The 230,686-nt window shown below is 52.7% G+C and carries 185 protein-coding genes, 3 tRNA genes, 2 pseudogenes and 1 riboswitch (2 of these 191 cut by a window edge); of the genes and pseudogenes, 52 read left to right on the forward strand and 138 right to left on the reverse strand.

Annotated features, from left to right (window positions below; genetic code table 11):
* Positions 1 to 234, forward strand: partial view of an NAD-dependent epimerase/dehydratase family protein gene (locus tag NYE33_RS28670; RefSeq protein ID WP_042135563.1) — the 3' portion only. It extends 660 nt beyond the left edge of the window; the window shows 234 of its 894 coding nt (coding positions 661–894); its start codon lies beyond the left edge, outside the window; it ends in the stop codon at positions 232 to 234.
* On the opposite strand, the gene NYE33_RS28675 is transcribed toward NYE33_RS28670, so the two are convergent.
* Positions 214 to 2,217, reverse strand: coding sequence for a methyl-accepting chemotaxis protein (locus NYE33_RS28675; RefSeq protein ID WP_341068858.1), 2,004 nt, complete (start codon positions 2,215 to 2,217; stop codon positions 214 to 216). The two genes, NYE33_RS28670 and NYE33_RS28675, sit on opposite strands and share 21 nt — an antisense overlap.
* 214 nt (positions 2,218 to 2,431) lie before the next feature.
* On the opposite strand from NYE33_RS28675, the gene NYE33_RS28680 reads away from it, so the two are divergent.
* From NYE33_RS28680 to NYE33_RS28695, 4 genes are all read left to right on the forward strand, one after another.
* Positions 2,432 to 3,349 carry a helix-turn-helix transcriptional regulator gene (locus NYE33_RS28680; protein WP_341068860.1) on the forward strand — a complete coding sequence of 306 codons (918 nt, stop codon included), beginning with the start codon at positions 2,432 to 2,434 and terminating at the stop codon, positions 3,347 to 3,349.
* Between the two features lie 63 nt (positions 3,350 to 3,412).
* A complete protein-coding gene (locus NYE33_RS28685; protein WP_341068862.1) occupies positions 3,413 to 3,931 on the forward strand; it encodes a DUF1761 domain-containing protein in 519 nt (172 codons plus the stop codon).
* A 634-nt stretch (positions 3,932 to 4,565) separates the two neighbouring features.
* Positions 4,566 to 5,135, forward strand: coding sequence for a YdeI/OmpD-associated family protein (locus tag NYE33_RS28690; protein ID WP_341068864.1), 570 nt, complete (start codon positions 4,566 to 4,568; stop codon positions 5,133 to 5,135).
* A 267-nt stretch (positions 5,136 to 5,402) separates the two neighbouring features.
* Positions 5,403 to 5,561 (forward strand): hypothetical protein, encoded by a 159-nt coding sequence (locus NYE33_RS28695; protein WP_341068866.1) that lies wholly within the window; start codon positions 5,403 to 5,405, stop codon positions 5,559 to 5,561.
* A 703-nt stretch (positions 5,562 to 6,264) separates the two neighbouring features.
* Here the strand turns inward: NYE33_RS28695 and NYE33_RS28700 are convergent.
* The 8 genes from NYE33_RS28700 to NYE33_RS28735 all read right to left on the reverse strand — a co-directional run bounded on the left by NYE33_RS28700 (position 6,265) and on the right by NYE33_RS28735 (position 15,674).
* A complete protein-coding gene (locus tag NYE33_RS28700) occupies positions 6,265 to 6,672 on the reverse strand; it encodes a VOC family protein (protein ID WP_042135553.1) in 408 nt (135 codons plus the stop codon).
* A gap of 262 nt (positions 6,673 to 6,934) precedes the next feature.
* Positions 6,935 to 8,104: an N-acetylglucosamine-6-phosphate deacetylase gene (locus NYE33_RS28705; RefSeq protein ID WP_076242800.1), complete on the reverse strand. Its 1,170-nt coding sequence runs from the start codon at positions 8,102 to 8,104 to the stop codon at positions 6,935 to 6,937.
* Positions 8,101 to 8,880, reverse strand: a complete 780-nt coding sequence (locus tag NYE33_RS28710) for a glucosamine-6-phosphate deaminase (RefSeq protein WP_081969917.1) — start codon at positions 8,878 to 8,880, stop codon at positions 8,101 to 8,103. The genes NYE33_RS28705 and NYE33_RS28710 overlap by 4 nt, the downstream gene beginning before the upstream one ends.
* Complete coding sequence (locus NYE33_RS28715) at positions 8,874 to 10,517, reverse strand: response regulator transcription factor (RefSeq protein WP_341068867.1); 1,644 nt, start codon at positions 10,515 to 10,517, stop codon at positions 8,874 to 8,876. Before NYE33_RS28715 ends, NYE33_RS28710 begins: the two co-directional genes overlap by 7 nt.
* 19 nt (positions 10,518 to 10,536) lie before the next feature.
* Complete coding sequence (locus NYE33_RS28720; protein ID WP_341068869.1) at positions 10,537 to 12,336, reverse strand: sensor histidine kinase; 1,800 nt, start codon at positions 12,334 to 12,336, stop codon at positions 10,537 to 10,539.
* 118 nt (positions 12,337 to 12,454) lie between these two features.
* Positions 12,455 to 13,816 (reverse strand): ABC transporter substrate-binding protein, encoded by a 1,362-nt coding sequence (locus NYE33_RS28725; RefSeq protein ID WP_171718546.1) that lies wholly within the window; start codon positions 13,814 to 13,816, stop codon positions 12,455 to 12,457.
* 150 nt (positions 13,817 to 13,966) lie between these two features.
* Positions 13,967 to 14,755 carry a carbohydrate ABC transporter permease gene (locus tag NYE33_RS28730; protein WP_076242874.1) on the reverse strand — a complete coding sequence of 263 codons (789 nt, stop codon included), beginning with the start codon at positions 14,753 to 14,755 and terminating at the stop codon, positions 13,967 to 13,969.
* 64 nt (positions 14,756 to 14,819) lie between these two features.
* Positions 14,820 to 15,674 carry a carbohydrate ABC transporter permease gene (locus NYE33_RS28735; protein ID WP_081970463.1) on the reverse strand — a complete coding sequence of 285 codons (855 nt, stop codon included), beginning with the start codon at positions 15,672 to 15,674 and terminating at the stop codon, positions 14,820 to 14,822.
* A 411-nt stretch (positions 15,675 to 16,085) separates the two neighbouring features.
* Between NYE33_RS28735 and NYE33_RS28740 the strand changes: the two genes are divergently transcribed.
* Genes NYE33_RS28740 through NYE33_RS28750 form a run of 3 tightly spaced genes read left to right on the forward strand, consistent with a single transcriptional unit; the run spans position 16,086 to position 19,137 of the window.
* Positions 16,086 to 16,850, forward strand: coding sequence for a sugar isomerase domain-containing protein (locus NYE33_RS28740; protein WP_039305225.1), 765 nt, complete (start codon positions 16,086 to 16,088; stop codon positions 16,848 to 16,850).
* Positions 16,847 to 18,658, forward strand: coding sequence for a family 20 glycosylhydrolase (locus NYE33_RS28745; RefSeq protein ID WP_340946998.1), 1,812 nt, complete (start codon positions 16,847 to 16,849; stop codon positions 18,656 to 18,658). Before NYE33_RS28740 ends, NYE33_RS28745 begins: the two co-directional genes overlap by 4 nt.
* Positions 18,658 to 19,137, forward strand: coding sequence for a GNAT family N-acetyltransferase (locus tag NYE33_RS28750; protein ID WP_341068872.1), 480 nt, complete (start codon positions 18,658 to 18,660; stop codon positions 19,135 to 19,137). The genes NYE33_RS28745 and NYE33_RS28750 overlap by 1 nt, the downstream gene beginning before the upstream one ends.
* Positions 19,138 to 19,263: 126 nt before the next feature.
* Here the strand turns inward: NYE33_RS28750 and NYE33_RS28755 are convergent, their stop codons facing one another.
* From NYE33_RS28755 to NYE33_RS28765, 3 genes are all read right to left on the reverse strand, one after another.
* Positions 19,264 to 20,031 carry a class I SAM-dependent methyltransferase gene (locus tag NYE33_RS28755; protein WP_340947001.1) on the reverse strand — a complete coding sequence of 256 codons (768 nt, stop codon included), beginning with the start codon at positions 20,029 to 20,031 and terminating at the stop codon, positions 19,264 to 19,266.
* Positions 20,032 to 20,044: 13 nt separating this feature from the next.
* Complete coding sequence (locus tag NYE33_RS28760) at positions 20,045 to 20,839, reverse strand: SDR family NAD(P)-dependent oxidoreductase (protein WP_340947003.1); 795 nt, start codon at positions 20,837 to 20,839, stop codon at positions 20,045 to 20,047.
* Between the two features lie 124 nt (positions 20,840 to 20,963).
* Positions 20,964 to 21,983: an AraC family transcriptional regulator gene (locus NYE33_RS28765; RefSeq protein WP_340947005.1), complete on the reverse strand. Its 1,020-nt coding sequence runs from the start codon at positions 21,981 to 21,983 to the stop codon at positions 20,964 to 20,966.
* Positions 21,984 to 22,184: 201 nt separating this feature from the next.
* On the opposite strand from NYE33_RS28765, the gene NYE33_RS28770 reads away from it, so the two are divergent.
* Positions 22,185 to 23,168 carry a zinc dependent phospholipase C family protein gene (locus NYE33_RS28770; RefSeq protein WP_340947007.1) on the forward strand — a complete coding sequence of 328 codons (984 nt, stop codon included), beginning with the start codon at positions 22,185 to 22,187 and terminating at the stop codon, positions 23,166 to 23,168.
* 635 nt (positions 23,169 to 23,803) lie between these two features.
* Here the strand turns inward: NYE33_RS28770 and NYE33_RS28775 are convergent.
* Positions 23,804 to 23,974 carry a hypothetical protein gene (locus NYE33_RS28775; RefSeq protein ID WP_340947008.1) on the reverse strand — a complete coding sequence of 57 codons (171 nt, stop codon included), beginning with the start codon at positions 23,972 to 23,974 and terminating at the stop codon, positions 23,804 to 23,806.
* Between the two features lie 177 nt (positions 23,975 to 24,151).
* On the opposite strand from NYE33_RS28775, the gene NYE33_RS28780 reads away from it, so the two are divergent.
* The gene (locus NYE33_RS28780) at positions 24,152 to 25,309 is read left to right on the forward strand and encodes a glycosyltransferase family 4 protein (RefSeq protein ID WP_340947010.1); all 1,158 of its coding nucleotides are present in this window, start codon (positions 24,152 to 24,154) and stop codon (positions 25,307 to 25,309) included.
* 195 nt (positions 25,310 to 25,504) lie between these two features.
* The gene (locus tag NYE33_RS28785; protein ID WP_336101282.1) at positions 25,505 to 26,899 is read left to right on the forward strand and encodes a helix-turn-helix domain-containing protein; all 1,395 of its coding nucleotides are present in this window, start codon (positions 25,505 to 25,507) and stop codon (positions 26,897 to 26,899) included.
* Between the two features lie 414 nt (positions 26,900 to 27,313).
* On the opposite strand, the gene NYE33_RS28790 is transcribed toward NYE33_RS28785, so the two are convergent.
* From NYE33_RS28790 to NYE33_RS28830, 9 genes are all read right to left on the reverse strand, one after another.
* Positions 27,314 to 27,715, reverse strand: coding sequence for a MerR family transcriptional regulator (locus tag NYE33_RS28790; protein WP_042135528.1), 402 nt, complete (start codon positions 27,713 to 27,715; stop codon positions 27,314 to 27,316).
* A gap of 177 nt (positions 27,716 to 27,892) precedes the next feature.
* The gene (locus NYE33_RS28795; protein WP_076242796.1) at positions 27,893 to 28,906 is read right to left on the reverse strand and encodes an SDR family NAD(P)-dependent oxidoreductase; all 1,014 of its coding nucleotides are present in this window, start codon (positions 28,904 to 28,906) and stop codon (positions 27,893 to 27,895) included.
* An 877-nt stretch (positions 28,907 to 29,783) separates the two neighbouring features.
* Entirely contained in the window at positions 29,784 to 30,878 is a 1,095-nt protein-coding gene (locus NYE33_RS28800) for a response regulator (protein WP_336102438.1), read from the reverse strand.
* Complete coding sequence (locus tag NYE33_RS28805; RefSeq protein WP_340947018.1) at positions 30,879 to 34,865, reverse strand: PAS domain S-box protein; 3,987 nt, start codon at positions 34,863 to 34,865, stop codon at positions 30,879 to 30,881.
* Positions 34,866 to 35,055: 190 nt separating this feature from the next.
* Positions 35,056 to 35,622 (reverse strand): GNAT family N-acetyltransferase, encoded by a 567-nt coding sequence (locus NYE33_RS28810; RefSeq protein WP_340947019.1) that lies wholly within the window; start codon positions 35,620 to 35,622, stop codon positions 35,056 to 35,058.
* A gap of 70 nt (positions 35,623 to 35,692) precedes the next feature.
* On the reverse strand, positions 35,693 to 36,610 hold the full coding sequence (locus NYE33_RS28815) for a helix-turn-helix transcriptional regulator (protein WP_340947021.1): 918 nt from the start codon (positions 36,608 to 36,610) through the stop codon (positions 35,693 to 35,695).
* 167 nt (positions 36,611 to 36,777) lie between these two features.
* Positions 36,778 to 40,890: a choice-of-anchor I family protein gene (locus NYE33_RS28820; RefSeq protein ID WP_340947023.1), complete on the reverse strand. Its 4,113-nt coding sequence runs from the start codon at positions 40,888 to 40,890 to the stop codon at positions 36,778 to 36,780.
* A gap of 435 nt (positions 40,891 to 41,325) precedes the next feature.
* Complete coding sequence (locus NYE33_RS28825; protein ID WP_340947026.1) at positions 41,326 to 41,901, reverse strand: GNAT family N-acetyltransferase; 576 nt, start codon at positions 41,899 to 41,901, stop codon at positions 41,326 to 41,328.
* A 40-nt stretch (positions 41,902 to 41,941) separates the two neighbouring features.
* Positions 41,942 to 42,361, reverse strand: a complete 420-nt coding sequence (locus tag NYE33_RS28830) for a VOC family protein (RefSeq protein WP_340947028.1) — start codon at positions 42,359 to 42,361, stop codon at positions 41,942 to 41,944.
* Positions 42,362 to 42,580: 219 nt separating this feature from the next.
* Here NYE33_RS28830 and NYE33_RS28835 point away from each other — a divergent pair, with 219 nt between their 5' ends.
* Positions 42,581 to 43,756, forward strand: a complete 1,176-nt coding sequence (locus NYE33_RS28835; RefSeq protein WP_231575327.1) for a copper amine oxidase N-terminal domain-containing protein — start codon at positions 42,581 to 42,583, stop codon at positions 43,754 to 43,756.
* A gap of 236 nt (positions 43,757 to 43,992) precedes the next feature.
* Complete coding sequence (locus NYE33_RS28840) at positions 43,993 to 44,376, forward strand: hypothetical protein (RefSeq protein WP_336102430.1); 384 nt, start codon at positions 43,993 to 43,995, stop codon at positions 44,374 to 44,376.
* 8 nt (positions 44,377 to 44,384) lie between these two features.
* Here NYE33_RS28840 and NYE33_RS28845 read toward each other — a convergent pair whose 3' ends face one another.
* Positions 44,385 to 46,220, reverse strand: coding sequence for a UbiD family decarboxylase (locus NYE33_RS28845; protein WP_340947032.1), 1,836 nt, complete (start codon positions 46,218 to 46,220; stop codon positions 44,385 to 44,387).
* A 186-nt stretch (positions 46,221 to 46,406) separates the two neighbouring features.
* Between NYE33_RS28845 and NYE33_RS28850 the strand changes: the two genes are divergently transcribed.
* Entirely contained in the window at positions 46,407 to 47,495 is a 1,089-nt protein-coding gene (locus NYE33_RS28850) for a low temperature requirement protein A (protein WP_042135514.1), read from the forward strand.
* Positions 47,496 to 47,608: 113 nt separating this feature from the next.
* On the opposite strand, the gene NYE33_RS28855 is transcribed toward NYE33_RS28850, so the two are convergent.
* The 3 genes from NYE33_RS28855 to NYE33_RS28865 all read right to left on the reverse strand — a co-directional run bounded on the left by NYE33_RS28855 (position 47,609) and on the right by NYE33_RS28865 (position 51,869).
* Positions 47,609 to 49,012 carry an NAD(P)/FAD-dependent oxidoreductase gene (locus NYE33_RS28855; RefSeq protein WP_340948970.1) on the reverse strand — a complete coding sequence of 468 codons (1,404 nt, stop codon included), beginning with the start codon at positions 49,010 to 49,012 and terminating at the stop codon, positions 47,609 to 47,611.
* Positions 49,013 to 49,338: 326 nt separating this feature from the next.
* Positions 49,339 to 50,472 (reverse strand): Ger(x)C family spore germination protein, encoded by a 1,134-nt coding sequence (locus tag NYE33_RS28860; RefSeq protein WP_076242787.1) that lies wholly within the window; start codon positions 50,470 to 50,472, stop codon positions 49,339 to 49,341.
* Positions 50,469 to 51,869: a spore germination protein gene (locus NYE33_RS28865; protein ID WP_340947036.1), complete on the reverse strand. Its 1,401-nt coding sequence runs from the start codon at positions 51,867 to 51,869 to the stop codon at positions 50,469 to 50,471. Before NYE33_RS28865 ends, NYE33_RS28860 begins: the two co-directional genes overlap by 4 nt.
* 126 nt (positions 51,870 to 51,995) lie before the next feature.
* On the opposite strand from NYE33_RS28865, the gene NYE33_RS28870 reads away from it, so the two are divergent.
* Positions 51,996 to 53,063, forward strand: a complete 1,068-nt coding sequence (locus NYE33_RS28870; RefSeq protein WP_042140976.1) for a GerAB/ArcD/ProY family transporter — start codon at positions 51,996 to 51,998, stop codon at positions 53,061 to 53,063.
* Here the strand turns inward: NYE33_RS28870 and NYE33_RS28875 are convergent.
* The 3 genes from NYE33_RS28875 to NYE33_RS28885 all read right to left on the reverse strand — a co-directional run bounded on the left by NYE33_RS28875 (position 53,038) and on the right by NYE33_RS28885 (position 55,244).
* Positions 53,038 to 54,027 (reverse strand): hypothetical protein, encoded by a 990-nt coding sequence (locus NYE33_RS28875; protein ID WP_340947038.1) that lies wholly within the window; start codon positions 54,025 to 54,027, stop codon positions 53,038 to 53,040. The genes NYE33_RS28870 and NYE33_RS28875 overlap by 26 nt on opposite strands.
* Positions 54,028 to 54,041: 14 nt before the next feature.
* A complete protein-coding gene (locus tag NYE33_RS28880; protein ID WP_042135508.1) occupies positions 54,042 to 54,773 on the reverse strand; it encodes an alpha/beta fold hydrolase in 732 nt (243 codons plus the stop codon).
* Between the two features lie 135 nt (positions 54,774 to 54,908).
* A complete protein-coding gene (locus tag NYE33_RS28885) occupies positions 54,909 to 55,244 on the reverse strand; it encodes a hypothetical protein (RefSeq protein ID WP_171718573.1) in 336 nt (111 codons plus the stop codon).
* A gap of 195 nt (positions 55,245 to 55,439) precedes the next feature.
* On the opposite strand from NYE33_RS28885, the gene NYE33_RS28890 reads away from it, so the two are divergent.
* On the forward strand, positions 55,440 to 56,711 hold the full coding sequence (locus NYE33_RS28890; RefSeq protein ID WP_341068876.1) for a S8 family peptidase: 1,272 nt from the start codon (positions 55,440 to 55,442) through the stop codon (positions 56,709 to 56,711).
* Between the two features lie 467 nt (positions 56,712 to 57,178).
* Here the strand turns inward: NYE33_RS28890 and NYE33_RS28895 are convergent, their stop codons facing one another.
* Positions 57,179 to 57,631 (reverse strand): GNAT family N-acetyltransferase, encoded by a 453-nt coding sequence (locus tag NYE33_RS28895; protein WP_341068878.1) that lies wholly within the window; start codon positions 57,629 to 57,631, stop codon positions 57,179 to 57,181.
* Between the two features lie 108 nt (positions 57,632 to 57,739).
* On the opposite strand from NYE33_RS28895, the gene NYE33_RS28900 reads away from it, so the two are divergent.
* Positions 57,740 to 58,663 (forward strand): GNAT family N-acetyltransferase, encoded by a 924-nt coding sequence (locus tag NYE33_RS28900; RefSeq protein WP_336102427.1) that lies wholly within the window; start codon positions 57,740 to 57,742, stop codon positions 58,661 to 58,663.
* On the opposite strand, the gene NYE33_RS28905 is transcribed toward NYE33_RS28900, so the two are convergent.
* The 4 genes from NYE33_RS28905 to NYE33_RS28920 form a co-directional block, all read right to left on the reverse strand.
* Positions 58,642 to 59,952 carry an amidase gene (locus tag NYE33_RS28905; protein ID WP_336102426.1) on the reverse strand — a complete coding sequence of 437 codons (1,311 nt, stop codon included), beginning with the start codon at positions 59,950 to 59,952 and terminating at the stop codon, positions 58,642 to 58,644. The two genes, NYE33_RS28900 and NYE33_RS28905, sit on opposite strands and share 22 nt — an antisense overlap.
* Positions 59,953 to 60,150: 198 nt before the next feature.
* A complete protein-coding gene (locus NYE33_RS28910; protein ID WP_341068880.1) occupies positions 60,151 to 60,561 on the reverse strand; it encodes a hypothetical protein in 411 nt (136 codons plus the stop codon).
* 86 nt (positions 60,562 to 60,647) lie between these two features.
* Complete coding sequence (locus tag NYE33_RS28915) at positions 60,648 to 61,085, reverse strand: LytTR family DNA-binding domain-containing protein (RefSeq protein WP_042135500.1); 438 nt, start codon at positions 61,083 to 61,085, stop codon at positions 60,648 to 60,650.
* Positions 61,086 to 61,315: 230 nt separating this feature from the next.
* Positions 61,316 to 62,332 (reverse strand): alpha/beta fold hydrolase, encoded by a 1,017-nt coding sequence (locus NYE33_RS28920; protein ID WP_042140972.1) that lies wholly within the window; start codon positions 62,330 to 62,332, stop codon positions 61,316 to 61,318.
* Positions 62,333 to 62,672: 340 nt separating this feature from the next.
* On the opposite strand from NYE33_RS28920, the pseudogene NYE33_RS28925 reads away from it, so the two are divergent.
* A pseudogene (locus tag NYE33_RS28925) lies at positions 62,673 to 62,998 on the forward strand (transcriptional regulator); the annotation flags it as partial.
* 318 nt (positions 62,999 to 63,316) lie between these two features.
* On the opposite strand, the gene NYE33_RS28930 reads toward NYE33_RS28925, so the two are convergent.
* Complete coding sequence (locus tag NYE33_RS28930) at positions 63,317 to 64,219, reverse strand: GNAT family N-acetyltransferase (protein ID WP_341068882.1); 903 nt, start codon at positions 64,217 to 64,219, stop codon at positions 63,317 to 63,319.
* Between the two features lie 107 nt (positions 64,220 to 64,326).
* Positions 64,327 to 64,602, reverse strand: coding sequence for a CD3324 family protein (locus NYE33_RS28935; protein WP_039305165.1), 276 nt, complete (start codon positions 64,600 to 64,602; stop codon positions 64,327 to 64,329).
* A 407-nt stretch (positions 64,603 to 65,009) separates the two neighbouring features.
* On the opposite strand from NYE33_RS28935, the gene NYE33_RS28940 reads away from it, so the two are divergent.
* Both NYE33_RS28940 and NYE33_RS28945 read left to right on the forward strand, forming a co-directional pair.
* Entirely contained in the window at positions 65,010 to 66,701 is a 1,692-nt protein-coding gene (locus NYE33_RS28940; RefSeq protein ID WP_076242781.1) for a M3 family oligoendopeptidase, read from the forward strand.
* Positions 66,702 to 67,033: 332 nt separating this feature from the next.
* Positions 67,034 to 67,489 carry an ABC transporter substrate-binding protein gene (locus NYE33_RS28945; protein ID WP_445669824.1) on the forward strand — a complete coding sequence of 152 codons (456 nt, stop codon included), beginning with the start codon at positions 67,034 to 67,036 and terminating at the stop codon, positions 67,487 to 67,489.
* Positions 67,490 to 67,595: 106 nt separating this feature from the next.
* Here the strand turns inward: NYE33_RS28945 and NYE33_RS28950 are convergent, their stop codons facing one another.
* From NYE33_RS28950 to NYE33_RS28975, 6 genes are all read right to left on the reverse strand, one after another.
* A complete protein-coding gene (locus tag NYE33_RS28950; protein ID WP_341068883.1) occupies positions 67,596 to 68,246 on the reverse strand; it encodes a hypothetical protein in 651 nt (216 codons plus the stop codon).
* A 36-nt stretch (positions 68,247 to 68,282) separates the two neighbouring features.
* Positions 68,283 to 68,672 (reverse strand): iron chaperone, encoded by a 390-nt coding sequence (locus NYE33_RS28955; RefSeq protein WP_042135495.1) that lies wholly within the window; start codon positions 68,670 to 68,672, stop codon positions 68,283 to 68,285.
* Between the two features lie 16 nt (positions 68,673 to 68,688).
* Entirely contained in the window at positions 68,689 to 69,699 is a 1,011-nt protein-coding gene (locus tag NYE33_RS28960) for a phosphotransferase (RefSeq protein WP_341068885.1), read from the reverse strand.
* Positions 69,700 to 69,722: 23 nt separating this feature from the next.
* Entirely contained in the window at positions 69,723 to 70,634 is a 912-nt protein-coding gene (locus NYE33_RS28965) for an alpha/beta hydrolase (protein WP_341068887.1), read from the reverse strand.
* Between the two features lie 385 nt (positions 70,635 to 71,019).
* Entirely contained in the window at positions 71,020 to 72,261 is a 1,242-nt protein-coding gene (locus NYE33_RS28970) for an RICIN domain-containing protein (protein ID WP_340947066.1), read from the reverse strand.
* A gap of 299 nt (positions 72,262 to 72,560) precedes the next feature.
* Positions 72,561 to 73,220, reverse strand: coding sequence for a hypothetical protein (locus NYE33_RS28975; RefSeq protein WP_042140967.1), 660 nt, complete (start codon positions 73,218 to 73,220; stop codon positions 72,561 to 72,563).
* Between the two features lie 173 nt (positions 73,221 to 73,393).
* On the opposite strand from NYE33_RS28975, the gene NYE33_RS28980 reads away from it, so the two are divergent.
* Positions 73,394 to 74,281: a fructose bisphosphate aldolase gene (locus tag NYE33_RS28980; RefSeq protein ID WP_171718593.1), complete on the forward strand. Its 888-nt coding sequence runs from the start codon at positions 73,394 to 73,396 to the stop codon at positions 74,279 to 74,281.
* 403 nt (positions 74,282 to 74,684) lie between these two features.
* Here the strand turns inward: NYE33_RS28980 and NYE33_RS28985 are convergent, their stop codons facing one another.
* From NYE33_RS28985 to NYE33_RS29090, 22 genes are all read right to left on the reverse strand, one after another.
* Positions 74,685 to 75,734 carry an Atu2307/SP_0267 family LLM class monooxygenase gene (locus NYE33_RS28985; protein ID WP_076242776.1) on the reverse strand — a complete coding sequence of 350 codons (1,050 nt, stop codon included), beginning with the start codon at positions 75,732 to 75,734 and terminating at the stop codon, positions 74,685 to 74,687.
* A gap of 319 nt (positions 75,735 to 76,053) precedes the next feature.
* Positions 76,054 to 78,984, reverse strand: a complete 2,931-nt coding sequence (locus NYE33_RS28990; protein ID WP_340947075.1) for an insulinase family protein — start codon at positions 78,982 to 78,984, stop codon at positions 76,054 to 76,056.
* Between the two features lie 93 nt (positions 78,985 to 79,077).
* Positions 79,078 to 80,148 carry a dihydrodipicolinate synthase family protein gene (locus NYE33_RS28995; RefSeq protein ID WP_076242774.1) on the reverse strand — a complete coding sequence of 357 codons (1,071 nt, stop codon included), beginning with the start codon at positions 80,146 to 80,148 and terminating at the stop codon, positions 79,078 to 79,080.
* A complete protein-coding gene (locus NYE33_RS29000) occupies positions 80,148 to 81,164 on the reverse strand; it encodes an NAD-dependent epimerase/dehydratase family protein (RefSeq protein WP_042140966.1) in 1,017 nt (338 codons plus the stop codon). Before NYE33_RS29000 ends, NYE33_RS28995 begins: the two co-directional genes overlap by 1 nt.
* A 57-nt stretch (positions 81,165 to 81,221) precedes the next feature.
* Positions 81,222 to 83,084 (reverse strand): IlvD/Edd family dehydratase, encoded by a 1,863-nt coding sequence (locus tag NYE33_RS29005; protein WP_340947079.1) that lies wholly within the window; start codon positions 83,082 to 83,084, stop codon positions 81,222 to 81,224.
* Positions 83,035 to 83,874: an amidohydrolase family protein gene (locus NYE33_RS29010; protein WP_052421767.1), complete on the reverse strand. Its 840-nt coding sequence runs from the start codon at positions 83,872 to 83,874 to the stop codon at positions 83,035 to 83,037. Before NYE33_RS29010 ends, NYE33_RS29005 begins: the two co-directional genes overlap by 50 nt.
* An 18-nt stretch (positions 83,875 to 83,892) precedes the next feature.
* Positions 83,893 to 84,654, reverse strand: a complete 762-nt coding sequence (locus NYE33_RS29015; protein WP_042135488.1) for an SDR family NAD(P)-dependent oxidoreductase — start codon at positions 84,652 to 84,654, stop codon at positions 83,893 to 83,895.
* Positions 84,655 to 84,679: 25 nt separating this feature from the next.
* Complete coding sequence (locus NYE33_RS29020) at positions 84,680 to 85,336, reverse strand: RraA family protein (RefSeq protein ID WP_042135487.1); 657 nt, start codon at positions 85,334 to 85,336, stop codon at positions 84,680 to 84,682.
* Between the two features lie 48 nt (positions 85,337 to 85,384).
* Positions 85,385 to 86,389 carry a Gfo/Idh/MocA family protein gene (locus tag NYE33_RS29025; RefSeq protein WP_341068888.1) on the reverse strand — a complete coding sequence of 335 codons (1,005 nt, stop codon included), beginning with the start codon at positions 86,387 to 86,389 and terminating at the stop codon, positions 85,385 to 85,387.
* Complete coding sequence (locus NYE33_RS29030; protein WP_341068889.1) at positions 86,386 to 87,387, reverse strand: Gfo/Idh/MocA family protein; 1,002 nt, start codon at positions 87,385 to 87,387, stop codon at positions 86,386 to 86,388. The genes NYE33_RS29025 and NYE33_RS29030 overlap by 4 nt, the downstream gene beginning before the upstream one ends.
* 79 nt (positions 87,388 to 87,466) lie before the next feature.
* Complete coding sequence (locus NYE33_RS29035; RefSeq protein WP_341068891.1) at positions 87,467 to 88,372, reverse strand: Gfo/Idh/MocA family protein; 906 nt, start codon at positions 88,370 to 88,372, stop codon at positions 87,467 to 87,469.
* Between the two features lie 663 nt (positions 88,373 to 89,035).
* Positions 89,036 to 90,100, reverse strand: coding sequence for a glycosyltransferase family 4 protein (locus NYE33_RS29040; protein WP_341068893.1), 1,065 nt, complete (start codon positions 90,098 to 90,100; stop codon positions 89,036 to 89,038).
* On the reverse strand, positions 90,097 to 91,989 hold the full coding sequence (locus tag NYE33_RS29045) for a WD40 repeat domain-containing protein (protein ID WP_341068894.1): 1,893 nt from the start codon (positions 91,987 to 91,989) through the stop codon (positions 90,097 to 90,099). Before NYE33_RS29045 ends, NYE33_RS29040 begins: the two co-directional genes overlap by 4 nt.
* A 2-nt stretch (positions 91,990 to 91,991) precedes the next feature.
* A complete protein-coding gene (locus tag NYE33_RS29050; RefSeq protein ID WP_042135480.1) occupies positions 91,992 to 93,047 on the reverse strand; it encodes a zinc-dependent alcohol dehydrogenase in 1,056 nt (351 codons plus the stop codon).
* Between the two features lie 121 nt (positions 93,048 to 93,168).
* On the reverse strand, positions 93,169 to 94,047 hold the full coding sequence (locus NYE33_RS29055) for a carbohydrate ABC transporter permease (protein ID WP_042135479.1): 879 nt from the start codon (positions 94,045 to 94,047) through the stop codon (positions 93,169 to 93,171).
* A gap of 147 nt (positions 94,048 to 94,194) precedes the next feature.
* Positions 94,195 to 95,160, reverse strand: coding sequence for an ABC transporter permease (locus tag NYE33_RS29060; protein ID WP_042135478.1), 966 nt, complete (start codon positions 95,158 to 95,160; stop codon positions 94,195 to 94,197).
* A gap of 101 nt (positions 95,161 to 95,261) precedes the next feature.
* Positions 95,262 to 96,926, reverse strand: a complete 1,665-nt coding sequence (locus NYE33_RS29065) for an extracellular solute-binding protein (RefSeq protein WP_341068896.1) — start codon at positions 96,924 to 96,926, stop codon at positions 95,262 to 95,264.
* Between the two features lie 530 nt (positions 96,927 to 97,456).
* Positions 97,457 to 98,884: an extracellular solute-binding protein gene (locus tag NYE33_RS29070; protein WP_042135476.1), complete on the reverse strand. Its 1,428-nt coding sequence runs from the start codon at positions 98,882 to 98,884 to the stop codon at positions 97,457 to 97,459.
* 53 nt (positions 98,885 to 98,937) lie between these two features.
* The gene (locus NYE33_RS29075) at positions 98,938 to 100,059 is read right to left on the reverse strand and encodes a glycosyltransferase family 2 protein (RefSeq protein WP_042135475.1); all 1,122 of its coding nucleotides are present in this window, start codon (positions 100,057 to 100,059) and stop codon (positions 98,938 to 98,940) included.
* Between the two features lie 15 nt (positions 100,060 to 100,074).
* Positions 100,075 to 101,547, reverse strand: coding sequence for a YVTN family beta-propeller repeat protein (locus NYE33_RS29080; RefSeq protein WP_341068898.1), 1,473 nt, complete (start codon positions 101,545 to 101,547; stop codon positions 100,075 to 100,077).
* 186 nt (positions 101,548 to 101,733) lie between these two features.
* Positions 101,734 to 102,099, reverse strand: a complete 366-nt coding sequence (locus NYE33_RS29085) for a DUF4180 domain-containing protein (RefSeq protein ID WP_042135473.1) — start codon at positions 102,097 to 102,099, stop codon at positions 101,734 to 101,736.
* Between the two features lie 40 nt (positions 102,100 to 102,139).
* Complete coding sequence (locus tag NYE33_RS29090) at positions 102,140 to 103,693, reverse strand: S41 family peptidase (RefSeq protein WP_340947101.1); 1,554 nt, start codon at positions 103,691 to 103,693, stop codon at positions 102,140 to 102,142.
* A 136-nt stretch (positions 103,694 to 103,829) separates the two neighbouring features.
* On the opposite strand from NYE33_RS29090, the gene NYE33_RS29095 reads away from it, so the two are divergent.
* Positions 103,830 to 104,195, forward strand: coding sequence for a VOC family protein (locus NYE33_RS29095; protein WP_052421766.1), 366 nt, complete (start codon positions 103,830 to 103,832; stop codon positions 104,193 to 104,195).
* Between the two features lie 455 nt (positions 104,196 to 104,650).
* Here the strand turns inward: NYE33_RS29095 and NYE33_RS29100 are convergent.
* From NYE33_RS29100 to NYE33_RS29115, 4 genes are all read right to left on the reverse strand, one after another.
* Positions 104,651 to 104,723 (reverse strand) — tRNA-Lys (locus NYE33_RS29100).
* A gap of 224 nt (positions 104,724 to 104,947) precedes the next feature.
* Positions 104,948 to 106,255: an APC family permease gene (locus NYE33_RS29105; RefSeq protein ID WP_341068901.1), complete on the reverse strand. Its 1,308-nt coding sequence runs from the start codon at positions 106,253 to 106,255 to the stop codon at positions 104,948 to 104,950.
* A gap of 264 nt (positions 106,256 to 106,519) precedes the next feature.
* Entirely contained in the window at positions 106,520 to 108,490 is a 1,971-nt protein-coding gene (locus tag NYE33_RS29110) for a serine hydrolase (RefSeq protein ID WP_341068903.1), read from the reverse strand.
* Positions 108,491 to 108,783: 293 nt separating this feature from the next.
* Positions 108,784 to 109,203: a DUF1801 domain-containing protein gene (locus NYE33_RS29115; protein WP_076242763.1), complete on the reverse strand. Its 420-nt coding sequence runs from the start codon at positions 109,201 to 109,203 to the stop codon at positions 108,784 to 108,786.
* Positions 109,204 to 109,496: 293 nt separating this feature from the next.
* On the opposite strand from NYE33_RS29115, the gene NYE33_RS29120 reads away from it, so the two are divergent.
* From NYE33_RS29120 to NYE33_RS29140, 5 genes are all read left to right on the forward strand, one after another.
* A complete protein-coding gene (locus tag NYE33_RS29120; protein ID WP_076242762.1) occupies positions 109,497 to 110,690 on the forward strand; it encodes a serine hydrolase domain-containing protein in 1,194 nt (397 codons plus the stop codon).
* On the forward strand, positions 110,691 to 111,509 hold the full coding sequence (locus NYE33_RS29125) for an ABC transporter permease (protein WP_076242761.1): 819 nt from the start codon (positions 110,691 to 110,693) through the stop codon (positions 111,507 to 111,509).
* Between the two features lie 28 nt (positions 111,510 to 111,537).
* Complete coding sequence (locus NYE33_RS29130) at positions 111,538 to 112,320, forward strand: ABC transporter permease (RefSeq protein WP_042135468.1); 783 nt, start codon at positions 111,538 to 111,540, stop codon at positions 112,318 to 112,320.
* Complete coding sequence (locus tag NYE33_RS29135; RefSeq protein ID WP_042135467.1) at positions 112,317 to 113,312, forward strand: ABC transporter ATP-binding protein; 996 nt, start codon at positions 112,317 to 112,319, stop codon at positions 113,310 to 113,312. The genes NYE33_RS29130 and NYE33_RS29135 overlap by 4 nt, the downstream gene beginning before the upstream one ends.
* Positions 113,313 to 113,669: 357 nt before the next feature.
* Entirely contained in the window at positions 113,670 to 114,812 is a 1,143-nt protein-coding gene (locus tag NYE33_RS29140; protein ID WP_052421764.1) for an asparaginase, read from the forward strand.
* Positions 114,813 to 114,892: 80 nt separating this feature from the next.
* On the opposite strand, the gene NYE33_RS29145 is transcribed toward NYE33_RS29140, so the two are convergent.
* Positions 114,893 to 120,487, reverse strand: a complete 5,595-nt coding sequence (locus tag NYE33_RS29145) for an Ig-like domain-containing protein (RefSeq protein WP_340947119.1) — start codon at positions 120,485 to 120,487, stop codon at positions 114,893 to 114,895.
* 286 nt (positions 120,488 to 120,773) lie between these two features.
* On the opposite strand from NYE33_RS29145, the gene NYE33_RS36595 reads away from it, so the two are divergent.
* The gene (locus NYE33_RS36595) at positions 120,774 to 120,911 is read left to right on the forward strand and encodes a putative holin-like toxin (RefSeq protein ID WP_445669825.1); all 138 of its coding nucleotides are present in this window, start codon (positions 120,774 to 120,776) and stop codon (positions 120,909 to 120,911) included.
* Between the two features lie 147 nt (positions 120,912 to 121,058).
* Here the strand turns inward: NYE33_RS36595 and NYE33_RS29150 are convergent, their stop codons facing one another.
* Positions 121,059 to 121,343 carry a hypothetical protein gene (locus tag NYE33_RS29150; protein WP_340947122.1) on the reverse strand — a complete coding sequence of 95 codons (285 nt, stop codon included), beginning with the start codon at positions 121,341 to 121,343 and terminating at the stop codon, positions 121,059 to 121,061.
* Between the two features lie 124 nt (positions 121,344 to 121,467).
* On the opposite strand from NYE33_RS29150, the gene NYE33_RS29155 reads away from it, so the two are divergent.
* The 3 genes and pseudogenes from NYE33_RS29155 to NYE33_RS29165 all read left to right on the forward strand — a co-directional run.
* On the forward strand, positions 121,468 to 122,031 hold the full coding sequence (locus NYE33_RS29155) for a hypothetical protein (protein ID WP_042135460.1): 564 nt from the start codon (positions 121,468 to 121,470) through the stop codon (positions 122,029 to 122,031).
* Positions 122,032 to 122,083: 52 nt separating this feature from the next.
* Positions 122,084 to 123,412: a TerD family protein gene (locus NYE33_RS29160; RefSeq protein WP_340947125.1), complete on the forward strand. Its 1,329-nt coding sequence runs from the start codon at positions 122,084 to 122,086 to the stop codon at positions 123,410 to 123,412.
* Between the two features lie 381 nt (positions 123,413 to 123,793).
* Positions 123,794 to 124,012, forward strand: a pseudogene (locus NYE33_RS29165) (transcriptional regulator); the annotation flags it as partial.
* A gap of 338 nt (positions 124,013 to 124,350) precedes the next feature.
* On the opposite strand, the gene NYE33_RS29170 reads toward NYE33_RS29165, so the two are convergent.
* The 6 genes from NYE33_RS29170 to nrdR all read right to left on the reverse strand — a co-directional run bounded on the left by NYE33_RS29170 (position 124,351) and on the right by nrdR (position 127,628).
* Positions 124,351 to 124,806 carry a DoxX family protein gene (locus tag NYE33_RS29170; protein WP_336102936.1) on the reverse strand — a complete coding sequence of 152 codons (456 nt, stop codon included), beginning with the start codon at positions 124,804 to 124,806 and terminating at the stop codon, positions 124,351 to 124,353.
* A gap of 20 nt (positions 124,807 to 124,826) precedes the next feature.
* Positions 124,827 to 125,420, reverse strand: a complete 594-nt coding sequence (locus tag NYE33_RS29175; protein WP_039305056.1) for a TetR/AcrR family transcriptional regulator — start codon at positions 125,418 to 125,420, stop codon at positions 124,827 to 124,829.
* A 163-nt stretch (positions 125,421 to 125,583) separates the two neighbouring features.
* Positions 125,584 to 126,132: a GNAT family N-acetyltransferase gene (locus NYE33_RS29180; protein ID WP_076242757.1), complete on the reverse strand. Its 549-nt coding sequence runs from the start codon at positions 126,130 to 126,132 to the stop codon at positions 125,584 to 125,586.
* A gap of 618 nt (positions 126,133 to 126,750) precedes the next feature.
* A tRNA-Lys gene (locus NYE33_RS29185) sits at positions 126,751 to 126,823 on the reverse strand.
* 6 nt (positions 126,824 to 126,829) lie between these two features.
* A tRNA-Ala gene (locus NYE33_RS29190) sits at positions 126,830 to 126,905 on the reverse strand.
* A 246-nt stretch (positions 126,906 to 127,151) separates the two neighbouring features.
* On the reverse strand, positions 127,152 to 127,628 hold the full coding sequence (nrdR, locus tag NYE33_RS29195; protein ID WP_039305242.1) for a transcriptional regulator NrdR: 477 nt from the start codon (positions 127,626 to 127,628) through the stop codon (positions 127,152 to 127,154).
* 163 nt (positions 127,629 to 127,791) lie between these two features.
* Between nrdR and NYE33_RS29200 the strand changes: the two genes are divergently transcribed.
* Entirely contained in the window at positions 127,792 to 128,010 is a 219-nt protein-coding gene (locus NYE33_RS29200; RefSeq protein WP_039305013.1) for an alpha/beta-type small acid-soluble spore protein, read from the forward strand.
* 99 nt (positions 128,011 to 128,109) lie between these two features.
* On the opposite strand, the gene NYE33_RS29205 is transcribed toward NYE33_RS29200, so the two are convergent.
* The 12 genes from NYE33_RS29205 to NYE33_RS29260 all read right to left on the reverse strand — a co-directional run bounded on the left by NYE33_RS29205 (position 128,110) and on the right by NYE33_RS29260 (position 148,668).
* Entirely contained in the window at positions 128,110 to 128,673 is a 564-nt protein-coding gene (locus NYE33_RS29205; protein ID WP_076242860.1) for a lytic transglycosylase domain-containing protein, read from the reverse strand.
* Positions 128,673 to 129,269 (reverse strand): dephospho-CoA kinase, encoded by a 597-nt coding sequence (gene coaE, locus NYE33_RS29210; protein ID WP_042135448.1) that lies wholly within the window; start codon positions 129,267 to 129,269, stop codon positions 128,673 to 128,675. Before coaE ends, NYE33_RS29205 begins: the two co-directional genes overlap by 1 nt.
* Before the next feature lie 9 nt (positions 129,270 to 129,278).
* Entirely contained in the window at positions 129,279 to 130,007 is a 729-nt protein-coding gene (locus NYE33_RS29215; RefSeq protein ID WP_042135446.1) for a manganese efflux pump, read from the reverse strand.
* A gap of 185 nt (positions 130,008 to 130,192) precedes the next feature.
* Positions 130,193 to 131,035 (reverse strand): DNA-formamidopyrimidine glycosylase, encoded by an 843-nt coding sequence (mutM, locus tag NYE33_RS29220; protein WP_076242756.1) that lies wholly within the window; start codon positions 131,033 to 131,035, stop codon positions 130,193 to 130,195.
* A gap of 51 nt (positions 131,036 to 131,086) precedes the next feature.
* Complete coding sequence (polA, locus tag NYE33_RS29225) at positions 131,087 to 133,759, reverse strand: DNA polymerase I (RefSeq protein WP_341068905.1); 2,673 nt, start codon at positions 133,757 to 133,759, stop codon at positions 131,087 to 131,089.
* A gap of 229 nt (positions 133,760 to 133,988) precedes the next feature.
* A complete protein-coding gene (phoU, locus tag NYE33_RS29230) occupies positions 133,989 to 134,648 on the reverse strand; it encodes a phosphate signaling complex protein PhoU (RefSeq protein WP_042211754.1) in 660 nt (219 codons plus the stop codon).
* A 123-nt stretch (positions 134,649 to 134,771) separates the two neighbouring features.
* Entirely contained in the window at positions 134,772 to 135,527 is a 756-nt protein-coding gene (gene pstB, locus NYE33_RS29235; protein WP_039304980.1) for a phosphate ABC transporter ATP-binding protein PstB, read from the reverse strand.
* A 139-nt stretch (positions 135,528 to 135,666) separates the two neighbouring features.
* Positions 135,667 to 136,395 carry a response regulator transcription factor gene (locus NYE33_RS29240; protein ID WP_039304977.1) on the reverse strand — a complete coding sequence of 243 codons (729 nt, stop codon included), beginning with the start codon at positions 136,393 to 136,395 and terminating at the stop codon, positions 135,667 to 135,669.
* 196 nt (positions 136,396 to 136,591) lie between these two features.
* Positions 136,592 to 138,385 (reverse strand): two-component system histidine kinase PnpS, encoded by a 1,794-nt coding sequence (pnpS, locus tag NYE33_RS29245; RefSeq protein ID WP_042135439.1) that lies wholly within the window; start codon positions 138,383 to 138,385, stop codon positions 136,592 to 136,594.
* A 1,200-nt stretch (positions 138,386 to 139,585) separates the two neighbouring features.
* Positions 139,586 to 143,449, reverse strand: a complete 3,864-nt coding sequence (locus tag NYE33_RS29250) for a carbohydrate binding domain-containing protein (RefSeq protein ID WP_341068906.1) — start codon at positions 143,447 to 143,449, stop codon at positions 139,586 to 139,588.
* An 87-nt stretch (positions 143,450 to 143,536) separates the two neighbouring features.
* Positions 143,537 to 146,566 (reverse strand): carbohydrate binding domain-containing protein, encoded by a 3,030-nt coding sequence (locus NYE33_RS29255; protein WP_341068908.1) that lies wholly within the window; start codon positions 146,564 to 146,566, stop codon positions 143,537 to 143,539.
* 398 nt (positions 146,567 to 146,964) lie between these two features.
* Positions 146,965 to 148,668: a fumarate hydratase gene (locus NYE33_RS29260; protein WP_340947169.1), complete on the reverse strand. Its 1,704-nt coding sequence runs from the start codon at positions 148,666 to 148,668 to the stop codon at positions 146,965 to 146,967.
* A 104-nt stretch (positions 148,669 to 148,772) separates the two neighbouring features.
* On the opposite strand from NYE33_RS29260, the gene yfbR reads away from it, so the two are divergent.
* Positions 148,773 to 149,399, forward strand: coding sequence for a 5'-deoxynucleotidase (gene yfbR / locus NYE33_RS29265; RefSeq protein WP_076242753.1), 627 nt, complete (start codon positions 148,773 to 148,775; stop codon positions 149,397 to 149,399).
* A 98-nt stretch (positions 149,400 to 149,497) separates the two neighbouring features.
* Here yfbR and thiH read toward each other — a convergent pair whose 3' ends face one another.
* The 5 genes from thiH to NYE33_RS29290 form a co-directional block, all read right to left on the reverse strand.
* Positions 149,498 to 150,619, reverse strand: coding sequence for a 2-iminoacetate synthase ThiH (gene thiH / locus NYE33_RS29270; protein ID WP_341068910.1), 1,122 nt, complete (start codon positions 150,617 to 150,619; stop codon positions 149,498 to 149,500).
* Positions 150,620 to 150,650: 31 nt separating this feature from the next.
* Positions 150,651 to 151,415: a thiazole synthase gene (locus tag NYE33_RS29275; protein ID WP_042135433.1), complete on the reverse strand. Its 765-nt coding sequence runs from the start codon at positions 151,413 to 151,415 to the stop codon at positions 150,651 to 150,653.
* Between the two features lie 86 nt (positions 151,416 to 151,501).
* Positions 151,502 to 151,705: a sulfur carrier protein ThiS gene (gene thiS / locus NYE33_RS29280; protein WP_076242751.1), complete on the reverse strand. Its 204-nt coding sequence runs from the start codon at positions 151,703 to 151,705 to the stop codon at positions 151,502 to 151,504.
* Complete coding sequence (locus NYE33_RS29285; RefSeq protein ID WP_341068911.1) at positions 151,689 to 152,363, reverse strand: thiamine phosphate synthase; 675 nt, start codon at positions 152,361 to 152,363, stop codon at positions 151,689 to 151,691. The genes thiS and NYE33_RS29285 overlap by 17 nt, the downstream gene beginning before the upstream one ends.
* Positions 152,364 to 152,476: 113 nt before the next feature.
* Positions 152,477 to 152,579: riboswitch (TPP riboswitch) on the reverse strand.
* A gap of 194 nt (positions 152,580 to 152,773) precedes the next feature.
* Positions 152,774 to 153,646, reverse strand: coding sequence for an SDR family oxidoreductase (locus NYE33_RS29290; protein ID WP_042234663.1), 873 nt, complete (start codon positions 153,644 to 153,646; stop codon positions 152,774 to 152,776).
* Between the two features lie 209 nt (positions 153,647 to 153,855).
* Between NYE33_RS29290 and NYE33_RS29295 the strand changes: the two genes are divergently transcribed.
* Entirely contained in the window at positions 153,856 to 154,284 is a 429-nt protein-coding gene (locus tag NYE33_RS29295) for an NUDIX hydrolase (RefSeq protein WP_171718639.1), read from the forward strand.
* A 105-nt stretch (positions 154,285 to 154,389) separates the two neighbouring features.
* Positions 154,390 to 155,544 carry an amidohydrolase family protein gene (locus NYE33_RS29300; protein WP_341068912.1) on the forward strand — a complete coding sequence of 385 codons (1,155 nt, stop codon included), beginning with the start codon at positions 154,390 to 154,392 and terminating at the stop codon, positions 155,542 to 155,544.
* A 4-nt stretch (positions 155,545 to 155,548) separates the two neighbouring features.
* Here NYE33_RS29300 and NYE33_RS29305 read toward each other — a convergent pair whose 3' ends face one another.
* From NYE33_RS29305 to NYE33_RS29325, 5 genes are all read right to left on the reverse strand, one after another.
* Entirely contained in the window at positions 155,549 to 155,776 is a 228-nt protein-coding gene (locus NYE33_RS29305; protein ID WP_156118580.1) for a hypothetical protein, read from the reverse strand.
* A 378-nt stretch (positions 155,777 to 156,154) separates the two neighbouring features.
* Positions 156,155 to 156,580: a hypothetical protein gene (locus tag NYE33_RS29310; protein ID WP_039307717.1), complete on the reverse strand. Its 426-nt coding sequence runs from the start codon at positions 156,578 to 156,580 to the stop codon at positions 156,155 to 156,157.
* A gap of 95 nt (positions 156,581 to 156,675) precedes the next feature.
* Positions 156,676 to 157,617, reverse strand: coding sequence for a malate dehydrogenase (gene mdh, locus NYE33_RS29315; RefSeq protein ID WP_039307689.1), 942 nt, complete (start codon positions 157,615 to 157,617; stop codon positions 156,676 to 156,678).
* A 165-nt stretch (positions 157,618 to 157,782) separates the two neighbouring features.
* Positions 157,783 to 159,078, reverse strand: a complete 1,296-nt coding sequence (icd, locus tag NYE33_RS29320) for an NADP-dependent isocitrate dehydrogenase (protein WP_341068913.1) — start codon at positions 159,076 to 159,078, stop codon at positions 157,783 to 157,785.
* 115 nt (positions 159,079 to 159,193) lie between these two features.
* The gene (locus NYE33_RS29325; protein WP_341068914.1) at positions 159,194 to 160,306 is read right to left on the reverse strand and encodes a citrate/2-methylcitrate synthase; all 1,113 of its coding nucleotides are present in this window, start codon (positions 160,304 to 160,306) and stop codon (positions 159,194 to 159,196) included.
* A gap of 388 nt (positions 160,307 to 160,694) precedes the next feature.
* On the opposite strand from NYE33_RS29325, the gene ytvI reads away from it, so the two are divergent.
* The 3 genes from ytvI (at position 160,695) to NYE33_RS29340 (ending at position 163,668) form a co-directional block, all read left to right on the forward strand.
* Positions 160,695 to 161,810 (forward strand): sporulation integral membrane protein YtvI, encoded by a 1,116-nt coding sequence (gene ytvI / locus NYE33_RS29330; protein ID WP_039307681.1) that lies wholly within the window; start codon positions 160,695 to 160,697, stop codon positions 161,808 to 161,810.
* A gap of 605 nt (positions 161,811 to 162,415) precedes the next feature.
* Entirely contained in the window at positions 162,416 to 162,730 is a 315-nt protein-coding gene (locus tag NYE33_RS29335; protein WP_052421685.1) for a helix-turn-helix domain-containing protein, read from the forward strand.
* 5 nt (positions 162,731 to 162,735) lie between these two features.
* Positions 162,736 to 163,668, forward strand: coding sequence for an IS3 family transposase (locus NYE33_RS29340; RefSeq protein ID WP_341068915.1), 933 nt, complete (start codon positions 162,736 to 162,738; stop codon positions 163,666 to 163,668).
* A 717-nt stretch (positions 163,669 to 164,385) separates the two neighbouring features.
* On the opposite strand, the gene NYE33_RS29345 is transcribed toward NYE33_RS29340, so the two are convergent.
* Genes NYE33_RS29345 through NYE33_RS29360 form a run of 4 tightly spaced genes read right to left on the reverse strand, consistent with a single transcriptional unit; the run spans position 164,386 to position 166,544 of the window.
* Positions 164,386 to 164,784 carry an FxsA family protein gene (locus NYE33_RS29345; protein WP_036695825.1) on the reverse strand — a complete coding sequence of 133 codons (399 nt, stop codon included), beginning with the start codon at positions 164,782 to 164,784 and terminating at the stop codon, positions 164,386 to 164,388.
* A complete protein-coding gene (locus NYE33_RS29350) occupies positions 164,781 to 165,329 on the reverse strand; it encodes an acyl-CoA thioesterase (RefSeq protein ID WP_042135417.1) in 549 nt (182 codons plus the stop codon). The genes NYE33_RS29345 and NYE33_RS29350 overlap by 4 nt, the downstream gene beginning before the upstream one ends.
* 34 nt (positions 165,330 to 165,363) lie before the next feature.
* Positions 165,364 to 165,915, reverse strand: coding sequence for an MFS transporter (locus NYE33_RS29355; protein WP_341068916.1), 552 nt, complete (start codon positions 165,913 to 165,915; stop codon positions 165,364 to 165,366).
* On the reverse strand, positions 165,912 to 166,544 hold the full coding sequence (locus NYE33_RS29360; RefSeq protein ID WP_341068917.1) for an MFS transporter: 633 nt from the start codon (positions 166,542 to 166,544) through the stop codon (positions 165,912 to 165,914). The genes NYE33_RS29355 and NYE33_RS29360 overlap by 4 nt, the downstream gene beginning before the upstream one ends.
* Before the next feature lie 102 nt (positions 166,545 to 166,646).
* Between NYE33_RS29360 and NYE33_RS29365 the strand changes: the two genes are divergently transcribed.
* On the forward strand, positions 166,647 to 167,390 hold the full coding sequence (locus tag NYE33_RS29365) for a G1 family glutamic endopeptidase (RefSeq protein ID WP_052421761.1): 744 nt from the start codon (positions 166,647 to 166,649) through the stop codon (positions 167,388 to 167,390).
* 168 nt (positions 167,391 to 167,558) lie between these two features.
* Here NYE33_RS29365 and pyk read toward each other — a convergent pair whose 3' ends face one another.
* The 6 genes from pyk to NYE33_RS29395 all read right to left on the reverse strand — a co-directional run bounded on the left by pyk (position 167,559) and on the right by NYE33_RS29395 (position 176,444).
* Positions 167,559 to 168,983 carry a pyruvate kinase gene (gene pyk / locus NYE33_RS29370; protein WP_039307670.1) on the reverse strand — a complete coding sequence of 475 codons (1,425 nt, stop codon included), beginning with the start codon at positions 168,981 to 168,983 and terminating at the stop codon, positions 167,559 to 167,561.
* 340 nt (positions 168,984 to 169,323) lie between these two features.
* A complete protein-coding gene (locus tag NYE33_RS29375; protein ID WP_340947187.1) occupies positions 169,324 to 170,325 on the reverse strand; it encodes an acetyl-CoA carboxylase carboxyltransferase subunit alpha in 1,002 nt (333 codons plus the stop codon).
* Position 170,326: 1 nt separating this feature from the next.
* Complete coding sequence (gene accD / locus NYE33_RS29380) at positions 170,327 to 171,220, reverse strand: acetyl-CoA carboxylase, carboxyltransferase subunit beta (RefSeq protein WP_039307665.1); 894 nt, start codon at positions 171,218 to 171,220, stop codon at positions 170,327 to 170,329.
* An 84-nt stretch (positions 171,221 to 171,304) separates the two neighbouring features.
* Positions 171,305 to 171,493 carry a hypothetical protein gene (locus tag NYE33_RS29385; protein WP_036700684.1) on the reverse strand — a complete coding sequence of 63 codons (189 nt, stop codon included), beginning with the start codon at positions 171,491 to 171,493 and terminating at the stop codon, positions 171,305 to 171,307.
* 148 nt (positions 171,494 to 171,641) lie between these two features.
* On the reverse strand, positions 171,642 to 172,142 hold the full coding sequence (locus tag NYE33_RS29390) for a phosphatidylglycerophosphatase A family protein (RefSeq protein ID WP_039307658.1): 501 nt from the start codon (positions 172,140 to 172,142) through the stop codon (positions 171,642 to 171,644).
* A 543-nt stretch (positions 172,143 to 172,685) separates the two neighbouring features.
* Complete coding sequence (locus NYE33_RS29395) at positions 172,686 to 176,444, reverse strand: DNA polymerase III subunit alpha (protein ID WP_341068919.1); 3,759 nt, start codon at positions 176,442 to 176,444, stop codon at positions 172,686 to 172,688.
* A 146-nt stretch (positions 176,445 to 176,590) separates the two neighbouring features.
* Here NYE33_RS29395 and NYE33_RS29400 point away from each other — a divergent pair, with 146 nt between their 5' ends.
* The 3 genes from NYE33_RS29400 (at position 176,591) to NYE33_RS29410 (ending at position 177,881) form a co-directional block, all read left to right on the forward strand.
* Positions 176,591 to 176,911, forward strand: a complete 321-nt coding sequence (locus NYE33_RS29400; RefSeq protein WP_039309559.1) for a YtrH family sporulation protein — start codon at positions 176,591 to 176,593, stop codon at positions 176,909 to 176,911.
* Positions 176,912 to 176,975: 64 nt separating this feature from the next.
* A complete protein-coding gene (locus NYE33_RS29405) occupies positions 176,976 to 177,479 on the forward strand; it encodes a hypothetical protein (protein ID WP_042135408.1) in 504 nt (167 codons plus the stop codon).
* A gap of 93 nt (positions 177,480 to 177,572) precedes the next feature.
* Positions 177,573 to 177,881: a YtpI family protein gene (locus NYE33_RS29410; protein ID WP_076242746.1), complete on the forward strand. Its 309-nt coding sequence runs from the start codon at positions 177,573 to 177,575 to the stop codon at positions 177,879 to 177,881.
* Between the two features lie 919 nt (positions 177,882 to 178,800).
* Here NYE33_RS29410 and NYE33_RS29415 read toward each other — a convergent pair.
* Positions 178,801 to 180,135 (reverse strand): DRTGG domain-containing protein, encoded by a 1,335-nt coding sequence (locus NYE33_RS29415; protein ID WP_042135406.1) that lies wholly within the window; start codon positions 180,133 to 180,135, stop codon positions 178,801 to 178,803.
* A 340-nt stretch (positions 180,136 to 180,475) separates the two neighbouring features.
* Positions 180,476 to 180,760, reverse strand: a complete 285-nt coding sequence (locus NYE33_RS29420) for a hypothetical protein (RefSeq protein ID WP_340947194.1) — start codon at positions 180,758 to 180,760, stop codon at positions 180,476 to 180,478.
* Positions 180,761 to 180,954: 194 nt separating this feature from the next.
* Here NYE33_RS29420 and NYE33_RS29425 point away from each other — a divergent pair, with 194 nt between their 5' ends.
* Entirely contained in the window at positions 180,955 to 181,530 is a 576-nt protein-coding gene (locus tag NYE33_RS29425) for a hypothetical protein (RefSeq protein WP_340947196.1), read from the forward strand.
* Between the two features lie 100 nt (positions 181,531 to 181,630).
* Here NYE33_RS29425 and NYE33_RS29430 read toward each other — a convergent pair whose 3' ends face one another.
* Positions 181,631 to 181,975: a YlbF family regulator gene (locus tag NYE33_RS29430; protein ID WP_042135401.1), complete on the reverse strand. Its 345-nt coding sequence runs from the start codon at positions 181,973 to 181,975 to the stop codon at positions 181,631 to 181,633.
* A gap of 337 nt (positions 181,976 to 182,312) precedes the next feature.
* Between NYE33_RS29430 and NYE33_RS29435 the strand changes: the two genes are divergently transcribed.
* From NYE33_RS29435 to NYE33_RS29460, 6 genes are read left to right on the forward strand one after another with little or no spacing between them, the layout of a single operon-like run.
* Entirely contained in the window at positions 182,313 to 183,680 is a 1,368-nt protein-coding gene (locus NYE33_RS29435) for a YheC/YheD family endospore coat-associated protein (RefSeq protein ID WP_042135399.1), read from the forward strand.
* A gap of 10 nt (positions 183,681 to 183,690) precedes the next feature.
* Entirely contained in the window at positions 183,691 to 184,857 is a 1,167-nt protein-coding gene (locus NYE33_RS29440; RefSeq protein WP_336099978.1) for a YheC/YheD family endospore coat-associated protein, read from the forward strand.
* Between the two features lie 13 nt (positions 184,858 to 184,870).
* Positions 184,871 to 186,244, forward strand: coding sequence for a YheC/YheD family endospore coat-associated protein (locus tag NYE33_RS29445; RefSeq protein ID WP_336099979.1), 1,374 nt, complete (start codon positions 184,871 to 184,873; stop codon positions 186,242 to 186,244).
* On the forward strand, positions 186,241 to 187,356 hold the full coding sequence (locus NYE33_RS29450) for a YheC/YheD family endospore coat-associated protein (RefSeq protein ID WP_076242743.1): 1,116 nt from the start codon (positions 186,241 to 186,243) through the stop codon (positions 187,354 to 187,356). Before NYE33_RS29445 ends, NYE33_RS29450 begins: the two co-directional genes overlap by 4 nt.
* Before the next feature lie 25 nt (positions 187,357 to 187,381).
* Positions 187,382 to 187,900: an N-acetyltransferase gene (locus NYE33_RS29455; protein ID WP_336099981.1), complete on the forward strand. Its 519-nt coding sequence runs from the start codon at positions 187,382 to 187,384 to the stop codon at positions 187,898 to 187,900.
* Positions 187,882 to 189,012 carry a YheC/YheD family endospore coat-associated protein gene (locus NYE33_RS29460; RefSeq protein WP_042135389.1) on the forward strand — a complete coding sequence of 377 codons (1,131 nt, stop codon included), beginning with the start codon at positions 187,882 to 187,884 and terminating at the stop codon, positions 189,010 to 189,012. Before NYE33_RS29455 ends, NYE33_RS29460 begins: the two co-directional genes overlap by 19 nt.
* A 969-nt stretch (positions 189,013 to 189,981) precedes the next feature.
* On the opposite strand, the gene NYE33_RS29465 is transcribed toward NYE33_RS29460, so the two are convergent.
* The 22 genes from NYE33_RS29465 to NYE33_RS29570 all read right to left on the reverse strand — a co-directional run bounded on the left by NYE33_RS29465 (position 189,982) and on the right by NYE33_RS29570 (position 218,865).
* Positions 189,982 to 191,340: a HAMP domain-containing sensor histidine kinase gene (locus NYE33_RS29465; RefSeq protein WP_042135388.1), complete on the reverse strand. Its 1,359-nt coding sequence runs from the start codon at positions 191,338 to 191,340 to the stop codon at positions 189,982 to 189,984.
* Entirely contained in the window at positions 191,337 to 192,014 is a 678-nt protein-coding gene (locus NYE33_RS29470; RefSeq protein ID WP_340947203.1) for a response regulator transcription factor, read from the reverse strand. Before NYE33_RS29470 ends, NYE33_RS29465 begins: the two co-directional genes overlap by 4 nt.
* 22 nt (positions 192,015 to 192,036) lie before the next feature.
* Entirely contained in the window at positions 192,037 to 193,989 is a 1,953-nt protein-coding gene (locus tag NYE33_RS29475) for a serine hydrolase domain-containing protein (protein WP_341068921.1), read from the reverse strand.
* A gap of 672 nt (positions 193,990 to 194,661) precedes the next feature.
* Entirely contained in the window at positions 194,662 to 195,327 is a 666-nt protein-coding gene (locus tag NYE33_RS29480) for a hypothetical protein (protein WP_340947208.1), read from the reverse strand.
* A 136-nt stretch (positions 195,328 to 195,463) separates the two neighbouring features.
* Positions 195,464 to 195,898: a hypothetical protein gene (locus NYE33_RS29485; RefSeq protein ID WP_340947209.1), complete on the reverse strand. Its 435-nt coding sequence runs from the start codon at positions 195,896 to 195,898 to the stop codon at positions 195,464 to 195,466.
* Positions 195,899 to 195,969: 71 nt separating this feature from the next.
* Positions 195,970 to 196,248, reverse strand: a complete 279-nt coding sequence (locus tag NYE33_RS29490) for a hypothetical protein (RefSeq protein ID WP_076242736.1) — start codon at positions 196,246 to 196,248, stop codon at positions 195,970 to 195,972.
* A 184-nt stretch (positions 196,249 to 196,432) separates the two neighbouring features.
* The gene (locus NYE33_RS29495) at positions 196,433 to 198,154 is read right to left on the reverse strand and encodes an extracellular solute-binding protein (protein WP_341068923.1); all 1,722 of its coding nucleotides are present in this window, start codon (positions 198,152 to 198,154) and stop codon (positions 196,433 to 196,435) included.
* A gap of 62 nt (positions 198,155 to 198,216) precedes the next feature.
* On the reverse strand, positions 198,217 to 199,095 hold the full coding sequence (locus NYE33_RS29500) for a carbohydrate ABC transporter permease (RefSeq protein WP_039308538.1): 879 nt from the start codon (positions 199,093 to 199,095) through the stop codon (positions 198,217 to 198,219).
* A 13-nt stretch (positions 199,096 to 199,108) separates the two neighbouring features.
* A complete protein-coding gene (locus tag NYE33_RS29505; protein ID WP_336099989.1) occupies positions 199,109 to 200,038 on the reverse strand; it encodes an ABC transporter permease in 930 nt (309 codons plus the stop codon).
* Positions 200,039 to 200,251: 213 nt separating this feature from the next.
* Positions 200,252 to 201,895, reverse strand: a complete 1,644-nt coding sequence (locus NYE33_RS29510; protein ID WP_341068925.1) for a response regulator transcription factor — start codon at positions 201,893 to 201,895, stop codon at positions 200,252 to 200,254.
* Positions 201,888 to 203,690 carry a cache domain-containing sensor histidine kinase gene (locus tag NYE33_RS29515; protein WP_042135378.1) on the reverse strand — a complete coding sequence of 601 codons (1,803 nt, stop codon included), beginning with the start codon at positions 203,688 to 203,690 and terminating at the stop codon, positions 201,888 to 201,890. Before NYE33_RS29515 ends, NYE33_RS29510 begins: the two co-directional genes overlap by 8 nt.
* A gap of 651 nt (positions 203,691 to 204,341) precedes the next feature.
* The gene (locus NYE33_RS29520; RefSeq protein WP_340947223.1) at positions 204,342 to 204,920 is read right to left on the reverse strand and encodes a CueP family metal-binding protein; all 579 of its coding nucleotides are present in this window, start codon (positions 204,918 to 204,920) and stop codon (positions 204,342 to 204,344) included.
* 55 nt (positions 204,921 to 204,975) lie between these two features.
* On the reverse strand, positions 204,976 to 206,964 hold the full coding sequence (locus NYE33_RS29525) for a Na+/H+ antiporter (protein WP_340947225.1): 1,989 nt from the start codon (positions 206,962 to 206,964) through the stop codon (positions 204,976 to 204,978).
* A gap of 620 nt (positions 206,965 to 207,584) precedes the next feature.
* A complete protein-coding gene (locus NYE33_RS29530; RefSeq protein WP_052421759.1) occupies positions 207,585 to 208,904 on the reverse strand; it encodes an ABC transporter substrate-binding protein in 1,320 nt (439 codons plus the stop codon).
* Complete coding sequence (locus NYE33_RS29535; RefSeq protein ID WP_042135374.1) at positions 208,904 to 210,703, reverse strand: sensor histidine kinase; 1,800 nt, start codon at positions 210,701 to 210,703, stop codon at positions 208,904 to 208,906. Before NYE33_RS29535 ends, NYE33_RS29530 begins: the two co-directional genes overlap by 1 nt.
* Before the next feature lie 178 nt (positions 210,704 to 210,881).
* Complete coding sequence (locus tag NYE33_RS29540; protein ID WP_076242728.1) at positions 210,882 to 211,553, reverse strand: hypothetical protein; 672 nt, start codon at positions 211,551 to 211,553, stop codon at positions 210,882 to 210,884.
* A 12-nt stretch (positions 211,554 to 211,565) separates the two neighbouring features.
* Positions 211,566 to 213,710: a hydantoinase/oxoprolinase family protein gene (locus tag NYE33_RS29545; protein ID WP_340947229.1), complete on the reverse strand. Its 2,145-nt coding sequence runs from the start codon at positions 213,708 to 213,710 to the stop codon at positions 211,566 to 211,568.
* 70 nt (positions 213,711 to 213,780) lie between these two features.
* Positions 213,781 to 215,064, reverse strand: a complete 1,284-nt coding sequence (locus tag NYE33_RS29550; RefSeq protein WP_256703768.1) for a citrate transporter — start codon at positions 215,062 to 215,064, stop codon at positions 213,781 to 213,783.
* Positions 215,065 to 215,178: 114 nt separating this feature from the next.
* Positions 215,179 to 215,442, reverse strand: coding sequence for a hypothetical protein (locus NYE33_RS29555; RefSeq protein WP_341068927.1), 264 nt, complete (start codon positions 215,440 to 215,442; stop codon positions 215,179 to 215,181).
* Between the two features lie 292 nt (positions 215,443 to 215,734).
* Positions 215,735 to 217,087 (reverse strand): FAD-dependent oxidoreductase, encoded by a 1,353-nt coding sequence (locus NYE33_RS29560; RefSeq protein WP_341068929.1) that lies wholly within the window; start codon positions 217,085 to 217,087, stop codon positions 215,735 to 215,737.
* A gap of 36 nt (positions 217,088 to 217,123) precedes the next feature.
* Positions 217,124 to 217,864 carry a response regulator transcription factor gene (locus tag NYE33_RS29565; protein WP_042135364.1) on the reverse strand — a complete coding sequence of 247 codons (741 nt, stop codon included), beginning with the start codon at positions 217,862 to 217,864 and terminating at the stop codon, positions 217,124 to 217,126.
* A gap of 272 nt (positions 217,865 to 218,136) precedes the next feature.
* Positions 218,137 to 218,865 (reverse strand): HAD family hydrolase, encoded by a 729-nt coding sequence (locus NYE33_RS29570; RefSeq protein ID WP_042135362.1) that lies wholly within the window; start codon positions 218,863 to 218,865, stop codon positions 218,137 to 218,139.
* A gap of 194 nt (positions 218,866 to 219,059) precedes the next feature.
* Between NYE33_RS29570 and NYE33_RS29575 the strand changes: the two genes are divergently transcribed.
* Together NYE33_RS29575 and NYE33_RS29580 are read left to right on the forward strand one after the other, a co-directional pair.
* The gene (locus tag NYE33_RS29575; protein WP_341068931.1) at positions 219,060 to 220,211 is read left to right on the forward strand and encodes a YhgE/Pip domain-containing protein; all 1,152 of its coding nucleotides are present in this window, start codon (positions 219,060 to 219,062) and stop codon (positions 220,209 to 220,211) included.
* 105 nt (positions 220,212 to 220,316) lie between these two features.
* Positions 220,317 to 220,829 (forward strand): PadR family transcriptional regulator, encoded by a 513-nt coding sequence (locus tag NYE33_RS29580; RefSeq protein WP_042135359.1) that lies wholly within the window; start codon positions 220,317 to 220,319, stop codon positions 220,827 to 220,829.
* A 182-nt stretch (positions 220,830 to 221,011) separates the two neighbouring features.
* Here NYE33_RS29580 and NYE33_RS29585 read toward each other — a convergent pair whose 3' ends face one another.
* The 5 genes from NYE33_RS29585 to NYE33_RS29605 all read right to left on the reverse strand — a co-directional run bounded on the left by NYE33_RS29585 (position 221,012) and on the right by NYE33_RS29605 (position 229,597).
* The gene (locus NYE33_RS29585; protein ID WP_025708535.1) at positions 221,012 to 221,269 is read right to left on the reverse strand and encodes an AbrB/MazE/SpoVT family DNA-binding domain-containing protein; all 258 of its coding nucleotides are present in this window, start codon (positions 221,267 to 221,269) and stop codon (positions 221,012 to 221,014) included.
* 879 nt (positions 221,270 to 222,148) lie between these two features.
* Positions 222,149 to 224,245: an alpha-galactosidase gene (locus NYE33_RS29590; RefSeq protein ID WP_341068933.1), complete on the reverse strand. Its 2,097-nt coding sequence runs from the start codon at positions 224,243 to 224,245 to the stop codon at positions 222,149 to 222,151.
* Positions 224,246 to 224,634: 389 nt separating this feature from the next.
* Positions 224,635 to 225,960, reverse strand: coding sequence for an ABC transporter substrate-binding protein (locus tag NYE33_RS29595; RefSeq protein ID WP_039310299.1), 1,326 nt, complete (start codon positions 225,958 to 225,960; stop codon positions 224,635 to 224,637).
* Between the two features lie 123 nt (positions 225,961 to 226,083).
* Entirely contained in the window at positions 226,084 to 227,739 is a 1,656-nt protein-coding gene (locus NYE33_RS29600) for a response regulator (protein ID WP_340947242.1), read from the reverse strand.
* Entirely contained in the window at positions 227,732 to 229,597 is a 1,866-nt protein-coding gene (locus tag NYE33_RS29605) for a sensor histidine kinase (RefSeq protein WP_042135352.1), read from the reverse strand. Before NYE33_RS29605 ends, NYE33_RS29600 begins: the two co-directional genes overlap by 8 nt.
* Before the next feature lie 215 nt (positions 229,598 to 229,812).
* Here NYE33_RS29605 and NYE33_RS29610 point away from each other — a divergent pair, with 215 nt between their 5' ends.
* Positions 229,813 to 230,686 carry the 5' portion of a carbohydrate ABC transporter permease gene (locus NYE33_RS29610; protein ID WP_042135351.1) on the forward strand. The gene runs 17 nt beyond the window's last position, so the window shows 874 of its 891 coding nt (coding positions 1–874); it begins with the start codon at positions 229,813 to 229,815; its stop codon lies beyond the right edge, outside the window.

Consider the following 230,686-nt stretch of genomic DNA (forward strand, 5'->3'; position numbering starts at 1 on the left):
GACGGTACACTGACCATCGGCGGAGTTATCTCCATTGTTGAAGCGGCAACAGGTAAACCTGCCATGGTCCGGCGGGAAACCGCAGATTCGGACAGCTCTCCCTTTGGCATCGAAGAATCATGGTTCATGGATACGGCAAAAGCCCGCTCCGCGGGCTTCAGCTTCCTGTCATTATCCGGTTGGTTCCCGGAGCTGGTCACATCGCTGAATCATTCACTTCGCCAGCACCAGTAAATCAGCCTCCGATTCACTCCGCCCGTCTGCGGATGCGGATTCCTCCATCACCCGTAATACTCCAGACTGAGGCCGGTGAACTCCGGCTCCGGTCTTTTTTTCAGTCTCCGCAAATGTTCCGGCTTCTGACTTTGGTTCCGGCTTCTCCGATGTCTGCTCCTTAGTCTTCTCCAAAGTCTTCTCTACCGTATTGTCCACTTCTATCGTATACGTATTCGTCCTCGCAACTTCTGTCGCTTCTATCTTTGCTCCAGCCTTTATAGCTGTATTGTCGGCCACTTGTACTTCAGGCCCGTCCGCAATTTTGAACACATTGATCTCCCGGAACAGCCGCTGCGAGATTTCATGAATCTCCTCCGCCTGCCGTGCAATGTCGCTGATCGCCTGATCCTGCTGGGTGCTGGAGGCATTCACTTCCTGTACCCCGGCCGCTGTCTGCTCCGCCACGGAGGCTACGGAATGCACAGATTCGGCAAGGCGTGAGTTGATCGTACGCGTCTGTTCCACCTTCTGGTGAATCTGCCCGATCTGTGTGCTGATGCCCGCAATGGATTCATCGATCGCCCCGAAGGATGCCAATGTCTCTGCCACCTGGTGATCCTGCTGCTCCAGACTTTCTCTGGTCTCCATCATATATCCCTGGAAATCGGCCATGCCGGCCTGAAGCTCCTGGATAATCCGGCTGATATGCACGGAGGAATCATTCGTCTGCACAGACAGGTGTCTGACTTCATCGGCAATAACGGCGAAGCCTTTTCCCGATGCCCCGGCCCGCGCTGCCTCAATCGCAGCATTGAGCGAGAGAATATTCGTCTGCTTCGAAATCTCCGTGATTGAATTGGTGATGCGTGAAATATCCTTGGACTGGTTCACCAGTTGCTCCAGCGCCACATAAACCTTGCTGATCGACTCCCTGGAACGCTGTGAAATTTGGCGCAATGCAGTAACCGTATCTGAACCCTGCTGCGTATTCCGGTTAGCCGTTTCACTGGTCGCTAGCATCACATCTGTATACTCGGTAATATCCTGAACCCCGCGGGCCAGCTCCTCCAGCAGCAGCGTACTCTGCTCAGACTGAACAGCCTGCTGGTCGGCACCCAGCGAAATCTCCTGGATCGTCCGGACAATATCGCGGTTCGTATGCGCGGTAATCGCTGATGACTGCTGAAAAGAATGCGAATAGTCAGCCAGTGAACCCGCAGCAGACAAGGTCTGCCGCAGCATGCCCTGAACTCTGCCCACCATATGATCGAAGTGATGGCTCAGCCGGCCCAGCTCATCATTATACGGGGAGTTGATCTGCTGCCGCAGATCCCCGTCGGCAATCTGCCTGAGTGCAGCCTGCAGCCTGCCGACCGGCGACAGGAATGAGCGGATCAGCAGCCAGGCCAGCACCAGCATGAACAGGAACACTCCGCCTGCAGCATAGGCCACGATTGAGACCGTATCATCCAGCAGTTTAAAAGAAACCCCCTGCGCCTGCTCTGCATTGTCGGCGGCTGCCGTATACAGCTTACCATTTGTCTCAAGCATGGATTGATTCAGCGCAAGTGCCTTCGTATGTATATCATCAATCTGTTCCAATACAGTTAGTGGATCAAGTGTTTCATCCGACATTGCTCCGAGCAGTTCCGTAATGAATTCCCCATATTCTGCGGCCTGAGTGCCCAGAAGTCCAAGCATAGTGAATGCTGGTGTGTCCTGCTCAAATTCCACCTTGGCAAGTTCAGCCAACATCTGCTGCTGTTTCTCCTGTAATGGCTCCGCCAGCTCTATATCGCTGGATTCAGCGAAGGTAGTCTCCGCACGGTTCAGCTCCTGCAGCAGCTGGGTGATGGTTGAGACTGTAATTCTTTTCTCCATTTCGCTCTTCTGCTGTTCCATAGATAGCTCTACCTGGTTAATTTTATGTCCTTGGTACAGAGCCACGCCCAGAAAAATGAGCGTAATTGCCGAGAAACTGAAGATTAGCTTCCATTTCATCGAAAAGTGCAGCAGGTTCCCCTTCAAAAGTATCATCCCTTCATATCTAGCTTGTCTTTACAATAGGTATATTCTGCTAATATCCTCATTGTAGAAGCCGGATATTAACTGTTCTCTTAAGTTGTGTATGCTGAGCGTAAAGAATATGTTGCGAAACTGTTAACAAAACGTCAATATTTAAGGAAATAGAACCAATGGACGGGGATGTATACCTATGAAACTGGAACGGCTGATCTCTATAATCTATAAGCTTTTGAATCACGAGGTGTTGTCTGCGGCCATGCTGGCTGAAGAGTTCCAGGTATCGCAGCGGACCATCTACCGGGATATCGATGTAATCTGTGCAGCGGGCTTCCCGGTCGTATCGTATCAGGGGATGAAAGGCGGATATGGTATGATGGACGGCTACAAAATGGATAAAAGCCTGCTCGGCACTTATGATGTTAACGCCCTGATTACCGTGCTACGCAGTCTTTCTACCGTGTTTGAAGACGGGCGTGCGCAGGGGACTATTGAGCGGCTGCAGACCATCGGACCGGAGCATCTGACGCAGAGCCTCTCCGTAGACCTCGACACCCTGCGGACGGAACCCGATGCGCTGCGTCATATACGGACTGCCATCACCGGGCGCATAGTGATCCGCTTCGATTATATCGACACCATGAATGAACGTACGGCCCGTGATATCGAGCCGCTGCGGCTTCATTTCAAATACCGGAACTGGTACATTTTCGGATATTGCCGCACCCGTCAAGCTTACCGCGAGTTCCGCCTGTCCCGGCTGATGAATTTGATGCTGACCGGGGATACTTTCGGACCGCACCCGGAGGTGCCGGAAGAGACAGCTCCCTCAGAGCACGCACGGCAGAACCAGCTGGAGGATGTAGTGATCCGGGTAAGGCCGGAAGCGTTGGCCGACGCGCTGGATCAGTTTCAGCAGATGGACAAACAGTTTCACGAAGATGGAAGTATGACGATGCGCATTCCGGTATATCAGCCGCTCAGTGCACGCTGGTTATGGGCCATTCTGCTCAGTTTCGGCAGCGGTGCCGAGGTCCTCGAACCCATCCCCCTGCGCGCCATCATCCGAGAGCAGCTCCAAAACGCACTCAAACCTTATGAAGAAGTATGACACGCTGTTGTCAAACTTCTTTTTTTATGATGTAAGCAGACTTAAACACACGAGGAGGACATTATGTTTAATGTAATTCAGGAGATCAATGGGTTGGCTGTTGTGCTCGGGGCGCTGGCGTTGTCTTTGGTGGGAGGCCTATGGTTCACTGTGGTCTGGGGCAAGGCGTATGCCTACGCTCTGGGAAAAGAGCATTCGCCAAATGAAAACGGCGTTGCCGTCCTTAAGGAGGACGGTATCGGTTCAGCGGGAAATGGAAGGAATGTTAATCATACGAAGCAACATATGAATCCTTCTATTTCCAAAGAAAAACCGGCGCTCCGGTTCATCTTGGGTCCCCTGGTATGCGGACTGGTAACAACAGTGGCGATGGCGGTACTGTTCTATGCGTTCGAGATCGAAACCTTTGCCGATGCTCTCATCTTTGGCGGGATTGTCGGAGCAGGACTATTGGCGGCCACAACCGTGAATACCGGGATTAACCCCAACATTCCCCGGCCGCTGGTCTATGGACTGGTTAGCGGGAGCTATTTTTTCCTGTCCGGGCTGATTGTCAGTATAATTCTTGTAGCGATGAGTTGAAAAGTCGATGTTGTTGTACGTTTTGCAACATTAATTCATAGTTACTGGGGTAACCGTAAGGATTCTTGTTCGCGATACAACAATTTCCCCGTTTAGCTGCTTGGTGAAGGACAATTGATGCCTTTTGTGCAACAGTTTTCGGTCAGGGCCGGTTTTGACGAGGGGAATGTTGTATTTCGTGCAGGATTACTTCAACGAACCACGATCGGTTCTCCAACACTGTTTCACCTTTAAGCTAAGCTGCCTGGTCTTCTTGTGAGAGCCAGGTTGAAATCTATTGTCTATTGCACTTCGTACAACAGAACTCTATGGAATAGGTGAATTTGGGCAGATAGCTGGAAATCAATTGTATGAAATACATCAGAATTGGTTTTAGCGCAGGATAACGCAGAATCTGTTGCAGAAAGTGCAATCAATTATGAGCTAGTTCTACCGTTCTCAAGCGGGTTACGCCTAGCGGATAGTTGAATATCTTGCAGGGACAGCTCGTTATAACTGTACAAACCGGATTAGGAGAAACTACAGTTAGACTTGAGCGGGAGTCTTCCCGCCATACAAACTGCCATTCATGTAAATCGTCCGTGCAGGTTCCTGTTCGGGCTATATAGTTGACAGAAGGGAGTGTACAGTAACTATGAGCGCTGAAAATTGGATTGCGGCTACATCAAGGGAAGAGTTGCGGAACTGGCTGCTGGTGAACAGCACGATTGAACCCTTTTGCTGGGTCGAAGCCACTATGAAGCCAATCCCGGGTACGCTGCTGTACCTGGACGCCGTTGAAGAGGCTTTGTGCTTCGGCTGGATCGATGGCGTGAAGAAGGTGAACGCTGAAGCGAAGCTGGTCCAGAGATTGTCTCCCCGCAGCAAGCGGAGCTCATGGACTGAGCTTAATAAAGAGCGTGTCCGCCGCCTGGAGAAGCTGGGCTTGATGCGTGAGGAAGGACAGCGGGTTCTTCCTGATATGGACATCAATTCTTTCAGAATAGACAAGGTTATCGAAGAGAAGCTGAAAGAGGAAACGCAGGTGTATGAGAACTTCATGGCCTTTCCGGCGCTCTACCGGCGGGTGCGGATCGATACCATACAAAGCTATATCCATCAGCCTGAAGTGTATCAGCGCAGACTGGAGAAATTCATCGCAAACACCAGAGCCAATACTATGTACGGCCAATGGCATGATAACGGGCGCCTGCTGGAGTATTAGGTCCTGCACTGCTTGTATTTAGAGAAGTTGGCGGGAGAGTGATTTAGGGGGCTGGCGGGGACTGGCGGGAAATTTGCGGGGATTGGCGGGAGCTGAGCGGGACTCGGCAGGAGCTGGGCGGGACTCGCTGTGAGCTGGGCGGGACTCGGGGGGCTGGGCGGGACTCGGCAGGAGCTGGGCGGGACTTGGCAGGACTCGGCAGGACTCGGCGGGAGCTGGGCGGGACTTGGCGAGGCTGGGCGGGACACGGCGGGAGCTGGGCGGGACTTGGCAGGACTCGGCAGGACTCGGCGGGAGCTGGGCGGGACTTGGCGAGGCTGGGCGGGACTCGGCGGGAGCTGGGCGGGACTCGGCGGGGCTTGGCGGGACTCGGCGGGAGCTGGGCGGGGGATGAATAGCTTCACGATCGTGTACGCTCGTGAATAGGAATGAGAATCCACTATTTGGGCAAAATAGGTGATTTTTCGGTCTTGTGACTCAGAATCGCTTACATGGCTGCCAGCTCCACATTTTAGGGTCGAATGAACAAAATAACTGATTCTCAGTCCGTTTGGGCGTTGAATGCAGTGTTTTGGGCAAAATAGCGTCTTCTCAGTCCGCATTCCCCTGCTGATCGCCATCTGCTGAGCTAACGGTCCTGCCACACTGGCGGCCATTCGCTTCAGAACACCACCAGTAATCTGTCTTTCAGGTATGCCTCCGCCATTCTACAATGCCCGGTTGGTACAATCTCAGAACTAATGAAATGAGTTCATTTCATGCAGAAATTTATGTGTTCGGTTTCAGCTTCAACTGGAAACTTAAAGGATAGTTGTACATTGTACAACTAAAAACCGCGAAAAGGCAGGCTCGCCTCCTATAACTGTATTCTGTACAACTATATCTGCCCGAAGCGGCGTAAACCATCTATAAGGGGCAGTTTAATTGCACGGAATACAACTAAACGAATAATTGGTTGAAAATCAGGCGATTTAGTTGTACAAAGTGCACTTAAGCATACCACGCACCGCATTCCGCATACCATAATAGCATCACTGCCAACCCTCCAAAGGTTCCTCGTATAAACGAGCAAAAAACAAGCCCCCGTATCCGGAAGCCTGTCCTCATGCACACTTATATCCACACCATGCTATTGCGCGTTCTCATCCATATACATGACTTCCCACAGATGTCCGTCGATATCCTGAAAGCTCCAATTGTACATAAACCCATGGTCTACCGGATCATTGAACGGTTTGCCGCCGGCCCCAAGTGCCTTATGCACCAGTTCGTCCACCTCTGCCCTGCTTGCTGCTGAGAAGGCGAGGATAACCTCCGTGTGTCCGGCAGTATCCACAACCGATTTCGAAGTGAAGGTGTTAAAAAATTCTTTGGTCAGCAGCATGGCAAACGTGTTGTCATTGATGATCATGCATGTTGCGTTCTCATCCGTGTACTGCGGGTTGAACTCAAATCCGAGCGCGGTAAAAAAGTTGATCGAATCCTGCAGATTATTCACCGGCAAATTAACAAAAAGCTGGCCTGCCTTATATCCCACTTTCTAATCACCTCTGCATCCATGGAGTGTGTTCCGCACCATTATAGCATGAACTTGTCTCAGGCAAAAAGTTGCGGGTGGCGGTGCGATCGCAGGGGCAGATGCAGGGGCAGGTGCGTTAGCTAGTGCGGGTGCAGATGTAGGTGTAGTTGCGTTAGCTAGTGCGGATGCAGATGTAGGTGCAGATGCAATCGCGAGTGCAGGTGCGAGGGCGGGCGCAGCACCCCGCAGCACCTCCCGGCAAAAAAACTGCCGCCGGGCATCAGCCCCGGCGGTACACCCATTCGCCGGCTTTGCAGAGCGCCGCCAGCGCCGGCCCCGCGCTGCCCCGGCGGAGCAGCGCAATATCCGCCGGCGCGCCGGCGGCCAGGCCCGCGGCCTCCGGCAGGGCCATGAAGCCTGCCGGGTGCACGGACGCCATGTCCCAGGCGTCCGGCAGATCGGCCAGGCCCGCGGCGCTAAGGCGCGCGATGTGGCGCAGCAGCATCTGCGCCGAACCGGCCAGCAGCCCGGGCTGGCCGGCGAGATGCAGCCGGCCCTCAGGGGTCAGCACCACGCGGCCGCCGACCGGCGTGTCGTAGCTGCCGGGCGGCAGGCCGGCGAGGGCAACGGCATCGCTGATCAGCAGCGCCCGGCTGCCCTTGACCTTCATCGCAACCTTCAGCACCTCATCAGGGAGGTGGAAGCCGTCGGCGATCAGGGTGCACCACAGCTCATCTTCCGCGAGCTGGGCCCACAGATAATTCGGATGACGCGGCAGCATGGCATGCGCCCCATTGCCGAGATGCGTGGACAGCCGTGCTCCGGCAGCGGCCGCCTCCGAAATCTGTGCCGGGCTTGCCGAGGTGTGCCCGATGGAGACCGTCACGCCCTGCCGCACGCAGTGGCGGATGAACTCCGCACTCCCTTCCCATTCCGGGGACATCGTCACGATGGAGATCCGCCCGCCTGCCGCCTCCTGCCACTGGTCGAACAGGGCCGTACTCGGCGGACGGATATGCTCCAGACTATGCGCTCCGCGCGGACCGTCTTCGGCTGAGAGAAATGGCCCCTCCAGATGGATGCCGCCAATCGTGGCAGCGGCGGCAGCATCCTCTTCACAGGCCCGGGCAATCGCCCGCATGGCGCCGTGAATCGTATACGCAGCACCGGTGATCACGGTCGGATAGCAGGTGGTTATGCCTTCAGTCCACAAGGCGCGGATGGCTTCCTTGACAGCCTCCGCGGTCAGCACCGGATGGTTGAAGTCATGGCCTCCATAGCCGTTGATCTGCAGATCTACCAGGCCGGGCGCAGCTACCGGCAGCTCCAGCAGTTCGTCCGGCGGCAGCAGCAGCGGTCCATCCAACGGTTCAATGGCAGCAATAATGCTGCCCTCCAGATGGATACGGACCGGCTCGCCTGTACGGTAATGCAGCGCATCCACAATCATCGCACAACCGCTCCGAAGGAATCCGTGTCCACAAACAGCCGGCAATCCCCGTGGCTGCGCAGGATTGTGGACGGACAGGCCGTGGAGACAGATTCATGCAGCGTGCGGGTAACTGCTCCGCGCTTAGTCGGACCCGGGACCATGCAGAACAGCCACTTGGCAGAGAGCAGTACAGGAATCGTCAAGGTCAGTGCCTGCTGCGGGACCTCCTCCAGACTGGCGAAGCATCCGTCATTCACCTGCTGTGTGCGGCAGGCGGCATCGAGGGTCACCGCTTTGACCAGCCGGGGATCATGAAAATCCGCAACCGGAGGGTCATTGAAGGCCAGATGGCCATTCTCGCCAATGCCGAGGCAGACAATATCGATGGGAGCCTCCGCCAGCAGCCTGCCATAACGCTCACATTCAGCCTCAAGCTCTGCGGCAGGATTGATATAATGAACCCTGCCCGGCTTCACCTTGTCGAACAGCGCTTCCCGGAGGAAGCTGCCGAAGCTCTGCGGCGAGCCTTCCGGGAGTCCGAGATATTCGTCCATATGGAAGGCCGTAATCCGGCTCCAGTCCAGATCCTTGGCTGCGGCAAGCTCGGCAAGGAATTCATTCTGGGAAGGGGCGGCGGCGAAAATAATTCTTACGAAGGTCTTGGACGCCAGCAGCGCCCGGATCGCCGCGGCTGCTTCACGCCCTGCCGCAGATCCCAGCAGCTGCCGGTTCTCAAACACACGGACAAGCATGGAACCTGCCATTTCGGTATGGATTGGTGTCACTTTCAGCATGAGTAGTTCCTCCCTGTGCCTTGTGGTTGTCCGTTCCTTGTTCCTTCCTCACCCCGGAATTCACCCGGAGTGAAGCCTGTATGCAGCTTGAACAGCTTGGTGAAATAGCTTTTGTTCTCGTAGCCCAGCTGCTCGGCGACCTGCTCCACACTTTGCGGAGACTGGTCCAGCAGCTCTTTGGCATGCTCCATCTTGGTGTGGGTGACATAGTGAATGAAGCTCATCCCGGTTTCTTTTTTGAACAGGCGGCTGAAATAGCTCGAATTCAGATGAGTGTATTCGGCTACCTCCTCCAGCGTAATTTTACGGTTCAGATGCCGGTCCACATACTGCTTCACCTTCTTGATCTCATCCCGCCGTGTCTCCTGGTACATCTCCCGGATCACCGGCAGACGTTCATAGAAGAATTGCAGGGACCACTCTTCCAGGCTGTCAATATGCTCAATGGCAGTGATAGTGTCATGCAGCATCTCCAGAGAGAAGGTCGACTGGAACTGTTGACGGGCCATCAGCCGCATCTGGTTATCATAGAGCAGCTTGAGCACCCATTCCTTGACCTGGCGCGGAGCAAAGCGCTTCACCCGGATATAATCCATCCATTTGGACAGCAGCTCCTCCAGCCGCCCGGCCGATTCCTCCAGGAACGCTTCCCGGATCTCCCGGGAGGCTTCGGTGTAATGCAGAAACAGATCCTCGCCGGTGAACGGCTGGAGCTCCTTCAGCCCGGTCAGCCCGCCCGGCTTCAGATAAAAGGCGTTCTCCCGCCCCTGTGTAAGCAGCGTTATAATCCCTTCACGGAAATGCCCGCTGCCGGGCGGAATACACAGATATTGAAAGGATGCCCCTACCCCCGGCATGCTCTGAACCGCAGAACGCAGCTTGCCGAGCATGGAGATATGGCCGGCACTTGCGCCATTACCCATCCCTCCGGTGAAGACCAGCACGCAGTCCCGCCCGCTGTAGGGCAGACATACGGCGGCCGTTCCATCCTGAAGCACCGCTTCGGCGGCGGATTCCACCAGTGCCATTAGCGCAAGATCATCCCGGACCGGCTCCCCGGTACTGCCGCTGACCCGGCATAGAACGGCTACATTCGCCGTCAAATCGGGTATAATCCCCAGCTCGGCGGCATCCGGAAGCCATTCGGTGTCCGGCAGCTCCCGGGCGGCAATCCGCCGCAGCACACTCTGCTTCAGCAGCACCTTTTGATTCTCCGCCATGCTTTTCCATTTCAGCGTCTGGGCTTTGTCCGCATCCCTGCGCCGCAGCTCATCGCCAATCTCCTGCAGCAGACCGGTAATCAGCTCGCGGCTGATCATCTCCTTGAGAATGTAATCGCTCACCATCAGCTTCACCGCCTGCTGCGCATACGTGAAATCATCCATACATGACAGCACCACAACGCGTAAATCCTCGTTCATCAGCTTCAGCTCGCGGATCAGCTCAATGCCGTCCATATAAGGCATGCCAATATCCGTTATCACAATATCCGGCATACCGGCCTGCGCTTTCTCCAGGGCAACCAGACCATTTTTGCAGGCTGAATGAAGGGTCAGTCCAAGCTCGTTCCAGGGAATTACTGCCGAGAGAAAGTCCAGTACCGGATAATCATCATCCACCAGCATCACGCTATACATCGTTCCCACTCTCCCTTTCCTAACCTTGATCCGGAATTTCTTCAGGAAGCACAAACAGGAAGGTTGTCCCTTGTCCGGGGATACTGTCAATGGTAACCTGGAAGGCTGAACCGTATGTCAGATACAGACGCTCGTATACGTTCGACATTCCAATATGAGCCAGTCTGCTGGACGGCATGGCTTCCAGCTCCGGCGGCTCGGAGCCAACCTCTGCCCGCAGCCGGTTCAGGGTCACCTCATCCATGCCCCGGCCGTTATCTTCAATCGCTATGAACAGACGGCTGTCCTGAGTCCAGGTACGGATCAAAATGCGTCCGCTCTCCTGGCGCAGGCCGTGAATATAAGCATTCTCGATGACCGGCTGCAGCAGGAAGCGCGGGATTTTTACCCCAAGGCTCTCCGAGGTGCAGTCTGTATTCAGCGTAACTTCATCGGCCTGGCGGAAATTCAGCAGCTCCACATAACTCCTGACAATATGCAGCTCATCATGCAGAGAAGTGTACTCATCACGCTGTTGAATGGTCATCCGCAGCAGCCGGGACAGCGAGAACAGCAGCTCCGCATTCTCCTCATCCCCCCGCATCATAATGCGCAGGCGGATGGAATTAAGAATATTGAACAGGAAATGCGGATTGATCTGCGATTGCAGCATCGCCAGCTCGGCCTTGCGCTTCTGCGCCTGCTCCACCTTAATCTGTTCGATCATTTTCTCCACCCGGTCCAGCATATGGTCAAAAGACTTGCCAAGCCGCCCAATCTCGTCATACCCGCGCACGCCGGAACGGATGCCAAGCTCCCCCTGCTCTACTCTGGCCGCCACGCTGTCCAGCCTGATTACCGGCTTCGTGAACTGACGGACCAGCAGGACCAGGATCAGCAGGAAGAACGCTCCCGATACGATCTGCACGGCAGTACTCCAGCGGTGGGTTGCACTGATCTGGCTGACCGCCTCGCGGTAAGGCGACAGGCTGACGATCCGGTAATTCCCATAGGGAATATCCAGGCTGCTAAGCAGATATTGTTCATTCCGGTAGTCCATGAAACGCGAATCCGCTGTACCCGTCAGTTCATCCGCAAGCGCAAACGGCTGACCCAGGCGCGTCTTGTCCCGGGAGGCCAGTACCGTTCCGTCAGGTGCAATCAGCAGTGTCTCCTGGCCTTTACGGTTATCATTGAAGATCTGGCTGATCCGGCTCTCGGCGATACTGATAATGACCGTCGCATAAGTGGAATTGGAGGACAGCTTGAGATTGCGGGCAATCGTCAGCACCTGCGGGCTGGTCCGGGCAACGGTAGGAATATAGTTATCGAGCACACCTGCCCAGTAGAGATCGAAGACAGGCTGCTGACGTGCTTTTTCCATCCAGGGCTGGAGCAGCAGGGCGCCGACATCCAGCTTGGCATAAGGATAATTTGAATAATATTGGCCGTCTGAGGTAAGCACGGTGACAAATGTTTTCTCCATCATGGAGGTCACGCTTTCGAGCTTTTCGGTAACCTCTTTGAATTCCAGTACATTCTTGGCTGTATCCGGCTGATGCAGCTTACTGCGCTGCCAATTTTCTTTGAGAATAAGCGTAATCCCGGGATCGAACTGAATGTAATTCGACACCAGCACCATATTGCTGAGAAGGTTCGAGATATACATGCTCTCCTGCTCCAGCGAACGGCGTTCATTCTGAATCACCTGGGAGCGGAGGATGTGCTCGGTATAGGAATTGGAAATATACAGGGTAATGGAGGCGGGAAGCAGCAGACAGAGCAAGGAAGCGACGAGCAGCTTGTTGCGAAAACCGAGTTTCCATCCTTTTGGCAGCAATGGCAATCCCCCCTTCACAATCAGACGATCGTTTTCTTTGCTTCTATCATATCAGCTTTCCGCCTCCAGTAATTCATTTCCCAGTAATATTTCGACAAAATATGACGGTTCGCTTTATTTACTTATTGGCGTCCACGATCTTTTGCAGTTCAGCTTGCGCTTTGCTGACCGTAGTCTCCAGATCCTGCTGTTTCAGGATGTACAGCTCGGTTTCTTTGGTAAAAGCAGTTTCCAGCTCGCCCTGATAGGTCGGCGGCACACTTAGCGGAGCCGGCTTGGCATTCTTGATGACGTAGGCCAGTGAGGTTTCGTCAATTTTGTCCGGACTCATGGCTGACGCCTTCACTCCGGCGATGTATTGATCGACATCCTGCTTCTTCCAGGCGGAGTATACATTCTGCATCTGCTCGCCCTCTGTAGAATACCAGCGGATGAAATCATAGGCTTCCTGCTGATGCTGCGATTTCTCCAGAATGCCCACATAATTGCCGTTGGCAATACTGACTCCGGCAGGCTGTCCGGCGCTGTTGGAAGGCATCGGTGCAAAGGCAGTGGTGAACGTAGCCGGGAATTCCTCCGATCCGCCCGCTTCTCCAATCATCCAGTTGCCGGTCACAATCATCGCGGCATGTCCGGTGAAGAATTCAGAACGGTAAGCCAGCTTCTGGGAGATGGTATCTGCATAAGGTACAGCCACTCCGGATTCCTCTGCCTTGCTGCGCAGCTCCAGCGATTGGCGGATACCCGCACTGTCAATATTTACGATGCCGTTATTGACCAGATTGTTGTCCTTCTCCTGGTTGATAATGGCCAGCTCCCAGTACATCGCCCAGGTATGGAAATAAGTGCCGAAGGTCTTGGACGGCCCGGTACCGCTGGTCAGCTTGGCGGAATAGTCAAGATAGTCATCCCAGCTCCATTCCGTAGGCACAGCCAGTCCAGCCGCATCCAGCTTGTCCTTGTTCAGCAGGACGAAATAATTCTCCAGGGTATCGGGAAGTGCATACACCTGTCCGTCTACGGATGGATCAATCGTATATTCATCCGCCAGCGTGATGCCTTCTTTGCTGATCAGGTCATTCAGCGAAGCCAGCAGTCCGAGTCCCGCACGCTGTGAGTAGTCGGTTGCACCCGGCATGAACACAACGTCCAGGTTCTCGCCGGAAGCAACGAGGAGATCCAGCTTCTTCATCCCGGCCACGGAATCGCCGTTGTCAGCCAGCTCCACGTATTCCAGTGTAATTCCCGGATGGGAATCCTCGTACGCCTGCAGAATAGGTTCCATATCCGCCGCAGGTGACCAGTTGGCGACTTTGATCGTGACAGGTTCTGCAGAAGGTGCAGCACTCTCCGCCGCATCCGGTGCAGCAGTGCTGCTATTAGTGGGAGATGCATTATTAGTGTTGTTCGAATTGCCGCAGCCCGCCAGGGCTACAAGGAGCACGGTGATCCATACCAACGCGAATACATTCTTTTTCATTAATAACACCCCTTCTAATGTGAGTTCTCCCTGCCTATGAAGCTTGTCCGGCAGCTGTTCCTTATCGTCTGGACTTTCTGATGTATACACTGACAGTCACGTCCGCTCCATCCACCTCCGGTTATGCAACTTCCGGGAACTTGCCAGCCTTCACCCCTTCACCCCCCCCAAGGAAATGCCCTCGATGACCTGCTTCTGGCCGAGGATGAACACTACGAGCAGCGGTACAATTGCCGAGACGGAAGCCGCCATGATGAGGGAGTAGAATGCGCCGTTCCGGTCAGCGAAGGCATTCATGCCAAGCTGAAGGGTATAGAGCGTCTTGCTGTTCAGGAAGACCAGCGGCGTCTGAAAATCATTCCAGGTCCAGATAAACCGCAGAATGGCATAAGTGGCAATCGCCGGCCGGACCAGCGGAAACAGAATGGAGAGGAAAATACGGATATGGCCCGCCCCGTCGATCTGCCCGGATTCGATATATTCATTCGAGAGTGAGGCGAAAAACTGGCGGAGCAGGAAGGTTCCCAGTACGCTGAACCCGCCCAGCAGAATCAGGCCCAGATGGGTGTCGTACAGGCCGATGGTGCGGAACATGATGAACAGCGGCACCAGCGTGGCTTCCGCAGGAATCATATAAGTGGCCAGCACCACCACAAATAATGCGTTTCTGCCCGGGAAGCGGATTTTGGTGAAGCCGTAGGCGGCCATGCTGGAGACGGCTACGGACAGGAGTGTCGTGAGTGCTGTGACTTTGATGGAGTTCCAATAATACAGGGTAAAGTTCGCTTTGCCAAACCACACAGAGTGGTAGTTGAACGCTGCCCTCCAGGTTTGCGGAATCCATTCGATCGGATATTTGAACACATCAGCCTCCGGCTTGAGCGAAGCGGACAGCATCCATATAAAAGGGAGCAGGAATACGATGCCCAGCAGCGCCATAAGTAGAGTGATAACCGCTTTTCCCCAGTCCAGATTCTTTAATTTCACAGGGGTCCCTCCCTTTCTAGTAATTGACCCAATAGCGCTGTCCCAGCCACTGCAAGCCGGTGATGGCGAGTACGATAACGAACAGAACCATGACCATAGAAGAAGCATAACCCGTCTGGAGATCCACAAATGCGGTCTGATACATGTCATAAACCACAACGGAAGTAGAGTTGGCCGGACCGCCCTCCGTCAGCACCTTGACCAGCGCGAAGGATTTGAAATTGCCGATAATTCCGGTCACCAGCAGGAAAAAGGTCGTCGGCGTCAGCAGCGGAAAAGTAATGGAGCGGAACTGGGCGAACTTCGAGGCACCGTCGATTGTCGCCGCTTCATACAGATCGGCAGGAATATTCTTGATTCCCGCAATGTAGATAATCAGCGAGACCCCGAGGTCTATCCAGATCATCAGCAGCATGACCGATGGAAGCGCATACGAAGGATCGGCCAGCCATTTGGGCGGATTGTCCACTCCGAGTGCCGACAGGAAACCGTTAACCGGACCGTAGGAGGGATGGAACAGAACCTGCCATACTACTGCGACAGCGACGACACTGGAAATCTGGGGCATGAAATAGATGACCTTGAACGCTCCCGGCGCGTAGACATGATTGGTGATAATCACCCCCAGGATCAGCGCTATAGCCATTCCCACCGGTACCGCCAGCAGCATAATGAAATTATTGCCCAGCGACTTCAGAAACACTTCATCCTGAAATAGCTGGCGGAAGTTGTCCAGTCCGTTCCAGCGGATCTTGTCAAACCCGGTGACGAACGACCACTTGGTGAAGCTGAGTATGAAGGAGAAAATCATAGGGATCAGCGTAAATACAATTACTCCGAGCAGCATGGGCCCGGTGAACAGATAACCCATCCATATTTCTTTCCATTTCCGTTTGTTTCGGCGGATGACCGGATTCTCCCGGGACTGTGGCAAGGCAACTGACGTCTTCAAGGCTCTGTCCCCCCTCTTGCGTGATGTTATCTCTCATTATAGAAAAGCAAAGAATTTTACATAAGTCACGATCCTGACCCGTTCAGAAAAATTTTTACCTGCCGTTGTCCCAATCAGCGATTTGTACACATCATGGCATGCTGCTGGCCAAATCAGTCAAAAACGGTGCGGATTTGCGCAAAATAGTTGATTTACTCCGCCTGCCCGCTTTGTTATCTTCTAGGCAAGCGGAAGCTTATGCTTACAAAACTTAAAGCGTATGCTTCCGAAGCCAGTTTTGCGAAGAGACTCAGGGGGCTTATGCTTACAAAACTTTTAGGAGGAATGTAAATGAACGCAAAGTCAGATATTATGTCCGCTTATATGGAAAGCATTGTGGAGCTGCTGAATGAGATACGGAGTGAGCCGAGGGAGAAGCTGGTGCAGGTGGCGGAGCTGCTTGCAGATCATATTGCAGAGGATAAGCTGGTCTATCTGTACGGTCCGGGCGGGCATTCCAACATGAATGCTACCGAGGTCTTCTTCCGCGCAGGTGGCCTGATGCATATCAGCGCTATATTAGATGAAGGCACGATGATCTCGAACGGCGCTCTGCGCTCGATGGCCGTTGAACGTACTCCCGGCTACGGAACACTTGTTATAGAAGATAACCGGCTGGGCGAAGGTGACATCCTCATCCTTGCCAATGCCTACGGCATTAACACCGCCTGTGTCGATGCTGCCCTGGAGGCGCGGCGCCGGGGGGTTACAACGATTGCCGTTACCTCTGTCGGCCATGCCGAAGCTACCCCCAAGAATCATATTGCCCGACATCCTTCGGGGCAGAACCTGTATGAGCTGTGCGACTATGTTCTGGACAGCAAGGTCAAGCCGGGCGATGCTGCACTGCATATTGAGGGAATTGAACCGAAGATGGGCTCGACCTCAACCTTCGCCAACGCTTTCCTGCTGAATTCACTGATGATGACCACGGCTGCCTGTCTCGGGGAAAAAGGGATTGAGGTGCCGGTCTGGCGCAGCGGCAACGCTCCGGGCGGGGATGAATGGAATAACCGCTTCATTGAGCGCTTCAAAGGCCGGGTCCGCTGGCTATGAACATTCCATTGATTCCGCAGCCTCAGGTGGTGCAGAGCCGGGGACCGGAACCGGTCAGCGGCATCCGCGGCTGGACGGTGCAGCTATGGATTCCCGGGAATGATGTCCGGTTATTGGCGGCAACGCAAGGAATATTCGCGGGGGTGACAGAGGTTCAGGAGCCAGGAGGCAGCGCTGTATACGCACTGGTCTCGGAGGGAACCCGCTTCAATCCCCGCATGGCCCGGCGGGTAGAAGGCAAGCATGACGGATACGTATTGATTACAGATACAGACCGGGTTGAACTATACGCGCTCAGCGCTTCCGGGCTTTTCTACGGGATTAAGACACTGGAACAGCTGCTGGATAGCGGCGGAGGCGCCATACCTGCACTGACGGTGGCCGACTGGGCGGATCTGCGGCTGCGCAGCGATTATCTGGATCTGCGCACCGTCTATCCGACCTATGAGCATATGCTGGAGTATATTGCGGAGCTGGCGCGCTATAAGATTAATACACTGATCATCGAATATGAGGACAAGCTGCCGTTCCGGAAGCTGAGCTTCCTCCGCCATCCCGGGCTGGCCTTCACCGAGGAAGAACACAGTCAGCTCCTGCAGAATGCACATGACCATTTCGTCACCGTGATTCCGAAGCAGCAGTCCTTCGGGCATCTGGAATATATTCTGAAGCATCCGGTCTACATCGGGCTGCGCGAGGTCCCCGAGACCGTGTCGGAGCTATGCCCGCACCGCACAGGATCCTTCGAGATGATGGCCGGAATTCTGGAGGAAGTGGCTGCACTTCATCCGCACAGCGATTATCTCCATCTGGGCTGTGATGAGGTCTGGACGCTCGGCACCTGTGAAGACTGCCGGAATTCCGGGCTTACCCCGGAGGCCTCCTTCATCCGCTTTGTCAATCAGCTGGCTGAGAAGACAATCAGCCTCGGCAAAACACCGATGATCTGGCATGACATGATCATGCACGCCACCCTGGACGAGATCGCCGCACTCGACAAGCGTGTCGTAGTGGTGGTCTGGATCTACGGCGGGCACCGGATGAAGGCGGATGCCCGGCTCATTCTCCACAAGCTGCGCGACGCCGGCATTGAGACCATCGGCGCCTCCTCTGTCCGCTGCTGGGATGATAACGGCGACCAGAATTATCCGGTCATTCATAACCGGATCAAGAATGTGCTAGACTGGATTCAGCTGGCGCAATCGGAGCAGCTGGAAGGGATCATTCATACGAACTGGGGATGCCCGTTCTCGCTGGGCAGTCCCTACGGCCTGTTCGAGACCTCGCGTTATCCGGCGTTTTTTGCCGCAGAACAAAGCTGGAATGCCAAGGCGGATATTTCATCCTTCCTGGCCCGTTTTCTGCACCAGTTCCACGGGCTTGATACGAGCCAGCTGAGCGGAGAAGAATGGGCAGATTATGCGGTAACCGACTATTATTCCCTGATTCCGCAGCTGCTTCCGGCTGTGAGGAAGAACCGCCTCACTGCCGAGCTGATCGATGCGATGATTCAGTATGAGATTCCAGCGCAGCGCCGCTCTCCGCTGCATACGTTCCTCTTCCGCGGAGCAATGTCGCCAGGCAGTGAGGAAGTGATTACCTTCCTCCGGGATAAGTACAGAAGCGGATACGGCGATCTATTCAGAGCCAAGCAGCGGATGCAGAGCGTACTTGCAGAGCTGCTCCCTCCGCAGATGGCGGAGCTGTTCATCCGCTCCCGGTTCTACCGGCCGGAATTATTCGAAGCGGACCTGCACGGAATGATCACTGATCTTGAGATGATTGAACAGAAAGCGGGGGATAGCTGATGCCTGATATGCTCGTTAAGTTATATGATCTGCCTGACAATAGTGCGCTGCTGGAACGTCTGCGGGGAGAAGGAATTGCCATCAAACGGGCAATGACCGGGGATAAGCAGGCCATTGTGGATTTTGTCGGCCGCCACTTCACGAATAGCTGGCGGAATGAATGCGAGACGGCCTTCTCGCATCTGCCTGTCCATTGCTATATTGCCGTGAAGCAGGGCGAAGTGATCGGCTTTGCCTGTCACGATGTTGTTGTGAAGAACTTCTTCGGCCCGACCGGCGTGCTGGAGGATTACCGGGGCCTCGGCATCGGGAAGGCACTGCTGCTGGAATGCCTGTCCGCGATGCACCGGAACGGCTACGGCTACGCCATCATCGGCTGGGTCGTGGACGCAGTGCCTTTCTATGAGAAGACTGTCGGCGCGATTGCGGTCCCTGATTCTTTTCCCGGCGTATTCCGCGACTTGATCAGTATGGACTAAAATGCCCCTCTGATACAGCAAACAGCGGCAGCCAAGGACCTAAATGTCCCTGAACTGCCGCTGTTTCATTGTCATTGCAGATGACCTATTCCGCCGAGCTAGCAGAAATCGATAATCGGAAATCCTTTATTTTCTGCCCAAATGCAGGTCGATTGTATCATAAATAGTTAACACATCACCGGACTTCATAATCGCCGCGCTGATCTCTTCCTCAAACGGCTCTTTAATAGCAGACGGCATGCTTCTATGGTCTGAATATGTATTAAGCAGGGCAATGTAATCCGCCGAGGAGAAGCTTCTGGTTAGGTGATACAACTTGAACTGGATATCTTTGAACCCGTAGGTACGCAGATTCTGTGAGATGGCCTGGTATTTTCCCGTATCATGTTCGATTAATTTGGTATTTGAGGGCCTGTACTGCTGGTAAATACGCTGAATATGCTGATGTAATTCTTCATCCTCCCGCGCTGCAAAAGGCCTGTTCCAGAATAAGGCCACTGTTCCGCCCTTCTTCAACAATTCACGAACCTTCGGGTAACCAACGTCCTCTGGAATCCAATGAAATGCAGTAGCGGAGTAAATGAGGTCTACGCTGTCGTCCGGGCCTGTGAATTCTTCAAATGTAGTATTATGCACCCTGAAATTCTTGTGTTCCCGGAACTTTAGTTGTGAGTATTCCGCAAGGTCTGCCCCAAGTTCAATGGCAGCTAATTCACAGCCCGTTTCCAGAAAAGGCCGGGTAGCCTGGCCCGTTCCGATCCCGATTTCAATGACCTTCCCGCCCTGCCCGATCCGGGAATACGCTATAATGTCCCGGAATAATTCCGCACAATAAGCCGGTCTCCATTTATCATAATTCGCCGCATCCTCATTGAATGTTAACCGTTTATCCATACATCCTCCTCCTTCAGTAAATAACCGGCACCATTCCCCCATCCATACGGATTGGAGAGCCTTTAAATGCTGCCGCATAGGGACTGCATACAAAAGCAGCCAGCCTGCCGATCTCCATAGGCTTGATGAAACGCTGTAATTCAGATTGCGGCAGACTTGCAGCCATAAATTTCTTCTCTTTTTCTGCAAACGTCAATTTCTCGTCAGGATACATCCCGTCAATGATTTGCTGCACATTCTCAGACAGTGTAGGTCCAGGCATGATTGTATTAACCGTGACCTCAGTTCCTGCTGTCAGTTTGGACAGACTCTTGGACAAGGACAGCAGCATGGATTTGGTCATTGCATATTGAGGCATTTGTCCTGAAGGCATGACGGCTTCTTCACTGGCGATGAAGAGGATACGGCCGTAGTCTTGTTTCAACATTCCAGGGATATATAATTTCGTTAATCCGTTTGCAGCAAGCACATTCGTACGGAAATACTTCTCCCATATGTCATCGTCAACATCCTCATACTGCATCAATTCATAAATGCCCATATTGTTGATCAGAAGATCAACGCTGGGGAATTTCGCGAATAATGCTTGCCTTTGTGCAGCGTCCACTATATCAGCAGCGGCATTCTGAGGAGTGGTGTCCGGGAAATTCATCTTCAATTCACTGACGGTCCGCTCTGCCTCTTCGTAATTTCGTCCATTGACCAATACGTTAACGCCTTCCTTGGCAAGCTCTATAGCAATGGCTTTCCCTATGCCTTTCGTAGATCCTGTAACTAATGCTGTTGTGTTGTTTAATCCCATATCCATAATTCACTTCTCCTTATTCGAACATTCCTGTGTTCCGGATAGTGATTATTGTACCCCGCCGGGATTATTCAGTAACTAGCCCCATGTGCCAAACTTCTTGTTTAACACGCCAAAAAAATACTGCTCACAAAATGCCGGCATCCGGAAGATGCTCAGCACGCCACTTCGAAGGAGTGTCCCCCTCCCACAGACGGAAAGCACGGTAGAAGGAGTTCTGGTCCTCGTAGCCAAGCAGGTAAGCCACTTCTTTAATATCAAGCGAAGGGTCTGCCAAATACTCCCGGGCCTGCTCATGCCGCGCTTCTGTCAACACCTGCTTGAAGGTCGTATTTTCGTCAGTCAGCCGGCGCTGCAGGGTCCGGCCGCTCATCTTAAGCTGCTTCGCAGCGGCCTGAATGCCGGGGCATCCTCCTGCGAGGCTGTGTTTAATGACCATTTTGACTCTTCCGGTAATAGAGCGGTTGTCATGCAGTTCAACGAGTGACCGGTCCAGAGCGGGTGTCAGGATCTCCAGCAGCTCCTCGTTATACGATACAAAGGGAAGATCCAGATCACTTCGATGCAGCGTCAGCCGGTTACATTGCCCGCCTGCCTGGATTGCACAGCCGAAGTAGGCTTCGAGGACCCGTTCATCGCCCATGGACTGCGTAAATTCGACGGACTGCGCCTTCAAGGGACGGCCTGTCCCCTTCCTCCCAAGCTCCAGAAGAAAGGCCAAAGTGATCCCCGCCAGCACCGGAGGACCGGATGCTTCGGTATTCAGCCATTCCAGTTCAACTGTACAATGCCCGTTCTCCTCCGTGATCCGCAGGCTTTCGGGAGGACACAGCTGCTTGTATCTGGCCATACGTTTCAGAGCATCGCGGTAGTCACGGGCGTGATACGTTGCTAAGACGGCGGGGGGATACTGCGTGGTTTCAAAGGCGGCTGCAAGCTTGATGATCCCCTCTGCAGTGTCCCCGGTGAGCTCGGAATACGCCTGCCAGATTGCGAAATATTGGGCAGTGGTGACTGAGGATTCCGTTGTTATCGATTCAGGCAGCTGTGCATGGCGGGCCACGTCGCGGGAGGCAATTCCTAAGTGATTTATGCCTGCCCAGAATCCCGGAGGTATTCTAATAAGGTCAGAGAGACGGGACTTCATACGTACGGACCTCCTTTTGCCAGTTGTAAATTCATAGCTGTGGTTGTATTAAAGCCATATAAGAATACTCTTATGCCCGTTGCGATGTCTAGAGATGGAATGAAATTCATCCACATTTCTCATTTTGTTTTAACATGCAGGCGTTACAATGGATTCAGATCATAACTAAGTGTGCTCACAAAACCTGTAGGAGGATTAATCATGCCTAATATCTGGATGCATCTCGAATACGGGCAACAGCTGGCCGGGGAATTCCGCAGCCGGTTCCCGTTCTTACATAAGCTTCAGCAGCAGGAACAGTTGTATAATCTAGGCTGTCAGGGTCCGGATTTCCTGCTGTATCATAGTTTTCTGCCCTGGAGCAAGGATGCGGGGGCCCTTCATCTCGGGGATCTGATGCATACGCAGCACTGCGGGCCTGTGCTTATTGATTGCTGGGAAGCTGCGCGGACTCTCGAAGGGCCAGAGGCAGACCAGGCCCGGCTCTACTTCCTTGGCTTCCTGACCCATCATCTGCTGGACCGGAACCTGCATCCGTACATTAACTGGAAGGCAGGCTACAAATTCCGCGATCACCAGCGGTTCGAAATCGATTTGGATACCTTGTTCATGAAACGGCTGCGGGGCGTCAATACCTGGCAGAATGCCGCCTGGACAAGAATAGACGCAGGTCCCCGGCTGCCTGAGCCGGTTCATCATATTCTTCACACCACTGCACTCCGGCACTATCCGGAAGCCATGGGCAAGCTGCCCTCCGAGATCTGGCAGAGCTCCTACCGGGATATGGTGCTGGCTCACAGATGTCTTTATGATCCGAAGGGCTGGAAGAAGGCCCTAGCCTGGGGCCGTACCCGCCGTCTGTTCTCCCGGAAGCTGACTGCCCATGAAGAGCAGCTGGATTATCTGAATGACCGGCACTCCGAGTGGCGGCATTCCGCACTGTATTCCGAGGTCCGGACGGAATCTGTCTGGGAGCTGTGGGAGCAGGCGCTGGAGGAAGGCCGGACCGTGCTCACCGCGCTCGCCGATTGGCTGGAATGTACGGACGCCGCCGCGGCAAGGCACAAGCTCGATCAGTTCATCACAGTACTGGGCGACCGCTCTTATGATACGGGCAAGGAATGCAGCATGAACCTGCAGAACCAATATGCAGAGCCCATCTGGACCAGCCTGCCTGGCAGCTGATCGCAGTCAGCGTCTCATCCGGCTCTGCCGCCGCTTCAACCGGGCAATGAAGCCGCCCAGGGGGCGGCGCGGGGAACGGGTGGGCGCTTGGCAGAAACTTGGGCGCTCCCAGCGGCGCTTCGCAGTAACTTGGCCGCTTCCGGCCGCGCTTTGCAGTAACTTCGCCGCTCCCGGCGGCACCTCACAGTAACTTCATGACCCGTCAGCTGATGATGCGGACTGAAAATCCGCTATTTGAGCAAAACAAGCAGATTTCCCGCCCAACCGGACTCAGTCCGCATACTCTTCATATGGAGGTTTTTTGCTGAAATAACGGAATCTCAGTCCGCTTCAGCGAAAAGGACAAATCATATTACTGGCGCGAAGCAACTACAAAGTTTACTTTGGAACAACATCATCCCGCCCGCTTCCGGCGCCTCCAAACCGAGTTATCGCATATTCCAACTGTATAATCTCCCAAGCAGCCAAAAAGCGCCCGGTTTCCCGGACGCTCCTTGTAATCCATCCTATATTTTTCCTATCATCACGTACTGTTCCTATAATCACTGGTAATGTTCCTATTGTCACGTATTGTTCCTATTATCCCATTGTCGTGATAATTCCGATGCCGTTCCATGCCCGGCTTATATCAACAATTACAAAGGCTCCCTCGGAATAATCTCCGGCGGGGTCTGCGGAATAATTTCCGGCTGCTTCTGCGGAGGAACCTCCGGCGGAATTACAACCGGTCCCGGTTCAGGGATCATGTCCGGCTTCACTTCGGGTACAACTTTCGGTGGAACCTCTGGCGGCAGATCTTTATTCATATCCTCTTACCTCCTTCATTCCTGATACCTATGTATACCCGCTCCACCCCTTCTTGAAAAAAAGCGGATTCGAAACTCCCCAATCTTCCTCTATGCCAGATGTTTAACCTGCGGTTGATCTCCATGAAATATTCGCCTGCTAAGCTCAAGGCAACAAGAATACAGGGAGGGATTCCGATGCGTCTGGCTCTATTCACGGACACGTTTCTTCCGCAGACCAATGGTGTGGCCCGCACGCTTAGCCGGTTAACCGGCCATTTGCACCGCAGGGGGATTGAGCATCTGTTGTTTACCCCTAAATCCGCACCGGAGAGCAGCTACCCAGATCCTGTCCGCCCCATCGCCAGCATCCCGTTTTTTCTGTATCCCGAGTGCAGGCTGGCCTTGCCGGGCATGTCCTCTATTCAAAGTGAGCTAACGGCCTTCGCCCCTGATCTGATCCATCTGGCCACCCCCTTCAACATCGGCTTATCCGGCCTCCGCTATGCCCGCAAACAGCAGCTCCCTCATGTCGCCTCCTACCACACCCACTTCGACCGTTACCTGGAATATTACAAAATGAGAAGAATTGTCCCGCTCTACTGGAAATATATGAAGTGGTTTCACCGTTCCTGCGATGCTGTGCTGGCCCCTTCCCAGGAGACATTAGCCTCGCTGCGCGCAGAGGGCTTCATGAGACTGCGCCTGTGGTCCAGAGGCGTCGACTGCACTCTCTATTCCCCTGAGAAACGAAGTGAAGAGTTGCGGGAGCGGTATGGTATGCGCGCGCCTCTGGTTATGCTCTATGTCGGGAGGATTGCCCCGGAAAAAGATATCGCCACCCTGCTGCTCGCCATGCAGCTTCTGCCGGAATCCGTACGCTCCGGTGTGCAGCTGCTGATTGTCGGAGACGGGCCGCTCCTGCCTGAGCTCAGATCACAGGCACCGGACAACGTAACCTTTACCGGTGCGAAGCATGGCGAAGAGCTGGCGGAGCTGTACGCTTCAGCCGACCTGTTTGTCTTCCCTTCCTGCACGGAAACCTTCGGCAATGTCGTGCTTGAAGCCATGGCTTCGGGGCTGCCGGTCATCGCCGCAGATGCTGGCGGCACCAGGGATCTGGTCGTTCCCGGTGTCACCGGGAATCCGTTCGAACCCCGTAATCCGGCAGCGCTGGCACGCGGGATTAGTATCCTAGCCGCCCAGCATGCACTGCGGGCGTCTATGGGCCGGGAAGGGCGGCGCCTCGCGCTCGGACGTTCCTGGGAGCATATTTTCGACGGATTGATCAAGGATTACGAAGAGGTGATCGAGAGCCGGAAGAGCAAAGGAGGGGCGGGTATTTTCACTGCCTAGTCCAGCTTCGGAAGCTAAGCATCTCTTACCACCATCTGCAATAATTCGGGAGAGCGTTCCTGTTACATTGGGGATGCTTTTTCCTGTTGTTCACTGTTTCTACCAATCACACTCTTGACCGGTGGTATAATGGCGCATATTATACACTTATAACATTAAGGACCTAAATTATGGTATTGGATTGGTGGTGTTTCTTTGGAGCCTGCAGCCACGATTCGCAGTCATTTAGAGGCTTATCTCTCTGCACAGCATATGTCCATTAATCAATTCTCCATACAGACCGGCATTAATTCGGGAACGCTCAGCCGTTTGCTTAACGGCCAGCAGCCGATCGCCATGAGTCATTTGGAATTGATTACCCGGGGGATGGGAGTACCGGAGGACCATTTCTATAGTTTGTATGTGGACGAATGCTTCTATCATTCAGCACCAACCTGGCGGCGACTGCGCCCGTTCATTCTGAGTTCAGCAGCGCTTGGGCGGCTTGACTGTATTGAACTTGTGGTTAGGAATCTGCTCGACAATTTAATCTATGCACCCATGCTGTTTGAAGTGGCCGAAGGCTTATTTCAGGAGGGCCAATGGCAGGCAGCAGCGGTTCTGTACAAGAATGTGAGTGCAAGTGAGAAGTATCAGCATTCCGAACGGCTTGCTATATGCCAATACCGCTTATTCCGCATTTCCATTGGTGACAGCCAAGTCCTCAATCTGCAGGCGGCTCTTCTTTTTGAATGCTATATTGAGCGGTTAGAGGTAGCGGATCAGCTGGATGGGCTGAAACACCTGATGCATGTCTATTATTCACTGCACAAGTGGGACAAGGTAGATGAGCTGGCACTGGAGATGCTCCGTTTGGCTACGCTCAGCTACAATTTCCAGCATCCCTCCGGCCGCAAGGACAGAAGCGAGAAAGCTCCTGAGAAACCGTTATACTTCTACATTCTATATTCCTATCTTATGCGCTCCAGTGTGCAGGAAGAGTATGGGGACTATACAGCGGCTCTGAATCTTATTCCACAATATATGGAGGCAGACTGGATACAGGAAGACAGTGATGAGGTCCGGGAGACGTTAGCTCAATTTAAGCTTTGGGGAACGGCAAACACCCACCTCTACCGTGTAATGGCCGGGCAATATGAGGGGCTGCAGGATTATGTAGACTATATCTCTAACCACGAGGGGCAGGTTTTTACAGCTGTCTATAATATTATTAAATCAGCAAACCGCTACGGATGGAATATAGATTACATTCTTGCCAGGTTTTCCAAGCATGTTCCTTATGAACCTTACAACTCCGGCTTCGGCAAATATAATCATCAGATTATTGCAGACCAGCATGCCAGATTTCTCACTGAGCTAGCCATGTATAATCTGCACAACAAACGGCACGATGGAATTAGCGTAATACTCAAAAGTTTGGAATCATCCGTTAGAATCAATAATGAAAGCCTAATCATTAAATGTGTGAATTTGTTTGAGCAGCACCGGCATGAGGCCAGCGAAGAAGAGCAAGTGCAGTATAAATTTCTAATCAGAGAGGTGCAGGATCCAAATGACCAAAAAGTTCATCATGTTTCTAACTTCGTTTAGTCTGCTACTTGTAATTATTTTACCGGTTGGAGGTATCGGATTCACAACAGATCTTAATAGCTCCCAATTAATTTCTACTATGGGTCATGGTGCGGGTGAGGGTTAGGTCTGTATATATTTGAATATTATTATTAAGAAAATAGTATAACGATACTCCTAAGATGCTCCCGGACCCGGGAGCGTCTTTTTTGCGGAAATAGACTTAAATTTGAAGTATAGTGGAACTGCCAGCAACTAATCAACCGGCGGAGCTCGTTCTGACACCCCTCCTATCCGCGCGGACTTCCCATTCGACTCGCATTACGCGGAAGTGAACGGCCACCGTCTCCACTATATTGACAAGAGCAGCCGCTGGCAGTAGGTGAAGCTATATTTGACTGGATTCAGAAGCTCGATGCCCTATAAAAGCTAGGCTCAGCACAATCCCATAGGGTTACCTGCATCGGGGTCCGGCTGGCCTTTCAGGATTGTCTCATACCGTGACAGCTTCATATTTACCGCTGTAAAAGCCCGGTCCAGCTCCTCCTGTCTGCGCTGAAGCTCGAGCTTGTGGGCTTCCAGAATTGCTTGCCTTTCGGGTATCGTGGAATCTCCTTCTGCGGCTAGGTTAACGATCTGCTTCAGTCCGGCCACTGGCATTCCTGTGGCCCGGAAGCAGGTCATAAGCGAGATCCAGTCCAGATCACCCTGTTCAAAAACACGGTTCCCCTGCCCGTCCCTCTGTAGAGAAGGCAGCAGCCCTTCTTTCTCATAATAGCGGATGGTATGGGCGGGGAGCCCCAGCTTGGCCGCAGCTTCTTTGATCAATATACTCAAAGCAGTCACTTCCCTCAGATCACGGCAGTGATCAAGTTTTTCTTATAGTATAGGGGTAAAAATGCACTTTAAGTCAAGCTGAGCGTTTGAGTACCTGGGTGCCCTGAGCCAGCGTTGTGCTTCCCCTAGCTTCTCAACTGCGGATCGTCCGCTGAATTCCTGCAGCAGAATATCCGCTTAAATCGCGAATCCCACTCCCGTCAGCTTCTCGCTGAGCGTCCACAGCTGCTCCGCATTCTCCCGGTCTACCGCCCAGGGCCATACCCCGGAGCCTTGCACACTGCCAGCCGGGACAGCTTCGGACACATCAACATCCTCACAGTAGACTCCCCCCATACCTGCCAGTTGTTCACTTACTGCGCACCAGATGCCGGTTGCCGCGCCCTGCTCCACTGTCTTCATCCGGTCTGCTCCGGCACTGCCAGCCGGCTGTTCATGCTTCACATCCTGCGCCTCCGGGACCGGCTTGACGCCAAGCTCTTCCGCTTCCAAGAAACGCCCGATGCCGGAGGATGGAATTAATCCCGGGTGCACTGCAAAGGCCCGGATTCCCTGACCCTTAGCCTTCTCATCCAATGCTATGGCGAACAGCACATTTGCCGTCTTCGACTGGGCATAGGCGGTCCATTTGTCATATTCACGGTGGATGAAATTAGGATCGTCCAGATCGACACCGCCCAGGCGGTGTGCCCGCGATGTTACGGATACAACGCGGGCATTGCCTGCCTGCTTCAATGCCGGCAGGAGCCTGGCCGTAAGCTGGAAATGCCCCAGATGGTTGGTGGCAAACTGGGATTCATAGCCCCGGGTATCCCGCGCCAGCGGTGCAGCCATAATGCCGGCACTGTTAACCAGTATATGCAGCGGCCGTCCTGAATCCAGGAAACGCCGGGCGAAGCTGTCGATGGAAGCAGGGTCCATGAGATCAAGGGCTTCAAGCTCCAGACGCGGAATTCCGGCGACTGCAGCCTTGGCCTTGTCCGGTGTCCGTGCCGGTACAATGACTGTAGCTCCGGCACCGGCGAGTACACGTGCAGTTTCCAGGCCAATGCCGGAATATCCGCCGGTTACGATGGCTATTTTTCCGCTCAAATCGAGGTTGCCGATTACTTGTTCCGCCGTAGTCCCGGCACCAAAACTGCTCCCAATCGGAGCTTGGGGTGTTGCGCTGCTATTTATATACTTGTGCATAGTTGTACCTCCTAAGTAAAGTTTCTTTCCAGGCGCATGGCCGGCTACCCGCTCTACATAACTAATAGGAACCGACAAACTCACCTGCCTCAGCGCCTTCGCCTTCATGAACCATCATAATCCTTAAAGTGCACTTTAAAGCAAGCATTCATTTATCCCCTACATTTCCGCCTCCAGCCCTCTCCCCCCAAGATAACGGTGCTTAATCTCCAAAGTAATAACAAAATCGCCCGGAGGACGAATCAAGCGGCACCTCAAAAGTAAAATAACTCGGCTCATCTACCCTATCGTCGGCACATTGTATTCGGTTTTTCGCATACATTCGGCTCATCTACTCTACCATTGGCACATTGTATTCGGTTTTTCGCATACATTCGGCTCGTCTACTCTACCATTGGCACATTGTATTCGGTTTTTCGCATACATTCGGCTCATCTCCACTACCATTGGCATATTGTATTCGGTTTTTCGCATACATTCGGCTCGTCTACCCCACCATTGGCACAATGTGTTCGGTTTTTCGCATACATTCGGCTCGTCTCCACTCTCGTTCTCTTAAGCCCAATCAAGGCGTACGAAGCAGCAGATTGTACCCAGGGTCGGATGCTCCAAATCGCTTCTAAAAAAAAGACCCTCCTCCACCCCATAAAGGATGGAAAAAGATCTTTATTGCTTATTGCTTATAGCCTTTTGCTTATTTCATAACGCCAACCTACACGTACGAAGCCAGCGCCCCCTCAAAATAAACAATCTGCGCAATCCGTATATGCAGCGGACGGTCCTCCAGATTGATCTGTATAACTTTAAAATATCAGTAATTTCTATGCGGGGTGATCCGGTTCTTTTCGCTATTCACTATTCGCCAATCCACGACCGGTCATCCTGCCAGCTCGCTGGTATACCGCTCGGCGATTTCCTTGAATTTATGCTTGTTCTTCATGAATACCTTCACGATATCAGGATCGAAATGTATTCCGGCATCGCCTACTATAATACCGACCGCCTCCTCATGCGGCATTGCATCTTTATATACCCGCTTGCTCGTAAGCGCATCGTAGACATCGGCTACCGCCATCAGCCGGGCTGACAGGGGAATCTGTTCACCGGCAATCTGCTCGGGATATCCGGTTCCGTTCCATTTCTCATGATGGGAATAGACAATTTCCTTGGCGAAGCGCAGAAAAGTCTCCGGCTTGTCCATAAGCCGTTCTGCCCGCAGAATGGCTTCCCTGCCGAGTGTCGTGTGCGTCTTCATCACTTCGAATTCCTCGCGGGTCAGCGCCCCCGGCTTCAGGAGGATGTGGTCAGGAATGCCCACCTTACCGATATCATGCAGCGGCGCGGAAGTCACAATCAGGTTAATATGCTCCGGACTCAGCACCTCCGCATATTTTCCCGTCCGGCTTAGCTGGGTGGCCAGCTCTTCAATGTAGAGCTTCGTCCGTTGAATGTGATTGCCGGTCTCCGAGTCACGCATTTCGGCAAGCGCGGCCATCGCCATAACCGAGACTTCCTGGATGAGCGAGATTTCCTTAATCCGCCGGGAGATCTCCGCCTCAAGGAACTCATTCTTGTCCGCAAGGAAATCCTTGGATTGCTTCAGGGTGAGATGCGTTTTGACACGGGATAGCAGAATCGGCGAACTGATCGGTTTCGTAATATAATCTACGGCCCCCAGATCAAATCCCAGATTCTCATCCTCCACCTCTTCCTTGGCCGTCAAAAAGATTACCGGAACCTCTCTCAGCTCCCCGTCTTCCTTAAGCCGGCGGCAGGTCTCGTAGCCATCCATAACCGGCATCATAATATCCAGCAGGATCAGATCAGGAGGTGAGGCTTTGGCCACCTGTAATGCTTTTTCCCCGTTGATGGCTACCTTTACTTTGTATTGCTCCTTAAGCAGCCCGCTGAGAAGTGAGATATTGTCCGGCGTGTCGTCAACTACCAGGATTACAGGTCTAGTGTCCAGCATTTATATCAACCTCTGTTCATAATTACTTTCTTGTATTACCGTTTCAATCATTTCTATGGCGGCCTCATATTCGAACCGGTTCAGACAGTCAGCCAGCTGAACCAGCTGCTCTGGCTGCATATATCCTGCAAGCTGGCTACGCACCGAAATGAAATAATCAACGGCTTCGCTGTCACTGTCCATCAGCATTCCGAGCAGCTTCCCGGCCATAGGAGCCAGCGGCTGTGCAACCGATTCCGGATCAAGCTCAGCCATCAGGGCGGCAGAAGGCTCGTCAGACCCCCATTGCCCGCGAATCGCTGTACAGCTCTCCAGCACAGCCGCCTCCAGCCTCAGCACCAGCGCCTCAAGCTTCTCAGGCTGCTCATGATAATTCGGCATTCTGCCCAGCGAATCGGCAAGCTTCTGCACTTCTTTTACCCCCAGGTTCCCGGCAACTCCCTTCAGACTATGAGCCAGCATATACACGGCTTCCTCATCCCCCTGCTTAATGAAGCTGCGGAGCTTCCGGGCGGTATCGCGCTGGCTCTCTGAATATTTCAGCAATAGCTGTATATATAAAGCCTCATTATTTCCGACACGTCTAAGGCCGTTCTCCGTATCAATACCCTCTATGCGGAATCCGGAAGTCCCTTGCGCCTCCTGCGGACGGCCGTGCTCACATTCATCGTAATCCGGCTGCTCCTCCCTGGAAGCATCCGATGTCCACCTGCTGATCTTGGCAAAAAGGATATCCGGATCGACCGGCTTCGCCACATGGCCGTTCATACCTGCCGTGAAGCTTCGTTCCCGCTCCTCCTGCATGGTCCTAGCGGTCATGGCAATGATCGGCAGCTCAGCTTCTGCGGCCCTAATCCTCCGCGCCGCTTCGAACCCGTCCATGACCGGCATCTGCAGATCCATCAGCACCAGCTGATAAGGCTGATCCGCGGACATCTCCTCAATCTTCTGCACGGCTTCCGCTCCGTTGCCGGCAATGTCGATGATCATTCCCTGGCTCAGCAGCAGTTCTTCCGCAATCTGCTGATTAATCTCGTTATCCTCCACCAGCAGTACCCGTACACCGGACAGGCCGTAATCCTTGTCCTTCACACCAGTTGCTTCATCTCTCATTGCCCTTGCCCCTGAGTCTTGCACAGCAGAAATTCCGAACCAGGCGGTGAAGGCGAAGGTACTCCCTTGCCCTTCCTCACTCTCGACCCACAGGCTGCCGCCCATAATCTCCACCAGCTTCCGGCTGATGGCCAGACCCAGTCCTGTGCCCCCGAACCTTCTTGTAGTAGAGCTGTCCGCCTGCGTGAACGCCTGGAACAGCTTTCCTTCACTCTCCTTGCTCATGCCGATCCCTGTATCCCGCACACTGAATTTAAGCTTCGTCATGCTGTCGATCATGCTGATTCTTTCTACCAGAATAACCACTTCACCCTTCTCGGTGAATTTAACGGCATTGCTCAGAAGGTTGGTAAGAATCTGCCCCAGCCGCAACGGGTCGCCGCTGAGCTGGCGCGGAACATCCGGAGGGAGCTGAACGGACATCTGCAGCCCCTTGTCCAGTGCAGTCTGTCCTGAGATATCCACCACATTCCCGATCACATCCGGGAGCTCAAAATCAATATTCTCCAGCTCCAGCTTCCCCGACTCCACCTTGGAGAAATCGAGGATTTCATTAATAATACCGAGCAGTGAGGTTCCGGCATTATGAATCTTGGAGATATAGTCACTTTGCCTGGGGTCCAGCTCTGTCTTCAGCGCCAGATAAGCCATCCCGATAATGGCATTCATCGGCGTCCGGATCTCATGGCTCATATTCGCCAGGAACTGCGATTTGGCAGCTGTCGCCTCTTCCGCCAGATTAAGCGCGGATTTCAGCTCCTCCTCCTTGCGCTTCACTTCAGTGATATCCTCGGACACACTAAGGAGATAGAGGGGCTTCCCCTCTGCATCCAGAATCGGCACCTTCGAAGCCAGCACGTATTTCAGATTGCAGAGCTCGGCATCATCCGTAACAATCTCAATCTCGCTGAAGAGCCTGCCCGTCTCAAGCACCTTCCGGTCACTGCCGTTCAGCTTGCCCGCCAGCTCTTCAGGGTACAAATCGTAATTATCCTTGCCTTCCATCTCCTGCGGAGTCATACCGAGGAAGGAAGCTCCCGCCTGATTTGCCTTGAATATCTTCAAGGATTGCGCATCCTTGACGTTAATCATGACCGGAATATGGTTAATAATCGCATCCAGGAAATTGCGGCTGTTGAGCAGCTCCTTCTCTTTATGCTTCAGATCACTGATATCTGTCAGAATCCCCAGGTACCCGCCCACTGTGCCGTCAGACAACCGGTAAGCAGACAGGGAATAGAGAATATCATGCTCTTCCCCGGTGGCGAAGTTGCGCTGGATCTGCCGGGTCGCCGGCAGTCCGCTGGCCGTCACTTCATCCTTCATCTCACTCAGAATTCCGAAGCCCTCCCGCGAGAGATGCGGCAGCCGGCTCATCGGAGTTCCCGTAAAGACCCTGCGGGATACCTGGAACGCTTCCTCATAGGCCGTATTACAGCCGAGAAAGTTCCCTTCGGCATCCATATAGAATAGCGGATGCGGTAAAGTATCCACCAGCTGGGAGGTGAAATACAGCTGGTCCGACAGCTCTTTTTTGATCCGCTTATATTCCGAGACGTTCTCCTTAATGCCCACATAATGCGTGGTCTGGCCCCGTTCATTCTTAATAGAAGAGATAATGACGGCTTCCGTGTACTCTTCCCCGCTCTTCTTACGGTTAATGAATTCCCCTTGCCATTTGCCTTCAAGTATCAGCGTCTCCCACATATTCCGGTACGTTTCAGCCTGGTTCTTGTCCGACCTCAGAATCGACGGTTTATTGCCGACGGCCTCCTCCTTGGAATAACCGGTAACTTCCGTGAAATAAGGGTTTATGTATTCGATGAGGCTATCCATATCGGTGATTACTATAGACAATGGGGATTGTTCAACCACATCCATGTACAGCCGAAGCTTCTCGCTGTACTCCCTTTCGGTGTCCAGCAATTTTCTCGTATAGGCGATCTGTTTGGCATACAGCCGGACGATGAAATAAGCCATGATAATGATGGTGAAATATAGAAACACATATACAGAGAATCCTTTGAGTATAAAAATCAGTGCCGGATACGCCATGAACAGCACTCCGCTCTTCAAGGTCCGGCTTTCCGTTACGGGCTGGGGTTCGGCAAGCCCTTGCTCCGCTTGTATCGGATACTGGCGCACCAGAATCCAGCTTGCGGCTATGCACACAATGGATAATTTATAGAGTCCGTCTATGAGGTAGCCGGACATAATCCCATTATTCAGCGCCTGGACCAGATCCACGGAGGATACCAGGGCAATGGAGGCAATCAGCAGCTTGAAGCCCGTTGTACGGTATTCCCGCTTCATGTACACCCAGATCAGCATCAGTGAGGCCAGGGTCAGCAGGGGGGCCAGCAGATAGAAGAAGAGGATCAGGGTACGGTAATTCATATCCGCCAAACGGAATGACCCGTCCTGAAAAAAAACAAACCAGATACTGCCCACAATGCATTCCAGCGTTGTGATCTGATCCCACAGCACCTGTAATTTATTGATGCCCTGTCTGAAGATTCCATACATCTGCAGGACTGCAACAAGAATAATCGTTCTTGTAACCGAATAGAGCGTAAGTGCGGTAAGGGTAAAAGTTGACGTGTCGTCAGCTGAGAAATGGAAGCCGTATAACCCTGTCAGCAGCAGTGCATCACAGATCACCCACAGGAAGAACCCGTAACTGATCAGCCGGAAGGGCCTTCTCAGCAGCGCGGGAGGCGGTCCGGATATCCGGTAATACAGACAGGCCAGCATAGGCGCTATGACTGTGACGATTCCAAACATCAGATGATTATCCAGCAGCACTGCTGCCAAATAGGCAACAATGTAGACGGCCAATCCTCCTAACCATGTGTTGGCTTTATGTGTATCCATCTGACGTTACCACCCTTGCCTCAATCAATTTATCATTCTGCAAAAGAAATCTGCGCTTATCTATTCTATACGCAGATGTCATCGTAGCTCTACTCTTTTTTTCGACATTGTTCAGCAAAAAATTTAGCCCTTCCTGTACTCCAAAGGGGAGACAAAAAGGGCTGAGACAAATAATACTATTCATTTACTTTTAATTGGATCTTTTCAGATAATAATCGCTATAGCCAAAGCTTCCGTTCAGCTCTAAGCGGTGGTACCCCTCCTGACGCAGCACACGAATCCGCCGTTCTGCCTGCGGCACTACTTTGGTCACAATCCCGCTGAATTCAAACCATTCACGGAAACGTTCTCCTGCTAGAGAGATAAGCTCGCACAAGTTCTCTTCTGTCTCATAGCGTGAGGCCAAATCCAGCCGCAATACGCCTGTACTCTGCTCATCCCCGTCCACTCCGCTTCTGCAGAAAAATTCAACGGTCCCTGCAGTTGTGCCCGCTAATTTATCCACAACACTGAAGCGTATATAGGCTCTTTTCTCATATTCCCCGAGCCATACCCCGATAATATTCTGCATATCCTTCAGGGTGTTCAACCGGAAATCTGAGCGGCAATTGTCACTGTTAAACAGCAGGCTGGCTTCAGGGTCACTGTAACAGCCCAATAAATCCTCTGCATCCTTCAGTTGTACCTGTCTGAGCCGGAACCGCTTGGTTTCACACACCGGACTGGTTACGTAAGGATCTGATATTTCTATTTTCATGCTAAGCTCTCCTTATGATATGGAATAAATCCATTATAGAGGGCTATATTAGACAGCATTATGTCGCCATTCAGCTATAGGTATCCAGAATCATTCTGGCCCTGGCCAGCAGCTTCTCCCGGAGTGACTCCGGTTCCAGAACAGTGACTTGATGGCTGTGCTGCAGGATAATGCCGAACCAGCCCTGCTCCTCCCCGGGTACCGTAAAGCCCATCACCAGCTTCTGCCCGCGTGTTTCCAGCAATCTGGCATTCGGCAAAGCCTCTTCCAGCAGTACCCGGTACTCTACCGGACAGAGTAGCTTAATATGTATATAGACCCGGTTGTCACCATGCCCAGCCAGCAGCAGCTCCGCATCCCGGTGAACCGCAGTGAATGGTTCAGGCAGAGGCAAGATATCACGCATCCGCGACAACCGGAACAGGCGGTAATCCTCCTGCTCACAGCAATAGGCAAATAAATACCAGGCATACCACTTGTACGTCAACAGCAGCGGTTCTACCCGTTTGCAGGAAGCCTTGAGATGGGCATTCGTATACAGGAACTGGACAGCATGTTTCTCACGGATGGCTTGTTCAAGTACAGCGATGGTTTCGCCGGTCCCCACACCCTCCTGAAGCACCCCGAGATTCAGCTGAAAAGCTTGCGCTGTCGCCGCATTATCCGGCGACAGCGCAACCATTTTCTCCACCGTATCCTGAGCCTGCCTGCTGTCATAGCCGGACACGAAACCTCTCAGCGCTGCCAGAATGTACGCATAGTCCTGCGGCTGAAGCAGCTGCCTGTTCATCTTGAAGCTGTCCATGATGTAGTAGCCCCCGTTCAGCCCCTGCAGCGAACCTACGGGAATCCCGGCCAGACTGATCGCTTCAATGTCCCGCTGAATGGTCCGCGCCGAGACCTCGAACTTCCCGGCCAGCACCCGCCCGCTGACGGTCTCCCGGTTGAGCAGATAGACTACGATGCCCAGCAAACGATTAATCTTCATGGTCAGCTCCACGCTCCATCCTCATCTTCATATGTCCCTTGTAGCTTATCCTGAAGCCCCGGATTTTTCCATGATGCATCTAACTGCTCCCATCAACGGCGAGAGGGGTGTCCAGAAGCCGCTTCACGGCCTCTAAACACCCCTCAGGAATCATTTAAAATGGTTTATTACTGCACTGCTTTGAGCAGTTTGGCTAACATATGCGCCGTTTCCTCACGTGTAGCGGCTGCCTTCGGTGCGAAGCTGACACTGCCGTCAGCGCTCGCCTGACCGGAAAGAATGCCGGCCTGCACTGCAGCAGCTGCGGCTTCCACTGCATAAGGGCTAATCGTCTGCTGATCTGCAAAGGCCGCTGAGCCGCCGTTTGCCGGCAGACTCCATTTTAATGAATCTGACAAACGGATCATCATCACGGCAAGCTGCTCGCGTGTGACCGGTGCCTTGGGCTCAAATCTTCCGTCTCCCGTTCCTTGGACAATTCCGCTCTGATTCGCCCAATCCACAGCGGCCGCATAATAGTCCCCCGGCTTCACATCCGTAAAGCTGCCGGCAGCTGAGGACTCCAGCTCTGCCCCGGCCAGACGGGCCAGGAGCAGCGCGGCATCGCCGCGGCTCAGCTTGTCTTTCAGGCCAAAGTTCTCGGCGGAGACCCCGGTAACAATGCCGCGTGCCGCAAGGTACGTAATGGAATCCTTGGCATAACTGCTAGCCGTATCCACGAATGCAAGCTTATTGTAGCCAACCGCGTACACCGAGAAATGATTCGTGCGGAAGGAGAGCAGGCCGTTCCCCGGATCATAGCTGCTGCCCGGAAGGACAACCAGCTCGCCGCCTGCGCTCACCTGATAGGCAGCAACCGCATTGGCATCTTCACCGGACGCCAGTGTATAAGGGATGCTAACTTCCACCTTACCTTCACCGAAGCTCGAAAGCGTCTGCGTTCCGGCCTGAACCATCAGACTTAGCACCGGCCGGCTGCCAATGATGCTGGCTGAACCTGCCCCTTCCTGACCGGTCAAGGTACTGCCGAGCTCGGCTTTGGCAAGGGTCAGGCTGATATCTTCGTTGCCTGCCGCCGCATGAATGGCGGAGAAGGCAGCCCGGTCGAAGGTAACTGTACCGGGTCCTCCGGTCACACTCACTGCCTCCAGTGAACTGCCGGCAATCTGAGCCCATGCTGCGGCTGGAATCTTCAGCAACACCGCTTCGGCCGCATGACCCGAAATGATATGCAATACAAGCTCCCTTGCACTTGAAGTCTTCAGGGTCTCAAGTGCTGCTGCCACTTCAGCAGCGGTTACCGACAAGCTGAGTTTGCCTTCTGCATCAGCTTGTCCCTTCAGTTCCATGACAGCTTTTCCGCCTTCTATAGTAACTGCAGCAGTTGCGTTTGCAGCCCCTGCTGCAGCTGGTGAGGCTCCGCTTCCACCGGAAGAACCCGCCCCCGGTAAGCTGGCAACCGGACCAGCAGCCGCAACCGTCACCTGAGATTCAGCTACACCGTAGCCGTCTGCACTGTACACCGAGACAACAGCTGTTCCCGCGGCATGCGGTGTTACTTTGCCTGTCTGATCGACAGAAGCGACAGCAGCATTGGAAGAGCTCCAGCTGAGCGTGCCCTCCGTGCCTCCGCCGGCCTGGGCCGTCGCCTTGAGCACTGCTGCCGTTCCTCCGGCTGTCAGAGACAGCGAGGACTGGTCCAGTGTAATTTTCGTCACGTTCAGCTGGTAGACGGCAACCGTTCCCCCAACCTCGTTGGCGACCAGCACGAGCGGCAGTCCGGTCGGACTGGCCGTTGCCGGGATGAAATCAATCCCTTCCGGCCCGGTGTCGGTCTCCAGATTATTCTTAGGCGTGAATTCACGGGAATTGATATAATTCACAAACTGCGGCTGCCCGGGATTGGTTACATCGTAGGTCATCAGACCGCCGATACGCTCTAGTCCGGTGAAGGCCAGCGCCCTTTTCCCGACCATGCCTACCTTGACATATTCAGGTTCCGGCCCTTTTTTGGAGCTGCGGCTGTCAAGTGTCGTGTTGCTGTTGCTTGCATTGAAATAGCCGGGCAGACGTTCCAAAGTAATCTGCTCAAAATCGCTGCCGCTGTCATAAACCTGCGTCATGTCCGCCGCATCCCATACTGAGAAAGAACGGCCTCCGTACAGATAGATGTCCTCATTGCCCATATCCGACATCACTTCTACCCCGTCATATTTCGTGGTGCCGTTCAGGAACTTGGCCGCAGCAGAATCCGGATTCAGCAGGCCTTTCACTTTGCTGATCTTGGTTGCATTCTCCTTGCTGTCCCATTCGGTGGCATCCCCTTCGTTGGCTGTGAACAAATAGGTTTTGCCGTTTACTGTGTATTGGCTGATGCCGTCCGGCATGTAGACTCCTTTAAACGGCACATTCTCCAGATGGATCGTGTTGTCATTTAACAAATCAAGCTTATTCTCCGGCTTGCCTAAATCCTTGAATCCAAGGCCCTTGACCCACAACAGCTTCCCGTAGACAACATCAACCGCGGCAATCGCGTTATTCTCCTGAAGCGAGACATACGCTGTTGCCTGATCCCCGGACAGCTCGATGAACTCCGGCTCCAGATCGCGTATGGCATCCGTCTTGCTCCCTTTCCCGGTAATCAGCTTGGTCTTAGGGTCAACAGCACCACGGAAATGCACAAGGTCATCAATAACCGCGGGGTCGTCGAATTTCACAAGGTTCACTGCTTTGGTAGCCGTATTGATGATCGTTACACTGCCTTCGGGATCACCCGCAAGTGTGCGGGGTTCAGCCTCGTCTGCCGTAAGAATATAACGGCCGTCTTCCGTATATTTGAGCATATCCGGCTGTACGCCGGTTTCATATTGTTCCAGCAGCCTGCCGTCATAATCCAGCACAAGCACTTTACCGTTCTTCAGCGCATCTTCTTCCTGTACAGCAACAGCAATCCGCTTGGTGGCCGTGTTGATATCGACACTCGTCAAGTCACCGTAGCTGAAGCCCCCCGTTTCTGACAGCTGCTCCACATTGATGCTGGTTTCCTTCTCCGGGTGAATGCCATCCTTCAGATTCACGATGTCCACCGATGCCGGATGGGTTGAGCCGTTGACAAGGTAGAATCTCCCGTTATCACGGTTGTACTTAATGATCTCGGCTACACCGCCATCCTCACTGGTCGTACCAACCGCATACCCGCCAATTTTGGTGATGCTGATGACATCCTCCGTAGGCGGAGCAGCCTCAGGTTGGACCGTCAGCGGGAGCATCGCTTCAGCCTTGTTGGAAGGAGCTGCACTGTCGTATACAGAGAAACTCACCGTTGCCGTTCCGGATTTCAGCGGAGTACCGCTAACTGCACCGGATACGGAGTCTATGCTCAGCCCGTCAGGCAGGCCCGCTGCCGTGTAGGAATACGGCTGTGTTCCGCCATATACCGAGAGCGATACGGAATAGGGCGCCCCTGCAGTCGCCTGAGGCAAGGAAGCGGTCGCTATGCCCAGGGCAGGAGCCGTTATCCCCCAGGCGCCATCGGCACTGTTATGCGGCTTCAGCTGATTCATCGCTGCCCCATCCAGCTTATCGAATGAAATCTGCGCAAAATCCGCTTTATTGTTGTCCGTGTCCACGTAATCCGTACGTCGCACTGACTTTTGCTTGGAGGTCCCGCCGGTTTTGCCCGTCGGATAATCCGCCTCATAGCCATCGATCGTAGCACCGTTGTCATTGCCAGCTGTGCCGATCATATCTACATAAGCCGGCGACTTGTCCAGGAACGGATTAGCATTCTCCAGCAGAGCGGAACTGCTAAGAAGGACCACCTTCATGCCTTTATTATTAAAAAGAAGTTCGTCCCAGCTCTGATCCCCCTTGCCGCTGAGGTCACTTTGATAGACGGGATTCAATTTACCGTCCGTAATAAGGTAGGAGGCATGCGCTTTAATGGTACCTGTCAGGGCAAGCTTGCTCCAGGCACCGTTCATGCCGGGATCGGAATACTGCACCGACCAGCCGCTCAGATTCACATCCGAATCTGTAGGATTATATAGCTCAATGAAGCCTTTGGAGAAGTAGCCCTCTGTTGTCCCGGCATCACCGCCGCCGTAAATCTGGTTGACGACAATGTGCGGAACGGCAACATCATAGCTGCCGGAAGCATTATACGGAGTGCCTGGCTGTATCGAAGGGGCGGCGGCTACCGGGCCTGCGCCCCATGCGGATCCGGCCGCAAGCTCTGCGGCGAGGAGAAGAGAAAGGATGGCTTTACTGGATGAATTCAAGTGATTGTCACTCCTGTACTCTATAGTTTATTTTTTAACTACTTTTTTAACTACTATAGGAGACGAGTATTTGCTCACTTGAAGATTTACATAAACTGAATGTAAAGCCGCTGCCGTATACGTGAAATAGCCCCACACAGTGGGGCTGTGGGGGCTATACTTCGAAGATTTTGTAAAATCCTGCACGTAATACAACATTCTCCTCACTATACCAGTCCAAAAACCAATATTGTTGTAGAAAATGCAACATTTCTCCCCCACTTGGCGGTTTAGCAGAACTATTGTTGTATTTCCTACAACAATCCTCCCGAACACGCAGATATTCAGGGATCAAAGCTGCACAACGTACAACATTTATGCCCTTAGTGCTTACTTAAGAGTCTCTACCCTGCCGGAAACGAATCTAGTATAGGGAATGAACGTATCCCGCCAGCCTCACAACGATCTGCCGGTAACATCATCCCTTTGGTTCATACTCATCCACTCACTCCCAAGCAAACCATAGGCATAGGTATCATGCCATCCCGGGTTGCCCTGTTCATCAGGCTTGAAATAACCTGTCTGCAGAAAATGCCCCTCCCGGCGCAGCTTCAGCCGCTCCAGCAGCCGCCATGACGGATGATTGTCCGGATCACAATGCGCGGTTACACGTCTGATTCCAAGTGTACCGAAGCCGTACGCCAGCAGCTCACGGCAAGCCTCTGCCGCATAGCCTTTTCCTTGATAGTTACTGTTGAACACATAGCCCAGCTCCCAGGTCTGAAACTGCGGCGGGTTCTGCTGTTGGAAATACAAGTTCCCGATCAGTCTGCCGCTGTCCTTCAGACATACGGCCCAGAAGGCGTGATCGGTTGCCCGGCGCTCTGCCTCGGCCTTACTTGCAGCCTGGTCATATACGCCGTAAGGCTCGAATCTCACAACCTCTTCCTGCGAGAGATAGGCATGCAGATCGTCCCCGTCTTCTGCTCTGAAGCTCCGTAAGAGTAACCGCTGCGTTTCTAATACATTCATCTTTGTTTCCCCCTGTATGCAGTGTATACTTTCCCTAATTTCAACTTTCGGGTATCTGATCCATATCCATATAGAGCACATTCCAGCGGTGTCCGTCGGGATCAGCGAAGCCTGCGCCGTACATCCAGCCTCCGCCCGCCGCCTTCGGCCTGCCAAAAACATGTCCGCCCGCCTCCTCCGCCTTACGGACAAGTTCGTCTACTTCCTCCCGGCTGGCAGCATCGATAGAGAAGAGAACTTCTGTCCCTTGAGAGGTGTCAGCAATCTCCTGCCCGGTGTATCTGCGGAACGTTGCTTCCGGAACCAGCATCACCAGTACTTTCTGATCCCCGATGACTAGTCCCGCCATCTCATCACTGCCTTCATGCCGCGGATGAAACGCAAACCCCAGCTTGCCGAAGAATTCCCGCGAACGGTTAATATCCTTTACAGGGAGATTAAGCCAAAGCTCTTTGGTCATATGATTCGCTCCTTTTCGGATGAAAGCGCTATTCTGCCACTCTAAACAACATAGTAGCATATCCACAGGAGACTGGGCATACTCAACATCACTTCGTCCATATTTTTACAAACACCCGAAACCTTCCATGGTTATATTCGTCTATATATTCGTCTATATGGAACAGAAGATTAATGCCAGAGCCATGGCAATTACGCTTTTATTGAAAGGATGGGAACGATGAAGATTACCCGGCAAATATTACTCCTCCCCGCACTTGCGCTTGCAATGGCAACGGGCACACCTGCAGTCCCGGCTTCCGCCAAGTCTGTTTCTGAGGTAAAGATCTACTTTACCTATAGCAGTGAGAGCGGTATATCGGGGAGTTCAGCGGGGAACGCACAGATCAAGAATGGAATCTCCTACATGCCTGCCAATCTGGTGAAAGCTACCGGAATTGAGATCCTATGGAACAATGCGGCTAAAACTGCGGCATTCAGCGGCTGGAATAAAAGCTTCAGTGTGCAGCTGGGCAGCTCCACCGGTGTGCTCGACGGGCAGAAGGTTCCGCTAGGCGGCACTCCGTATATGTCAAAACAAGAGCTGTATGTACCTGTTAAATTTATTGCAGCGGCACTTGAAGGGGGACCTGTCCGGTGGGACTCTGCAAAGAAGACTCTGCTGATCAATCATCTGCATATGTACCGCAGCTATTCGGAAACCTTCGAGGGCGGAGTGTATTCCCTATCCCTTGACAGCGGTGAGTTGTACCTCACCACCAAGCAGAACACGAAGCACAAGCTTGCTACGCTGGGCAGAGGTCTGGATGTTATTGACTTCACCTTCGAGCATACACCTGCAGGCCTGACTTTGCTGCGTGTAAGCAATGTTTACGGCGAACCGCATCTGCATGCCGGGTACTACACCTATCTTTTGAAAAATGGCAGTGTCATTCGTCAGGGGCATATAGATACCTACACCTCCTTCGGCACAGCCGCCGAATGGTCTGAGGGGAAGCTGGTATTGAATGACGGGCAGACTTTGCGGCTGATTGAGGATGGAACGGGAGCGGTCAGTGAAACAATTGATTTACCGCACCTGATGGGCGCAACCGTCACGAAAGATGTCTACTATAATGTCGAAGCTGTCTTCAAGGATGTCCTGCTGGTCCGCCCTCTGGATACAGCCCTCCTGACACTCGTCAATCGTACTACCGGCGAGCAAACCCTGCTGTACAAAGAGCTGCTTAGTGCTGAAGGGCAGCTTGATGTGGAGCAAATAGATTATATGTTCCCCGGGGACCATATTAAGTTCACCAAACGTGAGGGCAATGTGTTCACCTTCACTGTTAACTATCTGGACGGCAGCAAAGAAACTGTGCATACCTATACACTGCCTGACAGCGAGAGTGAATAAAACAAATTCAAGACAAGCTAACAAGTGGATAAACGTCAACTAATTCCGGGGAAATCTTCCTAAATGGAGCTGCAGTTGGATAAACAACACTTAATTTAACCCATCTTGCGGGATATCGGAGATATGGGCAGAATTAAGTGATGTTTTTCCAGTTAATGTTACTGTTTGGGTATCGCCAAGATAATTAAGTGACGTTTTTCCATCTAAAAGCTTACTGAAAGGAGTAAACCAGACGAATGAAGAAGTTCATTGTTGCCGCAAGCGTAATTTTCCTCGCTGCCTGCTCATCTGCCGGCCAAGAAGTACAAACCCCGCAGCCGGGTCCCTCTAGTCAATACGTAGAGGTCCGCACTGCGGGGTCCATTGCCTTTCCATGTGTCAAATGGAATGACCGGATTTATCAAATTACGAAAACGCAGGTTACTGATGTAGGGGAACAAATCGGCGAAATCACATTGCAGTCCCTGGAGCCTATCGCAGATACTCCCAACAACTTCTCCACTACTTTCTCTGAAGGCAGCAAGTTATACGCCATTAATGATATCCCTACAGCAGAAGCAATCGCCGTCTTAAACAGTGAAGGTGAATACATTAAAGTCGAGGTGCCCGTCAGGGAGTAAGCCCCATTCTATCCCCGCATACCGCCCAGGCTGGCTCCGGGAGCAAATACCCGCTGTATATTCTTCTGCACCTCAGGGTCGGGGATTAACGGCGGTGCCTGATGCGGCTTCACCCGGGCATCGATAATGATATTATCGCAGGCCCAGTGCTTATGCTCTACCCTGCTGTTCACCCCGTGGATATCATGGGAAGGATTGCTCCGCGTAAAGGTCGCCCACAGGAAATTGTTCAGATGCTCCGACATGAACCCGCTGTCGTCGCACAGAATGATCATCGGGCAGGAATCGGGCGGCCCCTGCTCTGCAATGGCGGCACACAGGCCGGCGATTTCCTCTGCGGCTGACTGATAATCCGCGAACGGCTTGCCTTGCAGCGCCACAACACCCGGCATAATCATCACCGCCGGTCCCCAGCTCTGCTGTGCCTGCAGAATCCCAGGCACTTCCGTGCATAGGCTCCGCTTCTGCCCGCCTACCGCAGCGAATACCACCTTACTGCCGCTGTTGATTCCGGTGCCGGAATAATCCAGTGTATCTATGGTGGTATTCGTCTGGAAATGAATATCGCGGTGCAGATTAATCCGCTCCAGGATATACGTCAGGAAACCTTCAATATCATGCGTGCTGACCGGCTGGTCCTCTTCTGCAGTGATGAACAGATATTTCGCCAGACTGAGCTGTCCGGTTCCGAGAATCCGGTTGGCAATGGTCAGCAGCTCCGCCGGCTGCTTAAGCTGCTGATAAGGCGTATAGCGTTCACTGCCGATGGCGAATAGCAGCGGATGCACTCCCGAGGCATCTACGGCATGTACTTCCTTAACGCCGGGAACCTCAGACTGAATTGCCCCGCCCGTCAGCTCATGAATCAATTCTCCGAAGGCGGTGTCTTCCTGCGGCGGACGGCCGACGACCGTGAACGGGAAGATGGCCCCTCGCTTGGCGTAGACCTTATGCACTCTCATCACAGGAAACGGGTGGGTCAGGCTGTAGTAGCCCAGATGATCTCCGAACGGACCTTCCGGCTTCGTCTCACCGGGATGGATCTCTCCGGTAATTACGAAATCGGCATCACTGCTGATGCAGAATCCGTCCACATAGGTGTAGCGGAAATGGCGTCCGGCCAGCAGCCCGGCAAAGGTCATCTCGCTGAGGCCCTCCGGCAGCGGCATCACCGCCGACAGCGTATGCGCCGGAGGCCCGCCGATGAAGCAGCTCACCTTGAGCGGCTCGCCGCGTTTATTGGCCTGGGACTGATGTATGCCGATGCCGCGGTGAATCTGGTAATGCACACCGACCTCCTTGTTCATCTCGTACTCATTGCCGCTAAGCTGAATCCGGTACATCCCGAGATTGGAGTTCATGATCCCCGGCTTGTCCGGATCTTCCGAATACACCTGCGGAAGCGTGACAAATGCCCCTCCGTCTCCCTGCCAGTGCTTGATCTGGGGAAGATCGGAGATTTGAATCTCCTCGAAACCGGCAGGAGCACTGCCCTGTTTCTTCAGCGGAAGTGCTTTTCTGGCTGCAAGGGCGGTTCCAATGTATTTAAAAGGCTGCTTTAGCGCCTTCATGGGATTGCTGCGCAAAGCGATAACATCCTGGGAGGATTGCCAGGTATCCCGGAAGATGAATTTGCTGCGCTCGATCGTTCCGAACAGATTCGATACCGCACGGTACTTTGAGCCCCGGACATTCTCGAACAGCAGCGCGGGACCGCCCGCTTCATAGACCTTCATATGGATCGCCGCCATCTCCAGATGCGGGTCAACTTCCTCATGTATGCGAATTAAATGCCCGTGCTTCTCCAAGTCAATAATGCATTCTTCCATATTACGATATGACATGCTTCTACCCCGATCCTGTAAAGAATATGAACCTCTATATTATCCGTGAGAGCGCAGCCCAGGTCAATTGCCGCCGGAATGAACCTGGATTAATCACCTGCTGTCTTGCCTTCTTCTATCCAGAGCCTTTATTATACTTGTTAACCGGACTGCTCCGGTAAACATACGGCAAAGGAGACTTGCAGAATGATTATCAAAAAAGTAACCTGGCTGGAGCTCTTCTATGATTTGCTGTTTGTCGCTGCGGTCTCCAAGGCCAGCCATGTGCTTCTGCATGTAGAAGACGAGGTTCTCTCTCTGGAGACACTGGGCAAATTCGTACTGATCTTCATTCCGATTTGGTGGGCCTGGGTAGGCCAGACGCTTTTCGTCAACCGTTATGGACAGGATACGGTGGCGCACCGGATTTTTCTGATCATCCAATTATTCTTCGTGCTGATTATGACAGCCAGCCTGTCTGTGGATTTCGATGCCAACTATCTGCCGTTTCTGATTGGCTATCTCGGACTCCGGATCATGACCGCCGTCCAGTATCACTACGCACATTCCAAAGAAAGCGGCCATCTGCGGAATACTGCCCGTTATTTGGGAACACGCTTTTGGATCGGACTGGTGATTTCGGCGTGTTCGCTGTTCTTCGATTCCTGGCTCCGGTATGCCGTGCTGTACGCCGGGATTGCGCTGGATATTATCCTCCCGCTGACCGGCCGGCGGATTCTTGTGAAGACTCCCGCCAATACGCATCATCTGCTGGAGCGGTTCTCACTGTTCGCTTTAATTCTCCTGGGTGAATCTGTTGTCAGCATTCTTGCCGTACTGCAGTCCAGTACCTGGACCGGACAATCTGTCGGCTTCGCCGCCCTCACCTTCGTGCTGATTATCGCGATGTGGTGGCAGTATTATGACAACCTGGAGAAGAAGGTCGATATGCATATTCAAACAGCCGGACAGACCATTATCTACGGACATCTGTTTATCTATCTGTCGTTATGTATGCTTGCCGCATCGATCCAGCTGCTCTTCCTGAATAAGCTTCATTATGACCTGATGCTGAATCTGCTCTTCGGCTCAGTCCTGCTCTACTTCGCTTCGACCACACTGGTCTTCCATGTCTACAGACATAAGCAGCACCGGCTGGGGGTTAAGCATCTGGCGCTGCTCACCGCTATCCTGATCTGCTTCTACGTGCTGGATCTCGTAATCCATGTTCCGAATGTGCTGATCATGGGCGAGCTGGCGCTGTTCTTCGCGGTGTATGCCAGGATCACAACCTAGACCCGGCTGCCAGGCAGCAGCATGTAAGCACCAGGCCACTTCTCTGGACACGCTCCACAGCACAAAGGCTGTACCAAAGGTCTTCCTGACCCCCGGTACAGCCTCTTCTTGTATTATTTGCCGGTAAACTCAATCTCGTCGTAATCATAATACGCCTGCAGGGTCTGCTGGCGGTCATCCATGAACAACTGGTCGGCTACACCACAGACAAGCTTCGGTATCGCATTCTTCAGGCCGGAGATCGCCGATGCCGATAAGCCGCAGCTGGCCAGGGCCGAATAATTGAAGATGAATATTCCATGCAGCAGCTTGCGGTCTGCCTCATCCCGGCTCTGCAGCGCAAACCCCGGGCTGAGGTACGGATGCGCATCCAGCAGCGCATTCGACGCTCCGGCCGGCGCCTCATAGCGGTCGCGCCAGCGGGCAATATGAGCTTGGACCTGCTGCAGCTCCGGCCGCAGGGCGGGATCACTGAGCAGCCCGGTGCTGACAATCAGGAAGTCGTAGCTGAATTCACCCTTAGGCGTAGTCACTACCGCTTCTTCTCCGGAGGCCGCCACACTAAGCCAGGGAGAACCGAGATGCAGCCGGAAGCCGGGCCAGGCCGCCGCCCGTGCAAAGGTGTCGTTCGTTGGCGGCTGATTATAATTGAAGAAATGCGAGATCACCGCATATTTATCTGCATCCGCTAAGGCATGGAACCGTTCAATCATGCCCGAAACCTCCATCTGGCGGATCGGATTGACATTCGGCAGCTGTTCGCGGCGGACAAACACATGCGCTTCCGCCGCTCCTTCAGTAAGGACGAAGTTAGCATTGTCGAAGGCCGAGGCCCCGCCGCCGAGAATCGCTACCCGCTTGCCGCGGAGAGCGGCGAAATCAATCTTCTGCGAGGTATGTGCATACAGATGCTCCGGCAGATGCTCCGCAATCATCGGCGGGACATGCCACTCGCCTCCGCCTTGGATACCTGTGGCCAGTACGATCTTACGCGCCAGCAGCAGACCGGACGGGGCACCCGCTCCGGCAATCCGCAGCCGGTAGATCCCGTCCTCACCAGGCTCGATCAGCTTAAGCTGCACCTCATTGATCACCGGCAGCTGCAGAATCTGCCGGTACCAGCGCAGATAATTCATCCAGTCGCCGCGGGGGATTTTGCCTAATTCATCCCAGGCCGCTGTTCCCTTCTGCGCTTCCCACCAGGAGCGGAAGGTGAGCGATGGAATGCCCAGATCAATGGAGGTCAAATGCTTGGGTGTGCGCAGAGTCACCATCCGCGCGTACGTTTCCCAAGGACCTTCCAGCCCGTCACTGTTCTCATCAATAATCAGAATGTTGGATATCCGTTCACGCAGCAGGCCGAAGGCTGCGCCTAATCCGCTCTGCCCCCCGCCCACAATCACAACATCATAGACATGGCCTTCGGGATGCTCCAGAGGGCGTACCCAGTCCGTGCCGCCATAGGCAAGGTAGGAAAGATCGGTCTTCACACGTTCATTCAAGGCTTCCAGGCTCATCATCCTCAGACCTTTCGCTGGCATCTTTAGGCTGCGTAATTACGGGCATTTCCGCACTGTATCATACCTATACCTATGGCCACATTATATCTTTAATGCACCGGCTTTGAAATGTTCGTGGCAGGTTTATTGTCATTATAGCTAAAATTTGCGGATTGGTTTGTATAATCGAACAATATTTTATAAATATTACGCATTAAATCTTGACAAAAGATACAACAGCCCGTGCAAGCCGCTTATTCGCGGCATGAAATCTGTCATAACAAAAAGAAGCTGCAACCTCAGCCTTTATGGCCGTGATAACAGCTTCTATAATTATCATATTGCTATTCCGCATCCCTAAGCGTTGTCGTGCCGTTAATATCTACCGTAACCTTAAGGTCGAGCTCTGTACTCCCGATGATATTCCGGCCGGCGAGCTTAGGATATTTCCGGTCAAACTTCTCCTGGATATCAAAAATATCGGTCCCTTTGTCCTTCCATCTCTGAAACAGCGCCAGACAATCGGCTCTGATCTTCGCTGCCATGGACGCCTCCAGCTTCGCAATATTCTCCTCATTCAGCTTCAGCTTCCCCTGGATTAAGGATACATCGGTGTTCAGCTTAAGGATTATCTCCATCTTTAGTATGCCGTCTTTATAATCGAGCCTGGACTTGTAGCGGTTATTCTGCAGCAGCAGGCTCACCGTCTTCGTCCGGTCCTCGGGATTCTGTGTATTGATATTGCCCGATACCTCGTTATCGAGCAGGAAGTTGAAGTAGATGGACTTCTCGCTGCTCAGTCTGCCTACCATTCTATATTCTTTAATCAGCGCCAGTCCGTCCAGGAAATACTGCCCCTTAGTATCCTTATCCTTGGACACATTCATGATCGACATGGAATTCACATGATCGCCGATAATCTTCTGATTCATGAACTCCTTGATGTTCAGCTTGACGCCATAGGAGGTTACGGATGCTTTGTTGCCCAGCATGTCATAGAGATACAGGCCGGTCATAACCTCTTCCTCGTGGTTGGGCTTGATGAAATCCTCTGTCTCTCCTACATACACGCCCAGAAGTGTACGTGTGCTGGATTCCTGCCACCGGTCAAAAATATCAAATGCCTGGTCCAGCCCGCCCGCCGCAAAGCGTTCCGTGAAGAGGATTACTTTGTTGTGGGCAAGGGTAACCGGGGCACTGGTGTGGGTCTCCAGCCGGTTGATTGCATCACCCGGATTCTGGGTCGCTATTTTATATACAATCCGTTCCTCCTGGTTCGCCTCTTTGGAGGAGTTGCGGATGGAGTTCAGCGTCTCAAAATAAAAAACGAGATTCTCCTCCTCATCCTGATCAATCAGAATGGAGGTCACGAATGCGATGTGGTCAAGATCCCTGTAGCCCAAGCAGGAAGCCAGCAGGAGGGGCAGCACCGCCAGCATCAGTGTGACGAGTACTTTTCTGCGGAGCGCCTTGATCATTTTCTGCCCCGGTACAGGAAGGGTTTCGATACTTTGCTCAGCGGTCCCCGGACCAGCACATCCAGATTGGCGGCGCGGAACGATTTCTCGGTGCCCAGCGGGAACAGATACGGATAATCACAGGATCTCAGCGATCCCAAATGGGCCACCAGCAGGATGAATCCCAGATAGAAGCCGTGCAGCCCGAAACAGGCAGACATGATGATAGAGAACACTGCCCATACAGAAATGGCCGAGGTCAGACGCGGATTAATGAACGAGGTAATGGCATAAATCCCTGTCACGACCACTGTAGCCTGGGAAGCCAGTCCGGCGCCGACAGCGGCATCGCCCAGAATCAGGGCACCTACAATGCTGAGCGCTTGTCCGATCTGATGCGGCAGCCGCCGTCCCGCTTCCCGGGAGAGCTCGAAGAACAGGAACATCAGGACCGCTTCCACCACTGTCGGAAAAGGCACCCCCGAACGGGACACGGCAAGCTTGAACACAAACGCAGAAGGAATCAGCGAGAAGTGATGCGTTGTCAGCGCCACATAGAATCCCGGCAGAAGCAGCGATACCAGCACCGAGCCGAATCTCACACAGCGCAGCAGCGTAACAAACAGCCTGTTGGTGGCATAATCATCCGGGGACTGCAGGTTCTCAAAAAAGAAACAGGGCGCGGTCAGTGCAAACGGCGTACCATTCACAATTACGGAGATTCTGCCCTCAAACAGCTTGGCGACTATCGCATCGGGCTTCTCGGTGTATCCTATGGTATCGAACATTGTCTTGCCCGGACTTAAGGCTTCCGCAACATACTGTGCGCCCAGCACGAATTCATTGTCCATAGCCTCCAGCTTCTGGCGGACAGTCGCGACAAGATCCTCCGGAGCCGTCCCCTCCACATAGAGCAGAACCGCCTGCGTCTTCGACTGCTTGCCCAGAATATGGCTTTCGATCTTCAGCGTCTGCGTAGCCATCCGTTTGCGGATCAGGCTGACATTGTTGACCAGCAGCTCATTGAAGCTCTCGTTCGAGCCGACGAGCGACGCTTCGAACTGCGATTTCTCAACCGGACGGGATTCCAGCTTGCGGGCGTCACAATAAACAGCATACTGGAGCTGCTCAAAAATCAGCACCGGATCACCTGCCAGCAGATGCTCAAGCGCCTCGTCCGCATCCCGGACCTCCCCGAATTTAGCGGCATAGATGGCCTTACCCACCTCTTCCCTGCTGGTAATCCCCCCTGACGCCTGCGACAGCGGCTCGATAATATATTGGCTGATATAGGTAGAATCACAAATAGTCTCTATATAAAAGAGAGTAATGACAGCATCGTTCATCACGATATCCCGCTTAATGAAATCAAAGCAGCCGCTTAGTATAGAGGAAAGCTCACTCGCCTGTACGGTCATCCGGGTTCCCGCCCTTCTTAAGTGGTAGGGATAGTATGCCGGATTCCCGGAATAATATTCCTTACAGCGGACCATACTAAAGGTTAAGTCTAAATTTTTCTGAGAGAAGGCGTACTAGTGGGAAGTATGAACTCCAAACATCTGTTTTTCATCATCTGCAGCCTGGCGATTGTCACTCTTAAGACCTTCCCCTCGTCATTCATCCGGCTAGGCGGAAGAGATACCTGGATTGCGATGATTGCCGCTTCAGCCTGTATTCTTGTTTACATGTGGGTTATTCTGACGATTAAGAAGAGGACTAAAAATTATAACCTGCTCGACATCTATGCGAAATCGCTCGGCAAATGGGGCGGCGGCTTTTTTTCCGTGCTGTTTTTGCTGACCCTTCTATTAACTATATTTGAGAGTGCGGGCGCCGAGGCCAGTGTCATTCACACCGGTTTCCAGCTGTTCACGCCTGTATGGGTCTTTATACTGGTGACTGCGGTAGCGACGGTCTATGTGGTCAAAAAAGGGATTGCTTCCGTAACGATTACGACAATTGTGGTGATCTTCTTCATCAGCCTGTCCGGTATGCTGCTCGCCTTCCTGACTCATAAATACAAAGACATGAAGTATATCTATCCGATCCTGGAGCATGGAGTAACCCCTGCACTGCTGCTGAGCACCCTGAAGATTCTCGGCGCACTTAGCTGTGTCACCATTATGATCCCTTACCTGGACAGTGTGCGGGACAAATCCAAGCTGCTCCTGCATACGTCGATTGCCCTGTTGTTCATTATCCAGATGCAGATCTTCTCGATGCTTGGCGTCATTACTACCTTCGGGCCGGACCGTGCGGTCAACCTGCTGTTCCCCAAGCTGACACAGACCCAGATTATCAGCGCCTTCGGCTTCCTGGAGGCCGGTGAGCTATTCGTCATGCTGCAGGTGGTCGCCGGCTGGTTCATCCGTTATATCGTCTGCTTCTTTGCACTGATGGAGCTGATCCGGCTGTCGGGCCTGAAGATCCGGTTCAAGGAGCATTATGTCTGCGCGCTGACGATACTTTTCTCGTACCTGTTCTCGCGGGATTTGTTCGATATGTTCAAGCTGCTCGACTATCTGCTATATATTCAGCTGGCCAATTTCCTGGTCATTCCGCTGATCCTCTATAGTATTTATTATTTCAAAAAGACTCCAGCTCAAGGTTGATTGTCTCCAGCATTCTGCCAATCGTATTTGTATCAAAGAATAAGCCCACACCAGCCGGTTTCGGCTCAGCGGTAAGGTGATTGAAGCGGGCAAAATCCCCGTCCGGCAGGATATGGTACACCCGGGCCTCTTCATGCAGATCAGCCCAGTTCTCAAGCTTGGCCTGCTTGCTTAGATCGACTACATATACGAGCTTCCTGCCGAGATCCAGATACAGATAATCCCCATTCCTGCGCGGCGGCTTAGGCCATCCCGAGCGCAGCAGAACCGGACGGCTGAATTCCTCCTGAGACAGATGAATGCTAATGACTTCCATGGTGCCGGAATCCACAGCAAGCGTCAGATGCGGTGTGAATCCTGCCAGGAAGCGCAGCATCAGGGAATCCTTAAGGGAATCCTCAAACTTCCAGCCCAGCGGGGCCAGCCCAAAGTCCTCCCCTGGCGGATCAAGATACAGCTTATGCAGCAGGGCTTGCAGCTTCTCTATTTCCGGACCTTCACAGGGTTCAAGCTCCGCACGGTTAACGGTATAATTCACAATACTCCGCTTGCCGGCATCCCATACACCGATATCATGATGCCGGTAGAGATCTTCCATTAACGGCAGCGCTGCGGTGCGTGCAGCCCCGAAGAGTGCTTTGGACGCCGGCTTCAGCTTCTGCAGAACCATCCCACTTCCTCTGTCCGCAGCAGTGTACTGCAGAACCTTGTTGAAATGCGGGCTAACCTCTTCCAGCACCCGCTTCGCGGCTTCTTCATTGCGCATAGGGATCGTAATAGACATATTCTCCGTTAGCCAGGCACTGGCAGCTATGAAATATTGCGCGAGTGCAGTCATTTCAGCAGGCTGCTCCTGCGGCTCCATTCTGCGGATACGCTCCTGCTCCGTCACGCTGCTGAAATCGAAAGGCTCCAGCTCCGTGATATACTCAAGTCTCGTATGATTCTGAATCCAGTTAAACACAGACTTACCTCCTCTTAGCGAAAAGTCTCAGACATACATCTCTCAACCTCAGCTATATACTTTGCCTGCTCTTCATCCGGAATCATATGCCCGGACTGTGTAAATTCGACTACAGTGCAGCAGGGCACCAATGTGCGGTACTTCTCCATTACTTCATCTGATATATCCGATGGGATCATAGATTCCGGATTCCTGCCGGCAAACAGCGTGACGGGAATTGCAAGCTGCGGCAGTTGTGCCGAGAAGTCCACTTCACGGGCTTCCCGCCCCATTCCCTGCAAAGCCTCCCGGCGGATATAGTTCAGAAGAGGCACCTGCTGATAGACAAGGCTGCTCCAGAACTCCAACGTTTCAAGGGACATGGCCCTGTGAACCGGCGGTTGATCAACCAGGATAAGGCCCCTCATCTGATCCTGATGCCTTAGGCTCCAGCCAAGAGCATAGGCAGCGCCCCGGGAGAAGCCGAGTACAATATAGTTTGTAAGAAGGCTATGGTTAACTACAGCCTCAATATCGGATAAATGATCTTCCAGATCATAACCTGAATCCGGTGTAGAGCTTAAGCCGCGGCCGCGGAAGCTGAAAGCCACTACATGACCCGGTAAATGGCTGAGCAGCGGAATCGCCCGCTCCGCCGGCTCCCACAATCCGCTGACCACGAGCAGTGACGGTGTTTCAGCACCCGGCATCCCGCTCTCCATCACATGCAATAAAGCAGTTCCATTATGAACAAAATAGCTTTTCATCGTTGTTCCCCCTGCTATGTATGATAAAACTCTTTTTTCTATAATTTCACATTTCGCTTAAACGTACAAGGAATCATCTCTATTATTCTGTATAGTAAAAGGCACGCCCCGTATAGAACAGGACGCGCCGGCCTTTTAGAAACGGGCTACAAAGAACTCACGGTTGGCAGGGACGTTTCTTTGAGCGAGCAGGCTATTATCTGCGTCCCGTATTCTCAGCGTGTAACTTACAGTAGTTGGTGCATTTACACCATTGAATTGGGCTACACCGAACTCATCGAACAATGCGGAGAATGAAGCACCAGTGGTTCTAGTCAATGTAGCCGTCCAGCCTTGCGTTTCATAAGGTATGTTGCTTGTATCCACAGCAAGTACAACGAAATTCGAGAAAATCTGTTTGATCCGCCGTCTCTTAGGTCTTACTACCGCCGATGATTTTGCTTTTTTGGCCATGAGGAGACGTTTTGCCATGAGTGCTTTCTTCTCTGATTCTTTCAATTGCTTCACCACTTTCTGTTGGAATACAGTAGTAAATGCAACTGAAGAACCGGCTGACACGCGTTATTGCCTGGTATTCATAGAAATGTAGCACTGTCCTATATTAATAGATTCGTACCCACTGATCACCCGGCCGCATACTATGCTTCCATAGAGGTGATCACATTAATGACTGATAAGTTATGGGTTCAGCATCATGCCGCCAAGCTTAACCGTCCGCTGAAGCAAAAGATCCGCAAATCCTATACATCTACCGTGAAACCGGCTGCCATTCCGGTCATTATACAGTTCAAGCATCCGCTGACTCCAGCCAGAATGAAGGCTCTGCAGAAGCATCTGGGGACACACGCTTTTCCGGTTAAACATCTGTTGCCCCTGCACCGTGCAGTTGCCTCACATATTACGCTGAAATGTCTGGAGCAGGTATGCTGCTGGAACGGGGTCCATAAGGTCTATCTCGATGGCATCAAAAAAACCACCTTAAATATCGCTACCCCGTCCATTGGTGCCACCGCCGTGCAGCGTTCAAGAGGGCTTACCGGCAAAGGCATCAATATCGCCGTGCTCGATACCGGTGTGTATCCGCATCCCGATCTGACCCGGCCTGTGAACCGGATTATTGCCTTCAAGGATTATATCAATCACCGGAAGTGTCCGTATGACGATAACGGGCATGGCACACATATTACCGGCGATGCCGCAGGGAACGGCTGGTCCAGCAAAGGTAAATACAGAGGGCCGGCACCTGAAGCAGGGATCGTCGGAATTAAGGTGCTGGACAAAAACGGAGACGGTTATGACTCCACCATCATTAAAGCCATTGAATGGTGCATGGCCCGGCGCAAAAAGCTGAAGCTGCGCATCCTGTCCATGTCCTTCGGCGGACCGGTAAATCCGTCAGCTAAAGACGATATTCTCGTCCAGGCCGTCGAAAAAGCCGTCAAAGCCGGACTCACAGTAGTCATCGCCGCCGGCAACAGCGGCCCTGGGCGCAGAACGGTTGAGTCGCCCGGAATCAGTCCCTCCGCCATCACCGTCGGAGCCGTGAATGACCGCCGTACGGTGACGCAAAAGGACGACCGTATCGCCGTCTACTCCAGCCGAGGACCGGCTCCCGGCGGTAAGGTGAAGCCTGATCTTGTTGCCCCCGGCGATTCGGTGATCTCCCTGCGTGCACCCGGCTCCCAGCTGGTCCGCGAACTGCCGGGAAACAAGGTTGGCAGGAAGTATTTCAAGCTATCCGGCACCAGCATCTCCACGCCGATCGTGTCCGGTGCAGCGGCGCAGCTGCTGCAGCTCCGCCCTTGCCTGACGCCCGGCCAGGTGAAGTCCTTGCTGAAGCGGAACGCCTTCTCCCTTGGCCTGAAGCCTAATACTGCTGGCAGCGGCGAGATCGATGTGCGCTTCCTGAAGCGCTGCGCTAAGCCTGGCGGCAAGTAGAAGCAGCCCTTTAGCGTACGGAAGCAGCCTTTTAGCGTAACGGGAGCAGCCCTTTAGCATAACGGAAGCAGCCTTTTAGCGTAACGGAAGCAGTCCTTAAGCTTACGGAAGCAGCCCTTTAGCTTACGGAAGCAGCCCTTTAGCATAACGGGAGCAGCCCGCTTCCGTTTTGCTTAAGGGCTTTTTTTATCCCAAAGCAACAGTGAACGGCCCGCGGTTAAACGGGAGGTAGCTAAATGTTGTACGGATTACAACTCGAATGCTGAGTCACCTGAGAGTTTAGGAGAATTGTTGTACGAAATACAAGAATCTCCCCGTTAATCAGCTTGGCGGAAAGAAAATAATGTATTTTATACAACAATTTGGGATTTGGGTCGATATTCTAGCGGAAATGTTGTATTTCGTGCAGGATTTTAACTTATACAACCTACAGAAGGTTCAATCCTTTCACTCAATTATTTCATCCGTTAACGTATTTTCAGAACCATTTCTTTCTCCAAATGCTTAAACTCTAATTTCTCGTACAGCATTCTCCCGTCTGCGGTGTAATCGAGGAATATTTCAGCTATACCGAGGCGTTCAGCCTCTTCAATTAGTGTATGGAGTACACGGGTAGACAAGCCTTGTCTCCTGAACGCTGCAGCAGTATGCACATTATAGAGATATCCTTTTTTACCGGAGGGGTTGCTGACTGTGGGCAGAACTTCATAGGTGCTCATGACTGCTATGGAGATGATTCTGTCCTGCTCAGTAGCGATATAACAAACCAGCCTCCCATTGGCGAGATTCTCCTGAATATAAGCATAAGTCTCTTCCTTGAAATTTGCCGGCAATACGGCATGCGTAACCTCCTCAATAAAAACAAGCCTATTCTCCAAAATGACCGCCGCATCAGCTACAACAGCTTTTCTTATTTCCATAGGTCCCTCCTGAGTATGTATTTAACATCCGCAATTTCTGTCCGGCATTCCGCTGCAGGCTTCGTTATAACTGTAGATAATTCTATTAGCCAACTGGAGTGAGGGTCTATGATTAATATTCGCAAAGCTATGGCCGAAGATGCCGAACAACTGGCTGCGGTTATGAAAAGAACATTTGACCGGGAAATGCAGCGCTGGCTGCCGGGGGAAGCGCTGCAGGACAACAATCTCCGCCCGCCGGGTTATGATTCAATTGAGCAACACAGGTATGCCATAAGAGAAACTGATTATTATGTAATTGAAGACGGCTCGCAGATCATTGGTGGTGCAAACGTACATATAGTAGGCAGACATGCCCGGGTTGACAAAATATACATCGATCATTCCTATCAAGGCCGGGGTTATGGTTCGAAGATTCTCTCCTTCCTTGAAGAGCAGTATCCTGCAATGCGTACATGGAAGCTGGAAACCTCAAGCAAACAGCTAAGGAACCACTATTTCTATGAAAAATCCGGGTATATGCGAATCTACGAATCCCCGGATGAATACGGCTATATGAAAATAACCGGATCCCTGCCAGCTCCAGAGGAGCAGGGAATCGAGTTTGAAGATCAGCGGCTCTCCGGAGCGGAGTTTGAGAACTGTGCAATGGATAAGGCTGATTTCTACAACATAAATCTTGCGACGGCCAGCTTCAATAACAGCAATCTGCTCGGCAGCCTGTTTAGTGACTGCAACCTGAGCGGGTCCCGGTTCACCAATCTTAATCTGACCGGTGTCCTGATTGCCGACTCCAGATTAAGCGGCAGCGAAATTGCGCTGGTGGCACTGGATGGTGTGCATTTCCATGATACGAGTCTGGGTGCTTCCGGTAAGCCCGCCCGGTTCGAACGCTGTGATCTGGCAGGAAGTCAGTTCAGCGGCTGTGATCTGTCCGGAGTAAATATCTCGCAATGTGAAATATCCAGCCTGCGGATTAATGATATCCCTGTGGAGAAATTGCTGGAGGCTTATGCGCTTGTGCATAAGTGAGGCCAAAGCTCCTGCGCCCAAGCCAGCAGTGTCTCGTCCTCTCCATGGGTGCCGATGCACTGGAAGCCGAGCGGCATACTCCCGATCATTGCAGCCGGCAGACTGATTGACGGCGATCCGGCGAATCCCCAGATGGCAGGCATTCCTGCCCAGCCTGTATTATTCTCCTCTACCTTGGGTGCCGTGCCTCCTTGGGCTGGCGACACCCACAGGTCGATGCCCTCCTGAACCATAAGTTCCTTCAGATCACGCCGCAGAATCATCTGCTGTCCCCGGTACTGCTCCAGCTCCTCATCCGGAATCTGCCTGCCTCTAACGATAGCTTCCTGAACTGGAAGTCCGTATTCCTCCCTATGCTCCGCGAACCAATGCTCATGCTCCCGCGCCAGTTCTCCCTCGATAAACCGAATCATGGCATCTCCATAGATGAATTCATCCTTCCAGGGCATATCCACGTGGCGGACTTGGTAGCCCAGCTGTTCGAGTATCCCTATCTGAGCGATGAAGACAGCTTTTACTTCCGGACTCATTAACTCCATGTACACCCCGGCGGGAACGCCAAGGACCGGCTTGCGGTCAGATATAGCGGGAATGGCTTCCCAATCCGGTACAAGCAGAGCTGCGGCGGCCTCCATACCAGGCAAATCTTGAGTGAAGAAGCCGATGGTGTCAAAAGAAGGCGAGAGCAGCAGCACCCCGTCCAGCGGAACCCGGCCATAGCTCGGCTTGAATCCGACCACGCCGCAGAAGGATGCAGGAGCGATGACTGAGCGCAGTGTCTGGGTACCGACCGCCAGCGGGCAGATTCCCGCAGCAACCGCAGCGGCTGAGCCTGCACTTGACCCGCCGGGAGTATGCGCGGTGTTATGCGGATTACGCGTTGCAATAGGCCCGTTATAGGCAAATTCCTCGGTAACTGTCTTCCCGGCAATCAGCGCGCCGAGTAAGCGGAGTCTTAGGACCAAAGAGCCCTCTGGTCCGGTCAGCAGATCCGCGGGTAGCTGCGAACCGGCCCGGGTAGGCAGTCCCTCCACATGCAGCAAGTCCTTAACCGCCACAGGAATGCCGAATAAAGGCAGTTTGCTGTCAGCTTCGCTGTAAGTATGCAGCAGCAGCGCTTTTTCCCGGCCAAGCCGTTGTTCAGCGTCCGCTTCAGGAACAAAAGCGCGGATCTGCGGCTCAAGCTGACCGAACCGCTCCAGGTACAAATTAAGTGATTTCTCAAGCCGGACTTCTGGCTCACCCGTACCATTCATCATCTCTATCAGTGATGATCTGTTAAGCAGCATGATATCAGCTCCATGGAAGATTATGTATAACACCGTCTTAGTTACGCTTAATTTGCAGAATGGTAACAGGATTTTTGTGTTCTCTAAATACAATAAACCAAATAAAAAGCCTCCCTGGCAGATCCGGCACCAAGGCGGCTTTCGAATATTCGCTTATAAGGCTGCACGTGTGGAGGCTATCTGCTAACTTCTTACTGCTTATTTATCCCCGTCCTTCTTATACTCCTCCAGCTTCTGGTTCAGCTGCTTGGCTTCCCTTTTACCGTCAATGTGCATCATTGTGTAAACCATGGTTTTGACTACGAGAATTACGATGACGAACGGCACCAGTACTCCGTTATCGAGCAGCCGGGGACCTGTAGCGAACAGCCACAGCCATAGAATCACAAAAACATCGGCGAGGATAAAACAAATGTAGAAGCTGATTGTCTGTACTTTTTTATCAACCTCATAGGTATTCACCAGTGCATAGCGGAAGCAGGTAAATGCCAAGGCCCCCAGGAACAGCTGCATAAACAGCGAGCCGTTGATCGTCTCCGTAGAACTCAGAGCCAGCACAACCGCCGCAAGTACCGTCAAAAAGCCGCAGGCCGTTAACAGATCTTTCACGAAAAAAGATATATATTTACCGGTTGTAATCATGATATTCCCTCCCGAATATTAAGCAGCTCATTTCTTCCAGCACGAATCATCCGCTATAACCCTAATTTTTGTTTAAGCACAGGAACATACTGTCTGGAGATATAGACCTTTTCACCGTTCTGCAGCAGCGCTTCGTATCTTCCATAGAGTACCGGACTCAGTGATTTGATTTTGGCAATATTCAGGATGGTCGATTTGGATGCTCTGAAAAAGTCGCCGTGCTCGTAATCCATCTCCAGCTCATACAGCTTCAGCCGGGATTCATACACCTTCTCGTGGCAATAAATGAACACCTTATGATCCACCGCCTCGAAGTAATACACATCCCTTGGACTAATGATATGCAGCTGCAACTCGGTCATCCCGATCAGCTTTCTGGAGCTGGAGTTCACGGAGTAGATTAACCTGAGCAAAGATTCATCCGGGTCGTTGCACCTTAGAATAATTTCAGGCTCACCGCCCTCCGGAACGTTCTCAATTGTAATTTTCATCGCCCATCGCCTCCTGCGCTTCTCCTTACAGTTACAGTATATTTTTGCTAAAAAACTTATACAATGGCCTTTGCGCAAGCTGCGCTACAGCGGCTTCAAGCTGCAATTTCTGCAGGTCAGGATACTATATACAAAAAAGAAACGGCAGCACCGTCCTTTGGATTAGGATAGTGCGCCGTTCAATCTCGGCTTCCGCTGCAATTGCTAATGTACCGCCCAGAGAACGTACGCTATTGCGGTAATTTAGCCCATGTCTCGTTCAGCCACTGTGCAAACTTCTCTTTCTCTTCAAACTGCGGATAATGTGCCGACTCGTCGAACACCACGAACTCCTTATACGGCGCCTCCAGCTCATCCAGGTATTTGCGCGCCTCGCTCACCGAGGTCATCAGATCAAATTTCCCCATGACAAAATAAACGGGTATATCCATGTGATCCACCAGCTCCGTCATATCATGCTCTGACAATTCTGGCTGCAGTTTAAGCTCCGAGATCGAATTCCCCTTGAAAAAGCGGACGGCGTCCAGCAAATTATACTCCGTTCCGAACAGTAAACCTTTGAAAAGATCGGTGATGTCGTCAATCTGTCTTACTGAACCGCCGTATTTGCTGATTTTGTCACGGGGACTGATCGCGTCTCCTGTTCTAACCGGTTCCCTCAAGTGCTCCAATTCCTCCGCCTCTGCGTTATTGCCGGCAAGCCTCGCCTGATCGATCATGAATTGCAGACTTTCCAGCTCGCTGTTAACCCAATTGGCCGTCTGGCCAATCCCGATATAGGCACTGAACTTGTCCGGCGCCTTGCTTACCGCCTGTGTTGCTATGTATGTACCGTAGGAGTGGCCGATCAGCAGCACTTTCTTCTGGTCAAACTCCCGCTCAAGATATTCAGTGAGGGCCAATAAGTCCTCAACCAATAACTCTGAAGTCAAATTCGAATAATCCTCGGAGAAATGATAGGACTTCCCGCTGCCCCTCTGATCATACTGGACAACCGTGAAATTCTGCTCCAGCAGATTCTGATATTTCCTTACATACGGAGTCTCCGGGACCCCTGGCCCGCCATGTACAAAAATCACCAGCGGATTGCTCCGGTCCTTCCCCCGTATCATCACTTCCTGCCTGGCGCCGTTAATCTTAATCTGCTGCAGAGTACTTATACTGTTGCTTCCTTTAATACCTGGAGTCCATGTCGGAAAGACGAATCCTACTCCAATTAGCAGGACGATTAGCAGCAGGCCAATCATCAATATCCGCAAAGCGGTTCTCCGCTTGCTTCTGTGTTTCTTCAACCTTGAATCCTCCTTAGTATTTTACCAAGTCCTGATTTCCCACCTTATCACAACATTGGCAGATCGAGTATGATCCAAGTCGCTTTCCGGGCGATGTGAAATAAGATGCCAAAGCTGTGCGGTAATACGGTATAATAACCATTATAGGTCGTGAAGCACACGCCGCCGCAATAGAACGTTTGTCTGGAGCTAGCCTACCGGATACGTTGTATTGCGGCGGCTTTTCTTGTTTTTCGGATCGGATCAGCTCAGCTCAAACTCAGGGGACAAACTATTCGCAAGGGGAGATACGGCAATGTCGAGATTTTATGAAGAATGGCTGCAGGAACAGATTCATGAGGAGACAGGTGCAATACGCTTGGAGCTGCTCCAAAAAGGCCTAGGGCACGGAACCAGAGAATTTCTGCGCACTGTCTGGTTTCCCGCTATCGGATATTTCAATCATCTCTTTCCGGAATGGGAGGTCCGGGATTTCAATAACGGCTACCGCTATTTGGATCTGGCGTATATGCCCGGTGGAGCAAAAGGCGGAATCGAGATCCAGGGCTTCGGCCCTCATGCCAGGATGTCAGAAGATTCAAAGACCTGTGCAGACGGCATTGTCTACTCGCACTGGATGGCATTCAGTCCGCGAACAACCCAAAACCGTCCATAAATCCAAAATAACGGAATCTCAGTCCGCGACTCTCCGCGGCTTTCGGCGGCTTTCGGCCACTGTACAAATTCAACTACTGTACTCTCTATATATGATTTTCAGCTCGGCTACAACCGCTAAGTGGCGCCAGATACCCGTCCCTGCCCCGCTGAACATCTTGACTGTTTCAAATCCCGTCTTATCAAAGGTTATCCTACAATTGAGCCTGGGCTGCAAAAGTCTCCCCAGGAGAGAGTCCACACTATTCTCCCTAATTTCATTCCTGCAATTTCATTCCCGCATTTTCACCCGCGTTGTTTCTCCCAGATGGTCATCTCTTCCTCCAGCGCAAAGCCAATCCTCCGGTAAAAGGGCTGCATAGGCCCCGTATACGCTTTGACCATGCCCAGCGTCCGCAGACGGTTCAGGCCTTCATATATCACGGCTCTGCCCAGCCCCTGTCTTCTGTAATTCACATGTGTTCCAACCGGTTCGAGCATGCCGATCCTATTCGCTTCATCCACAAAAATATTGCAGAAGGCCACGACCTCTCCCGCAGCGTTCACCAGCGACAGATCCAGCCCGGGAAGGTACCCCGGTGCTTCACGAAGTCCGCCATAATGCTGCAGCGTCTGCTCCGCTTTCTTCGTGCCTGCATAGTCAAAAGCCATAATATGCCCCTGCGCCTTCGCACGGTCACTGACTTCATCCCCGCAGCAAAGGGTGAAGCCATGGGGAAGGTCTGCCCGGAATTCCTGATCCAGCGCGACCGAAATGATATTATCACTTTCATTGCGCAGCAGCTTATATCCCCGGCTGCGCGCCATCGCTTCCAGCGCGGGCATGAATTTCGGAATGGCCAGCTTAGGGCTGTCCGGACTGGAACTCTTTTCTATGAATCCGAACATTTCGCTCAGTAACTCCTCCTGCGGCTCCAGCGTATCCAGCTGAAAATAGTAGTCCCCGTCACGGCAGACAACGGCGGCCAGCTCACCCGCCTCATCTTCCCACAGTCCTATATGCTGCTCCCAGCCGGGCAACATGCCCGCTCTCTTCTGAATAAAGAATACTTCAAATTCCCAGCGGGCAATGGACCAGCTGTTCGGCCGTTTCAGCCTGGAGTAGACCCGCGAAATATACTCCCGCACCTTCATCATATCTTGCGGAGTATAGGCTCTATATTCTGCTCTCCCTGTTCTCTTAGTCATTTCGTCCTCCAGAGGCTCTGTCATGCCTTCATTCTACGGAACAGGCAGAGAACATTATATACCAAGCTCTTCTAGAATTGTTTTATCTCACAGCAAGAACCCGCAGATCAGCTCTGCGGGTTCTTGGAATATACGATTTTTCGGATGCTGTCTATGGATAATCCATATTGCTCACACAACTGGCTCATGTCCGCGCCTTCACGGAAGCATTTGCGTATCTCCCCGTTCCGGATCTTATAGTAACCGGCTGCACCGGAGCTTTCGCCCCATTTTCTGCGGCTGCTCGGACGGGTGGGGATATACAAGGCTTCCCCATGAATATATTGCTGAATTTCCTTCAGCAGGTGATCTGGCAATAACGTTGCTGCATTTACACATTTCATCTTTGGCCCGCTCCTTAAAATAAAATTGATCTTTTAAGGGCAAAGCCTGTATGAATAACTGTACCTATCTGTTACTTCAGGCGAATACTATCCGCTCCATGCCAAGCTTTCGCCTTAGTTATTCCACAGGCTTTGCATGGAGCGTGCCGTTCACATAGTGGTTCATTCTAAACATGGTCCTTCACCTCCCAGGGCAGCGCTGAGCGCCGCCGTAACAGTTACATTTTATGGATGCAGATCATTACTATTCTAAAATAATACTATCCGTAACACAACGTGGAAGTTTCACTGTCCTTTCGCCTTGAGAAATTAAATATAATTAAACTTTACTGTCTAAAAGTTGGTTTTTTGCGGGAGTCGATTATATAATGGGGTTTATATGGTAAAGAAAGGGTGCTGATAATCCAATGAAATTCTCAGAATACCGTTATGAACGTCCGGATGTGGAGCAATTTAAGACCGATTTCACAACCTTGCTGAAAGGCCTGGAGAATGGCAGTCTGGAGGAGCAGAAGGCTGCGGTTGCCGCCATGAATGAGCTCCGCAGCAAATTTGGTACGATGGAGACACTGGTCAGCGTCCGCCACTCGATTAATACCGAGGATGAGTTCTACAAGGCTGAACAGGATTACATGGACGAGATCGGTCCGGTGGTCCAGGAGTACATAACGGATTATTACAGAGCACTTGTAAATTCCAGGTACAGAGCCGAATTTGAACAGGAATGGGGAACGCAGCTGCTAAGCTTGGCCGAAATTTCCTTGCGTACCTTCAGCCCTGAAGTTATCGGAGACTTACAGCTTGAGAACAAGCTGTCCTCCGAATACGCCCAATTGATCGCCTCAGCCAAAATTAGATTTGACGGTGAAGAGCGTACCCTGGCCCAGCTGATCCCTTATGATTCATCGACTGACCGTTCTGTGCGCCAGGGAGCTTTTGAAGCCAGATATGCCTTCATGTCAGAGCATGAACCGGAACTCGACCGGATTTATGATGAGCTCGTCAAGGTACGGGCCAGCATAGCTGCCAAGCTTGGATACAGCAGCTTTGTGGAGCTGGGGTATGAACGGATGATGCGTACGGATTACAATGCCGGGATGGTTGCTAATTTCCGCAAGCAGGTGCTTGAGAATATCGTTCCTCTTGCAACGAAGCTGAAGCAGCGCCAGAAGGAGCGTCTGGGTCTGGATGAATTGAAATTTTACGATGAGGGCATTAGCTTCAATTCCGGGAATGCTACACCCAAGGGCGATGCTGACTGGATTGTGGCAAACGGAGCGAAGATGTACAAGGAGCTGTCACCGGAAACCGATGAGTTCTTCACCTTCATGCTGGACAACGGGCTGATGGATCTGGTTAGCAAGAAGGGCAAGCAATTCGGCGGTTACTGTACCTACTTCAGCGACTATCAGGCACCGTTTATTTTCTCCAACTTCAACGGAACCTCAGCGGATATTGATGTGCTGACCCATGAAGTGGGGCACGCCTTCCAGGTGTATTCCAGCCGCAACTCCGGTGTTCCGGAGTATGCTTTCCCAACCTTTGAAGCCGCAGAAATCCACTCGATGAGTATGGAATTCTTCGCTTGGCCGTGGATGGACCAGTTCTTCGAACAGGATGCGGACAAATACCGCTTCAACCACCTGGCAGAGAGTCTGTTGTTTATTCCTTATGGTGTCTCTGTCGATGAGTTCCAGCATTTTGTCTATGAGCACCCGGAGGCGACTCCGGCTGAACGTAAGCAGGCCTGGCGGGAAATCGAGCAGAAATATCTGCCCCACCGTGATTATGACGGCAACGTCTATCTGGAGCAGGGCGGCTTCTGGCAAAAGCAGGCGCATATCTACCGTTCCCCGTTCTACTATATTGACTATACGCTGGCCCAGCTCTGCGCCTTCCAGTTCTGGAAACGCTCGAATGAGGATTTCAAATCCGCATGGTCGGATTATCTGCGCCTCTGCAAGGCTGGAGGAAGCCAGTCCTTCACGAAGCTGGTAGAGCTCGCCGGACTGATCTCACCGTTCGAGGACGGCTGCGTCAGCTCCGTCATCGGGGATATTGAGAGCTGGCTGAACAGCATTGATGATAAGGCGCTGTAAGCAGGGAATCTCCTATGGCAACAAAGCCACTGAACAATTAACTTAAATAAAAGATTCTAATAACGAGCCTCTGGAATCACTTCCAAGGCTCGTTTTGCATTCCGGGAAAATGTGCTCCCCCATTTTTCAATTTTTTAGAATAGGATTGTTTATCAGTGGCTCCGTTGTCTTGAGTGGTTTGCTTACTTCACTGAAGATGTTATGCTTACTCTCAAAAGTCCTTAAGGACAGGGGGAAGGCGAGGCTGCGTTTGGACATCAACGATCTAATCACTCTATGGAATCAGGCGAATTGCAAGGTCATAGATATCCGCCGGGTCACAATCAGGGCTGGTGAATCCCCGCTCTCCTATAAAGTGCCTTCCACCCTGTACCGCCAGAGCCAAAGAAAAGGTGCTCCAAGTCATACCTGCCGACAGCACCTTCTCCGTTATTGAATCGGGCGACAATAGCCTGATGGCCGTCGGAACCTCTTTCGGCAAAGGCGGCCACCCGATATACAACGGATTCGGGTTCAAGCCGCCTGCGGAGATTGCAGCGGAAATGGCCGATCCCGGCTGGGCTTCATTCTCTGCGGAGGTCCTGCCCAAGTATGCGGGAGATTATATTATTCTGACCTCCGATTCGGAAACGCTGGATGAACTTCAGGCGGACCCGATCTGGGGAGCACTTCCCGCAGTCAAGAATAATCATGTGTTCTTATGGACAAGCGACCGTTCCGGTTACTGGGACCCGATAGCTATTCTTAGCCAGACCGAAGAATTGGCCGCATGGCTTGCAGGCTTATAATTTATTCGGGAAACAGGTAGCCAAGCTATACCCCAAACCCCAAAAAGCACTCCCGGCCAGTACCAGCGTCGGAGTGCTTTTTGGATGTAATCTATGTATAACAGCTCTATTCCAGCGGCGGCTCCTGCAGGGCAAACAGAGTCTCCACCGGCTTGAAGTAGAGATGGCCGTCCGGCCATGGCTGGAAATGCAGATCCATCCGCGAGTCCGCCCACACTTCCGGAGTTCCGGATGTAGCCAGCTTCCCAAGCAGTACGGGTACCTCCACCACTGCCGGGAACTCCTGATAGCCGAACAGGAGGTTCTCATGTATTCCGATCACCTCGTATTTCGGTCCATGGAAAGCCTGTTCCTCCTGCAGCTGATAGTGGTAATAGACATAGCTCGCTACCCTCTCCGGCTTCAGATGCGCCACTCTTCCGACCATCTGCTCAGGCTTGGTCTTGCGCCGCCAGTGCGCAGCATCCGCTGGCGCATTGAAGTGAAACACATCGATCAGGGGAATCCATTGGCGGGGCTGAGCTTCTCCCGGCCAGTCGGCCAGATACTGCGCCGCCTGCGGCAGCAGTTCTTCCGGCAGGATCGCTTCCTCCATACATTCATAGTAGAGGAACACATTGTGATTCCAGCAGAATCCCGCAGCCGTCATCAGGCGGCCCTCCCGGATCAGCCTTGCCGCTTCGCCGCCGGACCGCAAATAATCCTTGCCCGCTTCGCCTGAATCCTTCAGGCATGCTCTTGCCATTACCCTGATCATATGTTTTGTTCAGCCTCCCGTTCTGCCTGAAACTACTTATTTCTTCTTCTGTGCCTTACCCGCTGCCTGCTGCTGATTTTCTTCCACTCTGAATTTAACGATCCTCGTAATGAGTTCATACGGAAGCGGCTCATGAATCGGAAATTGCACAGAGCCTTTGGCCCCTTTATATTTCGCAAGTTCCTCTTTGAACGCTTCAATTCCCTGCGGTGCCGGATAGAATCCAATGTGATTCTTGAATGCGGCGAAATGCACCAGATTCTTATGCAGGAAGAAGGTCGGCATCTGATAGCTGATCTTCTCTTCTGCCTCAGGCGCTGCCTCCCGGATGACCTTGCGCAAGGTCTGGAGAATCTCCTGGACCTCTGGTGCATAGGCGGAAATATATTGATCGACAGATTCATAGGTGACTTTATTCTTTTCCATCGGGGCCCAACTCCTTCTAGTTCATACTTAAGTTCGTAAGCCATTGCAGGCAAAGCGGAATGAACGCTTCATAATCCTTCAGCGCCTGCAGCGTAGGCAGCACCTGGCTTGTCCCAAGCTCCCGCTCCGCTTCATCCGGGCCTTCCAGCCCCAGCGACCGCCGGATGCTGTAATCCAGCCAGCCCAGCTTCCCGTGGTAACCGCTGCTTAGCACCTCCGGCCAGGGGTCACGCGTCTCTCCCCCATGATTACGGTAAGCCTGAATCAGCGTACAGAAGGCCTCCTTGCGGATGTGACCACTCTCAAAGTCTGACCAATAGAGTGCCACTTCAACCAGCTCCTGCGCCGGGTTGATCCAGCCCGCAGCCTCCCAGTCAATAATAACGGGCCGGCCGTCATGATCCCATAGCACATTCTTCGGGTCCAGATCCCGGTGGCTGATAATCCTGTTGCCATTAAGGATCGGCATAGCAGCATTCACCAATTCCTCATAGCGGTAGAGCTTGTCCAGAGCATCCATAAGGGAAGCGGACCATGGAAGATCCATCACTTGACCTTGTACGGCATACCCTTTCCAATCGGTCTGCAATTGTTCCGCTGTGCTATCCCTATGGAGCTCATTATGGAGCGGAGAGAAGTCTGTGGCATGTATAGCCGCGAGAGCTTCCCCCATAGTGCTGCAGTGCTCCAGCCCCGCGTTGCCTGCAGATATAGAGCGGCCTTGAATCCATGGAAACAGCAGATAATACTGCCCGTCCACTTCATGCATACAGCTCCCCTCATGCAGCAGAGCCGGGAGAGCATTGATTCCATGTCTGCTTGCGAGCTCCGCGGCCTTCTCGGCGGCTGTCAGGTTATTCATCACCGATTCCCGCAGCATAATCTGCGGATTCAGCGCTTTCACTGCGTACTCTGCCTGATCCGTGGTCATCCGGTACATCCGGTGCAGGAACCCGCCGAAGATTTGCTCCGGCTCAGTGCGCAGTGACCCCAAGTTATATGTAGCACATAGCTTTTCAAAATTCAATTTATAATTCGTAAGCATCATCGTCAGTTAGTCCTTCCGGCATAAAAAATCAAATACTCATCCAAGTGGGCTCTCCAATACTCCCCGTCATGTTTCCCTGCTCTTAAGTGATATTCAACCGGCACGCCCTTATCCTTAAGCAGTGTATATAATTGCTCTGCACCTTCATAGAACCGGTAGCTGTCCTCTTCCCCGCAATCCAGGTATACTGCCAGACCCCTTAAATCCCTATCCTTCGCCAAAATAAGCGGATCACGCTCCTGCCGCTCCGCTTCTGTCGGATACAGGAATCGGATCAGGCCGTATTCACCGCCCACCGAAGACCAGTCATCCAGAAACAGCGCCGGACTATGCCCGCCTGCCCTGCTGTAGACATCGCTGTGCAGCAGCGCGGCATGCAGGCTGACAAAACCGCCCATTGAAATACCGCCAATATAGCGCGAATCCCGCTCAGCTATCGTGCTGAAATGCGAATCCACATAATTCACAACATCCTTCACCAGATAATCTTCATACATCCCGTTATAGGTCGTCAGGGGATCACCCGGATCGTTCACTGCATAGGTAGGAGAAGAATTCAGCCCATAGCTGTTATCCATCTGCGGGGAGACGATAATGAGCGGATGGATCTGACCGGCTTGGGCCAGCCTTTCTGCATTCAGATGCAGCCCGAGGCCAGCGATCATATCCGTTTCTTTGCCGCCATAGCCGTGGATGAGATAGAGGACCGGGTAATGCTGCTCCGTGCTGTACCCTACGGGCAGGTAAATACTGAGCCGCATCTTCTGATCCAGCGCCTCACTGTGGAATGTTAAATTTTGAATTCCGGGGGTCTGCAGCGGTGCTGCTGACGCAGTCCCTTCGGCTGCGGCTGCGGACGCTTCCGGGGAAGCTGTCTGGACGGCCGCTGAATCTGTACCGGAAGAACAACTCACAAGCGACATGCAGCATATTAGCATGATTAGCATCGTTAGCACCTTTAGTTTAGACCTGGCATTTCCGCGGCTTTGCATAAATCGCCTCCAATATTCCATTTATCCCACCGAATAATAACGTTTACAATAAACATTATCATATCAATGAATGTTTGTGGTATGACTATTCTGCCGGCTGGAGCTGGATCAAGCTGGAACTTAGTCCGCTTCAGCAAGAATATCCGCTTTGAATAATATTATTCTAGTACAAGCACGTACAAGCATATACAAGCACGAAAGACCGCAGCTTCCGCGGTCTTTCGTACCCCTGTCAATAATCTCCATTCGCATCCCGGTCTGATGAGCGGGAAGATGGTATAAGCCTTAGAGTTATAGCCAGGCTACCCTAGTTAATCTTGGTGAGCAGCCACTTCTGGGCATCTGTTCCGTTGTCGGTCCATTGCTGCACTGCCGCACCATCCGCTGTAGAGGACGAGGAGACATCCATAGCCAGCCCGCTCGCTTTGGATATAAGCTTGTAGTAGCCGCCGCCTACATCGATGATGCTCCAGCGCTGGGCATTGCTGCCATTGTCATTGGCCTGCTGCAGCTGGACTCCGCTCGAAGTAGAGGCATTCGGAACATCCAGCACCTTGCCGCTATGCATCGCAGTAAGCTTGTAGAAGCCATCCCCTGTGCTCTCCACTCTGAACTGCTGGTTGCTGGCAGTATAATTAGTCCACTGGTGCACTTTGGCCCCGTCTGCCGTGGAGACATCCTTCACATCCAGCACTTTGCCGCTTACTTTGGACATTAATGTGTATACTCCGCCGCTGACAATGCCGCTCGATGGAGCGCCTTCCTGATACACACGCACATAGTCAACCAGCATTTGTGCCGGGAAGCTGGTAGCACTGTTCGGTGCGCCCGGCCAATTGCCGCCTACCGCAAGGTTCAGCAGCAGGAAGAACGGTTTCTGGAATTCCTCTGTATTGCCTGTTCCGTTCTCAATATAGAATTGATTGAACTGGTTGCCGTCCACGAACCACTTGATATATTTCGAATCCCACTCCACGCTGTACACATGATACTGGGAGAAATCCAGACTTCCGGACACCTGCCCATATTCGGCATGCCCGCCTGCATCCCAATGCACTGTACCGTTGACGAAGGCGTTATTATTCACCCGTTCCATAATATCCGTTTCCCCGGAGGCCGGCCAGCCGGCCGTGGTGATATTGGAGCCCAGCATCCAGAATGCAGGCCATAACCCCTGGCCTGAAGGCAGCTTGATTCTGGCTTCTATTTTGCCGTAGGTGAAATTCTTGAGGCCCTGAGTCTTGATCCGTGCTGAGGTATAATTCATGCCGCCATAGGATTCCTTCTGCGCTGTAATTACAAGGTTGCCGCCGGTAACCTGCAGATTCTGTGCCCGGTTCGTATAATATTGCAATTCATTGTTTCCCCAGCCGCCGCTGCCGGTGCCGGTCTCGGCAGTCCAGTTGGCGGTGTTCAGGGAAGAGCCGTCGAACTCATCGCTCCAGGCCAGATTCCAGGTTGAAGCTGCGCTGGAATTCCCCGTAGGCACCAGTGCGATCAAAAGCGTGAACAGCAGAAACAAACTTAAGACTTTTCCTCTTCTCAACATCGTTGTCCTCCTCTTTGCTATTCAAGGTTGCCCATCCTATTTCAATGCACGCGTACGTTCGTGCAGTTGAAACCTAACCCAACCGGTTTCGATAATGGCATTTGAGAGCGTCTTCATCCGCTACACCCCATATATATCGTTTTTACTCCCGGTAAGAACTGTAATTTTGACAATTCAGCGAACCCGGCAGAAACAGAAGGAGAAGTGACTGTGTGTAACCTATACACTCTTAATTTCGCAGCAAAAGACCGCTTCCATAGAGGAGCGGCCTGTGCTTATCTTATGCTTTTACCTGCATTTTACTCCATTCCGTGCTCTTCACGGATTTTGTACAAGCCCTGCAGCAGCAGCTCCGAAGGATCGCGGTTCAGCTGCAAATGCGTCAGCAACAGATGAAGCGGGATCGCGCATACGTTGTTCCCGTCAGTGATTGCAGGGAATCCTGCTTCAAAGACCGGGCCGTGCTCCGGGTTAAAGGCCAGGCCTGCATGGACCTGCTCCGGTGCGAACTCTTCACGGACAGCGGCGATGCACATGGGAACCAGCACATTATCAACAACGGCCTTGGCTTCCTCTTCATTCGGAAGAGGTTTAGGCAAGGAGTTGCCTCCCTTGGTCTTCATCAATTCGTGGAAGAAGGAGGCCATCCAGATCTCCGGACTGCTTCCGGACTGGAATCTGCCGGCCAACTCACGAAGGAAGAACCCGCAGTAATAATCATCATTGGCACTGTCCTTGACACGATACACAAACACCGGGCCGTAAGTATCCAAATTCAGAACCTGGCCTTCCACTTCACTGAAACTCATTTTTAGAGCTACAATGCCGTTATGAAAAACAGCCTTCAGCAGCTCGTTCCATTTCTCTTCGGTCATGACCTTCTCGGCAGCTTCTGCTTCACCGTTTGTTGCCTCATTGGTTGTCTCACTGGCTGTCTCATTGGTTGTTTCATTTGTCATAATTATTTTCACCCCGCTTCCTATCATACCATCCTATTGAACAAGGTAACATACCATATCTCTCAACTCAAATGGAAAGCTCTGCCGGCTCAAATGTATGTCCCCAACCAAAAGTGCTATACTAAACAGATGGAGTCACCATTTCATTTCGTAGAAGGGAAGGACAAATATCCATGAATACGAAACAATTGGACAGAATTCACACAGGCAAGGGCTTTATAGCTGCTCTGGATCAGAGCGGGGGAAGCACACCCAAAGCGCTGCTGCAATACGGCATTAAGGAAGACCGCTACTCCGGTGACGAAGAGATGTACGCGATGGTCCACGGGATGAGAACACGCATTATTCAGAGTCCCGCATTTAATTCGGAGCATATCCTCGGCGCTATTCTTTTTGAGAACACGATGGACCGTTTCATAGACGGACAATTAACCGCCGATTATTTATGGGAACAGAAAGGCATCGTGCCTTTTTTGAAAATCGATCAGGGACTGGCCGCGCAGGAAAATGGGGTTCAGCTCATGAAGCCCATTCCCGGTCTTGATGACCTGCTGGAACGGGCAGTCAAGAGGAATATCTTCGGCACCAAGATGCGCTCAGTAATCCATGAAGCTAACGCGGAGGGTATCCGGCAAGTCGTAGAACAGCAGTTTGCTGTCGCGGGGCAAATCGCCGGTTACGGGCTGGTTCCGATTATCGAACCGGAAGTAGACATTCTCAGCCCGGACAAAGCAGAGTCCGAGCAGCTGCTGAAGCGCGAACTGGCCGCCCAATTATCCGCTCTGGAAGAGGGCGTCAAGGTCATGCTGAAGCTGTCTCTTCCAACTGAAGATAATCTGTACAGCGAACTCGCCGCAGATCCGCATGTAGTCCGCATCGTGGCATTATCCGGTGGCTATACCCAGGCAGAAGCGAATGAGAAGCTGGCCCGCCAGCATGGACTCATCGCCAGCTTCTCGCGCGCCTTGTCCCAGGGCCTCAGCGATCAGCAGAGTGACGATGAATTTAATAGCATACTTGCTGCGTCCACCCTTGCGATCTACGAGGCTTCCATAACTTGAAGCCTCCGCTGCTCCGCCTTTTCTCTTAAGTTTCCCACCCAATCTATAGAGTTGCTTGATTAGCAGACGAAGACCCCAGGACTAATGTCCCGGGGTCTCTTTGTTAAATAAGCCAAACATACGACTAGACTAATCCCAAAGCAGTAACCGCCCCATCGCTAAAGGTCCATCGGAACGGAATAAATCTAAAATGTTGTAAGGATTGCAACTTTGAGCCTGCGATGCCTGGGGCTACGGGTGAATTGTTGTATGAAATACAGGAATTCTCCCGCTAAACCGCTTGATGGAGGAGTAATGCTGTATTTCATACAACATATTCCGATTATGGCCGGGTTAGTGAAGAAAATGTTGTACTTTGTGCAGGATTTTGCGATCAATGAGAAGTTTCTCGCGGAAACAGCAGCTATACGTTCTTCAAACGAGCGGCTTCCGCCCGCACAAGTGGCGCTACTTCAGTTCCGAAGAGGCGGATCGCCTCCATGACCTCCGCATGCGGCATGGAGCCATGCGGCACATGCAGCAGGAACCGCGTGATCCCCACGTGCTGGTACAGGTGGATGATTTTGCGGGCAACCGTCACCGGATCGCCAACATATAACGCTCCGTCAAAGCTGCTCGCCGCTTCATAATCCGCACGGTGATAAGGCGGCAGCCCCTTCTCCACCGCCCGGACATTCGTCCTCGCGTGAGTGGACGGGAAGAACTTCTCTAGCGCCAGCTCATTGCTCTTCGCAATGAAGCCATGGGAGTGCGAGGCAATCGGCAGCTGTGACACATCATGACCGGCCTTGGCCGCTGCTTCCTTGTACAGCCGTACATGCGTGGCATAATCCGAAGGATTCACATTGCCGATAATCGCCAGGGCAAACGGCAAGCCCAGTGTGCCGGCACGGACCGCAGACTCCGGACTTCCGGCACTCGCAATCCATACAGGCAGGAGATTCTGCTCCGGACGCGGGTAAATCCCCAGATTATGTATTGCTGGGCGGTGCTTCCCGCTCCAGGTCACCTTCTCCGACTCGCGGAGCTTCAGCAATAAATCGAGCTTCTCGTCAAACAGTGCTTCATAATCCTTCAGATCATAGCCGAATAACGGGAATGACTCCACAAATGAGCCACGGCCTACCATAATCTCGGCACGGCCGTTCGAAATCCCGTCCAGTGTGGCGAAATCCTGAAATACACGCACCGGATCAGCTGACGAGAGAATCATGACTGCACTGGTTAGACGGATTCTGTTCGTCAGCGGTGCAGCAGCAGCCATTAGAACCGCAGGCGATGAAGCTGCAAAATCAGGCCGGTGATGCTCACCTACGCCGTATACATCCAGTCCCACCTGATCCGCGAGCACGATTTCCTCCACCACTTCACGCAGCCGCTGCGCGTGGCTCAGGGTCTCACCGGTATTCACATCAGGCGTTGTCTCGACAAAGGTGCTTATTCCAAGTTCCACTTGTTGTTCCTCCTAAAAGTTATGTTAGCATCTGCTCCATGGGAGTCCCCTTAGCAAAACTTGCTACTTGCTTCGAAAGCATACGCATAGTCAGTAATCCTTATATTTTAAATCTAAATAGTTAAATATTCAAAAACTAAATTTCCGCGCGGCAAAAAACCGGAGTCCTCCGCCGCCTTGGGCTGTCTTGCTGATTAACCTAGGGCGAGTCCGGCATAACCGGTGGTCTGTAATAGCCTTCTGGAGATACATCACCGCTACTCTATAACCTGAAAACAGTCCCGGTTATGTTAACCGGGACTGCAGAAGAATACGCCAATTACTTCACCAGTTCCTCCAGGCTGCCGAATAGATCGCGGACCGATTTCAGCTTCGACTCATTGCCGACCACACAGAAGTAATTCTGCTGCGTCACTGCCTGAAGCAGGCCGGCATATTGCCTGATATCCCCTGAGGTTGTTGACAGAATTTCATTCCGTTCCTGCTGCAGGTCTGCAGCGGTAATCTGCTCGAAATAATGCCGGTCCGCCTGCCGTCCTTGTGCACCGGGACTCAGCGGCTGGTCCACCATCGCCAGCGTACCGATGATCGCCTTCGTCATCTCCTCTTCATCTGCTGCAAATTCCCCGGCAAACAGATATGCCCGGTCATAAATCTCCAGCGTCTCCTGCAAATTCGGATCACGGTAAGAAGTAAACAGGAGCACACCGTCTCTGCGCAGAACGAGATTGCCGCCATAAGCTCCGCCCTTGACCCGGACAGCATTCCACAGGTAGGTCAGGCTGAGGATTCTTTTGAGCACCTGCAGCTTGCCGGAATAAGCAAACCCCAGCTTCGTGAAGTCATACCCTTTGACCACATACTGCACCTGGCTGGCAGACATGAACCCTTCGTTGCCCGCCTGGTCCAGCGCAGACAGCAGCGGCAAGAACTGAACCTGCTGGTCCCGCAGATCCAGCTGCGCCAGGTGTGCAGTGAATTCCGCATACGTATCCAGCGTTCCGGTTACGGACAGTGTTACATTCTGCGTATTGAACAGAAGCCCGCAGATTTCCTTCAGAGTGTCAGCAAGCAGTTCAGCCTGCTGGTCAATCCGGCTGGCCAGCTCTTTGATGAAGCGGTAATAGGCGATACCGCCGAGCTGCTCCTCATGCATCCCTCTATCCGTGAAATAAGAGAGCACCCGGCCGGCTGCGATTTCATTGCCTTTCTGGTTCAGCATTGCTTCCATGCCGGAGGCTTCCCGGCGGACAATCTCCTGCAGCTTGGATAAATTATTCAAGTTGCTATTGTAGAGCAGCTCGTGCAGCAGCTTCAGGGAACCGCCGATGTTGCCTTGCATGACCTTGATGCGGGCGCTGAATTTGGGCTGGTAGCTTCCTTCGCCAGCTGTGCCGGCCCTAAATATCTCATTCTGAAAGCGGATGCCGCCGGTTGTGATCCCGATTTCACTGGTCAGCTCTTCAATGCTGTAAGCCGCAGTCTCCAGTTGCCCCAGTACCCTCGCCAGCAGTTCCAGATAAGGAATCTGTTCTGCCGTCAGAACCCGGGTGTCCCAATACAGCTTAATATAGGCGATGGTTCCCGCAGCCGCTTCATGATGCAGCACTTTGATTCCATCCAGTCTATGCTCCTTAGTGGGCACCCCGGGCGGAGCGCTGCGGTCAATGTCCTGAAGGGACAGCTTCGGAAGCTTCTGCAGATCCTCCGCGGCATCCGGACGGTTCTGCCGGGCCAGCAGCTTCTCCGTATTCAGCACCAGCTCTTCGCGCTGTACCGGCGTCAACGAGGCTTTATATTCAGTCAAACGGCTTCGGGCCGCCGCTTCCTTGTCTGCCGCAAGGGTCTGGGAAGGCTTCAGGACAACGACGCTGCAGTGGTCGCTATTCAGCAGGTAGGTCTCGATCAGCCGCTCGAAATACCGGTTAGCACTTTGTTCGCGGATAGACGCAATTGCAGCTTCATACTCCAGATACGTGGACGGCAAGCCGTCATACAGCCAGGCCTTCATCACTTCCATATTATAGGTCAGGCCCTTCGGGTACTGGTTGAAGTCTGCTTCGCGCAGTTCAAATTCCTTGCTGTTCACCGCAGCCAGCACCAGCTTCTCATCCAGGCCGTCCGCGGCAAGGCGGCTTAACGTCGTTCTGACCAGATTCACGAAGGCCTCCTTGGCGGAGGGATTAGAATGGGTCAAGGCAATGCCAAGCATAGGCTGGACCATACTGTCGGAATAGAAAGAGACGACATCCTTGCCGAGTCCGCTCTCCAGCAAAGCCTGTTTCAGCGGAGCGGCGTTGCTGTCCATCAGCATGCTTTTCAGAATGGCAAAGGCCAGATTCAGCTCCCGGTCCAGGGAGGTTCCGATTACATAGTTCAGGCTCACGTAAGTCTTATCAGCGGCGGTTTCGGTCTCCAGAATGGGATACTCCGCCGTAAGCCCGGTTATTCCTGTCGGCTGCTGCAGGGCAATCCCCGTATCGATATCCTTGCGGTTATACCGGCTGAGATATTCCTCGTGGATTAATTGCAGCCTCGCTTCGATATTCAAGTCTCCATAGAGATAGAAATAACTGTTGGACGGGTGGTAATAACGGCTGTGCGCCTCCAGGAACTGCTCATAGGTCAGCGCAGGGATATGTTCCGGGTCTCCGCCGGAGGAATGCCGGTATACCGTATCCGGGTAGAGCGACTTTTTGATCCGGTCGATTAATACCGTGACGGGTGAGGAATAAGAGCCCTTCATCTCGTTGTAGACGACACCCTTATAGATCAGCTCATCCCCGGAGCGCGGCAGCTCGTAATGCCAGCCCTCCTGCTCAAAAATCTCCCGCTGGCTGTAAATGTTCGGCTGGAACACGCTGTCCAGATAAACCTCCATCAAGTTGGCAAAATCCTGTTCATTCCGGCTGGCCACCGGATACATCGTCTTGTCGCCAAAGGTAAAGGCGTTCAGAAATGTTTTCATTGAGCCTTTCAGCAGCTCTACAAATGGTTCCTTTACCGGATATTTATCCGAGCCGCACAGGACCGAATGCTCCAGAATATGGAACACTCCCGTGCTGTCTGCAGGCGGAGTCCGAAAGCTGACACTGAACACCTTGTTATCATCCTGATTCTGTACGTATAGCAGCCTTGCGCCGCTCTGCTGATGCTCCAGCGTATATACCGAGGATTCGATTTCCCGGATATACTCCTGATGCATGACTTGAAACCCGGAATAGACTTGGCCTGTGATTAAGCTGCTCATAGATTTCCCTCCTTGGTTCAGGGCTGGCCTGATGCCATGAGCTTATCATATCCGGGCTTTCGGGTTCCACTGGGGAATGTGCAGACGCCTCTTTTAACGGAGCCATTCCTCCAAATGCGCTGCCACGAATTCATCATCCGTGAGATGGGGGTAATCCCTGGTGACTCTGCTGATCTCCTCCAGCTGCCCGGGTGAGAGCTGCTCCTCCGGATTCAGGCACCATAAGCCTTCAAGCAGTCCCTGGCGGCGCAGCGCCTCATGAATGCCCGGAATACAACCGTGAAATTGATGGGCCGGATCAAACAAGGCCGCGTTGCTGTCGGTCACCTCAATGCCAAGGGTCAGCCAGCTGGATGACAGGGTAGCCTCATTGCGCATTTTCCGGATCGTATCCAGAAGCTGAACCGCTTTGCTTGTCCAGACCGCCCAGTGACCGAGAAGCCCGCCGACAATTTTCTTCTCCATGGGTTCCCCGTTAACCTTGAAGCGGTAGGTGGTGAGCAGATCCGTAACAATATTATCGTCATTGCCGGTATAGAGAGCGATTTCGCTGCTGCGGCTGGACTCCATCACCGCCCGGACCACATCGAGGCTCTGATAACGGTTGAACGGTGCCATTTTGATCGCGATAACGCCTTCAATCTCTGCAAAGCTCCGCCAAAAGTCAACGCTTAATATCCGGCCGCCCACGGAAGGCTGCAGATAGAAGCCGAAGACGGGAATCACATCCGCCACTCTCCTTGTGCGTTCCAGCAGCTGCTCCTCGCTCCAGTCCTGCAGTCCGCCCATGCTGAGAAGTCCCGCCTCATAGCCCAGACCTGCGGCGAGCTGCGCTTCCCGGACAGCCTGCTCCGTGTCTCCGCATATGCCTGCCACCTTCAGGAAAGGACGGGTAAGGCCGGCACGCTCCACTTCTTCCGCAGCCAGCCTGAGCACCGGCTCCAGCAGCCCGATCCCGGGGTCCCTGATTTCGAACTGCGTGGAATGCACGGCTACAGCAACTCCGCCTGCCCCGGAGGCGATATAATAACGGGTCAATGCCCGCTGGCGGCGCTCATCCAGCTTGCGTTCTGCCGTAAGGGCCAGAGGATGCGCCGGAATCGCCAGACCTTCATGCAGCGCTTCATAGAGCTCCGGAGTTAACGGTTGTCTGCTCGCTCCCATTAATAGTTGCCCTCCCGTTCCTGAAAATGTGTCGGCTTGTTCCAGGTCTCACTGCCCGCAGCCACCCAGTCCGCCACCCAATCGATCATCTGTGCCAGCGATACCCGGGGATATCCGAAGGAAGCCGCGGCCTTCGCAGCATTGCTCAGCAGGGCTTCCGGGGCTTCAGCACCCGTGAAGACAGGCTCAGTTCCCAGCCTGCGGCCGATTTCCGCGGCCGCCCAGCGCAGCGACACCGTCTCCGGTCCGGTGATGTTCATGACATTCGGCGGCGAGCTGCAGCGGAGCAAGGCGCGCAGGGCAAGCTCATTGGCATCCCCCTGCCAGATGACATTGGCGTGTCCCATCGTCAGATCGATGGGCCGCTGCTCCTTAACGGATCGGGCAAGCTCCAGCAGAACGCCATAGCGCAGGTCTATGGCATAATTGAGCCGGTAGATGAACATCGGCGTATTGTTCTTATGCGAGAAATGCTCGAAGATCCGCTCACGCCCCAGACAGGACTGTCCATACTCGCCGTTCGCATTCGGTGAGGTGCGTTCTGTTGCTCCGCCTTGGCCCACCGGCGTGAACGGGTAGACATTGCCTGTCGAGAAGACGACAATCCGCGAATCGCGGAAGCGCTCCGCCACACGCCCCGGCAGATAGGCGTTCATCATCCAGGTGAAATGCTCATTGCCTGTTGTGCCGAATTTATTGCCGGCCATGTACAGGATATTCTTCGTGTCAGGCAGTGCCCGCAGCGCGCTGTCGTCAGACAAATCCGCCGCGATCACCTCCACTCCGGCTTCAATTAATTCTTGCTTCAATGCATCATTCGAGAAGCGGGAGACGCCTATCACCTTCTTGTCCAGCCCTGCCTCCCGGATGGCATTTACGGCCAGCCTGGCCAGACTCGGGCCCATTTTGCCGCCTACTCCGAGCAGCATGATATCCCCGTCGAGCCGGGCGAGCTCCTCCAGCAGTGCGGCAGACGGACGGGCCAGCCGGTCTTCCAGCTCCTGAACAGACCGGATCACAGCTTGCGTTGGCATTTGCATAAGAATTCTCCTTTAGGTGGATAAAATTTATGGTTAGTCCTGCTTGGCTCCGTCCAGCAGCTCCCGGCGAAGCTCTGCCGGCAGCAGGAAATCGAAATCACAGCCCAGATTCGCCTGCAGCACGCGCTCATGGAACAGCAGGCCGTAGCCTCTGTCATAATGGGGCTCCGGCGCCTTCCAGGAAGCCCGCCGCCGGGCCAGCTCCTCATCCGGCACCTTCAGGACCAGTCTTCTCGCTGCAATATCCAGCTCGATTTCATCGCCGTCCTGTACCAGCGCCAGCGTTCCTCCTACAGCCGCTTCCGGCGCCGCATGCACGATCAGGGCGCCGTAGGAGGTGCCGCTGATCCGTGCATCGGAGATGCGGACCATGTCTCTTATGCCGCGCACCAGCAGCTTCTGCGGAATCGGGATCTGCCCGATCTCCGGCATCGCGGGCGCACCTTTGGGGCCGGCGTTCTTGAGCACCAGTACACTGTGCTCATCTACCGCAAGCTCCGGGTCGTCGATCCGCAGCTGAAGATCCGCCGGGCTCTCGAACACCACGGCGCGCCCGGTGTGCCGCTTCAGATGCGCTGATACCGCAGTCTGCTTAATCAGCGCGCCGTCCGGGGCCAGATTGCCGCGCAGCACGGCAATTCCGCCCTCTCTGTCCAGCGGCTCCGCCACGCTGCGGATCACCTCCCGGTCCAGCGTGACCGCCTGGACCAGATTCTCCGTAACCGTCCGCCCGGTTACGGTCAGGCAGCCGCCATGCAGCAGCGGCTCCAGCTCCTTCATCAGCGCAGGCACGCCGCCTGCTTCGAAATACTCCTCCATCTGATATTTGCCCGAAGGCCGCAGATTCAGAATGAACGGCGTCCGGCGGCTGATGTCATCGAATGTCTCCAGCGGCAGCTTCCGGCCCAGCCGCTGGGAAATCGCCACCAGATGGATGATGGCATTCGTGGAGCCGCCGCTGGCCATCGTGACCGTGATGGCATTCTCCATTGCCTCTGCCGTCATGATGTCGCGCGGGCGGATATCCCGCCGCACCAGCTCCACAATCTGCTTGCCGGTCCGCTCGGAGAGATGCCTGCGGCGGCTGTCCGGCGCGGGGATGGCCGCGCACCCCGGCAGCGCCATGCCAATGGCTTCGGCAATCGAGGCCATGGTGCTGGCTGTGCCCATCACCATGCAGTGCCCGTCGCTGCGGCAGATGGCGTCCTCCGCCACCGCCAGCTCCTCGTCCGTAATATTTCCCGCTTTATGCTCCAGCGTGAAGCCGTAGCAGTCGGTGCAGGCACCCAGGCTGCGTCCGCCCAGGCGGCCGTTCAGCATCGGCCCGCCCGTGAGCACAATGGCCGGAATGTTCACACTGGCCGCGGCCATCAGCTGGGCAGGCACTGTTTTGTCACAGCCGCCGAGCAGCACCACCCCGTCTATGGGGTGGCCCTTCATCATTTCCTCCGTGTCCATCGCCATCAGGTTGCGCAGCAGCATCGTCGTCGGCTTGACATATGGCTCGCCGATCGATATCGTCGGGAATTCCATCGGCACCCCGCCAGCCTGCCAGACCCCGCGCTTCACATAATCCACCAGCTCATTAAAGTGCGAATGGCACTTGTTCAGCTCACTGAAGGTATTGCAGATGCCGATGACCGGCTTCCGCAGATCCTCTTCTGTATATCCCATCGACTTTGTAAACGAACGGTGAATGAAGCCCCACAGATCTTTTTCCTGGAAATAGGCTTCACTCTTCAGTCTGCGTCCGGCAGCACCGCTCCCGTCACTGTCCGCCCGGCTGGTTTCCGTATGCTCCTCCATGCTCCATCTCCCTTTGGCTTCCAGCCTGCTGTTGTACAAATTAGACCAGCCCGAGGATTTCCGGTGTCGGCCGGTGAATAATGTCTTCAATGAAATCCTCCGCTACACGCGGCAGCCTGGTTCCCTCCACCGGATCATTGATCCGGTACAAGGCATCCAGCATCTGCTGCGTACCGAAGAACGGATAATCCGAGCCGAACAGCAGCTTGTCCTGCACCCCGTATTCCGCAGCGGAGACCAGTGCATTATAGAATTGCCACGGACGGCTGCCGAGTGCAGACACGTCCATGTACAGGTTAGGATGCTTGCGCACCAGCGAGATGCATTCATCCACCCAGGGGTGACCCATATGGGCTACGATCATTTTCAGCTTCGGAAAAGCCCTGGCAATTGGATCAAGCATCGCCGGGCGGGAAGCATCCAGATATCCCTCCGGGACAAAGGATGTTCCCTGATGCCATAGAACCGGAACGTTCAGTTGCTCCGCCTTAGCATAGAGCGCCATATGCTTCGGATCCTCCGGATAAAAGTTCTGATAGATCGGGGCCAGCTTCAGTCCCTTCAGCCCGAGCTCGCGGACAGCCGTTTCGAACTTGCCTACACAGTCCAGATCATTCGGATCCACGCTGGCAAAACCAAACAGCCTTCCCGGGTCCGTACGGCAGTATTCCGCCACATATTCATTCGGCACCACCAGCCCGGTGGCAGACGCCGCCATCGCCAGTACTATGGCTCCCGAGAATCCTTCCAGGTTGCCCCGGTGCTGCTCCGGTGTAGCCTCAATATTCATATCCGGGCCCCAGGCGCGCTTGATCGCGGCATCCGTAGGTCCGGCCACCATTCCCGGTCCAAACAAATGAGTATGTGAATCAAAAATCATCTCTGCACCTCCTTCAATCTACAATTCACTTCCGTTAGCCAGATGTCCGCCATCTACACGGACCGTTTCTCCCGTCACATACGCCGCTTCGTCTGAGGCCAGGAAGAGAAACACGCTGGCAACCTCCTCTGGAGCCGCTGCCCGTTTCATCGGAGTATGCTCCGAATGGGACGGCAGTCCGCTTTCCTCGCGCAGCCTGCGGTCCAGCGGGGTATCCACGAAGCCCGGCGCCACTGCATTGACCCGGATACCATACGGAGCCAGCTCTACCGCCATAGACTCTGTCAGCAGGATAACGGCAGCCTTGGAAGCATTGTAATGCGCAAGCTCCGCGCTGGCCGATATTCCGTTTTTGGAGCTCATATTAATAATTGCACCGCCGCCGCCCTGGCCAATCATCTGCCTCGCAGCCAGCTGGCCAAGCCTGTACACCGCACGGACATTGATCTCGAAGACTGCATTCCAGTGCTCCAAGGAAATATCGAGAAAGGATTCTCTATAGGCAATTCCTGCATTATTCACAACGATGTCAATTCCGCCAAAATGCGCGAAGGCCCTGGCCGCAGACGCCTCAAGCTGTGCCGGGTCGCGCAGATCGCAGACCTCCGTGGTCCAGCTTCCGCTGTAGTCTGCCAGTTCATCAGCGGCAGTAAGCAGCTCTGCTTCGCTGCGGTCCAGCAGGACCACGCGGGCCCCCTCTTCCAGGAAACGGCGGGCAATCGCCAGCCCGATGCCCCGCCCGGCGCCGGTTACCAGCACTCTTTTTCCAGCCAGCCTCATGATGTAGACACCCCGCCTTCGTGGTTTAGAGTACTCCGTATTTATCATAGACCTGCCGCAGCGTAAAGCCCGCCAGCAGCTCATCGCGTGTATGATTCTCGCGTGTCGCCTTATCCGTCGCCAGTGCGAACACTTCATCAATGATGGCGCCCGGTATCACCACGACACCGTCACGGTCGCCAAAGATAATGTCGCCGGGCTGCACCAGCACACCTCCGCACTGCACGGGAATATCGTAGTCGATAACGATCCCGCGTCCCTGCGAATCTACCGGCTTGGTGCCGGTAGCGAAGACGGGGAAGCCCAGCTCCAGAATTTTGGCTGTATCCCGGATTAAGCCATCCACGATCGCTCCCCGCCCGCCGCGCATCTTGGAGGCCGTTGACAGCAGCTCCCCCCACAGGCCATTCTGCCTGGATTCATTCGTGCAGCCGATCACAATTTCTCCCGGCTTGACGCTGTCTACCGCTTCAATTTCCTTAGTGTAGGGATCTTCGGGCAGATGGTGGATATCCACCGACAGAATGGTTTTCGCACGTCCGGCCACCACCCAGGAGGGATCGACCGGATTGATATTCTCGCGCATCACCTGATTGCGGTAGCCCAGCTGATCCAGCGTATCGGAGATAACCGCCGAATAGAGCGTTTCACACATCGTATCGAATAGCTTCTGATCGTCCATTGTTCATCCCGCCTCTTTAATGTGGTTACATACCTTCAAATCCTGGCATTACCTGTGCAGCTTAACCGGTTGTCCTTCCTGTACGGAACGGTAGGCATTCAATGCGACCTCCGCCGATCTGAGACCATCCAGTCCGGTCACCGGTACCGGCGTGCCTTCCAGCAGTGCCTGCACGAATGCCTGCAGCATCAGTCCGTTCATATCGTCTCCCCAGAAGGACCAGCTGCCTTTGCCGGATGCTCTGCCATACACATTGTTCTTCTGATTGAAGGCATCGATGGAGATGACTCCCTCTGTCCCGATGATCTGCAGGGTTACATCCCCCCAGGTGGGAAATCCGGGATTACGCGACCAGCTCGGGTCCAGAACGCCGAACACGCCATTTGCAAAAGTGACATGCACCATGCCGGAATCATCAATCGTCCGCTTGTGCTCAGGATCGAATAAGGTTCCCGCATAGGCATAGACCTGCTCGACCGGTGAGCCGGTGAACCAATTCATCAGATCCATCACATGTACTGTATGATCCAGCACAGCGCCACCGCCCGAAAGCGAAGGCTCGGCGAACCACGCCGGACCCGGGAACGAGCCTCTGTTGGTTCCTTTAAAAGCTATAATCTCTCCGATCTCCCCCCTGTCAAATGCCTCCTTGGCCCGGACCACCGGGGTTAGAAAGCGGCAGGGAAAAGCGGTCATCAGCTGGACCCCTTTGGCTTCGCAGTCTGCAATCATCCGCTGCATCTCCCCGGCAGAGAGGCCAAGCGGCTTCTCGCAGAGAACATGCTTGCCTGCTTCAGCAGCGGCAAGGGTATGCTCCGCATGATGAACATTCTCCGAGCATATGATCACCGCATCTATCGACGCATCGGCCAGCAGTTCGCGGTAATCGCTGTAGTAAGGGATGGCATGGCGCATGGCCAATTCCTCTGTCCGCTCCGGCACGGGATCAGCGATTCCGCCTACCTTCACGTCCGGCATCTGTTGAAGACAGGCCAGATAATCATAGGCATGGGCATGGGCGAAGCTGAGCATTCCCACATTGAGACGTCTCATAGAATCCCTCCTTTGGCATCGAGCTTAACGGGAAGTCCGGTTGCCCCTGAGCTCACGGCAGCTTCCGCCCAGCGTACAGCCTGAACGGCATCTTCTGCCGTGACCTTAGGCTCCGCACCGCTGGCAATGCACCGCAGGAAATGCTCCAGCTCTTCATAGTAGGGGTCTTTCAGCAGCACGCTTGCCGGAGTCTCCACGAACCCCGGAGCAGACCCCGAGGCAGCTGCCCGCCGGATATGCACGCTTTCCCCGTCCGGGGTTCCGCCCGAGATAATGACTTCTGCACCGGCATATTCAAACGCAGTATGAAACGCGCCAGGATACCCCCAGAAGGCCTCCAGCTGGGCAAGCGTTCCGTTCCCGAAGCGGAAGGTCGCGGAAGCATAATTCATTGTCTCCGTCCGGTGCTCGAAGGCATACACCTCCTCCGCTTCGCCAAAGGTCCCGCGGATATAATCAATATCGTGAATCATCAGGTCCACAATCACGCCGCCGCTCAGCGCCGGGTCGCGGAACCATTCCTGAACCTGGCCGGGATGCGAGCCTGCTCTCTTGGCATGGTAGATGCCGCCCCCGCCTCCGCCATGCTGCCTGATCCCTTCCGCAAGCTGGCTGTAGGCGGGGAAGAAGCGGACCACATGTCCGACAAATAACCGGACACCTTTACCGTTACAGTAACGGACCGCCTCCTCGGCTTCCGCGGAGGTCAGCGCCAGCGGCTTCTCGCAGATCACATGTGCACCGTAGTCCGCTGCCAGCCGTACCATCGGCACATGCAGATAGGTGGGTACAGCTATACTGACCACCTCCGGTTTCTCCCGTTCGAGCATTTCCTGTGCCGTCAGATAATACTTCACACCTGCCAGCAATCCAAGCCTCTCGGCCGCTTCCCCGTTGATATCACATACCGCGATGAGCTGAGCCTCAGGCATGGACATATATCTGTCCGCATGAATGTTCCCCATACCGCCGCAGCCGATCACTGCTGTCTTGATCATTCCGTTTCTCCCCTTTCCGAATGTAACTCTTCTTCACAAAAGAACAGCCTGTCCGTATCATCGGGTACGATTAAGCTCCTTACAGAAGTACGGTCTGCCCCGTTACCCTGCTCTCATTGGCCGCTTCCAGAAGGCGGATCAGCTCCAGCGTCTCCGCCGGGCTAACGGGCGGAGGCGCTCCACCCGCCATCAACAGAAACTGCCTTAGCAGATTCTGATGGCCTGCTTCATAGTGCCCGCCCAGCGCATTTACTGCGGTGCTGCCCCGTTCCCTGTGCAGCACAGCAGTGAAATCGGTGCCTCCGGTTACGTTGCCGCGCATGGTGCCGATCCGTCCGTCCCTCCACTGCCCGACTGCCCATTCCTGGGTTTCATTACTCTGGGCTCTCACCGATATGCAGCCTCCGCCAAGTGCCGCGTACAGCATCTCTGCGGTATGAATGCCGTACCAGAATAATCCCGGCTGGGTCGGCTGCAGCTCGAGCGGACCGCAGCAGTCTGCTCCTACAATGGAGCCTGCACTCTCATCCTTCAGCGCCTCATTCAGCGGCCCGCCGAACCGGACCATCGAGCTGGAGAAAACGGGTGTCCCGTAGCTTGCAGCAAGCTCCATGATGGCCCGGGCATCCGCGCTGGTGAGCGCAAGCGGCTTGTCGATGAACACCGGCTTGCCGTAGGGTGCCAGAACCGCGAACTGTTCACGGTGTACTCTTCCGTCTACAGAAGTCAGCAGTACCGCATCCGTTCTTTCGGCTACTTCAGCAATGGAAGACACCAGCTCGACACCATAGTGCTCCTGCAGCTCCCTGCTGATCTCTTCCACCCGTGAGGCGCTTAACGGGAAATCCGCCGAGCCCCCGGCATACCCGCAAGTCAGCCTCCCGCCGGGTACATGCAGCGGATGGGACGCACGGTTCAGCAGCGAAGCATAGATTCTGCTGTGTGAGGTATCCATGCCCACCATACCAATGTTCAGCTCTTTCAACTCTGCACCTCCGCCCGCGTAGACTTGGGTTAACTAGTACTTGCAGCAACTAATGTATTCTGTTCCAAATGGATATTCAGGGATAGTTGTATATAGTTGTATAATGTACAATTAAAAAAGCTCAAAAGGGATGCTTGCATCATATAACTGCAGTCTGTACAACTAAATTTGCCCGAATGGGCCAGAACCAAGGAACAAAGGCAGTTTAATTGTACGAAATACAACTAAACGGATTATTGGTTGAAAATCAGGCGATTTAGTTGTACAAAGTGCAATTAAGCATACCGCATACCGCCTACCGTTTACCGTTTACCGTTTACAGCTTACCGCATACTGCCTACCGCTTACCGTTTACCGTTTACCGCAAACGCCCAGACATATGCCGTAATCGGGTCATGGGTTGCCGTGACTCCAAAGAATATTTGGCCCTCCGGCCGCTGTCTGTCCCCAGGTTTCTTGATCTAATCCGCTGTTCGCAGTGGAAAATCTCAGCCAGCTTATGCTTCCGATGCTAGCTTTCCTATGGAAAGCTTTCTGGCGACGCTACCTTCATACAGTTCCAGTTCAAATTTCCCCTCCGCTACTTTTCCCAGTCCGTATATTATTAAGTTCAATCTATATAGCAGTTAATGAACGCCCCCTTGTGCCTGCGGACAACTTAGATTAACTGTGGTATGCACGTTCCCTTACGAAATGTTCCAGTAGCGCCATGTATGCTTTTCCAACCTCTTCAATGCTATACACCGTTCTTGCCTTCTGCTCGCCCAAGGTCATCAAGCGTTCCCGCAGGGCGTTCTGTTCGAGCAGCAGGGCCACACGCCGGACACATTCCTCTTCATTTCCGGTAGCATACAGCGATACACTCAGCTCATCATCCAGCAGCTCAGGCAACGCTCCGACCTCCGGCACGACAACCGGACACCGGCAGGCCATCGCCTCCATGACGGTCATCCCGAAGGATTCATTGCTGGTAGTACTGATATACACCCCGCCACTCCCGGCAACCGCAGAATAATAATGGTGCATCTCTTCATAATCCACTTTGGGCAACCACTCAAAATGCCGGATTCCCAGCTCCTGCACTCTCGCCCGGAGTTTGCCGGTAATTTCTTCGGGAGCGGTGTAACCGCCGACAAGCAGGAACTGCAGGTCCGGGAATTGCGCATTCAGCCTGCCTGCTATGTTCATGAAGGACTCCCAGTTTTTATGCCGGTCCAGCTTGCCTACCCACAGAATGGTAGGCGGCCGCTCGCCGGAGAGGGGTTCGTATTTGAATAGTTCCGTATCCAGGCAGTTATTGATATGACAAGCATCTGTAATCCCGATTCCCTCCAGCATTTCCTTCATATAGGCCGAGGGTGTGATGACATAGTGAAAGGGCAGACTGTCCCTGGATTCAGCCAGTATCCGCAAGGGCTCCTCATAGGTGGTGTGCACCTCGTGAATGATCAGCTTCCGTGCTTCCGCCGGGCCCAGCGCTTCATACAGCTCATAGGTATCAATGGTGATGATTACGTCAAAGTCATGCTCCTTAATGTAGCTCCTGATTTCATCAGGTGTTCCGAGGATACGGACATGCGCATAGCCTTCAAAAGCGCCGGCCCCGCCGTAGTCCTCAAGAAAAGCAAAATGCACCTCCGCACGGCCGCGCAGAAACTTAAGCCTGTTCGCCAGCTGCGTGGTGACTCCGCCCAGCAGGCAAAATTTGTAGAAATATAGGATTTTCATGATTCCTCCTGACTTGCCGTCAAGGCCTGCATCCGGTACAGCGCGGTTGCTCTGGCAAAAAACAGTTCCCCTTCGCCGTCCACCGCAAGCAGCCGGGCATCGTCGTCCAGCACCTCAAGCCTGTCCTGGCGCACATCATATTGGAACAGGGTTTTCATTGCGGTTCCGTACAATATGCCTTCCCTGTACAGCAGCTCGTTGCCTCCCCGCCAGAAGTGGGTCATTTCTTCCCAATCCGCCGGGCATACCCGAATCGTCCTTTCAGTCTCCAGCGTGAACGGATTAAACAGGAAGAGCAGCCCTGCAGTGAGTCCCCATACCTTGCCTTCATCATCCAGCGCCAGCGCCGGGATGGCCTTTTCTCCCGGTACCGGAACGCCCTCCCACACCTTGCGGCGGGTGTTCACATCCCAGATCATCAGGGACGCTTCCGTCCGCTCCGGCGCTATGCCGAGCCCTCCCCAGACAGAGCCTCCGGCGAACAAAAGGTCTTCACTTGCAGTCAGTGACACGATGCTCTGCTGCGGCAGCAGCCCCCTGAGTACTTCCCGCGCCCCGGTTTCTGGATGCAACAGGGTTAACGCACCTCCATGACGGCCGTAGGACGGTACGGTTCCGATAGCCAGTTCTTCTCCCGCCCGGGTCCAGGCAAAAGCACGGTCCTGTTCTTCGCCTTGCAGGGAGAAAGCCAGCCTGGGATTAAGGCCGGGATTCCATTCCCGTGACGGGTCATAGGCGAAGATATTCGCTTTGGGGTACACTCCCAGATACATAATGCCGCCGGCTTCCATCATGCCCTCGATCTGCCCGATCCCCCGGCGGGAAACGATTTCCGAGGTGGCCGGATCGTAACTGGCCAATCCCCCGGCGAAATAACCGCCGGTATACAGCTTCCCTTCCGGCCCCCAGGCCAGGGACTGCAGGTGAACCGGCTGCCCCTGCAGCATGAAATCCATGACCGTGTGCCGGTCATGCTCCGGATCATAGATCCAGCAGGTCCCGTCCCTGCGCACACCTGCCAGGCAGCTTGCCTGCGGATTCAACGGATGGCCCTCCAGCCAGCCGTAGTCTCCTGCCGGTTCCGGCATGGCAAATGAAGTAGGGGTAAGCACGCCCGTTGCCAATGCATAACGCTGCAGAACATCATCCTTGATGAAATAGATGTTCCCGTAACGGTCAGGCGGCGACACACTGAGTCCACTTACATGATCGATAGAATTCTCCCATTCGCGCAGCTTCAGATCATAGATATATAATCTAGAACTCGGTGTTATCCGAATTATCAGCTTCCCGTGTACAATATTCAGATCATACACCAGCTGCTCTGTGCGGCTCTCTTCCGGCAGGCTGATTTCACTCCGTTCACCTGTCTCTGTGTCCAGTTCCACAATATGCGGACACCGGGTTCCAGCCCCCACATATAGCTTGCCCTCCCAGGCTTGCATGCACCGGGCATATTGCTCTCCGTCCACCATGGCGCCGTAATCTCTGAACTGTCCCGTGGACGGGTTATATTGAAAGACTTTGCCGCCGGGATAGCAGCCTCCATAGATGTTGCCTGCGTTGTCGGCGGCAAGCCGCCAGGTGTAGAATTCGCCTGGAATCATCTCCCCCAGGTTCTCGATGCCCTGTTCATGCGTAAATCTGTATAGAATCCCGCTGCCGCCGATGTAGATTCCGCTGACCGCCGCAACCACTCCCCAGCAATGATCCGAGCCTTCCAGCGCGAATTGCTGCACTGGCTCGGTACCAGCAGGATCAAGTACAAACAGCATGCAGGGACTGCCGGAGGATACGGCATAGATCCGGTCCTGCCCCTGCCGCTTGCCATATGCCGATGCCCATACCGCAAGCCCGTTCAGCGGCTCGCCGATCCGCAGCGCCTCCATGATTATTGCCCCTCCCGGGCTTGGGCTGCAGCAGGCTCTGCTTCCTGAACACCGGTTACAGGATAGGCGAGCACTGCTCCCAGCAGCTCTGCAGGAGATTGTGCATACTGTAAGAACGCATCGGCTGAACGCTCCAGGGGGAACACCTTGCTGATCAGCGGTCCTACCTGAATATCGCCTTCAGCGATCAGCCGGATGTATTCCGCCATGTTGCGTCCTTCGGTCCAGCGGACGTAGCCATAAGGATAATCAATCCCTTGCTTTTCATAGACAGGATCGTAACGGCCCGGACCGCCTGCTCTGGAGATCAGTACCTGCGCTTCCTTCCCGAACATCAGCTCCCGCGAGAAGTCCGCCTTCACATCTCCGACCAGCAGCACCTTCCCCTGGTTCCTCACCCATTCCAGCGCCTGATCGACAAGCCCGCCGGATTTGCCCCCGGCACAGATCATTACGGCATCCGCTCCCATTCCCGCCGTCAATTGTTCCAGATGCGAGCTGACCTGCTCCGGACTCACTGCAATGTGGCGGATGCCAAGGCTCTCGGCGATACTGCAGCGCGCTTCAAGCAGATCATAGACGATGACCCGGCAGCCGGCAGCCCTGGCAATTTGCGCAATCAGCTGGCCGAGAATTCCTGCTCCAATCAGCACCAGCGTCTCGCCGAACTGCAGGTCAGCCTGCCTTACGGCATGCACTGCGATGGCTCCAAGACCCACCGTTGACGCTTCCACCGGACTGACATGCTCCGGAACCGGCACCATGAGATGCTGTGGCATCAGCAGCCATTCCGCGTGTTTCGCATAAGGCCCCCCGTAACAGGCCACCCGCTGGCCAACTGGCCAATGCTCCATTCCCTGTCCACGGGAGCGGATGATCCCTGCCGCACTATATCCGAGAACTATAGGTTTCGGGCGGTGAGCACCATTCATCATCATTTCTGTTCCGGGGCTGATGGCCGAATATTCTGTCTCAACGAGCACGAATCCGTCCTCCAGCACCGGAGCGGGAATCTCAGCCACGTTAATTTCACCATTCTGGGATAGTACCGCCTTCATATAGCCTCTCTCCTCCCGACTGCTTCGCGCAGATTACGGTGCGAATGTTGTTTTCTCTATTTATGCTCTGTTTCTGCTGTGTTTCTGCTCTATTACTGCTCTGTTCTGCTCCATTGTCCGCTTACTCTTTCAGTGCTCCGATCATAACGCCCTTGACGAAATACTTCTGCAAAAACGGATAGATCATCAAAATAGGCACCGTTGCGATAATAATCGTCGCGAACTTGATAGATTCACTGATGCGGAACACCTCATCCTGCGTAACGCCGGCCAGCATATTCTGCGCGGAGGACTGAATCAGAATTTCCCGCAAAATCAGCTGCAGCGGAAACAGATCACGGTCCTGCAAATAGATCATCGCCGAGAACCAGCTGTTCCAGTGTCCCACCGCATAGAACAGCGTCATTACCGCCAGTACAGGCATCGATAACGGCAGCACAATCCGCAGCAGAATGCGGAAGTCATGGGCACCGTCGATTTTGGCCGATTCCACGAGGCTCTCCGGTATGGACTGGAAGAAGGTCCGCATGACGATCAGGTTAAAAGCACTGACCGCGCCCGGCAGCAGCAGCGCCCATCTTGTATCGTACAGTCCGAGCTCACGCACATTCAGATAGGCCGGAATCAGCCCCCCGCTGAAGAACATCGTGAACACGATGAACGCCATGATCAGGCTGCGCCCCTCCAGATTCTTTCTGGACAGCGGATAAGCGCCCAGAGTGGTTAGAACCAAATTGATAAAAGTGCCCGCGATGACATAAATGAACGTATTTCCGTAAGCGGTCCAGATCCGCTGGTCCTCAAAAACCAGCTTGTACGCATCCACATTAAAGCCCTTCGGCCAGAAGCTGATCTCGCCGGCGGCGATTGCATGCGCATCACTGAATGAGGATACCAGTACATACCACATGGGATACAGGAACAGGAAGGAACAGAAGATTAGGAACAGAACATTGCAGCTGTCAAATATCAGTTCCGGAATGCTGCGTTTGATTACCACTGTCTTCCCTCCTAAGAGTTTTGTTAGGATGACTTCACTGATCAGCTTCGTACAAAACTAGCTTCGGAAGCATACGCCAGAGTTTAATGGAGCTATACTTCCTGTGTGAACAGCGCACTTAAACTGGCTTCGGAAGCATAGCTCCCCTCACCATAAGCTGCTCTCGGTGGTCTTCCGGCTGATCCGGTTCGCCAGCACCAGCAGCGTGAAGTTGATCACGGAGTTGAACAGTCCCACCGCCGCCGAGAAGCTGTAATCGGCTTCCATGACACCGCGTCTGTAGACAAAGGTGGAGATGACGTCTGCCGTGACGTAGGTTCCCGGATTATACAGCAATATAATTTTGTCCCAGCCCACATTCAGCAAGGTCCCGACATTTAGAATCAACAGGATCAGCACTGTGGGCAGAATTCCCGGCAGTGTAATGTGGGTAAGCTGCTTCCAGCGCCCGGCCCCGTCCACAACTGCAGCCTCATAGAGGCTTGGGTTAATGCCGGACAAGGCTGCCAGATAGATGATAGAGTTCCAGCCCAGGCTCTGCCACATGCCTGAACCGACATAAATGGTGCGGAACCACTCCGGCAGGATTAGAAACTGAATCGGCTCAGAGATGATTCCAATGCCGAGCAGCAGGCTGTTGATAATGCCTCCGGGCTTCGTGAAGTCAATAATCATGCCGCAGATGACAATTAATGAAATGAAATGCGGCAGATAAGACACCGTCTGCAGGAAGGACTTCAGCTTTTTGATCCGCAGCTCATTAAGCAAAAGCGCAAAGACCAGCGAAGCCGGAAAAATGAACAGCAGCGAATAAAAGCTCATTAGGAAGGTGTTCTTCAGCAAACGGAAGAAATAATAACTCTCAAAAAACTTCTCGAAATTTTTGAAGCCCACCCAGGGGCTGCCGGCCACTCCTGCGAAAGGATTGAAATCCTTGAAGGCGATTATCGCCCCGTACATCGGTTTGTATTCAAAAATGAGGAAATACAGCACAGTGGGCAGCAGCATGAGATAGAGATAACGGTTAGCCATCATACGCTTCAGCGAAAGGGAACTCCGTTTCGTCCGCTGTTTCCTGCTTTTGGCCTTGATTGCATTTACGGGTACTGCCATAGGGGGCTCCTTTCCCGGACAGAGGCGAGGGTACCGGTTATCTTAGTGCCAGGGAGCTGCCGGAATTTCCAGCCCACCCGGCTAAGACAGCCCTGCTCCGCTTATTTTCCTTTAAAACGCTCATATGCAGCCTGATACTGCTTCAGCACCTCGCCAATCCCCATTTGCTCCAGCTGCTTCATGACTTTGTCATAATCCTCGAAGCTCTGGCGTCCCATAATCTGGGCATTGATCGTTTCAGCCACATAGGTCTGAATGTCAGCCATAAGCGGGACCACAGTTTCATTTTCTTCAGCCGTGAATTGTACTGGCGGCAGCTTCGCGTCAAAGTCAATATAATCCTTGTAAATCTCCAGCGGATTCTCCGTTTGCCCGTTCGCTTCACGGATCTGTTCGGCATAACGGGTATCGGCCACTGTAGCCCAGCTTCCGCCGCCGATGGTATGGTTCAGCAGCTCCTGCGTATTGGTCAGCCCGTTCGTAGGATGAGTAACCTCTTCCTTATATACCGGCTCGCCGTTCACCAGATCATAAGACTTGCCTTCCACCCCGAAATTGTTCAGCAGAATACCTTCTTCGGAATACTGGTAGTCCAGCCACTTCATCACTTCTTCGGGATGTGCAGTCTTTGAGGATACTGCAAGTCCATGGGCCGCAGCCTGCCAGCGGAAGGAGACATGGCGCTGATCACCGTTAGGCCCCTTTGGAGGAATGGCTGCTGCAATTTTGAAGGTGTCATGCTTGCCTTCCATCAGCGTTGTGAAGTTCCCCATATAGGACCCCGACCAGCCGAACCAGGCACCGGCCACATCCGTGGTAACCTTCTCGGTCAGCGTCTGGAACGTTGTGTCCACCAGATAGTTCGGGTCCAGCAGCTGTTCTTCATATAGACGGTTCAGATAGGCAACAACATCCTTGAACCGCGGATCATTAGGCCCGAATTTCACTTCACCGTTATCCACGAAGAACCCGTATTCGACACCAAAGGCCGGTGCGAACAGCATCATAATGTTCTCCAGATTGACGGTGACGAGCGGAATTTCATCTTTTTTGCCATTACCATTGGGATCCTGCTCCCTAAAGGCTTTAAGCATGTTATACCAGTCTTCTGTAGTTTGCGGCATCTGGAGTCCCAGCTTCTCCACCCAGTCACTGCGGACCTGAGGGAACATTTGGGTCAAATCCTGGGAATCGAGTACGAGGTTCGGCAGATAATAGATATGCCCTTCAGGCGAGGTGATTTGTCCCCGGATATCCGGGTGGTCATCGAGGAGCTTTTTGAAGTTTGGTGCATATTGGTCAATCAGATCTTCCAGTGGAAGGAGCGCTCCCTGAGCGCCGTATTTGCCGGATTCCGTCCCCCACAGATCGTTATAGATGATATCCGGAAGCTTGCCGGAGGACATCAGCAGACTGAATGCTTCTGCGCTGGCTTCTGTACTGTGCTGAAAGTTGATATGAACGTTGGTGTTCTCTTCCATTTGCTGAAAGGAGTACTTCTCATTAAAATCGGTTCCCCGGAAATTCCCCCCGCTTGGGGACCAAAGGGACAGCTCCAGCTTGTCCGCCACAATCGGCACCTGAAGGCCGCCAACGGACCGGCTTCCTTCTACAGGAGCAGCCGTCTCACTCTGAGTACCCGAAGAGGCCGATGGTTCAGCGGCGTTGCCTCCATTATTGTTTGACCCTCCACAGGCGGACACCAGTGTAACGAGCAGTGTCAGGACCGGCAACAGCAGAGCTAGCTTCCTTTTAGCAACATTCATAATTCAGCCCCCTATTAATAAGTAAAAGTAAGATAGTTCCTATGAGATATTTACTAACACACGATAAGGGAATCAACAGTACATCAACATTTCGTTTTTACGGAATAGCTATCAGCGCCTTTCCTCTTGATTTTCTCCTTCAGCCTGTACATTTCTCAATAATTGTGACGTTTTTCTCAATCTTGACTTCTTTTTGATTTATATCCAAGCTATTCAGATCTATATTTTCGCATTACTGATATACATCTGATGTATACATTATATTTTCACCTTCCATTGAAGTCAATTAAATTTTGACTATTTATCAGCATTTATGTAATTATACATCACATTGATATTTCATCAATCGAATTTCTCATCATAATATTGTGAAAAAGCTAACATGATTTGATATGAAATATTTCATTATTTTCATTTCATGTTTTCTTTTTACACCACTTCTAGCAGTAACACAGCAAAAAAAGCGTAATAATAGCAGAATCCTGCCATCATTACGCTTAATCACCGATCCAGAACCGCTGCAGCCTCGCTCAGGTGAGCGTGTCCGTTGCCCTATCCGCCTTCGCCCTGTTTTCTTCAGCAATCAGCCGGCCCATTTCCTCATACATAGAGGTCTCATCAATCATTCTGGACCAATACGCATTCAAGAGCTTGCGGAAGCTTTGCAGTACAGCAATAGGAAGCCCCAGATCTCTGAGGTATGAAAATGTTGGAAATAGCTCTCTGTACATCAGATATCTCGAAGGACGGTTCAAATGATCATCCACGGTCATTTCAGCAATCCGTTTGCGTGCCGGAATACTGACCGAACGTTCGCGGATCATCCGCTGCGCCTCTGCCGAAGCCAGGAAGCTGACGAATTGCCGTGCCGCCTCTTTCTGCCGGGAATTCCCCACAACCGCCGCACCGATGGTGACGAGCAGTGTTTTTTGCGGGTCCCTGGCTTTGAGTGTTGGAAGCGGGGCCAAGTCATAATCCAGGGGAAGGTCCTTGAACTCGTTCAGATTGTAGTAGGTCGCCAGGATCATCGATACCTGCTCCTGCACAAACAGCGATATTGTCTCATCCTCGTGATTGCCAGCCAGATATTTGGGGAAGATCTGATGATTGTTCACCAGCCTGCTGTATATATCCAGACTGTTGGCGGTCTCGGGACTCAGTGTGGGATGGTGTCCTCCGTCCTCCGTGATCCGGATTCCGCTCTGCAGCAGAAACACCGAATAGCGGTTCTCGGAGGCGGGTACAAAATACACGGCATGGCGCCCCCGTTTCTCCGACAGCTGCCGTGCCGACTCCATCAGATCATCCCAGGTCCAGTAACTGTCCGGTTCAGGCAGGTCAGCCTCACGGAAATGGGCTTTGTTGTAGCAGAGCACCACGGGAGAGAAGGAAATCGGATAAGCAAACAGCTGTCCCTCATGCAAAAAGGCTTCGCTGGTAATTGGATACAGCCCCGGATCGGGCTCCAGCGCTTCAAGCAGCTCTGCGGACCCGTTCTCGGCCATCTCCTGAAACTGGGTACTGTTGAGGGACAACACATCCAGCATTCCGTTATTCATCAGCTCCAAGGCCGAATTCACATGATCGAAGTCATTCAAGGCGAGCGGCAGAACATGAATCCCGGGATGCAGCCGGTGGAATTCTGCTATGAGATCGTCCAGCTTGAAGTCCTTGGTCAGGGAAGAGCTGCAGCCGAAATGGATGCGAATCCGCTCCCTGACCGACTCCATTACCACGCTGCCCACACGGTCAATCTTCAGAATCAGACCTTCTTGTACAAGGACATCCAGTCCTCTGCGGACGGATTTGTTACTGAGCTCAAACTGTTTGGCCAGCAGGCTCTCGGCAGGAAGATACGCTCCCGGCTGCAGAATACCGCTAAGAATATCTGTTCGGAGCTTGCTTACCATATAATCCAGTCTTTCCCGGAAGGACTGACGTCCTGATTTATTATTCATGTATTATTCTCCCTGCACCACTTAAATTTACATCATCACCTTTTTATTGTGCTTCAACATGGAAAGGTTGTCAAACGCAAATCGGCCTGCTCCTTAACCTTAAGAATTTCTTTTTCCAACAGATTAATGTTGTTGAGGATGCTCTGATCATCCGGGAGATATCCGGAGGCTAACTTGTTATGATGATAGGATAGTTCATATTCATTAAGGTGGTAGTAACACAGGCCCAGCTGCATGTGGGGCAGCCAGGTTCTGGCCACATCATTAGAGATGGCCCAAGGATTAACAGGCGGCGGCGATTCGATAGCCAGCTTATACCAGTACACCGCCTGATGAAATTGCTCCTTTTCCAAAAAGAAATAAGCCAGCCGGCAGCAGAATTCCGGACGGGGAATATCATAGGTGAACGATTTGAAAATCCACTCCTGCTCCTTGTCCCGGTTTCCCATGTGGTAATAACAATCTGCCAATTTCGAACAGACATGAATTATATCTTCTATTGTACGCTGATTAGAGTCTATGAATTGCAGGTAAAAGAGAACTGCCTGTTCATAGAAGCGATGCTGATGCAGCTCCATGGCATAATGCAAAGTATCCCGTGCTGTAAATTCCACCCCGGAGGACAACAGCAGTTCATAAATTCTCAGGTTCCGCTTAGTATCTGAACGGCTATGATTCTTCAGATGAGTAATCACAATATCACTGTCCAGACAGCCTTCTTCTATCGACAAATCCTCATGCACCGCCCCGGTCCACTCGTAATTCCGGGAGCGTCTGACCAGCCTTACGCGCCGGACCTTTAATGTGGCGTTCCCGTATTCATCAAAGTCGCAGTGATAAGGCATAGACACCCGATCAATGTCAGGAGACAGAGAATGTTTGAGCTCCAAAAGCTTCTGCAGCTCCGCAGGCAGCAACACATCATCTGCATCAAGCCATAGGATATAATCCATTGCCGCTTGCGCAAATGAATAGTTCCGTGCCTCGGCGAAATGATGCTTCCACTTATACTCCCGGACATGAGGCGTCCATCGCCCGGCTATTTCTTTGGTGCTGTCCGTTGATCCGGTATCCACAATGATGATTTCATCCACGGCCTCCTGTACAGATTGTATACATCGTTCCAGTGTAGCTTGCTCGTTCCTCACGATCATGCACAGACTAATTGTAATCATCGCGCTCACCTCTTGTTAAGGATTGATCCCTACTCCTAAAGGGGTGGTACCTACCGTTATGCTGGAAGTGACAGTATTTCTGTTCCCGTCGATAACGGAGATCGTATTGCTCCCGGCATTCGCCACATACGCACCATTGGTCAGAGGATTTACCGCTACACCGAGCGGACTGATCCCCACTGGAATGGTGGCGGCAACGGTATTGGTACTTCCGTTAATGACGGACACATTGTTACTGCCCTGATTGGCGGAGTAAATCAGATTAGTGTTAGGATTCAATCCGATGCCGCTTGGTACTATACCTGCCGGAACCGTAGCGATAATGGTATTTGACAAACCGCTGATCACCGAAACATTGCTGCTGTTTGAATTTGTCACATAAATCCGGTTGGTACGGGTATTCACTGTTACTCCTACAGGAACAGCCCCAACAGCAACCGTAGCAATAACGGCATTGGATATTCCGCTGATGACAGAGACATTGTTGCTGCCTGTATTTGCTACATAGATCCGGTTGGTGATCGGGTTCACCCACGCACCGAATGGCCCGGCTCCTACGGCCACACTGGCAATCACTTCATTGCTGCCCCCGTCAATCACCGAGACATTATTGCTCCCTGAATTCGTAACATAAATCCGGTTGGTATTGGGATTTACTCTTACCCCATTTGGTGTAGTCCCCACAGTAACAGTAGCTATAACCGTATTAGTGCTTCCATCTATCACCGAGACATTCCCGCTATCCTCATTGGCTACATAAATCCGGTTGGTTACAGAGTTCACCTCTACACCAAACGGCCCCGCACCAACTGCAATCGTAGCTACAACAGCATTCGTATTCCCGTCTATCACAGAAATATTGTCGCCGCCGTTGTTGGTCACGTACATCAGATTAACCGAGGCGGGCTCCGCTGATCCGGTAGCTCCGGTAACTCCTGTGGCTCCTGTGGCTCCGGTCTCTCCACTCGCACCCGTAGCTCCTGTAACTCCCGCAACTCCTGTAACTCCCGTAGCTCCAGTCACTCCCGTGGCTCCAGTCACCCCATTCACTCCTGTCACTCCCGTAGCTCCATTCGCACCCGTTGCACCAGCCACTCCCGTAGCTCCCGTGGCTCCCGTCACCCCCGTCACTGCTCCTAATAATTCAGCGGAAACCAGCCTGTGCGCCGTCACCAAATTACCCGTAGCGTCTTTTCCCCATGCAGAAATCCAGATCTCATCGTTCACGGAAGCAGATGTGGTGAAAAGAAATTCAAAGGCATTCAAATCCGCGTAATAAGTTCTGGTTATCACTTGATTCGGGGACAGATTCAGAGTTTCACTCACATATAATGTTCTTGTCCCATCCAAAAAATAGCCTTCGACCACAACCGTCGAACTGGAGACACTGCTTCTATTATCGACTTTGACTGTCACCTGCTGCGTAGGCCTTACCCCGGTTGAGGCTGAGACATTGTTCTCAATCGGTCCCGTAGATAATAAGCTCATCGTCACCACTCCCCTTTCACTCAGATTGATATAAAACAATTTTTCAATATAGTAGTATTCGAATTTAATAGTGAAGGTATAGACGTAATGCCTTTTTAGCGCATATTGTTCTTTTGCCTCACTGGAAAATACAAAAAAAACCGATCCAGCCGGATCGGAGTTTGAGTTGTTTCTTATAGCGTATCTCTAAACCTTACTTAACTGCTCAACCGCCTGCTGCTCATCCGCCAGGAAAAAAACATCCTTCCCGTTATTGCATTCATAAATGAAGTCACGCAGACTCCGGCTCGTGTATCCGCTGAAATCTCCTACGATCGCCACCTTCAGCTGATAATTGATGAACTTCTGTAGAATCTCACCGGCCAGCCGGGTCTTCAAATCAAAAAATCTTTCACTCAGCAGAGCTTTATGTATGACTATCCGGTCGCAATCGACTTCATACCGTACCGTTGCCATTAGATCCAGCGCATCCTGGACATCACTGACTAAGGTCTCGCTGCCGCTCACTACGGCTATCGTTTTTCCGCCGTTTACTACTGGTGTTATATTCATTACCAAATCCTCCTAATATGTACTTAGAACTCACATTCCATTATAGACTCAGCATGACCTTGCGGATCCACTCCTCATTCTTCAAAACCTCAGGTTCATAACTCTCCGGATAGGCCGTTGGATAGCGGGATTCGTCCATCAGCACATCCGGCGCAGTCCCGTAGATTTCATTAATCCGGCCTTCAGCGTTGCTGTTCAGGTCCGTTTCGAGTTTAAATATAATCCCGCTGTTCGGCAGAGCGTACCTGTAAGGCTCCATATAGACACAGGCTCCACCCGCCGTATTCGTTCCGGCCACCGTTCCCAGGCCCAGCTTGCGGACAGCGGCCGTGAAGTTGTCTGCTGCCGAGAAGCTGTCACCGTCTGCAAGCACATATACCTTTCCGTCAAAGAGAAAAGAATCTTCCGGCTGCCAGTACTTGGTCACCGTATAAGTGTCCCAGTCCGCAGAGTCTACTCCCGGGAGTTGCTCTTTCTTAACCTCTGTTACGTCATATCTGTCCTTATTGGTCAGAGTAGAGCTGACGAATTGTTTGTACAGGCGAAACCGCAGCCCGAAACGTTCACCGAATAATTTCTTCACGCTTGCGGATTGCTCGTAATCCACGGGCGCTTTTAACAAAGGCTTCAGCAGATTATCCGCCCAATAATCATCATCACCGCCGCCGTTCCTCCTTAGATCAATAATCAGCTTACTGTATTTCCCTCCCGACTTCTTCATGAAATCCTGAATAACCAGTCGGTCCTGCTCCTTATACATATCTGCAAAGCTAAAAATCCTTATATATCCGGTCTGGTCATCCAGCTCAACGGGGATAACATTGCTGTCAGGCTGTTCATTCCGGTATGGCGCCGCATATCCCTTGTACACCAAGAAATCCCCCTTGGCCATCGTGCCATCCGGGCGGACCGCTTCAATCATCCAAGCACCGTTCCCCGGATCAGCACTAAGTAGCGTCTGCAGGTATACCCGATGAAGCGCAGCATCCCAAACTAGATGAAGCCGTGTCTGCAAAGACTTAACATAATCCTCAACATCCAGACCGTTAATTCGCTCAATTATTGAACCTTGCGGAAAAAGAGTCTCTCTCGCCTGATAATCCTGCGCCAGCACATATTTACCCTGCTCATAGTGGATGTCTGCTTTGCTGTGCACATACATCTCCACACCGGCCGCCATGTTAAGCCAGTAGTCTCTGGAGCGGTAGGCTTGTTTATCAATGTTATAGAAGAAAGCAAGCATAGGATTGTACGGCTCATCAAAGACCACCTGTGCATGGCCGGCTTGCCCCAAGAATGTCATGTATTCATAGAACAGCCGGAGAAATTCAGCATTATCGGCAGATTCCCCGGCCCGGGTTATGAATGCCTGACCGATTACGTCCATATTCTCAAGACCTTTATCCTGCTCAAGCGCCTTATCCAGCGGATAAACCTCCTTCACGAGCTTGGCCAGATATTCAAAATCCTCCCGCTTCCGGGCCGCTGTTAATTCAGGCACCTCTTGTTGCGGACCCTCGCGCCATATCGTTCCTATGAAGGCCAGCAGTCCCATAAGTACTAGAAATATCAATAGCAGCACATACTTCCTCATCTTCCGGCCTCCGGCAATATAACAGAATCATTCCAGATAGATTATAACGTTACCGGCAGACTGTGTATGTTAAAAAAGCCGTACACATAGCGTATAATAGACACTACCAAAATTCACAGCAAAGGATATGAGAAACATGAACTTGAGTATGAACTGGATTACGCTCAGAGTGCGCGATCTGGAGGCTTCCCTTGATTTCTATCACAGGATTCTGGGCCTTCCCATTGAGCGCAGATTTGAGAGCAGAGGCAGGCAAATTGTCATGCTGGGTGCAGAAGGACAACCGAAGATCGAGCTTATTCAGGGAAGTGATCCGGCGCTAAAGCCGGAGTGCGGTATTTCAGTAGGTTTCGAGGCAGGTTCACTGGACGAGGCTATGAAGGAGCTTAGTAACGAGGGAATTCCGGTAGCACGCGGACCCGTCTCGCCGAATCCGCATCTGCGGTTCTTTTACATTCTAGACCCGGACGGCTTCGAAGTACAGATTGCGGAGCATTGCTAGCTCCTGTTCTGACAAGCATGATCAAGTTTAATTTCAAGCGAATCAGCAAACTACGGTAATTGAGTATAGGCTAATGCTAATTAATGAGTCGTGCTTAGAGATCGCCGCCGTAGTTTACCCAGTACATAGAGTATTAAATGGAAAAACGTATCTTAATTTCGCTCTTTTGACTAATTTCAGGATTTTAGTTGGAGAAACGTCACTTAATTTCTCACATTCACTCTACTTTATGGCCTTTACCGCAAATTAAGTGCTGTTTATCCAACTGCTGTCCGGCGAGGGCTTCTCTATTCATCAGCAAGTGGAGAAAATCATAACTATTTCCGGCGCTGATTCAGCCCAACCCTCGCCAACGCTGCTCCCGGATGCCTTAGCCGCCTCTTCAGCGATATTCCAACTTTATTATTCACGCCTTAAACGATAAAAAAACGGCATCTCTGCCGTTTCTTGTGTGATGGACTCTCAGGGGCTCGAACCCTGGACAAATAGATTAAGAGTCTACTGCTCTACCAACTGAGCTAAGAGTCCGTATGTGTCTATGTATTCTGATCTACAAGACGATAATCTCTAAGCTGTGAACGCCCGCTCAAAAGATACTTTCATAGTATACTTAATATAACTCCCCTTGTCAACAAATAATTATATTCCCTCTTGCTCAGCCGTTAACTGCTGCAGTACAAAGCCCTGAAGCACCTTGCACTGCGCAGTTTATTTCATATTCAGCTTACCCTCGGACAATCTGTGGACTTACTCTACACACGGTTCTTCCGGATCATCACATAATAAATCGGGAGTCCGGCCAGCGTAATGCCGATCCCCACCAGCGAACGCAGCGGATCACTGATGATCGTGCTGGCCAGAATATAGATTCCGCCTGCCACGCCAAGTATCGGGGTGAACGGATAGAGCGGCACGCGGTAGCGGCCTGGTTCATACGGCATTTTCTTGCGCAGGATGAACACGCCGAACACACCCATCGTAAAGAAAATCCACAGGACAAACACCAGCAGGTCTGTCAGCGTATTGAAAGTTCCCGAGAAGATGTAGATCACCGCCAGCACACTCTGAAAAATAAGCGCATTCGCCGGGGTCTGGAACTTCGGATGAATACTGCTGAGCACCCGGGAAAATGGAATCTGCCGCTTCTCCCCCATCGCCTGCGGCACCCGCGCAGCGGTCATCAGATACCCGTTCAGCGCTCCTAATACGGAGACAATGATGCCTGCTGTAATAAAAGCTCCGCCGCCGCTGCCGAATAGCGCTTCTGCCGCATCTGCACCCGGAGTCTGGGAGGAAATAATCTGATCATAGGGCAGCGCTTTGAACACTGCAATGTTGAACAGTACATATACAGCAATTACAAATATAACGCCGATCGAAATGACTTTTGGCAGTGTTTTGGCCGGATTGTTGATTTCACCCGCCATATTGGTCACGCTGATCCAGCCGTCATACGCCCAGAGTGTGCCCAGAACCGCCGCCCCGAAGCCCGCGCCTGCCGCTGATGCACTGATTCCTCCAAAGCCGGGAGCCAGATCCGAGAACAAGCCTACGCCCACGATGCCCGCTACCGGAATCAGCTTGCCCACAGTTGCCACAGTCTGGATGATTCCGCCGAACCTTGTGGCGATGACATTTATCAGCAGAATGAAAGCCAGAATACCCACGGCCAGCAGCTTCTGCTGCCAGTGATTCAACGGCAGGAAGTAGCCGGAGTATGTGGCAAAAGCAATCGCCAGCGCGGCAACAGAAGCCGGATAGGAGATCACAGCCTGCACCCAGCCGAGCAGGTAGCCGAATACCCCGCCATACAATTCACTTAAATATGTATACAAACCTCCTGACTTCGGAATCGCGGCAGCATTTTCCGCCACGCTCAGCGCCGAAGCCAGTGTAATAATCCCCCCGGCACCCCAGGCCAGGATACTCATCCATGGAGTTCCCGCGTTATTCAGCACAATCCCGGGCTTCAGAAAGATCCCCGATCCGATAATCATCCCTACCACAAGGGCCAGGGCTTGCATGAAGGTGATACTTTTGGTTAACGGCTTCGAATTCATAATGTGATTCATTGTCCTTTCATTCTCAGGTTTTTATTTATCAAACGTCCTCCAGGCTAAATTCAACTCTGCACTCCCCTATTGCACAGGACAAATTTCTGATGAGGGTAATTAAATTCTTCCACCATTACAGAAAAATAATAGCCAGAATGGCATTGTCGCATGGAATAATAAGAAATACCATTACAAAGTTAACAGGCAATGTGAAAATTACCTGCAGCACAAAAAAAGAGCGAATGAATCGCCCCTTCTCCCTGTATGTTCTTATTGCGGAAGCAGCATGCGGAACAGCAGAGCCGCCATCTCCTGTTTGCTCAGCGCACGTAGTGAACCGTAGTCAGACATGCCGTCCGACTCCGTAACCTCCGGTCCATGCAGCTTCCAGCTAACGATTGAACGGACAGCATCGGCAGCCCACTTCGACGTACCCGGTGCAAGCCCGGCGGTAGAACCCGGTACCCTGATCCCCGTTGCTATAAGCAGGCGGTAGACGATTGCTGCCGCTTCTTCGCGCAGAATCGGACGGTCCGGCTCGAACAACCCGTTGCCGGTTCCATTCAGCATGCCAGCCTCGACCGCAGCTTGAATATCCTGTTGGTATGGTGAATTACCGGTGTCCTTGAATAAGGACGGATTCGATGACTCCGGGATGCTCCATATCGTATTAAACGTATGGATGAACGCTCCGCGGGTAACTTTTTGCTCAGGCTCAAACGGCTCCGAAAGCTCCTCTGTCAAGAAGCCCAGTGACCGCAGGCTCAGAATATAGCCGGCATACGGATGATTGGCCGGCACATCCGGAAATCCGGCTGGATTCTCCGGGAGTTTGGACGCATAGCTATATAGATTGGAGTATTTCATATAGAGGATATGGCCCTCATTATCCGCTTTGAAGGCCAGCGGATTCCCCTCCTCATCCACGAACAGCAGCTCGCCAATCTGCTTCAACTGATGACGGCTGAGCACATCACTCACCGTTAGGGTACCGTCTGCGTTTGCTTGAACTTTCGTCAGCAGCTTAATTCTTAGATCGGAGTACAAGCCCTCGAACCTGGCCAGTTCCTCCGCAGCCTGCACCTGATACCCATTCGGTTCATACGGCGATTGTCCCCCTGCATAATAGTGATTCATAAATGCGGTGAACAGATCATTACGCAAATCCTGATTGGTATTGTATGATACGAACACTCCAGTATGCCGGTCAGGCAGAATCCACAGCAAAGAGCTGTAACCTAGAATGTCTCCGCCTTTGGAGATCACCTTCTCCCCTTTCGTCCGGGCCGGGATTACAGGTGATTCAAAGCCATAGGTCGTATCCGGCAGATCGGGATGAATAACCATCCGGTAGGAAGACATCGCCTTAACCGATTCCCCGGACAGGATTACCGTACCGTCAGCAGCCTTGCCGCCATTCAGAAAAGCTTCCATGAATAGCGCCATATCAGATGCGGTTGATAACATGCTGCCTTCAGGCCACTCCGCCGGAGAGAAGCCGTATAGCGGTATAGCGCCGCCCTCCCCGTCATAGGAAGGCACGAGCCGGTATGCCAATTCAGGAGTTACACGGAAGCTGCTTGAATTCATGCCAAGCGGCTTAAACAGATGGTTCTCCACATAGCTCCCGAAGGATTCTCCGCTTACCTGCTGCACGATATAACCCTGTAGTCTGGAAGCGAAATTATCGTACATGTAAGAGGCTCCCGGCTCGCGGACCACAGGAGGAAAGACATCATAGATGCTATCCTTTAAAGAAACCGGCTTACGGGAAGTGTCGTACAGATAGCTGGCGTCGGCAGGTTCGCGTACTTCAAAACCTGTCGTATGCGTCAACAGATGTTCCACCGTTACCGGAGTATCATAAGGACTCGTTAGCGTGTAGCCGTCCAGGTATTTTTCAATATTGTCCTGAAGTGAGATCTTCCCTTGATCGGCCAGCTGCATAATGGCAGCTGCAGTGAACACCTTGGACACGGAGCCGATCCGGAACGTATCCCTGCTTGCATCTACCCCTGACTTCGCTGATTTGCCGGTTACCCCATATCCCTTCGAGATGAGGGTTTCCCCGTCCTGAACGACTGAGACCGCAGCAGCTCCGGCTTTCGCCTTAATATCCGCTCTGGCAAAAAAACCATCCAGAAACGCCTCGACTTCCTTCGCATCATGGGGGCCATTCTGTACATCTGCAGCGGATGCGCGGCTGAGTTCGGCATGCAGTTCGATAGAGGCTGGACTCACTGAAGATTCCGGCTGCTGAGCATAGGCACTTCCCACATTAACACAACCCAGTATAAGCAGAGCGCTTAGAATGCCGGACTTGATACGGGTGTTATCCCTTTTGTTATTCCTTTTGATATTACCTTGTTTCAACTGCAGCCTCTCCCTAATGTCCTTAAATTTGGAGTTCCAAAGGGCGGAGTGAAGTGTCCGTTCCAGCCAACTCCTTCATTGTAGGGGTTCGGGTAAGCACTGTCGTGCGATTCACCTGCTAATTAAGAGGTCTCATGTGACATTGCTGTCACTTGCAGGCTTCAAGCTCCGTAAGTCTCTCTTAAGAACTTCACAGATTGCTGAATGAATTCCTTCAGGACAACGGCATCAATATCGTCCAGCTTATTTACGTATATACAGGCTTTGCCCGCTGTATGCTTCCCCAGCCTCTGCAGCAGCTCTTCCCGCTGGGTATCACCCGCTGCAAAGTATAGGCTGATCTTCGCTTTTCTCGGCGAGAAGCCTACCAGCGGTGCATCCCCTTCATGCCCTGTCGCATACTTGTAGTGGTACGTTCCGAAACCAATAATGCTCGGGCCCCACATTTTCGCCGGATAACCCGTAGTTTCGCTGAAAATATCTAATAATTTATAAGCATCCTCACGTTTCCCCGGACTCTCTATTTGTTCAATAAACTGGGTGACGCTCTGCTCAGTCTCTTTCGTTTTCTGCTCGTACATAGGTGATTCACTCCTTTAATATATGTTCAACACGAACATTCCCCGCCATCCTGTCTCTCCCTGTTAATTTCCCACCACTATATCACATTCTTGTTATTCCATAACAGCAGCTCACTAAGTCAAGTTTGGTTATAAACAAACTCCCCATTGCAACATCCAATCCCTGGAATATACTTAGACGTATCGTGCCAGTAGCCATTGCCATCCTGATTGGCATGTGCTTGTCACAGTGAAAGCGCTTAGATATTTATTTGAGCCATACACGGCACTACTAAATTTTAAGGAGGCATATTATGCTGCACACTCTTGGTAATACCGACTGCTCACCGGCAGAGGTAGGTTATGACGCTTCACGAATCGGTGTTTTGCACAGCCATTTCCAGAATCTGATCGATGACAAGAAGATCCAGGCTGCCTCTTACTGCGTATCCAGATACGGCAAAACATTCATGCACGGTGCCATAGGCCCCCGCTCGTACCGTGAGGACCGGACGGAACCGCTTTTACCGGCAACGGTCCATAATATCGCATCCATTACCAAAGCCATTACCTCAGTAGCCATTGCTAAGCTTGTGGAGGACGGATTCATCCGCTTGGACATTCCTGTCGGGACGATTCTGGAGCCCTTTAACGTAGAGCCATTCAGCAAAATCGATATCTACAGCCTGCTGACCCATACCTCGGGCCTGTTTCCCGACTGTGCCGGCAGCATGATCCCCTACCATAAGTCTTACTGGCAGCTGATCGAAGAGTACTTCGACAAGTATAATCCTGAGGACGGTAAGCCCGACTGGATTTCAGCTGCACTGAGCTGCGGGGTTAATAAAAAGGTTGGCGAGGAGTGGCAATATTGCTCATTCGGCTTCTGTATCCTCGGTGAGATTATTAAGAAAATCACTGGCGTTACCGCCGAGCAGTACATAGAGGAGCAGATTCTGAAGCCGCTCGGAATGAAGGATACGATGTGGGAACCGACTCCGGAGCTGGCTGCACGCTTCATTATAAGAAACGAAAGAAAAGAAAAGCGGCTCCATGACCTGATCCATGGTACTCAGCCAGAGCTCTCTCCGGCAGAAAAGCTGTGGGAGACGGTGTCCAGTACCGGCGGAGGCCTGGTCTCTACACCCGCCGATCTTATCTTGTTCGCCAATATGCTGCTGGGCATGGGCACGCTGGGCGATACCCGGATTGTGGGCCGCAAGGCCGTCGAGAAGCTCACCACCCGCACCCTCTATGGCGTGCCCGATTACTGCTGGGGTAACAATGTCAAAGACCGGAGCTACGGGATTGGACTGGATATGAGACAAGGTCCTGCCTTCCTCTACTCTGAGGGCAGTTACTTCCATGAAGGTGCAGGTGCCTGCTGCATGGCTATCGACCCTGCAGAGCAGCTTGCTGCGGTATGGTTCGTGCCTTTCACTGACGATAACTGGTATGCGGAAGGGCTGTTCAATGTAACCAATATTATCTGGTCAGGACTGATCTAAATGAACCGCCTTAAGCATAACTGGCTTGTTTGCCGCTCGGTAGCGGAGGTGACCTATAAAGAGTGGAGTGCCTACCGCACCCATTCCCTGGTTTCCGTTATCGTCGGCCCTGTATATTTCATGGTGCAATATTTCATCTGGACAGCGGTATATGGCGGGCAAGCTACATTGGGGGGAATGGATCTCCACCAGATGATCCGCTATTTCGGGGCAACGGCGCTGATCGGTTATCTGATTATGGATTTTGCCGACTGGAACCTGTCCATGCTCGTGCGCACCGGCAAGTTTCTGACCTTTCATCTGCGGCCGGTTCATCACCGTTCCTTCGCCTTGTTCCAGAAGCTCGGGCACCGCTTCCTGGGCTTCCTGTTTGAATTTGTGCCCTGCCTTTTCATTTTTATTTTTATATTCGGAATCGATATGCGGCCGGCAAGCCTCCCGTGGACACTATTGTCTGTGCTGCTTGCCTTTCTGATGAATTTCTATGTGAACTATACGATTGGCCTGACTTCATTCTGGCTAGTGCAGTCGGGCGGAATCCGCAGCGCGTTCATGCTGGTGTCGGCTATTTTCTCAGGGGCGCTCATTCCGCTCGCCTTCTTCCCGCACTGGCTGCAGGTCATCCAGTTCTTCCTGCCGTTCCAATACATCGCCTACATGCCGGCAATGGTGTTCACCGGGTATTATTCGCTCGGCGGCCTGGAGCTGTCCATTCCGCAGGCGGTAGGACTGCAGGCCGTGGCAGTGCTGATTACTTTTGGACTTAACGAGGTTATCCGCCGCCAGGCCATGAAGCAATTCACGGCTGTCGGCGCGTGAATGCCCTGATGAAAGGACAATTCTCAACATGAAACGGTATCTGGAAGTGTATAAGCAGTGTATGTACTCCGCTGTTCAATCGGCTGCGGCCTACCGGATGAACTTCATCGTCAGCAGCCTGATCACGCTGGCCGGCAACATTCTCTTTCCGCTGGTGACCCTGCTGATCTACAGGGCAGGCACCAGCTTTCCGGGCTGGAGCCTGTATGAAGTACTGCTGATCCAGTCTGTGTTCACCATGTCCAGCGGCCTCTCCAGCCTTGTCTTCGGCGGGGTTCTCTGGACAACCATGTCGCATGTTCGCGAGGGCAGCTTCGAGGTGATTCTGCTTAAACCGCTGAACCCGCTGTTTTTCATTGTGGCCACGACATTTTCTACCGAAAGTATCGGCCTGTTCCTGGGCGGTGTGGCGCTGTTCATCTTCTCAGCCCTGCATGTAGGCGCGATTTCTGCGCTCGCTTGGCTGCAGTTCGCCGGCATGTTCATCGCCGGGACAGCTGTCCTGGCCGGATTATCTCTGATGATGGCCGCGATGTCCTTCAAATGGGTAGGCAATTCGCGAATTTCCGAGCTTGCGGACAGCGTGCTGCAGGTCGGCAAATATCCGCTGCCGATATTCCCTCAGGCTGTTCAGGCCGTAGCCACGATGATCATTCCAGTGGGAATGGTAGGCTTCCTCCCGGCGTCCGCTTTACTGGGACGGGTGCAAGCGAGCGATTTCGCGGCGATTGTGCCCTGCTTTTTATTTATGGCAGCAGCCGTATGGGTATACCGGCATATGATCAGATTGTACGAGGGGGTAGGCGGATGAAGCCGGTTATTGATGTGAAGCATTTGACCAAGACATATACAACCTATAGGCGTGGCGCAGGCATGGGGCAGACCTTCAGGAGCTTATTCCAGCGTGAAGAAGTCCTAGTTCAGGCCGTAAGCGATATCAGCTTCTCCATTGCGCAAGGTGAAATCTGCGGCATTCTGGGGCCCAACGGGGCGGGCAAATCCACCGCTATCAAAATGCTCTGCGGCGCGCTCTACCCCACAAGTGGAGAAATTCAGGTACTGGGTTATTCGCCTGCCCGGGACAGGAAGCGTTATGTCGGCCAAATCGGGGCCGTCTTCGGCCAGAAATCCCAGCTGATCTGGGATATTCCGCCGATCGACAGCTTCAACATGAACAAAGCCATCTACGGGATTACCACTAAGGATTACAACAACCGATTGGAAGAACTGACCGGGCTGCTGGATATAGCTTCTGTGATCGAAAAGCCCACCCGGGTGCTATCCCTCGGTGAACGCATGAAATGCGAATTCGTCATGGCGATGCTGCATGGACCGGACATCCTGTTTCTGGACGAGCCGACTATTGGCCTGGATGTAATCGCCAAGGTCAAGATCCGCGAATTCATCCGCCAGATGAATCAGAAACAGAATATGACCTGTATCCTGACGACCCATGATCTTGAGGACGTGGAAGAGCTTGCCCACCGGGTGATTGTCATTAACCATGGGGAGAAGGTGTTTGATGATTCGCTTCAACGGCTGAAGCTTTTCCTGGGGGAGAAGAAACAGGTTAGTTTTACTTTTGTAGAATCTGCACAGGGCACTGACTTCGACAACACCTACACCAAGGTCATCGAACGGCCGTCTGACTTTCAGATTACGCTTGAGGTGGATACAGCACGGATTTCTATCAGTGACTTCATCGAAAATATCTCCCGGAAGCACCAGTTCTCCGACATCTCCGTCAAGGAACTGCCGATCCAGCAGGTGGTCATGAATATCTATGAGAATGCGAAAGCTTAATGTACAAAAGCAGAATGGGCCGTCACAGGGATGTGATCGGCCCATTCTGTTGTATTCGGGACAACCTCTTACTTCACAGCAGCCAGCTCGGACGCCAGCTTCTCGGCCCCGTCCCGACCGCAATGAACTTTGCGAAGCCCGCTCATGACATCCACGCTGGCACCGGCAACAGGTTATCGGAGCCAAATATACTTATCGTGTTATATATAGTAACATTGAAATTAATTTATTTAATATTTATACATGATTAATGCATAATTATTGATTTATTTTACATAAAAGTAAAAATATCATTTTGACATTTATGATTTATGTCATATATAATTACATTGAATTTAAAATAAAAGGAGGTCACTTATGAATTTTATTCACAAAAGAAGTCTACGTCTCTTCACCGCCCTACTTGTTCTCTTCACCATGTTGTCATTCCCTTCCATCACGAAGGCCGCCGAAGTCAGCGTACCCGGGAAAATTATTCCTAATGTCGTAGTGGTAGGCGTCGGCGGAACGATCACCTCCACTTCGCCTTCCAGAGAACTGTTTCAGACTTACGGCACACCCAAGGTACCGATTAATGATATTATCCAAAGATTACAGCCCGAGCTATCCAAAGTAGCTAATGTCACCAGCACTGAGCTTAGCAACATCAGTTCGGCGCAAACCACCTCCAAGGACTTATATAACCTCACGATCGCTATCGATAAGGAACTGGCCAATCCGGCTGTTAATGCAGTAGTTGTTACTACCGGCACCAACATCATGGAAGAGCTGGCCTACTGGACCGATCTCACCGTCCGCAGTCCAAAGCCCGTTATCTTCACAGGATCCATGAGACAATCCAATACTATCTCCTTCGACGGGGAAGCCAATCTGCTGAATGCTATCCGGCTGGCAGCAAGTCAAAAAACAGCCTATTATGGCACTGTTTTGATGATGAACGATGAATTTTTCGCCGCAAGAGAAGTCACCAAGACAGATGCCCTGCGTCTGGATACCTTTGACGGGGGCCGGTACGGCGCTCTGGGAACGGTAGACGAGAACCGGATTCGTGCCGTTCGTGCTCCAGCCCGCGTCAAGGATGCCGGAACGGATAAGTGGAAAACTCCATTTGATCTCAGCACGATCCAGCCAGAGGACCTGGCTAAGGTTGACGTTGTATACAGCTACACGGAAGCCTCCGCAACCCCCATCACTGCCTTGGCCGATGAAGGGGTTAAAGGGATTGTAACTGCGGGTCACGGTGCCGGCGGTATCTCCACCGCGCAGCAAGCCGCCCGCACAGCGGCAATCGAGAAGGGCGTTTTGTTCGTCAGCGCGACTCGCGCGGGCTCAGGGGCGGTATATGACACTGGAGCCAAAGGAATCATAGGCGCAGGCGACCTGCTCCCGCAGAAAGCGAGAATCCTGCTTCAGCTCGGCCTCACCTTCTCCAAGGATCAGGAACAGATCCGTCAGTGGTTCTCTTCGATCGGCATGCCGGATTTCGATATGAGCAAATAGTCGCCGGCAGTCTAAACGAATTTGCAAAAAACAGCCCTCCCCCCGTCAGAAGACGGAAGGAAGGGCTGTTTTTGTAGTGATTATTCTGCTGTGTGATCCACCGATGCCGCTTGGATATTGCTAAATGCCCAATACTGCGCAGGGACGTCGGACCATTGTGGTGCCGCGCTTGTCAGCGGCGTGATGCCCAGGGCACGGTTGACGATGGTTACGGCCTCCGCTCGGGTTAACGTTTGGTTCGGACGGAAGGTTCCATCTTCGTAACCGGTGATCATGCCCGCTTTGGCCGTCGTTTCAACGGCTGCCTGTGCCCAGTGGCCGGCAATATCGCTGAAGCTGACTGCATTCCCCTGACCGTTAGTAACCAGACGGGACAGAATGGTCGCCATTTCGGCTCTGGTGATCGTTTGGTTTGGTTTGAAGCTTCCGTCAGCGTAACCTTTCATAATACCGCTGCTGCTCACCAGATTAATTGCATTTGTTGCCCAGTGGCCGGCAGCAAGATCTGTGTATGCAACGCCGGAAGTACTGGCTGACGGGTTGAAGGTACGGGCAATGATGCTGGCAACTTCTGCACGGGTAATGCTCTTGCCCGGCTGGAAGGTGCCGTCAGCGTAACCCGTCATATAAGCCTTCACTTGTACCGCAGGATCTTGCGCAAGAACAACTGTAAATGTACTGAATTTATTGACATTAAATTGAATTCCGGACTTGCCGGTTTGGCCGAAGGGTACAATTTCGCCCTTAACCAGTTCTTTGGTGCCGTCGCTATGCTCAATGAAGACCGCCAGTGCCTTCAGCTGTTCTGCAGTTAACGAAGTGTTGTTAATCGGCAGCACCAGCGTCACCGGACGGCTCTGCAGATTGGTATCAATCGTTACCGGACGGCCTACCAGCGTCACCGCCCCACCGCCGGACAGACTTTGAACCTGTGCTTTTGCACGCGCTTCAGCATCTGCACTCTGCTGCTGCGTTTTTAAGGGTACCAGGTTGAAATAAATATCTGTACCAAACCCAACCAGAGAGCTTCCCGGCACCTTCACTTCCGCATTAACCGTGAAGATGTCCAGACTGATTTGATTATCGGCAAACGCCTTGCTTGAAGCGGCTGGAATAGTCATTCTAGTTTCCGCAACCTCATCATTGGCATCAGGAACGATGATTCTGGCAATATTGGAGCCAGCCGCCTTAAGCTCATTAATCGCTCTGAGCGCTTGATCCAATGCGAACGTAATAACATCACTTTTCACACCATTTGCATCCTTCGTACGGCTAACGACAACGGAGGATACATTGGAGCCTTGGGTTGAGCCGTTTTCAACGTTTAGATTAATGGTTTCGGTCTGCGTGCTTGGTGTTGCTACAGGTGCCGCTCCTCCGGAACCTCCAGAACCCGATGCCGGAGGATCTGTTGGCGTGACGGGTACAGGAACGGTTGAGAAGTTCCAGACGGTTTTATCCGCAATCCCCGCAAAGCTGTTCCCTGACTCATCAGTAAATGCACCCGGGTGAATCAATACATAATAGCTGCCGCCCTGCTTCAATATACCGCCTGTATTAATGCTGACGGTAGCATTCGTAACGGAGACAAGCGCCTGATTACCCGCTTTAATCGTCGTTACGATCATATCATCCGCCGCATTCACAATATCAATATTGGCATCCCCGGCTAATACATTCTCGTTAAAGGTCAATGAGAGCGCAGCGGATGTGGATACTTGGGTTGCATTGTCTGCCGGACTATAAGCTGTCACCAGCGGCGCTGCTGTATCAGGCCCGCTGGCTGTTACAAACCGCCAGGCTGTGATGCCTGCAATACCGGCAAAGCTGTTGCCTGCATTATCTCTAAATGCGCCTTCTGTAATCCGGACAAAGTAGCTTGTACCATGCTCCAGATTGTCAGCCGGATTAATAGTTACAACATTATTCTGAATCGTTACGATGTCTGATGCGACGGGAATCGTCACTATCGGATGAATCTCATCTGTACTTTTGAAAATCTCAATGCTGCCTTCCGCTTTCTTTACATTCTCGCTGAAGGTAAGAACCAGATTAGCGCCAAGTGCTACTTCCGTTGCCCAAGGCTCCGGTGAATACGTGCTCACCGTTGGTGAGGTTCTATCTGGTACACCGGTTGTTGTAAAGTTCCATACTCCGCTGTCGTTGATGCCAGCATAGCTGTTGCCTGAAGTATCTTTGAACGTCCCGGTTCCAATCCGTACATAGTAACTTGTACTATACTTCAGATCGTCAGCCGGATTAATCGTCACTACATGATTCTGGGTGGTTACATTTCCGGAAGCAGCGGGAATTGTAGCTACCGGTGCATTATTGGCACTATTGTAGATCACAATGTTGCCTTCTCCCGCCGTTACATTCTCGCTGAAGGTAAGGATAAGATTGGCATCAATCCCCACTTCCGTTGCCCCAGGCTCAGGTGAAAACACGGTTACTGTTGGCGATGTCGTATCTGGTGCAGCAGCTGTTGTAAACTGCCAGGTTGTGCTGTCAGAGATGCCTGCAAAGTAGTTGCCCGCTGTATCTGTGAATGCATCGTCCGTGATCTGAACAAAGTAACTGGTACCATACTCCAGATTGTCAGCCGGATTAACCGTCACTACATCATTCAGGATGGTCAGGTCACTGGCGGAAATCGTAGCTACCGCCTTGTCAGACGCACTGTTGTAGATCACAATGCTGCCTTCACCCGCCGATACATTCTCGCTGAAAGTAAGCACAAGATTGGTCTCAACCCCTACACCTGTTGCACCGTTAGCAGGTAAATACGCGCTTATGGTTGGTGCAGCCGTATCCGGTTCACCGGTTGTTGTAAACCGCCAGGTTGTGCTGTTCGCGATGCCGGCATAATTGTTGCCGGCCGTATCTTTGAATGCCCCGGACCCGATCTTCACAAAGTAGCTTGTGCTGTAGTCCAGCTTATCCTCCGGATTGATCGTTACCACGTTGCCTTGGACCGTTACAATTTCGGAAGTGACAGGAATGGTCACAGCCGGGGTAATGCTATTCGCACTGTTATAAATCTCAATGCTTCCTTCACCTTTCGTTACATTCTCACTGAAGGTAAGGGTCAGGTTCGCGCCAGTGGCAACCTCCGTTGCTCTATCCTCAGGCGAATAAGAGCTCACCACCGGTGGTGTAGTATCCGGCGCCTCTTCTGTTGTAAACTGCCAGGTCCCGCTGTCCGTGATTCCGGCATAATAGTTGCCTGCCGGATCAATGAATGAACCAGCTCCAATATTCACAAAGTAGCTTGTATTGTATTTCAACGGGAAAAACGGATCAATAGTAATCACGCTGCCATCGATCGCTACGTTATTAGAAGAGATCGGAATAATCTGCACCGGTACATCGCTATCCGTACTTTCGTAAATCTCAATGTTGCCGCTCTCCTTCGTTACATCCTCGCTGAATGTAAGCGTCAGATCCGCGTCAATGGCTACTCCCGTTTTTCCCTTATCAGGAGAATAAGCAGTTACAATTGGAGCTGTTTCATCCAGCACGGCTACTGTCGTAAAGCTCCAGGCATCACCTTCAATCGCTACATTCCCAATTTCACTCTCGTTGTAGAACGTATCGCTGTCAATTGTGACTGCATATTTAGTCCCTTTATCCAAATCCTTTTTGGGATTAACCGTTACAGTATTATTCTGTACGGTTACCCTGATGCTGTCGTCCACCGGGATGGTTTCAAACGGAGCTGACAGATCCGAAGCTTTGTAAATGTTAATATTTCCACTGGCTGCTGTCACCTTCTGATTGAAAGTCAGAACCAGCTCAGCATCGGTTGGTATATCTTTCTCAGCATTCTCTGGAGACTGACTTATAACCCGCGGAATGTTGAGAACCGGATAGGACACAATCATCACGCCGGGGTCACCGACTGCGATAAAACGATCTTGCCCGGCAATAAACCCGATGCCGTTAAGTTTTTTAGTCGTGCCTGTAGTCTCAGGGTGCCAAGTCTGGCTTGGATCAGCGGTGTAGTAGACATTCCCGCTGTCTCCCGCTGCCATAAATACGCCGCTTCCGGATGCAACTCCATTCAGATTCACTTGGCCGTCAATGGTTCTGGCCGACCATCTTGAGCTATCCGCAGAGATTACGACCGTTCCGGACGCGCCGACCGCCACGAATAAACCGCTGCCGTAGCTGATGCCGTTCAACAATTTACCGTTCGTTTTGGAATCTTCCGATTTCCACTCCGCTCCATTGGAAGAAGTTACGATGGTACCGCCAGCACCTACAGCCACGTATTTGCCGTTGCCATAGGTAACAGCATTTAAGTGATTCACGGTCTTACTGTCGGAGATCCTCGCCCAGTTGACTCCGTCTGAAGACACTACAATTTTCCCGCTATTGCCTACTGCAACAAAAAGGCCGCTGCCGTAAACAATACTATTAAGTGTAATAGCGTCCACTGAGGTTCCGGCTGTCCAACTAGTACCGTTGTTGCTGGAGGTCAGGATTTGGCCGTTCGAGCCGACCGTTACGAACTTGCTGTTGCCATAAGCAATGCCGTTAATAGCATTAGTAGTGCCGCTAGCAACCTTCGACCAGACCTTACCGTCGGTGGAAGTGCCGATCAATCCATCCGTACCAACGGTAATATAGGTATTATTGGCGTAGGTTACCGTCTTCAGTGCACTGGAGGTGGGGGAGCTGAATTTTTCCCAGCTGCTCGTTCCGCCAGTACTTGCTGTCGCGAAAAATACAGTACCCTCTGAGCTAACTATAAAATAACCAAAATCGGTAGCCTTGATTTTCATCAGATTATCCGTAGCTCCGGCTACTGAAACTGAACTGCTCCAACCGCTCGTTCCGGTGGCTGAATATATCAGTTTGCCTGCATCGCCGGCAATGAAAAATCTGTTGTTTCTGTAAGATACACTATTGAAATCCGACTTAATGCTATTCGTTCCCTTTGTCCATGTGCCCAAAGCGTTCGGGGCGCTTAGGATCTCACCTGCAGCTCCGGCCGCAACAAATACATTGCCGCCATAGCTGATGCCGTTCAAATCATTAGTAGAACCGGAAGTCTGCGGCGTCCAGGCCAGCCCATCCGAAGAGTTAATAATTTTCCCGCCATCGCCAACAGCTACAAACTTGCTGTCACCATAAGCAATAGCGTTCAGATTCACACTAACGCCTGAGGTTGAAGCAGCCCAAGTGACGCCGCCATCGCTAGACGTAATTATTTTGCCTGAATCGCCGACTGCGACTAATCTGCTGCCGCTGTAAACAACTGCATTCAAGTTTTCAGATATATTTTCAGATATGCCTGTAGTCTGAGTGGTCCAGGAAGCACCATCTGTTGACGTTATGACGGTTCCCTTGTCGCCTACAGCAACAAATTTGGCGTTAGCCCCTGAGCCTATATTTATAATATCGTTCAAGTCATTAACTACCCCTGAATTACGGATCGCCCAGGTCGTGTAGTTGCTGAACGTACCCACGCTTCCTCCTTCACCTACCACAACGACTGTATTTGCGCCTATAGTTACTCCCATTACTTTGTTGCCGCTTGGCAGCGGGCTTAGGTTCTCCCAGCTTACCGGAGCTGTATTCTCCGTACCTGCAGATGCGGGCAATGCTCCTGTCACAAATAAACTGATTACGAGTAACAACGAGAAATACTTCTTCAATCCCCTGCTCATTAACAATGTATCGCTCCCCCTTATTCATTCATCATTTTCCGTCCGCTGTATAGCAAGCTTTGCTGCAGTTTGTATACGCTCCCTTAGCTCCCGCATTCTCCCTTCATCTTGCTTATCCGCGGACAAAAAACAATTAAATCTAACTAGAAATTTTCATATCTGCGGTCCATTCTATCAGACAGCTCTAAACAAACTCTTAACAATTCTCGACAAAAAACGCCTCACCAGGTCCTACATGGGGGAAATCTCTCGAAAAAGCGAAAAAAAACTCTCCTCCCCGAAAAAAATGTCTAAAACAAAAAAACGCAAGGAGCTTTCGCTCACATGCGCTTCAGGAACATTTGTATTCTCCGTATACCTAACTCTGATGATCATGTTCGGCATGTTCATTATTGCATTGCTCAACTACCTCAAAAAGAAATAGACCGCCTTAGTCCAAAGGATGCGGTCTATTTCTGCCCGTAGCACCTAAAAGCCTCCGCCCTTAAAAGCGGCTATTGCTCAGAGAGTCGTGTTGACGTTTTCAGTACAAAACCTACAATGAGGATTTCGCGGACTACATGCCGGCAGGTTATTCATCTTCGTCCTTATATTCTTCTTCGTCTCCGAACTTCGTCTTCTCACCGATATCGGCAAACAGCTCGTAGCCATTTTCAGAGCGTGTCCAGTTTTTGATATTATCATAGAAACCAAAGGCGTGATCCAGATCAAAATCAAAGGCTTCAATCGAAATTTCCGCCAGAGCATACAATGAGTCTTCGGCAGCAATGACTATATTACGGAAAGGCCGTCCACGAACCGCACCGTTCCTGTCGCTTAAAGTTATTTTAAAGGCTATGCCTTCATTATTCTTCATCGTTCATCACCTCACTACTAAACTACTAAATCTGATATAAATAATCAACCGTGCTCTCCCAAGATTCCCCATCTTCTGCTATGCTAATAGAAATCCCAATAAGAAGCAGGAGGCACGAACTTGAATGGATGCATTTCAATATGAGCTTACTTCAGAGACTACAATTAATCTGAAATATGAGTATGGAGGCGAGTACTTCACGTTCAGCCTGTACCGGGATGACAGAGGCTGGGTGCTTCACCCCTTTGACGGCATTCTGCTGAGGAATCCGGCAATGTGCTCTCTTGTCGCCCAAGAGCTGTTCAAGCACAAGCCTTTTCAGGTCATGCTGGCAAAAGAGGGAATTCTTTTCACCGATATACGTTCCACTGTTAACCTCGATAATGTGAACACTCCGGTTGCCGCGCGCAATGAGCGGGAGTCCTACGATAACCCGGCTGATGACCTGATGGAATTTGTTCAGCAGCACTCGGTGGAAGAGGTCATTGATTACGAATGTAGTCTCGTCGAGAACCGCATCTCCTTTTATAGAGAAATCCTGCAGCGGATGTTCATGGACAATCTGGGCCCCTCGGATCCGGAATTCCAAAAGGTGCAGGATATTGTACGTATCTACGAACATTCTTTAGATAAGCTATCCAGTCTGAATGGTCCGAACCTCGATGCCGGAAGACGCGGCAGATTCTAAGCTCCTTCACGTATTCATTCAATTCTACTAATCTTATGAAAGGCTGGTTCCAATGACCGCTCAGCTGATAAAGGGACAAAAATGCAACTTAACAAAAGATACGCCTCTCCTTACCCGTATCATCGTCGGAATGGGCTGGCACAATACGGGCTCTGCGGTTGAGGTTGATTTTTCCGCCTTTTTGCTTACGCCATCCCAGAGCGTCTCAAAAGATGAGGACCTAATTTTTTATGGCAACCCTTCTACTCCGGACCAATCTGTATGTGTATTGCAGTCTGATAAAAAAGCCTACGCAGGGTTAACCGACAACACACAAATCGCTGTCAGTCTCAGTCAGATTCCCGCAGAATACGAGCGGATTGCATTTGCACTAACGATCTATGAGGCTGAGAAGCGGCAGCACAGCTTCTCGCTGCTGGACGATGCATATTTACGGATCATCAACGCTGCTGATGGAACTGAGCTTCTCCGCTACAGGCTGGGTAAAGCGTTCACTGTAGAGACCGCGATTGTCGCCGGAGAAATCTACAGATACCAGAATGAATGGAAATTCAGCGCAGTGGGTTCCGGATATGCAGGCGGTTTAGCTGCCCTATGCCAAAGTTATGGGATTTGGGTCAATGACATTCTGCCGTCTGTTCAGCCCGCCAGCCGGGTCGTTCAGCCGCAGCAGTCTCCCCTTATTCTCCCTGAGCTGAGGTCACGGCCTAAACCGGCGGGTAATTTGCCTCCTTCTTCACCAGCTTCACCTCCAGCATCGCCAGCAGCACCGCCAGCCCCTCCATTAAATCCGGGTACCCTCCTGCTCAAGAAACGCGGGGAGCGGATCAATCTGCAGAAAGGGGCAGGATCACTAGGCGAGATTCTGATTAACCTGAACTGGGTGCAGACCCAATCATCCGGCTGGTTCGGCAGCAAAGGTATCGATCTTGATCTCGGTTGTCTGTTTGAATTAAAAAACGGGCTTAAGGGCTCTGTCCAGGCACTCGGTGAGTCCTTCGGCAGCTTGAACAGGCCGCCCTACATTTCCCTGGACGGGGATGACCGCACCGGATCGATCGCCACAGGTGAGAATCTGCGGATTAACGGCCATTATCTTTCCGAGATCAGCCGGATTGTTGTCTTTGCCTTTATCTATGAGGGAATCACGAACTGGTCGCAGGCTGACGCCCGTGTGACTATCAGGCAGCAGAACGGGCCTGAGATCGAGGTCCGGCTGGATGAGCACAACAATAATAAGGGAATGTGTGCCATCGCCATGATTCGTAATCAGCAGGACGAGACCTTCAGCGTGGAGCGGCTCGTAGAATATTTCGCCGGACACGAGGAATTAGATCAGCACTATAACTGGAATCTGAGATGGGAAGCCGGGAGCAAATAGAGGGGCTCGGTTGCGGACCAGAGAGTTCTTATTTCCTTGAAAAACCCTGTTTCGTATTTCTTACGGACACAGATGTACTTATTTGCAGATATTCGGGTGAAATATTGCCAGATGCCATGGGATAAGTACCGTATGGTCCGTTAGCTCGGCAAAATATGCTGATTATCAAAAAGGCAATTCGATAATTCAGCTTACTACACACTCCTACGAAATAAATTGAATTCACTTTTCACTTCGCGTTATAATAGAAGACATAGGTTTTGAAGCACACGCCGCTTTTAATGCTCTCCCCCATCCGAGACTGATTTAAGGAAGAGGTGAGTATTAAGGCGGCTTTTTGGCGAGGGAAAATAGCGCTCAAGGAGGAGCACCGCGAAAAACAATCTTGAGAATGAAAGTAACCACTGGCGAAAGGAGTTACTCGGTAAAGGATTAGGCCATGGAACCGTTGAGTTCCTCCGCACAGTATGGTTTCTGGCAATCGGGAATCTGGATCATTTGTTTCCGGAATGGGAAGTGCGCGACTTCAATAACGGGTACCGACATTTGGATTTGGCTTATATGCCTGGAGGTGTAAAGGGCGGAATTGAGATTCAGGGCTAAGGACCTCATGCCAGAGATCTTGATGTTAGATTGGATATCGCAAGCGGCGGGCAGCAGCGTAATCGTGCCTATCAGCTAAGAGTTTAACTAAGTAACAGGGGTGGGCAGCATGCTAAATTGCCTGATAATTTGATCTGTTCTTATAACGATCTTTAGGGGAGGAATGGTTGCCTGGCGTCAAAACTAGGGAATGGTTTATAAATAATAGTGTTGTATGCAACAACAAATGGCACTATGTCGCTCCGGTCGTGGCAGGTAGAGGCGTGTGAGTGGGCGGGCAAGAGGTGCAGCAGCTTAATTTGTTGCTTGTAGCGGATGGCTGAGTGTTCCCCCCGCTAACCGGGTAGATAGAACACTGGGGAGGCAAGCAGTACTGCAGTGATAAATATGATCTGAATTCCTATGCGCACCGGCAATTTCGGCACAGGCTTGCCGCCGGTTGTCAACTTGTTGCGGGCGGCATAGATATTGGCGGGGAGCATTGCGATAAGAAGCAAAACGAGGCACACTGAAGCAGCTGGTGAGAAAGCGGGCAGAAGGATACCGATAGCTCCGGCAATTTCCAAGATCCCGGTAACCGTCACAATCCATTCTTTCTGCGGAAAACCAGGCGGCACCATTCCTACCAAATCAGACCGCCGCCGCCCCCAATGAGCAGAAGCACCCATTAGGAGCATTATGGATACTGCCCATTGAATGGAGGTATGCCAGTCATTCCAATAAGTCACGCCCAGGAAACCAACCACCCGAAACAGCAAAAAGGATAAGATGAGCGCTCTAAAAGGAACCATTTCATAATCCTCCCTTAACTTTATTTTTTTAGAATTCCTGCCATAAAGTCCGATACCTCTTTCGCTGCAACAGACTTAGATGATGGGCGCAGGGATGCCCGCACACGCAGACCCAGTGACAGCAGTACGAACAATTCCGCCGTCTCATCAGGGTTCACGTTTTCTTTGATCACCCCGTGCCTTTGACCCGTTGTAATCCACTGCCTGGAGACTGATACCGACCGCTCATGAAAATGCGCAAGGACTTCCGCTACCGCCGGTTCATTCTCCTTGCCCAGCAAGTATAGAAGAACCTTATTGGTCGCTTCATGGCTGTCTTCCAATCCTGCAAGGCTCCTGGAGATGGCCAGCATCGGCCCGTCGAATGTTTTGTTAAGGCTGCCTGCCACTTCTTCCTCAAAACGTTCATTCACAGCTTCAAGCCGCTCCTCCAGCACCCAGGCAAAAATCTCATCCTTACTCTTTACATAATGGAATATTGCACCCTTCGATAATTGCGATTGCTCCATGATATCCTTTAAGGTGATCGCATGGCAGCTTTTATCCCGCAACAATTCCTTGGTTGCATCCAGTAGTTGCCGGATGGTCTGCTTCCGGCGATCTGAGTTCTTCATGGCGATTCTCCTCCTTCGTTCTGCTTGGACTTTAATTTATCATGATTATACATACCGACCATCGGTTTGTAAATAGAAAAGGGGGCTCAGATACCCAAGACAAATAAAAAAGAACAGCAGCTCTGCCGTTCTTGGGGATAATCAAGCCATTCTACTCTCAGACCTAATCTGTATATCTCGCCATTATATATGTACTGTAATATTTGCCGTCTGACAGGATACGGTCCTTCTTCAGTATCCCTTCAACTTCAAAACCAAGGCTTTGGTACAAGCGGATAGCCTTCTCATTGGTTTCCAGAACGCCGCTTAGAATGATTTTGGTTATTCCGTTTGCGTCAGCCCAGGAAATGGACGCCTGCAGAAGGTTTTTACCTACTCCGAAGCCCCAATATTGTTTCAAGACTCCTACCCCAAATTCCACCTTGTGCTTAAACCGCTGAAGATCATGTCCTTCACACCGGGAATAGCCAATGATTCTGCCGTCCGCTTCCGCAACCAGACATATATTCCGCGGATGGTTCGTATCCCTCTCAATAATTGTTTCAAATCCGGCTTCATCAATAAAAGCTTCTCCCGGCACCCGGTCCATATGCTCGGTCTCCCCGTCAAGCTGAAGCCTTACCCCGGACAGAGACTTCGCATCTGCCTTAACTGCTGAACGGATCGTGTAGTTTAAACCTTTGACAAGGTATTCCTGATTATCAATGATCATGGAATTACTCCCTTCTTAAAGAATCATTGACTAGCCGCGAAGAGTACACTGCGTGGAAACTATCCTTGAGTAAAGGCTGGTGCACCCCAGCCCCTCTTCATCAAATCGCAATTTGAAAATGAATCGGCTATCCAATCGTGATCTATTCGTTAGTAATTTGTATCGTTTCATCGGTGATTGTTCTTCCATCGCTCCCTAATGCTTGGATGGCAATTCGATGATTAATGACATCCCAGATATATTCCAGGTTAGATTCCAACCATCTTCTCCATTTATATCGTAACCGACAAGTTCTCTCTCTCCCCAAGCTTCTGTGCCCGTTGGGACCGCCAAAAAAAAGAATCGTTTCAACGTTTGTAGCATTTACGGAAACATCCAGTTCGCCGCTGTTCTTCGGAACTATGTACCAACTATCTTTTTTGGGGAAATTAGTTTCAACATTCGATATTCCAGGTGTAGTATCACCCGCCTGGGAAGAGATGCTCCCTTGATTTATAGAAAAGTCCCCGGAGGAACATGCTGTAAGAACGAATAGATAATTTTTGATATCCGTCTACAGCTATATATATGGTATGAAGAAACAACAAAAAAACGGCATCTCTGCCGTTTCTTCTGTGATGGACTCTCAGGGGCTCGAACCCTGGACAAATAGATTAAGAGTCTACTGCTCTACCAACTGAGCTAAGAGTCCGTAGTATGGTGGAGAATAGGGGGCTCGAACCCCTGACCTCATCGCTGCCAGCGATGCGCTCTCCCAGCTGAGCTAATTCCCCATACGCTTGATTTCGAATCACATTATGTATTCTGAAATCCATTTTGAGCGGTTCGCTCAAGTCGCTTTCAAGTTGTTATGTTTCGTAGGCGACTTCTATATAATACAGAAATTCAGCATCAGTGTCAACACTTTTATAAAATTAATTAATTTCTATGCAGAGGCGCTTCACACAGAGGCCAGCCTCACAATATCAAGGCTAGCCCCTTTATGCCAGGAATGGCACATTACCTCTTCACAAAGCCTCCTACAGCCCGTCCAGCTCCTCAGTCCCCTTAGAGAGCAGTCCCTTCAGTTCCTTCATAAACATGTTGATGTCCTTGAACTGACGGTACACGGACGCGAAGCGGACGTAAGCTACCTCATCTACAGGATAGAGCTGCTCCATGACCAGCTCGCCGATCTGGCGGCTCTCGATCTCGGCCAGGGCGATGCCGCGCAGGCTTTTCTCAACCTCGGATACGATGACTTCCAGACGCTCTACAGAAACGGGACGCTTCTCACAGGCGCGGATGAGGCCACGGAGGATTTTGTCACGGCTGAACTCTTCGCGGCTGCCGTCTTTTTTGATGACAATCAGCGGGGTCTCTTCAATCATTTCGAAGGTGGTGAAGCGGCGGCTGCACAGTTCGCATTCGCGCCTGCGGCGGATTGACTTATTCTCATTGGCTGGACGGGAGTCAAGCACTTTGGTATTGGTGTGATCACAGTAAGGGCATTTCATAAGCTTCATCACTTCCTCATAGTAAGAATGGGTATGCCCCGCTCCTGAAAACCCAGGCTACACGGGGATATGTTAATTTCCAGAAATCACCGTTTATTTGTTGTTATGAATATGGCAAGTCCGGCACATAATACAGTTACCAACCGATAGGAGGTGAACAGCAATGAGCCAAAACAACAGCTCCAATAACCTGGTAGCTCCAAATTCACGCGGTGCCTTGGAACAACTGAAATTCGAAGTTGCCCAAGAACTAGGTATCACCCTCTCCCCAGATGGATACCAAGGCAATAAAACTTCTTACGAAAACGGTTCGATCGGTGGTTACATCACTAAACGTCTTGTAACCCTGGCTGAACAGCAATTGGCAGGTCAATACAAATAACCTGTCTCCATAAGCTTGCCTAAAGAAGTATTGAACGGCCTCCGGGCCGTTTGATGCTTCTTTTTATGTCGGCACAAATGCAATATTTAAAGCAGAGCCTCAGAATTCACTGTAGAGCTCCGTGTATTGGTCATAATAATAAATGACGCGCTGTACATAATGACGGGTCTCGCCGAACGGGATATCCTTCACAGACGCTTCTGTTCCGTCCCACCGGCCTTCATCCAGCCAGCTCTGTACTTTGCCGGGTCCGGCATTATAGGCGGCTATAACCGCTGTCCGGTTGCCCTCAAACTGCCGCGAAAGCGTAGACAAATACCAGGTGCCCAGTTCGATATTGGAGGATGGCTCTTCTTTTAGCCGCTCAAGAGACACATCGGGAAGCTTGGCCTTTTCCAGCGCCCACTTGGCGGTATCCGGCATCAGCTGCATCAGTCCGAGTGCACCCTTTTTGGATTCGCGTCCGGTCTTGAAATTGGTCTCAACGCGGATAATTGACGCCACCAGGAACGGGTCCATCTCATAAGTAAGGCTGTGTTTGCGGATCTCATCTTTATAATGTATCGGATAAAACCACGACATCCAATTGGTACCCAGGAACAGGATCGCTGTAAAGCCGATAAACAGCAGCAGCAGTACTCTTTTTTTGCGCAGCCACTTCATCATGAGAGGCCCAGCCTGTCCCACAGGCCGGCAACCTGCCGCTCCGTAGCTCCGGGATCACCGCTGTTGTCGATCACATAGTCGGCTTTCCTGCGCTTCAGTTCGATGTCCATTTGCGACTTCAGCCGGTTCTCGGCTTGTTCCAGCGTCATTCCGTTCCGCGCCATGAGCCTGGCCAGTTGGACTCTGCGGGGCACATATACCACAATAATCTGATCGAATAAATTGTCCAGCTGTGATTCATAGAGCAGCGGAATATCCACAATAACCAGCCGTTGCGGATCTTCCTGATCTAACGCATACATACGGTCCTTAATTTCTGTGCGGATCGCCGGATGTGTCAGATTGTTCAAGGTCTGAAGTGCTTCCGGATCCCGGAAAACCATCTCCCCCAGCCTCGCCCGGTCCAGTGTTCCGTCCGGCTGCAGAATCGTCTCTCCAAAAGCCTGTACAGCAGCGGCCAGCACCGGATGTCCGGGGAGCATAACCTCTCTGGCGATGACGTCGGCATCCACCAGAGCAGCTCCCTTAGCGACAAACAGTGCGGACACGGTGCTTTTTCCGGAAGCAATCCCTCCGGTTAAGCCCATAATCATGTACTCACCTCATAATAGCTTCATTATACCCATTGCAATCAATAATAACGCCGGCAGAACAGCCGCATGCTTCATCCAGTAGCTGCCTGACAATCTTAGTCCTGTCTTCATCCCCAGCAGCAGGAAAGTTCCGCTGAACACAGCGATCATCAGCGAGGTCGACACCGGGCTGAACCCGAGCAGCGCAGCACCGAGACCGGCGCCGAAGGCATCCAGCGAGAGCGCAATGCCCAGGACCATAGCTTCCATGGAGGAAATACTCCCGGAAGCATCCATATCGGCGGAAGACGGGGTGCGGAGGATCTGAATGACTACTCCCAGATGCCGGAGCTCCAGTGAGAATACAGCCGGCTTCAGCACCTCTGCCTCTGCCTCAATCGCAGCGGCAGCAGCCGTCTCCAGCAAGGCTTGCCGGTCTGGCAACCCGTCTCCGGCTCCCAGCCCTGCTTCCCCCTGCTCCTTCTCTTTCTGTGTCAGCATCTGGAACAGCGACCAGCAGCCCATCAAGACGAGAATAACCGCTCCGATACTGGAAGCGGCATGCGGTGAGACCACCTTGGCCAGCAGCACGCCGACCTGCATAGACACACAAATGACTACCCCCGAACAGAGCGAGATAATCATAATTGAGAGCAAAGGAATTTTCATTTTACGCAGTCCATATGTAATGCCTACACCAAATCCGTCCAAACTAAGAGCAAACGCAAGCAGCAGCAATGACAACAATGGGCTCAGCACCCGCAATCCCTCCCGTGAAGAACCGGAACCTGGCGGCCTTGTCAGCCGGGTTCCGTTCGCCTTAATCAGCAATCTTCACACATTATATGGGCGGGACGGGCAGTGAGTGCCTGCCTTTTGATGAAGCATGGACAACACCGCTTAGAACTTCCTTATAAATCCACTTCATAAGCCCGGCTGAATGCTTACCTTATCTGCACCGGTACAGGCTGGCAGTTCGGACAATAATGCGTGCCCCGGCCGCCGACAACACTTTTCTCAATCAACGTTCCGCAGGTAGCGCAAGGCTGATCCTTGCGTCCGTATATGCGGTGCTGATCCTGGTAATTCCCGCTCTCCCCCTGGCCGTTGACATATGACTTCACCGAGGAGCCTCCCGCATTCACCGCCTCTGTCAAGGTTGCAACGATCGCATGATGCAGCCTGGCCAGATGGTCCTCCGAGAGAGAGTTTGCGGCTTCTTCCGGATGAATACCGGCACGGTGCAGGGATTCATCCACATAAATATTGCCGATACCGACGATATATTCCTGATTCAGCAGCAGCGGCTTAATTTTGGTGCTTCTCCGCGAGACAATCTGTTTGAAACGCTCCAGGGTGAAATCTGCATCCAGCGGTTCCTGTCCCAGCTTATTCAGCGGCTTCAGCAGCAGATCCTCACCCGGCTGGAACAGATGCATCGTTCCGAACTGGCGCACATCGGTATAACGCAGCTCCGTACCATCGGTGAAATGGAAAATCACATGAGTATGCTTGTCCAGCGGCTCGCCCTCCCGGTACACCCCGTAACGGCCTTCCATCCGCAGATGGGAGACCATCACAAGTCCATCGAAGACGAACCGCAGGAACTTGCCTCTGCGCTCAACCGTTACTACGCTATGGCCTGCCAGCATATGGGCAAAAGCCTGAATATCATCCGGCCGCTGAATAATCCGCGGCAGCCGGACGGTGACATGCTCTATCTGCTTGCCTGTAATTAAATCATTAAGTGTTCTTCTGACTGTTTCGACTTCCGGCAGTTCCGGCATAATGGCTCACCTCCATTCCATTATACCGGATATCCAGCGGATGCGGGGAGCCTATTTCGCTTCATACCAGTTACTGCCAAAACTTACCTCTGCCTTCAAGGGAACGGACAGCTTCAGCGCTCCGGCCATAACCTCCGGCAGCAACTGCTTCATCTGCTCCAGTTCATCTTCCGGCACCTCGAACACAAGCTCATCGTGCACCTGCAGCAGCATGCGGCTCTTCAGCCCGCGCTCGTACAGGGCCTTGTCCATGTGAACCATTGCCAGCTTGATAATATCGGCAGCCGTTCCCTGGATCGGCGTATTCATGGCGGTACGTTCGGCGAAAGAACGCAGATTGAAGTTCTTCGCATTGATCTCCGGCAGATAGCGTCGGCGCTCCAGCAATGTGGTCACATACCCCTGCTTGCGTGCCTCGACCACGATATCATCCATATAGCGGCGGACACCCTTGAACACTTCGAAATACTGTTCAATGAACTGGGCCGCTTCCTTGCGCGGAATGTTCAGGTTCTGTGACAGGCCATAATCACTGATGCCATACACAATCCCGAAGTTAACCGCCTTGGCAGAACGGCGCATATTGCTGTCCACCATATCGGCTGTAACGCCGAATACGTCCATAGCGGTCTTCGTGTGAATATCCATGTCTTCTACAAAAGCTTCCTTCATCCGCTCATCGCCGGAGATATGTGCCAGCACCCGCAGCTCAATCTGCGAGTAATCCGCCGCCAGAATCGACCAGCCGGGTTCGGAAGGCACGAACACCTTACGGATCTTGCGGCCTTCTTCCAGCCGGATCGGAATATTCTGCAGGTTCGGGAACTGGCTGCTGAGACGTCCCGTTGCGGCAATCGTCTGCCGGTAGAAAGTATGGACCTTGCCGGTCTCCGGCGAGATTTCCTTCAGCAGGCCTTCCACATAGGTGGATTGCAGCTTGGCAATGGAACGGTATTGCAGGATCAGGCGCACAGCGTCATGGTAAGGAGCCAGCTTCTCCAGTACCTCGGCATCGGTGGAATACCCGGTCTTCGTCTTCTTCACGACAGGCAGGCCGAGCTTCACGAACAGGATTTCCCCCAGCTGCTTCGGTGAATTGAGATTGAATTCTGTTCCGCAGATCGAATAGATTTCTCCTACCAGCCGGGAGATTTGTGCTTCGAATTCTTTGCCGAGCTCTATGAGGTCATCTTTGTTAACCGCAATGCCCTGCTTCTCCATATCGGCAAGAATCCGCGAGAGCGGCATTTCCAGATCCTGAAACAGTCCGGTCATCGCGGTCTCTTCCAGCTCCTCCTGCTGCTTCTGCACGATGCCGAGCACGGTTGCGCTCTTGCGGGCTACGTGATTTCCGAGAATCTCAAGCTCCGGTATTCTATATTTGGCCCCTTTGCCGAATACATCTTCATCAGGCGATAAGCGGGGCAGTCCGTATTTGCTCGTGAGGTCATTCAGATTCTGGTTCGCTTCCGTCGGGTCGAGCAGATATGCGGTAAGCTGGACATCATTAGCAGCTCCGGCAAAAGCAATCCCCTGCCAATGCAGCGCCAGATCGGCACGGTGCAGGTCATACCCGCTCTTCGGCGCTTTGTCATCGCCGAGCCAGTCCCGCAGCGGCGCCGCTGCGGCGCTCTTCAGCAGGGCAAACGGCACGAAGTAGTGCTGATCCGGCGAAGACAGCCCGAGACCAATGACCTCTGCACGGTGCGGATTCTCACCATTCGATTCCACATGCAGCGCCGAAATGCCCGGCAGCGCAGCAATCAGGTCAGCCAATCCGGCTTCATCCACTATAGTGATATTAAGCGCTGCCGCTTCCACCGCTGCTGGATCTGAACTGCTGCCATCGGCCGCATGCGAATAAGCGCTCAGTGACAGGCGTTCGAGCAGGGATTTGAATTCGAGCTTAGCGAGTGCAGGACCAGCCGTATCCGTATTGATACCGCTGAAGACCATATCCTCCCAGGCATGCGCCAGCGGAACTTCGCGGTAGATCGTCGCCAGCTTCTTGCTCATGATGGCGCTGTCAGCATGCTCCTCCAGCTTTTCCTTCATTTTGCCCTTCAGCTCACCGGTTCCGGCCAGTACCCCTTCTACTGATCCGAACTGCTGGAGCAGCTTGAGCGCTGTCTTCTCCCCTACTCCCGGCACACCGGGAATATTGTCACTGGCATCGCCCATCAGCCCTTTCAGATCGATGATCTGCTCCGGGGTAAGATCATATTTGTCCCGGATCTGCTGCGGCCCGTACAGCTCTACTTCCGTAACGCCCTTACGGACCAGCGCGACGGTTGTATGCTCTGACGCCAGCTGCAGCATGTCCTTATCCCCGGACACAATCATTACCTGCCGCCCTGCGGCATCCGCCTCGCGGGAGATGGTGCCGATAATATCGTCAGCTTCATAGCCGCCGATCTCAAACTGCGGCACCCCTAATCCCTGCAGCAATTCCTTCAGCAGCGGGAACTGTTCGGACAATTCCGGCGGGGTCTTTTGGCGTCCGCCTTTATAGTCTTCATACCCTTCATGCCGGAAGGTAATCTTCCCGGCGTCGAAGGCCACAATCATATGACTCGGCTTATGCTCTTCAATCAAACGCAGAAGCATCGTCGTGAAACCGTACACCGCATTCGTCTGCTGTCCTGCTGTATTCGTCAGCGGCGGCATCGCGAAAAACGCCCGGTAAATGATATTATTTCCATCAATCAGTATCAGCTTGTCCACTCTAGCACCTCGCCTTTATCTTGCTTACTTCTTATATAGTACCATATGCCCCGCACCAAGTTGAAACATAAGGATGATTGATTTTAGTGAAGCCTATTCATGAAGCCCGCCGGATTCACGCGGGGTCTGCAGCTTATGGCATCCTAAGCAGGATTTCCAATCAGACAGCGCTTTAAAACAAAAAAGGCAAGCCTCCGGGGATGAAGGCTTGCTGTCGTGCCTGATGCTTTTATTGATTCAGATCCGGACGTTTGCCCGTTACAAGATAAACTACGCTCTCGCCAATGTTGGTCGCATGATCCGCGATACGCTCAATATAGCGGCCAACCAGCGTAAGCAGCATAGCTTGATTAACCGACTCGGGCTTCTGAACCATGTAAGTGTACAGTTCATTAATCATTGCACTGTACAGCCCGTCGACCTGATCGTCGTCCTGGGCCATTTTGTAGGCCAGATCCGTATTCTCATCCAGATAGGACTGAATTGCCTCTGAGATCATTACCGTAACAATCTCGGCCATCCGCGGAATATCCACAAGCGGTTTAATCAGCTGCTGCCCTTGGATCCGCATCGTTACCTTAGCCACATCCAGTGCCAGATCGCCCATACGTTCGAGGTCACTGGAGATTTTGAAGGCTACAATGATGCGGCGCAGATCCTTGGCTACCGGCTGCTGGGTGATGATCAGCCGTGAGCCGATCTCCATAATCCGGTCTTCCATCGCATTCAGCCGTAAATCGTTCTTAACAATTTCCTGTGCCCGTACGGTGTCCAGATTCTGCAAAGCAAGTACTGCACCTTCCAGCGCATCCGTAACATGCTCGCCCATCTGCTCCAGCAGACTACGCAGCTCTTCCAGATCTTTATCGAATTCTTTTCTGCGAATCATATTGAAAACGATCCTCCTCAAAAACATATGGTCATATAGAGTGAACTTAAGAATACGCCGTAAAGCATTCTTAAGTTCAGCTTATACCGCTGATTTCCTTCCGGGAACGGATTCCTCTGCCGTTTAACCGAAGCGTCCGGATATATAATCTTCAGTGCGGGAGTCTTTGGGATTCGAGAACAGCAGTTCCGTATCCTGAGCCTCCACGATAACGCCGTTCAGGAAAAATACGGTGCGCCCCGACACCCGGGCGGCCTGATGCATATTATGCGTGACCATTACAATCGTATACTTATCCCGCAGCTCCTGTACCAGCTCCTCAATCTTCAGCGTGGACACCGGATCAAGTGCGGAGGTGGCCTCGTCCATCAGCAGAATATCCGGCTGTACGGCAAGGGCTCTGGCGATGCAGAGACGCTGCTGCTGGCCACCGGACAAGCTGAGTGCAGACTTTTTGAGGAAATCCTTCACTTCCTCCCAGAGTGCGGATTGGCGCAGGCTTTGCTCCACAATGACATCAAGCTCGGCTTTGCCCTTCACCCCATGGAGGCGCGGACCATAAGCTACATTGTCATAAATCGACTTGGGAAAAGGATTGGGCTGCTGGAACACCATACCTACCTGCTTGCGCAGACTTTCCACTTCAATCTCGTCGCTGTAAATATTTTTACCGCCGATGTTTACTGTTCCTTCAATACGCGTTCCGGGAATCATGTCGTTCATTCGGTTTAGGGTACGCAGCAGCGTGGACTTTCCGCAGCCGGAAGGACCGATAAAAGCGGTAACCTGTTTCTCCGGAATTTGCAGATCCACATTCTTCAGCGCGTGAAATGACTCATAGTAGAGATCAAGTTTCTCTATGTCAATGATGGATTTCATTAGTTTCTGTTGTCTCCTTCTCATCATCTTCGTTCCCCATGATAAGCTTTCAGTGTAAATAGAGCTCCAGAGAATTGTTAACGCTGTGTAAAATCAAAATTCAGCAGGACAGGTGTATCTGAAAAAGAACACCGCCATATCAAATGACTGGTGTTCTCTTCTTGTTCACGACCAGCTTATAGCCGACCCCGCGGATGGAATCAATATGCACGGATTCAGGATCAAGCTCAAGCTTCTTGCGCAGCGAGCTGACATGAACGTCTACAGTACGCTGGCCGCCGATATAATCAAAACCCCAGACCGCATTCATCAGATCATCACGCGTCAGAACCACACCCGGCTTCCGGGCCAGATACAGCAGGACTTCAAACTCCTTGGGACGCAGATTAATGCTCTGTCCGCCCAGAGAGACTTCATAACGTTCCGGGTAGATTTCCAGCTGTCCCAGGATAATGGTCGAAGCAGATACCGCCGTTTCCGGTGGGGCTTCCTCGGCAAGACCGGATATCCGGCGCAGGACCGCGCTGACACGGGCCAGTAATTCGGAGACGCCAAACGGCTTGGTTATGTAATCGTCGGCCCCCGATTTCAGGCCCCGGACTACATCTTCTTCGGCATTCTTGGCCGTCAGTACAATGACCGGTGTACGTATGCCCTGTCCACGCAATTTATCCAGAATGTCAATGCCGTTCATGCCGGGCAGCATAAGATCCAGTACGATCAAATCAAAAGGTTCTCTAGTCGCACGGTCATATCCTGCCGTTCCATGATCCTCCACCGTCACTTCATAGCCTTCCTGTGTCAAATTATAAGACAGCAGCCGGGCCAGTGTCGGTTCGTCTTCAATGACAAGCAATCGTTGTGCCATAGGTTCCCCCGTCTTTTCATAGGTTATTAAATTTACAAAACTGCACACATGCACATCATAGCACCACAATGTTAACTTGGTGTAAAATTACGAATTTAATATTACCCCTTTGCCAGCATACAATCAAATCAGGACATACGCCCTATCCACGGGCTAAAGAAGGATGTCCTGCCAGAATTGAATCGTTGCTTGCAGGTTACTCGTTCTCTTCCTGCAGCAGCGGAAGTTCCAGGATAAAAGAGCTGCCGATGCCCAGATCGCTCTCTACTGTAATTGATCCTCTGTGCAGCTCTACCAGATGCTTCACGATGGACAAGCCCAGGCCGGTTCCGCCGGAGCTTCTGGAGCGGGCTTTGTCCACCCGGTAGAAGCGCTCGAAGATCCGCGGCAGATCCTTGCGCGGAATCCCCATGCCCGTATCGCTCACGGTAAAGCGCACACTCTCCGTTCCGTCTGCCTTTTGAACGTTGGCTACGGTTACCCTTACATTTCCCCCGTCCTGCGTGTAGTTAATCGCATTCGAGAGCAGATTCATGAAGATCTGGCGCAGCTTGTCTTCATCCCCCTCGATAAACAGCTCCGCAGGTACATCCGAGCTCAAGGTGATCTTCTTTTTCTCCGCCACCTTGCTGAGTGTTTCCAGCACAGAATCGAAGAACTCGATCAAATGAACCGGCGAGCAGTCCAGCTGGACGCGTTTGGATTCGATTTTGGACAATTCCAGAATATCTCCAATCAGGCGGTTGAGCCGTTCGTTCTCATCATAAATAATCTGCAGGAACGAACGTGCGGTCTTCTCATCCGTAACGCCTCCGCCGAGCAGGGTTTCGGCGAAGCCTTTTACCGCAGCTACCGGTGTCTTCAGCTCATGGGAGACATTCGCGACGAATTCGCTGCGCATTTTCTCCAGACGGCGGATTTCCGTCACCTCCTGCAGCAGGAACAGCATTCCCCGGGTGGAGCCGTCCTGAATCATCGGCACTCCGTCCAGGCGTACAATCCGCTCCACCGGATTATAGATAATACGCTCTTCATGGACCGGTTCATTACGGGATACGCCTTCTTCAATCAGCCGGGTCAGCTCATAATGATGTTTGATTTCTTTGTAGGAATGCCCGGTCATCTCGCTGTTCTTCACATCAAGGAGCCGTTCTGCCGCACGGTTGAGCAGGGCAATCTCCCCTTCGGCGTTAATCATCACGATCCCGCCGGTCATATTATCGAGTACGCTTTGCAGCAGATCCTCGTTGTCGCGGATGGTCTTCAATTGGGCCTGCAGACTGTCTGCCATCGCGTTGATCGCTGTTGCCAGCTGGCCGATCTCGTCCTTGCGCTTCATCGGCACACGGGCATCGTAATCCAGATCGGTGATACGCCGCGCGACTCTGGTAATCTGCTCAAGTGGCGAGGTCATGCTGGAGGCTACCTTATAGCTCACAAAAGTGGCCGCAATAAACAGCAGCACGAGTCCCCCAGCCATAATCATCCACGCCCGGTTCAGTCCTTCCGTCACTGCATCCAGTCCCATGGAGAGCCGGATATATCCGTCGAAGCCCTGGTCAGAGACTACCGCACCAGCTACATAGAGCATTTCGCGGTCCAGCGTATCACTGTAGCGGATTGCCCGGCCAATCCCTTCTTTCGCGGCGAGCAGCTCCTCTTCCCGGGTAGAGTGGTTGTCCATTTCCAGCGGATTGCGCTCCGAATCGCCAATCACCCGGCCTTCCTTCGTAATGAAGGTGATGCGCGATCCTGTCAGTGTGGATATCGTCCGGGCCTGGTCTGTATAGTAATCCATGGCGTCCGGACTGTGCATATCCTTGAACGTAAACGTGCCGGAGAGCAGATTTATTTCCCGGGACATGTTTTCTTCCAGTACGGAAATATGTGAGTCCTTAAACAGCTGGGCCATAGTAATGCCAGCCCCGGTCATGGATATCCCGATCAGGGCCATGAGTATGAATGTAAGCCGAACGCGGAACGGTTTCATCAGTAGTAGTCCTCTTTCTTATCATTGTGTCCTTGTGAACATCCTACCTCCATTTTCGGCAAAATACCAGATCCGGCGGCGATTATCAACGGAGTGTAAAATGGGTTGCATGAACAGATATTATAGTCTTGGAGTAAAAGCTGCTTTAGCACTTGGATGGACGCTCCGCAAACGGACCGTTGTTCTGATCGGAGTAGGAGCAACGTTAGAACTCGCTGTGGACGCTCCTCCGATCGGAGTAGGAGCAACGTTAGAACTTGCTGTGGACGCTCCGCAAACGGACCGTTGTTCCGATCGCTGTTGTTCCCGGATTTTATTTATTCTCCTTAGCGGTGAAAATCCGTGAACAAAGGCGAACGCTATCGCTTCTCCACAATCAGTCCGTCCGCTCCGCTGTTTAAGAGGGGGAAGTTACGGCAAACCTGTAGACCCTTGAATGCTTCAGCCTCAACACCTCAACACCTCAACACCTCAACACCTCAACACCTCAACCCTCAACCCTCAACCCTCAACCCTCAACCCTTAACCCTCCAACCCTCCAACCCTCCAACCCTCCAACCCTCCAACCCTCCAACCCTCCAACCCTCCAATCCTCCAATCCTCAACCATCAACCATCAACCCTCCAATCCTTAATCCCCCCATAAAATAATAGAAGACAAGAAATCGCCCCTTTTAAATGGCTGGACCACACACCATTTAAAAGGAGCGATTCTTTTAACACACATTATAGTCTATAGATCAATATTCTTCCTTTAACTGTTATTAATCAGCAACAAATACCGATGCAACCGCTTATTGTAGCTCAGACCAGAAAGGTTTTTATAAAATCCTGCATAAAATACAACATTTTCTTCATTATATTGGCCCAAATTCAAAATTGTTGTACCAAATGCAGCATTTTCTCTTTTACAAGAGGTTTAACGGGAGGATTGTTGTATTTCGTACAACAATCCTTCCGCACATCCAGATATCTAGGGATCAAAGTTGTAAAACGTACAACAATTATGCCTGCAGAGCTTCTTCAGAGTCTCAATTCTGCCGGTAACTAATCAGGTGTGAAGAGAGAAATGAATTATTGCGCTAATCCCACCAGCGATTACTGGCAACTTGTGGAGTTGTTAACTAAAGTGTAATTAGGATAGATCATATCCGTTTCTAATAGATGAACCAACTTTTGGTGTAAGCACGGAATGCGTCCATTACTGATCCTTCCAGCGCTGAACGGTCAGCGTGACGGTCTGTGCACCGCCCGCCGGAGTTAGCGACCTGTTCGCAATATCCGCCCCGCCGGATGCTGTCTCTACCGAAGCCCAGCTACCGCGCGTCAGCTTATACGTCACTGCTGTTCCTGCCGGAAGGCTCACGGTGATGGAGTATATACCATCGCTGCCTTTAGTCAGCAAGTACGCCGGATCTGCTGCATTCCACCTGTTGAAAGACCCCGTTAGATAGACTGGCCCGGATGCTGGTGTAGAACCCGGAACGGTCACCCTGAAGGTTATGCTGTCTGCCTGCGGCTCTCCGGTGCTAAGACTTCCGCCGGTCAGACTCGAGCTGCCAACATTAAAGTGATAATTGCTGCCGCCGTTATTATCCCAGGTTCCGCTGCCGTTATTAAAAGCTGCAGTAAGGCCTGTTGCAGTTCCGAGCTGGATGGTAATCGCCTTGTAACCGCTAAATGCGGATGCCTGCATCTGCACGCCCGGCGAGGTGGTCCAGACCGTCGCCCCATCCAGCTTGTAATGAATATACGAATTGCTGTAGGCTGAATTCTTGTAATAGATCGTGGCCGTATTGCCCACCGGCGTGGCGGTTGGCACCGGAGTCGTAGTCGGCGTAGCCGTCGGTACCGCTGTCGGCGTAGCCGTCGGTGCCGCTGTAGGCGTAGCCGTCGGTGCCGCTGTAGGCGTAGCCGTCGGTGCCACTGTCGGCGTAGCCGTTGGCGCCACTGTCGGCGTAGCCGTTGGCACCGCTGTAGGCGTAGCCGTTGGCGCCACTGTCGGCGTAGCCGTTGGCACAACTGTCGGCGTGGCCGTTGGCGCCACTGTCGGCGTCGCGGTCGGCGTGGCCGTCGGAACAGCCGGAGCGCCCGCCTGGATTTGCCCGGTAGGGGTATAGGTCCAGGTGCCGGTGCCGAACAGATAATTGCTGCCGCCGTTACTGTCCCAGGTACCGCTGCCGTTATTGAAGCAGGCTTCCAGCTGGGTGGCGGAGCCGATATTGATCGTGATTTTGTTATAACCTGCCACTTCAGCCGCAGGAATCGCTACGCCCGGCGCCGTCGTCCAGGTGCCCGCAGCCGGACGGTAGTGAATGTACGGTGTGGTGTAGCCCTTCTTGTAATAGATCGTCACATTATTCCCCGCCGGAGTTGTGGCCACTGCTGCTGCACTCAGTCCGGACAGATTGCCCGAAGCGTCATACGCTTTGACCTTGTATTCATATGTCGTAGAGGAGGACAAGCCGCTGTCTGTATAAGAAGCAGACGGTGATGTACCTATCTTAATGCCATCGCGGTAGACCTCGTACCCTGTCACACGGATATTATCGGTAGCTGCATTCCATGTCAGCAAGGCCGAGGAGGCATTGACCACAGCTGCCTGAAGATTAGCCGGCACAGACGGGGCTTCCGTGTCCGGAACTGCAGGCACATCGGTAATAAACGGATGCGTTCCCTCAACGGTTCCCTGCATGCTCTCGGTATATTTTCCGTTTGCCAATGTGTATTTGCCGGCTCCGACATAGACCTGCTGGATATCGCTTTTCGTTACATTACCCTTAGCGTCTGTGGCTTCAATATAGTAGTCCACCAGCTGGTCACGATAATCCGAGATATAACTGAAATACAGATTGCCGATGTCCGTAGCCGGAACCTTCTGCATGATGGCCTTGCTGCTTGGCTGCCAGTCGACCCCGTTGATATCGGTGCTGAGGTCGCGGACCGTCATCGGGTATTCCGTCCAGGCACCAACCTTGGCAGGGTCAATATTGGATATTCCTGCTGCGGCCAGACCCGCCGGGTCATAGACCTTAAAAGTATTGTCCGCAGCATCTGCCGTCTTGTCGCGGTGTGCCCGGACCTTCACCTTGATATCGCTGATACCGCTGGTGTCGAAGGCGTAGGTATAAATGGAGAACACATTATTGAAATGCTGCAGCGTCCAGCCCTCCGCCTTGCTGACATTCGCGCTGCCCGGATTGTACGGGTAACGCTGCGGCCACCATACGGAGGGGCCGGTTTTGTCTTTGGCCAGCTTTTGCGTAACATAAGGCTTGGAGAAATACAGCGATTGATTGAAGGACAGTGCCGGCTTCACGCTGTCATCCACATTCTCATCGTAATACCCGAAGCCGGAGTCCATCGCCGGGAGCAGGAAATACCAGGCTAATTCAGCCGGATTGGCGCCGCCGGCATAATCGCTTGCGGTGTTCCCTTTGACCGGATAGGAGATCATCCAAGGGTTAAGCTGATTGCCCTCGTAAGTCACCTCGCGGTCAATCGGATTGACCGGCTTCCAGTAATTCGGATGCTCATCCAGCCAGATCTGCTCGGCTGTCTTGGCATAATTCAGGGAAGCCTGCAGCAGGGCGAAGTTACGCTCCAGATAGTGGTACCCCTTCTCGAAGGATACGGTCATGCCTTCTTCGACACCGGACAGATTCTTCTTCGGCGCATAAGAGGTGCCGTTCACCTGATTGAAGCTGGCAAACTGGCCTTTCCAGATGCCGAACGGCAGATGCCAGTGGTACCAGGTCGGATCGGAGGAGGAATCCCGGGTATCAATCCATGAGCCGTCCTGAACATGGACTACATCGGAGGCGGCTGGTGTATTATTGCGCAGATACTCGTCAATTCCCATACCGGTAACACCGCTGCTGGCATAGGTCACATTCCCGGCATTGCGCCAGGTCTCCTCGGAACCTGCCCGGCCCGAAGAATTATCCCCGTCATGCGCGACCACAAAAATCTGCTTCTGCGCGACCAGATTCTCATACGGCTTAAGCACATCTGCTTTTACCTGACCCAGATACCCTTCTTCCCATGACTGCGCCTGTGCAACCGGAACGCCGACCACTTTGGATTCTGCCCCGGTTGCCGGGTCCACATAACGGACCCAATGGGCTGTAGAGGCAAAAGGATACTTGTTATAGACAACCTGCTGTTCGTTGAACATCGGTTCATTCACCCAGGAGCCTACGGTGCTGACATTCTGCAGATCACTGCGGTTGGGCGGTGAGACCATCGTATCCGTGCCGGGACTGTTCAGCAGCGGATAGTCCTTAAGCGTACGGGAGAAATGGTTGTTGCCGATTACGGACCACTGAATGCCGAGCTTTTGCAGGACGGGAATTATCCGTTCAGAGAAACCCAGCTCTGTCGGGAAAAATCCCTTAGAGGACTTGTAGCTGCTTCCGAGAAAATAAGGCTGAGCCAATGTGGCTCCATGATAGATCATATCCTTGAGCAAATAGTCGTTGCCGACCAGCGGACCCATAGAGTGATGCCCGGAGAAATGGATCAGATCGAGCATATTGCTGCCGTTTGTTGTTTTGAGCTGATCGACGGCGTTCTTCCAGGGAGTACCCCAAGCCGGATTATTGTATCCGCTTACATTACCCTGCTGAATAATACTGTTCACGTTATTTACAACCGAGCCGGACATTGTAACATGCATCTGCGCCTGGGGATAATTGCTGTGCAGCGTGTTAGCCACGCTCCAGGGCCAGGTTAGATAGGCTCCTGTCTTCGCGTGATGTGAATAATAGGAGACCAGATCATCATGCGGCATCGGGGAACCGTTCGGCAAATAATAGGTATATCCCGCAGGAGGGTTCTGCTTCAACTGGATGACTTCACCATCATACGTATAGCGGATCGGACTTCCTGCCGGGGCAGCGTTATAGGAGTTCAAATCATAGTACGCCCAGAAATTCGGCATATGGTTATGGTACACATGCGTAGCGGCAATATCTGCCGAGACATTGGTGACTGTTGCCGGAACAATCAGAAGCATGCCCAGCAGCAGGGCTGTGATTTTGCGCCAATACCTGGATTTCTTCATCAGCAACCAGCTCCTCTCTCTTCAACCACATCAGCTTATTCAAAAGAACGGGGGCGCCGGAATTCATCCTTTGCCCCCTGTCATTCCCTATTGATCCTTCCAGCGCTGCACGGTCAGCGTGACGGTCTGTGCGCCGCCCGCCGGTGTGAGCGCACGGTTCGCAATATCTGCTCCGCCGGATGCGGTCTCTACCGTAGCCCAGCTGCCGCGCGTCAGCTTATACGTCACTGCTGTTCCTGCCGGAAGGCTCAGGGTGATGGAATAGACTCCGTCACTGCCCTTGGTCAGCAGATATGCGGGGTCAGCCGCGTTCCAGCTGTTGAACGACCCGGTCAGATAGACAGGCCCGCTCGCTGGAGTGGTGGCCGGAACAGTGACCCGGAAGGTCACGCTGTCCGCCTGAGGTTCTCCGGCGGTAAGACTTCCCCCCACAAGGCTTGAGCTGCCTGCGCCAAAGTGATAATTGCTGCCGCCATTGCTGTCCCAGGTTCCGCTGCCGTTATTGAACGCTGCAGTAAGTCCGGTTGCGGTTCCGAGCTCGATGGTAATCGCTTTGTAGCCGCTGAATGCGGATGCCTGCATCTGCACGCCCGGCGAGGTCGTCCAGGTGCTTGCCCCATCCAGCTTGTAATGGATATAGGAGTTGGTATAGGCCGTATTCTTGTAGTAGATCGTCGCTGTATTCCCTACCGGAGTGGCGGTTGGCACCGGAGTTGCTGTCGGCGTAACCGTTGGTGTCGCGGTCGGTGTGGCTGTTGGCGTAGCGGTAGGTGCCACTGTCGGTGTCGCGGTCGGTGTAGCTGTTGGTGTAGCTGTTGGTGTTGCGGTTGGCGTTGGTGTCGCGGTCGGTGTCGGCGTCACCGTTGGTGTTGCCGTTGGCATCGATGACGGCGCAACGGGTCCGCCCGCCTGAATATTCCCGGCCCCAGTATACGTCCAAGTGCCGGTACCGAATAGATAATTGCTGCCGCCGTTGCTGTCCCAGGTGCCGCTGCCGTTATTGAAGCAGGCCTCCAGCTGGGTGGCCGCACCGATGTTGATGGTGATTTTGTTGTAACCTGCCACTTCAGCCGCAGGAATTGCTACGCCCGGCGATGTCGTCCAGGTTCCCGCAGCCGGGCGGTAGTGGATGTAAGGTGTGGTGTAGCCCTGCTTGTAATAGATCGTCACACTATTTCCGGCAGGCGTGACGATCAGTGCAGCCGCGCTGAATGCCGAGAGGTTGGCGGCGGCGTCATACGCTTTTATCGTATACGAGTAGTTCGTACTGCCAGATAAGCCGTTGTCTGTGTAAGAGGTAGTTGCCGAGGTCCCAATCTTGACCCCATTGCGGTAAATCTCGTAACCTGTAACCCCGACATAATCGGTGGAAGCCGTCCAGGTCACAAGCGCACTGGAGGCATTCTGCACAGTGGCTGTTACATTCGCCGGAACAGACGGCGCCTGGGTATCAACTATTGGCTGCGTCTTGGAGTAGATTTTGGCGGAGTTCGCACTGAGTGTGACTGTAATTTGCTTCCCGGTTGCCCCGCCGGATTGTACGGTTACCGTGTCTGAGGTATTCAACTGGTTAATCAGTACTGTCCCCACAGTCAGAGTACTTTCGGCGCGCAGCGGAATCGTAACGGTCTGCGATCCGCCCGAAGCGTTACTGAATGCGGAGATGACTTCCTGTCCCACATTGGTCCCGCTGTCAATCCGGCGGGAGAACGCGTACAGGTTCTGGGCAGACCACATTTCACGCTGGGTGCCGGTGCGCAGCGCAGGATTATTTTTGCGGATTTCGTTAAGCTTGGCTACATGCTTGTAGGTGCTGGCGTTCTCATTGAAATAATTCTCCACCACGTTGCCGCTTGCATCACGCTTCACCATAGACCAGCGGTTCCACGTATCAGCAATACCGCCAGTCATAATCTGGCCGTTCCCGTTGCCTTTATTCTGTTCTGTACCCTGGAACACCACCGGGGTTCCGCGCACAGTGAAGATGAAGGACAAGGCATTCTGCAGCTTCTCAACACTGCCTCCGGCCTCTGTCAGGAAGCGGTTGCGGTCATGATTATCAATGAAGGTAACCATATGATTCGCATTGCCGTTGTAATAGGAATCGAGAGCCAGTGTACTCTTAATATTGGAATCGAAGGATTGGCCGTAAGCAAAGCTATTCAGCACGGAGAAGAACAGCGGGAAATCAAGCATCCCCCATTCCTTGCTGCTGCCAACCCAGCGGGAGACAAATTCGGCATTGCCGTCAAAATTCTCTCCGAAGGTGTTCACACCCAGCAGCGTCTGCAGCTCCCCGATATCCGTCGGCTTCATCAGCTTGGCGGCATCAACGCGGGCACCATCTGCACCTGTATAATCAAACCAGCCTTTAATCGAGCTGAAGATGGCCTGCTTGGCGGCAGGAACATCGAAGTCGATATCATCCAGTCCGCCCAGATCGTGATTCTCCAAATAATCCTGGGCCCACTGATCATATCGTCCGTCTGCCAGCGACCAGTTGATATCCCCGTTATGGTGATACCAGGCCGGATTATTGAAAGGGGCAACCGGCTGCAACGCCGGGATATCATAATAAGCCTGGGTTCCCAGCATATAATCGCCGATATGGTTCGGAACAACGTCGATGATGACCTTGATTCCGAGCGCATGCGCTGAATCTACCAGCTCCTTCAGCTTCTCTTTTGTACCGAAATAAGGATTGGCCGCATTGGGATCTTTGACATTGTAGCCGTGGTAGGCTGTGTTCTTCCCTGTCCCGTTATTCTCGCGGTTGGTCATCTGCGGCTCGGCAACCGGAGAGATCCAGATCGCCGTATAGCCCATATTATGAATATAGGGGAGCTTATTGATAACTCCCTGCCAGTCTCCACCCTTCATATAACGGAAATCCTCTTCAGAGGTCTCTCCATAGCGGATGGCGGCTCCTGTTGCATTATTGGAGGAGTCTCCGTCATTGAAACGGTCAACCATAATCTGATAAATCGTGTCATTCTCTGTAACCGTACCGATACTGGCCGCTTCAGCCTTAACTGGAGGCAGAACAAATAAATTCATCGTGATCGAAAGAACCATGGATGTGATAAGGACGGGGATAAGCCAATGTTTACGTTTCATTCTTCATCTCCCTCTCATAAATGCGTATGCACAACACTTTCTGCCAAAAAGAACAAGCTACCGTCTACAGCCTCATCTTACTCACTTCAGGGAAACCGGTTTCCCCACTAAAAATTAACATGGACTTGTATGCGCTGTCAAGACATATAAATTGATCTTCCTTAGAACCCGTATCCCATATAGGATAACGATTCTGCAATACGCAGAAAATCCCCCGTTTAGCATCATCCGGCAGCATGCACCTCCGCGGACAGGCACCGGTTTCGATTTCATTTAGAGGCGCACCGCAAAAAGACCCCTTTCATCAAACAGAAAGAGGTCTCACTATCACTGAATAAATATACTATTTTATTCATATCATCCAACAAATCACTGTCACAGGGAGATTGCTAAGCTGTTTATTTAAATACCGGCTCCCGGAACTGGGCCAGCTTGGCCGCGGAATCCTTCTCCACATCGGCATGCAGGCTGTTGCCATGCGCATCCATGGTGACGATAGCGGCGAATCCGTCTACCTGCAGATGCCACATGGCCTCCGGAATTCCGAACTCCATGAAATCAACCGCGTTAACCTTCTTGATGCATTCCGCATAATACTGGGCTGCACCGCCAATAGCGTTGAGATAGACGCCGCCGTGTTCGCCTAATGCCTTCAACGTTTTCGGGCCCATCCCGCCTTTGCCGATTACTGCACGGATGCCGAATTTCTTAATGATATCGCCTTGATAAGGCTCCTCGCGGATGCTGGTGGTCGGACCGGCAGCCTTCACATGCCAGCCCTCATCATCCTTCAGCATAACCGGACCACAGTGATAGATGACAGCACCGTTCAAGTCGACGGGAGCGTCGTGATCCATCAGATATTTGTGCAGGGCATCGCGGCCGGTGTGCATCTCGCCGGAGAGAATAACTACATCACCAACGCGCAGGCTGCGGATATCCTCCTCGCTGATCGGCGTGGTCAGGCGGATTTCGCGCGAACCACCCGATACGGCGGAGCCTGCGGCAGCAGGTTCGATTACCTTGCCGTTACCCGGGATAGCAGCATCAGAAGCAGCTTCCCCAGTTCCTGACAAGATGGCCGGAGCCGCAGGAATCGTTGCATCCTCTGGAATCATGCCCTGCGAAATGCCGTCAGCAGCAGAGACAGCTACCGGTTCAGTTACTTGCACTAAGGCTTCTTCCCCTTCTACAGAAATGCCTGTGCCGCTCTCATAGAGCCATTCCTTAATGTCCCCGGTTGCCGGATTTACCAGTATCCCCTGACGGCGGAAGGCCCAGCAATTATATGCCACCGAGACAAAGAAGCTCGCCGGCAGCCGGTTCATCACTCCGATTTTGCAGCCCAGCAGCGTAACTTCACCGCCGAAGCCCATCGTTCCGATCCCGAGCTTGTTGGCATTCTCCATAATGTAATCTTCCAGCTTGCCCAGATCTTGGGTGGGATTCACATCCTCGACCTTGCGGAACAGCTGCTTCTTGGCCAGCTCATAGCCCGTTGTACGGTCACCGCCGATGCCTACGCCAATGAAGCCTGCACTGCACCCCTGGCCCTGCGCCTGATAGACCGAATGAAGAATACATTTGCGGATGCCGTCAAGATCACGTCCGGCTTTGCCCAGACCCTCCAGCTCTGCCGGGAGACTATACTGAATATTCTTATTCTCGCAGCCGCCGCCCTTCAGAATGAGCCTTACATCAATGCCTTCCTCTTCCCACTGCTCGAAATGAATCACCGGCGTGCCTGCACCCAGATTGTCCCCGCTGTTCTCGCCTGTAAGGGAATCTACGGAATTGGGCCGCAGCTTGCCGTTCTTCGTCGCCCGGATTATCGCGCTATGAATATCCTTCTTCATCTCTATCTGATTCACGCCTACCGGCGTATGAATTATAAAAGTCGGCATCCCTGTATCCTGGCAGATCGGCGATACCTGGAGCTCAGCCATGCCGATATTCTGGGCAATCGTGGTCAGTGCCAGTCCGGAGCGGGTCGCCTTGTCTTCCAGCGCACGCCCTTTGGCGACCGCCCGGCGTACATCACCCGGCAAATTCGTGGAGGTCTCTACGATCAGATTATAAATGCTGTCTTCAAAATGCTGCATCTTCATTCAGTCTCCTCTCCATCTGTTTCAAGCTGCCCTAACTCTGTTACAATTAGTTATTATCATATCATATTAAGCCGCTCATGAAAGGGGTTACTTAAAAATTGAACTACCATTTCTCTGCCTATCTCTACCGGCTGCAATATATCCAGCGCTGGAGCCTCATGCGCAGCACCGCCCCGGAGAACGTGGCGCAGCATTCGTTCCAGGTGGCCCTGCTGGCGCACATGCTGTGCACCATCGGCAATGTCCACTTCGGCCGGTCGCTGAACGCCGACCGCGCATCCACAATGGCGTTGTTCCACGACGCCACCGAGGTATTCACCGGCGACATCGCCACGCCGGTGAAGCATAACAACCCGCTGCTGCTGTCCAGCTTCCGCGAGATGGAGCGGGTCGCCGCTGAGCGCCTCGCGGCGATGATCCCGCCGGAGCTGAGCGCAGTCTATGCGCCGCTCCTGCAGCCGCAGGACAGCCCGCCCGGCTCCGAGGATGCCGGACTGCTCCGCTACGTCAAGGCGGCGGATGTGCTCGACGCCTATCTGAAATGCGTCTGGGAAACCGCCGCAGGCAACCGCGAATTCGCGGCCGCCCGGGAGCAGACGGCTGCGAAGCTGCACGGGCTCGCCCTGCCGGAGATGGAGTATTTCCTTACCCATATGGCTCCGGGCTTCGAGCTGTCGCTGGACGAGCTGTCTTCAAGTATGAGTCCTGAGAAGCCAGCCGACTAGCCGGAAACCTTGCGGCCTCTTGAAGAATGCAGCATCGCACCGTCCGTTTAGCCCTGCAATGCAAATAACCCGCCTCACGGCGGGTTATTTGTATCAAGTTAAGGCATGGCTAACGGCTCATCCAGGCTGTCCCAGTCCTTGAACACCGGCTGCAGCCCTTTTGCCTCGAGCATCTCCTTAATCTCCTGCACGCTGCGGTTGTCTGAGATTTCAAACTGCGGGGTGCCGCCTTCCAGAGAATGTCCGCCTACTTCAGTGGATACCCCTGCAGACATCCTGGTGATGCCGAGATGGACCAGATGATCGCGCAGGGCTGCCGGCTCCCGCGTGGACAGTGAAATACCGGAACGCGGCAGAAACAGGCGGTAGGCCAGGATAATCTGCACCAGCGCACGGTCGGTTACATCACTCGCAGGATTAAATTCCCCCAGGTACGGCCGAAAACGGGGAATGGACAAACCGATTTCGCACTCCGGATACTTGTCCTGTAAGTACCTGGCGTGCAGTGCAGTCGCGAGGGCCTCCTGACGCCATTCGTACATTCCCAGCAGGGCTCCGATATTTACCGAGCGGAATCCGGCCAGGCAGCCACGCTCAGGCGCATCCAGTCGGTTGCGGTACACCCGCTTGGGACCCTTCACATGCAGCTGGCGGTAAGTCTCCTGATGATAGACCTCCTGATACAGCGTCAGACCGTCTACTCCTGCCTGTCTGAGGTCAGCGTATTCTTCGGTAGTGAGCGGATTCACTTCAATGCTGACTGAAGAGAAATAGCCTCGGAGCACCTCCACGCAGTCTTTCAGATAACTGACCGGACTTTCATTCCGGGATTCTCCGGTCAGAATCAGAATGTGGCGCAGCCCTGTGGCTGCGATCGTCTCCGCTTCCCGCCGGACCTCCTCCAGTGTCAGTTTTTTGCGCGGAAAATCATAGATAGAGCTAAAGCTGCAGTAGGTACAATGGTTGACGCAGAAATCAGCCAGATACATCGGTGTAAACAGCTGCATCACATGACCGAATTGAGCACGTGTCAATCTATGGGCTTTCTGCGCCATCTCTTCGAGGTAAGGCTCCGCTGCCGGTGACAGCAAAGCCATCAGCCCGTCCTCGTCCAGCTGCTCCAGACGAAGCGCCCGCTTCACATCAAGCGCAGTATACTGCTTCCATACCCCCTCGTAGGGAAGCTTGTCCAGCCGGGTCAGCCTATCATAAAAGCTCATGTCCTTCCTCCCTCTTCATAAACAGCATCAGTCATGCCAGAAATCCGGTCAGCGGCGAAGAAGCTGCGGCTGTCTCTTCCACCGGCCCCAGCCCGGCCAGATAGGCCTTCCGCCCCGCCGACACCGCTTCGCGGAATGCCTCCGCCATCAGCTGCGGGTCCCGGGCGGTGGCAATTGCCGTATTCAGCAGCACAGCGGCTGCGCCCATTTCCATCGCCTCAGCAGCCTCGGAGGGTCTGCCAATACCGGCATCCACGATGATGGGCAGACCCGTTTCTGATATCAGAATCCGGATCAGCTCCTTGGTCTGCAGCCCGCGGTTAGAGCCGATTGGCGCTCCCAGCGGCATGACGGCTGCAGCTCCGGCCGCCTTCAGCCGGAGTGCGGCTGACAGATCAGGACTCATGTAGGGCAGAACTACGAAACCCTCCGCAGCTAGGATTTCCGTGGCTCGGATCGTCTCGGTATTATCAGGCAGAAGATATTTCTGATCATTGATAACCTCAATCTTCACCCAGTCTCCCAGACCCGCTGACCTTGCCAGCCGGGCAATGCGTACCGCTTCCTCTGCGGTGCGCGCACCGGAGGTATTGGGCAGCAGCGTCATGTGGGAAGGAATATGGCTGATAATATTGTCCTTGCTCTCCGGATCTACCCGGCGCAGGGCAACCGTAATGACCTGTGAACCCGAGCGGGCGATCACTTCGGGAATAAGAGTGTTGCGGCTGTATTTTCCGGTCCCGATGAACAGTCTGCTCGTTAAAGTAACTCCTCCAATAATCAAAGGATCCTGCATCATATCGCCTCCTGTGATAAGTCGTTGCCTTTATTTTAATTGCTTATTGCATTCTTGCATCTGCCGCACGCACAGTTACCAGTTACCTAGCCTCCGCCGACAAAATGAACCAGCTCAACTCGGTCACCTTCATTCAGCAATGTATCTTCATAAACCTCTCTGCCGGCAAGCTCACCATTCAGCTCCACAATAACCAGCTTCCCGGTCCACTCAGGCCGGGCCAGAAGATCAGCCAGCGTCCGGCAGCTCTCTTCATACCTTCCTCTGCGTCCGTTAACGGTCAAATTCATTCCAGTTCACCTCCTTTGCCCGGTATGGGGAGTCATTCAGGACTTCAGCATACGCTGCGGCCTGAACGGATGATCTATAGGCCTGAGCGGCGCCAGCAGGGTCCATCGCTCCGCATATCCCGGACATTACGGCTATTCCGGCAGCCCCCTTCGACAGAACGATTCCGGTATTGCCCGGTGTGATGCCTCCGATAGCAATCAGCGGTATACTGCTGGAGCGGACGGCCACTTCCAGCTGCTCCAGGCCCCGTTCCTGCTGTCCGGGCTTGCAGACCGTGGGGAATACATGTCCATACAGACAAAAGTCCGCTCCCTGCTGTCCGGCGCGTGCCGCTTCCTCCGGGGAATGCACCGACCTGCCCAGCCGCAGGCCCGGGGCAATGCCGTGCGCCTTGGCAGGCGGCAGGCTGTGCCAAGCCAATTGGACGCCGGCTGCCCCTGCTGCCAGAGCCACATCAATCCGGTCATTAATGACCAGCTTAGAGGGAGGAACCCCTGCTTGGAGCAACCGCTCAGCGGCAGCCAGAAGCTCCTGTGCGGACAGGGCTTTTTCCCGGAGATGGATATAATCCACCGTGGTATGTACAGCAGCAGCCAGTCCGGCAAACTGCTCCTGATTCAGCCTCCCGTCCGAGATCAAATGGAGTTCTTTCAACACCTTCACCTTCCCTTCTATACGGCATTCCGGAAAATACAAAAAGACCGCCCCCTGTATCAGGAAGCAGTCCGGAATATAAGCAGGAATACCGGGTAAGCCGTTACCCCCGCTGCATTATTCATTCTCCACTTCCCTACGCTGGTATAAACCAGATCAGGTTCAAAGGGTCCGAACAGATATGTTCGTCTCAGCCTTGCGGCACCCCTAGTGATCGTTCATATTCTATTGTTCTTGCAGTTTGTATATTAGCATATTATTCCTGTAAGAGCTATTCTTTAATAGATTCAATCATTTGCTCCAAGCGGATGAAGCGGCAAAAAAGCCAGCCTTCCGGCTGACTTTTCATCTGTTGAACGTTTGATTCTTTAAACCAGTATAAACTGATCCGGCTTACATAGCAGTGCCAATGGTCAGCCGTTAACGATCTCGCCGCCGTTCACATGCATGACCTGACCGCTTACATAAGAGGAATCGTCAGAAGCCAGATACACATAGGCCGGTGCCAGCTCCTCGGGCTGTCCCGGACGCTTCATCGGCTGGGTGCCGCCGAATTCACTGACCTTCTTCGCGTCAAACGTAGACGGAATCAGCGGCGTCCAGATCGGGCCCGGTGCTACCGCATTCACGCGGATGCCTTTGTCTGCGAGATTCATCGACAGGGAGCGGGTGAAGCTGAGAATTGCTCCTTTGGTGGACGAATAGTCCAGCAGCTGCGGGCTGCCGCGGTACGCCGTGATAGACGTAGTGTTGATGATCGTGGAGCCTTTTTTGAGATGGGGCATCGCTGCCTTGGTCAGATAGAACATGGAGAATATATTCGTCCGGAACGTCCGCTCCAGCTGCTCGGCGGTAATGTCCTCAATCTTATCCTGCGGATGCTGCTCTGCCGCATTGTTGATCAGGATGTCCAGCTTGCCGAGTCCCTCAATGGTTTTATTAATCAGATCCTGGCAGAAGGCCTCGACCCCGATATCACCGGAGATCAGAATACACTTCCGACCCTCCTGCTCCACCTGGCGTTTGGTTTCTTCCGCATCTTCATGCTCATTCAGATAGGATATCACCACATCTGCGCCTTCTTTGGCAAAATGAACGGCAACCGCACGCCCGATTCCACTGTCCCCTCCGGTAATGAGTGCGGCCTTGCCCAGCAGCTTGCCTGCTGCCTTGTAAGCTGAGGTTTCAAACTCCGGAAGCGGGTTCATCTCGCTTTCAATTCCGGGCTGCTGGTCCTGTACCTGCGGAGGCAGGGTTTTGACGGGTTGTTTGCTGGTGTCTGGCATAATCCATTCTCCTTTCGCTGTACCGTTATACTGTTTTTACTAATCATGTTAGGTTGGCTAAAAGTCTGGTGTTTATGCATCATACTTGCCTAGCAAAAATCGCTTTACGTTATTTTACTTACCACATAGGGAAGCCGGCCAAACAGAAAATCTTCAGTCCAACGCGTTCCCCGGTCCATTATAGAGCCTGCAGAAGGAGAGTTATCCTCATGTCCAAAAAATCAAAAACCATCATCGTTGCCGTCAAAGGTGTCATCCTGTATCAAGGCAGAATCCTCCTCGTCAAGCGGGCTGCCGCCGATTCTGCAGGTGCCGGAAGCTGGGAATGTGCCGGAGGCAAAATCGAATTCGGTGAAAGTCTGGAGGCTGCACTGGAAAGAGAAATTCTCGAGGAAACCGGACTGGCGGTTACGACAGAACGTATCCTTTACGCGGTAACCCTGCTCACAGACCCTGCGAGACAGGTAGTGATTATCACCTATTTATGCCGCGCAGCCCGTGGCGAAATCCAGCTCTCGGAAGAGCATACCGATTACCGCTGGTGCACCGTGAGCGAAATGAACGCCCTGCTGTCACCGCAGATTATCGCTGACTTTCAGGAGCACGGCATTTTTGAGCTGGAAGGGTTGTTACGGTAAGTAATGAACGGTTTCTACAAGAATATTATATATATCCGGACATTTTTATATCCTATACTTTTTCTTGGAAGACAACCATCTTCACTGGAGGGTTCACTATCTGCAATGGGAAATGAAAATGAGATTATACGATTGACTAACGCGACGTTAATCGACGGAACGGGGCGCCAGCCGCTGCACAATGCAAGCATTGAAATTGTTAATGGCCGGTTCGGCATGGTTGCCGGGCAAGGGAGCAGCGGGCTGGAGCATGACTCAGTAACGGAGATAGATCTTGAGGGGATTGTGGTCCTGCCGGGATTTATTCATACCCATGCACACACCAGCTTCAAATTCATACAGAACGAGCCTCTTCACGGGTACCATAAGGAATATTTAGCCGCCTGTCTCTCAGAAGGAATAACCACGATCCGTGACGAGGGGATGACTACAGCCGCAACGCTTGACGATGTGACGGCACACACACAAGCACTGGACCGCGGATCTTTTCCCCGAATAATCACAACCGGCAAAGTCTTCACGGCTCCCGGCGGGTATGGCGGGCAGGCCCCTATCGGAGTTGGAAGTGCGGATGAAGCCAGATTGAAGGTCCGCGAGGTATTAGAACAAGGGATACATTGTATCAAAACAGCGCTTGAAGACGGTTACGATTCCAGTACAATCGGACTGCCACAGCTGAATCAGGAGCTTCTGGAGAGCATCTGCAGGGAAGCCCGGAGGATGGGGGCTTATGTGTCAGCTCATGTAACCAGTGCACGCAACCTTCAGATTCTGGTGAATGCGGGGATTAACGATGCTGCGCATATGATTTACGACCGGCTGGACGATGACCTGATCCAGCAAATGACAGCCTCCAGTATCCGGATCGTCCCCACACTCACTGTACTGAAGATGTTTCAGGACAAATTCGGCGCCCCTCTGTTAGAACAAGGACTGGATAATGTCCGGAGATTCGTTCAGGCAGGCGGAGAAATTGGCCTCGGGGATGATTTCATCGAAGAAGAAAGCCCGTGGTACAGGCTGGGAATGCCATGGGAAGAAATTCGTTTATTGGGCGAGGCGGGTCTCACCCCGATGCAGATTATCACAGCCGCCACTTCAACCGGTGCAAAGATATGCAATCTGGCGGAAGAGATTGGCACGATTGAGACGGGCAAAAAGGCAGATCTGTTTGTGATAGAGGGCAACCCGCTTACGGATATAGACAATCTCCGGAAAGTCAGATTTGTGATGATGGACGGCAGGGTCGTATCGAAATAGGGGGTTATATTGTTTGATTTAAGACCGCTTTCCCAAGGAAAGCGGCCTTTTTCAATTTATAGTGCCCTGTATGGTTCCCGGCAGTCCTATCTACAACTGATCCGCCACTGCCTTCAACGCAATAATCTTGTTCGCCGCCGTTACCTCCAGCACCGCCTTCTGCGCATCCGTCAACTACATTTGGCCCTGTTACCTCCATGGAGGCACATTCTGTTCGATTTTTCGCATACATTCGGCTTGATCACCTCCCCGGAAGCTGATTGTATTCGATTTTTCGCATACATTCAGCACGGTTACCTCCGCGGAGGCACCTTGTGTTCGATTTTTCGCATACATTCGTCCCGGTTACCTTCTCGGAGGCACATTGTGTTCGGTTTTTCGCATACATTCGGCTCGATCACCTTCTCGGAAGCTCATTGTGTTCGATTTTTCGCATACATTATCCCCTCATTTGGCCCAGCTTCCGGAGCTTCAGCGGAGTTCCCGTTGCAAGAACACATCGTCCTTCAAACGGATCTGCTTCAGTGTCTTACACAACAAAAGGCCCTGGCAGCCTAAGCTGCCAGAGCCTTTGATACTCGCGTTCCTCCCTATAAATCAGGAGCCAGGTTTAAATAAGGCGACGGTACACCATGAAAAAGATCATGATAACCAGCACGACCATCAGCAGCAGGCTCATGGTCCGGATCTTGGCGGTTTCGGCAGAGACATCACGGTTCTCCCGCATTCCGGCCGCAGCCAGGCGCAGGGGTCTGCTCATGATGCCGCCAAGCGCAAACATCGCCAGGAGCAGCACAACAACAACGATCATCCAGGCGACAGAATAGTCACCCTTGGTCATCATATAGCCTCCGGTCAACAGCTGGATAACTAGTCCATACTGGGCAAAGCGGTTGAAGCCGCCGATGGCGCTCAAGGTACCTTCCTTCGCCGGGGCGGACAGCTTCGCCGTCCCGCTCAGAATAAACGGCAATACCAGATAGAAGCCAAGCGCCAGCGTGCCGATCATATGCAGGAAAAAGAAAATACGGTCCATATCAATCTCCTCCGATTACATTGTAGGATTAAATAGCAGCAAAGCCCAATCTCTGCCAGCAAAAAGGGGCTTCAGCAGCCGCCCGCTAACGTTATTTACACAGTTACTGCTGAAGTGACTGCACGGACAGAATCGGCTGATTTATCCAGAGCTGCCTTCTCTTCTGCCGTAAGCTCCAGCTCGAAAATCTTCTCGATGCCATCCGCACCGAGGAGCGCCGGAATACCCATGAATAAATTATCGTAACCATATTCACCTTCAAGCAGGGCAATTACAGGAATAATCCGTTTCTTGTCCTTGAGGATTGCTTCCGTCATCTGAACCAGTGACGCGGCGGGTGCATAATAAGCGCTGCCGTTACCCAGCAGGCTGACGATTTCACCGCCGCCGACACGGGTACGCTGCACAATCTCAGCAATGCGTTCCGCAGGGATGAGCGTGTCGATCGGAATACCGCCAACACTGGAATAACGCACAAGCGGAACCATATCATCCCCATGACCGCCCAGTACGAAACCGCGTACATCTTCAACCGAAACATTAAGCTCCTGGGCGATGAATGTACAGTAACGTGCTGTATCGAGTACGCCGGATTGTCCGATTACGCGATTCTTCGGAAAGCCGAGTGCATTGTAAGCCACATAAGTCATGGCATCGACCGGATTGCTCAGAATGATCACGATAGATTCGGGGGCTACCCGTTTCACGTTCTCGCAGACCGACTTGACGATGCCCGCATTGGTATTGACCAGATCATCACGGCTCATGCCGGGCTTGCGTGCAATCCCTGCCGTAATAATGACGATGTCGGAATCGGCTGCATCTTCGTAGCTTGAAGTTCCGGTGATCTGGGCATCGAATTTCTGCACAGGTCCGGCTTCCAGCATATCAAGCGCTTTACCTTTGGTCGGATTCTCCAGTTGGGGAATATCGAGCAGCACTACATTGCCAAGCTCCTTCTGGGCAAGCATAAGCGCCGTAGTCGCACCGGTGAATCCGGCACCTACGACAGTGATTTTATAACGTTTGATGGCCACGGGAAGACCTCCTAAGGGTTGGATAGCATACACTTCGTTCATTTCACTTCGCAAGACTGCCCCGGAGCATGAACCAATGATGTTGAATGGGCTGGCAGATGCACAAGCATAAGTATAAGCTGCACGTATGTGCAGCTTATACTTGTTATATACCAGTTAGCCTGCTTATAGATTGCTGATAATCTCGTCAGCAAAGGCGGAGCATTTCAGCTCTGTAGCGCCTTCCATCTGGCGGGCAAAGTCATAAGTAACCGTCTTATTGTTAATCGCGGTGCTCATTCCCTTATAGATCAGGTCAGCCGCTTCCTGCCAGCCCAGATGCTCAAGCAGCATAACGCCGGAGAGAATAACCGAACCCGGATTCACAACGTCCTTATCCGCATATTTAGGTGCTGTACCATGAGTAGCTTCAAAAATAGCATGTCCAGTAATATAGTTAATGTTCGCTCCCGGAGCGATACCGATGCCGCCGATCTGGGCAGCCAGTGCGTCGGAGAGGTAATCCCCGTTCAGGTTCAGCGTCGCGATGACATCGAAATCGGTCGGACGGGTCAATACCTGCTGCAGAGCAATGTCGGCGATAGCGTCCTTGACAATAACTTTGCCGGCTGCTTCGGCTTCCTTCTGGGCAGCATTTGCTGCAGCTTCACCATCACGTTCCTTGATGACATCATATTGGTTCCAGGTGAAGACCTTGTCGCCGAACTCCTGTTCAGCCACTTCGTAGCCCCAGTTCTTAAATGCACCTTCGGTGAATTTCATGATATTGCCTTTGTGTACCAGCGTTACGCTCTTGCGTCCGTGCTTGATGGCATACTCAACCGCAGAACGCACCAGGCGCTTTGAGCCTTCCTCGGATACAGGCTTAATGCCGATACCGGAAGTTTCCGGGAAGCGAATCTTGTTCACGCCCATTTCCTTCTGCAGGAACTCGATAACCTTCTTCACTTCAGGGGAACCTTCCTGATATTCAATCCCGGCATAGATATCTTCAGTATTCTCACGGAAAATAACCATATCCACCAGCTCCGGATGCTTCACTGGTGAAGGAACACCATCGAAATAACGTACCGGACGCAGACATACATACAGGTCCAGCTCCTGGCGCAGCGCCACATTCAGAGAGCGGATACCGCCTCCGATCGGAGTTGTCAGCGGGCCTTTGATGGCTACAATATACTCGCGGATTGCTTCCAGTGTGTCATTCGGCAGCCATTCACCATATGTATTGAAGGCTTTCTCGCCGGCAAAAACTTCGTACCAGGCAATCTGCTTCGTGCCGCCGTAAGCTTTCTCTACAGCCGCATCCAGCACCCGCTTGGAGGCTTTCCAAATGTCACGGCCTGTACCGTCACCCTCGATAAAAGGGATGATCGGCTGATCCGGAACCAGCAGCTTGCCGTCTTCGATTGTAATTTGTTCGCCTTCTGTGGGCAGATCGTACTTTTCCAGTTTCAACATTAGTGGGAATTCCTCCTAAAAGTATGATGTACAAGCAATAATCAATAAGCAGTTGCTGCATATATTATAGTTCATTGTACTAAAGGGGTGGAGCGGCCCGCAAGGGGCCGCCTTGTTATCGTTCGTCTACAGGGACGTATTTCATGTCGGACATGCCGGTATATTCCGCACGCGGCCGGATAATCCGGTTGTCTTCATACTGCTCCAGAATATGCGCAGTCCAGCCCGAGGTCCGGCTGATCGCGAAGATCGGAGTGAACAGCTCACGTTCAATACCCAGCTGTGTATAGACGGATGCCGAATAGAAGTCGACATTCGGTTTGAGCCCTTTTTGCCCCGCAATCAGCTCTTCAACCTTGACCGACATGTCATAGAGCGTAGTATCATTCTTCATCGTGCCCAGCTCATAGGACATCTTCATCAGATGTTTGGCCCGCGGATCTCCGTTCTTGTATACACGGTGTCCGAAGCCCATGATCTTCTCACGGCGTTCCAGCTTGCCTTGGACATACGGCTCAACGGCATCGAGCGTGCCGATTTCCTCCAGCATCTTCATCACGGCTTCATTCGCACCGCCATGCAGCGGCCCCTTAAGCGCGCCAATAGCCGAAGTAACTCCGGAATAGATGTCAGACAGTGTAGCCACAGTTACCCGTCCGGCAAAAGTGGAAGCATTCAGCTCATGGTCTGCATGCAGCACGAGGGCTGTATCCAGTGCCTTGACGGATACGATATCCGGCTGCTCTCCCCACAGCATGTAGAGGAAGTTCTCGGCGATGGTCAGGCCTTCCTTCGGTGCTACCGGCTCAAGTCCCTTACGGATGCGTGCCAATGCGGCAACCACAGTCGGAATCTGTGCCTGAAGCTTCACAGCTTTGATCTGATTCGCTTCACGGCTCATATCATCCGCAGCCTCGTCGTACAGTGCCAGGGCGGATACGGCGGAGCGCAGGGCCGCCATCGTGTTGGCTTCCTTCGGATACAGCTTCATCTGGGCAAGCACCTGATCCGGGATCTGGGCTGAAGCGCTCAGGTCGCGGCGCAGCGTTTCAAGCTCCGGTACCGTCGGCAGATTGCCGAACCACAGCAAATAAGCGGTCTCCTCAAAGGTGGCATTATCCGCCAGATCATCAATATCATAACCGCGGTAAGTGAGCACTCCATCCACAATGGAGCTGATCGATGAGGTCGTTGCAACGATGCCTTCAAGTCCTTTAGTAGCTGTCATAGTATCTCTCTCCTTTGCCAACAAGGGTATATAATGCTGGTTCTAACCTCATGAAAACATTTACATTTTTAAGTATTTCAATTCTCCGCAAAAGGCGTTAGGACAGGGGCTGAAGATTGCAACTATATTTCTGCTGTTTAACCTGTAATAATCATACCGGATTTTGACGGTTATGTGAACAACGTGGGAGCTTTGCAGCGGATCAAATGATTTTATCGGAGAGATAGAAAAAAACTAACGAAAAACCTGTTTCATGATTACGCTTTCAGGTTAGTAAGCTTCTCCATTCTGCCCTTTTCGTCCCTGCTAGTCTTTTCGCATGCTCTATGAATATACATAAGACGAGCAGTTATTCCTTGTACACCCGTTAGAGTAGGAGGGACCGGATATCGATACACTTGTACTCAAAAGAGTGCTGCGCGGCCTGTGGGTCGTGCTTGCCGCCGCCGTGATCCTGCTGGCTGTTTATGTACTGCTGCCGCTCCTCTATCCCCTGCTGCTGGCCTGGCTGCTGGCTTACCTTATACATCCGCTGGTGCTGATCCTGCGGGGGCTGAAGCTCCCTGGCTGGCTGGCGGTGGCCCTCTCACTGCTTTTTTATATTGGAGGTACGGGCCTCGTACTGACCGCGCTGATTACCCGGCTGGTGAAGGAGCTCATTGTGCTGCTCCAGACCTTCGACCTCCATACAGACCAATGGCGCGAGCTGCTGCTGAAGGTTAGCCGCAACGCCAGCATTCAGAATATTATTAACCAGATCAACCAGTTTTACCACGACAATCCGGGTTACCATGCCACGATTGACAGTAATATCAGCAGAACTACGGAAACTGTAGGCCACGCCATGACACAGCTGATCACCGGATTCTTCAACATGATTCTGGGACTGATCTCCTCGCTGCCGAGCCTCGGCACGATTCTGATCGTGATCGTACTGGCCGCCTTCTTCCTCAGCACCGGCTGGGAACGGCATAACGCCAAGCTGCTCTCACTCCTCCCCGCACCGCTGCTGCGGCCGGTCTCGGAGATCTGGAAGGATCTGCGCAAGGCGCTGTTCGGTTACCTCCGTGCCCAGCTCGTGCTGATCTCCGTAACTGCAGTGATCGTAATCATCGGCCTGCTGCTTCTGGGCGTAGACTCTGCCTTCGCCATTGGCCTGACCATCGGCATCGTCGATCTGGTGCCTTATCTCGGGGTTGGCATCGTGATCCTCCCCTGGGCGCTGTATTCCTACATGACCGGGAACCTGGCTCTGGCGGTCGGCCTTCTGGTGCTGTATGGCATCATTCTGATCACCCGGCAGGTCCTTGAGCCGAAGGTGCTGGCCAGCAGCATCGGGCTGGACCCGCTCGCCATGCTGATCGGCATGTTCGCCGGACTTCAGCTGTTCGGCATGCTCGGCCTGATCCTCGGCCCGGTGCTGCTCGTCATACTGGACGCGTTCGGCCGCGCCGGCGTGTTCCGCGCACTGCGCAGCTACATCCTCAGCGGCCGGCTGCATTAGCTTTATACGCCAATACCTCACAAGCTCCTTAAATGCCAGTAGAGCAAATAGCCGGTCACGGTCTGAACCTCCGTCCCCATACACCGGGCCCGTTTGCGCTATCGGCCGCACATTGTATTCGGTTTTTCGCATACATTAGGCCCGTTTGCGCTATCGGCCGCACATTGTATTCGGTTTTTCGCATACATTAGGCCCGTTTGCGCTGTCAGCCGCACATTGTATTCGGTTTTTCGCATACATTAGGTCCGTTTGCGATATCCGGCATACATTGTATTCGGTTTTTCGCATACATCGGCCCATTTACTCTATCCGCCGCACATTGTATTCGGTTTTTCGCATACATCGGGCCCATTTACTCTATCCGCCGCACATTGTATTCGGTTTTTCGCATACATTGGGCCCATTTGCGCTATCCGCCGCACATTGTATTCGGTTTTTCGCATACATTAGGTCCGTTTGCGATATCCGGCACACATTGTATTCGGTTTTTCGCATACATCGGGCCCGTTTGCACTATCCGCCGCACATTGCTCCACAGCCCCCTAATGAAGTTGGAGTCCTCCCCCATAAAAATGTAGACTGAATACAGGAGGAGGATGAACACAATGGGACACTTAACGGGAACAAGAGAGAAGGCAGCGCAAGAGGTGTTGTCTGGCATTAAGGCAGCGGTGGTTGCCCGAAAATATGGGGTGACCCCAGCGACGGTGAATCAGTGGGTGAGAGATTACCGAGGGGCCCATGGGGAACAAGATCATCCGTATCCCCAGGAGCAGGTGGAGGAACTGAAGCGCCTCCTGGAAGTGGAGCAGAAATACGAGAAGGCCGTCAAGATACTCGGCGAAAAGGAGTTAGAGATTGAGATTCTGCGTGAACTGCTAAAAAAGCCAACCCCTGCTTATCCGAAAAAATCGAGGTAGCCGACATGTTCATTAAGCAGGGGAATACCGCAGCTTTGGTACTGCGTCTCATGGGGCTAGCAGAGTCCACGTACTACGACCGTAAGAAACGCAGGTCACTGTCCCCAAAGGCCGATCAAAGGGGGCGTGGAAGACCCCAGCCAGGCTACTCCTTTAACGAGTCTGGGGAAAAGATTAGTGACGAGGAGATCCAGGAATGGCTGCTGGAATTAATCGCTGGAGAAGAGCACGTGTACGGGTACAAACTCCTGGCCAAGTGCTTGTGGAACCAGCGCCGGTTGAAGCTCAATCACAAGAAAAGCTACCGGCTGTGTCAGGCGCTGGATATCCTGCAGCCCCAGCGTCAGAAGCGCTTTAAGCATCCCCGGAAGCTGCCGGAGAACCGAGTCATTACAGGAGCGAGCCAGCTCTGGCAGATGGACATTAAATACGGGTATGTGGAGGGACGTGACCGGCATTTCTTTGTCCTGAGCATTATCGATGTGTTTACCCGTGTCATCGTCGGCTACCACCGGGGATCGTCGTGTGAGGCCAAGCACGCCTGCCAGACGCTGGCGCGCGCCATGGAGCATCACTGCGCCCCTGAAGGCGCTCGCCCTGTGATCCGCACCGACAACGGCCCACAGTTCATCAGCCACCTGTTTGGCGACATGTGTGAAAGCTGGGAAATGACCCATGAACGTATTCCGCCTCGAACGCCGGATTTAAATGCTTTTATTGAATCATTCCACAGTAATATCGATCGGGATTTGTTCCGCAAAGAGGCATTCGAAACGTTCGAAGAGGCCTATGAAGCGGTGGACCGGTACATGGACTTTTACAACAATCGCAGAATGCATACGAGCCTTCGTAACCTGCCGCCAGCTACCTTTGCAGAGTGGGTGCTGACCCTAGAAGACCGCTCCCGCTTCTTCTGGCCGAGAGAAAAAGCGAAATAAAGAGCATATCTACAACAAGTACTGATTTTATACGGAGGACTCCGGGATAAGGGGGTCGCACCGATTGTATTCGGTTTTTCGCATACATTGGGCCCATTTGCGCTATCCGCCGCACATTGTATTCGGTTTTTCGCATACATTGGGCCCATTTGCGCTATTCGCCGCACATTGTATTCGGTTTTTCGCATACATCGGGCCCGCTTGCGCTATCCGCCGCACATTGTATTCGGTTTTTCGCATACATCGGGCCCGTTTGCACTATCCGCCGCACATTGTATTCGGTTTTTCGCATACATCGGGCCCGTTTGCGCTATCTGCCGCACATTGTATTCGGTTTTTCGCATACATCGGGCCCGTTTGCGCTATCCGCCGCACATTGTATTCGGTTTTTCGCATACATTGGGCCCATTTGCGCTATCCGCCGCACATTGTATTCGGTTTTTCGCATACATCGGGCCCATTTACTCTATTCGCCGCACATTGTATTCGGTTTTCCACATACATTAGGTCCGTTTGCGCTGTCAGCCGCACATTGTATTCGGTTTTTCGCATACATCGGGCCCGGTCCTTGTTCATCGCATTTCCCACCGCATACTCCTGCATAATCTTCAACATTGCGCTACATCCGGTTCGGCTGCAAGCAGAAAAGCGCTCAGCCGCATTATCCAGCAGCCGAACGCTTTTCCAAACCTCATTGTCCTTGCGGCGCCCCCGCCTCTACCTGCGGTAGAAGGTGAAGGTGCCGTTTTTCATCTTCTTCTCGATCCATTTCAGCAGAAAAACCCGGTATAGCGGCCGGGTCAGCGGAAATACCAGTGTAAAGCCGATCAGATCCGTGACGAAGCCCGGCAGAATCAGCAGCAGACCACCAAAAAAGATACATAAGCCGTCCAGCATGGTCCGTCCGGGCACCCGTCCTTCCTGCATATGTGTTCTGCTGTCCTGCAGCACTTTTTTGCCTTCAAACCGCATCATGAGCAGACCGATGACCGAAGTGGCCAGCATGATCAGCAGGGTCTTGGGCGCTCCAAGAAAACTTGAGACATAGATGAAACCGAATAATTCCACGGCCGGGACGGCAAATAATGCAGCCCACAGCCATTTGTTCCTGATCATACTGCTCCTCCTTCTTCTTCCTTAAGCGCCGTAGTGATAGCGCGGAACAGCTCAGGCTGCGCCCTGTCGATACGCACAGGCTTCCATTCCTTGTTCAGCCAGACATGGCTCGTCGTGCCGCTGACAAGCAGTTCGCCGGGAAGAGGTTCACTGTCCGCCGGATGCGCCTTACGGGTCCCGGAGCGTCCGGAGGCTCCGGACGCTCCGCCTTCCCCGTGCTCTTCCGCCACACGGCGGATTTCATATTCATAGACAACCCTTAGCGCCGAGAAGGTTGTTAACCGTGCATACACGGCAATAAGATCATCATATCGCGCCGGGCTTTTAAATTGCAAATCTGCAGAGGTCACAGGCAATAACAGCCCCAGGCTCTCAAGTGTGCGGTAGGCAAAGCCCAGTCCGCGGAACATCTCCGTACGCCCGCTTTCAAACCAGGTCAAATAATTGGCATGATAGACCACACCCATCTGATCGGTTTCCTGATAACGCACACGAAATGAAGTTTCATGCCAGCGGCTGGACCACCCCGGTTTATGTGAATTCATATTCATGCTCCTTTCTGTAATGGCAGGCGGGCAGCTAAGCGCTGACTCCGCCGGAAGAGGCCTTCAGCGGCAGCTTGCTGCGTGAGCTCCGGGCGACATAGAACAGCAGAGCCGCGCCGGCCGCCGCACTCAGCATACAGGACAGATTCATAAGGCCGACCCCGCCCTGATTCAGCAGCATTCCGTTCAGCAGATTGCCCAGAATACCGGCAAAGCCGGAGAATACGATGTTAAATACGCTTTGTCCCGTCGCCTGCATCTCCGCAGAGGTAATCTTCGATACATATTCAACTGCAGCAATATAAAAGAAGCCGAAGGATAGGCCGTGCAGCACCTGTACCCCAATCATGACCGATGGATACGGGAAGGCCACCTGAATCCCCCAGCGCAGCACATAGATCAGCGCACCCAGCAGCAGCGTCCGCTCCATGCCCAGCCTGCGGATAACCTTAGAGGCGAAGAACATGGATGGTACGTTAGTGATCGACGCCAGAAACAGGGCGATCCCCGCATAGCTGGTCGAGCCGCCGACCGACTGGAAGGCTAGGACGAAATAAGTACCGAACGCCGTCATCGTCTGGTTCACCAGGAAGCTTCCCCGAGAAAGGCCAGGAATATACGGTTGCCGAGCAGCTTTTTGACGCCCTGGGAGAAGGACTGGCTCATCATGTGATTCTCTTCCGCCTGTTTCGGCAGGGTGAAGGCAATGGCCACTGCAACGGCATTCAGCAGCAGAAACGGCAGCCAGATCGTGGATACCGAGAATTTAGATACATATTGCCCCCCGGCTATGGCTCCTACAGCGGCTCCTATGCTCATCATCATCCGGATGCTGCCGTAAGTCGATCCGGCTCTGTTCGCCGCTGCTATGGCGTAAGAGTCGGCAATAGGAGCCTGTGTGGAGGAGAAGATCGTGGATACCGTGTACACCAGCATCAGCACAATGAAATACTCCGACCGGTACAGCACCGCAAGCAGCGCCGGAACCGCCACACTCAGAAGAAGCACCAGCCGCGCCTGGTTATATCTATCAGAGATCACTCCCCATAGGGGCTGCACACAGATCGCGATCAGTGTGCCCGTAGCCATCAGCATGCCGATCTGGCTGACGTTAAGTCCGTTCGATTTGAGCAGCAGTGACAAATAAGAGCCGAAGGAGCCCCCGGCGAGTCCCAGAAACAGATAAAACCCGCGCAGCTTCGATATTTTTTCCATTGGAGTTATAAGTCCTCTCTCTTCCTTTTTAACAGAATACCCAACCTTAAGAGCCTCTTACTGCATTAAATAGAGCAGAACATATTATGAGGCGGTGGACAAGTGGGCCAAGTCAATAGATTGCTAAGCAGCAAACCCTGTCTGAAAGATAAACTCAACACAGGCAGAGCCGTCAGCTCAGGCTTCGGCTGGACATCCAGCAACTGGAGCGGTTATGCCATCTCGGGCAAAAAAGGCACTTACCGGCGGATATCGGCCGACTGGATTGTCCCTTATGTAAAACCTACGGTCAAAGCCACGTATTCTTCGGCCTGGATCGGCATCGACGGCTTCCGGAACAGCAGCCTGATTCAGACCGGAACCGGCCATGAATCGGTAAACGGAACCGTCCGGTACTATGCCTGGTGGGAAATTCTGCCCGCTGCCGAGACCGTTATCCCCTTGCCTGTATCTCCCGGAGACCATATGCGTGCTTCCATCGTCAAGCTCAGTCCGGGTAAATGGTGTATCACTCTGCGCAATCTCAGCAAAAACTGGGTTTTCCGTACTGTCCAGCGCTATCAGGGGCCGCAAACCTCTGCCGAATGGATCATGGAAGCTCCCCAGGTGGGACAGAATATCGCACCGTTGTCCAAGGTATCACTGGTAAGATTCACCTGCTGCCGGGTTAACGGATGCAGTCCCAAGCTCAAGGCTCAAGACGGCGGCATTATGGTCCAGAATAAAACGCTGCTGGCCGTGCCGACTCTGCCGGGTCCCCGCGGCGATTCCTTCTCGGTCCGGCGGATCTACCGCAAAAGCCATCCTGCTGTGTACTCCAGAAACCCTATATTTACAAGAACCTGATTGCCCGGTTTCTCAAAACTCTCAATTCAATATATACATTTGCACCGTTTATATCAACCCGCAAGCGGAAACGGCTGTGCCTTCCTGCACAATAAAAAGAGCAGCGGCTAAGAACGCCACTGCTCTAATAGGTGTATTCTGTTAATGCTGCAGAACCTATTCCAGTTCCTAGTCGGCTGGAATCGTGTCTACCTTCACCAGGTTAGTGGAACCGGAACGGCCCAGCGGGATACCTGCAGTAATGACTACAAGATCTCCGGCTTTTACCAGACCGGAAGCTTTACCGCCTTGAAGTGCAGTTTCCAGCAATTCGTCAGTCGAAGTAGCTTCTTTGCCGAATACTGGAGTTACGCCCCAAACCAGCGCCAGCTGACGCATAGTTCTTTCCTGGGTAGTTACAGCAATGATTTGTGATTTAGGACGGTATTTGGAAACCACGCGTGCAGTGTGGCCAGTTACAGTCGAAGAAATGATAGCTTTAGCGTTCAGATCCAGAGCGGAAATCGCTACAGATTGGCTGATCGCTTCAGTTACCGTAGTTTCTTGAGCAATTTGCTGCTTCATGAAGATTTCACGGTGGTTCAGGGCAGATTCCGCCTTCTCAGCAATGCGGGACATTGTGAGTACGGATTCTACCGGATATTTCCCGGCAGCAGTTTCACCGGACAGCATGATTGCATCTGTTCCGTCGAAGATAGCGTTCGCTACGTCACTCGCTTCAGCGCGGGTAGGACGCGGGTTGCGCTGCATGGAATCCAGCATTTGGGTAGCTGTGATTACCGGTTTGCCGGCGATGTTACATTTCTGAATCATCAGCTTCTGAGCCAGAGGCACATCTTCAGCAGGAATTTCTACGCCAAGGTCGCCGCGGGCAACCATAAGGCCGTCGGAAGCTGCCAAAATTTCATCAAGGTTATCGACACCTTCTTGGTTCTCGATTTTGGAGATGATTTGGATGTGGGAAGCGTCGTGCTTCTCAAGCAATGCACGGATTTCCTGAACGTCGCTGGCTTTGCGAACGAAGGAAGCGGCGATAAAATCGATGTCCTGTCCGATCCCAAAAACGATATCATTGGTGTCTTTTTCCGTAATACCCGGCAGGGAGATGGATACTCCTGGTACGTTAACGCCCTTCTTGCTCTTGATTGTACCGCCGTTAACAATACGGGTCTTGATTTCGGTGCCTTGAATGTCGACAACAGTAAGACCGATAAGGCCGTCGTCGATCAGGATAGTCGATCCTACTTGAACATCGTTAGGAAGGTTGTTATACGTGATGGAGATACGGTTCTGGTCGCCCAGGATTTCTTCCGTAGTCAATGTCAGGTATTCGTCCTGAACCAGTTCAATCGGTTCTACTTCCAGCTTACCAGTACGAATCTCAGGTCCTTTGGTGTCGAGCAGAATGGCAACAGTCTTGCCAAGTTCTTTGGAAGCTTGACGGATCGTGTTGATCCGGGCACCGTGCTCTTCAAAATCGCCGTGGGAGAAGTTCAGACGGGCCACATTCATACCAGCCAAAATCAATTTTTTGATATTCTCCAACGATTCACTTGCAGGTCCGATCGTACATACAATTTTACTTTTCCGCATTAGGTTTTCCTCCGTTTTTTCGTTCTCTCTGTCTCACTTTTTCCAACTACAAAATCTACTATAAGGCTTGCTCTCTGTATAGGAACTTTATCACATGTAGTCACATGTACCTTTTATTGCGCCCTTATGAATATTACTGCAAGTTGAAAACAAAATCAATGTTAGTGCCTGTTTTTGCTGTAAATTAAAGTCGAATTTTATAAGAATGCCGTCAAAATAAAAATCACCCCGCAAAGTCTGCAGGATGATTGGAGTGGGAATAAATGGTTAAAGTATTCCGACCGGCTTACGGACAGGAATACACTGGAATATGTCAGAAAGTGCAAATGATAAGTGTAGATTACTCTATAATCTGCACTTCCTCCTCAGGCGCATCCTGTTCCTGGAGGGACTCCGAGAACTCGCCGATTTTGCGGAATTTAAGGTAACGGTCTTCCTTAAGTTCTGCCGAATCCATCACGGATAATTCCTGCAAATGTCGCCATACCGCATCCTTGATTGCCGCTGCCGTTGCCTCGTAGTCACGGTGTGCCCCGCCTTTGGGTTCAGGAATGATCTCCTCGATCACTTCCATCTCCAGCAGGTCAGACGCCGTAATCTTCATTGCTTCAGCTGCCTGCTCCGCTTTGGTGGCATCCTTCCACAGAATGGACGCCGCCCCGTTGGGGGAGATCGCCGAATAGATGGCATGCTCCAGCATCAGGACCCGGTTGCCCACGGCCAAAGCCAAGGCACCGCCGCTGCCGCCTTCGCCGATAACGATGCAGATGACCGGTACGGCCAGCTGAGACATCTCGTACAAATTCCGGGCGATCGCTTCGGACTGTCCGCGTTCCTCTGCCGTATTGCCGGGATAAGCCCCTTTGGTATCGACAATGGTGATAATCGGACGGCCGAATTTCTCTGCCTGCTTCATCAGACGCAATGACTTGCGGAAGCCTTCCGGATGCGCGCTGCCGAAGAAACGCAGAATATTCTCCTTCGTATCCTTACCGCGCTGCTGTCCGATTACGGTGACCGGACGGCCGTTCAGCTTGGCGATCCCGCCAACTACGGCAAGATCATCACCATACAAGCGGTCGCCATGCAGCTCCATGAAATCGGTGAAGATAAGTCCGATCAGATCCAGTGAGGTCGGACGGCCGTGATGCCGGGCCAGATGCATCTTCTGGGCCGGGGAGATATCCGAATATACTTCATTCTCAAGGATGTGGTAACGCTCCTCAAGACGGGCTACCTCATCTTTGAAATCAATACCCTTTTCTTCGCCAAACTGCTTCAGTTCAGCAATTTTCTTGCGCATTTCTACCAGAGGCATTTCAAAAGGCAACTCTCCTGCCAACCTAAAATCCCCCTTTCACATCATGCAGCTCCAGCAGCTTGGTTAACGTGGAGCGCATTTCCTTGCGGTGCACAACCATATCCAGCTGGCCGTGCTGCAAATTGAATTCTGCTGTCTGGAAATCTTCCGGCAGCTTCTGGCGGATCGTCTGTTCAATCACAATCCGTCCGGCAAAACCGAATACCGCACCGGGCTCGGCAATAATAATATCACCCAGGCTGGCGAAACTCGCCGACACCCCGCCTGTTGTGGGATCAGTAATTACGGAAATATACAGGCCTCCGGCTTCGCTGAACCGGGCCAGTGCGCTACTTGTCTTCGCCATCTGCATGAGACTGAGTATGCTCTCCTGCATTCTCGCTCCGCCCGAGGTGGAGAAGATCAGCATCGGAAGTCTCCGCTCTGTTGCTTCTTCAACCGCTCTGGTAATCTTCTCGCCGACTACGGACCCCATGCTCCCGGAGAAGAACTCAAAGTTCATCACCGCTACAATCACCGGATGGCCACCAATAGTGCCCTGGCCGGTGATTACAGCTTCAACCTGTCCAGTTTTGGACTGCTGTTGTTCCAGCTTAGAGGCATAGCCGGGGAACTGCAGCGGATCAACGGACGCCATTTCGCTGTCAAACTCAATGAACCCTTCAGGGTCCAGCGTCATCGCAATCCGTTCCGAAGCGTTCAGGCGCATATGATAGCCGCAGGATGGGCATATTTTCAAATTCTTCTCCAGTTCCTTGCTGTACTGGATCGTTCCGCATTTGTTGCATTTGTTCATAAGTCCTTCTGGAATCTCACGTTTGGGGCGCTCGCCTTCCGCCGGTCCGCCGCTTCGCTCCAGACGCTCTGAAGGAATGATCGCGTACTTCCGTTTTTTCTGAAATAAATCTTTGAACAAGGGTCGCACCTCTTCAGCCGTTTATTTGCGTAGATAGCAGCTTGCCGCTGTCATGACCGCTCATGTATCTCTAAGTTGTAATTCTCAAGGATGCAGAATCAGATTCAGGACCTCCTGCACTTCTTCAAGCTCTCCTGAAGGAACCAGAATCTCAAACTGCTGCTTGGACATATTAATCGGACGGCATTTTATCAGAAATCCTTCTTCCGTAAGCTTCCTCTGAATCATCTCCGCCACTTTGGCGGTCGGCGCTATATAGATTACCGTCCACATGCCCTGCAAGGCCTCCCTAATCTCAAATCCCAGCCGTATCCTGTATATAATGGAATCATGATAACACAGTTTTCTTTTTTCCCGCAACAGGCTCGGCAGGATGGCTGCTGGACCGGGAGGCCGCTTCCAACAAATGCAAGAGCTGCAATTATGCCTCTCCGGAGGCAGGAGAATAGACCTTCGCCCCTTCGTGGCGGTGGGCAATTCTGGCCGATGCCGCAGCTGCAATCCCGGCTACCAGATCATCAAGAAATACATGAATGCTACCCTTATCATCATTCAATTTGCCGATAATTCCAAGCTTTATTTTGTCCAGATAACCGAAACCTGTCAGCCCGATCATCCCGTATACACCCGTGATGCCTAGCGCCAGAGTCTCGTCCGCCCCGTAGAGCGATTCATCCGCCTCCAGCACTGCCTGAAGCGGCTGCGGCAGCAGCTTCTTCTCCGCCAGCTCATCCAGCGCGACACCTGTCATCAGCGTGTACTGTACTTCTCTTTTGCCCAGCACCGCCTTGACGCTTACGAGGCACTCTTCCTCAGTCAAATCGGGATAATAGGCCGATTGCAGAATATATACGATCTCAGCGATAGAATCAAGCGAAACTCCCCGGCGCTCCAGCAGGTCTGCTGCCAATTGATAGGACATGATGTGATTCCCCTTTCCGCACGGGACAATGCCCTGTGGTTCCCTAATGTATGCGGAAAAGGGCGGAAATGTGCTTATTTTAAATATAAGAAAATATGTTTAAGCTGTATGGGAATTTCCCGGTTCATCCGCTTTTTGCGGCAGAGACCGGATTACTTTGCAGAATCCTGCACAACGTGCAACATTTTCCTCATTTAATGAATGAAAATCCAAAATTGTTGTACAAAAGGCAGCAACTCCTCTTGTCCAGGCGGCTTAGCGGGAGAATTCCTGTATTTGATACAACAATTCTCCCGTACACCCGGCTAATTATGAATCAAAGCTGCAAAACGTACAACATTCTTGTCTGCAGTGCTTACCTGGAAGTCTCTATACTGCCGGCAGCGAATCTAGTGTAAGCAATGAACGTAATCCGCTAACCCCACGGCGATTGATCCGTTAATTATTGGGTTGAATCACATACCTTTGAAGCGGATACCTGAAAGGGATACGTTGTATTGCTGCTTCGGATGCAAAGCCTCCTTAGCGGACGGCAAGCCGTTCCTACCTGATTCTGACGGTTCCTGCTCCCAGCATGCTCTCTATTGCCGCAAACAGCTCCTCCGTGGGCTCGATCCGGTAGCTGTCGCTGAGCGCCAGCACCTTCTGGTTGCGCTCGTAGAACAGCAGCGTTGCGGCTGGTCCCGGATGGGTCTGCAGCAGTGCCTGGAGGCGCGGCAGCAGACCTTTGAGCTCAGCGCCCGGCGTGATCTTGATGAAGACACGCTGGGTGCTCTGCGCTGAGCTTGCGGAGCGCTCTGCAGGAGCGGGCTGCCCCGTGCGCAGCGGGGCAGGGCTTCCCGGCCGCGTAGCTGACGCGGCCGGGGATTGGGGCGCGGCCTGCGCAGCGGCCGCGTTAGCGCGCGCACCGGGCGGCTGTGCCGCCGGTGTGCGCGTGCCCGGTGCAGCGGCTGCGCCAGCTGCACTGCCGCTGCGGGCGCCGGGGCTTCCGGCGCCCGTACGGGCTGCAGGAGCTGCCGCTGGCGCTCCTGCGGGGGCGTTCCGGCCCGCGTAGGCGGGCCGGGCGCCTCCGGCGCTGCGGCGCTGCAGCAGGCCGCGCACGCTGTCCGCGGTGAGCGGTGCCACCTCCTCGGCCAGCAGCTTGAAGCCCTCGTCCTCCTGCTGCACCTTGGCGCGCAGGGCCAGCAGCGCGCCCTTCTCGATCAGGCCGCGGCTGCGTTTCCACACCTCTGGGAAGAGTACGACCTCGCAGCGCTCGATCTGGTCTTCCCATTCGACAAAGGCCATCGCCTTGCCGGCCTTTGTCGTAATTTCCTTAACCGACACGACCATGCCGGCTGTTACCGTCATACTCTCGTCTGCCATTTCGCCAAGATCCATCAGCTTCTGCATCCCCGGCTCCTCCAGCAGGGCCGCACTGTCGTCCAGCGGATGGCCGGACAGGTACAGGCCCAGCAGCTCACGCTCCAGCTCCAGCTGCTGGGTCACGGAGAATTTCGGGATATCCGGATAACGGATTTCCCAGTTCGGCGTCTCAATCAGATCGTCGAACAGCTGGATCTGCAGCTCATCGCGCTCCTTGCGCCACTTCGCTGCCGCATCGACTGTCTCATCCAGCATCGCCAGCAGCTGGGCCCGGTGGCCGGGAAGCCGGTCGAAGGCGCCTGTCTGCAGCAGTGATTCAATCACGCGCTTGTTGCAGACGCGCAGATCGACACGGCGGCAGAAATCAAGCAGGCTGTCGAACGGACGCTCCTTGCGGACCGCCATAATATTCTCCACCGCCAGCGTCCCGACATTCTTGACCGCTGCCAGTCCGAAGCGGATGTGCCCGCTGCCTTCGCCGGGTACAGGGGTGAACAGCACGCCGCTCTCGTTAACATCGGGCGGCAGCACGCCGACCCCGCTGCGGCGGCATTCCAGTACATACTCTGCCACCTTGCGGTGCGTCCCCATAACTGCGGTCAGCATTGCTGCCATGAACTGCACAGGATAATGCGCCTTGAGATACGCAGTCTGGAACGCCAGTACGCCATAGGCGGCAGCATGGGCACGCGGGAAGCCGTAGTTGGCAAACCGCACGATCATGTCATACACCTCATTGGCATCTGCCTCCTGATAGCCCTGCTTCAGACTGCCCTCCACAAAGTGGCTGCGTTCCTTGTCCAGCGTCTCCCGCTTCTTCTTGGACACCGCCCGGCGCAGCAGATCGGCTTCGCCGAGCGAGAACCCCGCCATCAGGGAGGCAATCTGCATGATCTGCTCCTGGTAGACAATGATGCCATAAGTATCAGCCAGAATCGGCTTCAGATCAGCATGAGGATATACGACCTCGAACTCCCCGTGCTTGCCCCCGATGAATTTCGGAATAAATTCCATCGGACCCGGACGGTACAGAGCCACCACGGAGACAATATCTTCAAAACCGCTGGGCTTCAGATCCTTCAGCACCCGCCGTACACCCGCGGATTCCAGCTGGAACACGCCGGTGGTCTCGCCTGCCCCGAGCATCTCGTAAGTCAGCGGATCATGATCCGGGATGAAGCGGAAATCAGGGACGCTGCCGGTCATTTCCTTCACCCAGTTCATGCAGCGTTCAATAATCGACAGGGTCCGCAGCCCCAGGAAGTCCATCTTCAGCAGGCCTACACTCTCCAGATGCTCCATGGAGTACTGGGTCAGCGCTGTACTCTCACTGCCCGCCTGGAGCGGAACGGCATCGGTCAGCGGCCCCTTGGAGATGATCACTCCGGCAGCATGCGTTGAGGCATGACGCGGCATGCCTTCAACCTTCATCGCCATGTCGAGAAGCCCTCGGGTCTTCGGATTGGTATCATACAGAGCCTTCAGCTCTGGCGTGCTCTCCAGCGCCCGGGTGATGCTGATGCCGAGCTGGCCCGGAATCAGCTTCGCCGCCTTGTCCACCTCGTTATACGGCAGATTCAGCGCACGGCCTACATCCCGAACAGCTGCTCTTGCCGCCATCGTTCCGAAGGTGATGATCTGCGCCACATGCTCCTTGCCGTATTTGTCCACCACATAGGCAATAACCTCATCACGGCGTTCGTCACTGAAGTCAATATCAATATCGGGCATCGTAATCCGCTCCGGATTCAGGAAACGCTCGAAGAGCAGATTGTATTTCAGCGGATCTACATCCGTAATCTTCAGCGTATATGCTGTAAGACTGCCTGCCGAGGAACCACGGCCGGGGCCGGTAATAATACCATTCCGGTGGCAAAAAGCGATGAAATCCCAAACAATCAGGAAATAATCGCTGAATCCCATGCTCTCAATGACGCCCAGCTCATAGGCCAGCCGTTTCTCGGCCGTTTCCTTCTGCTCCGGAGATGCCCACAGCGGCGTATCCGCATAGCGCTCCTCCAGCCCGCTGCGGCACAGCTCACGCAAATAAGCGGCGGCATCCAGCCCTTCCGGCAGAGGGGAATACTCCGGCAGAATATGATTGCCGAACGTCAGCTCCAGATTGCAGGCTTCTGCAATGCGCAGCGTATTCTCCAGCGCCTGCGGCACATGCGGGAACAGCGAGGCCATCTGCTCGCCGCTCTTGAAGAACAGCTGATCCGTGCCGATCTTCAGGCGGTCCTCATCATCCACAGATTTGCCTGTGCCAATACAGATCAGCACATCCTGAACCTCGGCATCTTCCTTGTCCATATAATGCACGTCATTCGTAGCCACCAGGGGAATATCCAGCTCGGCAGCAAGCTGAATCAGCTTCGGATTCACCCGCTTCTGTTCAGGCATCCCATGATCCTGCAGCTCCAGGTAGAAGTCCGCGCCAAAAATCTCCTTGTAACGCAGCGCCGCCTTACGCGCTTCCTCCTCACGCCCATGCAGCAGATGCTGCGGCACCTCTCCGCCAAGACAGGCGCTGAGGCAGATGATGCCCTCGGCATGCGCCGCCAGTGCCTCCATATCAATCCGCGGCTTGTAGTGCTGGCCCTCCAGATGGCCGATGGAGATCAGCTTCATCAGGTTCCGGTAGCCGATCTCGTTCTTCACCAGCAGAATCAGGTGATAGATCGGCTGATCCTTGCGGCTGCCCCGCTCACGGCGCGAGCCTGCGGTCAAATAAGCTTCACAGCCGATAATCGGCTTGATGCCGTTCTCCTGGCAAGCTTTATAGAAAGGGATAGCCCCGTACATCACTCCATGATCCGTCAGCGCCAGCGATTTCATGCCGTATTCGCCGGCCCGGCGCACCAGATCCGTAATGCGCGCCGCCCCGTCCAGTAAACTGTATTCGCTGTGCACATGCAAATGCACGAAAGGGCTCATTATCCCCACTTCCCTTCAGTTCCAAAATCAAAACATAAGATGAAACTATTTTATCATATTAGAGGGGGAACCGCCCATAGAATGGATTAAGAGCATAAGGACAGGCAGCGGATAAGTAATTGCCTGGACCGGGAAGGAGCCTTATGATGAATATTTTCCTGAGCAAAGCCGTCCTCGACTTCTTCATCGCCTTCGGCATTGTATTGGGCGGTTCCCTGCTGGGCGGGATCGGAGCCGTGGTCTCCCTGCAGCCGCCTACGCACACCATGCTGGATATCGCTGACCGGATCAAAATCTGGGCACTGGCCGCCGCCGTCGGCGGAACGATCGACCCGATGCGGGTCATTGAGAGCAACATGCTGGGAGGCAACCTATCCCCCGCCATCAAGCAGATTCTCTATCTGGTCTTCGCCTTTCTGGGCGCTCATATGGGCAGTGAGCTAGTCAAATGGGTGTGCGGCAAGTAGAAACGGAAGGATAATGGATAGCGCTGAGCAGATACATTCATATATTTAAAGGGGGGATGAATCCATGCGCCTGCCGCCGTTTCACCGCTACCGGCGTTTCTCGCAGATTGCTGCCGTTTTTGTGCTGGGAATGATTGTGGGCGCCGTGGTATATAACGCCATTTATCATATGGGGTACAACGTGCTCTGGCTAAGCAATCAGGAACTCCGGATACAGATCGAGGAGTACCGCGATGACATTGACACGCTCAAAAAATACAACAATACCTCCACCGTAATCCGGGAGATTAAGGTCCGCACCGAGGACAGCAAAGTTAAGGAAGGCACCGCTGTGCTGGACACAGTAACTGTTAAGGAAATCCTCAGGAAGCTGGTCAGCGATCTGGAGCCGATGCGCGGGCGCAGCATGTTTGAAATCGATTCCGACGGGAAGCTGGCACGCCTGCTGCTGGACGGCAAAATCTACATTGTACGCGAGAAGGAATACACCGTCAAAATCCGCACTATGCTCGTTATGGAGGGTGTGCTGCAAATCTGGGTGGAGATCGGTCCTTATAAGCGCACCTGAGTCCTAATCATGGTACAATAGTGGGCAAATCATAGAATTGTAGAGATAGGCCGAAGCACTGTTTCCCACCTTCCACTAAGGAGCTGTCTGTCCATGATTATGCTCATCAAGTATCTGCTGTTTGTTCTGCTGGTTGTCTTTATGATCAGCGCCGCGATGTATAGTTTCTCCTCCCGCAGGGCCGTAGACCCGCTCATCAAAGGGCTTAAGCGATCAATTATGAACGTGCTGCTCGGCGCAATGCTGGTAACGCTCTCACTAATGTCGATGTTCATCTTCCGCGGCTCGACGCTTAATGTTGTCATTGAAGCAGCTTTTCTGCTGCTGGGTATCTTCAACATCTTCTCGGGGCTGCGCAGCCACGGGTACTACAGCCGGCTCCGCAGCGGGAGCGGAAGCTGAGTGTTTACGGTGTCCGAACCGGTATCTGAATGGGAATTTTAATCCGGCTATTAATCGGTAGTTCAATCGCTATTTGAATCTTTGCATCGCTATTTGAATCGGTATTTATCTTTGAATCGCTAGCTAATTCGCTGCATCTCCCCACCCGGCTCTCCGGTAAAATCTATGCGAAGTGGAAATTGTACACTTATTTCTGGCCAAGCCGTACCTTTCAGGGAAGCAGTTGGAAAAAAGGCACTTATTTCGTCCGCTTTCCTCCCCTGGTGCAGATTCGGGCGGATTAGTTGTCCTTTTTCCACTTATTGTTCCAAAATCGGGAAGTCCAGGACAAATAGATGCCCTTTTTCCACTTACCTCCCGCTGCTCATAAGAGAGACCTATCCACTCAGTATCCTTGTAACCAGATGTCCAGTCTGTCGCCCACTCAGTGTCCATGTAACCAGATGTCCAGTCTGTCGCCCACTCAGTGTCCATGTAACCGGATGTCCAGCCCGTCGCCCACTCAGTCTCCATGTAACCAGATATCCAGTCCTTCGCCCACTTAGTGTCCCATGTAACCAGATGTCCAGTCCGTCGCTCATATAGTATTCAGCTGTTCAGCTGTTCAGCTTCTTAGCCTCGCAGCCATAATCCAACCAGTTGTTCCATGGCTTGCCGAATAACCCCGATTAGTCTCGAATGCCAAATAGACCAGAGTACTCTTCCGGTAATTACAGGATAGTCTGGTCTATTTAGTCTATATTCGTTTATGTTCGGTTCTGACTCGTCTGTATTCGTTTTATTCGATTCCGACTCGTCTGTATTCGTTTATATTGATTCTGACTAGTTTCTGACTCGTCTGTATTCGTTCTGTATTCATTTTCTGTGCGAAGAATGCATGTATGCCTACACTATTGCTGAATGTATATACTTGAGCGGTTTAGCCGTGGTCAATCGACTGCAGCATCAGGACGGCCTTGGCCACAATGGTCTCCATATGGCTGATCTCAATCTCCAGCTTGCAGGTACGGCGGCTGATCTCCAGCAGCTTCGGCATGACGATAATGGAATGCTCGATTTGCACCGGGCGGATGAAATAGGTGGACATGTTATCCAGCACATAGTCATTGCCGGTGATGTCCTTGGCCGCCTTAAATGCGGAAAGGGTCATCAGCGTGGACAATATCCCTTCCGAGATCGTCCCCAGATCCGTCGCCATCTGCGGTGTGATGAAGCCGTGGAAGAACAGCTTGCCCTCTTCATCGCGCTCATCGGCAAAACCGTTCCAGATCAGATGATCGAAGGTCTCCCCGAGCTGCGGCTGGTTGCTGGCATCACGCAGACTCTGCAGCACTTCCCTGCGGGTCAGCGACCCGACCAGCTTGCGGTTGCGGTCCACGATCGGCAGGAAGTCGATCCCTTCCCACATCATAATCTGCGCCGCCGAAGCCAGCGAGGTCTGCAGTGCGGCGGTCACCGGGCTGCGGATCATGGCCTTCTCGATGCTCTGCCCTTCTGCGAGATCCTCCACATCGCGGCGGCCCACGATGCCGATGACCCGGTTCCACTCATCGGTCACCGGGAAGCGCTGCTCGCCGCTCGCCAGGGACAATTCGCGTAATTCGCCGACTGTGCTGGAGATTTTGAGCGTATTCAGGCGCGGCTTGCCCTCCACAATATCTTCCACCAGCATAATCTTCTTCTTAATCAGCCGGTCAAAAATCGCCCGGTTAATCATCGAAGCTACTGTAAACGTATCATGCCGGGATGAAATCACCGGCAGGTCCAGTTCATCCGCCAGCGCCTTCACCTCGCGGCTGGTACCGAAGCCCCCGGTTACGAGCACCCCTGCCCCCTGCTCCAGTGCAAGTGAATGCACATCATCACGGTTACCCACGATCAGCAGGCTGTCGGCATCGATATAACGGATCATAGCATCCACTTTCATCGCGCCGATCACATATTTATGAAGATGTTTGTTCAGACCCTCCGCTCCGCCGAGGACATGTCCCTCGACAATGTCGACCACATCTCCAAACGTAAGCTGATCAGAAATATTGCGCGGCTTTTTTTCTACCCGGACCGTACCGATCCGCTCCTTGGTAATGACGATTCCCAGGTTCTCCGCTTCCTTCACCGCACGGTAAGCTGTACCTTCACTGACGCCCATTTCCTTGGCCAGCTTGCGGACGGAAATCTTCGTTCCCACCTTCAGGCTTTCAATATGCTGCAGCAGTTGTTCATGCTTTGTAATGTTATCGCCTTGACCTTCCAACTGTTACACCCCCATACCCCGATCTGTACTATTCTGTACCCATTATAACGCTGGTTACAACGGAGTACAACAGAACGGGTATGCTTCTTTCAAGAGATATGTCAGCCGTATGACAAGCGATGCCAGAGGCAATTAAGTTACAGCCGCGCTTATGCCCACACACATATAATGCATGCATGAGTACAGCCTTGAATATAGCTATAACACATCATTTCACAAGACATAAATACACTGTATAACCGCACATCCACATTACTGCAAACACAGCAAACCCCCAGTCCGCAGCTTTCGCGAAACAGGGGGCGAGCCGCTGCACCTTGCCTATAGGCCCGGCCAAATTCTATAATCTCTGGGACACCCGGGTTTCTTCGTTCCACTGGCCCTGCCATTGCTCCAGCTTAACCTTGCGGACCGCCTCCAGGCGTTTCTGCTTCTCTTCATCCACTCCGATGATAAAGTGCAGGTGCGAGGCAATCACCAGGAAGGCAAACGCACACCAGATAATACCGAAGCCCAGCACCCAGCCGGGGCCATTCTGAAAAGACAGCTTCGGCAGCGCGTACAGCAGCATCGCCAGAGCCGCCAGCAGATACACGGAATGCTTGAATTTGTTTCTTTTTTTCATTGTCGAACCGCTCCTTCGTTCTAAAGGGTTGTCAGGCTGAATCTGAATCTATATCTCTACTCTATGAACTTCAGGTCCGGATTATGAGACAAGTTGCTAATTTTTCATCCCGCTGATTTCGCTGCCTCCGGGTTTAGTCTAGCCTGAATGCCGGGGGTGTGAGATGATGGAGCCACGAAGAGGAGGAATTTACATTGAATAACATTTGGGGCCAGTCCGAGTACATAATCCGCAAAAAGGTATTCTCCGTCATGGGGGCGAAGCTGCATATTTACAACAGCTCGGAGGAGCTGGTGCTCTTTTCGCAAATGAAAGCGTTCAAATTGAAAGAGGATATAGCCCTGTACACGGACGAGAGCATGGAGAGAGAGCTGCTGCGCATTAAAGCCCGCAAAATGATAGATCTCAGCGCCACCTATGATGTCTATGATTCGGAGACCGGGGAATCTCTGGGCGCACTCCGCCGCAAAGGCCTGAAGTCCATCTTCAAAGATGAATGGGTGATTCTGGACACCGGCGATAACGAGATCGGATTCATTAAAGAGGACAGTGTGTTCATGGCGCTGCTGCGGCGTGTCATTACTCTAATTCCGCAAAAATATAATGTGGAGATCGGCAGCATGGTCATCCCGGCCTTCCGGCAGAACTTCAACCCTTTTGTCACCAAAATCATCGCCGACTTCTCCGAGGACCGCAAAGGTGTGCTCGACAGACGTATTGGCGTAGCTGCCGCGATTCTGCTCTGTGCCATTGAAGGCAAACAGGATTAGAAATAACCGGCCTTAGCATCAAAAAGAGGGTGATTCCGGAGCCAAATGGCCCTGGAATCACCCTCTTGCTATTATCAGGAGGATTCCCCTCCTATAGCGCTTATTGTTGTCCGCCGTACATTTGGGACAGGCTGTCGGTGATGATTTTGTTCACATCCTCGATGACTACACTAAGGCGGCGCTCTGCGTCGAACAGGCGGCGGATCCCGAGATTCAGGTTAAGCACCTCGAACAGCTTCTCCATCTTCTCCATTTCCTCCTGCGGAGGCATCTCTCCGCTCATCATCCGCTGCTGCAGCTCGATCTGGCTCTGACGGAAGTTGTCGAGCATCAGCTTGCTCTCCGGATCTGCTTCGATCACTTTCATCGCGCTGGTGATATCCGATACCTCGGTGCTGTCTTTAATGGCTCTCGCCAGTTCATGTGCCTTGTCAATTACGTTCATTATAAATCCTCCTAAAAGTTTTGTTGTGAGCTACATTTCCTGAGTTACTTCGTACAAAACTCACTTCGCTTAAGCTTTGTGCATCCGCCCAAATTTCGCGGTCACGTTATTTCCCCTCCAGCGGCCAGACTTCTGTCTGTGCGCCTGCACCTGTAGCCTGCACCTGTACTCCACCTGCCGAATGGTTTCACCGCTGCCGGACATTTAATCCGTCCGGCACGGCTTTTTAAAGAATAGGTCAATCACCAAGGGTCAGATGTCTCCATATGATGAATGATATGTAACCCTTAAGATTCATATTGCCGGCATCATGCTGCCTACCGGAAGGAGATCCACGATGTCCCAACTCAAGATCCCGGTCCAAACGGTCCACTCGGGCATCCTGCAGGAAAACGCTGTAATGCTAGGCGACAAATCCATGAAGAGGCTCAAAATACCGGCGCACGGAACAATCCAGCTTACCTTCGGCTCTTTCCGGCAGGAGGTTACCGTTATTCCGGTTCCCAAATCCGACAGCCTGCGCGTAAGCGAAGGGCTGGCGCGGCGGCTGGGCTTAAGGCAGCGCCTCAAGCTTAACGCTTCCTATAGTTCAGGCAGCCGCAATCTGCGGCTGGGGCCGCTGATTGGAGTTCTGGTGAGCCGGGACCATCCCGAGCATCCCGACAGAGTGTTCGGCCAGATCACGATGTTCTGCCGGGAACTGACCAATGCCTGCCATGCACAGGGCGCCTATGTATATTTCTTTACCCCGGAAGCGCTGGAAACGCGCAGCACTACCATCCAGGGCTGGGTATACGATGAGGGCTGGCGGAAGCTGAGTCTTCCTGTGGCCGATGTGATCAACAATCGGCTGACGACACGAAAGGTAGAGAACAAACCTAGCGTACAGCATTTTTTGGCGGATGTAAAATCCCGCTACGGAACTCATTTCTTCAATGAAAAGTTCCTTGACAAGACAGAGGTATTCGAAGCGCTGGCGCAAGATCCCGCCCTGCAGCGGTATTTGCCGGAGTCGCATGCCCTGAACGGCTTCGCCGTATTGAAAAGAATGTGCAGCAATTACCCAAGTGTGTTCCTGAAACCTGTACGCGGCAGCCTTGGCAAAGGCATTCTGCGCATCTCCAAAGAAGACGGCGGCGGCTACCGGCTGCTGTCAACAACACCGCTGGGGACACGCAAGCAGAGCTATCCCAGTCTGGCGAAGCTTTTTGGGTCCATTGCCCCGAAGATGAAAACGACCCGCTACCAGATTCAGCAGGGATTGCCCCTGATGGAGCTTGGACGGCGGCCGGTGGACTTCCGGGCACTCGTACAGAAGAACGGTACCGGCAAATGGGGCGTCACCTCCATTGTGGCCCGGACCGCCGGAAGTAATCACTTTGTCTCTAATCTCGCCCGGGGCGGGACGCTCAGTACGGTCCGCGAAGCCATCGGCAAAAGCAATCTCCCGCCCGGGGCGAAGGAAAGCTCCCAGGTTCAGCTCCCCCGGGCTGCACTGGCAATCGCCAGAGGCGTAGAGACTTATATCCCCGCGCATTTCGGGGAGCTGGGCATCGACCTTGCGCTGGACCAGTCCGGCAGAATCTGGCTGCTGGAGGTCAACTCCAAGCCGTCCAAGAATGACAACACGCCGCTGAACGACCAGAAGATCAGACCCTCCGTCAAACAAATGATTCTATACTGCCGCTATCTGGCCGGGTTGTAAGGAGGACATCATGACAGAAACAGCAATGGGGTTCCTTGGCATAATGACAGACCGCCGCCACGGGAATCCTCCCATCGCAGAGCCGGAGTTCTGCAGTCATCTATGCCGGGCGGCCCCGCTGTATGATCTGAAGGTCCTTGTTTTTCATCCGGAGGGTGTTGCGAAGGATGGCGCTTCAGTCAGCGGATATCTCTGGCAAGGCGGACAATGGGTGCCTGCCCAGGCGCCTCCGCCTGACATCCTGTATAACCGCTGCTTCTACCGGACTCCGGAGGAGAAGCAATCTGCAGCTGCCGCCTTGGCTGTATTATCCCGTTCGCTTCCCTGGTCACGCGGACTGCCGGATAAATGGGGGGTATACGAAATTCTGCGGCGCAGCCGCGCAGCCGCTGCCCTGCTGCCTGAAACGCTGGTCTACAGCGGACGGAAGGCGCTCGGCAACCTGCTGGCCGAAAGGGAATACGGTGTGTTCCTGAAACCCAAAACCGGCTCCCACGGCAAACGCACCCTGCATGCAGTACTCCTCGGCAAACACGAAGGCTGCGGAGTGAGTGTGCGGGGAAGAGACCGGATGAATGAACCTTTTCAATATGTTTTCGGTACGCTGGACGAAGGCCTGAACTGGATCCACCGCTTCATCGGCCAGCACCGCTATATCATACAGCCTTATCTGCATCTCACCGGCAGCGGGGGACAGCCGTTCGATGTGCGTGTGCTTATGCAAAAGAACGGCACCGGCGCATGGACCCTGACCGGCATGGCCGTTCGTCTGGGGGGCCGGGGATCTCTTACCTCGAATCTGCACGGCGGGGGAACCGCGGTTCCCGCTTTGCCCTTCCTGCTAGCCGAATACGGCGCAGCAGGCCGGGACCTGTATCAGGAGCTGATCTCAGCCGCCGCACTCCTGCCTCCCCTGCTGGAAGAATCCTGCGGGAGACTGGGAGAGCTCGGTCTAGACTTCGGCATCGATGCCGGAGGAAGACTGTATCTGCTTGAAGCTAATTCCAAACCAGGGCGCACGGTGTTCCGGCTGACGGGCGACCGCCGGGCTGCTAGGCTCGCCGCTGAGAATCCGCTGCGCTATGCGCGTCATCTGCTGCTTGCACCCTGGCAGCAAACCACAAGCTGCTTCAAAGGCAGTTCCGTTCAACGGGAGAATGATATCAATGGTTCCTAAGGAGGATTCATAAATGGGTCTCACTTTTTGCAATGTTCATTTCACCAAGCAGCCCCAACGAGTGGTCTATGTCTCGGGTGAACTGATGAAAAGCCTGAAATTATCCGGCAAGAAAAACATCCGCCTGCGCCTTGGGAAGGATGCCATACCGGCGATGATCAAGCCGATCAAACGCGCCGGCAAGCATCTCTTCCTGGCCTCGGGAGTGAAGAGCGCAATCAAGATTCCGAAATCAGGCGGCATTTATTTACGCAACCTGCAGAATGATGAGGTCCAGCTCGGACCGCTGGTCGGGGTACTTTCCGATGGGCCCGCCTCAGCGTCACAGCCTTTCGGCTCCCGTACCGGCTTCATCAAGCAGCTGCTGCGCGAAGGCAGCAACAAATGCTATATCTTCGCCTTCATGCCGCGTGATATCGACTGGCAGCAGGAGCAGGTCAACGGATATTTCCTGAGTGCAAGCGGCAAATTCGAGCGTAAAATGGTGCCGCTGCCGGATGTCGTCTACAACCGTCTGCCCAGCCGCAGAGCAGAGACTTCCCCATACATCAACCAGCTGCGCGAGCGTTTCGGACGCAAGAAGATTCCCTATTTCAACTGGAGCTTCTTCAATAAATCGGATGTATACCGTCTGCTGGAGAATGACGGTGCCGCCAACCGCTTCGTGCCTGAAACACACAGCAACCCCAGCACAGAACAGATGCGCGATATGCTGGACCGCCACCACTTTGTCTATTACAAACCTTCCGCAGGCAGTCTTGGACACGGCATCTACCGCCTGACCTACCTGCCCAAGAAGGGGTACTTCGCCCGTTACCGTAAGAGCGGCAAGAATGTGCTGCTGCGCTTCACCAGCTTCGACAGCCTGATGCGCATGCTGCGCGGCCGTCACGGACAGAGCCTGCAGAACTATGTGGTTCAGCAGGGTATCCGGCTGATTGAGATTGACGGCTGCCCGATTGATTTCCGCTTCCATATGCATAAGAACGGCAGCAACCAATGGGTAGTTGTCGGCATCGGGGCCAAGAAAGCCGGCCGGGGCAGTGTCACCACCCACCTGAAGAACGGCGGCGCCCTGCTTACACCGCAGCAGGCACTGGGCCGTGTCTTCGGCGCAAGATCGGATGAAGTGCTGCAGCGCGCCAAAACAACAGCCGTCAAGCTGGCTGAATCCCTGGAAATCCAGCACCGGCATCTGCTCGGTGAGATTGGATTTGATCTCGGGATTGACCAGGATGAGGATATCTGGATGTTCGAGGCCAATGCCAAACCGGGACGCTCTATCTTCCGCCACCCCTCCCTGCGCGCTGAGGGCAAAGCTTCCATTGAGCACATCCTGGAGCATTGTCTGTATCTCAGCAAATTCCGCAGGAGGGATGACTTGTGAACAGCCGTATCCCAGACCCCGGCAAGCCTGTTATCGCCATCCTGACGACCAGTGACCGGCTGAAGCAGTTTCGCGGCAACCGCAATAACTTCCGCGATATTATCCGCACCGGCAAAGAAATGGGTTATCTGGTATATGTTGTAACCGTCCGCGATCTGAAGCTGGAGGAGCGGATGGTGAACGGCTTCGTCCCCTCTGCCAGCGGCAAGCTCTGGTACTCCATTCCTGTCCCGCTGCCGCAGGTGATTTATAACCGGATTCCGAACCGCGTTGAAGAGGAGAAAGCACCGGTCGCCCGTAAAATAGCGGAGTGTCTGGAGCATCCTGAGATCCAGCTGTACAATCCGAGCTTTTTCAATAAATGGAATCTCTTCGAGTGGCTCAAGGAATCCAAAGCAACCTCAAAGCATGTGCCCAAGACCCGCCGCCTGCGCAGTGCAGCTACCCTGACGGCCATGCTGAAGAATCACGACAGTCTCTACCTCAAACCGGAGAACGGCAAAGCCGGCAAAGGGATTATGCGGCTGAGATACCGGATGGATGCTATGCTGCCTTACCGGCTGCAGATCCAGAGCGGCAAGAAGAATACAACCTACAAAGCCGCGTCCCTCGAACGCCTGTGGGCCAGAATCGTCAGGGAAAAAGGAGTATCCCGCTATATCGTGCAGCAGGCCATTGTGCTTGCTGCGCACCACGGGCGTCCCTTCGATCTGCGCGTGCTGCTGCAGAAGAACGGCCGGGGCGCCTGGTCGGTCACCGGCATTGGCGCACGGCTGGCCGGAGCCCGCAGCATCACTACCCATGTGCCGCGCGGCGGCAGCATTGAAGAGCCCTCCAGCATGCTGGAGGGAACCTTCGGGGCGGAGCAGGCGGCGGCCATCCTGAAGAATGTCCCCACTACGGCGCTGCTGATTGCCCGGCAGATTGAACGGGCTTCGGCGACCATGCTGGGCGAGATGTCAATGGACCTCGGCGTCGATGAAGAAGGCGGGCTGTGGTTCTTCGAGGCCAATTCCCGGCCGATGAAATTCGATGAGCCGGCGATCCGCAAGCTGTCGCTGGAACGCATTTTTCATTATGGCCAGCATCTGTCCCGCCAGACCAAGCCCTAATTAAACCCGTAAAGGAAGTGACACCATGCAGATATCCTCACTCTACGACAGCAATCCGGTGCAGTGGAATTCCAGACTATCCGGACTGCTTGAGTTCCTGAGGGAGTATGGGGAGCAGAGGATTACACTTCGCGGCTGCAGGCAGCTGGCCCGGCTGACACCGGAGCAGCTCGCCTTGCCGGGAGTTTCGCTGCTCGTTGCCACTGTCCGGGGTCAGAACGGCCGTCAGCTCGCAGGTGTCAGCTTCGTCTCCGGCTACGGCAAGGAGGCCTGTGTAGTAGCCGTTCATCCCCTGTACCGCAAGAGGCATACCGGCACAGCCCTGCTTACCGCGCAGCTGGAACGTCTTGGACAGCTGGAATGCCATGTGGCCTGCGATAACCCGGCCAGCCTGAAAATGTGCTTCAACAGCGGGCTTGCCGCCGTAGACCTGGTTAACGGCCCTACGGGCAAACCCACGCTGCTGCTGCGGTCTCCCCGGACTGCAGCCGGACCTACTATTCTCCCACAAGAAGGTGAACTCCTGTGCCAGAGCCCGTCTTAGGCATCCTCACGCTATATCTGAATGACGCCAAACAGCTTGAGGAGAAGAGCGTGTACCGGAGGATGATTATTGAAGGCAGCCGGATTGGCCTGGATGTCTTTGTCTTTACCCCCGCAGATGTGCATGTAAGCAAGGAACAGATCCATGCGCTTGTCTATGATGTTAAAAGCGGAACATGGTCGCGCAGGTGGCGCTCCTTCCCCAATATGATCTATGACCGCTGCCGCATTCAGCGCAGCCAGCGGTTCCAGCAGCTGCTGCGCTTCCGCGCGCGGTACGACCACCTGACCTTCCTGAACCGCCCGCTGCGTAATAAGTGGACGGTTCACCAGACCTTTTCACAGAAAAGCCGTTTTCGGCAGCATATGCCGGAGACTCTTCTATATCAGTCTTCCGCCGATCTCCACCGGATGCTGAAGATCAGTCCGGTCGTCTACGTCAAGCCGGTTAACGGCACCGGCGGACGCGGCATCCTGCGGATTGAACGGCAGCGGGAAGGCAAGCACCTCTACGATATCCAGGGACGCCGCCAGAGCCGCCAGATCATCGCGCCCCGCAAGGTGTCGCTGAACCGCCTGGAGTCGATTGTGCGCCAGTGGTGCCTCGGCGGACGGTTCCTCATCCAGCAGGGCATTCCGCTGCGTCTGCCCAGCGGACGGTTCCATGATTACCGGATGCTCGTGCAGAAGAACGGCCAGGGCGTCTGGGAATTCACCGGCATGGCCGGCCGGGTAGGCGCTGCCCGCAGCGTCACCTCGAACCTTCATGGCGGCGGGCATGCGATGCGGGCCGAGGCCCTGCTGAAGCAGTGGCTCGGCAACGAAGAGCGGGCCGACAAGGCCATGCGGACCGCAGAGAAGCTGGGGCTCGAAGCCGCCGCGTACCTCGAAGACAGCTTCGGCGCACTCTGCGAGCTGGCGCTCGACCTCGCGATCGACCGCGAGGGCAAGATCTACGTGCTGGAGGTCAACCCCAAGCCGGCCCGCGAGGTCTTCGCCCGCTCCGGCGACAATAGCACCTACCGCAAAGCGCTGATCCGCCCGCTGGAGTACGCGATGTGGGTGTATAAGAACAAGAACACGCCGAGCTCGGCAAAGACGGTTGAGGAATAGAGGATTAGCTCTGCAACGAACAAAATTTTCCTCCAGGCAAACTTATCGGGTTGCCATGCGATAGCTCCTGCTGCTGCTCTCTGTTCCAGCGAAGGATCTCCTTGTAAGCAAGCTGCTTACTCATGCTAGCTGATGTTGGTTAGGTCAACCTCTGAAGAATTTAAGTGGAAAAACATATCTTAATTTTATCATTTTGGATTATTTTCGGAGTTTAATTGGAAAATGGCATTTAAATTCTCATCCTTCCTTTACTTTGACCGATTTACTGCCAATTAAGTACTGTTTTTCCAACTGCTGTTGGACTTTCACTCCTCCGATTCCTAGCAAGTGGAGAAAATCCATTTATTTCAGGAACACCGGACACCCAGGCTCTAAACAATACTCTTCTAAATTTCTTTAGCCGTCTCTTCACCGTCTTTTTCACAATATTTCTTCTTGCTTAATTTCCTGTACATGAACAAATGCCCCTCCGCAGCTACCGGAGGGACATTTGTTCATTGTAATGCGACAGAATTACCACAGTTAAGAATTTTCTAAATTCATATTCAAGCTTTATCAACTGCAAGAACTTCTGCTGAGCTATTTGCATTCGCAGTTATGCTCGTGATATCTGTCAGTCCCGTTAGTTGCATGGCTTTCGGAGTTGTCGTTTTCGTTGACCCTGGTGTTTCTTTAGTACTGCTTTCCCTATACCCATATTGTTCTGGCACTCGTTGAGGCATTGTCTGTTTCCTTACTTTCCGCCTGGGCAGTCGCTTCGCTTACGCCTTGGACCTGAACCGGTATACCCCGAGGTATGGTCTTATTACCTCCCAATTATTCCGGATTGTTGTATCCCCATGCCCATTCTGCAGAAGTCCACCCACCTGTATTTCATGTACCTGCAAAAAGCCGTGATTCTTACTCATCAGCGGGGCGGTTTGGTTACGGAGGAAGACCAGGCAGCGGACCGGCAATTTAGGGACTTCATCATGTCTGGCGTACGGGCAACCTGACAATCATCGTCGTCCCTCCTCCAGGTGCTCCCTCCACCTCAATGTTCCCCTGATGCAGAGAGACGATTTTTTTGACAATTGCAAGCCCCAGACCGTTCCCGTTGTTGTTTCCGCTGCGCGACTTGTCAGCTTTATAGAATCTTTGAAAGATGGCGCCAGCCTCTTCCGGGGAAATCCCGATGCCATTATCGCTGATGGTGACGGATACTTCTGCTGCACTGCTGTCTAAAGAGATGCGGATCTTTCCGCCTTCAGGCGTGAACTTAATGCTGTTGCTGAGCAGATTCATCCATACCTGCTTCAGCTGATCTTCATCCCCAATGATATGGACAGCTTCCGGCAGCTCCAGATCAATAACGATGCTTCGGGCTGACCATTGCGGCTCACAGGTTACAACGATGGTTCTAATCTGCTCGTCAAGCCGGAAGGAGCCTGTTATGAAGGGATGATGCTCGGAATCCAGGGAAGCAAGCTTCAGCAAATTATCACTTAGCCTCGACAGACGCCCACTCTCCGCAATGATGATATCCAGATAGTCCTTGCGTTCCTCCTCTGCAATCAGATCATTGTTCTGCAGCGCCTTGGCAAAGCCGGAAATAGACGTAAGCGGTGTCTGAATTTCATGCGAAACATTCGATACGAAGTCCTGCCTCATCTGCTCCAGCTGCTTCAATTCTCCGGCCATCTCCACATAGCTTTGTGTCAACTCCCCGATCTCGTCCACTCGGTTCCTTTTAAGATCCACCTCGAAGTCACCTTTGGCCAGTCTTTTGGTAGCATTCGTCAAAGCCTTGATCGGCTCCACCAGATATCTGGCAGCAACAACGATACATACACTTCCCAGCACAAGCACCAGCAGCAGCACAAAGAGTACCATCCGGTTGACGATAGCCTCGTTCCCTGCAGAGTACTGCAGGAACATTGCATGCCACTCCCCCTTGAGCATAAAGGGCATTCCGATGAACGTATCCTTATCTTCCTTGGAGGAACGATAGACCTTCCCCTGCAGCACTTGCCGGACAGCTTCTGAGGTGATGGGTACAGCAGGGCTATCTATGAGCCCGTAAAAAGTATGTTCTCCGGATGGATCGTACAGGTTAATGGGATGTGCCGATATTTTAACCATACTATTCAGGAACTCGTCCGTATCTGTAGGCTTGGCGTCATCATAGCGGTGAATGATCTCCTGGCCCACTGCGAGCATTTCGCTCTGTCCCTTATAGCTTATTTGCTGCTGAAAAACATACAAGCCGATGAAAAAGGAACAGATCAGGCTGAAGATGATGATGCTGAGGAACGTGAGAATGACCCGAACATACAGTGTCTTGATCATGGCTCAGGGATCAGCCGGTATCCCAGACCGCGGGCAGTTTCGATTTGAAAACCCTCGCCATTGCCGCTGAACTTCTCCCTCAGCCGGCTGATATGCACATCTACAGTCCTCCCGTCCCCTTCATAATGGAGTCCCCAGACTTGCTGAATCAGTTGTTCTCTGGTGAAGATCTGCCCGGGATGGCTGACCAGGAGAAACAGAAGATCAAATTCCTTCAAGGGAAGCGTGACCGGTGCCCCACTGCGTGTAACCTGAAAGGTCCGGCGGTTGAGCACCACATTGCCGAGCTGCACGGACTGGGAAGTAACTACCAGTGCGCGTTTGAGCAGCGCTTTTACCCGCATCACCAGTTCCACCGGATCAAACGGCTTGGTCAGGTAATCATCCGTTCCGAGCTGAAATCCTTTCACTTTGTGGGCAGATTCCGCTTTGGCCGTCACCATGAGGAGGGGGAGGTTGGCATCCGAACGCCTGATTTCCCTGCACAGCTCCCAGCCATTCAGTCCCGGCATCATAATATCCAGAATGACAAGATCGATCTGTGAGTCCTCTATGATGGACAAGGCCTTGGTGCCGTCCCCGGCTTCTTCGAGGTCGAACCCTTCTTTGCGCAGATATAGAGACATCAGCTTCCGGATATTGTCATCATCATCCGCGATAAGTATAGTAGCCACGATCATCCTTCTCTCTTAAGCGTTATCCAAACTGCCAGCCGAGCAGATTCCAATAGTAGAAGAAGATCATCAGTACGACAGCCGAAAGCGTCACTAACGTGTAATGCACCCGCTTAAAGGCGGTCCAGTACTTATTTTTCCAAACCAATATAGCCGAGACCAACATTGCTAAGGTCAAGCCCGCCATAATGATTGGCATAACCAAGCTGACAGACAGCAAAGGACTGATACCGCTGAGCTTCTGCATAATGTCCATGGACATAATAACCATAAACAGAGTAATAAAAGATAACAGCGCCCAGCCTGCAGTTCCCGCAGATAATCGGATGGCCCGCTTTTCTGCGAGCGTCATCGCCTTGAACCTGCGTCTGAAGAAGAGGGGTCCGGGCAAAGCGGTGATGAAAATGAATCCTGCGGCACCAAGAAGGATAAGCCAAAACTTACTCTGATCCAAAAGTGGCGTACGCTCCAGCGGCATCTCCGGAGCCATGTCCAGGAGCATATGTGTAACTTTGCCGGACTCATCCGTAAGGAAGCCGATCTGATCGGTCCCTCCTTCAAGCTGAAACAGGTTAAGACCGATGGCTCTGTACAGCTGTTGTTCACTGCCGCTTCCCAAGGATAGCTTATTGTCCGCAATCGTAACATTCAGCTGGGCAAAAAAGTTAAAGAACTTGTCAATATCACTTATGTTGCGGCGTGTAAATTGATAGGAGCCGGCATATTTCTGTACGGATTCCGCGGAAGCGGAGAACTCCGGTTGCTTCACTTCGGGAGCGGGATAATACCGGTTGAAAAAGGCCTGGACCAGATTTGCTGCCGATTCACTGCCTTGACCGCCATTGTAGGATAAGAAAATCCCCAGTTGCTTGGCAGGTGCGAGATACAATTCCGTATTAAACATGGGATCGGAGCCGCCATGAGAGATTAATGTTACCCCGTTCACCCGCTTCTCTGCGAATCCGAGAGCTACTCCCGGCAGGCGCTTATCGAGCTGGAAGGCCGTTGAATGCATGAATGCAGCAGTCTCAGGCTTCAGAATCTGCCCTTTGCCATATTTCCCGTTCTGCAGATGCGCGATCATGAAATGTGCCATGTCTACTGCAGATACGGTGCCCGAGCCGGCAGGACGAAATCCGCCCTCGAAAGTAGGCGTGCCTGGAATAAAGCTGCCGTTCTCGCTATTATACCCTACCACCTGGTAAGGGACGAATGACTCCGGCAATGGCTCCACGACCGTCGAATGTTTCATATCCAGCGGATCGAAGATATACTTCTGAATATAATCATTATAAAGAATACCGCTGACGTCCTCCACGATCATACCTGCAAGCGTGGCTCCATAGTTAGAATAGGCACTCATCTCACCGGGCGGTCTGATCCGGGCCAGCATATGTTTATGGAGTGTCTCCGAGATGGAACCGGGCAATCCGGCAGGATCAGTGACGATCTGATAACCGACTCCGCCCTCTTCAAATCCTGCTGTGTGGGTCATCAAATGGCGCATGGTGATGGGTTCAGGATAAGTAGCAGGAATCTTCACGGATTTCAGGTAGGTGTTAATATCGGTATCCAGATCAATCTTACCTTGTTCAACGAGCTGCATTACAGCAGTCCAGGTGAACAGCTTGGTCGTAGAAGCGATACGGAACATGCTGGTTGCAGGGTCAACCGGAGCCGCTTGCTCCAGATTGGAGCTGCCATACCCTTTGCCCAAAATGATCTTGCCGTCCTTGACGATGGAGATCACCGCTCCCGGAATTTGCAGCCGGTTCATATCCTCTTCCATGATTCCGTCAACGAAAGCAGTCAGACCCGCGATATCCTTCAGATTGGCGGCAGATGCTTCAGTCTGAGGTACCGCTGGCTGAGTTTGAGCCGTCTCGGCCATGGCATGTTTCCCGGGAAATATAAGGCTCACGCTTAACCCGATTACAGCTAATATCGTCAGACCAGCGGCCAGCCTTTTTTGCATAGTTATTACCATATTATCCTCCGCATCATCTTACATATTGTAGGCCGGATAATCATCCGCCTGACACTTATAGAGACTAACAGAGTATTGTGAATAGAACGTTAACAAGACTATAAGCTGTCCATGAGCAGGTTCATTACACGAATCTATGAGCAGGTTCATCTGCGCAAATCCGTGGGCGAACAGGTCGATAAACTTCTTAATGTCTATAGAGTAATCCTGCCTGGGTCCGCATGCATCCTCATGGTGCGAATGGTGCGGATGGTGCGAATGGAGAGAAGTATGGTCACTATTACTCAAAATCCTGCACTAAATACAACATTCCCCTCCTTAAAAGGGTAAAAATTGAAAAATGTTGTATAAAATGCAGCAATTATCCTCCTCCAGGCCGATTATTGGAATAATTGTTGTATTTCGTACAACAATCCTCCAAAATAGCCGGGTATGCATGTAACCGAGTTGTATTTCATACAACATTTCCCTATATACAGACGCCAACTTAAGAATCCCATTCGCTGCTACAGGCCGGAGCTCTGAGACAACAGCACATTCTAAGCAGTTTGCCTAACTTACAAACCTTGCTTGAAAGCTCAGAGCATATTTTCCCGGACAATTCATCAGCTCTTACATCAGCTCTTACATAAACAGCTACAGAAACAACTACACAAACAGCTACACGAACATATCAGGTACTCCCTCCACCGGCTCATAATAACAAATGTATGAATTCTGCATCACCGGACGGAGCAGCCCTTTACGCACCAGCTCCTGCAGCTGCTTACGCGCCGTCCGAAAGTTCAGATTGTATTGCAGCATCACGTCTTTGGGACGTAGTCCCTTGTCCAGGCTCCAAGCCAGTTTAACGATTTCCTTATCCTGCGGGGAGAGGGATTGCCCGGACGGAACCCGGATCAATGAAGGGGCGATGACCATTTGCAGCAGCATGCGGCAGATCTCCGGGCGGTTCTGCACATCATCGAAGGAGAAATGGATAATCCTCCAGCCCAGTCCATTCAAAAAAGTATCCCGGTTAAGCGAATAGCTGAACCTCTCCCGGTCCATATCCTTCACATGGCTCTGATACCCATCGCATTCCAAACCGAATTTCCCGTACGGCGGAAGAAAAGCAAAATCAAGAAATTGCGACTTGCGGTTCCAGTCATACACCTCATATTCAGGATGCAGATGATCCAGATTGCCGAACAGCGGCCACCAGACATTTTGCAGGAATAGCTTCTCGGCATATTGATGCCCCCGTGCCAACCGGCCTCTGCGCTCCCCTGTTCTGACCGATAAATGCTGCTCCATTAGCAGCTGATGTGCATTTTCAAACTCCATAATCAGTTACCTCCCTCTCTCATTTACGCAAAAAAGAACGCCCCTCTGCCAGCAGCAGCTTGGGACGTTCTTCGTCTGAGTTAATTATAAGCCAGCACAACAGGTGCGGCAATCATTTCATTCGATAGTGATTACATTAATTCCTATTCCATACCCTTACATTAATAAGATAGTATACCGTCATAATTAATTGGATGATTATAATAACTATTGGAAGCAGATAGATCATTTCAGCCGAATACTTCGGCATTGTAATAAATACCAACGCATCTTCACTGCCTCCAGCACTTTGCATTTCCACTAAAAGAAACAGAAGTAAGCTGCTTGGGATAACTGTAAATAAGAACCAGGTGATCCGGTCCCTGACTCTCTTCGCCCTACTAAACAATAAACCGTTGAGAAAGCACATGGCGAGGGGAAGAACATACGTTGTACTCAGTAAAATGATTAACTCTGTGCCCCCTCCTCCCTCAATTCTTATCCCGAGAAAATAGATTAAGATCAAATGTATTGCAATTGCTGCTAACATATATAGAATGACTTGGAATACTGTCTTTATGGATTTCTCCATTGTTTATCTCCCTTGCTTAACATGTATTAGGCAAAATGATTATTCTTTGAATGTATATCTGGAATTTCTAATTATGTAAGCCAAGGCGCAAGGAAGAAAAAGAGCACTGTCGTGCTAAAACAGATCAGAAGCAAAAGATGCAGGTTCTTCTCTAATAAGTGTTTTGCGAAGAAAAAGCAGATTACCAGGCACACTAACAATAGAACAATATAAAACGACAGTTGAGTATAGTCGGTTGCTGCCCAAAATAAACCGCCTCCGCCAGCAGAAAAAACTATGCCGATGACTAGAAAGTACATCCCTACTCCCATTAATCCGCTTAAAGCAACGAAAATCAAACTGATAATCATATTACGCTCCTTTGACTTGGTCACTATTCCTCATCGGCCAGATATAATATCAGGAATCTATTGAATATATTCCCTTTACACCGGATTATCGGATTCTCCTCATGATTAGTGTAGATCAACAGAACAACAAAAAAGGAACCGTGATAAACACGGTCCCCCTCGAATCCCTCTAACCCACTATCCTTTATTGAACGCCCTTCTTCTGCATATCCTCCAGGTGGCGCTGATACATCACTTTCTCGGCCTTCTCTGCACCGACTTTGTCCATTTGGCTGATGAAATCGTTGTAGGCGTTGTCGAAATCAGCGTCGGTTTCGGACAGGATCAGCTTCGGAATGGTTTTGTTCCAGAGATCCTTCACTTTGCCGTTGATCACACCTTCAGGTGAAGAGCCGTCCGGCTCCAGATTGTCCATGCCCAGGGAGTAGCTGTCGAAGTTGTATTTCTCCAGCAGCTTCGCTCCGGCGAATTGCTCCGGCTGCTGCTCCTGGAAGTCACGGGCGGACGCATCGTCCCAAAGTTTACCTGCCCGCATCAGGAGTGTCGAATCATCGAAGCCGTACTGGGCGTTATAAGCGTTGTTGTCCTTAAGCTTCAAGTCCATAATTTCCTGCTTGAATTTCGGCAGGCCGTCAACCATGTCATAAGTCTCGCCTTCAGTACCGTAGCGTGCATCAAGCTGTCCTTCATCCGACCAGGCATATTCAGCAAAGCGGATAATCCGTTCCGGATTCTTTGCATTCTTGGTGATGAAGAAGCCCTGCCAGCCCATCAGACGGGAAGCGGCATATCTTGGGTCTTGGCCATTCGCCTGAAGTCCGCCGATAATGGTGTATTTATGATCGGCACCCAGCGTACTTTCAATTTTCGGATTGTATTGGGTGTACATATTGGACATGTACTGCGAAGCTGCGGCATATTGCGCCCCATACAGCTTCTCTTCATACTGCTCCTGCTTATAGATCAGCAGCTGTGAATCGAATAGTCCATTGCGGTACAGCTGGTTCATGTAACGGAAGGAATCGATGAAGCCTTTGTTCCGCATCGGGTATTCTACGATCTGCTGATCATCCTTGATCCGTTCCTCCAGCAGATTCGGCGAGAAGGAGCTGATCAGGAAGTTCATTGACAAGCTGCCGCCGAAGCTGTTTTTGGCTACATCGAAGTTCTCCACACCGACCGGACTGATCTCAGGGAATTTCTCCTTTGCCAGCTTGAGGGCGTTCATCAGATCATCTGTCGTCTTAAGCTCCGGACTGCCAATAGCCTTGTAAATATCGTCGCGGAAGAACCATGGACGAATCGGCGTAATCGGCACCCCGCTGGTCAGTCTGTCAGCGGTTTCAAACAGGTTCGGCAAGTACCAGAGCTTTCCGTTGACCGAATGATATTTCACCATATCCGGGTCGAGCATGGACTTCAGCTCCGGTGCATATTTGTCCATCAGCTCATCCATGGAGTAGACCATACCATTATTGATCAGCTTGCTTACCGCAGGATTGTTCCAGTCCAGCATGATGGTATCCGGCAGATCCCCGGAAGCAATCATGGTGTTCAGATAATCGTCATCGTTCCCTGTTGCCAGCTTGCGGTCTATCGTCACACCTGTTTTTTCTGTAGCCAGCTTCATCGCATACTGATCCTTCCACAGATATGCAGATGCCCAGTTCCCGTAGAAATATTGGGTGAATTTAAAAGGTGAGGTGTCTTGCTTCCATGATTCCGTGCTTACGGTGTCTGTTCCTGCATTAGCAGGTTCTGCCGATGCATTCGCTGCCGGAGTAGCCGGCGCATTGCCCTCAGCCGCTCCATTTGCATTAGTGCCGGTATTATTAGAACTGCAGCCTGCCAGCAGAGTGACGGCGAGTAAAGCAGCGGCCATTCCTTGTGCGCCTTTCTTTCTCATACATTGACCTCCCATAAAATGAAATCTATATACTTAAACGGCCGGAGCCGTTAAAGCCGTTATTAACCTTTGACCGAACCGATCATCACGCCCTGCACGAAATATTTCTGTACGAACGGGTAGGTAAAGACAATCGGCAGTGTGGTAATGACCATCGTAGCCAGCTTAAGCGATTGCGCAGAGACTGAACCCAGCCCCAGATTGCTGGCCATCAGGCTGACATTGCTGTTCGAGCTGATAATTTGCATCAGAATCTGCTGGAGTGTCAGCAGGTTATCATTACCGAATAACATGGCATCATACCAGGCATTCCAGTGGAACACCGCATTGTAAAGTGCAATCGTCGCCAGCACGGGCTTGGAGACCGGCAGGACCAGCTGCCAGAAAATCCGCAAATCGTTGGCACCGTCAATTTTGGCCGATTCCTCAATTTCCTTGGGCAGTCCCCTGAAGAAGGTCAGCATAATGATGGCATTAAACACATTGAACAGATTAGGGATAATGTAGACCAGGAAGCTCCCTTTTAGATGCAGGTATTTGGCTACAACAAGGTAATAAGGAATAATACCGCCGCTGAAATACATGGTGACAATAGCCATCATGAGGAAAATTCTACGCCCCATCAGCTCGGTCTTGGATACGCCATAAGCAAAGGCTGCTGTAAACAATACCGCAGTTGCTGTTCCGGCAAGAGTCCGGGCGATGGTGATGAAAAAGGCGTGCCCCATACGTTCATCCTGAAACACGACTTTGTAATTCTCCATGGAGAACACGCGCGGCCAGAAGGCGATCCCTCCACGGGCGGCATCCGTCGGATCGTTCAGAGAAGTAATTACGATATTATAGAACGGATACAGGGTCATAATACAGAGCGCCAGCAGCACCAGCACATTCAGGATGTCAAAGGCTCGTTCCGGCCACCTTTTCGAATACGTTAACATGATGTCCCGCCTCCTAGAACAAGCTCTCTTTAGTGATTTTGCGTGAAGAATAATTGGCAATGTACATCAGCACAAAAGCAACGATGGATTGGAACAGGCCAATCGCAGTCCCGTAGGAGAATCTGCCTGTAACGAGGCCCGTTTTGTACGAATACACTGACAGCACATTGGCTGCATCCTGGGTCATCGAATTCTGCATCAGGTACATCTGATCAAAGTTCGAATTAATGAGCCCGCCCACCGAAAGGATCAGCAGGATAATGATCGTTGGCTTCAGGGAAGGCAATGTAATATGCCAGATCCGCCGGAACCGGCCCGCACCATCCACAATGGCCGCTTCATACAGCTGGGGATCAATACCGGCAATGGCTGCCAGATAGATAATGGAGTTCCAGCCGATATTTTTCCAGATCTCCGTAAACACAACCAGGGTCAGGAACGTATGGGGACTGCCCATCATCATGGTATCGCTTCCAATTATCCCGGTGCTGACCAGCATTTTGCTGATTACACCAGTCTCCGGGTCCAGCAGGGTGTACATTAAGCCGACTACCAGCACCCAGGATACGAAATACGGCAAATACGTCAGCGATTGAACAATCCGCTTGAATCTTTTGAATACTACCTCATTCAGCAGGATCGACAGGAGGATCGGTGCCGGGAAACCAAATACCAGCTTGGCAATACTGATCTTGAACGTGTTAACCAGTGATTCTGTAAACGTCGGATCATTGAATAATTCCCGGAAATTCGCCAGCCCTGTCCAGGGACTGTGGAGAAACCCCTGAAAAGGTGTATATTCCTTGAAGGAAATAATCACACCATACATCGGGATATAGTTAAAAATGATCATCCATAGTACTGCCGGCAGGGTCAGCAACATCAGATACCGCTGCTGCCAGAACCGCTTGGATACGCTCCGTTTGACGGGCAAACTGCTCATAAGCTACATCCTTTCTTCTCCATTCGATTGCGTTCGACTTCTCATCTTCCTATGGGTTAATTATAAAATGCCGCCTGCCAGGGTTATATATCAAAAATGAACGCGGGTATCAGAATCCCACGAAGTTTGTAAGCGCTATCTAAATAAAAGAGCCCCAAACGCATCATCTGCGATTGAGGCTGACTTATTATCGTTGCGGGAAGGATCTGATCCTTAACGCTGTACGAATTCCCTGTACTCTCCGGGTGTCATTCCATAGACTTGCTTATACAGCAGCCCGAAATACGATGGATTCGGAATGCCGATCTGCTCGGCCACTATAGCTATGCGCTGCTTGGTTGTGCGCAGCATCTCCTCCGCACGTGCGAGCCTGTACTCCTGGATATATTCACTCGGTGTCTTGCCTGTCTTCTTCTTGAAGATCATCCCCAGGTGGTTGGGGGAGACGAATACCTCGCCGGCTAAATAAGCCAGGCTCAGATCCTGATTCCCGTACTGCTCCTCAATCAGAACGATGACCCTGTTAATCAGATAGTCGTCCTTACGGTTCCGCTTCTCTTCCAGCAGCAGCGACATTTCACCGATAACGCCTGCTGTATAAGCTCTCATGTCTGGGAGACGGCTGCTGGCCAGCAGCGCCTCCATATGATTGGCGGCAACTGCTGTGGTAGCTTGGGCAGCGGGCATCGCAAGCGAGGAACAGCTCTCGATCACACCGCCGAGCAAGGAAGCGATATAGGATTTTCCTGCCCCGGGATGCGCGGCAAGCAAGGCGAATAGTCCGTCCATGACCGGTCCGGTTGGGCTCCCGCTCCCGAGATCATACCTCAGACGCTTGGCCAGCTCCCGGAACTGCCGGGTGAACACCTCGGAGTCCTTAGTGAATTGCTTCCTGGCGAGCTGCTCCCCGTCTGCTGCAACAACGCCGCTCAGGCCATTAAACACCGCGAAGTTAAATGCACTTTGCGATTCCCGGAAGGATTCGCGGATGAGTCCGATATCCTCCCGCGGTGAGCTTATACCGATGATCCACCCCGCTGGATCAACCTGTTCCCGGGCTGTATCCTCCATGATCACTGGCTGCAGATTAAGCACCTGCAGCAGCTTCTCTGCAAGCTGTGCCTGTCCGCTGAGCTCATCCTGCTGCAGGGCGATGAGCAGTACGAAGGCCGCTAGTTCTCCCTGCCCTGCCCCCGCCCCGGCCGAAAGCACAAGCACTTGCCGCCCCAGTACAGTTCCGGCGGTCCGCTCCATCTCCATTGTATCGGGCTTCGGCGGCAGGCCCGGCCGGGAACACAGCCACACAGAGAAGGCGCCCGCTTCCAGATAGCCATTGTCCCGGAGTTCATTAATCGTCTGCTGCTGCGCCTCCGCACCGCCCCGGCCCAGCAGCCAATCCATTACCTGCTGGCGCAGCGAGAGGTGGTGCACCGCATCTTTTTCCAGCCACATGCGCTCCTCTTCACTCCGCTTCAGCAGCTGATCCTCACAGCCTTGGACGACCTTGAGCATCGTGCTGAGCATTTCTTCTTCCCCCACCGGCTTGAGCACATAATCCACCGCGCCGAACCGCAAGGCTTCACGGGCAAATTCGAAATCATCGTACCCGGTCAGCACAACGATCCGCACCCCGGGAAGCTGCTCCAGAACAAGCTTGGCCATCTCGATTCCGTTCCTGCCGGGCATTTGTATATCCGTGATGATGATATCCGGCCTGATCTCCAGCGCTTTGTCCAATCCCTCGATGCCGTCCGATGCCGTCTCAATCACAGAGATGCCCATCGACGCCCAGTCCAGAAACTCGATTAACCCTTCTCTCTCCCAGCGTTCATCTTCGACAATAAGCATTTTAAACATTGTTCATCCCCCTGGCTGCAAAAGACAAGGTAATTACCGTTCCAATCCCCTGTCTGCTGTAAAGTTCAATATGCTGGGATTCCCCATAAAAAGCCTGAAGACGTTTGGTTATATTGGCAATGGCAAACCCGCTGCCCCGTGTATTGAGAACTTTGCCTGCAATTACATCCCCGATCATATCCCGCGGCATGCCTACCCCATCGTCGATGATGCGGATGACCACCTGATCGTCTTCGAGGGCTGCTTTGATGATAATGGTACCATGTGAACGCTTAGGCTCAATCCCGTGGATCAGTGCATTCTCAACCAGCGGCTGCAAAATATTCTTCAGCGTATAACAGTTCCTGACCCGCTCCTCCACTTCAAAAACCGCGTCAAACCGGTCCTCGAACCGGAACTTCTGAATCGCCAGATAAGCCCCCACCATATCAAGCTCATTCGCCACCAATGTCTCCGAATTCCCCTTATTCAGTACCAGCCGGTAGAACTTCGCCATGGAATCCGACAGCTTCACGATATCCGGCGCTTTAGCCTTGCGGGCCACCCAGGAGATCGTCGCAAGCGTGTTGTACAGAAAATGCGGATTGATCTGGGACTCCAGCGCTTTGAGTTCGGCATCTTTTTCCAGCAGCTCGGATTTGTATACGGTTTCGACCAGATCATGGATCCGGGTAGTCATATGATTGAAGCTCAGTGCCATCTGGGTGAACTCGTCATTCCAGACAACCGGCACCGATACGTCAATGGAGCCTTCCCGCACCTGCTTCATCGCCTTAAGCAGCACCTTCATGCGGGACAGCAGCTTCACTGTCAGATAATACACCAGCAGGCTCAGTATAATGAGCGCGGCAATCAGCACCATGAAGCTGGTCCGGATCGACTGGTTCACTTTATCCACGAAGTTGCTGACTGGAAAAACACCCACAAGGCGAAGATCCGGGCCTGTAAGCGGGACCGAGATCACTATGGACCTGACCCCGCCTACCGTTGCCAGCATATTCAGCCTCATGTTATCCCCGGGCATCCCCCCGGTGAGCTCTTTGATCATCGCATCGGACAGCGGAGTGTTGTTATTGGAGGCAACCTTGTGATTATTGTCGAGGACGAGAACGCTTCCAACCTCCGTGTTGGCATCCTCCAGCGGCTGGAACAGCACGCTTTGTGTCACCTCAATTTCGACCAGACCGTTCACCTCGTTATTGCGTCCGGAGAGAATCTTCCGGTTATACGAAAAGACATCCGCTTTGGCCTTCACATCAGGCCTCGTTGTCAGCAGATTCTCCAGATGCAGTCCCCGCCAGTCCGTGGAGTTCTGGACATCCTTCATAAACCGTACATACTCCCCGTCCCCGCGAATCCGGTCCATACTATAGAAGCCGTCGTAAAGCTCGAAGATCTCAGGGATCGTCGGATTGTTCATATAGACATGTATCGAGTGGATGTACGTATTCTGCCGCATAATGTTGTCTACAATCGGGGCAACGTTGTATCGGTAGTCCTGAAGCTGAAAGCTCTCATTAATAAAAGCGCTGTCCAGCAGCGTCTGAATCCTGGAATCAAAGGCGATGATCTCCGAAATGTTCTCGATCATGTCCACCTTTTCATCGATCGTGGTTTTGGTCTGCAGCAGATTCTGTTCCATCACGCTCCGCGCCTGGGAGATGGCTGAATTGTACGCCTGCACATAAATGATGACCCCTGTGATGATGGACGAGACCGTTAGAATCAGAACAAATACCCCAACAAACTTTGAGGTCACACTCCAATTGTGAAAAACCCGGGTGATCCGCTTCATGTAACCTGTTTGCCCCCTATTTGCCTCAACTCCACCCCATCGTAACACCGGGTTCTGGAATAGTAAATTAGGTTTTATATTCAAAAGAGGAGAAGACCTTAGGCGGTTGACTGGGCGGGGGAGGCGTGAGCAGAGCTAGGGGGATTTGGGTGGGTGGGTAGAGGGTTAGATAGAGGGATGGATGGATTGAGAGGGAAAGATAGACGTATGGATAAGCTTTAGCTGATTATTCGTTACTCCCCCCGGGAGTTGTAGCCGCAGCGAAGCCGGTTTCTTAAGCCCGCCGGGCTGATTAGGCATAATTGTTGTACGGAGTACAACTCTGGTCGCCAGTTACCCCTGTATTTGGGCGAATTATTGTACGAAATACAAGAATAGTTTCTTTAATTGGCTGGGAGACGTGGAAATGCTGCAAAAAGTACAACAATTTTCGATTTCGATCAATCTCACGAGGAAAATGTTGTAATTTGTGCAGCATTTCATAAAGGTGCCTCTGGATCAAAGCGGAGGACTCCTGCGTTGTGTTACTAAGCCGGAGGCCAGTGATTCGCATGGTGAAAAAAGTAAATGATCAAAGCAAACAGCCGCCTCCCTGCCGCTGAATAGCGGTACCCGGAAGACGGCTGAGACCGTAAGCCTAATAGAAATAAATTAACTTAATTGCATAGTGGTAAGGCAGGTGTCATCGCTCTCGAAGGTGGATACTTCGGTCTTGGCTTGTTTCCCGTCATGCGTGACGGTGATCTGAAGCTTCTGGTCGCGCGGGAGCCATAGGTCGATGAACCCGTTAGGCTGGGACTTCAAGGTCTGCTTCATCACTTCCTTGCCTTCGGCGTCTTCAATGTATACGTCGAATTCCTGACCTGCCATTTCCCCCTGGCAGCCGGTCAGGCTGTGTGTTGCGCACGGATGCGTCTTCTGCACATACGGGGCAACCGACAGGAAGAATTCGTTCTCCGGCAAAGCATAGGTGACTTCGTTTGGACCGCCGCTGTCCACGATAAGCTGGGTGGAGGTGATGGAGGCGGACTGGGACGTCAGCGCGCGCGAGCTGTAATCAGACACCATTTGCTTAATATCCTGAGTGGCCGCCTGACTAACCGGCTGGCTGCTGCCCTGTGCCTGCGCCTCTTCGACGTCAGCCGTGTTTCGTTCCCCGCTTCCGGCATAAATAAAGATTCCGATTGCCGCAACAACTGCACATGTACCCGCCACGATTTGTTTTCGCATACTCTATATGTTCATCTCCTTGTGGAATTTCAGCCTTAATACAGAAGAGGACTCATCAGCCCATTTCTTCCCTCAATTCATGTTCCATAAACAGGATATCACGTTTCATTTCCTTCATGCTAGCTCTGGAAATCCGTCCGCTCTCGAACATCAGCTGAATGTTGTCACGCTCCAGCTGAATCCCTGCTCTGGACAGCTCCTGCAGCGCCTCTTCAAACTCCCGTTTAGTGGAGGAAAGTGACTCCGTACGGGTCAATCTCATCTGCCCCCGTTCATAGCGCATGATCAGGGCGCTGACCGCTTCGGGTTCGGTCTCCCCTTCACTTTGCAGCGCTCTCAGCTTCTTCAAGACGTAGGCAAAATTGGCGGACTGCAGCCGGTTCCATTCCTCACGCCGTTCCTGGCCGCTCAGACGCACCTGCTGGATCACTCCTACAATCTCTTCCCAGCTTTTGATTGGAACCAGGTCATTCCTGTACTCCGGATCACGGGTGTGCATGAATAGCTGCTTGTTCAGCCGGTTCAGATAACGGTAGGCCGTGTACGGATTCACCTCCCGCTGCTTCATCGCAGTCAGGGTGTACTCTCTTTGCCACTTGAGCGAAGTAACACCCAGCATCCGCTCCATTTCCTCTGCAGCTTCATTTTTCTTCAGCATGCGGATTCTTGAGGTGTAAGTGCTGATTAAGTGGCTCAGGGCCATTCTCGAATGATCCGTAGCCTGATCGTTTAGACCGGAAACTACGTTGCGCAGAATTTCGATTTTGGCCTCAACCTCTTCGGCATTATGCTCTGCTTCATTTTCTTTGCCGAGCAGCAGCGGCAGCAGATAGTTGGAGGCCAGCAGGGTCCAGAGAATCACACCCGCCGCAAGGAAAATAATCAGATCCCTGGCCGGAAACCGGGTACCGTCATCCAGGAAAAACGGCAGTGACATCGTACTCGCGAGTGTGATCGTTCCCCGGACTCCTGACAGCGTGAGAATGAGGGCTTTCTTGAACTCCAGCTTCCAGTGTCCCCGCGGCTCCTCCCCTTCGGGAATATCCATGATCAGCATCCAGATCAGACGCAGGCCAAGAACGGCCGCTGTTAATAATAACGTGTACAGGATTACCTGGAAATTCCCGATATCCGGATTGTTCCAGACAGTCTGTATGATCTCCGGCAGCTGTGTACCCAGCAGCAGGAAGACCAGGCCGTTCAAGACAAAAATAATGACGGACCAGGTGCTTTTGGACACGATGCTCAGCTTAGCCACCTCGGGATTCATCTGCTTATATCCGAAAGAATGGGCAATACCTGCGCTGACAACGGCCAGGATTCCATTAACCCCCAGCTCCTCTGCCGCCATAAAAATCGCAAATGGAGTCAGAATCTCAATCAGCATATGTAACGTAACGTTCTCCATCCCGAGTCTGCGCAGCCATCGGACTATCCCGTATTTAATCAGCGTGAGCAGCAGCCCCAGCACGACACCGCCGAGTGAAATGGTAATGAAGCTAAGGCTGGCTGTTCTGAGGGAGAATGCCCCGGTGACCATAGCGGCCACGGCAAACTGAAAGGATACCAGACCCGAAGCATCGTTGATCAAGGACTCCCCTTCGAGAATTTGCATCGTCTGATGCGGGATTTTGACCTTCTGCTCCAACGCGCCTACAGCGATGGCATCCGTAGGGGCAAGTGCCGCCGCCAGAGCAAACGCCGCAGCTAACGGTAGAATAGGCAGCAGCCAATGCAGGAAGTAACCCAGGACACCTACCGTCAGGAAGACCAGTCCCAGCGCGAGCAGCAATATGGGCTTCTTCAGCTTCCATAACGCCACTTTATCCGCAAGCCTGCCGTCATTAAACAATAAGGGGGCAATGAAGAGCAGCAGAAACAGCTCCGGATTCAACGTCAGTTCAAAATGCAAAGGCAGCCAGGTCAAAGCCATCCCCAGCACAATTTGAATGATGGGCACGGAAACCGAGGGGATAAACCGGTTCACCAGATTGGACAACGAGACCGCGGCCAGCATCAGCAAAATATATTCAAATAATTCCAAGCGATCAAACCTCCAAGTCTGCACTCACTAGCGCTGCTATTAAAATAAAATTTGTATGTAAACTCAGTATAAACGATCTTTAGGCAAATATCCGCCCCTGCACTATCCGGGCATGCAAGTCAGGCAGCTCAGTTCACAAGCCGGATTGTTGTAAATTTGGCGGTCTGGGGTTGTGATTACGCATTACGTACGCTGTTCCTCAGCAGTCCCTCCGGCAGTAAAGCGGGCTGCCAAAAGCTCAGCTCACAGTGTGCGGACAGCTACAAATTGTTGTATGTAATACAGCTTTGCTCCTGAATAAACCGGGTGCCCGGAAGGATTGTTGTATGAAATACAGGATTATTTCTTATATCGGCTTGGTGGAGGAGGAAATCCTGCTTTTTATACAATAATTTTGGATAATAGCCGATTTAACGGGATAATTGTTGCATTTCGTGCAGGATTTTGCATCAAGTCTAAGCAAATTCGCATTCATTCCGTTTCCTGCAGCAGTCGCGTTGCTCAAACCAGTCTCTATCCACGTATGCAAAATAACCCCACAAAGTGGGGCTGTGGCTTCGATGATTACTCAGGCACTTTGGGGGGCCGAAGGCGGTCTTTAACGTGTACAAAGTCCCCTCTTATTTCATAAGCGGGCCCACCTCAACCTCCATTTGTCCGAGCAGTCCGTCCACGGTAGAGCTTTGCGTGTAGAGCCCGTCCAGCAGCCTCTGGATCTTCGTATCAATCTGCTGCCAGTTCTTATGGCCCGGCGCGATCCGGGCATCCGCGATCTGGTCGAGCACGGCCAGCTGGATGCTCTCCGGCGAAGGTTTGGAAGCCGCTCTCAGGAAGACATCCGATTCAAGCACGGATTTCCGGGACGGGACGAAGTATTGCGCGGTAACGCTCATGGCTTCTGCGCTGGTGATGAACTTCAGGAATTCCGCGGCTTCCGCCGGATGCCTGGTCTCGAATACAGAGACTCCCGCATAGCCGAGTGAAGTTCCTGTACCCTTCACACCTGCCGGCATTGGAACGATATCCCAATCAAAATCAGTAACCGCACGGGCCTTCGAGGTATAGCTGTAACGGTCCGTATACATACCGATCCGGCCGCTGTCGAAGGTTAGCTCATCGCCCGGAAGCGGATGCACCTTGTCCTTGAACATCATATCACTGTAGAGCTGCAGCGCCTCTCTCCCTGCCGGAGAATTCAGCGCAAAAGCCGTTGCACTGCTGTCAAACAGCTCGGCGCCATGCGACCAGAACAGCGGCAGCAGCGCATCCGACCAGTTGTTCCAGTCGCGGACCAGCTTCACGCCGTAAATGCCTTGCTGTGAATCAGTGAGGCTGCGCGCTGCCTTGAGAAATTCCTCGTAGTTCCAGTTCCCTTCCTTATACAGCTCCGTTGGCGTCTTCAGACCCTTCTCAAGAAACAGGTCCTTATTGTAGTAGATCAGCACCGGAGGCGTAGAGAATGGGATTCCGTACAGCCGATCCTCCCGCTTGAAGATGTCAAGTGTAGACGGATAAATATCCGCGTAGTTATATCCGGGATCTTCTTTGACCTCTGCTGCAATGTCCACCAGCTGGCCGGATTCCAGCAGCTGGGGAATCATCCGCTCCGCCAGCCAGCCGGCATCAGGCGCGGTACGGGAGGCCAGCATGATCGACAGCTTTTGCTGATAATCGGCAAACGGAATCGTCATGATCTCTACCTCCATCCCGGGATGGAGCTGTTCATATTCATCCACCAGGCCCTCAACCATTGCCTTCTGCGCATCGTTGCCCCAAATGCTGAACTTCAGCTTCACAGGCTCCTGCACAGCAGCCGCCTCACTTCCTCCTGCTTCTTCACCTTCCACTTTCCCGACAGACGCCCCGCTTCCTGCCCCTGAAGAGCAGCCCGCAGCCATTAATACCGCTATCATAAGGCTTAGCAGCCTTGTCCGCATCATTAATCCTCCTCCTGCCTGTCCCCGGCGGGACCGGCATTGTTCATGGCTTCCCAGTTCATCGGCAGCCGCAGTGAGACCGTTACCCCGCGCTCTGCCGTATGATCAAGAGTTAATCCGTAAGGCTCTCCATAGAGCAGCCGGAGCCGCTGATGGACATTGCGCAACGCAAATCCCTTTTGAATCCGGCCGAAGCCGCCCTGCTCCGTCTCTGTACCGGGCCGGGATTTATTCTGATACAGCTGTTCTTCAAGCTCCTGCATCCGTTCACCGGTTATGCCAAGACCATCATCCTTGACGGACAACACCAAGTCTTCCTCTTCCACCGAAGCCGTCAGGGCAAGCTGCAGCGTGTCCTGGCCCATGGCATGCTCAATAACATTCTCAATCAGCGGCTGCAGAATCAGCTTCGGCACCACGCAGTAATCGAAGGAAGAGTCAATATGGATTACAGCCTGCAGCTTGTCTCCAAGACGCATACCCTGGATTCGAAGATACGCTTCTACGAATCTTACCTCATCCAGAACGTACACCATCTGCTCCTGATGGCCGACCGTGTAGCGCAGCAGCTTCCCGAGACTGGTCACCACACCCGAGAGTTCCCGGGTATTGCCCTGAAGGGCCAGCATGTTCACCATTTCCAGGGTATTGTACAGAAAATGCGGATGAATCTGGCTCTGCAGCGCAAGCAGCTCGGCTTCCCGCTCCTTCAGCCGGGTCTCATAGACCTCTTTGACCAGACGGTCGATCTCGCCGATCATCGTATTGAAGCCTTCGGTCAGCTGCCCGATTTCATCGCTCGTAGTGACCGTCGCCCGCTCCAGGAACAGCCCCCGCTTCACCTGCCTCATCTTCGACTGCAGATGGGCAATCGGCTTAATCAGGCGGTTCGACAGCAGAATCGCCGCCGCATAAGCAGCCATCAGGGCTACGATTGAGACAATCAATGTAGAATTCGTTAGCTCGCGTGCGTCTTCCCGGAGCTGCGTCCGCGGAATCAGTGAGGTCACCTTAAGTCCCGTATATGAAGAGTGGGCAGAGGCTGTAATATAGGATTCACTTGAATCGGGAAGCCCGTCTGGCCCTGAGTACAGCATAACCTGATCCTTGCCGGTAATCTGCAGCAGACCGCTCCCGCTCGAACGCACCGTAGATACAATCGAACCGAACCCCCGTGCCGTCAGATCCACCTTGACGATCCCCAGCATGTCATTCGTATAGGGCTCACGGATAACCCGGGCCACCGAGATAATCCCCTGCTTCGCCTCTGTATAGTAGGCCGCAGCATGCGGCGGCAGGATGGCAAGACCACCGTCTTCCTGCTCAACCGCCTCCATCCAGTCTGCCATGCTGCGGTCCCACCGCTTCCTGACGCTCTGGTCCAGATTACTGAAGATTCCTCCGTCATTGGTGAACACCAGAATGCTCTCAATCTCACCCCGGTCAAAAGCCAGCGAAGAAATAAACAGATTCATCTTCAGCGTCTCATCCGTAGTTAAATAAGTGTTCGCCGAGCCGCTGCCGCTGTGCTTGCGGAGAATCTGCATCATATCCTCATCGTACAGCGGCGTAAGTGTAAGCCGGTCCAGTTCCTTAATGTAATGCTCCAGGTTGATATTAATCTGGCTCACAACCTGATTGGAGAGCTCCACAGTGCTGCGCTCCACACCGGCAGTATATTTCTTATAGCTGATGGTGCCGATCACGAGAAACGGAATCGTAATCAGCAGGCAGAACAATACGATAAACTTGGTGCGCAGCGGCACGTATATTGATTTGTTTGACCCTTTTCTGAATGGCACGCGGACAGCCTCCCCAAACTCTGGTTACCCACTCCAACATAGCATAATTCGAGTCCGAAGTCAGAGACGTTCTCCCTGGCTGGCGCAATAGCTTCCTCTACAAAAATACAGCAGACAGCACACCTCTTAAGGTTGCTGTCTGCTTACGTGCACAAGGCTGCTGTCTGAAGAAGTCCGCTCAGCTATTCTCAAGCTCTCCGGACCAAACCTCCGTCTGCCTCCAGAATTCAGCAGCAGTCAGCGTACCGCTGTGAATCATATAAGCGTAATCCAGCAGATTCGGCAGGCAGGGCAGATCCAGAAGATAACGGCTGAACGCATGCGCGGCGATCTCCGAGGTCTTGGTCACGCTGGCCCGGATGCGCAGCGGACCCAGGGAGAGGCTGCTGATGTCGTCAAGCCGCTTGTTGGTGTATCCCAGCTCCGTGAACTCCAGATCGTGGAACAGCTCATGCGCGAGATGGATGTCTGTGATTTCCTTCAGCGTGAAGGAACGGCCGGGAAGCAGCACACCGGCACACTGCCGCAGTTCTTCCATGGACGATTTATACAGCGTAATGGCGCGCTCCTTGGCCGACAGCTCAATCTGGGCGCGGAAGCGGATCTGCCCGATGGTGCCCTGCCGTTCATTGAGATTGACGCTGATTCCGCGGTCCCGGCAGATGGCCCCGACATCCGTGCCGTAGCGGGCTTTGAATGAAGTGGCCTGCTCCCTGCCGATCGCCAGCGGGCGCTCTACATAATAACGCCGTTTGCTGTGCGGTATTCTGTGAAACAGCAGATCATTTGTGAGTTCGGCATATCCCAGCACACTATCGCTTGGTAGCGTCCGTTCAGCTGTCTTCATCATCCTGTACACCTCCTACTGATAGACGACAGCGAGTATTTCGCTGTTGTCCTCTAGCAGCTGGGTTTCCACTTCGAGAATGGAGAACAGCTGCTCCTTGGTCTGCATCCCGGTCAGATCGAGCATTTTTTCCTTATAGAAGACAAAGGTCTTCGGGATCGTCGCATTAGCGTCCGAATAGATTGTATTCTCCTCCAGGAACGAGGCAAACCGGTCGGCCATATTCTTCTTCAAAAAAGCCAGATGATACGCATTCGTCTTCTTAAATCGCACCACGCCCTCGCGATCCAGCACGCCGACATGGCTGAGCTTCTTCTTCACCAGCCCAAACATGGACTTCTTGATTTCGCCGGACTCGAACAGGAACCATCTGCCGGAGGCCGCCTTCAGCTCCGTCTGACCGGCCGGCTGGCCCAGTGCTTCCGCCGCCGTCAGCATCAGCTCGTTCACGGGCACCTCGCGGCTGGCCAGATCCTTCGAGCGCAGCTCGGTCGAGCCGGTGGCGATGGCCCGCAGAATATTGCGCTGCGAATCGATCTCGATCGTCACGTCAACCGTGGCTTCATTCGCTCCGGACTGGACGATTTTCTCCATAATCTCCGCCCGGATCAGCTTGATATCCCGCTCTGTCGCACCGACCACAGTCTTCTCGATCTGCTCGCGGACCATTGCCATCCCAACGCCGATCGTGGAGATATACGGCGCATTATTGGCGATCTGGTGCTTGAAGCCTTCACTCGCCGCCATTGCCGGAACGAGCACTGCTCCGCTGCCGCCGCCGCCCACCAGCGTAACAAACCCGGTGTCCAGCTCATAATCGCTGATCATCTGATTGACAACCGCCATCACCTTGCGGATGGCAATATCCATTGCTGCCCTTGCTGCGTCTTCCGCAGACATGCCGAGCCGGGAACCCAGCGCCTGCCAGGCTATCCTGGTACTCTCCATATTCCCGCGGGCATAGTCCGTCTCCGGCACATGATTCAGCAGATTCGCCGCACCTGCCAGGGTCAGCGCATATTCATGTCCTCCCGCACCCCGGACGGTGACGTAATCCGGATCTCCCGGACGCGGACTGACGAGACCGATGACAGGCTGCTCCAGATTCTCCTTACCGGTGAAGCATTCGTACTCCAGACCGGCGATATGCGCACTGCGCGGGCCGACATCCGTGATCTTGCCTCCGCCGATCTGGATCATGCTGCCCCCGGCAACGGCGAGCGTCCGTACATCCAGCGAACGCAGATACGTCTTATGTCCGCCTACCTGGGCATTCTCAATCATCACCTTGCCGTTCTTGATCACGGAGATATCTACACTGGTTCCGCCGACTTCGAAGAAAATACCGTCCGATATCTTCTCATACATCAGGGCGCCGGCCACACCGGCCGCCAGCCCTGACAGCATGGTCAGGATCGGACGCTTGCGCACCTCGTCGATGCTCATGACACCGCCATCGCAGCGCATGATCATCAGCTGGGAGGTAATCCCCGCTTCTTTGACGGCCTGCTCAGTCATGTTGGCGGTCTCCATCATCTTCGGAATCAGGCTCGCATTGACGACCGCTGTACGGGTCCGCGTCTTCAGCCCATAGAGCTGGGAGATTTCATGTCCGCCGGTGGCGTACACTCCCCGGCTGCGCGCCGCTTCCATCACTCTCAGCTCGTTGGCCGGATCATCGACACTGTAGGCTTCCGAGGCCACAATAACCTCTGCACCCTGGGCGAGCAGCTGATCAATCGCCGCATCGATGGTTTCCGGCGTCAGTTCCTTCGAATCAATGAACTTGTGATAGGTGGTAAGATATTTACCGGCAGCCAGCTCGATATTCGCCACATTGGTCTCGGAGCGGGCACTGCGGGCATCCAGTCCCGTGCCCATCCCCACGATGCCTACACGGGCAACATCTCCTTCGAGCAGAGCATTGGTGGCCTGAGTCGTCCCGTGGGCGATGAACTTGATGTCACCGGGAAGAATGCCGTTCTCGCTCATAATCCGCTGAATGATCTGGACAATCCCGCTGGCGACTCCGCGTTCATCGTGATGTGTTGTGGGCATTTTGACCTTGGACAACACCTCAAAGGTCTCATTGTCTATCGCAACGGCATCCGTGAAGGTTCCCCCGACATCGATGCCGATCCTGATTTGTTTATTGTTCATAGCAGGTTCTCCTCTCCATGAAGCTTATGTCTCTAATCTGCAATCTGTATTCGCCTAACCAGAGCTTAATCTAGAAAACGGTCAGACCCGCGATAATCATCGAGATCATCACAGCCGCGAACATCCATGGCAGGGTTTTGCGCAGCGTTTCAATAATATCCGTCTTGGTGTAGTCGGCGATCCAGACATTGTGGGAGTTGGTCGGATCGCTGACAGCCTGCAGATTGCTCACGATACGCAGTGCCAGCATAGCCGCAACTGGTGCCATTCCTCCGGCAACAATCAGTGCCGCGATTCCGCTGCCGAGTCCCCAGACGTTAAGCGGTCCACGGTAAATCGCAAGCGGAGACAGCAAAGTGAAGACGAGAATGTACATCAGCGGACTGGTTGGAATAATGCCTTCGATCAGCGGCTGAATCAGCAACGCCACCGGAGGTGCAGTTACCGCGCTGAGCAGCATCCCGATCCCGATCATCAGTCCAAGCGCACCGGCCACATCCTGAATCCCTTCCACCAGCGCACTCGACAGCACATGGATCGGACGCTTCGGTGTGGCGAGCAGCAATGTGACAACCGCCCCCATGAAGACTGCAGAGACAATATCAACCTTCAGGAAAAATACCAGCAGCACCGGAACAAGCGGGCTGATAAGCGCAATGGCTCTTACGTTCTTGGTATCCTGAGCCTGGAATTCCGGCTTGAGCGGCATGGCCCAGGCACGGCGGACCTTGCCGTCTTTGCGGGTATAGTAGACGATCATTATCAAGGCAATGACAATCAGCGGAATAGCGCAGATCAGTGAATACGAAGCAATCGTGTTCGTGGGCACCTTAAGCACATCGGTATAAATCGCCCAGGTGGAGACGTTGAAGACCACGCCGACCGCATTGGCCAGCAGGACAACAAGGCCGCTGACGAACGGCTTCAGACCGGCGGTGAGCATAATGGGAATAGCGATCGTTCCGACGAGAATGACCATGCCCAGCCCGTTGGCAGCCGAGAAGATTACAGACGCGGCGAGGAAAAAGATAAGGGCAATCGCCAGCGGCTTGTCACCGGCCAGCTCCGCAGCTTTGCGGATAATGGTCTTCGTGATGCCGACCTTGCTGAGAATCTGGCCGAACCAGGCACCGAAGATCAGTCCGGCGATGGCGGTAGACAGCTTCATGGCCCCGCCTGCGAGCACACCCTTGGTGATGGTGAAGGTATCCGGGTTATCGGACAGGAGCGGGATACCCGCGATCGCCGCCAGCAGAATCGCCATCATCGGCAGGGCGAGCAGCGTGGTCAGCTTGCGGGTCATCATCAAGCCCACAAACACAATGAATACAAGTAAAATGCCGATAATCTGCACAGTTTCCAAACCAATTCCTCCTAAATTTTTGTGAAATATACGTTGTTATAAGAATTATTGTGCTTAATTACCATCGGAAACCAAGCAAGCTTGGAATCAAATGAACGGTATAGATTAATCTTGAAAATGACAACCTTCCGTATCACGTCCGCGCTTCCCAGTCTTTGAGAGCAACCAGCGTGGGGTGTAAGAAGCTAGTAACAGAGCTATAGCAATAGCAGCAGCAACAGAAACAGAAATAGCAACAGCAACAACAGCAGCAACAGCAGCAACAGCAATAGTAACAGCAATAGCATTAGCAATAGCAACAGCAATAGCATTAGCAATAGCAATAGCAACTGCAACTGCAGCAACAGCATTTAATTGTATTTCATACAACTAAAATCTGGCGAAAAGCCGGTTTTACCGGAATAATTGTATTCTGTACAACTAAAAATAACGATAAGTCCCCTTTTGAGGAATATGGGGATTATAACTGTATCAAATGCAATTAAAACCTTCGTAGCGCCATAAACGCTCACTTTAGTTGCACAAAATACAGTTAGAGCTTAGGCGCGGTCCCGTCACAGCCACCAGCCTGCGGCTCTAGCAAGGAGCACGGCGTGCTAATCCGAAAGATTAACAGTTCAAGCTGTACATTACATTATTTTTGCGCACCATGCTCCGCCCGTTACACCTCCAGATAAGCGCCATGCGCCACGAGTGTCTGCTGCAGTTCCTTATAGTCCACCTGCTGCACGGGGACTCCTTCTTTCACGGCCAATGCCGCCGCAGTACCGCCCGCCTGACCAATTGCCCCCACCGTAGGTGTAGTTCGTACAGCCGCCTGGGCTTCAAAAGTAGCTGAGAGACATCTGCCGACCACAATCAGGTTGTCGATTTCGTTCGTGATCAGGCAGCGGTAAGGGATGCCGTACATCGCCCCCCATTCCAGATGATCCGTTGCGGTTCCCTCGCCGTCCGGGCTGTGAATATCAATCGGATAGCCGGAGTGGGCGATCACATCCGCAAAGGGCTTCACCGACAGAATATCCTGCGCGGTCAGCGTGTACACACCCTTGATCTGGCGGGAGCCGCGGACACCGATGGACGGACCTGTGGAGACTACCACGGACTCTTCAAAGCCGGGAATATACTTTTTCAAAAAGAGCTCCAGCTCCCTACACTGCCTGCGCCCTTCAATCTCCGCCTCGCTGAGGCTCCACGGATCTGTGCTGTCCTTGCCCAGAATGCGTGTCGTGTTCATAATAATCTCGCCGGGATTGCTCGTCTCGAAGAACAGCACATCTTCTCTCGGAATACTGATCTCGCCGCGCGATTTGGCTTCCCGGAACTGCTTGTCGAAGCCGGCGACAGATAATCTGGCCGCCGAGTCCATCACGGTGATATCAAGGTTCATGCGCGGGAAGTCCTCGCGGTGCTCGCGGATGTACGCCTTGATCTTCTCCGTGTCCACCCCCCTCATCTTCATCTTCAGGGTCATCGGCTGTGACTGCTCATCGGATTCACGGCCTTTGGTGAACGGCACTCCGGACCAGGCAGCCAAGTCCCCGTCTCCGGTAGCATCAATGAACACATCCGCTGTAATGCGGCTGAGCCCCGCCTTGTTGCACAGGGTAAGCGACTCAATGCGTCTGCCCGATACTTCGGCCCCGGCCAGCATCGTATGATACAGCACCTCGCCTCCGCTCTCCTGCAGCATCAGATCCAGCTCGTATTTCATCGCTTCGGCATCGAATGGTGTCACCGAATAAGTGTAGTTAGTCGCATCCGGGATATGCCCCGGTGATTTGCCGAGCGCCTGAAGCCGCTGGATCAGCTCATCAGTGATCCCCTGGATAGCCTGCTTATCTCCGGCATGAAAAGTCATCATCGGCCCGACACCCGCAGCGGTTAGAGTTCCGCCGAGGAAACCTCCTGCCTCTATGATCAGTGTTGCGGCGCCTGCTCTTGCTGCCGCGATGGCCGCGATCGAGCCTGAAACCCCGCCGCCTGCTACAACAACTTCATATTTCCGCATCATTGCTCCTCCTTTTCCCCTTTTAAGTTAACGGTTACATTACAGCTGTTCCCTGTACTGCGTGGGAGTGCTGCCGGTATAGTCCTTGAATACCGCCATGAAATGCTTGGAGCTTAAATAGCCTGATAATTTGGCTACCTCATAGATTTTGAGATTCGTTTCCTTCAGCAGCTGCTTGGCCCGGTTCATCCGGCACTGCGAGACATAATCCGTAAAGTTCTGCCCCGTTTCTGATTTGAACAGTACCGACAGGTACTGGTGATTCAGATGCACCTGCTCCGCCATATATTGCAGTGAAATTTCCTGATCCAGCCGCTGCGCAACCAACTCTTTCACTTTACGGATCAATTGCCTGCCCTTCAGGTCTGCTCCGCCCTCTTCCGGCAGGTCCGCAAGGCCGCTCCGGGTTCCGTGCTTGCGCCTGAAATCCCCCAGTGCCTGGGCCAGCTCCGTGCGGTCAACCGGCTTCAGCAGATAATCGCTGATGCCGTATTTGATCGCCTGCTTCGCATATTCAAAGTCGGCATACCCGCTTAGAATTAGAATGTACAGGTCAGGGTACTGGTCACGGACCCGCCGGATCATCTCCAGACCGTTCATTTCATTCATCCGTATATCCGTAATCAGAACATCGGGCTTCACACTCTTGAGCGCCTCCAGCGCAAGTCTTCCGTTCTCTGCTTCACCCACCACCTGAAAGCCGCCGATAACCTCCTCAATCAAATGTTTGAGGCCCGAACGGATCAGAGCTTCGTCTTCAACCAGAAACAGCTTGTGCAAGCCTATCCCTCCTCATCCACATTGTCCGGGCCTCTGCGCCCGCCTTCGCCGGGCTCCTGAGGTTCACTTCTGGTGAAACGCTTACACTATCAGTATAAATTTTGCATACCTCCAAAGAAACGGTCCACATTCGAGAAAAGGTATGAAATTTCGAGATTTATCCGTACCCGTCCCCGCTGATGCCAAAACGGATGTCCTTAACGCCGGTGATCCGGCAGTAAAGACATCCGTGTGTACTTGCTTTTGTACAAACTATTCCGGGATCTGCTTCCTTACAGGTCTTGCGCTGTGCTGTTGTCGTACAGCCCGATTAATTCATCGAAGGAAGAAATAATAACGTCGGAGCCCTTCAGCTCATCCTGCCGTCCGAATCCGGCGTAGCCGCAGCCAATTACCGTCTGCCCGTTGCCCTTGCCCGCTTCCACGTCAGAGGAACGGTCGCCCACCATCCAGGCACTGCTGATATTGTGGTTGTCCAGCAGGAGTCCAAGCAGCTCAGTCTTGGTTGCCGTTCCTTGTCCGCCTGCACTGTATAAGCCCTCGAACAGCTCCTTCAGCTCATGCACCACTACGATGCTGTGAATATAATCCTCCAGCCCGTTGCTGGCGACGAACAATTTCACTCCGCGCGCATGAAGCGCACGCAGCGTTTCCACTACCTTAGGATACAGAAGGGTCCCTCCGGCTTCCAGTCCTTCAATTTCCAGCTGCAGCAGCAGCTCATCCGCCCGGCGGTGCACCGCCGCGTCCGCTTCCGGCATTACATTCTTCCAGATTTGCGCCAGCAGCATGCCAAGGCTGCCCAGAATGCGCTCCTCCGGCGGAGTAGGCCCGGAATACAGCCCTTCCTCGCGCAGGATATCAAACATTTTATGATAGGCCGGCAATAGCAGGCTCTCCGTCTGGAACAGCGTACCATCCATATCGAATACGATAGCTTCCGGTTTGTTCAATTTCGGCAGCTGCCCGTGCTCTGCCTGTGTCTTTTCTTCATAACTCATAAGGTGACCCATCCCTTCCAAATTGTTCTGCCTCTGACTCTCTAGTTCATCTGGAGCTTCCATAACACGCTTTAATGATATAGGAAAGCAGCACGTATTGTCTACGAACCCAAGAATATGCATTGATTTTATTATTTCATAATGATATATTACATATTGCCATATAACACATTGGTATAAGGAGTGTTTACACAATGAAATTAATCATTCAGTTTCTCAAACAACCCGTAACCATCGTCGGGATTATTACTGCGCTGCTGTTCCAGGTCTTTTTCAGCCTCATCTGGATCACCGGCTACGATCATGTCACTGACCGGGTAGATCAGCTGCCGGTCGCCATTGTTAACGGAGACGGCAGTGCAGCCCAGTCCATCGCTGACAATATATCCACGTCCCTTAACTTCGAACAGGTGGAGGGCCTCTCTCTGGCAGAGGCGCAGGACCGGCTCGGGCATCGATCCCTCCGAATGATTATTGAGCTTCCCCAAGGCTTCACCGCTTCACTAAGCGAGCCTTCGTCCGGGGCCAAGATCCGCTATTATCTGAACGAATCCAATCCGCAAATGGTCTCTAATGTCATGCAGGGCGTAGCGGCCAAAGTCACTGCTGCCATGGATGCAAAGAGCAGTGCTGCGGGACTTGGAGGCGTGCTCACTGCCATGAAGCTGCCGGAGGCAGAAGCCGCAATGATTCGAAGCAGCGCAGCAAGCCGGATCAGCTCCGATATCCAGATTGTGAATCCGGCTACCAACTTCGCTGAAACCATGGTTCCGCTAATGGTCGTTACGGCTTCCTTCACCGGCGCCATGCTGCTGGCCATGAACCTGAGCAAAGTCTCTGCCAGTCTGGCCGCTGCTGCCAGCAAATGGCAGAGGCTTAGCGCCCGGTATGTGCTGATGGCTGGTACTGCACTTGCCGGCTCACTCATCAGCGCTTCACTGCTGCATGTTCTCGGCATCCACTCTTCGCAAGGCTTCCTCAGCCTGTGGATGTTCGAATTAGTCGTCATCCTCTCCTGCATGACGGTCGCCAATCTCAGTCTTGTGCTGTTCGGCGATGCCGGAGCATGGCTGAACATTGCGCTGCTGTCCATACAGATGCTGAGCTCCGGGGCTACGATTCCCCGGGACATACTGTCCCCCTTTTACCAGTCGGCCGGCCAATTCTTCCCTGCTTACTATGCTGTGGACGGCATGCTGGATCTCGTCATAGGCGGTGAGGGCATTCTGCACGACGTGACGGCGCTGCTCTATATCGCTGCTGTTGCTACCGCTGCCAGTGTGCTGCTTACCCTGTTCCGCCGGGAGAAACGCGCAGTCCGGACCGGAGCGGCAGCCAATGCCTGAGTACCTGTGAAGCTTCTCTGGCCCTGACACCTTCGCCAGTTCAAATTGAGTCCGGCAGGACAGATGTGATATGGTAGGAAGGAGAGAGAGGAGCGGCAGACGTTAATGAACATTCAAGATGTAATACTCGGGATTCTAAGTGAGAAGCCCCATTCCGGTTATGATATCAAGCGGCATTTCGAGGAGTATTTCTCCTTCTTCTTCGATGCCAGCTTCGGCACGATCTACCCCACCTTAAGCAAGATGGAGAAGCTGGGTCTGATCTCCAGGGAAGCGGTACGCCAGGAGGGCAAACCGGATAAGAACTTGTTTACAATTACACCTGACGGTGAACTGCACTTCCAGAAGTATTTGCGTCAGCCTGCGGAGAAGGATGTGCTCCGTTCCGACTTCCTGATGCATCTGTATTTCGGGGACATGGCAGATGAAGAGACGATGCACACCCTGCTCCGCGAAGCCCTCCGGGCCAAACAGGAGATGTACGAGGATCTGGAGCATAAGCTGCAGGAGCTGGACAAGATCGGCAAGCTGACGCCCTCCCAGAAGCTCTGTATTGAGCTGGGGCTGGTGCAATACGATGCTTTTATCCGAAGAGTGCAGAGTGCGCTGGAGAGCTGAACTATCAGCATAGCCGCGCATAGACCCGCAAACAACACAAGACGGCAGTCCTCCCTAAGCCTAAGCCCGGGAACTGCCGTCTTTGTTCATGCTATTTAAAAGGGACCGGAGTGCAAACACTGTTAAAGTGCCTGCGCTGCGGTCCCTGCTGTCATTATTTATGGTGCGGTTCAGAACAAAACTTATACGTGGTCGAAGCTTGCAATCAGTTCGTCAAGAACATCTTTGCTGACCATTTTGCCTTTGAAGTTGATCAGGTTCTCGGCACTTCCGGAGAAGATACAAGTAGGTTCATATTTTCTGAGAATGATCTTTTCGCCGTCCACAAAAATTTCGAGCGGGTCTTTTATGTCAATTCCCATCGTTCTGCGTAGTTCAATCGGAATCACGATACGTCCCAGTTCATCTACTTTTCTTACAATACCTGTTGCTTTCATCATTATGCATCCTCCCTTGAAATAACGCTTGATTCATCATTCAGTGTTAAAAGCTATCAAAGCTTCTAAATAGTAGAAATGATTATGCTATATCTGCATTGTAAAGTGCTATTTCTTTCCTGTCAATTTTATTTCTACATCTTTTGATATATATCGACAAATTATTCGACAAAGTTTAGAGTATATTCGACAAAATAATAGCCTGAATCATATTTTATCCAATTTCCTCTCGGATTGACAGTTTTTTATTTAAATTTTAGAAAAAACCTTGATTTCAGCGTTTTTAAGCTTCCGGTTAGCCTACCCGCTGCGACTCCGTTCCTATGTCTGTTCATGTTCATGAACATGTTCATACTTGTTCCCGCTCCCGTTTCCCATCTGCCTTCTGCCCTTCTGCCTTTCTGCTCTTCTACTCTTCTACTCTTCTACTCTTCTGCTCTTCTGCTCTTCTGCCCCCACCTTTTATTGTTGTCCATGATCCGCTTCGAGAACAGTTGGATAAAAGGCACTTAATACTGGCTCAAGTCCCTCTGCCGGAACAAGAGTTGGAAAAATGACACTTAAATCATGCCTAACCTGCTCGGTTTGTAATAAGGGCGGTAATTAAATGATCTTTTTCCACTTAACAGGTCCAAAACTTAGTAAACGGGCAAAATAAGATACCTTTTTCCACTTCCTATATTTACCGGACCGTTACAACGTCTGCTTCGTCTATACACAAAATCGCGGGAAGTGAATCGAACAACGGGTTCGGCGGAATCAGACGGATGACTCAGACAGTTGATTCAGACGGTTGATTTCCCTATTAATAAAAATACCCCCTCAAGGTCTGGAGTACTATCCTCCAGCCCTTGAGGGGGCGGTTCTTATTGAGGGTTAATCCTAAGACCGAAGCTCGAAGAGCCTCGCGGTCTTGCCTGGCGGCAGCGAGACGCTCAGGCTGCCTTCCGCCGGGTTCCAGCTCCATTCGGAGCGCTGCGCCTGCGGATAGGCGCAGCGGGCCTCTGCGGCCTGTCCCTTCAGCTCAGGGACGGGCAGCGTAATTCCCGCTGCATCTCCGGCAATCCGCCATACGGCAATATAACGGATGTCGCCATGGCGCAGGCCGAAGCTGACCCATTCCCCGCGGCTGTCCGGCAGACCGAGCGGCCAGAAGGCGAACGCCTGCGGAATATGGGCACGGATGGATTTGTAATAATCCAGTGCCTCCTTCACCAGGGCTCTGCGCTGCGGCGCAAGCTCGGCCAGATGGCCGCTCTGGTGGACGCGGAGCAGCAGCGCATTAACCATGTTGAAGATGACCTCTTCATCATCGCCTTCGCGCAGCGGATACGACCACACGGCCGATTGCTCCGGCGTCAGCGCCGCCGGGGAGCCTGCGGCAATAGCCGCATACTGCACATAATCCTCCTGGTCGCTGGTCGACTGGATGCTGTGGCGGCTGAGCATGGCATAGTCCATCCGCATACCGCCGCTGGAGCAGTTCTCGATCACCAGCTGCGGGTAACGGACGAAGATACTGTCCAGCCAGGCCAGATAGGCCCGGTTATGCTGCAAGAGGCCGTCCCCGAAGCTGTCGGCATCTGTCTCTGTGCCGATCCCTGCGTTGATGTTGTAGTCCATCTTAATATATCCGACACCGTATTCTTCCACCAGCCGGGCAATGACGCCATTGGCATGCTCTATGACCTTCGGGCTGCGGTAATCCAGCTGATACCGGCTGCGGTCCTTCACCCGCTTGCCGTGGCGCATGAAAAACCAGCTGTCGTCGGTCTCAGCCAGCTTCGGACTGTTGACCCCCATAACCTCCAGCTCCAGCCAGAGTCCGGGAATCATTCCTTTGCTGCGGATATAGTCCAGCACATATTTGATGCCTTCCGGAAAACGCTCGATTGACGGCTCCCACTGGCCGACGCCGTCCCACCACTCGCCTGGGGCATACCAGCCCGCATCAATACAGAAGTATTCACAGCCGACATCGGCGGCGGCATCAATCAGCGGCAGCAGCTTCTCCGTCGTCGGGCTTCCCCACAGGCAGTTCATATAGTCATTAAAAATAATCCGCAGCAGCTCATTGTCCTCATTCGGTCTGCGGATGATCCGCCGGTATGCGGTCAGCTGCTCTGCCGCGCCCTGGAAGCCGCCCTGCACAGCGCCTGCGGCCACCGGCACAGAGGTGAACTCTTCACCCGGGGCCAGCTTCAGCCACCAGTGGTTGTCATGCTCCGTAGGCCCGCTGACCAGCAGCGTGAGCTGGTCGTACTGATCCGTCAGCTCCCAGTGCCAGGAGCCGTTGTGCTCTATCTGCCAGAACAGGCTTGTCCCGCTCTCCTTGTTCTGCAGTACCGCCATCGGCAGCAGCTCAGCCGCCGACCAGGAGCCGGTATTGCTGGCGGCAATCCGCTTCGAGCCGCGGTCGGCCAGATGGGACATGCCCAGCTCCGGCAGGCTGTAGCTCTTCCACTGCAGCTCACTCTGCCAGCCGCTGTGAGCAAGGCTTACTTCGATTTTATCCCCCCGGTCTCCGCTGCCCTCTTTATCCACACCCGTAAGCGCAAACGAAGAAATGTATTCTACCGCAGCATCCCCGTCCCCTTCATTGCGCAGTACTGTCCAGGAGCGCACAATCTGCACGCCTGTATAGAACTGATAATGCTGTACCGCCTTCACTCCTGTCAGCGGATCAACGAGTGTAATCTCCAGCTTGCGTCCCAGAGGATTCATCGTATCGCTGTGCCCGCCATACACCATACGCAGCCCCGGATACGACGCGCGGTGCGTCCGCCCGTGATACTCCGCCCGGTCTTCCCCTGATAGCTGCAGCTCCAGCAGCCGGAAGCCCACCTTGCTCTTTTCTTCAATCCTTCCCGCTTCAAGCGGCGCCGCCCCGAAATGCAGCAGCCGCACATCCTGTTCTTCCGTTATTTCAATTGTAAGATAAAGTCCGTTCTCGGCAATATCGATCAGCTTGCTGCTCATGTGTAATTTGGCCTCCTGACAAATGTTGTTGTCTTTGATCTCTTTTGTCTCTTTAGTCTCTTTGGTTTCTTTGGTTTCTCTGCCTCCCTTGATTATGAGGCCTTCTCTTATATTCGTAACTCCTGATTTCTTGCGCTGCTGCATAAGTGGCGAAGTAACGGAGGGAGGTTTGGAATTGGAGGGCGGCAGCGTCCGCCTTTAGGTTTGGATTTCTACTGCGGCCAGCAGTTTAAATCGGGAAATCCAAACCTAACAGCGGCCGGAAATCCAAACATCCCGCAGTTACATATAGCCACTTCTGCCCGCCACCGCCACAAATCCGCGTTACATATAAAGAAGGCCCCCTCAGTAATAATTCTACTTCGGAGGCCCTCCCGGTACTAAAGCTTTTATTGAGCGGACCCGAATTGAATCCAGGCCTTTTGAATTTCATCAATCGCTTGATCCTTAGTCTTGCTGCCGCCGATATAAGCCTGCATCAATTCACCGAATTTCTGGTGGAACGTATCCAGCGAGTAGTTCACCGACAGGTCGCCGGATTTCTCGGTTTTGAGGATTTCTTCCATTTCCTTAGGCATTTGCAGGTCAGGCATCGGTGCATCCTTGATTGGAGGAATAACCTTAGCTACTGTGGAGAACCAGCTCTTACCGTATTCGGAAGTGTACAGCCAGTTGAAGAATTCAATCGTTTCAGCAGCTACAGCAGAATCCTTGTTGATGCGCAGCGCCTGGTCGGCACCGGTGATGATCTGGGACTGCTCAGCTTTGTCGCTGACAGGGTAGCCGGCGATGCCAAGATCAAAGTCAGGGGTGATTTTCTTGATCGCTTCTTCATCCCATGCGCCTTTACCTGTCATGAATGCTGTTTTGCCTAGGGCAAAGTCACTGACTTCAGCATTGCTGTCGCGTTCCAGCGGCTTGTCCGTTCCGTGTTTTACTGTTGTATCAATGAAAGTGAAGAAGTTGTCCTTCAGCACCGGATGATCTGCGAAGGTCGTTTTGCCGGCGATGAAATCAGCTACGAGTGTCTTAGCGTCAGTACCTGCATCAGTTGCTGCAGCGTCAACGAAGTGTTGGAAGATATGCTTCCATACCCACCACTCTTTGTAGGCGTTCGCAAATGGCGTGATGCCCTTAGCTTCGAGCTTGGTGATGGCGTCATCCATTTCAGCGGTAGTCTTGGGAACTTCAGTGATGCCGGCATCTGCCAGCAGCTTCTTGTTGTACATCAGAACGAACAGGTTGCCTTTGACCGGAAGTCCCAGTACTTTGCCGTCTGTGGAGCTCATGTTGGAGCGGACAGCATCTGTCATCGCTGCTGCCAGCGGTTCATTGGTGAGGTCGGCACTGTATTCAGCGAAAGTATCGATATCGCCGCCAGCGGTAGTCTGGAACACGTCAGGCGTGCTGCCTGCGGCAATTTTGGATTTTAACACCGTATTGTAGTCAGCCTGCATAATTTCCAGATTGATCGTTACATTTGGCTTAACCTTCTTGTATTCAGCGATGTAGGCGTTGAAAGCGTCTGTGTACTCGGGAGATGCGGTAAACATATTAATCGTGACGGGCTTGGAAGAATCTGTAGCTGTATTCTCTGCTCCATTTGTTCCAGCCGTGTTGTTAGCGGCATTATTAGTATTGTTCCCGCCGCAACCGGCCAGCAGTCCGCCGACGAGCAGCAGACTCGCAGATAGTGCCATAAATCGTTTTAACATGATGTTGCCCCCTTTTCCTTATGCATCTTGTGGTCTTGCTCATCATTCTAAATAAAAAGAAAAAGGATAAGAATGTACATAAGTGAACTTATGAGGGTAAAAAAGTGTGTTCATGTAACCGTTTCACTTTTCTACCCCAGGCAGCTGCAGCCGGAATTCAGAAGGTGAACAATCATAGTAATTGCGGAACGCCTTGCTGAAATAGTTCTTATCCTTGTACCCCAGCATTTCGGAAATATCCTGAATTTTGAGGCCGGGATCGGACAGCAGTGCTTTGGCTTTGTCCATTCTCACCTTTTGCACATACTCATGAATGCCGTATCCGTACTGCCCCTTGAACAGCTTCATCAAGTATTCTCTGCTCAGGAAATATTTATCCGTGAACATCGATATCTTAATATCCTCAAAATAATGGTTATCAATGTATGCTTTAATATTTTCCAGCACGCTGCTGCGGTCTCCGGATAATGTCCGGCTGATCTCTCCGGCATAAACGTCGAATATCTGGTTAAGTACACGCTCGAACTGTTCAAAGGAGGCAAAATCGCTGCGGATGCCCAGGGCATTCAGCCCCTTATCCTTGCTGCTGCGGATCTGCGGCGGCACTGCATCCAGCTGTGCAGCAATCTCATTGAGGAGAATAATGAATTCCTGCAGTGTTCTGTCCGCTTCACCAAGTGTGAAATGCTCCGCACTCTTCCACTTGGAGACAAACTCGCTGAAAATGTTTCGCGCATGGTTCACGTTCCCGCTCTCCAAGCTGCTGCGGATCTGCGGCATCCGCCCGGTCAGTGAGGGATTGTCCCTGGACGCCGGCTTCTCCATCATGCTGCCGCCGCTCTGCAGGATCATGCTGTCCTTCATGGTCAGCAGGTCAATCCGGTCCAATGCCTCTTTGGCCTGCTCATAAGAACCGGCAATACTCAGGAGATCGCTGTAGGGATCACCTATTCCACCGGCACAGACGATGCCGAACAGCTCCTTCAGCGTAGATGCGGCCTTCTTCATATGATGCAGAGACAGAAAAGCAGCGTCCGCCCCATATCCGCCTTTCATCGTAAAGATAGCGATAAACTCCCGCTCCCCCTTGGGACTGGCAAAGCTGAACGACTCAAACTGTCCGTCACTGTTCTCATTCATTACATTAGTTACGGCAAAATGCAGCAAATCCCGGTCCTCATGGAATCTTTCTTTACGCACCTGCTCCAGATTAAGCATCCGCAGAATACCTACAGCGAAATGGCTGGCCGCCCCGTCCGCACCGATCAGCGGCAGGAAGGCTTCATTGGACTGGGTTTTGAAGCTGCGGTCTATAATGGACAAATACATCTTCTCCTTCAGCTTCGGCAGAGACATATTGAGTGTAATATTGCGGTTGATGAACTCGCTCTCCCGCTTCCGCTTCGCTTCGAGTATATCCACCGCCTTGCGCAGTGCATGGTTAAGATCGGTACGGTTGACCGGCTTCAAAAGATAATCCACCACCTTGGAGCGGATCGCCTGGCGCGTATATTCAAAATCATTGTAGCCGCTGATCACAATCAGCAGCAGATCCGGGAACTCCTCCTCGGCGATCTGCAGCAGCTGGGCACCGCTCAGCTCCGGCATTTTCATATCCACCAGCACCAGATCGAATTTCTCCCGGCGCAGCATCTCCAGCCCCGCCTGGCCATTGGTCGCCTCCAGTACCTGTCCGACACCCAGCCCCTTCCAGTCCCCCAGAATATTGATCGCTTCGCGCAAAGGCTCCTCATCGTCTATAATCAGCACTTTATACATGTTGTCCTACTCCTCCCCGCGGCAGCCGCATATCCATTTGTGTCCCGTGTTCACTGCTGTGAATGGCCAATCCCGCGTCTTCTCCATATAAGAGCTTGAGCCGGGTGTTAAGGTTCTTAAGCCCAATGCTCTCGTTGCCATCCTCTTCCTCCGCATCCGAATCGCGGTCCTCCCACTGGATCTGCAGAGAGCTCATTACTTGCTCCAGCCGCTCCTCATTGATTCCCGGCCCGTCATCCCGTACAGAAATTACGCTGTGGGTAGCGGTAACATGCGCCTCAATACGGATGGTAACCGTAGTGGATACCTTTTCCAGCGCATGCTTGATGCAGTTCTCCACCAGCGTCTGAATCGACAGCTTGGGAATCCTCAGCTCCATCAGGCTTTCATCCCAGTCGTACACGACCTGCATCCGGCTGCCGAACCGCGCTTTCTGCAGCGCCAGATAACGCTCAATATGCCGCAGCTCTTCCCGGGCCTGCACAACATCCCGCCCGCTGATGCAGTATCTCAGCGTCATGGCCAGATTGTCGACCATCTCGACGATATCATCATTGTTGTTCTTGAGCGCCTTGGTAGAGATGGCCTGCAGCGCATTGTACAGGAAATGGGGATTAATCTCGGCCTCCAGCGCTTTGAGGACCGCGTTTTTTTCCACGATTTTCATTTTATAGCGTTCATTAATCAGTTCATTGGTCTTCTCGACCATCTTATTGAAGTGGCGTGACAGATAGGCGATCTCATCCTTGCCCTCCACCGTTGCCTCGGCATCGAAGCTCCCCGTACTGAAGCGCTTCATCTGCAGCGACAGATTCTTCAGCGGGTGCGTAATTCTATTCGAAGTGACGCTGACCAGCACCACGGACAATACCAGGAACAGCAGGCCGATGAATACATTCAGCTTACGGGTCGTTGTCGCCGCGGCATAGATTTCTGTATACGGAATCGGCTTGACGAGCTTCCAGCCTTCTTTTTGACTGATGTCGTAGATCACCAGGTACTTCTGTTCTTCATCCGACCACGTCACACGCCCGTTCTTTTCCGGTGTCAATTGGTCCAGCAGCCCCGCCTCTCTGCTCCCTTGATAGAATTCCTTATCGTCCACTGTAAAAGGCTCATTATCCGGGCTGATATACATCAGATGCTCTCCGGTGCTGAACGGAATATCTTTCATAATCTCATCGGTCACCGACGAGTTAAGGTATAGGGACAGTACGGCCTGCGGCTCCCTAGACACAATGGAACGCAGCAGCCGGTGATAGCCCATGAAGACCTTGTCCTTGTTAACGGGATAATCCACACTGCTCTCCGCAGCCGGGGCTTCTTCCACAAAAGACTGATAGGAGCGGTTGAACGGACTCGCCAGTGCCCGCTTATACCAGGACAGATTGTCGATCGGCGGATGTTCGGTCACCCGGACGGTAATATTATAGTTCTCCTTGGTGACATAATAATACTTGTGCTCCTTGATCACGTACAGGTATACCGCCTCCAGGTCATTGCGGGAGAAATACAGATTCTTCAGATAATCCTCCACATACATCTTGGAGCCATAGTCCTCTGATTCATGCAGGATGGCATAGGCAAACTCATCATATGAGATCTGCGGCAGGGACAATTGTTCAATTCCGCTCAGGTAACTCTCCAGATTGCGTCCGACCAGCAGCAGATTGTTGCTCGTGCTCGCAATGCTGTTGTTCACCGATTCCTTGCGCAGCATTCCATAGGAAATGTACGTCAATGAGCTTACCACCAGAATGATGATTATAGTGAACAAAAGAATCAGTTTGTTGGCCAGCCTGCGGGAAATGCGCTCCAGTAAAGGCTCAAACAGCTTGTACAGCGTTCGTTTAATCATGTTCTCCGTCTCCCCGCTGGTGTATCAGGCCTCAGTCCCAGACTCATTTTGGTCATCCGGACTCAGTTCACCTTTTTACCCCTAACTGTACTCTTAAATCCATTTTTGAGTATAGGGGTCTGATCTATAATACACAATATAGACTAACCGGAATGGTTATGTGTGGCAAGCCAGGCACAATACTCCCACCCTATAACTCAAGAAGAGGTGCATCCATGTTAAAAACACTCGGCAAAAGATGGCGCGAGAAATTCGAATTCGGAATCTTCACACTCCCGGTTCTGATCTGTATCGCAGTTGCATTCTACATTCCCTTTGCCATGACCATCCGTTATTCGATGACGAAGTGGAACGGGATTTCCAAGCATCCCAAATTCGTCGGACTGGACAACTTCAAACAGATCTTCTCGGGGGATACGAACTTCTCCGATGCGGCCTGGTTCACGATTAAATATGCAATCCTTTACATTGTGATCGTCAACGTGCTGGCGATTCTGCTGGCCGTGCTGCTGGACATGAAGCTGAAGAGCACCTCCTGGCTGAGAGCGGCATTCTTTATCCCTTATATCCTCAGTCTTGTGATTGTCGGCTTCATCTGGAAATTCATCTTCATGCAGGGCTTCAACTCACTCGGTGAGAGCACCGGCTGGGCCATCTTCGACTTAAGCTGGCTCGGGACACCGGGACTGGCGTTCATCTCCATCTTAGGCGTATCTATCTGGCAGTCGATCGGTTTTTATCTGGTCATCTACATCGCCGGTCTGCAGTCTGTGCCGGAGGATCTTAAGGAGGCTGCTACCGTAGACGGCGCAGGTCCGATGAGAAGATTCTTCAGCATTACGCTGCCGCTGCTTGCCCCATCGATTACGATATCCGTCTTCATGGCGCTGACCAATTCGATCAAGGTATTCGACGTCATTCTGTCGCTGACCGGCGGCGGTCCTGGCGGAACCACTTACAGCATCGCTTATGATATTTACCGGGATACGTTCCAGAACAATCTGTACGGCTACGGTACGGCGAAAGCGCTTATCCTGTTCCTGGCAGTACTTGTCGTGACGATCATCCAGCTGACAGTCTTCAAACGGA

The organism is Paenibacillus sp. FSL R10-2199 (assembly GCF_038000235.1).
Taxonomy (GTDB): Bacteria; Bacillota; Bacilli; order Paenibacillales; family Paenibacillaceae; genus Paenibacillus_AQ; species Paenibacillus_AQ phytohabitans.

Excerpts from the sequence above, each read along its gene's own strand:
- NYE33_RS28675 (WP_341068858.1), bottom strand. The coding sequence starts at position 2,217 with ATGAAATGGAAGCTAATCTTCAGTTTCTCGGCAATTACGCTCATTTTT.
- NYE33_RS28680 (WP_341068860.1), top strand. The coding sequence starts at position 2,432 with ATGAAACTGGAACGGCTGATCTCTATAATCTATAAGCTTTTGAATCAC.
- NYE33_RS28685 (WP_341068862.1), top strand. The coding sequence starts at position 3,413 with ATGTTTAATGTAATTCAGGAGATCAATGGGTTGGCTGTTGTGCTCGGG.
- NYE33_RS28690 (WP_341068864.1), top strand. The coding sequence starts at position 4,566 with ATGAGCGCTGAAAATTGGATTGCGGCTACATCAAGGGAAGAGTTGCGG.
- NYE33_RS28705 (WP_076242800.1), bottom strand. The coding sequence starts at position 8,104 with ATGATTGTGGATGCGCTGCATTACCGTACAGGCGAGCCGGTCCGTATC.
- NYE33_RS28710 (WP_081969917.1), bottom strand. The coding sequence starts at position 8,880 with ATGCTGAAAGTGACACCAATCCATACCGAAATGGCAGGTTCCATGCTT.
- NYE33_RS28715 (WP_341068867.1), bottom strand. The coding sequence starts at position 10,517 with ATGTATAGCGTGATGCTGGTGGATGATGATTATCCGGTACTGGACTTT.
- NYE33_RS28725 (WP_171718546.1), bottom strand. The coding sequence starts at position 13,816 with ATGAAAAAGAATGTATTCGCGTTGGTATGGATCACCGTGCTCCTTGTA.
- NYE33_RS28730 (WP_076242874.1), bottom strand. The coding sequence starts at position 14,755 with ATGGCGCTGCTGGGCATCGTATTCCTGCTCCCTTTTATATGGATGCTG.
- NYE33_RS28735 (WP_081970463.1), bottom strand. The coding sequence starts at position 15,674 with ATGGGTTATCTGTTCACCGGGCCCATGCTGCTCGGAGTAATTGTATTT.
- NYE33_RS28740 (WP_039305225.1), top strand. The coding sequence starts at position 16,086 with ATGAACGCAAAGTCAGATATTATGTCCGCTTATATGGAAAGCATTGTG.
- NYE33_RS28745 (WP_340946998.1), top strand. The coding sequence starts at position 16,847 with ATGAACATTCCATTGATTCCGCAGCCTCAGGTGGTGCAGAGCCGGGGA.
- NYE33_RS28750 (WP_341068872.1), top strand. The coding sequence starts at position 18,658 with ATGCCTGATATGCTCGTTAAGTTATATGATCTGCCTGACAATAGTGCG.
- NYE33_RS28755 (WP_340947001.1), bottom strand. The coding sequence starts at position 20,031 with ATGGATAAACGGTTAACATTCAATGAGGATGCGGCGAATTATGATAAA.
- NYE33_RS28760 (WP_340947003.1), bottom strand. The coding sequence starts at position 20,839 with ATGGATATGGGATTAAACAACACAACAGCATTAGTTACAGGATCTACG.
- NYE33_RS28765 (WP_340947005.1), bottom strand. The coding sequence starts at position 21,983 with ATGAAGTCCCGTCTCTCTGACCTTATTAGAATACCTCCGGGATTCTGG.
- NYE33_RS28770 (WP_340947007.1), top strand. The coding sequence starts at position 22,185 with ATGCCTAATATCTGGATGCATCTCGAATACGGGCAACAGCTGGCCGGG.
- NYE33_RS28775 (WP_340947008.1), bottom strand. The coding sequence starts at position 23,974 with ATGAATAAAGATCTGCCGCCAGAGGTTCCACCGAAAGTTGTACCCGAA.
- NYE33_RS28780 (WP_340947010.1), top strand. The coding sequence starts at position 24,152 with ATGCGTCTGGCTCTATTCACGGACACGTTTCTTCCGCAGACCAATGGT.
- NYE33_RS28795 (WP_076242796.1), bottom strand. The coding sequence starts at position 28,906 with ATGCACAAGTATATAAATAGCAGCGCAACACCCCAAGCTCCGATTGGG.
- NYE33_RS28800 (WP_336102438.1), bottom strand. The coding sequence starts at position 30,878 with ATGCTGGACACTAGACCTGTAATCCTGGTAGTTGACGACACGCCGGAC.
- NYE33_RS28805 (WP_340947018.1), bottom strand. The coding sequence starts at position 34,865 with ATGGATACACATAAAGCCAACACATGGTTAGGAGGATTGGCCGTCTAC.
- NYE33_RS28810 (WP_340947019.1), bottom strand. The coding sequence starts at position 35,622 with ATGAAAATAGAAATATCAGATCCTTACGTAACCAGTCCGGTGTGTGAA.
- NYE33_RS28815 (WP_340947021.1), bottom strand. The coding sequence starts at position 36,610 with ATGAAGATTAATCGTTTGCTGGGCATCGTAGTCTATCTGCTCAACCGG.
- NYE33_RS28825 (WP_340947026.1), bottom strand. The coding sequence starts at position 41,901 with ATGAATGTATTAGAAACGCAGCGGTTACTCTTACGGAGCTTCAGAGCA.
- NYE33_RS28830 (WP_340947028.1), bottom strand. The coding sequence starts at position 42,361 with ATGACCAAAGAGCTTTGGCTTAATCTCCCTGTAAAGGATATTAACCGT.
- NYE33_RS28835 (WP_231575327.1), top strand. The coding sequence starts at position 42,581 with ATGAAGATTACCCGGCAAATATTACTCCTCCCCGCACTTGCGCTTGCA.
- NYE33_RS28840 (WP_336102430.1), top strand. The coding sequence starts at position 43,993 with ATGAAGAAGTTCATTGTTGCCGCAAGCGTAATTTTCCTCGCTGCCTGC.
- NYE33_RS28845 (WP_340947032.1), bottom strand. The coding sequence starts at position 46,220 with ATGTCATATCGTAATATGGAAGAATGCATTATTGACTTGGAGAAGCAC.
- NYE33_RS28850 (WP_042135514.1), top strand. The coding sequence starts at position 46,407 with ATGATTATCAAAAAAGTAACCTGGCTGGAGCTCTTCTATGATTTGCTG.
- NYE33_RS28855 (WP_340948970.1), bottom strand. The coding sequence starts at position 49,012 with ATGAGCCTGGAAGCCTTGAATGAACGTGTGAAGACCGATCTTTCCTAC.
- NYE33_RS28860 (WP_076242787.1), bottom strand. The coding sequence starts at position 50,472 with ATGATCAAGGCGCTCCGCAGAAAAGTACTCGTCACACTGATGCTGGCG.
- NYE33_RS28865 (WP_340947036.1), bottom strand. The coding sequence starts at position 51,869 with ATGACCGTACAGGCGAGTGAGCTTTCCTCTATACTAAGCGGCTGCTTT.
- NYE33_RS28870 (WP_042140976.1), top strand. The coding sequence starts at position 51,996 with ATGAACTCCAAACATCTGTTTTTCATCATCTGCAGCCTGGCGATTGTC.
- NYE33_RS28880 (WP_042135508.1), bottom strand. The coding sequence starts at position 54,773 with ATGAAAAGCTATTTTGTTCATAATGGAACTGCTTTATTGCATGTGATG.
- NYE33_RS28885 (WP_171718573.1), bottom strand. The coding sequence starts at position 55,244 with ATGGCAAAACGTCTCCTCATGGCCAAAAAAGCAAAATCATCGGCGGTA.
- NYE33_RS28890 (WP_341068876.1), top strand. The coding sequence starts at position 55,440 with ATGACTGATAAGTTATGGGTTCAGCATCATGCCGCCAAGCTTAACCGT.
- NYE33_RS28895 (WP_341068878.1), bottom strand. The coding sequence starts at position 57,631 with ATGGAAATAAGAAAAGCTGTTGTAGCTGATGCGGCGGTCATTTTGGAG.
- NYE33_RS28900 (WP_336102427.1), top strand. The coding sequence starts at position 57,740 with ATGATTAATATTCGCAAAGCTATGGCCGAAGATGCCGAACAACTGGCT.
- NYE33_RS28905 (WP_336102426.1), bottom strand. The coding sequence starts at position 59,952 with ATGCTGCTTAACAGATCATCACTGATAGAGATGATGAATGGTACGGGT.
- NYE33_RS28915 (WP_042135500.1), bottom strand. The coding sequence starts at position 61,085 with ATGAAAATTACAATTGAGAACGTTCCGGAGGGCGGTGAGCCTGAAATT.
- NYE33_RS28920 (WP_042140972.1), bottom strand. The coding sequence starts at position 62,332 with ATGATTGGCCTGCTGCTAATCGTCCTGCTAATTGGAGTAGGATTCGTC.
- NYE33_RS28930 (WP_341068882.1), bottom strand. The coding sequence starts at position 64,219 with ATGACTAAGAGAACAGGGAGAGCAGAATATAGAGCCTATACTCCGCAA.
- NYE33_RS28935 (WP_039305165.1), bottom strand. The coding sequence starts at position 64,602 with ATGAAATGTGTAAATGCAGCAACGTTATTGCCAGATCACCTGCTGAAG.
- NYE33_RS28940 (WP_076242781.1), top strand. The coding sequence starts at position 65,010 with ATGAAATTCTCAGAATACCGTTATGAACGTCCGGATGTGGAGCAATTT.
- NYE33_RS28950 (WP_341068883.1), bottom strand. The coding sequence starts at position 68,246 with ATGATCAGGGTAATGGCAAGAGCATGCCTGAAGGATTCAGGCGAAGCG.
- NYE33_RS28955 (WP_042135495.1), bottom strand. The coding sequence starts at position 68,672 with ATGGAAAAGAATAAAGTCACCTATGAATCTGTCGATCAATATATTTCC.
- NYE33_RS28970 (WP_340947066.1), bottom strand. The coding sequence starts at position 72,261 with ATGTTGAGAAGAGGAAAAGTCTTAAGTTTGTTTCTGCTGTTCACGCTT.
- NYE33_RS28975 (WP_042140967.1), bottom strand. The coding sequence starts at position 73,220 with ATGACAAATGAAACAACCAATGAGACAGCCAGTGAGACAACCAATGAG.
- NYE33_RS28980 (WP_171718593.1), top strand. The coding sequence starts at position 73,394 with ATGAATACGAAACAATTGGACAGAATTCACACAGGCAAGGGCTTTATA.
- NYE33_RS28990 (WP_340947075.1), bottom strand. The coding sequence starts at position 78,984 with ATGAGCAGCTTAATCACAGGCCAAGTCTATTCCGGGTTTCAAGTCATG.
- NYE33_RS28995 (WP_076242774.1), bottom strand. The coding sequence starts at position 80,148 with ATGGGAGCGAGCAGACAACCGTTAACTCCGGAGCTCTATGAAGCGCTG.
- NYE33_RS29010 (WP_052421767.1), bottom strand. The coding sequence starts at position 83,874 with ATGATTTTTGATTCACATACTCATTTGTTTGGACCGGGAATGGTGGCC.
- NYE33_RS29015 (WP_042135488.1), bottom strand. The coding sequence starts at position 84,654 with ATGAGGCTGGCTGGAAAAAGAGTGCTGGTAACCGGCGCCGGGCGGGGC.
- NYE33_RS29020 (WP_042135487.1), bottom strand. The coding sequence starts at position 85,336 with ATGGACGATCAGAAGCTATTCGATACGATGTGTGAAACGCTCTATTCG.
- NYE33_RS29025 (WP_341068888.1), bottom strand. The coding sequence starts at position 86,389 with ATGAGACGTCTCAATGTGGGAATGCTCAGCTTCGCCCATGCCCATGCC.
- NYE33_RS29030 (WP_341068889.1), bottom strand. The coding sequence starts at position 87,387 with ATGATCAAGACAGCAGTGATCGGCTGCGGCGGTATGGGGAACATTCAT.
- NYE33_RS29040 (WP_341068893.1), bottom strand. The coding sequence starts at position 90,100 with ATGAAAATCCTATATTTCTACAAATTTTGCCTGCTGGGCGGAGTCACC.
- NYE33_RS29045 (WP_341068894.1), bottom strand. The coding sequence starts at position 91,989 with ATGGAGGCGCTGCGGATCGGCGAGCCGCTGAACGGGCTTGCGGTATGG.
- NYE33_RS29050 (WP_042135480.1), bottom strand. The coding sequence starts at position 93,047 with ATGAAGGCGGTACTATCCCAGAATGGTGAAATTAACGTGGCTGAGATT.
- NYE33_RS29060 (WP_042135478.1), bottom strand. The coding sequence starts at position 95,160 with ATGGCAGTACCCGTAAATGCAATCAAGGCCAAAAGCAGGAAACAGCGG.
- NYE33_RS29065 (WP_341068896.1), bottom strand. The coding sequence starts at position 96,926 with ATGAATGTTGCTAAAAGGAAGCTAGCTCTGCTGTTGCCGGTCCTGACA.
- NYE33_RS29070 (WP_042135476.1), bottom strand. The coding sequence starts at position 98,884 with ATGAATAATAAATCAGGACGTCAGTCCTTCCGGGAAAGACTGGATTAT.
- NYE33_RS29075 (WP_042135475.1), bottom strand. The coding sequence starts at position 100,059 with ATGATTACAATTAGTCTGTGCATGATCGTGAGGAACGAGCAAGCTACA.
- NYE33_RS29080 (WP_341068898.1), bottom strand. The coding sequence starts at position 101,547 with ATGAGCTTATTATCTACGGGACCGATTGAGAACAATGTCTCAGCCTCA.
- NYE33_RS29085 (WP_042135473.1), bottom strand. The coding sequence starts at position 102,099 with ATGAATATAACACCAGTAGTAAACGGCGGAAAAACGATAGCCGTAGTG.
- NYE33_RS29090 (WP_340947101.1), bottom strand. The coding sequence starts at position 103,693 with ATGAGGAAGTATGTGCTGCTATTGATATTTCTAGTACTTATGGGACTG.
- NYE33_RS29095 (WP_052421766.1), top strand. The coding sequence starts at position 103,830 with ATGAACTTGAGTATGAACTGGATTACGCTCAGAGTGCGCGATCTGGAG.
- NYE33_RS29105 (WP_341068901.1), bottom strand. The coding sequence starts at position 106,255 with ATGAATTCGAAGCCGTTAACCAAAAGTATCACCTTCATGCAAGCCCTG.
- NYE33_RS29115 (WP_076242763.1), bottom strand. The coding sequence starts at position 109,203 with ATGTACGAGCAGAAAACGAAAGAGACTGAGCAGAGCGTCACCCAGTTT.
- NYE33_RS29120 (WP_076242762.1), top strand. The coding sequence starts at position 109,497 with ATGCTGCACACTCTTGGTAATACCGACTGCTCACCGGCAGAGGTAGGT.
- NYE33_RS29125 (WP_076242761.1), top strand. The coding sequence starts at position 110,691 with ATGAACCGCCTTAAGCATAACTGGCTTGTTTGCCGCTCGGTAGCGGAG.
- NYE33_RS29130 (WP_042135468.1), top strand. The coding sequence starts at position 111,538 with ATGAAACGGTATCTGGAAGTGTATAAGCAGTGTATGTACTCCGCTGTT.
- NYE33_RS29135 (WP_042135467.1), top strand. The coding sequence starts at position 112,317 with ATGAAGCCGGTTATTGATGTGAAGCATTTGACCAAGACATATACAACC.
- NYE33_RS29140 (WP_052421764.1), top strand. The coding sequence starts at position 113,670 with ATGAATTTTATTCACAAAAGAAGTCTACGTCTCTTCACCGCCCTACTT.
- NYE33_RS29145 (WP_340947119.1), bottom strand. The coding sequence starts at position 120,487 with ATGAGCAGGGGATTGAAGAAGTATTTCTCGTTGTTACTCGTAATCAGT.
- NYE33_RS36595 (WP_445669825.1), top strand. The coding sequence starts at position 120,774 with ATGTCTAAAACAAAAAAACGCAAGGAGCTTTCGCTCACATGCGCTTCA.
- NYE33_RS29150 (WP_340947122.1), bottom strand. The coding sequence starts at position 121,343 with ATGAAGAATAATGAAGGCATAGCCTTTAAAATAACTTTAAGCGACAGG.
- NYE33_RS29155 (WP_042135460.1), top strand. The coding sequence starts at position 121,468 with ATGGATGCATTTCAATATGAGCTTACTTCAGAGACTACAATTAATCTG.
- NYE33_RS29160 (WP_340947125.1), top strand. The coding sequence starts at position 122,084 with ATGACCGCTCAGCTGATAAAGGGACAAAAATGCAACTTAACAAAAGAT.
- NYE33_RS29170 (WP_336102936.1), bottom strand. The coding sequence starts at position 124,806 with ATGGTTCCTTTTAGAGCGCTCATCTTATCCTTTTTGCTGTTTCGGGTG.
- NYE33_RS29175 (WP_039305056.1), bottom strand. The coding sequence starts at position 125,420 with ATGAAGAACTCAGATCGCCGGAAGCAGACCATCCGGCAACTACTGGAT.
- NYE33_RS29180 (WP_076242757.1), bottom strand. The coding sequence starts at position 126,132 with ATGATCATTGATAATCAGGAATACCTTGTCAAAGGTTTAAACTACACG.
- nrdR (WP_039305242.1), bottom strand. The coding sequence starts at position 127,628 with ATGAAATGCCCTTACTGTGATCACACCAATACCAAAGTGCTTGACTCC.
- NYE33_RS29200 (WP_039305013.1), top strand. The coding sequence starts at position 127,792 with ATGAGCCAAAACAACAGCTCCAATAACCTGGTAGCTCCAAATTCACGC.
- NYE33_RS29205 (WP_076242860.1), bottom strand. The coding sequence starts at position 128,673 with ATGAAGTGGCTGCGCAAAAAAAGAGTACTGCTGCTGCTGTTTATCGGC.
- coaE (WP_042135448.1), bottom strand. The coding sequence starts at position 129,269 with ATGATTATGGGCTTAACCGGAGGGATTGCTTCCGGAAAAAGCACCGTG.
- mutM (WP_076242756.1), bottom strand. The coding sequence starts at position 131,035 with ATGCCGGAACTGCCGGAAGTCGAAACAGTCAGAAGAACACTTAATGAT.
- phoU (WP_042211754.1), bottom strand. The coding sequence starts at position 134,648 with ATGATTCGCAGAAAAGAATTCGATAAAGATCTGGAAGAGCTGCGTAGT.
- pstB (WP_039304980.1), bottom strand. The coding sequence starts at position 135,527 with ATGAAATCCATCATTGACATAGAGAAACTTGATCTCTACTATGAGTCA.
- NYE33_RS29240 (WP_039304977.1), bottom strand. The coding sequence starts at position 136,395 with ATGGCACAACGATTGCTTGTCATTGAAGACGAACCGACACTGGCCCGG.
- pnpS (WP_042135439.1), bottom strand. The coding sequence starts at position 138,385 with ATGAAACCGTTCCGCGTTCGGCTTACATTCATACTCATGGCCCTGATC.
- NYE33_RS29250 (WP_341068906.1), bottom strand. The coding sequence starts at position 143,449 with ATGAAGAAATCCAGGTATTGGCGCAAAATCACAGCCCTGCTGCTGGGC.
- NYE33_RS29255 (WP_341068908.1), bottom strand. The coding sequence starts at position 146,566 with ATGAAACGTAAACATTGGCTTATCCCCGTCCTTATCACATCCATGGTT.
- NYE33_RS29260 (WP_340947169.1), bottom strand. The coding sequence starts at position 148,668 with ATGCAGCATTTTGAAGACAGCATTTATAATCTGATCGTAGAGACCTCC.
- thiH (WP_341068910.1), bottom strand. The coding sequence starts at position 150,619 with ATGAGCTTTTATGATAGGCTGACCCGGCTGGACAAGCTTCCCTACGAG.
- NYE33_RS29275 (WP_042135433.1), bottom strand. The coding sequence starts at position 151,415 with ATGCAGGATCCTTTGATTATTGGAGGAGTTACTTTAACGAGCAGACTG.
- thiS (WP_076242751.1), bottom strand. The coding sequence starts at position 151,705 with ATGAATTTGACCGTTAACGGACGCAGAGGAAGGTATGAAGAGAGCTGC.
- NYE33_RS29290 (WP_042234663.1), bottom strand. The coding sequence starts at position 153,646 with ATGCCAGACACCAGCAAACAACCCGTCAAAACCCTGCCTCCGCAGGTA.
- NYE33_RS29295 (WP_171718639.1), top strand. The coding sequence starts at position 153,856 with ATGTCCAAAAAATCAAAAACCATCATCGTTGCCGTCAAAGGTGTCATC.
- NYE33_RS29300 (WP_341068912.1), top strand. The coding sequence starts at position 154,390 with ATGGGAAATGAAAATGAGATTATACGATTGACTAACGCGACGTTAATC.
- NYE33_RS29305 (WP_156118580.1), bottom strand. The coding sequence starts at position 155,776 with ATGTATGCGAAAAATCGAACAGAATGTGCCTCCATGGAGGTAACAGGG.
- NYE33_RS29310 (WP_039307717.1), bottom strand. The coding sequence starts at position 156,580 with ATGGACCGTATTTTCTTTTTCCTGCATATGATCGGCACGCTGGCGCTT.
- icd (WP_341068913.1), bottom strand. The coding sequence starts at position 159,078 with ATGTTGAAACTGGAAAAGTACGATCTGCCCACAGAAGGCGAACAAATT.
- NYE33_RS29325 (WP_341068914.1), bottom strand. The coding sequence starts at position 160,306 with ATGACAGCTACTAAAGGACTTGAAGGCATCGTTGCAACGACCTCATCG.
- NYE33_RS29335 (WP_052421685.1), top strand. The coding sequence starts at position 162,416 with ATGGGACACTTAACGGGAACAAGAGAGAAGGCAGCGCAAGAGGTGTTG.
- NYE33_RS29340 (WP_341068915.1), top strand. The coding sequence starts at position 162,736 with ATGTTCATTAAGCAGGGGAATACCGCAGCTTTGGTACTGCGTCTCATG.
- NYE33_RS29345 (WP_036695825.1), bottom strand. The coding sequence starts at position 164,784 with ATGATCAGGAACAAATGGCTGTGGGCTGCATTATTTGCCGTCCCGGCC.
- NYE33_RS29350 (WP_042135417.1), bottom strand. The coding sequence starts at position 165,329 with ATGAATTCACATAAACCGGGGTGGTCCAGCCGCTGGCATGAAACTTCA.
- NYE33_RS29360 (WP_341068917.1), bottom strand. The coding sequence starts at position 166,544 with ATGGAAAAAATATCGAAGCTGCGCGGGTTTTATCTGTTTCTGGGACTC.
- pyk (WP_039307670.1), bottom strand. The coding sequence starts at position 168,983 with ATGCGGAAAAGTAAAATTGTATGTACGATCGGACCTGCAAGTGAATCG.
- NYE33_RS29385 (WP_036700684.1), bottom strand. The coding sequence starts at position 171,493 with ATGTGGACGGTAATCTATATAGCGCCGACCGCCAAAGTGGCGGAGATG.
- NYE33_RS29390 (WP_039307658.1), bottom strand. The coding sequence starts at position 172,142 with ATGTCCTATCAATTGGCAGCAGACCTGCTGGAGCGCCGGGGAGTTTCG.
- NYE33_RS29395 (WP_341068919.1), bottom strand. The coding sequence starts at position 176,444 with ATGAGCCCTTTCGTGCATTTGCATGTGCACAGCGAATACAGTTTACTG.
- NYE33_RS29400 (WP_039309559.1), top strand. The coding sequence starts at position 176,591 with ATGAATATTTTCCTGAGCAAAGCCGTCCTCGACTTCTTCATCGCCTTC.
- NYE33_RS29405 (WP_042135408.1), top strand. The coding sequence starts at position 176,976 with ATGCGCCTGCCGCCGTTTCACCGCTACCGGCGTTTCTCGCAGATTGCT.
- NYE33_RS29410 (WP_076242746.1), top strand. The coding sequence starts at position 177,573 with ATGATTATGCTCATCAAGTATCTGCTGTTTGTTCTGCTGGTTGTCTTT.
- NYE33_RS29420 (WP_340947194.1), bottom strand. The coding sequence starts at position 180,760 with ATGAAAAAAAGAAACAAATTCAAGCATTCCGTGTATCTGCTGGCGGCT.
- NYE33_RS29430 (WP_042135401.1), bottom strand. The coding sequence starts at position 181,975 with ATGAACGTAATTGACAAGGCACATGAACTGGCGAGAGCCATTAAAGAC.
- NYE33_RS29435 (WP_042135399.1), top strand. The coding sequence starts at position 182,313 with ATGTCCCAACTCAAGATCCCGGTCCAAACGGTCCACTCGGGCATCCTG.
- NYE33_RS29440 (WP_336099978.1), top strand. The coding sequence starts at position 183,691 with ATGACAGAAACAGCAATGGGGTTCCTTGGCATAATGACAGACCGCCGC.
- NYE33_RS29445 (WP_336099979.1), top strand. The coding sequence starts at position 184,871 with ATGGGTCTCACTTTTTGCAATGTTCATTTCACCAAGCAGCCCCAACGA.
- NYE33_RS29455 (WP_336099981.1), top strand. The coding sequence starts at position 187,382 with ATGCAGATATCCTCACTCTACGACAGCAATCCGGTGCAGTGGAATTCC.
- NYE33_RS29465 (WP_042135388.1), bottom strand. The coding sequence starts at position 191,340 with ATGATCAAGACACTGTATGTTCGGGTCATTCTCACGTTCCTCAGCATC.
- NYE33_RS29475 (WP_341068921.1), bottom strand. The coding sequence starts at position 193,989 with ATGCAAAAAAGGCTGGCCGCTGGTCTGACGATATTAGCTGTAATCGGG.
- NYE33_RS29480 (WP_340947208.1), bottom strand. The coding sequence starts at position 195,327 with ATGGAGTTTGAAAATGCACATCAGCTGCTAATGGAGCAGCATTTATCG.
- NYE33_RS29485 (WP_340947209.1), bottom strand. The coding sequence starts at position 195,898 with ATGGAGAAATCCATAAAGACAGTATTCCAAGTCATTCTATATATGTTA.
- NYE33_RS29490 (WP_076242736.1), bottom strand. The coding sequence starts at position 196,248 with ATGATTATCAGTTTGATTTTCGTTGCTTTAAGCGGATTAATGGGAGTA.
- NYE33_RS29495 (WP_341068923.1), bottom strand. The coding sequence starts at position 198,154 with ATGAGAAAGAAAGGCGCACAAGGAATGGCCGCTGCTTTACTCGCCGTC.
- NYE33_RS29500 (WP_039308538.1), bottom strand. The coding sequence starts at position 199,095 with ATGTTAACGTATTCGAAAAGGTGGCCGGAACGAGCCTTTGACATCCTG.
- NYE33_RS29505 (WP_336099989.1), bottom strand. The coding sequence starts at position 200,038 with ATGAGCAGTTTGCCCGTCAAACGGAGCGTATCCAAGCGGTTCTGGCAG.
- NYE33_RS29510 (WP_341068925.1), bottom strand. The coding sequence starts at position 201,895 with ATGTTTAAAATGCTTATTGTCGAAGATGAACGCTGGGAGAGAGAAGGG.
- NYE33_RS29515 (WP_042135378.1), bottom strand. The coding sequence starts at position 203,690 with ATGAAGCGGATCACCCGGGTTTTTCACAATTGGAGTGTGACCTCAAAG.
- NYE33_RS29520 (WP_340947223.1), bottom strand. The coding sequence starts at position 204,920 with ATGCGAAAACAAATCGTGGCGGGTACATGTGCAGTTGTTGCGGCAATC.
- NYE33_RS29530 (WP_052421759.1), bottom strand. The coding sequence starts at position 208,904 with ATGATGCGGACAAGGCTGCTAAGCCTTATGATAGCGGTATTAATGGCT.
- NYE33_RS29540 (WP_076242728.1), bottom strand. The coding sequence starts at position 211,553 with ATGATGAAGACAGCTGAACGGACGCTACCAAGCGATAGTGTGCTGGGA.
- NYE33_RS29545 (WP_340947229.1), bottom strand. The coding sequence starts at position 213,710 with ATGAACAATAAACAAATCAGGATCGGCATCGATGTCGGGGGAACCTTC.
- NYE33_RS29560 (WP_341068929.1), bottom strand. The coding sequence starts at position 217,087 with ATGATGCGGAAATATGAAGTTGTTGTAGCAGGCGGCGGGGTTTCAGGC.
- NYE33_RS29570 (WP_042135362.1), bottom strand. The coding sequence starts at position 218,865 with ATGAGTTATGAAGAAAAGACACAGGCAGAGCACGGGCAGCTGCCGAAA.
- NYE33_RS29575 (WP_341068931.1), top strand. The coding sequence starts at position 219,060 with ATGAAATTAATCATTCAGTTTCTCAAACAACCCGTAACCATCGTCGGG.
- NYE33_RS29580 (WP_042135359.1), top strand. The coding sequence starts at position 220,317 with ATGAACATTCAAGATGTAATACTCGGGATTCTAAGTGAGAAGCCCCAT.
- NYE33_RS29585 (WP_025708535.1), bottom strand. The coding sequence starts at position 221,269 with ATGATGAAAGCAACAGGTATTGTAAGAAAAGTAGATGAACTGGGACGT.
- NYE33_RS29590 (WP_341068933.1), bottom strand. The coding sequence starts at position 224,245 with ATGAGCAGCAAGCTGATCGATATTGCCGAGAACGGACTTTATCTTACA.
- NYE33_RS29595 (WP_039310299.1), bottom strand. The coding sequence starts at position 225,960 with ATGTTAAAACGATTTATGGCACTATCTGCGAGTCTGCTGCTCGTCGGC.
- NYE33_RS29600 (WP_340947242.1), bottom strand. The coding sequence starts at position 227,739 with ATGTATAAAGTGCTGATTATAGACGATGAGGAGCCTTTGCGCGAAGCG.
- NYE33_RS29605 (WP_042135352.1), bottom strand. The coding sequence starts at position 229,597 with ATGATTAAACGAACGCTGTACAAGCTGTTTGAGCCTTTACTGGAGCGC.